Below are 230,686 nucleotides of genomic sequence, written 5' to 3'. Positions count from 1 at the left end.
CGGGGTGGCCACCGCCCGGCTCGACGGCTGCCAGACGCCGGCCACCTGCTCGGCCACGGCGTAGCGGGTGGGCAGCAGCACGCCGTTGGGATGTGAGCGTACGGCGGCGACACTGTCGGCGTACGCAGCCGGCGACACCTCCGCCTTCGGGTAGCGGGCGGGCAGCAGCTCGACCTTCAACACCGCTGCGCCGACGCCGGTGGGTGCGGCCGGATCGGCGATCAGGTCGGCCCCGCCCAGGAAGCTGTCACAGGTGTCGGCCTGGCGTGGATCCAGGTCGGTGGGGCGTGGCGGCTCCGGCCCGGCCGGGCCGAACCGGGCGAAGGTGTCGGCCCGGATCACCCGGTGCCGGCGCCCGCCGACGGTCACCTCGTCGACCTTCTGCCAGTCCAACACCTCACCCACCGCCGCCAACTCGGCGACCAGGTCGGCGTCGGTGGCGATGACGAGTCGTTCGCGCAGCCGGTGGGCCAGGGCGTCGCGGGCGGCCTGCGGAGTGTCCTCGACGAGACCGTGGATCCGCCACCGCCCGCCACCGAGATCGATCGCGTGACCGAACAGCGGAGCGCCGATGCGCAGGATCGGGTACGCCTCCGCGCGTTGCACGGCGTCGTGGTCGGTCACCACGCCGACCGGATCGTCCAGGCGCCGGAACCGGATCACCACCCCCGGAAACTGCTCTGCGTCATCCACACATGGCATTCTGTGACCGCCCGGATCGACACGCCAGACCGCCACGCGCGACACGGCGACCGATATCCCCGACGGGTTGGCGGAACAGGCCCCACTGCTCCTGATCGATCAGCTTCGCAGGGCGTCGACCAGGGTGTCGACGAGCGCGGCGGCGTAGCGGCCGTCCGGGTCGAGGTCCGGGTCGTAGATCGTCACCTCAAGGCCGACACAGGCTGGGTTCGCGAGCAGCGGACGGAGCAGTTCCACCAGATGCGGATGGTCCAAGCCGCCGGGGTCGGGCGCGTCGGCGGCCGGCATGACCTCGGGGTCGAGCACATCGGCGTCGAGGTGTACGAAGTAGCCGTCGCAGCCGGCAAGTCCCTGTGCCACACGATCGCCGACCAGGACAGGGCCCTCGGCGATGATCTCGGGGGCGGTATGCACCGTGATGCCCAGACCACGCACCTCGTTGAGGTGGTCGTCGTAGTCGCGGACGCCCAGGACAACCAGATCGTCCTCTCGGCAGTACGGCGCAAGCCCGTCGATGTCGGCAATGTCCGGCTGACCCCGGCCGGTGACGATGGCGGTACCCTCGCCTGCGGACGCCCCCACATGCGTGCTGTTGCCGGTATGACGAAAGTCGATCGAACCGTCAAGGTAGGCGATGCCGTAGCGGCCACGTCGGCGTAGCGCGAGCGCGGCCCCGAAAAGGATCGAACAGTCACCGCCCAACAGCATCAGGAAGCCCGCGTTGTCGAGGACCACGTTCACCCGCTCCGCGAGTCGGCGCGTGTACGTCGCGAGGGCGTCGGCGTTGAGTACACCGTCCCCCGGCCGCCAGCCACGGATGTCGTAGCGCGGCGGGACGACCACGCCACCGTCGTGCGCCCCGAGCCGGTCGAGCAGACGCTGATCGCGAAGCGCACCGGCCAGCTTGTAACACCCGGGGACGAGACCAGGGGCCGGGGCACGCAACCCGAGATTGGACGGGGCGTCAAGAACGGTGATCGATCGCATCGATCCAGCGTAGAGCGACATCCGGGCACCCACGGTACGCGAACATCTGCCGCGAATCGCTCGCTGGGGCCGCCAGCCCGCCATCATCGCGGATTACGCCATCCTGCCGACGCACCCTTGAGCGGCCGGACCACCGCCAGCGCGGTCAGCACGAACCCGAGCATTCCGGCCAGTCCCCATGGCTGGTGGTCGGTGCTCGCCGTCACCCGGCTCGTCGCCCCGGCGGTGACGATGTCGCCATGGATCTGGTAGGTGCCGACGGCGAAGGCCGGCAGGGTGACCGGTACGCGAACCTCCCGTTCCTCCCCGGCGGCGAATTCGTCCGGTTCGGGTGGGGTGACGAAGCCGGTCGGGTCCGGGCCTCGACCGACGCTGAACGACCAGGCCACGTTCACCGGTGCGGGCTGCTCGTTGCGCAGTCGCAGCACGAGCGTCCGGCGGGCGGGCGCGCCGAAATGGGCGGTCCACCCGTCGGCGCGCTCCAGATGCGCCGCGACGACGGTCGGGGGCCGGGTGGCCGCCTGCCGGACGGTGTCATCGACCGGTGCGGGTGCCCCGGTGACGACCAGCGGCGCGGTGGCCGACAGCGAGCTGTCCAGTGTGGTCACCCGCACCTGGCAGGGACAACCGCCGGGTGGCGCCACGACGGTCAGCGGCGTCCCACCGGCGCCGCCAGCGGGCAGGTGGATCTGCGCCGAACTGTCCACCGCGCAGCGTGTCGGCGTGCCCGCGCCACACAGCTCGATGCGGACCGTGCCGCCGGGCCAGCGGGTGAGCCGGACCAGCACCTGCTCCCCCGGCTTCGCCTCGGCCCGGTCCACGCCGACCTGAGGGCCGGGATCCGGGGCACCGGTCAGGGCGAGCGCGGCGACCAGGGCGAGAGCGGAGATCGAGAGCCTCACGTCTCGACCGTCGGCGGTCGACGCCGCGCCGAGCGCAGCCGGATGACCAGCAGCCAGCCGAGACCGGTGAGCAGGACGGCGGCCCAGACCCACGGTACGGCCCAGGTGCCGGCGGTACGGCGCACCGTGGGCAGGATCTGGTCGGGGGTGGCCGGGTCGACCACCACGGCGGCGGTCAGCCGACCGGCGGGTACCACACCGGTTATCTGTTCGGTGATGGTGATCGCCGCACCGGGCAGCAGTTCGGGCACGTCGACGGGTTCGGTGCGGGCCAGCCGAATGCCGAACGGGGCGGTCAGGCGTACCTGGGCGGTGCCGGTCAGCCGGGTGTTGCCGGTGTTGCGCAACCGGTAGCTGACCACGACCGGGCCGGTGCCGAACGGGTTGAGCGGGTTGTCGTAGCCGATCCGCATCGCCTCGACCTGGAGGCCGGGCCGGACCGGACCGGCCACCCGCAGGTAGATCCGGGCGGCGACCCGTCGGTCCAGGTTGACCTTTCCCCCGTCGCCGGCGGACCGCACCTGGGCGATCGAGGCGACCACGCCGCCGGCGTGGTCGCCGGGTGTGGCGTTGGCCGGCACGGTGATCTGGAACGGCACGATCACCTGTTCCCCGGCGGGCACCCGGTAGGTCCGTTCGGCGAAGGTGGTCCAGGCGCCCACGTCGGTGGCGGGGCGGCTGGCCGGTTGCAGGGCGAACCCGCCGTCGGTGGTGGTGAACGCGTCCGCGCCGTACACCGCGAAGGTCATCGCGCGCTCGCTCAGGTTGGTGATGGCGACCCGGTCGTCGATGCGTTGGCCGGGCTCGGCGTCGTGGACGAAGTAGCTGCGCCCGGTGGGTCCGGACGGGCCGGAGGGCTGCACCGCCCAGGTGAAGCCGGTGGCGCTCGGGGTCGGGGTAGGGGCCGGCGCGGCGGTGAGAGCGGCCGCCGGGCCTACGGTCAGGACGGTGGCGAGCACGGTGAGGACCGCGGTCGCGGCGACCAGGTGCGGGAAAGGGCACCTCGTCATCGATCTGCGCACAACAAGATGCCCTTTCACGCGTCAGGACAGGGTCAGGGTGAGGGTGGCGGTGTAGCCGCCCGGCACGGCGGCGGGCGGGACCCCGAGGCGCAGGTCGGCACCACACTGGAAGCTGCCGGCGCTGGTCCCGGCCGGGGCGGCGCACAGCGTACGGGCGCTGCCCAGGCCGTCACCCGGGGTGGCCGGGGCGCCGGGGGTGACCACCCCGGCGGCGCCGACCAGGGTGTCGGCGAGCACGGACGCGTTCGGCGTCCAGCCGAGGTTGTCGGCGGCGATGGTGCCGCCGAGCGCGTTGGTGAACTCCTCCACCTGGCCGACGACGTTCCAGCCGGCGTTGGTGCCGCGCAGGTCGCTGACCGTCACCGCGTTGAGGGAGCTGTCGGCGAAGGCACCCGGGTGCACGGCGGGCAGCGCGACACTGGCGCCCGACGAGGTGAGCGTCAGCGGGCCGGACTGGAGCACCTGTGCGGTGATCTCCTGCTCGGCGCCGTTCGGGCCACCCGCACCGCCGAAGGTGATCGGGGTGAAGGTGTCCTGGCTGCGGTCGCTTGAGGCGTGCGCCGCGAAGGTCATCACGTAGCACTGGATCGCGGTGCAGTCGACGTTGTTGCCGTTGCCGTCGGTGTAGGTGGGCACCAGGTCCAGGGTGGTGGTGAAGCTGCCGTCGGCGGGCAGCGGCACCTGGGCGGCGGACGACGAGGCGTTCTTGTGCACCCACTTGACCGGCTTGTAGGGACGCGAGTTCGTCCAGTAATTCTCGCCCTTGGGACCGAAGGCCAGGTAGAACCCGACACCACCGTTGGCCTCCGGGTCGAACCCGGTGCCGGTGACGGTGACGGTGGCTCCCTCGGGGTCGAGGGCGGCGGACGGGCTCACCGTGACCGACGGGGCGGCGGGAGCACCGCCGCCGCCGGCGGCAGTGGCGAGGGTGAACGACGCCGGATCGAGCACCGTGCCGGCGGTAAAGAAGCCGGAGAACGCGCTGGCTCCGGTCTCAGTGAGCGTGGTGGTGAGGTTGCTCCAGGAGACCGTGCCGCCGGAGACCGACGGGCTGGCCGTGGCGAGGGTGGCGATGGCCGCCTGCTCGATGCGCACCGGCTGGAAGCCGCCGCCGCTGGCCTGCAGGTCGACGTCGGCGAGCAGGGAGCCGCCGGCACCGTCGAGGACCACCGTCGGGTTGGCCAGGGTGATGGTGAAGAAGTGCGCGGGGTACGAGAACACCACCGTGCCGCCGTAGGTCACCGTGGTCGCTCCGGTGGCGCTGTCGTACGTGCCGCCGGTGGCCGGGAACTTGAAGGTGCCGTCGGCGTTGCGGGTCGCACCGTCGGTGACCGCGATCGGCGGGTTGCCGTTGCCGGTCGACACGTACGCGCGGAACGAACTCTTGAAACCCCAGTCGAGGCTTCCCCCGGTGACGTCGGCGGGCGCCGCCGTCGCGGGGACCACCACGGCCAGTGAGGCGGCGGCGCCGAGCACGGCAGCCGTCACCCACCGGTACGACCGGCGGCGAACGCCGCCTGGTCTGGGTACGGACATGTGTCTTCCTCTCAGAAGGGGGTTGGCGACCTTAGGTTAGGCTCTCCTAACTTCTTCGAAAATCCGCCGAACACCCTCTTGCGCCACACGCAAGATCGACTTAGGTTAGCCTAACCATAGTCATGGAGGTTAGTCATGCCTGCCCGCCTAGCCGCTGCCCTGGTCAGCGCGATGCTGCTGGCCCTCGGCGCCCTCGCCACCCCCGCGTACGCCAACACGGTCGGCAAGGGACCCAACGGTCAACGACTCTCCGTCAGCAAGACGACCGGGATCCCGCTCGGCGGCACCACCGTCACCGTCACCGGTTCCGGCTACGACACCACCAAGGGGATCTACGTCGCGTACTGCGTCGACAACGGGGCGGGCGTGGCACCCTCACCGTGCGGCGGTGGCGTCGACACCACCGGTTCCACCGGCGCCTCGCACTGGATCTCCTCCAACCCGCCCTCGTACGCCGAAGGGCTGACCGTCCCGTACGGAGCGGGCGGCTCGTTCACCGTGCAACTGAAGATCACCTCGAAGATCGGTGACGTGGACTGCACCACCCGCCGCTGCGTGGTGGCCAGCCGCAACGACCACACCCGCGCCTCGGACCGGTCCCAGGACGTCAAGGTGCCGGTAACCTTCGTCACCCCGGCCGCCCCGAGCGCACCCGCTGCCGCCCCGGCCGCACCCGCTCCCGCCACGCCCACGAACACCTCCGCCGCGCCGACGAACACCTCCGCCGCGACCACACCGGCCGCCACCGGCTCGGCACCCGCAGCCATCGTCGGCTCGGCTGCCGCTGCCGGGGCCACCGACGCCGCCGGTGGCGAGGCCGCGCCGGCACCCGGCGCCGAACAGCCCCTGCTCACCACGCAGGTCAGCGACAGCACCGGCGCGGGACGCTGGTTCACCGCGGTCCTGGCGGGACTTGCCGTGCTGCTGGTCGTCGTGGTGGCGCTGCGGATGCGGGACCGACGCCGGGAACAGCGATGAGAAGGTGCCTGACGCTGCTGATGCTGCCCGCGCTGCTCGGCCTCACCGCCTGTGCGCCCGCCGCCTCGACGGCGGCCCCGACGACGGGCTGCGGACCTGCCACGGCCGTGGTCACCGACGTGGACATCGAGCCGATCGGCGCCGATCCCGGCAGCACCCTGCCGGCCACGGTCACCTCGGCCGACGGCTCCAGCGTGACGGTCACCGACGCCAGCCGCATCCTGCCGGTCAACCTCTACGGTTCGATCGCCGAAATCGTGTTCAGCCTCGGGCTCGGTGACCGGGTGATCGGCCGGGACACCTCCACCACCTTTCCCGCCGCCGGCGACCTGCCCGTGGTCACCCCGGCCGGACACGACCTGTCCACCGAGGCCATTCTGCGACTCAACCCCACCGTCGTCCTCGCCGACGACAGCATCGGGCCGCCCGAGGTGCTCGCCCAGCTGCGCCGCGCCGGCATCCCGGTGGTCCTCGTCGACGACGAACAGAGCCTGGCCGCCATCGGCCGCAACATCCGGACCATCGCCGCCGCACTTGGCGTACCGGAAGCCGGGGAACAGCTGGTGGCCCGGGTGGAGGGCGACATCGCCGCCGCCCGCCGAGCCGCCCCACCCGACACGGCACCACTACGCATCGCGTTCCTGTACGTCCGCGGCACCGCGGGGGTCTACCTGATCGGCGGCAGGGGCGCCGGGTCCGACGAGATGGTCCGCGCCATCGGCGCCACCGACGCCGGCACCGAGATCGGGCTGTCCAACTTCCGGCCGCTGACCAGCGAAGGGCTGATCAACGCGGCGCCCGACGTGATCCTGGTGATGACCGAGGGACTGGCGTCGGTCAAGGGCGTCGACGGGCTGCTCTCCCTGCCCGGCGTGGCCCAGACCCCGGCCGGTCAGCACCGCCGCATCGTGGACATGGACGACGGGCTGCTGCTCACCTTCGGTGCGCGTACCGGTCGGGCCATCCGGGCGTTGGCCGACGCGGTCTACGGATCATGCGCGTGAGACGGGCCGCCCTCGTCGCCGGCCTCGCGGTGACCCTGCTGCTGCTCTGCCTCGTCGCCGCCGGCACCGGGCAGGTCCAGGTCCCCCCGGCGGAGGTGCTCGGCTCGATCCTGCACCGCATCGGCCTCGACATCGGACCGACGCCGAGCGTCACCCACGGCGAGAGCGCGCTGTGGGTGGTGCGCTTCCCCCGGGTCGTCCTCGCCGTGATCGTCGGAGCCGCGCTCGGCTGTGCCGGTGCGCTGATGCAGGGCGTCTTCGGCAATCCCCTGGCCGAGCCCGGCGTCATCGGCGTCTCCTCCGGCGCGGCGGTCGGCGCGGCCACGGTCATCGTCACCGGGGCGGCCACGTTCGGCGGCTGGACGGTGGCGGCCGGTGCGTTCCTGGGCGGTCTCGCCGCCACCGGCCTGGTCTATTCGATGTCGCGCGTCGGCGGGCGGACCGAGGTGGTCACCCTGGTGCTGACCGGCATCGCGGTCAACGCGGTGGCCGGCGCGCTGATCGGCCTGCTGATGTTCTTCGGCGATGCGGACGCGGTGCGGGCCATCGCGTTCTGGCAACTCGGCAGCCTGGCGCAGGCGAACTGGGCGGCGGTGGCGGTCACCGCCCCGTGCGCAGCGGTCGGCATTGCGATCGCGGTCGCCGCCGCCCGCCGCCTCGACCTGCTCGCCCTCGGCGACCGGTCGGCCCGGCACCTCGGTGTCCACGTCGAACGACTGCGGCTGGGAATGGTCGCGGTGACCGCCCTGCTCGGCGCCGCCGCCGTGGCCTTCACCGGCGTGATCTCCTTCGTCGGCCTGGTCGTGCCGCACCTGGTCCGGATGGTCGCCGGCCCGGGTCACCGGCTGTTGCTGCCGGCCAGTGCCCTGGGCGGGGCCATCGTGGTGGTGGCCGGGGATCTGGCCGCCCGCACCCTGGTCGACTACCAGGAACTGCCGCTGGGCGTGTTGACCGCTGTGGTGGGCGGACCGTGCTTCTTCTGGCTGCTGCGCCGGACCCGAGCCCGAGCGGGAGGTTGGGGATGAAATGGACCGATGTCGACCCGGAGCGGGTCGACCTGCGGGCCGAGCGTCTGGGCATCCGGCGTGATGCGCGGCCGGTCCTGTCCGACGTGTCCCTCTCGGTTCGTGCCGGCGAACTGCTGGCGCTGGTCGGTCCCAACGGTGCCGGCAAGAGCACCCTGCTCGCCGCGATCTGCGGTGACCTGGCTCCCGCCGCCGGCACCATCGAGTTCGCCGGCCGGCCGCTGACCCGTTGGGCGCCGGTCGAGCTGGCCCGACTGCGCGCCATGCTGCCGCAGCGCGCCACCATGTCGTTCCCGTTCACCGTGGCCGAGGTCGTGGCGATGGGACGTGCCCCGTGGGCCGGCACCCGGCTCGCCGCCAAGGACGACGACGCGGTGGCCGAGGCGTTGCGGCTGACCGGGATGCAGGCGTTCGCCGGCCGGGTGTTCTCGGCGCTGTCCGGTGGTGAACAGGCCCGCGTGGCACTGGCCCGGGTGCTCGCCCAGCGCACCCCGATGCTGCTGCTGGACGAGCCCACCGCCGCGCTGGACCTGCATCACCAGGAGTTGGTGCTCCGGCTGGCCCGCGACCGGGCCCAGCAGGGTGGCAGCGTCGTGATCGTGCTGCACGACCTGGGCCTGGCGGCGGCGTACGCGGACCGGATCGCGTTGCTGGCCGGTGGCCGGCTGGTCGCCGACGGGCCGCCGGACGCGGTGCTCACCGCCGACCGGCTCAGTGAGGTCTATCAGCACGAGGTCGAGGTGCTGCCCCACCCGCACACCGGTGTCCCGCTGGTGCTGCCAGTACGCCCCTGACCAGCCGGGCTGGTCAGGGGCGTCAGGTCAGGTTCCCGCCGAGGCCGGTCGGGTTCAGCTGGCTTCCGGGCGGGGGGTGCGGCCCAGCGCGGCGCACGCCTCGCGGTACATCCGGGCGGCCTCGGCACGGATCTGTCGGCGTTCGGCGATACGGCTGGAGAACGGGATGCGCACCGGCACCTCGACGCCGTCCACGACGGCCAGGAACTCCATCGCGTCGGCGTCCATGCCGGACATGGCGGCCGCGGTGGCCGTCGGCTGGCTGCCCAGCCCCTGGCAGATCACCCGGCAGTCGTCGGCGTGGTCGGTGTTCATGTGTCGCATCACCGCCGCGACGACTTCCGGCGGGAACGGGTTCGCGGCGCTCACGCCGCACTCTCCTGCGTCACGGCCCGCCCCAGGTCGTCGAGCATGGCGGTGTTCAGCCGGTAGGCGTACGACACCTCGTCGAGGAAACGTTGCCGCTCGACGGCGTCCCAGGGCGCCGCGTCGAGCAGCTCCCGGTACTGCTGCTTGAAGGCACGCGCGTCCAGGCCGGGGAAGAGGAAGAACTGCACCCCGTCGGTGTCGAAGCCGAAGGTGCGGTGCAGCGCCCGGGCCATCACCTGACCACCGGAGAGGTCACCCAGGTATCGGGTGTAGTGGTGGGCGACGAAACCGGCCGGCCAGGAGAAGGCCACCTCGCGCAGACGCGCCCGGTACTCGTCGGTGGCGGCGCTCGGGACGATCGGACCGGTCCAGTCCGGACCGTGCAGGAAGGACAGATCATCGACGATGCGCGGCAGTCGACGCAGCTCGTCGACGACGAACGGGCCGGCCACCGGATCGTCGCGCATCGTGTCGGCGGCCTCTTCCAAGGTCTGGTAGACCACGTGCAGCTGTTCGAGCAGCGCGGCGTACCCGGCCCGGTCCAGATGTCCCGACAACAACGCGTCGAAGTACGTCACACTCTGCGCGGCCCGATGGTCCGCCCTGGTCAGCTCTCGCACCTCTGCGGCGAACCCCATAAGCACCTCCAAGTTAGGCAAGCCTAACCTATCATGATCAAGCTTCCCTGTGGAGATGGCCGAAAGTGCCAGCCCGCGCACCCCACCAGGGGATACCCACCGAACCGAACCGACCACCGGCGTGGCGACGCGCAGGAGCGTTGACAGCGTACGGGTGCCATGGTGTGCTCGGACTGCGCGCGCAAACGACAATCGTTTCCATTAAGCGAGGAGAAGCATGTCTCTCACCGTGTCACCTGACCTCCTGCGAGCCGCCGAGTCCGGGCCCGTCACCGACGAGGAGTTCATCGCCTGCGTCCGCGAATCGCTGCCGTACGCCTGGCAGACCGTCAGCCGGGTGGCCGCGGAGCTGGCCACCTCGGACGTCGAGTTCTCCGACAACGTGATCGCGCCACCCGGTGACGCAGAACGGGGCCAACTGCTGCGCGCCATGGCCAGCGACGCGATCCGCGCCGGCCTGGAGCAGCACTTCGGGGTGAAGCTGGCCTTCCAGAACTGCCATCGGGTCGCGGCGTTCCGCACCGCGGCCGTCGACTCCGACACCTACCGTCGCTTCGTCTCCGCTCGTGGCCAACTGCTCAACCAGTCTCCGGAGCTGCGCAACTGCTGAGACGCGGGTCCGGACCCCGGCGGGCGGGCGTGCGCCCCACGGGCGCCAGCCCCCGTCCCGCCCGCCGGGGCACCGCGGTCGGTGACCGCCCTACCCCTGCGGCGCCACGATCTGGATGAGGTTGCCGCAGGTGTCGTCGAAGACAGCGGTCGTCACGGTCCCCGCGTCCAGCGGCGGCTGGGTGAAGGTCACTCCCTGCGCGGTCAGCCGCTCGTACTCGACGGACACGTCCGCGACGGTGAACATGGTGACCGGGATCCCGTCGGCGACGAGGGCCTTCTTGTAGGCGAGGGCGGCCGGGTGCTGGTCCGGTTCGAGGACCAGCTCCACGCCCTCCGGATCCTCCGGGGAGACCACGGTCAACCAACTGTATTCACCCAGCGGCACCTCGGTCTTCTTGATGAAGCCGAGCACCCCGGTGTAGAAGGCCAGGGCCTTGGCCTGGTCGTCGACGAGAACACTCATGTGTCCGATTCGCATGGTCCCACCCGCCATCTCTGATAGATCTGCTGAAGTGGAGACGTGTCCAGGTCGATGAAGGTGTACCGGCCCTGACGCCGCAACACCACCAGCCCCGCCTCGGCCAGCACCGCGAGGTGCTGGGAGATGGCCTGGCGTGTCGAGGTGAACCCCTTGCCCGTCAAGCGGACGCACAACTCGAACAGCGTCTGGCCACTGCGATCCTGCAACTCGTCGAGGATGGCACGCCGGGTGGGATCCGCCAGCGCCTTGTACACGTCGCCCACCGCCGAACAATAGGCAAGCAACGACTTGCATGTCAAACATCGACAACGTTCCGAGTAGGTAAACCCTTGCCCCGGGCGGCCGGCAGGCCTGGCGCGAGTGGACGCCGCTTGCGACGCTTGCGGCCATGTACGACTACGACGTGTTGGTGCTGGGTTCCGGACCCAGTGGTCAGAAGGCCGCGATCGCCGCCGCCAAGCTCGGCCGACGGGTCGGTCTGGTGGAACGGCGCGACATGATCGGCGGGGTGTGCATCAACACCGGCACCGTGCCGTCCAAGACGCTGCGCGAGGCCGTGCTCTACCTGACCGGCCTGAGCCAGCGGGACCTCTACGGCAGCAGCTACCGGGTCAAGGAAGACATCACGGTCAGCGACCTGGCCGCCCGCACCCAGCACGTGATCAACCGGCAGACCGACGTGATCCGCAACCAGTTGGCCCGCAACCGGGTCACGATGATCACCGGCACCGGACGGTTCGCCGACGCCCACTCGGTCTGGGTCGACGGCGGATCCGGTCACGAGTCGAAGGTGACGTTCGACAAGGCGATCATCGCCGCCGGCACCCGTCCGGCCCGCCCGGACAGCGTCGACTTCGACGACCGCACCATCGTCGACTCCGACGGCGTCATCAACCTGCAGGCCGTGCCGCGCAGCATGGTGGTGGTCGGCGCCGGGGTGATCGGCATGGAGTACGCCTCCATGTTCGCCGCCCTCGGCACCAAGGTGACGGTGGTCGAACGCCGGGAGAAGATGCTCGACTTCTGCGACGAAGAAGTCGTCGAGTCCCTGAAGTACCACCTGCGCGACCTGTCGGTCACCTTCCGCTTCGGCGAGGAGGTCGCCGCGGTGGAGAAGCACCAGACCGCCGCGCTGTGCATCCTCAAGAGCGGCAAGAAGATCGCCGCGGACACCGTCATGTACTCCGCCGGGCGGCAGGGTCAGACCGACGGGCTGGCCCTGGAGGCGGCCGGCCTGACCGCCGACCGGCGGGGCCGCATCGAGGTCGACGCGCACTTCCGCACCGCCGTGGAGCACATCTACGCCGTCGGCGACGTGATCGGCTTCCCGGCGCTGGCGTCGACCTCGATGGAGCAGGGCCGGCTGGCCGCGCAGCACGCCTGCGGCGAGCCGGTACGCGCGATGCACGAGTTGCAGCCGATCGGGATCTACACCATCCCGGAGATCAGCTTCGTCGGTAAGACCGAGGACGAGTTGACCGACAGCGCCACCCCGTTCGAGGTGGGCATCGCCCGCTACCGCGAGCTGGCCCGGGGGCAGATCGTCGGCGACTCGTACGGAATGTTGAAGTTGCTCGTCTCGCCAGACGACGGACGCCTGCTCGGCGTGCACGTCTTCGGCACCGGCGCGACCGAGATCGTGCACATCGGGCAGGCGGTGATGGGCTGCGGCGGCACGGTCGACTACCTGGTCGACACGGTGTTCAACTACCCGACCCTGGCCGAGGCGTACAAGGTGGCGGCGCTGGACGCCGCCAACAAGATCCGCAACATCACCCGCATCGACGGCTGACCCACGACCCGGGTCGGACCTCCGCGCGCCCACCGTGCGTCACGACAGCTCCGCCGGCCGAATGCCCCTGTCCGCGCTTCGCTCTGCTTCAACCCACGCACAGGTCTGTTGATCTGCGGTTCCTGCTGTCGGTGCCGCAACGGCGGCACGCCGGTCCGCATCCGGAGGGTAACCGTTGCGTGGGTTGAAGCAGAGCAAAGCGCGTGCACGGGAGAGGGTGACCGGGGCGGTCGGTTGCCGCAGATGGCGCTGGTCGACGACGACGGCGGGCCGGGGTGGGGCGAGAGGCCCCACCCCGATTGCCGTCAGCTGGCCGCCGCGAGTGACCGGCGGCGCGGCCCCAGGTGCCGGGCGTACGCGCCGGTGGTGAAGAAGGCCGGCAGGTCCTCGCCCAACGCGGTCTCCTCGACGATGCGCGCCGCCTGCGCGGCGCGTTCCCGCTCGGCGTCGCCGCGCCCCTCGGACAGCGCCGACAGCTCCTCGGCCAGCAGCGCTCGCACCCGGTCTGAGGTGACGCTGCCGCCCTCGGCCAACGGCGTACCGTGGTGCAGCCACTGCCACACCTGGCAGCGGGCGATCTCGGCGGTCGCGGCGTCCTCCATCAGGTTCCACAGCGCCACCGCGCCCGCTCCCCCGAGCCAGGCGTCGATGTAGTGCAACGCCACCGCGATGTTGGACCGCAGGCCCGACTCGGTGACCTGACCCGGGGTCTTGTCCACCGAGAGCAGGTCGGCGGCGGTCACGGACACCTCGTCCCGCTGCCGGTCGAGCTGGTGCGGGCGCTCGCCGAGCACCGCGTCGAACACCTCCCGGCAGGTCGGCACCAGGCCGGGGTGCGCCACCCAGGAGCCGTCGAACCCGTCGCCGGCCTCCCGCTGCTTGTCCGCCCGCACCTTGGCCAGGGCGTTCTCGTTGACCTCCGGATCCCGGCTGGGCACGAAGGCGGCCATCCCGCCGATCGCGTGCGCGCCACGTCGGTGACAGGTCCGCACCAGCAACTCGGTGTACGCCCGCATGAACGGCACCGTCATGGTGACCGCGGCCCGGTCCGGCAGGACGAAGTCCGGCCACTGCCCGAAGTTCTTGATGATGCTGAAGATGTAGTCCCACCGGCCGGCGTTCAACCCGGCCGAGTGTTCGCGCAGCTCGTAGAGGATCTCCTCCATCTCGAAGGCCGCCGTGATCGTCTCGATCAGGGTGGTCGCCCGGATGGTGCCCTGCGGCAGCTTCAAATAGTGCTGGGCGAAGACGAAGATGTCGTTCCACAGCCGGGCCTCGCGGTGGTCCTCCAGCTTCGGCAGGTAGAAGTACGGTCCGGCGCCGGCGGCGAGTTGCCGACGGGCGCAGTGGAACAGATAGAGCCCGAAGTCGACAAGGCTGGCCGAAATCGGCCGCCCGTCCACCACGATGCCCTTCTCCACCAGGTGCCAGCCGCGCGGCCGGACCACGATGGTGGCCAGTTCCTCGCCGAGGGCGTACCGCTTGCCGCGCGGGTCGGTGAAGTCGATCCGCCGCTCCAGGGCGTCCATCAGGTTGAGTTGTCCACCGATGACGTTTTCCCAGGTGGGGGCGGTGGCGTCCTCGAAGTCGGCGAGCCACACCTTGGCGCCGGAGTTCAGCGCGTTGATGGTCATCTTGCGTTCCGGTGGGCCGGTGATCTCGACGCGCCGGTCTTCCAGCCCTGGTGCCGGTGGGGCCACCCGCCAGGTCGGGTCGGCCCGCACGCCGATGGTCTCCGGCAGGAAGTCGGGCAGCTGGCCGGTGGCGAACCGGTCGCGGCGCGCCCGGCGGGTGTCCAGCAGGGCGACCCGCCGGGCGGCGAACTCGCTGTCCAGGGTGACCAGGAACTCCAGCGCCTCGGGCGTGAGCACCTCGTCGAAGCGTTCGGCCATCGGGCCGATGACCTCGTACCTCATGCGAACTGCTCCTCTTCGGTGGAGCCGCGCAGCGCGGTGGTCTCGGCGGCCGGGTTGAGGACGGTGCTGATCAGGTCGAAGTAGCCGGTGCCGACCTCGCGCTGGTGCTTGACGGCGGTGTAGCCGGCCGGCTCGGCGGCGAACTCCCGCTCCTGCAGCGACACGTAGGCGGCCATCCCGTCGGTGGCGTAGCCCCGGGCCAGGTCGAACATCGAGTAGTTCAGGGCGTGGAAGCCGGCCAGGGTGATGAACTGGAACTTGTAGCCCATGTGGCCGAGCTCCCGCTGGAACTTGGCGATGGTCGCGTCGTCGAGGTGCTTGCGCCAGTTGAACGACGGCGAGCAGTTGTAGGCCAGCAACTGGTCCGGGTACTCCGCCTTGATCGCCTCGGCGAAGCGGCGGGCCACCTCCAGGTCCGGGGTGCTGGTCTCCATCCAGAGCAGGTCGGCGTGCGGGGCGTACGCCAGGCCCCGGGCGATGCACGGCTCGATGCCGTTGCGCACCCGGTAGAAGCCCTCGGCGGTGCGCTCGCCGGTGACGAAGGGCTGGTCGCGCTCGTCCACGTCGGTGGTGAGCAGGGTGGCCGCCTGGGCGTCGGTGCGGGCGATGACCACGGTCGGCACCCCGGCCACGTCGGCGGCCAGCCGGGCCGCCTCCAGGGTACGGACGTGCTGCCCGGTGGGAATGAGCACCTTGCCGCCGAGGTGGCCGCACTTCTTCTCGCTGGCGAGCTGGTCCTCCCAGTGCACCCCGGCCGCGCCGGCGGCGATCATGGCGTTCATCAGCTCGTACGCGTTGAGCACTCCACCGAAACCGGCCTCGGCGTCGGCGACGATCGGGGCCAGCCAGTCGATGGCCGAGGTGTCCCCCTCGGCGGTGGTGATCTGCGCGGCGCGCAGCAGCGCGTTGTTGATTCGGCGGACCACCGCGGGCACCGAGTTGGCCGGGTAGAGGCTCTGGTCGGGGTAGGTGTGGCCGGCCAGGTTGGCGTCGGCAGCCACCTGCCAGCCGGACAGGTAGATCGCCTTGAGCCCGGCCCGGACCATCTGCACGGCCTGGTTGCCGGTGAGGGCGCCGAGCGCGTGGATGTAGTCCTCGCTGTTCAGCAGCCGCCACAGCCGGTTCGCGCCGTGCCGGGCCAGGGTGTGCTCCTCCTGGATCGCGCCGCGCAACCGCACCACGTCCTCGGCGCGGTAGCTCCGACGCACACCCCGCCAGCGGGGGTTGGTGTCCCATTCGTGCTGCAACTGCTCGACCGGAGTAGGCATCGTCTCGTGTCCCTTCACCATTCGTGGCACACCGTGGCCGGTGAGCTCCGCTGCCCGGCCGCCGGTGGTGCAGACCACGGTCACACGCCTGTTCGGCGGGGGTCGAGGGACGGAAAATGCCAATTCTTGTAAATCCTCGGAAGCGTTTTGCAAAGTTGTTAATCGGCTTATTGGCAGCGGTGCTAATGTGACCCGACAAAACCTGCTGGCGTGGGAGGTGAGGACAATCAGTAAGATCTTCGCCGGGGCGCGGCTACGCCGGTTGCGCGAGGAACGCGCGCTCAGCCAGACCGAGCTGGCCCGACACCTGGGCATCTCCCCCAGCTACCTCAACCAGATCGAGCACGACACCCGGCCGCTGACCGTGCCGGTGCTGCTGCGGATCACCGAACTCTTCGGTGTCGACCCCACCGTGTTCGCCGCCCACGACACCCCACGCCTGGTCACCGGGCTGCGGGAGGCCCTGCCCAACCGGGCCAGCCCCGCCGAGCTGACCGAGCTGGCCACCCGGCTGCCCGAGCTCGCCGCCGCCGTCATCGACCTGCACCGGCGCTACCAACAGGCCGAGGAGCAGCTCGCCGAGCTGGTCGGCGACCGGGAACGACTCGGCCGCAGCCCGCACGACCAGGTCACCGAGTTCTTCTACCGGCGGCAGAACTACGTGCCGGAAATGGACGAGGAGGCCGAGCGGCTGGCCGCCGCGATGGGGTTGCGGCGCGGCGAGGTCCGCGGCCGGTTGCGCGACCGCCTGGCCCAACGGCACGGCGTACGCATCCTGCGCGAGGACGACGGCGCGCTCGGCGGTGAGCTGCACCGCTACCGGCCGCAGACCCGCACCCTGCACCTGTCCACCTCGCTGCGCGGCGGGCAGGAGGCGATGCGGATGGCCGCGCAGATCGCGCTGCTGGAATTCGCCGACGTCATCGACGAGATCGTCGAGTCGGAGAACTTCGACGACCCGCAGACCCAGATCCTGACCCGGGTCGGGCTGGCCAACTACTTCGCGGCCGCGCTGATCCTGCCGTACGACCAGTTCCTGACCGCCGCCGAGCAGCGCCGGTACGACATCGAACTGCTCACCCAGCACTACGCGATCGGCTGGGAGACGGTCTGCCACCGACTCAGCACCCTGCAACGGCCCCGGGCGCGCGGGGTGCCGTTCTCCTTCGTCCGGGTCGACCGGGCCGGGAACATGTCCAAACGCCAGTCCGCCACCGGCTTCCCGTTCTCCCGGACCGGCGGCACCTGTCCGCTGTGGAACGTCTACGAGGCGTTCGGCGCGCCGGGCCGGGTGGTCACCCAGGTCGCCGCGATGCCGGACGGTCAGCGCTACCTGTGGATCGCCCGCACCATCACCCGCCACCACGGCGGCTACGGCCAACCCGGCAAGGTGTACGCGATCGGGCTGGGCTGCGAGACCCGCCACGCCGGCCGGCTGGTCTACTCCACCGGCGTCGACCTGCACGCCGCCGAGGCCGCCACCCCGATCGGCCCTGGCTGCAAGACCTGCGACCGGATGACCTGCCCCCAACGCGCCGCCCCACCCATCAGCCGTCCCCTGGACCTGGACGAGAACCGCAGCACCTTCATCCCCTACCCCCTCCGCGACTGACCCTCACCCCGCATCCCTGCCTGTCGGAGTTGCCGGCAGATGCTGATCTCCACAGTGCCGCCAGCCTCATGCTCAACGCGAGAGTGTGAGGGGCGTCAGGGGGTCAGGAAGGTGGTCAGGGTGTTGAGGTAGGCCGTCGGGGCGGTTTCGTGTATCAGGTGGCCTGCGGGAATGGTGGCGAGGCGGGCGTCGGCGAGGCGGTTGGCGAGTTCGGCGATGTGCTGCTGAGGCACCGGGCTCGACGGGCCGCCGCCGATCAGCAGGGTGGGTACGGTGATCCGGGCGATGATCTCGGCCCAGTCCCGACCCGGATCGTCGATCTCGGGGCGGACCTGCTCCACCACCCGCCAGTCGAACGGCAACTTCCCCGCCGGCCGCTGCGGTGGCGCAGGTGGGCGCGGATGCGGGAAGCCGATGTCCTCCAACACCAGGCGACGGATGTGTTGCGGTCTGGCTGCGGCCGCTCGGCAGGCGACGAGGCCACCGAGGGAGTGGCCGATCAGGTCGACCGGGCCGCTGTCGAGGTGGCCGAGGACGCCCAGGACGTCCTGGGTGAACAACTCCAGCCGGTACGCACCGGGCCAGTCACTGCCTCCGTGACCGCGCAGGTCAACGCCGTACACCGTCCGATCGGCGGCCAACTCCGCCGCGACCACATCCCAGTCCTCGGCAGTTCGGCCGGTGGCGGGTAGCAGCACCACGGGGGTACGGGCCGGATCGGCAGCCGGCCACACCCGCAGCGAGAGCCGGAGGCCGCCGAGCATGATGTCGATCAGGTCAGGCACCAGCTGAGCATTGCCTCCTGTGCCGCCAGCGGCCAAGCGATTCCGCTACCGGCAGACCCGCCAAACCGCCATCGCGGTACGCGGATGCTGTCCGGCCTACAGGAAGCGCTCCGGGTCGAAGCTTTCAAGGTCGATGATGCGCACCCGAGGAAGCACGTTGGTGAAGCAGTCCGCGTCCTCCTCGATGTCGAATACCTGTAGGCCCGGCAGCTCGGCGAAGCCGGCGTTGAGGAACTCCTTGAACCCGACGACCGCGACCTGACGATCGCCTTCCAGCAGCTCGCCGAGCTGCGGCAGAAAGTCGCCGTCGTGGCTGGCGAGCATCACATTGCCCGAACGTCGGGCGATGGCCTCCAGTGTCCGCTGAATGCCGATGTCCACCACCTTCTGATCCGATGAACCAGCCAGCGGGATGGGCCGGTAATCCATGCTCAGCAGGGCCCGGACGAAGGGCATCGGCAGTGCGCCACCCGAGGCGTTGAGGAAGAACAGTCCCTTCACCGGCTGCCGCCACGTGTCGCGCGCGAACTCCCGCAGACGCTCCCACCGGGGTCGCTCCGCGGGGGCCGGCCGGCGCTCCAGAACACTGTTGCCGAGAGTGGCGTCGATGTTCTCCCCATCCACGATGAGGTACGTGACGGATTCCGATGTGCCGGGCATAGACGTACCTCTCGAGTGGAGCAGCGAGCGCGGACCGGTCCAGCCCGAGCGTTTGACGTGCCAGAAGCCATACTCATGGTCAAGGGTATTGGCTACCTGGCCGCGGCACCCCAGCAGGTGCCTGGCGGCTGGTCCACCAGCACCTGTCCTACCCGTACGATCCGGCAACCGGCGCGGCCCGGACCGACCTGTCCCCCTGAGCGGGACCGGCTGATCCGGGCACGTCGACGCCGGGGCTATCCCTGGGTGATGACGACGTCGTCGACGGCGGCTTCGACCAGGCTGGCGGTGCCGGCGTCGGCGGCTTCGATCAGGATCCGGATGCTCTGGCCGGCGTAGCTGCTCAGGCTCCAACTGCCTGACGTCCAGGCGGCGTTGCGGTTGGTGGCGCTGGCCGACTGGGTGAACAGGGCGGTGGTGCCGCCGTTGTGGACCACGGAGACCCGGAAGAAGTCCGCGCTTGTGGCGTTGCTGCCGTGGGCGAGGTACCAGGACAGCTTCAGGGTGAGCGGGCCGGTGGCGGGCAGCGTGATGGCGGGTGAGCGGACGCTCGTCGTACCGCCGTCGATGTCGTGGTCGCCGGCGGAGGTGCCGGCGAGCCTGCCGGTGACCAGGTCGTTCGTGCCGGAGAGGGCGGTGAGTTGCTTGGCGCCGCTGGAGTTGGTGGCCTGCGGCACGCCGCGCTCCCAACTGCCGCTGGTGGCGGTGTCGGTGCCGGCGGGGTTTGTGGTCCAGCCGGTGGCGGTCTCGAAGGTGTCCGACCAGACCGTCGTCGCCGGGGTGCCGGCGGCCAGGGTCCAGAGGGCGTACGCGGCGGCGTCACCGGCCCGGTTGAGCACGGTGTCGGAGATGTTGCTCGGGTACGTGTCGCACGCCCGGTGGTAGCAGGGGTCGAAGGCGCTCTGGGTGCCGCCCCACTTGGTCACCTGCGCGGCGGTCTTCACCCGGGACGCACCCGCCGCCACGCCGGAGGTCTGCACGCCGATCGCGTTGAAGGGGGCGTCGTCGGAACGGCCGGCGCCTTCGGTGTTCTCCTCGGTCGGCACGCCGATGGAGTCGTAGTACGCCTTCAACGTCTGGCCGGGCACGGAGGTGATCCGGTTGATGAAGTAGCCGCCGTTGACCGAGCCGACCATGTCGAAGTTGAAGTACGCCTTGATCTTCGCCCGTTCCGTGCTGGACAGGGTGTTGGCGTAGAACCGCGATCCGTTGAGGCCCTGCTCCTCGTCGGTCCAGAAGGCGAACCGGACGCGGCTGGTCAGGCTCGGGTTGGTGGCCGCGAGAGTCAGGGCGATCTCCAGCAGGGTCGCCGACCCGGAGGCGTTGTCGTTGATGCCGGGACCGGCGGACACCCCGTCCAGGTGTGCGCCGAACATGTAGATGCTGTTCGGGTCCCCACCGCCCGGCCAGTCGGCGATCACGTTCGGGCCGGCGCCGCTGGTGCAGCCGGAGGTGCAGTTCTGCCGGGTCACGGTGAATCCGGCGGCGACCAGTTTGTTGTACACGTAGGTCACCGAGGCGGTGTAGCCGGCGCTGGTGGCGCGTCGGTTGCCGCCATTGCTTGTCGCGATCGTCTGGAACTGCTGCAGATGCGCCTTTGTGTTGGTCAGCGAGATGTCAGGTACCGCCATGGCGGACACCACCGAAGCGGTCGCCGCGGCGGTGGTCGCGGGGGCGGTGGCCGGGACGGCGACCACGGCGACGGCGGTCAGGACCAGGGCCGCGCAGGCACGCAATACCGAAGGTACTCGCAACGTTTTCTCCTGCCGGATAGGGAACGCCGGAGACACCGGCAGCCGCAGATTAGGACGGTGCGGAGAATGGCGTAAACACATCGCGCTATACCGCTTTGTCCATAGCGTGACGAGTTGGCCCCGGCCGAGTGCGCGCACCTGCTCGGGGGTGGTCAGCCCGCAGGTCTGAGCGCAGCGCTCAGTCCCACCAGAACGCCCAGGTCGGCGCATCGACGAGACGCTCGGCGTAGGCGGCGACAGTGTACGGACGCTGCCCCTGCAGGATGTTGTCCGGGCAGAAGGCGAAATGTTCGGCGGCGATGGGCAGCGCCTCGTCGAGGGTGCTCGGCGGCGCAGCGACACTGAGGTACAGCTCGGCGAAGCCGGCGCCGATCACCCGCACCCCGAAGCGGTCCTCCCAGCTGCGCAGCACCGCGCACAACTCGGCGACACCGATGTGGTTGATCGCGCCGTGCCAACCGACAGCGGCAAGCACGTCGCTGCTGCGCTGCGCGGGCACCAGGCCGAGATGCGCCTCGGACAGGGCCTGCGACAGCTGCTCGGCCCAGTGGTCGGCGTGCTCGCGCACCGCGACCCGGGGCGGCAGCGCCGGTGCCAGGCCTGGCCAGGCCCGACCGTACGGGGCGACGAGCGGATCCTCCTCGGCCGGGGGCGGCGAGTCGTCGCCGTCGCCGGTCTGGTCGGCCCACCGGCCGGCGAGCACCCGCTCGGCGTCGTGCTGGTCGGGGGTGGAGGTCGCCTGCCAGAGCTCACCGCCTTGCCAGGGGCGGGACATGTCACCGCCGAGGCCGTCCAGCAGCAACGGCCACAGCCCGGAGCTTTCATGTGCCGCGTGCAGGCGCGACCACAAGCCCGCCGGTGCCGGCTCCTCGCTCATCCACAACACGGGTCGTTCGTCGGCACCCTCGCTGCCGCGTACCGTCCGGCCGGGCGGCAGTGGCACGGCGAGCGTTCGCGGAGCACCGTCCGGGAACAGTTCCAGCAGGTCGGTGGGCATATCGTTCAACTGCGACGTCACGAGGCGTGAGAGTAACGGCCGGGACCGACTTTTCCCGCGCTCCGCGCGGCAGCACCTCGACCTTTCCGCGTGCTCCACGCGGCAGCAGCTCGACGAAAACCGGTTGCCCGAGCGGGTGGGCTGCGCCAGGGTGGGCGCATGACGTACTGACGGATCGCACCCCGCCGCGCCGAGATGCCTCCGCGCGCCCCCTCGTGCCCTCACCCACCGTCCGTGCCTGCGCTTTCTCCTCGGGAGAGAACTCCTTGTCTGAGCTGCACCTGCGGCAGTCGATGCTGCCTGCGTCCGGTCCTGCCACGATGAGCGTCTTCGCGTCGCCCACCAGTTGGATCGAGTTCGACGCCCATACCCAGTGCCGTCAGGTCGCCGCCCTCGACGGCATGATCCACGTCGCCGCCATGCCTGACCTGCATCCGGGCAAGGGCGCCCCGATCGGGGCCGCGATGACGTCCCGCGTGCTGTATCCGTTCCTCGTCGGATCCGACATCGGCTGCGGCATCGCGGTGTTCCCGATCCGGCTCAAGCGACCCGTACCGGAGAAGCTGGCCGCGCGGTTCCCCGACCTGGATCGGCCGTTGCATCCCGAACACGACGCCGATGATCCGGCGTGGACGGTGGTGAGCGGCGAGATACCCGCCGGCCACGTCGAGGGTCTCGGCACGGTGGGCCGGGGCAACCACTTCGTCGAGCTGGCGCGGATCGGCGCGGTGCTCGACCCGACCCACGCGGGTCGTCTCGGGCTGGCCGCCGGTGACCTGGTGCTCGTCGTGCACACCGGCTCCCGAGGACTGGGCGAGCAGATCCTGCGCGAGCACACCGAACGACACGGCGCCGGCCCGGCCCCGGATCCGCAGGCGTACCTGGCCCGGCACGACGAGGCCGTGCGGTGGGGTGCGCTGAACCGTCGGCTGTTGGCTGCCCGGGTCGCGTACGCGCTGGGCGCCGCGCCGACCGAGCCCGTCGTGGACCAGTGTCACAACCTGGTCGAGGTACGTGACGGCAGCTACCTGCACCGCAAGGGCGCGGCACCGGGTGACGGCCGGGACGTGCTGATCGCCGGTACCCGGGGCACCCCGTCCTATCTGGTGGCCGCGCACGCCGGCCCGGAGGCGAACTACTCGGTGGCGCACGGCGCCGGGCGGAAGATGTCCCGGGCCGACGCGCTGCGCCGGGGGCGGGCCAAGCACACGGTCGAGGAGCTTCGGCGTACGCCGGTGGGCTCGCTCGTGGTGTGCGGCGACCGCCAGTTGCTCTTCGAGGAGGCGCCGGGGGCGTACAAACGCATCGAGCAGGTGATCGACGACCTGGTCGAACACCGGTTGGCCACCCCGATCGCGACCACGGTTCCGCTTGTCACGTACAAGACGGCCGACCTCGCTGTCGGGTCGCGGCGCGACGAGCGACGTCGGCGGGGCCGGCGATGACGGTACGCCTGCTGCTGTCGGCCGGACGCGGCCCGCAGGAATGCGCCTGGGCGCTGGCCCACCTGCTGCGACGCCTCGAAGCCGAGGCCGCACGGCAGCGACTGCGGGTGCACCGGGTCGACACGGTCGCCGGTGACCGGCCCGGCACCTACCGCTCCGTGCTGGTGGAGGTCGGCGGCGCTGGTGTCGAGGCGTTCGCCGCCTCCTGGACGGGCACGCTGTGCTGGCAGGCACCCAGCCCGTACCGGGCCGGGGTCGGTCGGAAGAACTGGTACGTCACCGCCCAGCCCTGCCCGGCGGACCCGGACGCCACCTGTTTCGAGGAGTCCGACGTGGAGGTGGTCGCCTGCCGCACCAGCGGGCCGGGCGGTCAGCACCGCAACAAGGTCAGCACCGCGGTACGGGCGACACACCGCCCGACGGGGTTGGTGGTCGTGGTCGACACCGAACGGCAGTTCAGCCTCAACCGCCGGATCGCGCTGCGGTTGCTGCGGCAGCGACTCGCGGACCGCGACGAGACGGCGGTACGCGACGCCACCACCGCCCGGTGGCAGCTGCACGACCGGCTGGTACGCGGTGACCCGGTCCGGGTCGAACGCCCGTAGTCACCCGGCGCCGCCCCAGGCGGCGTCGACCAGGGCGGGCAGCACCCGGGCCGCCGGGCCGCGCAGGTTGATGTCGGACACCTGGTCCAGCGGCGTCGGTTCCGGATTGACCTGGATCACCGTGGCGCCGCAGCGGGCCGCGACGTGCGGGATCTCCGCGGCCGGATAGACCAGGCCGGAGGTGCCGACGGTCAGCAGTACGTCGCAGGAGGCGGCGGCCTCGGCGGCGGCTTCCAGGGCCGGCTGCGGCAACGCCTCCCCGAACCACACCACGCCCGGCCGGATCGGCGCGGAACAGCGGTCGCAGCGCGGCGGCGGCAGCCGGCGTCCCTCGGCCGGTTCGGCCGGGTCACCTGTCGACGCCGGGTGGGCGCAGGCGGAGCAGCGGGGCGCGAACAGGCTGCCGTGCAGGTGCAGCGGGGCGGTGGAGCCGGCCCGCTCGTGCAGGTCGTCCACGTTCTGGGTGATCAGCACGCTGTGCGGGGCGCGGGCCTCGATCGCCGCGACGGCCAGGTGCCCCGGGTGCGGTCGGGCCCGCGCGACGACGGCGCGCCGCCACTCGTACCAGCCCCAGACGAGGTCCGGGTCGGCGTCGAACGCCTCCGGGGTGGCCAACTGCTGGGCGTCGTAACGCTGCCACAGGCCGGTGAGCGCGTCGCGGAAGGTCGGCACACCGCTCTCGGCGGACATGCCCGCGCCGGTGAAGACCACCGTCCGTCGGGCCTGGCCGAGCAGTTTCGCGGCCTGGGTCGGTCCCGATTCGGTCATCCGTCGAGACTATCGGCGCTCGGGTCGCTCGCCGGGCTCGCCTACAGTGTCGGATCACCCTGTCGCCATGCGACGACACGACGATCGGGAGGGCCGTTGCGCCGGATGCGTGCGTTCGAGTTGCACCACTGGTTGCTGCTCTCGTTCGTCACGGTCATCTTCGGGGGCGTGATCTGGATGGCCGTCCTCGCGGTCGACTCGTTCCGGGCGACGTACGGCGGGGTGGCCGGTGCGGTGACCGTCGAGGACTGCGTGTACGCCGACACCGACGACGGACCCCAGTGGACCTGTTCCGGGCCGTTCGTCTCCGCCGACGGCGCTGTCCGCATCGACGCGGTGAAGCTCATGCCCCGCTACGGCGCCCCCTGGGACGACGGCGTGACGGTGACGGGCCGGATCAGCAGCCCTTCGTCGGGCACTCTGCACACCGACGGCCAGACCTGGAAGTGGGCGACCGGGTTCACCGTCCTGCTCCTCGGGGTCGGCGTCTACCTCCTGCGGTCCGCCCTGCGAATCGAGCGCCAGGTGGCGCCGCCGCCGGTCGATCCCGAACTCGCGGCGATCTCCGAACGGGCCCGCGCGTTCCTCACCGAGTGGGACCATGTTCTCGCGCCGTCGACCCCGGCGGCCGCAGCGCCGCCACCGGTGTCGGCAGTCGACGCGCCGAAGCGGGCGAACCTTGCCGTCGGGAAGGTCCTGATCGGCTGGCTGTTGCTGGTGCTGACCATCGCCGGCACGGTGTGGCACCTGATGGAGTGGGAGCGCCGGCAGGTGGCGTCGTTGACCGGGCAGGCCCTGGGCACGGTCACCGGGGCCCGGCTCGGCGCGGAGGATCGGATCGAGGTCGCCTACCCCGACACCACCGGCGCCGAGTGGCGGGTGCGGTGGAAGCCGGTGGACCCGGACAGCTACCGGGAGGGCGGCCAGGTGCCGGTGCGGTACGACCCGGCTCAGCCGTACGAGGTGATGCCGGCGTATCCCGAATTCTTCGAGATCGAACCACGGGGGCGAACGGTGCTCGTGGAGCTGGTGCTGCTGCCCGGGTACGTGTTGGCCTGGGCGTGGATGTGGCGGCTCGGGCGCTGGCTGCTCGGCGCGTGTCGTCGTGGTCGACCGGCCGAGGCGTGGGTCCTGGTGGCGGAACTGCACTGGGGCGTCGAGCCGACATCGTTCTGGCTCGAACTACGCGACGCCGACCGGATCTGGTACCAGCGGATCGTCTGGGATCGCCGGCTGGTGCGCCGGCTGGCCGGTGACCCGGCCGGCGGTGCGCAGCTGCCGCTGAGCGTCGAGCTGCGCCGCTGCCCGGGGTTGCGGCGCATGTACCTGGTCGACGTAGCCGGGGTGGGGCGGCTCTGGCCGGCGAGCACCGCCCGTGCCCGACCGCCCCGCAACTACGAGCTGACCCCGGTCGAGCTGCACTTGTTCGGCCTCGCCGAGTCGACAGGCAGACACCTGGCGATTCTGCTGGCGTTGACCGTCCTGGCCGGAGGCGGTTGGCTGCTGGCCGGTCCGGCCACCGCCGCCTACCTGCTGGCGTTGATCGGCAGCTACCAGCTGTGGGGTGGTGGCGCACCCTGGCGCGGCTTCTACACCCTGCGCCACTGACGTCGTCCGGTGGCCGGCGAGTTCACTCGGCCAGGATCTGCTCGCGCAGGATGTCGGCGTGCCCGCAATGCTGGGCCAACTCCCGCAGCACGTGCAGGTAGACCCAGCGCAGCAGCAGCGGGCCACGCCGGTTGCCGTACACCAGGTCGTCCAGGTCGAGCGGGGCCGTCGCTCGGCGGGACCGCGTGCAGGTCTTCCGGTGTTCTCGTTGGATGTCGGCGATGGTGTCGGAGTCGTCCAGGATGAAGGACTCGTCCGGCGTGGCGGGGATGCCGATCTCGTCCCGCGACCGGCAGTTGACGGCCTCGTCGAACCAGACCTTCTCCACGAAGGTCGCATGCTTTACCAGGCCCAACAGGGTCGTGCGAGAGGACACCAGCGACCGGCGGGCCTGCTCCTCGGTCAGCCCCTCCAGGCAGGCGTTCAGCGCGGCGCGGTGCTCATCGAGGAAGAACTCGAACTGAGCCCGCAGCGGCTCGTCCCGGATATCGTCCATGGACGTCGGTAACGGAGATGCCATGCACGAAGCATCCCAAAAACCGCCCCACCCAACAACAAGCCACCCCCACCCCCACCCCCACGCGCGATCTTGCAGTTTTGGTCGCCGAGAGTCAGGGCAAAAGCCGCGAATCGGCGACCGAAACTGCAAGATCGGCGCCCGCGGGAGTGGGGGTGGGGTGGGGGTGGGGTGGGTCAGCTGCGTAGTAGTGGCAGTACCCGCTGGCCGAGCAGGTCGATGCCGGTGCGGGGGGTCAGGCCGTGCGGGGTGCCGAATTCGACGCGGCTCGCCCCGGCGTCGAAGACCGCGGCGGCCTGCGCGGCGACCTGTTCGGGAGTGCCGGAGAAGGCGAACAGGTCGAGCAGGTCGTCGCCGATCAGAGCACCGGCCGCGTCGTCCTCCCGGCGGGCCACGTGCTCCTTGATCCGGGCCAGCAGGCCCGGATCGACCTCGACCGTCGGGTCGAGAGCGGCGACCACCGCGAGGTACATCGCCACCTCGGTACGGGCCACCCGTCGGGCCAACTCCCCGTCGGTGTCCACGACCGTCACCGCGCCCAGCACCACGCCGGTGTGGTCACCCCCCGCCTCGTCGAGCCAGGCGCGCATCGTCTTGGCCATCGCCGGGTTCGCCGAGCCACCGACCTTGACCTCGGCGGCGTACCCGGCGGCGGACCGGGCAGTCTGCTGCCCCCAGGTGCCGACCAGCACCGGCACGTCCGGCCGGGCCGGCGCGTAGCGCAGGCTGGTGCCCGGCGCCACGGTGAACTCCCGGCCCTCGAAGCCACTGTCGTCGCCGCCGAGCAGCCGACGGACGATCTGCACCGTCTCGGCGATGCGCCGCAGCGGCCGGGCCTGCGCCACACCGATCTCCTGGAGCCAGGTGCCCCGGGCCAGACCCAGGTACGCCCGACCGTGCGAGGCCAGGTCGAGGGCGGCGACCTGGCCGGCGACCTCCACCGGATGCAGGGTGAACGGGTTGAGGCAGGCCGCGCCGAGCCGGATCCGGCGGGTGTGCCGGGCGGCCACCAGCAGCGGGAAGATCGGCGGCTGGTACATCAGGTCCCCGAAGACCGACAGCACGTCAAAGCCGTACCGTTCAGTCAACTCGGCCAGCTCGGCGTACTCGTCGGCGGACTTGTCCGATTGCAGGCCGATGCCGACCAGGCGGTCGTCGGTCACGTCAGCTCCTCGGTGGGGATCTGCCGCAGGGCAGTGCGTTCGATCCGCATGATGACCCGCTCCTCGGGGTCCGGGCAGGCCACGTGGCTGTCCCGGGCCATCCAGTCCCCCTCGGCCAGGGCCCGCTGCTTGGCCGGCAGCAACGGCAGGCAGGCGGCCAGCGCGTACATGCAGAAGTGCTGGCCGGCGGGGATGCTCAGCCGGCAGGACTCGGTCAGGTCGATCTGGTCGCCCACCTTCATGCCGCACACCGAGCGGCCCTCGATCCGCTCGACCACGACCCGCAGGTCGTACACCTCGGTGGTGGGTTCGTCGGTGGTGGTGGGTTCGTCGGTGCTCATCGGACTGCCTCCGCGTGGTGGTGCACAATGCGCCAGCCGGTGTCGTCGCGGCGCAGGACGTCGGTGACCCGGAAGCAGGTGTCCGGGCGGTCGTCGGCGAAGCGGGCCCGCAGCACGTAGCGGACCAGGCCGGTGTCGCCCCAGCTCTCGGCGCGTACCTGCTCCGGGGCCACGCTCACCGGCGCCGGGCCGGTCGCGGCGGCGGCCCGGGTGTCGCGCAGCGCGTCCAAGGCGGCCAGGCCGGTCAGCAGGTTGTCCGCGTCGGACTCCCAGATGGTCAGGTCGGGGTGCAGGTGGGCGTCGAACGCCGGGCGGTCGCCCAACGACCGGTACATGTCGCTGATGGTGGTGCTGAGTTCGTCGATGCTCATCGGGTCACTTCCGGGTGCTCAGATCGCGGGTGGCAGGGCCTCGGCGAGGCGGGCGCGTAGCGGGTCCAGGCCCATCGGCCCGAGCGCCAACGCGGTGTGATGGAACCGTTTGCGGTCGAAGGCGGCGCCGGCGCGTCGTTCGGCGTCGCGGCGGGTCTGCTGCCACAGCCGGGCTCCGACCTTGAACGCCAGCGCCTGGGCCGGCCAGCCGAGGTAGCGGTCGACCTCGAAACGGGCGGTCGCGGCGTCCAGCCCGGCGACCCGGGTGAGCAGGTCCACGGCCACGGCCGGGGTCCAGCGGTCGGCGTCGGTGAAGCCGGTGCCGGCCGGGATCGGCAGGTCGAGGTGCAGGCCGAGGTCGATGACGACGCGGGCGGCGCGCCACATCTGCCCGTCGAGCATGCCGAGGCGTTCACCGGGGCCGGCGAATAGGCCGAGTTCGTCGGCGAGACGTTCGGCGTAGTGTGCCCAGCCTTCGGCGTACCCGTGCACCTGGCACAGGTGGCGTTGCCAGGGGTGCAGCTCGGCGGTGGTCAGGGTGACAGCGTGTTGCAGGTGGTGACCGGGCAGCCCTTCGTGGCAGAGCGTCCCGACGTGCCGCCACACCGGCACGCTCGACTCCCCCGGCGGCACCGACCACCAGATCCCGCCCGGGCGGGTCAGGTTCGCGTCCGGCGGGGTGTAGTACATGACGCCGGAGGCGGCGGGGCTGATCCGGCACTCGACGTGGCGGGTGACGGCCGGGATGTCGAAGTGGACGCCGTCGAGCTGGTCGGTGAGCAGGGCGGTGCGCTTGCGCAGCCACTGTTCCAGGGCGGGACCGACCGACACCCGCCCGGCGGGGTCGGCGTCCAGCGCGACCCGGGCGCTCGCCGGGTCCGGGTGGCCGCAGTCGGCCGCCGCGGCGTGCAGTTCGGCGTCGGTACGGGCCAGCTCCGCCCAGCCGTACGCGTACAGCTCGTCGAGGTCGACGGTGGCGCCGAGGAAGGCGCGGGAGGTGACCTCGTACAGTTCGCGCCCGACACCGTCCACTTCGGAGGCGGCGGGGGCCAGTTCGGTGCGCAGGAACGTGGCGAACGCGTCGGTGGCGGCGGTGGCGCGCCGGGCCCCTTCGGTCAGCCGGTCGGCGAGCGGGCCACCGGGAGAGCCGGCGACGAGCCGGCCGTAGAAGTCGTCGGCGGTCCAGCTCTGGCACTGCGCGGCGACGACGAGCACCTGCCGCCGGGCGACCAGGTGGCCGCGCTGCGCGGAGCGGCGCAGCGTCGCGGCGTACTGGTCGAGGGTGTCGGGCAGCCGGTGCAGGTGCTCGGCGACGGCGGCCCAGTCGTCGGCGGTCTGCCGGGGCAGGTTGTCGAAGACCTGCCGGGCCAGGTGAACCGGGGTGGCCAGCGGGGCGAGCAGCCGGGTGGTGAACCCGGCGTCGTAGAGCGCGACCTCGCTGGTCAGCCGCTCGGCCAGGGCACCGGCGAGGGCACGCTGCGCCGGGCCGTCGGCGGTGGCGGAGGCAGCCGCCGACGCGGTCTGCCGGGCCAGTGCCGCGCGGGCGTCGAACGCCTCCGGGGAGAGGTCCGCCAGCTGCGAGTCGGGGGTACGCCCGGCCGCCTCGGCGGCCTGCGGGTCGAGATCGGCGAGTGCGGCGAGGTAGTCGTCGGCGACCCTGATCACGGTCATCGTCGGGCCCGGGTGCGGCCGTGGTCGTCGCGGTAGACGACGCCGCCCTTCATCACCACGTGCAGGGTGCGCAGGGCGGAGACCGAACGGGTCGGGTCGTCGCGCAGCACCAGCAGGTCGGCGTGCTTGCCGGCGGTGATGCTGCCCAGCTTGTCGTCGGCGTTCAGCCACTCGGCGGGGCGGATGGTGGCGGCCTTCAGCGCGTCGGCGACGGGCATCCCGGCGTCCACCATGAACTCCAGCTCCCGCACGGTGGCGGTGGTCTCGTCGTAACCGGCGTGCGGCGGCATGTCGCTGCCCAACGCGATCGGCACGCCGTTGCGGATGGCGTGTTGCAGGCTCTCCCAGTGTCGGGGGCCGGCGCCGAGGGCGCGTTCCATCAGCCAGCCGGGCACCCCGGAGTCGCGGAAGAACTGTTCGCAGCGGCTGACCACGATGGTCGGGACGTACCAGACGCCCCGTTCGGCCATCAGCCGGGTGACCTCGTCGGTCAGCTCGTAGCCGTGCTCGACGCAGTCCAGGCCCAGCTCCACGGCCCGGCGTACGGTGTCGGCCGGGCCGGCGTGCGCGGTGACCTTGCGTCCCCAGTCGTGGGCGACCCGGATGACGGCGGCCATCTCGTCGTCGAGCAGCTGCGGGGTGTCGATCGCCTCGTACTGCCCGGCGATGCCACCGGAGATGCACACCTTGATCAGGTCGGCGCCGGCCCGGATCTGGGCGCGGGTGAGCTGCCGGAACCCGTCGGCGCCGTCGGCTTCCAGGGCGTCGGCCTCCCAGCCGTGGCCCCCGGTGCAGCACAGCGCGTGCCCAGCGGTGAAGATCCGGGGCCCGTCCACCGCGCCGGCCTCGATGCCCTTGCGCAGTGCGAAGTCGGCGTAGCGGCCCTCGCCGACCAGCCGGGCGGTGGTGACCCCGGCGTGCAGGGTGCGCCGCGCCGAGTCGGCCATCAGCAGCACCAGTTCGGCCAGGTTGGACCGGTGCACCGCGTCGGCGAGGTGGCCGGGCAGACCGAGGGACAGGTGCACGTGCATGTTCGTCAGTCCGGGCATCACCACGTCGCCGCCCAGGTCGACCACCGGGACGTCGCCGGCCTCGGCGAGCACGTCGTCGACCGGCCCGACGGCGCGGATCATCCCGTCGACGCCGATCCAGATGCCCTGGTCGGCCTGAAGGTGGTCGGCGACGCCGTCATAGAGGGCGAGGTTGACCAGGACCTGTTCGGTGGCGCGATGCATGTCGGCGTCCTCAGGGGGCGGCCACGGCGGCGGGGGCCGTGGCGGGGTCGTTGAGCCAGCAGGCGGCGCTGCGTCCGCCGAGGTCGAGGGTGGGTGGCTGGTCACCGCAGGGGGCGAAGGCGTGGGCGCAGCGGGGCCGGAACCGGCAGCCGGTGGGGGCGTTGGCCGGGTCGGGCACCTCCCCGGCGAGGGTGGCGGGCAGTCGTGGGGTGGGCCCGATCTGCGGTACCGCGTCGATGAGCGCCCGGGTGTAGGGGTGGCGCGGGTCGCGCCACAGGTCGCGGGTGGGTGCGGTCTCCACGATCCGGCCCAGGTACATCACGGCGGTGACGTCGGCGATCTCGTGGACCAGGGCGAGGTCGTGGGAGATGAACAGCATGCCCATGTCGAGTTCCCGGACCAGCCCGACGAGCAGGTTGACCACCTGAGCCTGCGAGGAGGCGTCCAGGGCGGTGACCGGCTCGTCCGCGATGATCATGCGGGGTTGCGGGGCGAGGGCCCGGGCGATGGCCAGCCGCTGCCGTTGACCGCCGGAGAACTGGTGCGGGTAGCGGTCGGCGGCCTCGGCGGGCATGCCGACCCGGTCGAGCAGCTCGATCACCCGGTCGGTACGGGCCGCGCCGGTCACCGTCGCCGGTACGCCGTCGAGCAGCTGGGCGCCGATGGTGCGCCGGGGGTTGAGCGAGGCGTACGGGTTCTGGAAGACCATCTGCAGACCGATCTCGGTCTCCGGTCGACGCCGCCAGCCCAGCGGGGTGATCGGGCGGCCGGCGAAGCTGACCTCACCGGCGCTCGGCGGAGTCAGTCCGACGGCGACCCGGGCCAGCGAGGACTTGCCGCAGCCGGACTCGCCGACCAGGCCGACGATCTGGCCGGGTGCCACGTCCAGGCTGACCCCGGCGACCGCGCGGACCCGACCGTTGCCCCGCGAGCGGTACTCGACCTGCACGTCGCTGATCCGCAGCAGACTGCTCATCGGGCTGCCACCTCCAGGTGCGGACGGACCACGCAGGCCACCGACCGGTGCGCGCCGGCCGGGGTCAGCGGCGGCGGGCTGGTGCCGCAGGCCGGTTCGGCGTACCCGCAGCGGGGTTGGAACGGGCAGCCCGGCGGCGCCTGGCCGGGCGCCGGTGGGCCGCCGGGGATCGGCCGCAGCGTGCCGACGGCCTGGGTGCCGTGCGGGCGGGCACCGAGCAGCGCGGCGGTGTACGGGTGGGTGGGTGCGGTGAGCAGTTCCCCGGTCGGTCCGGTCTCCACCACCCGACCGGCGTAGAACACGTAGCCCCGGGTGGTCAACGCGCTGAGCACCCCGAGGTCGTGGGTGATGAACGCGACGGCCAGACCGGTCTCGGCGCGCAACCGGTCCAGCAGGGCGAGGATGCCGGCCTGCACGGTGACGTCGAGGGCGGTGGTGGGTTCGTCGGCGATCAGCAGCCGGGGTCGGGCGGCCAGGGCGATGGCGATGGCCGCGCGTTGGCGCATGCCGCCGGAGAACTGGTGCGGGTAGGAGCGCAGGGCCCGTTCCGGGTCGGGGATGCGCACCTGGTCGAGCAGTTCCACCGCCCGCCGGTTCGCGGCCCGGCGGTCCATGCGCAGGTGCACCCGCATGTGTTCGGTGAGTTGGCGGCCGATGGTGAGCATCGGGTGCAGGGCAGCGGTGGGGTCCTGGAAGACCATGGCGATGCCGGCGCCCCGGACCCGCTGCCAGCCGCGCTGGTCCAGGCCGAGCAGGTCGGTGCCGGCGAACCGGGCCGACCCGCGGACCGTGGCGCCGGGGGGCAGCAGGCCGAGGAGGGTCTGCGCGGTGAGGCTCTTGCCGCAGCCACTCTCCCCTGCGATGCCGACCAGTTCACCCTCGTCGACGGTCAACGACACGTCGTGCAGGATCGGCAGCGGGCCGCGCGGGCCGGGCAGGGTGACGGCGAGGGAGTCGACGTCGAGCAGCGGTGCCATCTCTAACGTCCCTTCGCATAGCGGGGGTCGAGCCGGTCGCGCAGCGCGTCGCCGAGCACGTTGAACGCCATCACGACGGTGAGGATGGCCAGGCCGGGGAAGACGCTGACCCACCACATCGACAGGTCCTGGGAGCCGAGGGCGACCATCGAGCCCCATTCGGCGGCCGGTGGGCGGGGGCCCAGGCCGAGGAAGGAGAGCGCGGCCAGCAGCAGCACCGCGTTGCCGAGTTCCAGGGTGGCCAGCACGATCGCCGGGCCGATGCTGTTGGGCAGCACGTCGCGGCGCAGCGCCTGGACCGGTCCGACGCCGAGCAGCCGGGCGGCGTTGAGGTAGTCGTCGCCGCGCATGCTGAGCACGGCGCTGCGGATGACCCGGGCGTAGACCGGCCAGGAGACGATGACCAGGGCGAGGACGGCGTTGCGGGTGTTCGGGCCGAACGCGGCGGTGACCGCCATCGCGAGGATGATCTGCGGGAAGGCGAACACCAGGTCGGTCAGGCGCATCAACGCCTCGTCGGCGAGCCGGCCGAGGTAGCCGGCGAGCAACCCGAGCAGTCCGCCGATCAGCAGGGCCAGCGAGACGATGGCCAGGGCCAGGGGGATGGACAGCCGGGCGCCGTGGATGACCCGGCTGAGGATGTCCCGGCCGAGGGAGTCGGTGCCGAACCAGTGCGCCGCCGACGGTGACGCGTACGCGTCGGGGCTCTGGGCGAGCGGGTCGTAGGGGGCGATCAGGGGGGCGAAGATGGCCACCAGCAGCCAGCCGCCGAGGATGACCAGGGCCGCCAGGGTGACCGGCTGCCGCCAGACCGGACGGGTGCCGCCGCCGCGCAGCCGGCCGAGCCAGCGGCGTCGGCTCAGCGCCCGGTCCACCTTCGGATCCGGTGCCACCGGATCGGGTGCGATCGTGGTCATGACAGGCGGATCCTCGGGTCGATGAGCCCGTACAGCAGGTCGACGGTCAGGTTGACCAGCGTGTAGACAAGCGCCACGAAGAGGCTGACGCCGAGGATCGACGGCAGGTCCAGCGCGGTGGCGCTGCGGTAGGCGTACTGCCCGAGGCCGGGCCAGCCGAAGATGCTCTCCACCAGCACCGTGCCGGACAGCAGGGAGGCGAAGGCCAGGCCGGAGACGGTGACCACCGGGACCAGGCCGGCGCGCAGCAGGTGCCGGCGCAGCACCACCCGGGCCGGCAGACCCTTGGCGTACGCGGCGCGGATGTAGTCCTGCTGGAGCACTTCGAGCATGGCGGAGCGGACGAAGCGGACCAGCAGCGCCACGGTCAGGGAGGTCAGCACCAGCACCGGCAGGACCAGGTGCTGGGCGGCGTCCCAGGCGACGTCCCACTGCCCGGCCAGTGCCGCGTCGACGGTGTACATGCCGGTGACGGTGGGCGGTGGGCTGAAGGCGGTGGAGAGCCGGCCGCCGCTGGGGGCCAGGCCGAGTTTGTAGAAGAAGACGTAGAGCACGACGAGCGACAGCCAGAACGGCGGGGTGGACAGGCCCAGCAGGGCGCCGACGCGGACCAGCTGGTCGGTGAACCGGCCGTTGCGGACCGCGGCGAGCATGCCGATGCCGGTGCCGATCAGCAGTGCCAGCAGCATGGTGGGGATGGCCAGTTCCATTGTCGCCGGTACGTACCGGACCAGGTCGTCCACGACCGAGCGGCCGGTCTGCTGGGAGATGCCCAGGTCACCGGTGAGCAGGTTGCCCAGGTACTGGAAGTACTGCGCCCAGAGCGGCTGGTCCAGGCCCCACTTCTCCCGGAACGCGGCCACCGTGGCCGGGTCGTTGAGCGCCTGGTCCGACAGGTTCGCCGTGACCGGGTCGCCGGGGACCACGTTGACCAGCGCGAACGTCACCACGGTGACGCCCAGCAGCAGACCGGCGGTGATCGTCAGCCGCTTGGCCAGGAAGACCAGCAACGGATGCGCGCGGCGCGGCCGGGGCCGGGACGCGGTCGTGGTGACCGCGCCCGGCTTCCCGTCGTGAACTGTCGTCATCTGTGCTGCCGGCTACTTCCGGCCGACCGCGGCGACGTCGACCTGCCAACCGGCGGCGGTGTAGTCCGCGCCGGTCAGGTCGGCGGTCGCCACCACCGTGGAGGAGTTGCTGGCCAGCACGATGTACGGCGAGGACTGGTTCATCAGTCGCTGCCACTCCTGCATCGCGGTGGCCCGGGCGGCCAGGTCGAGGGTCTCGGTGACCATCTTGCCGGCGGCCACGACCGCCGCGTCGGCCCGGTCCACGGTCCAGCCGGAGCGCAGCGCGGTCGGCTGTCCGGGGGCCATGTTGTTGATCAGCGAGTCGGCGACCGGGTAGTTCAGGCTCTGCGGGGTGAAGCCCATCGGCATCTTCCCGCCGCGCATTTCGTCCAGGAAGGTGGTCAGCGGCTGCGGGTTCAGCTCCAGGGTGATGCCGGCCTCGGCGACGTCGCCCTGCACCTTGGTGGCCACGGTGCCGAGGTCCACGCCCTTGTAGGTGATGGCCGGGTAGCTGAACTTGACCTTGGGGTTGGTCAGGCCCGCCTCGGCGAGCAGCGCCTTGGCCTTGGCCACGTCGCGGGTCGACGCCTCGCCCTCGGGCAGCGCGCCGGGGAAGGCCGGGGCGACCAGACCGGCGCCCGGTGCGGCGCCCTGCCCGTAGAGGGCGGCGATGCCCTGGTAGTCGATGGCGGCCCGCAGCGCCTGGTTGAACTTCGCGTCGGCGGTCACCGCGGAGACGGCCGGGTCGGCGTTGAGGAACAGGAAGTAGACGGTGTCCTGCACGCCGGAGGTCTGCAGGGTGCCCGGCAGTCCTTCGAGCAGCTTGCCGGAGATGTCCAGCGAGATCTCGTTGGCCTCGGCGCGCTGCATGGTCAGCTTCTGGGTCTGCACGTCCATGTTGCGCAGCACGACCCGGTCGAACTTCGGCTTGTCACCCCAGTAGTCGGGGTTGGCCTCCAGCACCACCTGGGACTCCGGCTCGTACGACTTGAGCACGTACGGGCCGCTGCCGATGGAGTTGGTGTCGAGGTACTGCTGGGCGGTGTCGCCCTGGGCGGCGTCCTCGCCGTCCTTGGCGCCGTTCTCCTGGGCGACCTTGGCGTTGATCACAGCGGTGGAGGGCATGGAGAGCACCACCGGGACGTTGGGGTTGGCCGTCGCCGAGGTGACCACGACGGTGCTGTCGTCGGTCTTGCTGACGCTCAACTCGCTGACGGTGACCGCCGGGCTGGCCTTGATGTTCTTCAGCCGGTTGAGCGAGAACACCACGTCGTCGGCGGTGAGCGGGCTGCCGTCGGAGAACTTCACACCCTGCCGCAGCTTGAAGGTGAAGGTCTTGGCGTCCGCGGAGACCTCGTACGACTCGGCCAGCGCGGGGACCGGCTTGCTCACGTCCGAGCCCTCGAAGGTGAGCAGGGTGTCGTAGAGGGCGTGCACCGCGGTCAGGCCGGTCGCCTCGTAGACGCGGCCGGGGTCGAGGGTCTTGAGCACGAACGAGGTGTTGACGGTGAGCGTGGTGGCGCCGCTGCCACCGCTCGCGTTTCCGCCGCCACCGCCGGCCGTGCAGGCGGCGGTGGAGATGATGGCCAGCGCCGTCAGAGCGGATGCTCCGACGCGAAGCCGGCGGGGGGACACCGACATGCTGTTCCTACCTTCGTATGGCGCGGTCCGCTTCCGCGTGGGCCGCAGGTTGTCGACGACCTGGGACGTGAACGCCGGTGTCTCCGGTCGCGATGTCTCGGGTTTTCAGGGGCGGCATTTCAGGGTTGGATGGAGCCGGACTTGCGTTCGTCCGGTTCGTGCCTGGACGCGACGTGTCTACCAGTACCAAACAACGCTACAAGTTGTTTGACCACCCTAAACAGGGCCGTGTAGCTTGGTCAAACATTTTCAGCCACACTGTTATCGGATCGAGGTTTAGATGCTCGGTGATCGACTCCGCGATCTTCGGCAGCAGCACTCCATGACGCTGCGCCAACTCGCCACGGCCGCCGACGTGTCCCCCGCGCTGCTCAGCCAGATCGAGAACGGCGCGACCGATCCGAGCCTGTCCACGCTGCGCAAACTGGCCCAGGTCTTCGACACCTCGATCGCCGAGCTGTTCTCCGAGCCCGAGGCGCCCGCGGTGCACCTCAGCCGCGCCGGCAACCGCAGCCGACTGACCGCTCCCCCCGGCCAGATCACCTACGAACGACTCACCCCCGGTCGCGGCGACCTGGAGGTGCTCCAGGCCCACCTCGCGCCCGGCGACGCCAGTTCGGCCGAACCGTGGGCCCATCCGTCGACCGAATGCGCCATCGTCATCACCGGCGAGGTCGTCGCCGAGATCGGCGGCGAGAAGCACGTCCTGGCCGCCGGCGAGGCGGTCACCTTCGACTCCCGGCTGGCCCACCTCTACCGCAACGCCAGCGACGAACCGGCCCACCTGATCATCGCGGTCACCCCACCCACCCCCTGAACACCAGGGGTACGCACGAGCTACCGCCGCCTAGCATCGGTGCACATGACCGATTCCGCCACCTTCGGCAACCCCGTCGTGCCCGGCTTCCACCCCGATCCCAGCGTGTGCCGGGTGGGCGAGGACTACTACCTGGTCTGTTCCAGCTTCGAGTACTTCCCCGGCGTACCGATCTTCCACAGCCGGGACCTGGTGAACTGGCGGCAGATCGGCAACGTGCTCGACCGCCCGAGCCAACTCGAACTACCGCCGGACGCGCACGCCTCCGCCGGCATCTACGCCCCGACCATCCGACACCACGACGGCCGCTTCTACCTGGTCACCACAAACGTCACCACCGGCCGCCACCTGCTGGTCACCGCCACCGACCCGGCCGGCCCGTGGTCGGAGCCGGTCCACCTCGACGTGCCGCACATCGACCCGTCGCTGACCTGGGACGACAACGGGGACTGCTGGTTGACCGTGTCGGGGGTCGAGTCGTACCGGATCGATCCGGAGACCGGCACGGTGTTGGAAGGGCCGGTGCCGATGTGGTCGGGCACCGGCGGGCAGTACCCGGAGGCCCCGCACCTGTACCGGATCGGCGACTGGTGGTACCTGCTGGTCTCCGAGGGCGGTACGCACACCGGGCACGCCGTCTCGATCGCCCGGTCGCGCAGCATCCGGGGCCCGTTCGAGCCCGGCCCGGTCAACCCGTTCCTGACCCACCGCAGCACCGACCGGCTGGTGCAGGCCACCGGCCACGCCGACCTGGTGCAGGCCACCGACGGCAGCTGGTGGATGGTGCTGCTGGGCATCCGGGCCAAGGGCCAGTGGCCGCCGTACCACGTCCTCGGCCGGGAGACGTTCCTGGTGCCGGTGCGCTGGGTGGACGGCTGGCCGGTGGTGGATCCGGTCGAGGAGACGATGACCGCGCCGGCCGGCAGCCCGCCCGCCCTGGCCGCGGTAGGCGACCCGGGTGCGTACCGGGACGACTTCGACGCCACCGACGCGCTCGCGCCGGAGTGGATCTCGCTCCGGGAACGGCCGAAGGACAGCTGGTCGTTGACCGAGCGGCCCGGCTGGCTCACCCTGCACGCGGCCGGCACGACCCTGGACCGCTCCGGCGCCACCCTGGTCGCCCGCCGGCAGCAGCACCACGACTGCCGGGCCGGCGTGCACGTCGATCCCGGCGCGGGTCGGGCCGGGCTGACGTTGCGCATCGACGAGGCACACCACTACGACATCGAGGTCGCCGACGGGCTGGTGCAGGTGATCGGCCGCGTCGGGCCGTTCCGGCAGGTCTTCGGTGAGCTGTCGGTGCCGGCCGGCCCGGTCACCCTGACCATCGCCACCCGCACCGACGACCTGCTGCCGCCGACGGTGACCGCCGCCGACCAGGTGACGGCCCCCGGCGCCCCCTTCGGCGTGCGCCCCGCCGCGTGCGACACGGTCAGCTTCGAGGTGTTGACCGACGGCGGGCCGGTGGTGCTCGCCGAACTCGACGGACGGTACCTGTCCACCGAGGTCGCCGCCGGTTTCACCGGCCGGGTGTTCGGCCTCTACGTCACCGAGGGCAGCGCGGCCTTCGACTGGTTCGACTACCGCCCGAGCGCCCGCTCCTGACCGGCCACCTGCTCGCGGGCGTCCGCCTCCGGTGTGCCGGACGGACGCCCGCGGCGCAGATGCGGTGTCGCGTCAGCTGTCGGTGGGGTGGGTGGCGGTCGACTGCGCCGGCCAGAAGGGCCATTCCTCGAAGGACGCGCATCGCCCGTCCGCAGCGAACCGCATGATCCACAGATCGCGGTACTCCTGGTCGACGGGGGCCCCGTAGCGGACCTCCAACCGCGCCACCGCGGTGTCGCCCTCGACCGCGACCACCTCGCTGGTCATCTGGAACACCTCGTCCGGACCGTCCCGCTCGGCTTCCCACATCCGGGCTATCGCGGGTAGACCGACGACCGGTTCCCGGTACGGCCCCTGCCGGTAGCTCGCCTGCTCGGTGAAGATCGTGGCGAGCGCCTCCGTGCCCGGCGTCCGCCAGGCCTGCTCGTAGGCCGAGATCCAGCCGGTCACCTGCTCCCTGTCCATGGTTGTCAGCCTGCCATGTGCCCTGGACGGGTGCGCGTTTCGGCGTAATGGCGGTGTCAGGTGGGGTGGATGGCCGCCGTATCGCCGAAACGGCGACGAGCACGCGATGAGCCGTCGGCCGTGCGGGAGGACCCGCACGGCCGACGGCCGGTGGTGGTGTGGATCAGCCGGCGGTGCAGGACACGATCTGCGGTCGGGCCCCGGAGTTGCCGTTCATCATGGTGGTGAAGCCGAACGTGTTGCCGCTGCCGTTGGAGCGCATCGTCATCACGTTGCCACTGCCGTCCCAGGTGGGGTTGCCGCTCCAGGTGGCGGAGATGCGCTGCGGCGGGGTGATGTTGACGACCACCGACCAGGTGCTGGCGCCGCTGACGGTCACCGAGGTGTTGTAGCGGTCGCCCCAGACCTGACCGGGCGAGATCGTCGCGGTGCAGCCGCCGGGGTTGGTGGGCGGCGGGGTGGTGCCGGGCGGCGGGGTGGTCGGGTCGCCGCCGCCGGGCGCGGCGCTGTTCAGCGCGTTGAGCACGGCGTTGTAGGCGGCCTTCTTGTTGCCGCCACCGTCGAACAGCAGCGGGCTCTCGTTGGAGCGCCACGAGTCGGAGTCACGGATGCCCCAGACGGTGATGCCCTTGCAGCGCGGGACGGCGAGGCAGTCGTTGACCGTGTTGCGGTAGGCGTCGCTCGGCGCGTTGCGGATGTCCAGCTCGGTGATGTGCACGTCGACGCCGAGGGCGGCGAAGCTGGACAGCGTGGTGCGGTAGTTGCTCGGGTAGTTCGAGCCGCCGGTGAAGTGCGACTGCAGGCCGACGCAGTCGATCGGGACGCCGCGCTGCTTGAAGTCCCGCACCATCCGGTAGACGGCCTGGGTCTTGGCGTCGTTCCAGTTGTCGATGTTGTAGTCGTTGTAACACAGCTGCGCGTTCGGGTCGGCGGTGCGCGCGGCGCGGAAGGCCGCCTCGATCCAGTCGCTGCCGGTGCGCTCCAGGTTGGAGTTACGGCGGGCGCCGCTCGATCCGTCCTCGAACGCCTCGTTCACCACGTCCCACCAGGCGATCTGGCCGCGGTAGTGGGTGGCGACCTGGGTCACGTGGTTGAGCATGGCGTTGCGCAGCTGCTGGCCGGACATGTTCCGCATCCAGTCCGGCTGCTGCGAGTGCCAGGCCAGGGTGTGGCCCCGGACCTGCATGTTGCGGCTGCGGGCGTGCTGGACGAGCCGGTCGCCGTTGCCCCAGTTGAACTGCCCCTGCTGCGGCTGGAGCGCGTCGATCTTCATTTCGTTCTCGGCGGTGACCTGGTTGAACTCGCGGTTCAGGATGTTCGTGTACGCCGAGTCGTTGAGCCGGTTCACCGCGACCGCGGTGCCGAAGTAGCGTCCGCTCTGCGCTGCCGCGGCGCCGAGGGTGGTCTCGGCGGCGCTGGCGTTGCCGGGCAGCACCACAGCGCCGGCCGCTGCCATCAGACCCGCGGCAGTCAGCGCCAGGGCCGCCCGCAGCCGTCTCGGCCGTCCGGGTGCTCGGGAGGAATCCTTGCTCATCTGATGCTCCTTCCGGGTCCGGTGGCCCGGTTGCGGGCAGCATGAATCCGGACTCGCGGGATAGGGACGATGCCCGCGATTCCCAGACAAAGGGATCGCATCGGCCTTACTGGCCGGAAGTATTTCAGCGTGGTTTCACGCCCGTCAATGACTTCCGGAAATTTTTCGGAAGTTTCGACGCCGCCGACACTGCACGGAAACGCTTGATCATGAGGTTGACGACGCGCGAAGAACCAGGTGTTGCCCGCTCAACGCCATGATCAGCGGGCGCGGCGTCGAGGCGCGGACGAGGGTCACCCGGTCGCGCCGACCGGTGGGGCCGCCGGCTGCGCGGCCGAAGGTCCGGAAGGTGTCGGCGATCGCTTCCGGCTTGCGGGGCGTCAGCGGCACCGACATCGCGACCGACCGCCCGAGCCCCACGACCCGTACACATGATCACCGAAGCTCTCTTCCAGGGCGCTCCGAAGGTGATTGACCCTGATCAATGACGATCAGTCCGGCCCGATCGCCGGCGAGGGCGAGCCGTCGCATTGGCGACCATGTGATCAGCATTGACCGATTTCAATGTGTAGGTTTACTATTCCGAAATCGTTCCCGCAAGTTCACCGGAAGTTCCGGCCGTGTTCGGCCGCTCGTCGCTCGCGTGTGGCACGCCGCGCGGACGGTGCCGGGCCGGCGTGGCAGCGACCCAGGAGGACGGAGAAGATGCCGCAGCTCGTCCTGTTCGCGATCGACATCTGCGCGGTGGTGTTGCTCGTCTTCGGGCTCTACTTTCCACGCCACCGTCGCCGCGATCTCGTCGTCGCCTATCTGGGTGTCAACGTCGGCGTTCTCGCCGTCGCCAGCGCGCTGAGCGCGAGCAATGTCGGTGCCGGGCTCGGCCTGGGGTTGGCGCTGTTCGGCGTACTGTCGATCATCCGGCTGCGGTCGACGGAGCTCGACCAGCACGAGGTCGCTTACTACTTCTCCGCGCTGGCCCTGGGCATCCTCGGGGCGCTGAGCACCACCTCGGTCTGGCTCAGTGGCGGGCTGATGGCGCTCATCCTGGTGGTGATGTTCCTCGGCGACCATCCGCGGCTGCTGCGCCACTACCGGCACCAGATCATCGTGCTCGACTCCGCCGTCACCGACCAGGTCACCCTCGTCGCCCACCTGGAGCAACTGCTCGGCGCCCGGGTGCACACCGCCACCGTGCAACGACTCGACCTGGTCAACGAGACCACCCTGGTCGACGTGCGGTACTCGGTGCGGGGTCGGGGTGGCGCACCGGTCGCGGCGGGCAGGCCGGCCCAGGCGGGAGCGGGTCGATGACCCCGATCACCGCGCCGTGGACCGAACTCGCGCCGGTCGGGCTGACCGAACTCGTCGACCGGGCCGCCCTGCAGACCCGCGTCGACCGCAAGTACGTCGTGCCCCTCGACGAGCTGCCGGACCTGCTGGCACAGCTGTCCCCGTACGCCCGGGTGCTGGACATCGACGGTGTGCGCGCCTTCCGGTACGAGTCGGTGTACTTCGACACCCCACGGCTGGCCAGCTACCACTGCGCGGCGTACCGGCGACGCCGGCGGTTCAAGGTCCGCACCCGCAGCTACCTGGACTCCGCGCAGTGCTGGCTCGAAGTCAAGATCAGTGGGGCGCGGGGCAGCCTCACCAAGCATCGGCTGCCCTACCGGCCACAGGATCGGGCGACCGTGCAACCCGGTCGCACCTTCGTGCAGGAGGCGCTGGAGCGCGAGGCGGTCTGCCCGACGGTCGACAGCACGCTGGATCCGGTGCTCGTCACCACGTACCAGCGGGCGACCCTGCTGCTGACCGCCACCGCCAGCCGGGTCACCGTCGACACCGACCTGACCTGGCGGTGCGGCGACCGGACGCTGCGCCTGCCCGACCTCGCCGTGGTCGAGACCAAGACCAGCCGGGCCGCCTCGGTGGCCGACCGACTGCTGTGGCAGCGGGGCACCCGGCCGGTACGCATCTCCAAGTACGCCACCGGGTTGGCCGCCCTACGCCCGGAACTGCCGGACTCGCCGTGGCGGCGGACGCTGCGCCGGCACTTCCGCGACAGCACACCCTCGACGGGCACCACACCGTCCACCATCGCTCGATCCGTCCAGGAGGCATCGTGCGTCTGACCGTCCGCAGTACCCGCCTCGTCATCCCGGCACGTGCCGTCGGCGTCGTCACCGCCGCCGTGCTGGTCGCCGGACTGCTCCTACCGGCATCGCCGCCGGCCGGGGCCGAACCCGCCACTGCACCGATCGGCAGCGGCCCGGCCGTCGACACCGGCGTCAGCGCCGCCGCCGACGATCTGCAGGGCGACATCACCTTCTCCGTACCCAGCGGCACCTTCGCCGGCGAGGTCACGGTGTCGCTGGGCACCACCGTCAGCGGCGCGCAGATCCGCTACACCACCGACGGTCGGCTGCCCACCGCCGCGTCGACGGTGTACTCCGGCACGCCGCTGCGGTTGACCCGGACCACCCAACTGCGCGCCCAGGCCTTCGTCGGGCAGACCGCCACCGGCGCGCCCGGCACCGCCATGTACGTCGCCCGCAACACCACCACCGCCCACGACCTGCCGGTGATCCTGATCGACTCGTACGGAGCCGGGCGTCCCCAGCGGGACTACTTCGACGCCGCCACCATGATCTTCGAGCCCGGTGGGGGCAGCACCTCGTTGGCCGCCGCGCCCACCGTGGCGACCCGCGCCGGGTTCCGGCTGCGCGGGCAGTCGTCGTCGAGCTTCGACAAGACGCCGTACCGGATCGAGTTCTGGGACAACGACGACGATGACGCCGATTATCCGGTGCTGGGCATGCCCGCCGACTCGGACTGGGTGCTGCGCGGCCCGTTCACCGACAAGGCGCTGATCCGGGAGGCGTTCGTCTACGACCTGGGTCGGGAGATGGGCCTGCCCGCCCCCCGGTACGCCTTCGCGGAGTTCTACCTCAACACCGACGCCGGGCCGGTCGGCGCCGACGACTACATGGGCGTCTACATGATCGTCGAGACGATCAAGAACTCGAAGAACCGGCTCGACCTCAAGCAGTTGCGCGCCGACGACCGGACGCTGCCGAGGATCACCGGCGGCTACATCTTCAAGTTCGAGTGGATGGCCGCCGAGGAGCCGACCCTGCCGTGCACCGGTCCCGCCGCCACCTGCTGGAACTACCTGGAGGTCGCCGACCCGTCCCCGCTGCAACCGGAGCAGCGTGACTGGCTGCGCAACCACATCCAGGAGTTCCACAACGTGCTGCGGGCACCGAACTTCGCCGACCCGACGACCGGGTATCGGGCGTACATCGACGTGGACTCCTTCATCGACCAGCTCATCGTCAACGAGCTGAGCCGGGAGATGGACTCCTACGTCCGCAGCGCGTACTTCTACAAGGACCGGGACACCAAGATCTTCGCCGGGCCGCTGTGGGACTACGACCTCAGCTTCGGCGTGGGTGGCTACTTCGCCAACGACCAGACCTCCGGCTGGCAGCACCAGCAGGGCCGGCAGCCGCTGGCGAACGACTGGTTCACGCAACTGCTGCGCGATCCGGCCTTCGTCAATCAGGTCCGGCTGCGCTGGCAGACGCTGCGGCGCGGCCCGCTGTCCGACGCGGCGTTGCAGTCCCGCCTCAACGCGCTCAGCGCGCCGCTGACCAACGCGGCGCAACGCAACTTCCAACGCTGGCCCAACCTGAGTACGCGGATGATCGGCCCGTTCATCACCCCGACCGCACCCACCTGGCAGGGACAGGTGCAGTACCTGCGGGACTGGATGCTGCGCCGCGCCGCCTGGCTGGACTCGACCGCCGGGTGGGGTGGCCCCACCACCACTCCCCCGCCGACCACCCCGCCGCCGGGGCCGACCACCCCGCCGCCGGGGCCGACGACCCCGCCGCCGGGCGGTGACGCCTGTACGGCGACGTACGCGGTGACCAACCAGTGGACCGGCGGCTTCCAGGCCGAGGTACGGGTCACCGCCGGCTCGGCCGCGATCGGCAACTGGACGGTGACCTGGACCTTCGCCAACGGGCAGACGATCAGCCAGGCGTGGAACGCGACAGTCACCAGCCAGGGATCGGCGGTCACCGCCCGCAACGTCAGCTACAACGGCACCCTGGCCGCAGGCGCCAGCACCACGTTCGGCTTCCTCGGCACGTTCGCCGGCACGAACACCGCGCCGAGCCTGCGCTGCACGACAAGCTGACCGGGTGATCCGTTCCTGGCACCGGGCAGCCCGCTCCGGTGCCAGGAACATCCGCCCGTCCTTGATCAGCTCGACCGGGATGGACTCACCCTCGCCGCGCTGCGGCAGCCCCACCTGATCCGGTCGTCGGGACGAGGTCAGCGAGCAGTTCCTCGATGCGGGTCTTGATCTCGTCGCGGATCGGGCGCACGGCTTCGACGCCCTTGCCGGCCGGGTCGTCGAGCTGCCAGTCCTCGTAGCGCTTGCCGGGGAAGACGGGGCAGACGTCGCCGCAGCCCATGGTGATGACGACGTCGGAGGCTTCGACGGTGTCGTACGCCAGGAGCCGGGGTGTCTGGTCGGTGATGTCGATGCCGACCTCGCGCATGGCCTCGACGGCGGCGGGGTTGATGGTCTCGGCGGGGGCGGACCCGGCGGAGCGGACCTCGACGGTGTCGCCGGCGAGGTGACGCAGCCAGCCGGCGGCCATCTGGGAGCGGCCGGCGTTGTGCACACAGACGAACAGCACGCTGGGCTTGTCAACGGACACGGATCTTCCTATCGGTGGGTGCGGTGGTCGGTGAGGTCTTCGAGCAGCGCCCGCACGCGGGTGTCGATGTCGTCGCGCACGGCGCGCGTCACGTCGAGGTCATCGTCGGTAGGGTCCGCCAGGTCCCAGTCCAGGTAGCGCTTGCCAGCGATGATGGGGCAGGCGTCGCCGCATCCCATGGTGACCACGACGTCCGCAGCGCGCAGCACGTCGTCGGTAAGCGGCTTGGGGAACGCGTCGCCGAGGTCGATACCAACCTCGGCGAGCACGGCTGCGGCGGCGAAGGACACCGTCGCGCCGGGTGCGGAACCGGCGGAGCGGACGTTGACCCGACCCCGGGCGTGGTGGGTCATGAGCGCGGCGGCCATCTGGGAGCGCCCGGCGTTGTGTACACACAGGAACAGCACTTCGGGTACGGGCTTGCCGATGGCGCCGTTGGCCTGTGCAAGGGCGGTGAGCCGGTCGGTGGCGAAGCGTTCGGTCAGCGCGGGCAGGTGCTGATCGAGGCGAGCCGTGCGGTGGAGCGCGACGTAGGACTCGTTGACGTAGCGACCGATGGTCTCGGGGTTGAAGACGCCGGAGAACTTGTCAGCCAAGGTGGCGGCCACCCTTTCCAGCACGGCGTCGACGGTGAGCAGTGTCGGCATCTGGTTCATGACCGGCTCCGGGAGACTGTGGCAGGCAGGGTGACCGGGTCGGCGGAAAACAGACGTCGACGCAGGGCGAGGCTGACGTAGACCAGGGCGACCAGCACCGGGACCTCGATGAGCGGGCCGACGACACCGGCGAGGGCCTGGCCGCTGGTGACGCCGAACGTACCGATGGCCACGGCGATGGCGAGTTCGAAGTTGTTGCCGGCGGCGGTGAAAGCGAGGGTGGTGGTGCGTTCGTAGTTCAGCCCGATGGCCCGGCCGAGGGCGTAGGAGCCGGCCCACATGACCGCGAAGTAGACCAGCAGCGGCACCGCGATCAACACGACGTCCCAGGGCTGCGAGGTGATGGCGTCGCCCTGCAGAGCGAACAGGATGACGATGGTGAAGAGCAGCCCATAGAGGGCGACCGGTCCGATCCTCGGCAGGAAGCGGTTCTCGTACCAGGTGCGGCCCTTCGCGCGTTCGCCGAGCCGACGGGTGAGGTAGCCGGCGAGCAGCGGGATGCCGAGAAAGATCAACACGTTGACCGCGATGTCCCACCCGGACACCTGCAACTGGGCGCCGGCCAGGTTGAGCCAGTCCGGCAGCACGGACAGGTAGAACCAGCCGAGCAGACCGAACGCGAGGACCTGGAACACGGAGTTGAGAGCGACGAGAACGGCCGCGGCTTCGCGGTCGCCGCAGGCCAGGTCGTTCCAGATGATGACCATGGCGATGCAACGGGCGAGGCCGACGATGATCAGACCGGTGCGGTATTCGGCGTGGTCGGCGAGGAAGATCCAGGCGAGGGCGAACATAAGGGCCGGGCCGAGAATCCAGTTGAGCAGCAGCGAGGACAGCAGCAGCCGACGATCGTCGGTGACGGAGTCGAGCCGGTCGTAGCGGACCTTGGCCAGCACCGGATACATCATGACCAGCAGGCCGAACGCGATCGGCAGAGAGATCCCGCCGATCGTGACAGCTTCCAAAACGGTGTTCAGGCCGGGGATGATCCGGCCGAGTAGCAGACCGGCGGCCATGGCCAGACCGATCCACAGCGGGAGGAGCTGGTCGAGGCGCGACAGCCGCGCGACAATCGCCGGCGGTACGTCGCCAGCCGTGGTGGTGTTCGTCATGTCAGCAGGTCCTGAAGTTCTCGGAGTGGGCCCGGGCCTGCGCGGCGAGGTCCGCCAGGTGCAGCGCCGCACCCTGTAGGACGTCCGGTACGAGCCGGTAGTAGGTGAAGCGCCCGCGTGGCTCGGCGGTCACGACGCCGGCGTCACGCAGCAGCTTGAGATGTCCAGACACGTTGGGCTGCTTCGCTCCGGTGTCCGCGACCAGGTGCGAGGTGGTCGCCGGGCCGGTGGCGAGGATCCGCGCGATCTGCGCCCGCAACGGGTCCGCCAACAACCGCACCACATCAGGATTGGCTGATATCAGCGCCTCCTGATTCGAGTCGGGTCGAGTGTCCGACACCGCCGACGCCGCACGGGACGATCTGCCGGTGTCACTGGTCAACAGGTTGCCGAGCAGGTCCAGAGCCTCCGTGCGCACCCAGTAGTAGACCCAGGTGCCCCGGCGTTCGCAGTCGACCATGCCAGTCTCGCGCAGCACCCGCAGGTGGTGCGAGATGGTCGCCCCGGTCACATCGAACGCCTCGGTCAGGTCACAGACGCAGACCTCAGTGGTGGAGGCGATGAGTGACAGCAGCCGCAGCCTGATGGGGTCACCCAACGCCTTGAACAGCGGTGCCAGCTCGCCTGCGACCTGCGGCGCGAGAGGCTGCACCGACAGCGGCGGGCAACAGCCCTGCGCCACGGCGGTGTCCAGCACGGAAAGGACCGACATGCGTCTAGCTTGACAGTCGTCTAGCAACGATGCAAGGTAGGGGCGTCAGTTCGACAAGAGTCGAGTCACCGATCAGCGGGAGCTGATGTTCGCGGCCCACACAGGGTCACGGCTGTCGACCGGCTTGCGCGATCGCATCGGGGCGTGGTGTCGCGGCGGAACGCGTTTACCCACGTCAGGAAGCAGGGAGAGTCGTCATCATGAACGAGGACCAGAGCGCCGCAGCGTGCTGCGGCGCCACGCAGGCAGTCGAGCAGGCCGCCGCGCCGGCCAGTGCGGGCAGCGCCCCGGGCGCGAAGGTCGAGCCAGCCGAGGCGAACGCGGGCTGCTGCAGCCCCAACGACGCATCAGCCGCGACTGATGACCGTGTGGCGGCCCGGACGACCGGGCAGGCCGGGCGGGTCGACGGGTCACACCCGGTCGTGGTCATCGGCGCCGGCCCGGTGGGGCTGGCCGCGGCGGCACACCTGCACGAGCGGGGAATCCCGTTCACCGTGCTGGAGGCCGGACCCTCGGCCGGGGCGGCCGTAGCCCAGTGGGGACACGTACGGTTGTTCTCGCCGTGGCGGTACAACGTCGACCACGCCGCCCGGCGGCTGCTGGAAGCCGCCGGCTGGGTCGGCCCCGACCCGGATCTGCTGCCGACCGGTGCCGAACTGGTCGAGGCGTACCTGCGGCCGCTGGCGACGCTGCCGCAGATCGTCCCGCACGTCCGCTACGACGCCCCGGTCGCGGCGATCGGCCGGGCCGGCGTCGACCGGGTCCGGACCGCCGGCCGCGAGCAGGCGCCGTTCGTCGTACGCCTGGAAACCGGCGAGGACGTCCTCGCCGCCGCGGTCGTCGACGCCTCCGGCACCTGGCGCACCCCGAACGTGCTCGGCGCCAACGGACTCCCCGCGCACGGCGAGACCGACCCGCAGACCAGGACGTTCGTCGACCCGGCGCTGCCCGACGTGCTCGGTGTCGACCGTGACCGGTACGCCGGCCGGCACATCGTCGTCGTCGGCGCGGGACACTCCGCCGCGAACACCCTGCTCGCGCTCGCCGAACTGGCGGCACAGGAGCCCGGCACGACCGTCACCTGGGCCACCCGGGGCGGTTCCATCGGCCGGGCGATCGGCGGCGGGGACGCCGACGCGCTTCCCGGCCGGGGTGCGCTGGGCACCGGAGTCAAACTGCTCGTCGACTCCGGTCGGGTCCGGTTGGTCCCCGGCTTCGCGGTGCACGCCGTCGCCGCCGTCGACGGGCGCATCCAGTTGACCGCCGCCGACGGGCGTACGGTGACCGCCGACCGGATCATCGCCGCCACCGGCTTCCGACCCGACCACCGCATCGCCGCCGAACTGCGCCTCGACCTCGATCCCGTGCTGGGCTGCACCCGGGCCCTCGCCCCACTGATCGACCCGAACGACCACTCCTGTGGCACCGTCCGTCCGCACGGTGTCGACGAACTCACCCAACCCGAACCCGGCTACTTCGCCGTCGGCATGAAGTCCTACGGTCGCGCCCCGACCTTCCTGATGGCCACCGGATACGAGCAGGTCCGCTCCATCGCCGCAGCGCTGACCGGGGACTGGGTCGCCGCCCGTGACGTGCAGCTCGACCTGCCCGAGACCGGCGTCTGCTCCGCCACCCCGAGCGTGGACCTGCCGCGCGCAGAGCTTGGTCTGGTCACCGCCTCCGCCGGGGGCAACTGCTGCGGAGGGTGACCAACCGCCCCACCGCCGCCGCCCACCACCCGAGTGTGGGCCGACGGTGGATCAGCCGCCGTGGCCCTCGGCCGCGCCGTCGGGCGTCAAGGCGCCGTCCGCGCTGCCGGTGTCCAGGTGTACGTGTCGGTGGCCCTGCCCGGCGTCGATGTTGATCTGGTCGAGCTGGGTGGCGGCCACCGACCAGGTGGTCACGGCGACGGCCGCCTGCCGCGCGGCCAGCGCCAGCCGTTCGTCGGCCGCGTCCGCGGCAGCGGCCAGGGCGAGCGTGTCGACAGCGATGGCGGCCTGTTCCACCGCGCTGCGCAGCCCGCCACGGGCGACGTTGGTGGCGGTCGTACCCGACGGCGGGTCGGCGAACCGCTCGGTCAGTTGCCGCATGGTCTGCTGCCACTGGCCGACCTGCGCCGCCTCGGGCGGACGGCCGGCTTCCGACGCCTGCCGGATGGCCGTGAGGATGGGCGACAGCTCGTCTCCGGTCCGGTGGGCCAGGTCGGTGAGCTCGATGATCTGCTGCGCGTCGCGCTCGGCGTCGGCCTTCTGCAGCCGCGCGATGCTCGCCTCGGTCTCGCTCGGCCGTCCCACGGAGTAGCCGATCAGCCCGCCGAGCAGGCCGGTGGCCAGCGCCGCCGCAGCGATGCCGGCGACCAGGCGGGTCCGGGCTGACGCCTTGCGGGCGGGCGGATCGAGCAGGTAGGAGGGCCTTCCGGTCTTGGGGGACATCACACTCCTCGCATCGACGACCATCTGGCTGGGAGATTAGCGCACCTGACGCAAGCCGACGGGGTCATCGACCTCCGGTGGGAGATCGCCGTTACGCCGGTATGGCGGTATCCCGCCCCAGCTGACCCCGCCATACCGGCGATACGGCGGCACCAAACCCCCGTCGACCGGTCAGGCCTGGTCGGGGGTGGGTGCCGGACCGGTGGCGGTCAGCAGGGCCACCAGGTCGTCGAGGGTGTCCAGGGGTGGTCCACCATTCAGGTCAATCTCGACGCCGTACTCCAGCTCGATCGCGTCGACCAGGCGCAGCAGGGCGAGCGAGTCGACGCCGAGGGCGATCAGGGACTCGCCGGCCAGTACGTCGGCCGCCGCCACCTCGCCCGCCGTGGCCTCGTCCACCAGTGCCGCGACCCGCTCGCGCAGTGCAGTGTCATCCATGTCTCAGGACTCCTTCTTCACCTGTCGGACGATGTCGGCGATCTCGGCAATGGTCGGGGTGTCGAAGAAGGCGTCCAGCGGTACGTCGACGCCGAGCCGTTGCTGGATGCGACCGCTGATCCGGGTGATGGTCAGCGAGTGTCCACCCAGGTCGAACAGGTCCTCGTGCACGCCGATGTCGGGGATCCGCAGCACCTCCTGCCAGATCAGCCGCAGCTGCGCCACCAACGGATCGTCGTCGACCGGCCCGGCGTCGTCGACCGGCCCGGCGGCAACGGCGGTCGGCCGGGCGGTCGGTGCGGGTAGCGCGGCCCGGTCCACCTTGCCGTTCGCGTTCAGCGGTAGCCGGTCGAGGATGACGTAGTCGCTGGGCAGGGCCGCCTGCGGCAGGCTCGACGCGAGATGGTGACGCAGGTCGGCCGACTCCGGCACCCCACCCGGTCGGGGCACCAGGTACGCGACCAGGCGCGGCTCGTCGGTGTCCTGCCGGAGCACGGTGACCGCCTCGGCCACCCCGGGATGGTCGAGCAGCCGAGCGTCGATCTCCCCCAGTTCGATCCGATGGCCCCGGATCTTGACCTGGTGATCGGTGCGGCCGAGGAACTCGATGTGCCCGTCCGGCCGCCACCGGCACCGGTCCCCGGTGCGGTACATCCGCTGCCCGACCGGACCGTACGGGTCGGGCACGAACCGTTGCGCGGTCAGATCGTCGCGCCCCAGGTAGCCGAGGGCCACCCCGGCACCGGCCAGGTGCAGCTCACCGGGCAGGCCGACAGGCGTGGGCAGCCCGGCGGTGTCCAGGATGTACGCCCGCACGTTCGGCAGTGGAGTGCCGATGGTGACGTCGACGGGGTCGGCGGGAATGTCGGCCATCGTGGCGTACACGGTGGCTTCGGTCGGGCCGTACCCGTTGATCAGCCGGGTGGTGCGGGCCCGCAGCTCCCGGGCGAGGGTGACCGGCAGCGCTTCGCCGCCGGCGACCGCGACCAGCGGTGGCGTGGGGTCGCCCGGAGCGCCGAGGCCGGCTTCCAGCAGTACCCGCCAGCCGGACGGGGTGGCCTGGGCGTGGGTGACGCCGGCGGAGCGGACCAGCGCCAGCACGGCCGGGCCGTCCAGGGCACTGACCGTCGAGGCGACCACCACCTGCCCGCCGGTGACCAGGGGCAGGAAGACCTCCACCGTGGAGATGTCGAACGACAGCGACGTCAGGTGCAGCCAACGGTGCGTCGGCCCGCTGCCCAGTAGGTCCCGGACCCCGAACAGCATGTTCGCCAGGGACCCGTGCCGGATCGCCACACCCTTGGGACGGCCGGTGGATCCGGAGGTGTAGAGCACGTAGGCCAGGTCATCGACGCCGGGTCGCTCGTCGGGTTCGGTCGGCAGCGGGCCGTCGAGCAGGGCGACGTCGGTCAGGGCCAGGGTGGGCCGGTCCGAGGCGGTTCCGGTGGCGGTCACCACCAGGGTCGGGGCGGCGTCGGCCAGCACCGCGTCCTGTCGGGCCGCCGGGTGCGCCGGGTCGATCGGCAGGTAGGCGGCACCGCAGCGCAGCACCGCCAGCATGGTCGCCACCGCCTGCCAGGACCGTTCCAGTGGCATCGCCACAAGCGATGCAGGGCCGACGCCGCGCTGCCGCAACGCCCCGGCGAGCCGCCGGCTGGCCTCGTCGAGTCGGCGGTAGCTCAACGTCAGGTCACCGTCGACCAAGGCCGGGGCGTCCGGGTCCGCCGCGACCCGGGCGGCGAACAGGTCCGGCACGGTCGCCGCCGGACAGCTACGGGTGGTGTCGCTGCCGGCGCGGGTGACCTGGTCGAGTTCGTCGGCGGGCAGCAGCGGCAGCCGCGCCACGGGCCGGTCCGGGTCGGCGATCACGGCGGCGAGCAGGGTGTGCAGGTGTCCGCCGATGCGGCGTACCGCGTCGGTGTCGATGGCGGTGGGGCTGTGGTGAAGGCTCACCGTGATGCCGGTGGGTGCGTCGACCATCTGCACGTGCAGCGCGTTGCGGGCGGCGCCGCTGAACAGGGTCCACTCCACCTGGCTGGGCACGCCGGGGAAGACCGGCTCGGCGGCGCGTCGTCGGTAGCCGACGCTGACCGGGGTGAGCGCCGGTGCCGGCCGCAGGCCGGGCACGGCATGGGCCAGCGGCACGGCCCGGTGCCGGTACACCTCCCGCAGCCGGGCCCGCAACCCTTGGGCGTGGTCGCGGAAGGTCGCCGTGGCGGTGTCGGCAGCGACCGGCAGTTCGTTGACGAAGAGCCCGACCAGGTCGGCCTGTTCGGGGGTACGGGTGGACAGCGCCACCCCCACCGGGACGCCCAGGTTGCCGTAGCGGGCGAGCAGGGCGTGCAGCGCCGCGAAGAGCACCTCGAAGCGGGTCACGCCCAGCGTTCGGGCCAGCCGGTCGACCCCGTCGACCAGCTCGGCGGGCAGGTCCGCGGCGACGGCAGCACCCGGTTCGGCGGCGGTGGGCAGCCGACGCAGACCGGGCAGGACCACGTCACCGGGGCCGGACCAGTGCCCAGCCCAGTAGTCGCGGGCGGCGGGCAGGTCCGCGGCGATCCGCTGCTGTTCGGCCGCGGCGAGGCCGCTGTAGTCGTCGGCGCGGGCTGGCAGGTCGGTGGGCTCCTGCGCCCGGGCTGCGGCGTACGCGACGGCCAGGTCCCGGGCGAGGACGTCCTTGGAGGTGCCGTCGAAGGCCACATGGTGTGCGGTGACCAGCAGCAGGTACTCACCCCCGACGCCGGTGAGCAGGGTGAACCGGGCCAGCGGTCCGGCCTGCAGGTCGAACGGGCGGGCGATCTCCTCGGCGATCCGGGCGTCGGTCAGGTCGCCGAAGCCGACCGACGGGCGGGTGTCGGCCGGGGCCAGCCGCGGGGTGCCGTCGTCGTCGCCGGTGATCCGGGCGGACAGGATCGGGTGCCGCTCGATCACGCTCGTGCAGGCCGCGACGAGGGACTGGGTGTCGAGTTCGGCGCCGAACCGTACGCCCAACGCCATGTGATACGCCGTGCCGGCGGTCCCGGCCTGCTCGGTGAACCAGACCGCGTGCTGTGCGTACGTCGCCTCGGCGGTGCCCACATCTGCTCCCCTGGTTGTGCTGGCGGTGGTCATGTCTGGAACAGGTCGGTGAGCTGCCGTTTGAGCACCTTGCCGCCCTCGTTGTGCGGCAGCCGGTCGAGCACCAGCAGGCGGGCGGGCAGCTGGTAGTCGGCCAGCCGGTCGGCGAGGAAGCCGCGTACCACGGGCAGGGTGAGGTCGTCCGGGCCGGCCGGGGGGCGGAGCACGACGGCGGCGGCGACCGCCGAGCCGAGCACCGGGTGCGGTATCCCGACCACGGCGGCCTCGGCGACCAGGGGGTGTTCGTGCAGTGCCGCTTCCACCTCCAGGGTGGAGACCTTGAACGCGCCGGTTTTGATCACGTCCTGGTGCCGGTCGGTGAGGTACAGGTAGCCGTCGGCGTCGAGGCGGCCGACGTCGCCCATCCGCACCCACCCGTCGCGGAAGGTGGCCCGGTTGGCGGCCTCGTCGCGGTAGTAGGCGCGGGTGAAGGGGGCGCGCAGCCACACGTCGCCGGTGGTGCCGGCGGGCAGCGGGTTGCCGTCGGCGTCGGCGACCATCAGCTGTCCGCCGACCGGTCGGCCGACCGCGTCCCGCCGCGCCGGGTCGTAGATCATCGTGGTCTGCGCCGGGGCGGCCTCGGTGGAGGTGTAGTAGTTGACGATTGTCGCCGCCGGGAAGGCCTCGGCCAGCCGGGCGGCGACCGCCGGTGCCAGCGGCGCGGCGGTGGACCCGATCAGCTGTACGCCGCTGGTGTCCCGCCCGCGCAGCGCGCCGGAGTCGAGCAGTTCGACGGCGATCGACGGGACCACGAAGACGGTGCCGGTGCCGGGGGCCTCGGTCAGCCGGGCGAAGCGCAGTGGGGTGAAGCGGGGCAGGGTCAGCGCGCCGGCCTTGGCGGTGAGTGCGTTGAGCAGCATGGTCTGCCCGGCGTTGGTGCCGATGGCGAAGGCGTGCAGGAACCGTCGGGAGTGGGCCAGGGCCAGCCGGCGGGGATGCTGCGGTGCCCCGACGGTCAGGTTGGCGTGGCTGGCCGCCACCCCCTTGGGTCGCCCGGTGGTGCCGGAGGTGTAGAGGATCTGGGCGAGGTCACCGGGGCGGGCCGTCGGGGCGTCGAGGTGCTCGGGGGCCGTCTCGGTGAGCAGGTCGGCGCAGGTCCAGACCGGCAGTCCGGCCGGTACGGGCGGGGCGGGGGTGTCGTCGCCGTGCAGTACGGCGGTGGCCGCGCAGTGGGTCAGCGCGTATTCGAGTTGTCCGGCGGCGAGCCGGTCGGACAGGGGCACGGCCACCCCGCCGGCCCGCAGCACCGCGCAGTACGCGACGGCGAAGCGGGTCCAGTCGCGGGCACCGAAGAGCAGGCCGACCCGGTCACCCCTCCGCAGTCCCCGGGCCCGCAGGGCGGCGGCGAGTCGGCTCGACTCGGCGGCCCAGCCGGCGAAGGTCAGGGTGGCTACGCCGTGCACCTCGACGGCCACCTGTTCCGGGTGCAGACTGGCGCGCCAGTCCAGCAGGTCCGGCACCGTACGGGGTGCGGGTGTCGTCGGCGGCATCTCAGGCCGCCTTCCGGTCGGCTGGTACGGGGGTGACGGCGGCGGCCCGGGCCCGGCGGTCCTCGATGCCGACCAGGTCGTCCGGCGGCGCGTCGGGCACCTGGTCGTCGAAGCGGGCGAGCACCGGCGTGACAAGCGCGACCAGCGCGGTGATCGCGATGCAGAGCCCGAACAGCACGTAGAGCAGGCCGTGGCCGCGTCCCGGGCCGACCCCGAGGACCACGCCGACGGTGCCGGCCAGCACGCCGTCGGCGAGCAGCATCGGCTCGGTGATCCGGGCGGCGGCCGGGGCGATCAGACCCCAGCCCAGCGGCAGGGTGGACTGCGCGACCATCTGGTTGAGTGCGAAGACCCGGCCGTGCACGCGCGGCGGCACCTTGGTCTGGATGATCGTGGCGTAGACGCCGTTGACGATGGCCAGGGACGCGTACATGCCGAAGGCGCCGGCGGCGATCAGCGCCAGGTTGGGACGCAGCCCGGTCAGCATGGCGGCCGCCGCGATGCCGAGGGTGCCCAGCAGCACCGCGCGCATCCGGCGGTGCCGGGGACCGCCCCAGACGAGCATCACCAGGCCGCCGGTGGCCGCGCCGATCCCGCCGGTGAGGGCGACCTGTGCGACCTCGTCGAGGCTGGCGAAGCCGAGCACCAGCGGGGAGAGCAGGAACAGCACCGGGAAGAGGAAGAGGTTCAGGGCGGCGAAGAAGGTCAGCATGGCCCGGAACTCCCGGCGGCGTAGCGCGTACCGCAGGCCCGCGAGGATCTCCGCGCCGATGCTCTCGCGGCGTTGCAGGGCCAGGGTGCGGGGGAACTTCACCACCGCCAGCACCGTGATGGCGAAGAGGTAGCAGGCCACGTCGACCAGGAGGATGCCGCGCAGTCCGACGGCCTGGAGCAGGGCCACGGCGGCCAGCGGCACCACGAACTGGGTGAGGCCGACGGCGGTCTGGGCGAGGCCGTTGGCGTGGCCGAGGAACCGTTTGGGCACCAGTTGCGGCACCGCCGAGACGAAGGCGAGGCGTTGGAAGGCCAGCGCCACCGACAGCCAGGCGGTGAACGGGTAGAAGTGCCAGACCTCGACCCGGTCGAGGAGCACCAGGACGGCAAGTGCGGCGTTGCCGCCGCCGGCGGCGACGCAGGCGGTCAGCAGGACGGCCCGCCGGCTGAACCGGTCGACCAGCGCGCCGGCCAGCGGCGCGATGAGCAGGCCGGGCAGCAGCGCCAGTACGGCGAAGAGCGCGAACCGGGCGAGTGAGCCGGTCTGCGTGTAGATCCACAGTGGTACGGCGAAGGTGGTCAGGGCGGTGCCCAGGCCGGAGGTGATCTGTCCGGCGGCGACCAGGCCGAAGCGTCGCATGCTCGGTGCCGGCGCGGTGTCCGTCCGGCTCCGACCGGACGGTGGCGGTTCGGCGCCACGGTCGGAGACGGCGGCCAACTGCCACGCCGGCTCGGGGTCGACCCCGGCGGAGGTCTCGACGGCCGCCGGGGCGGGGGTGTCGATGCGCCGGTGCACGTCGGTGACGATCTCGGCCAGTTCGACGGCCCGGTACTTGAGGAAGTAGTGGCCGCCTTCGTCGATCACGGCCAGGGCGGTGCGGTCGCTGAGGAAGTGCCACTCGCGGTAGCGCTCCTCGTGGAACTCGGTGCCCCGGTCCCGCTCCCCCACCACCGAGATGATCGGCGCACGCAGTGGTGTCACCCGCCGGCGCATCAGCTCGGTGAAGTACTCCTCGGACACCTCGGCGTCGTGGCGCATCGCCCGGATCAGGAACCGCACCTCGTCGGGCGCGAGTTGACCGATGTTGGTGCCCTGCGCCTGGAGCCAGGTGCGGTAGATCCGGTCGCTGCGCAGCCGTTCGGCCAGCCGCAGGCGCAGCAGCGGGCCGAGCAGGCCGCCGGCGGGCCTACCGAAGGGGAAGACCGCGCCGAGATACACCGCCGTCAACTCGCGGCCGGCGGCCTCCAGCCGTCGGGCCACCTCCACCACGAGAGCCCCACCGGGACCGCAGTGTCCGTAGAGGATCAGCGGGCCGCTGACCCGGTCCAGGATCTCCGCGACGACGTCGGCGGCGACCTGGTCGATGGGCGCGGGGTCGTCGGCCACCCCGATGTCATGTCCGGGTACGGCCACCGACAGCAGCCGGTGTCCGGGGGGCAGCGCGTCGGCCAGCGGCTGGTACACCACGGCGCTGCCGCCGCCGTACGGGACGCAGACCAGGGTGGCGATGCGCTGTCCGGTGGGCACCGGCGGGGTCAGCTCGTACAGCAGCCCGCTGCCGCCGGCCGTGTCGCCGCCGACCAGTTGCGCCAGTTCGCGTACGGTGCGGTGGCGGAACAGGTCCATCACGCTTACCGTCGGCGCGGCGGTGCCGAGCACCTCGGGTAGTTCCCGTCGCAGCCGGGCCACCACCTGGGTGGCCAGCAGCGAGTGCCCGCCCAGGTCGAAGAAGTCGTCGCCGGCGCCGACCTGCGCGATTCCGAGCACCGCCTGCCAGATCCCGGCGATCAGGGTCTCCACCGGCCCGTCCGGCGCGACCCGTTCGGCATCGGTGGTCGGCTCGTCGGTCGGTGCGGGCAGGGCGCGCCGGTCCACCTTGCCGTGGTCCTGCAACGGCAGCCGGTCCAGCAGCACCCATCGGCTGGGCAGCATGTGTTCGGGCAGCCGTTCGGCGAGCCGGCGGCGTAACTGGGCCGGCTGGGGCGGGTCCGCTTCGGTGGCCGGTTCCAGGTAGGCGACCAGCCGGTCGTCGCGCAGCAGCACCGCCGCCTGCCGGATCTCGGGGCAGTCCCGCAGCGCGGCCTCGATCTCCCCCAGCTCGACCCGGTAGCCGCGGATCTTCACCTGGTGGTCGCGTCGGCCGAGGAACATCAGCTGCCCGTCGTTGCGCCAGCGGGCCAGGTCGCCGGTGCGGTAGAGGCGGGCGCCGGGTGGGCCGTACGGGTCGGGCAGGAAGCGCTGCGCGGTCAGCTCGGGCCTGTTCAGGTAGCCACGGGCCAGCCGGTCGCCGCCGAGGTACAGCTCGCCGGGCACCCCGACCGGCACCGGGCGCATCCGCTCGTCGAGCAGGTAGACCCGGGCGTGTGGCAGGGGCCGCCCGATCGGCACCGCACCGGTACCGGCCTCGGTGGCGGGTACCTCGTAGGTGGTCACGCCGACGGTGGCCTCGGTGGGGCCGTAGTGGTTGAAGATCCGGGCCGGGCCGGTGGCGAGGGGTGCGATCCGCTCCAGGTCGGAGGTCTCGCCGCCGAGGATCAGCGCGCGGGCCGGCAGCAGATCACCCGGTTCGGCGTCGGCGGTGAGCGCGGTCAGGTGCGACGGGGTGATCTTCAGGTAGTCGATGTGCCGGGCCCGCAGCCGCTCGGCGAGTTCGGCACCGGTGCACCGGCGGGGCAGCAGGTGCACCGCACCGCCGGTGGCCAGCGCGAGATAGAAGACGGTGACACTGAAGTCGAAGGACATCGACTGCAGCAGCCCGTACCGGGCGGCCGGGACGATGGCGAACCGGTCGGCGACCCCGTCGAGGTAGCGCAGCACCTGCCGGTGGGCCACCGCCACCCCCTTCGGGGTGCCGGTGGAGCCGGAGGTGTAGATGACGTAGGCCAGATTGTCACCGGTCGCGGTGGCCTCGGGTGCGGTGTCCGGGCCTGCGGCGACCTCGGCGGCTACCTCGTCCAGACAGGCCGTGGGCAGCTCGGCCGGCAGCAGGTCCCGCAGGTCGGCGCTTGTCAACACGAGGCTGGGGCGGGCGTCGGCGAGCATCAGACCCAGCCGGGCGGCGGGCTGCTCCGGATCCAGCGGCAGGTAGGCCCCGCCGGCGCGGAGCACCCCGAGCAGCGTGACCGCCAACTCCACCGACTGTTCGAGCAACACCCCGACCAGGGTGTCGGGGCCGACACCCTTCCCGCGCAGCCAGGTGGCGAGCTGGTTGGCCCGCCGGTCGAGCCGGCGGTAGGTGAGGGTCTGCGACTGTTCACCGACCACCGCCGGGGCGTCGGGGGTGGCGGCGACGTGCCGGTCGATCAGGTCGGCCAGGGTCGTCGCGCCGCCGGTGACCCCGGTGGTGCCGTCGGTGTCGGGTCGCCCCAGCGCCAGGGTGCGGTCCCGCTCGGTCGGGTCGAGCAGGTCGAGGTCGATCACCGGGCGATCCGGTGCGGCGACCGCGCCGCGCAGCAGCGTCTCGAAGCTCGCCGCCAGTCGCCGTACGGTGGCGGCGTCGAACAGATCGGTGTTGTAGACGACCATGCCGCGCAGCCCGTCGGCGCTCTCCCCGACGTACAGCGACAGGTCGAAACGGGCGGTCGAGGCGTCGGTGCCCACCCCTTCGGCGCGCAGCCCGGCCGGCCAACCGGTGCCGCCCTGGTCGTAGTTCTGCAGGGTGAACAGCACCTGGAAGACGGGGGTACGACTGACGTCACGCGCCACGTTGAGATCGGCGACCAGCCGCTCGAACGGGATCTCCTGGTGGGCCAGCGCCCGTACGACGGTGCCGCGGGTGCGCTTGAGCAGGGCCGCGAAGCTCGGCTCGGCGGGGCCGTCCGGGCCGGTGGCGATCGGCGACAGGTCGGCGCGCAGGGCGAGGGTGTTGACGAACAGGCCGACGAGTCGTTCCAGCTCCGGCACGACCCGGCCGGCGACCGGCGAGCCGATGGCGAAGTCCCGCTGGCCGCTGTAGCGGAACAACACGGCCTGCAGGCCGGCGAGCAGCGTCATGTACAACGTGCTGCGGTGGGTACGGCCCAGGCGGCGCAGCCCGTCGGTCAGGTCGGCGTCGAAGGCGAAGCGGTGGGTTCCGCCGGCGTACGACAGCACGGCCGGTCGGGGCCGGTCGGTGGGCAGGTCCAGCGGCGGTACGTCGGCCAACGCCGTACGCCAGTAGGCGAAGCCGTCACCGCTGGCCGGGCCGTCCAGTCGGGCCCGTTGCCAGGCGGCGTAGTCGAGGTAACCGGTCGACGGGGCCGCCGGGGCGGTGCCGCCGTCGCGCAGCGCGCCGTAGGTGGCGGCGACCTCGCCGAGCAGGATGTCCAGTGACCAGCCGTCGCTGACGATGTGGTGCATCGCCAGATGCAGCAGCTGCTGTTCGTCGTCGATGCGCACCACCAGGGCCCGCAGCAGCGGCGCGGCGGCCAGGTCGAACGGGGTGTCGACGGCTGCGGTGACCAGTTCCCGGGCGGCCTGCTCGGATTCGGCGGTGGTGACCGTGACCGGTACCCGGACCTCGGGCAGCACCTGCACGACCGGTTCGCCGTCGGCGTTCTCGGTGAACCGCATCCGCAGGCTGTCGTGCCGGGCGGCGGTGGCGTCGAGGGCGGTCCGGAGCAGATCGATCTCCAGCGCTCCGTGCAGCCGCACCGTCGCGTAGATGACGTAGGCGGCGGTGCCGGGGGTCAGCTGTTCGGTGAACCAGATCCGTTCCTGGGCGAACGACAGACGCGGCCGGTCGGTGGATCGGCGTAATTCCGGCGAGTCGGTACGACTCCAGGCCGGCGCGTCAACGTCTGTCACGCAGCGCCTCACTCCGATGACGGATGGGAGTCAGTAGTGTGCACGGCGTATCCAACAGCGCGGATCGGCTGATCGGTCCACTGTGTAAGACTCGATCGATCGATCCGGCACCCGTACGGCCCGGTCTACGGTCGGGAATGCCATTCACGGACGTCGTCATTCCGGTCGAGTGGGCCTCGGAGCCCCTGGCACCCGCCGAGTTCACCGGTTCCGGCGCCACCACGGCGCCGCTGACCTGGGCTCAGCAGGTGCTCTGGCGCTCGATCAGCCGGTTCGGCTCCAACCACCGCTTCCTCAACCTGCGGCGTACCGTCGGCGTCTCGGCGCGGGCCGCCACCGACGTGCCCACCGCGCTGCGGGCGGTGGGTGCGCTGGTCGGCCGGCACGCCGCGCTACGCACCCGGCTGCCGCTTGTCGACGGCGAGCCACGGCAGGAGGCGGCGGCGGCCGGGGTGCTGCCGGTGCTGCTCTGTCCCGGGGTGGGCGACGGTGCCGAGGCGGCCCGGGCGGCCGCCGACCGGCTCGCCGACGTCGCGTTCGACCACGCCGCGGAGTGGCCGCTGCGGGTGGCGCTGGTGACGGTGGACGACCGGGTACGCCAGGTCGTGCTGGTGTTCAGTCACACCACTGTGGACGCGCACGCCGCCGAGGTGGTGATGCGTGACCTGCGGCTGCTGTTGCTGCGCGGGCGGCTGCCCACCCCACCCGGCCCGCAGTCGACCGACGTGGCCCGACTCCAGCACGGCCCGGACCGCCGACGCTCCGACCGGGCGGCAGCGTACTGGCTGCGGGAATACCGGCGGCTGCCGCCGGAGCCGTGGGCGCAGACCGGCCCGGGCCTCGACCCGCCGGCGCGGCGCGGCGTGCTGGTCTCCTCCGCCATCGACACGGCCGCCCGGATGGTCGCCGCCCGGCACCGGGTCAGCGCCTCCGCGGTGCTGCTGGCGGCCTATCACGCGGTCGCCGCCCGACACAGCGGCCGTACGCTTGTCGGCTTGTTTCCCATGGCGCACAACCGGTTCCGCACCGAGTACGCCGACGCCGTGGCGAACCTGGGTCAGGTCGGCTTCTGCGTGGTGGACCTGACCGGCCGTCCCGACTTCACCGAAGTGCTCTCCCGTGTCTGGATCGCCTCGCTCAACGGCCTGCGGCACGCGTACTACCACTCGGCCTCGCTGCGTGGGACCTTCGAGGAGCAGGGCATCGACTTCGACTCGTTGTTCGGGCCGCACTACTACTTCAACGACGTACGGCTGTCGGTCGGTGGTGGCCCGACGCCACCGGTGGCGACGCCCGCCGACCTTCGGGCCGCCATGGCCGCCAGCACCTTCTCCTGGACGGAAGGCCTGGAGCAGACGGCCTGGCACATGTTGGCCCACGTCGTGGACGAACCCGGCGGGGTGGGCATCACGCTTACCGCCGACACCCGGCACATCGCGATGGACGCCGTGCAGACGCACCTGCGCGAGATGGAGGAACTGGTGGTGGCCGCCGCCCACACCGACGTGCCCTGGCCCTGGTCACCGCCCGTCACCGGCGCGCCTTCCGCCACCGACGCGCCAGCCGAGGCGGGTGTCGTGACGGTCGTCGCCGACGGCGAGGAGATCGTCTCCGCGCCGTTCGCCGGTGGGCGCGCCGCCAACGCGCCGCTGACCTGGGGACAGCGGGCGATGTGGCGCAGCCTGGACGAGTTCGACTCCCCTGCCGGGTACCGGGCGCTGCGCCTGCCCCGTCAGCTGCCCGTTCCCGCCCGCGCGGAGCTGACCGTCGCGCGGGCGGTCACCGCGATCGGCGCGCTGGTCAGTCGGCACGAGTCGCTGCGCACCCGGTTCCGCCGCCGCGACGACGAACTGCACCAGGAAGCGGCTGCGGCGGGCGAGCTGCCCGTGCTCGTGCACCCCGTGGAGCAGCCTGAGGCCGATCCCTACGGCCGCAAAGCCGCGGCCGGGTTGACCGCCCGACTGGGTACGCCCCGGTTCGACCATGTCGCCGAGTGGCCGCTGCGGGCCGCGCTGGTCACCGTCGACGGCCGGGTACGGCAGGTGGTGGTGGTCTTCAGCCACGCCACAGTCGATTTCCACGCCAGCGACCTGGTGCTGCGCGACCTGCGGGCGTTGCTGGCCGGAGCAAGGCTCACCGCACCTGGTCTCCAGTCGCTGGCGCTGGCCGGCCGGGAGCGCGATGTCGAGCAGCGGCGCTCGCAGCGGGCGGTGGCGTACTGGGTACGGCAGTTCGCCGGTCTCCCGCCGAGCCTGTCCGAGGCGGTCGGGCCGGCACCGGAGCCCCGATACCGACGTGGTTCGCTGGTGTCCCCGGCGGTCCACCACGCGGTGCGGCTGATCGCGGCCCGGAACCGGACCAGCACCGCCAACGCGATACTGGCGGCCACCGCCGCCGGACTGACCGGCGACAGCGGGCAGCGCGCGTGCGGGATCGTGGTGATGGCCAACAACCGCTACCAGCCCGGCCATGCTCAGGCGATCGGCACGCTCAACCAGATCGGTCTGTGCCGGCTCGATCTGTCCGGCAGGCCCGGCTTCACCGAACTGCTGTCGCGGACCGGGCGGGCGGCCTTGGACGCCTACCGGCACGCCTACTACGACCCGGCGGTGTGGGAGCGCACCTTCACCGACCTGGGACACGATCACCCGACCTTCCTGGCGCCCTACTGCTACCTCAACGACGCCCGGCTGCTGCGCGAGGTCGACCCACCGCCGACGGGTCCGGACGAGGCCACCCTGCGGGCGCTGGTGCCGGAGGGCCATTTCCGCTGGCTGGCCGAGCTGGAGCAGTTCCCGTGGCGGTGCCGGCTCCAGGTACTCGACGCGGACGACGCGGTCGAGTTGGTCGTCACGGCCGACACCCGGTACTTCCCGGCGCAGCGGGTCGAGCCGTTCCTGCGCGGCATCGAGTCGCTGTTGGTCGAGGCGGCCCACCGGGACATGCCCTGGCCCTGGTCGGTGCCGGCCGGATGACACGCAGGTGCACCGATAACCGCTCGACCGGCGCGACGCCGGATGTGATGATCCGGCGATGTCTTCCTCGCGTCGTGACCTGCTGCGCTGGCAGTTCGACCTGACCTGGTCGCTGTTCGACTACCACCTGCAGCGGTTGACGCCGGAGCAGTTCCGCTGGGAGCCGGTCGCACACTGCTGGACGGTGCGCCGGGACGCGGCGGGCCGGTGGGTGCCGGACTGGGCCGACACCGAGCCCGATCCGGTGCCGGTGCCCACCGTCGCCTGGCTCACCTGGCACATCGGGTGGTGGTGGAGCGTCGCCCTCGACCACCTGCAGGGCCGGCCACCCCGCGAACGCACCGAGATCCACTGGCCCGGCGACGGTACGCCCACCATCGAGTGGCTGGACGAGCTACGGACGCAGTGGCACGACGTGCTGGACCGGCTCACCGACGCCGACCTCGACCAGGTCGCGCCGTTCCCGTGGCCGTACGACCCGGAGCACACCGTGGCCCATCTGCTGGCCTGGGTCAACGCCGAGTTGATGAAGAACGCCGCCGAGATCGGTCAACTCCGACTCCTGCATCAGGCGGACTCGGCCTGATCGTTCATCCGGCGGGTCAACTCGGCCGCCCGGTACGCCGCGACCTGACGTGCCTGGCCGGTCACGAAGCGCCGCAGCAGCGCCGGGGCGGTGGCCGTGACCCGCTCCTGCACCCGCGTCCCGGTCTCCTCGGCAGTCAGGTCCACCACCGCGCGTAGTCGCACCCGTGCGGGACTGACGACGTCGCTGACCAGTTGGGCACCCGGCCGGGTGGTGACCATGCGTACCCGGATCCGGTTGTCCCAGCGCAGCAGGCGCAGGAACCGGAACCGCTCCACCGCGACGTAGTCGGTCACCGTGCGTCCCTCGGCGTCCCGGCTGGTCCGCACGTCGTCGACCGCCACGATCAACGGTGACAGTCCGATGTAGCTGTGCGGATCACTCAGATGAGTGAACACATGGTCCACAGAGGAGGAAACCAGGAAGGTCGTCACGAAAGCGATCTCGGGAGCAGGGCCGTCGAGCACGCTCTCATCCTGCCATCGACGACCGTGAACCGACATCTGTATAAGCGAATCATCGAAATGTTTGGTCAACCGTCGGATGACCGGTCGTGAGCTGCGCCGTAGCGTCAACGCGATTCACCTCGCACGGACTTGGTCACACAACGTGACCGCCGGGCGAGTGTCGCGGACAGCCGCGACGGACCGCCTCGGCGGTGGTGGATCGGAGCCCGCGCTGTCCTTTCAACCCCCAAAAGGAGCAAAGGTGCCCCTACAGCCCCGACGATCTCGTGGCAGACGCGTCGCAGGGGTGGTGCTCACCACCACCCTCGTCGCGTCACTGACCACACTCGCCGCCAACCCCGCCTCGGCCGCGCCCGAGGAGGCCCCGGCCCGGTCGAACCCGCTCTTCCTGACCGGCCCGAACGCCGGTGCCGCCGAGGACATCGCCATTCGCTACCTGCGCGGCAACGCCGCCGCGCACGGGGTGAACGCCGCGGATCTCAGCGACCTGAGCATCCTGTCCAGCTACACCAGCCGGCACAACGGCGTCACCCACGTCAACCTGGCGCAGCGCCACCAGAACCTGGAGGTGTTCGGCGCGGTCGCCACGGTGAACATCGCCAAGGACGGCAGCGTCATCCTGGTCGGCGAAACCCTGGTCACGGACCTGGCCAAGGGCACCTCCGGCACGGCGGACCTCAACGCCGTCGACGCGGTCGAGGCCGCCGCCGACGCTCTGGACCTAGCCGCGCCGAAGAGCCCCAAGGTTCTCAGCCGGGCCGGTGGCGCGGCGCAGAAGACCGTGGTGTCGGAGAGCGGCATCTCCGACGAGCCGATCCCGGCGAAGCTGGGTTGGCAGCCGACCGAGGACGGGCTGCGCCTGGCCTGGCAGCTGGTCATCGACGACTCCTCGGACTCCCACCTGTGGAACGCCACCATCGACGCGGAGACCGGTGAGCTGCTCGACGTCGACGACTGGACGACCCAGCACGAGGCCCACGAGGTCGCCGACAACCTGGACGCCCTGGCGCCCGGGCGGGCCACGACCCTGAACACCGCTGCGTTCCACACCCACGAGCCGGTGCAGGACGGCTCCAGCTACAACGTGTACGCCGGACCGGCCGAGAGCCCGAACGACGGCCCCCGCACCGTGGTGACCAACCCGGCCGACCGGGTCGCCTCGCCGTACGGCTGGCACGACACCGACGGGGCGCCGGGCGCGGAGTTCACCACCACCCAGGGCAACAACGTCCACGCGTACCAGGACACCGACAGCAACAACGCCCCCGACTTCGGCAGCAGCCCGGACGGCGGGCCGAGCCTGACCTTCGACAACCCGGTCGACCTGAACGAGCACGCGCAGAGCTACCGGGACGCGGCGACGGCGAACCTGTTCTACTGGAACAACATCATCCACGACGTCACCTACCGTTACGGGTTCGATGAGGCGTCGGGCAACTTCCAGATGAACAACTACGGCCGTGGTGGCGTGGGCGGCGACTACGTCCGGGCCGAGGCCGCCGACGGTAACGGCACGAACAACGCCAACTTCTCCACCCCGGCCGCCGACGGTGGCGCGCCGCGCATGCAGATGTTCCTGTGGCCGGGCAACCAGTTCGGGGCCCAGAACCAGGTCGTCGTGGACGGCGTGGGCTCCTTCGACGCGACCTGGTCGCGGTTCAGCCCGGCGCCCTCGGTCGCCGGTCTGCCGGGGCACCGCTTCGTCTACGCCGGTACCGGCTGCAACACGGCGGCCTACCCGGCGACGCTGCCGGGCGGCAACTGGATCGCGGTCGTCGACGGCGGCACCGCGGCCTGCACGTACCTGCTGCGTACCCAGGTGGCCCAGTCGCTCGGCGCCAAGGCCGTGGTGGTGGCGCACAACGCCACCAGCGCCGCGCCGGTGCTGACCGGTGCCATGACCACCGCGCCGGTCGCCATCCCGGCGGTCGCCGTGAGCCAGGCCGACGGCAACGCCATCAAGGCCGCCATCGCCGCCGGTGACGTCACCGGCTCGGTCCGCAAGCACCCCAGCCACCCGGGCATCCGCGACGGTGACTTCGACGCCGGCATCATCATCCACGAGTACGGTCACGGCATCTCCAACCGCCTGACCGGTGGCCCGGGCGTCAACTGCCTCAGCGGCAACGAGCAGATGGGTGAGGGCTGGAGCGACTACTTCGCGGTCACCATGCTGCTCGACCCGGCGCTCGACACCGCCGACGGGGTGCGTGGCATGGGTCCGTACGCCCTCTTCCAGGAAGACCGCAGCGGTGCCGGCATCCGGCCGCGTCCGTACTCGCGGAACATGGACATCCAGCCGTTCACCTACGACAGCATCAAGACCGGTGGCTGGCTCAACGGCACCTCCCTGGCCGCGCCGCACGGCATCGGTCACGGCTGGGCCGCCGTGCTGTGGGACATGACCTGGGACCTGATCGACCGGCACGGGTTCAACCCGAACGTCTACGACGCGTGGAACACCGGCGGTAACAACCTGTCGCTGCAGCTGGTCATGGACGGACTCAAGATGCAGGGCTGCGGCCCCGGCCTGGTCGCCGGCCGCAACGGCATCATCGCCGCGGACGCCGCCCTCACCGGCGGCGAGAACTCCTGCACCCTGTGGGCCTCGTTCGCCCGCCGGGGCCTCGGCTACAGCGCCGTGCAGGGCACCACCAACCGCGACGACAACACCGAGGCGTTCGACACCCACCCGTCCTGCCGCGGTGACTTCCTCAACCGTACGGGGATGAACACCCTGGACGCCGGTGACGCTGCCCCGATGCAGTTCCAGCTCGCCAGCAACCGGGGCCTGGACATCCTGGCCAGCAACTCCCCGTACTCGCGACTGGTGGACTGCGACACCCTGCAGACCGTCAACCCGAGCGGGCCCATCACCCCGCGGCCGACCCCCGTCAAGGCGGTCAACCCCGGCAACTCGAAGATGTCGGTCAACGCCAACGGTCGGTACAACTACGTGTGGAAGACCGACCCCGCCTGGGCCGGCACCTGCCGGGAGTTCGTACTCACCCTCGACAACGGATTCCAGTACCGCACCTACTTCAAGTTCATCGGCTGAAGCCCTAGCAGCTGATCCGAAGTAGAGCCGGAGGGAGCGTCCCGCACGACGGAACGCTCCCTCCGGTGCGTACAGCCCCTGACACCGTGGCTGACCACGGCCGCGGTGGATCGCGGTGACAAGCCGCCGTACCCCGTACAGCGAAGGAGCCTTTGGTGTCCTCATCCCCCCGGAGATCTCGTGGTCGACGCAACGCCGCGTTGGTGTTGTCCACCACCCTCGTCGTGTCCCTGACATCGGTTTCCGCGCCCGCCTCGGCGGCCCCCGAGGAGGACGCGGGTACCTCGAACCCGATCTTCCTCACCGGCCCGAACGAGGGCGCCCCCGAGGCCGTCGCCGTCAACTACCTGCGGGCCAACCCGGTCCAGCACGGGGTCAACGCCGCCGACCTCAGCGACCTCGCGGTGGCCTCGATGTACACCAGCCGGCACAACGGGGTCACCCATGTGAACCTGGCCCAGCGGCACCAGAACCTGGAGGTGTTCGGCGCCACCGCCACGGTGAACCTGGCACGGGACGGCAGCGTCGTCTTCGTCGGTGACAGCCTGGTCGCCGACCTGGCCGAGAAGGCCTCCGGCGCGGCCTCGCTGGACGCGGTCGAGGCGGTCGAGGCCGCAGCCGAGGCCCTCGACCTGGCCGATCCGAAGAGCCCACGGGTGATGAGCCGGGCCGGTGGCGCCGCCCAGCGCACCGTGATCTCCGGCAGCGGCATCTCCGAGCAGCCGATCCCGGCGAAGCTGGGCTGGCAGCCGACCGACGACGGGCTGCGGCTGGCCTGGCAACTGGTCATCGACGACTCGTCGGACCCGCACCTGTGGAACGTGGCCGTCGACGCGCAGACCGGGGAACTGCTCGACAGCGACGACTGGACCTCCCACGACCATCCCAAGGACCTGGCCGCCACCCTGGGCCGGCCGGAGCAGCACGCGGCCACCACCGCCGCAGACATCGAGATCCCGACCGTCCTGCCGCGTAACCAGGTCGTCGACGGGTCCAGCTACCGGGTCTTCGAGTTCCCGAAGAACGACGCCAACGAGGGACCGCGCAACCTGGTGACCAACCCGGCCGAGGGGACCGCCTCGCCGTACGGCTGGCACGACACCGACGGGGTGCCGGGTCCCGAGTACACCATCACCCGCGGCAACAACGCCCACGCCTACACCGACCGGGACGCCAACAACCAGGTCGACCCGGGCAGTTCCCCCGACGGCGGACCGGGTCTGACCTTCGACTTCCCCGCCGACCTCGACGAGCACCCGCAGACCTACCGCGACGCCGCCGTGGTCAACCAGTTCTACTGGTGCAACATCGTCCACGACCTCACCTACGGCTACGGCTTCGACGAGCCGTCCGGCAACTTCCAGGTCAACAACTACGGTCGCGGCGGCGTCGGCGGCGACGACGTGATGTGCGAGGCGCACGACGGCTCCGGCCAGAACAACGCCAACTTCTCCACCCCGGCCATGGACGGCGGCCGGCCCCGGATGCAGATGTTCCTCTGGCCGGGCAACCAGTTCGGCCTGCCCAACGCGGTGACTGTCGGTTCGGGTGCCACCGCCGCGACCTACCAGGCGGAGTACGCCCGGTTCACCCCCGCGCCCACCCGGGCCGGCTTCGCCGGTGACCTGGCGCTCGTCAACGACGGGGTGGGCGCCACCGGCGACGGCTGCACCGCGTACAGCCTGCCGGCCGGCGCGATCGCCGTGCTCGACCGCAGCAGCAGCTGCAACTACTACACCCAGGTCAGCAACGCCGAGCAGGCCGGCGCGGCCGCCGTGGTGGTCGTCAACAACGTGGCCGGTGCCCCGGTGGTGATGAACGGGTCGATGAACCCGGCGGTCGGCATCCCCGCGGTGATGGTGAGCCAGGCCGACGGCAACGCCATCAAGGCCGCCCTGCCGTCCGCCGGACGGGTGCACCGCAACCTGGACCGCCCGGCCATGCGGGACGCCTCGTTCCGCGCGGAGACGATCTTCCACGAGTACGGTCACGGGGTCTCGCTGCGGCTCACCGGTGGCCCGACGGTCAACTGTCTGACCGGTAACGAGCAGATGGGCGAGGGCTGGAGCGACTTCCTCGCGATCGTCTCGCTGATCAACCCCTCCATCGACAACCCCGAGGGCCCGCGTGGCTACGGCCAGTACGCGCTGTTCCAGGACAGCCGTACCGGTGACGGTTTCCGGCCGCGTCCGTACTCGCGGAACATGGACATCCAGCCGTTCACCTACGACAGCATCAAGACCGGTGGCTGGCTCAACGGCACCTCCCTGGCCGCGCCGCACGGCATCGGTCACGGCTGGGCCGCCGTGCTGTGGGACATGACCTGGGACCTGATCGACAAGCACGGGTTCAACCCGAACGTCTACGACGCGTGGAACACCGGCGGCAACAACCTCGCCCTGCAACTGGTGATGGACGGGTTGAAGATGCAGGGCTGTGGCCCCGGCTTCGTCACCGGTCGCAACGCCATCATCGCCGCGGACGCCGCCCTCACCGGCGGCGAGAACGCCTGCAGCCTCTGGGCGTCCTTCGCCCGCCGAGGGCTGGGCTACAGCGCGGTGCAGGGCACCACCGGTCGCGACGACAACAGCGAGGCGTTCGACACCCACCCGTCCTGCCGCGGTGACTTCCTCAACCGTACGGGGATGAACACTCTCGACGCCGGTGACGCCGCGCCGATGCAGTTCCAGCTCGCCAGCAACCGGGGCCTGGACATCCTGGCCAGCAACTCCCCGTACTCGCGACTGGTGGACTGCGACACCCTGCAGACCGTCAACCCGAGCGGGCCCATCACCCCGCGGCCGACCCCCGTCAAGGCGGTCAACCCCGGCAACTCGAAGATGTCCGCCAACGCGAACGGTCGGTACAACTACGTGTGGAAGACCGACCCCGCCTGGGCCGGCACCTGCCGAGAGTTCGTCCTCACCCTCGACAACGGATTCCAGTACCGCACCTACTTCAAGTTCGTCGGGTAACCCCTGACGCAGAGCCGGGGAGCGTTCCGCGCCACGGAACGCTCCCCGGTCCGTGAGCAGGGCAGATCAGGCGTAGAAGCCGGTCCGCAACTCGATGCCGTGCTCCAGCCACGCCTTGAGGCAGCAGAGCATGTTCGTCCAGCCCTCACAGTTGCCGTACGAGGCGCGCTGCCCCTGCGGGGTGGGTCGCCAGCCCTCCTCGGCGATGGTGACCAGGGTGCGGTCCTCCCCCAGCGGCTCGAACTCCATGGTGACGGTCGTCTGGTAGGCCCCGGTCGACTCCTCCCCGTCGTCGGCCGCCCAGCGCAGCACGATCCGTCGGTCCTGCTGCACCTCGACGACCTCGACCGGGAAGGCCCCGGGGAAGTCGGCGAAGTCCCAGCTGACGGTGGCGCCGGCGGTCAGGCGTCCCTTGGCTCCCCCGGTGGTGAAGTAGTGGGAGAGCTGCTCCGGGTCGACGACGGCCTCGAACACCTCATGCACCGGACGGCTGATCCGGCCGGCGATCTTGAACCGCAGGTCCATGCTGATCTCCTCACGCTGACATGTTGTATTTTTATAACATGTCAGACGGTCGCGCCGAGCCCGACAACCCGGACCAGGATCTGGACGAGGTGTTCAAGGCGCTCGCCTCACCGACCCGTCGGCGCCTCCTGGACCTGCTCAAGGACCAGGCCCGCACCACCGGCGACCTGTGTGAACGGCTGGCCCCCCTGGACCGGACCACGGTGCTGCAACACCTGCGGGTGCTGGAGGCCGCCGGGCTGGTCATCGCCCAACGCAAGGGGCGCGAGCGGTGGAACCACCTCGACCCGCTGCCGATCAAACGCATCCACGACCGGTGGATCGGCGCGTACGCCAGCGCGGCGGTGGACAAGCTCGCCGCGCTCAAGTCCACCCTGGAGCACTCGACCCCGGGGTAACCGCCAGCTCATGACCCTTGACACTCCGATGTGTCTGCACGAAGATCAATGTTGTGCGAAGCGCCTACCTGACGAAGCGAGGTCACATCGACCTCCTGCGCGTCGCCAGCGCTGCCTGTCGACCCTGCCGCTGACGCCGGGTCATCCCCCCTTCCTGCCCGCACGGGCGACTCCCTGCCGTAGGTCTCCGGCCCTACCGGCACGCCCGTGTACGGCATTCGCTTCATCCGACAGGAGAGCTGTCCATCGTGCACACCATGTCCGTACGCCTGGCCACCGCCGGGCTCACCCTCGCCCTGCTGGGTACGGCGGCCTGGGTCGCGCCGGCGAACGCCTCGGCGTTGCCGGCCGTGCCCCCGTCGTCGCCCGGCATCCACCAGATCACCGGTTACCCCCGGCAGAACGTGCTTCCGGTCTGGCCGGCCAACCCCGCCGACGCCTCCATCCCGATCGGCGTCATCCCCTACCACGACATCGCGCCGAAGCTGAACGCGTTGCAGGCCACCAGCAACCGGGTCTCCGCCCGGGTGGCCGGCACCTCCAGCGGCGGCCACGACCTGTACGCGGTCGTCGTCACCGCCCCGGAGACGCGGCAGCAGGTCCGCCAGCAGGAGGAGTGGAAGCGCCTCATCGAGGAGGACCCGGTCCGGGCCCGCACCGACCGCAAGCTGCTGGCCGGGTACAAGACGCCGTTGTTCGTCAACGCCAACATCCACGGCAACGAGTGGGAGGGCACCGACGCGGCGCTGCGGGTCATCGAGGAGTTCGCCACCAGCCGTGATCCCGAGGTGATCCGGCTGCTGGAACGCAACCGGCTGATCTTCAACGTGACGGCCAACCCGGACGGCCGGATCGCCGGCACCCGGGCCAACGGCAACGGCTACGACCTCAACCGGGATCTGACGATCGTCTCGCAGCCGGAGACGAACCTGATCCGCGAGCTGATCATCGACACCAAGCCGATCATCACCCTGGATCTGCACGGCTACGTCAACCCGACGCTGCTGCACCCGAGCACCCCGCCGCACAACGTCAACAACGAGTACGACCTGTTCATCAAGCACGCCCTGCCGAACGCCCTCGGCATCGAGGAGGACCTGCGGGCGCTCGGCTACGCCGAGACGCAGCGGGCCCGCATCCCGTTCCGCGACGACGCGCCGGGGGTCTGGGACGACTTCCCGCCGATCTACGTGCCGTCGTTCGCGTTGTTGCAGAGCAGCATCCCGTACACCATCGAGGCGCCGCTCAACCCACGCGGGACCAACCTGACCCCGCAGGAGCGCGTGCGGCGCTCGGGCATCAACACCGACGTGCACGAGGTGGCGATCGCCTCGTCGCTGCGCTACATCCAGGAACACCGCAACCAGCTCATCTTCGACCAGGCGGAGGTCTACCGGCGCGGCTGGGCCGGTGAGCCGCTGCGGGACATCCCCGACGGCTACGTGCCGGGCTGGGGTCCGGAGGACAACTACAACACGGTGTTCCCCCGGGCGTACGTGATCCCGACCGGTGCCGGGCAGCGGTCCGAGCCGGCCGCCGCGCGCCTGGTAGACCTGCTCATCGGCAGCGGTGGCCGGGTGTGGCAGGCCAAGCAGTCGTTCCGGGCCAACGGCACGAGCTACCCGGCCGGCTCGTACGTCATCGACCTGCACCAGCCCAAGCGGGGCCTGGTCAACTCGCTGCTGGAGCCGGGCATCGACCTGACCGACCGGGTGAACGACCTCTACGCCGGCCCGGCGGCCTGGAGTCAGGGCCTGACCTGGGGCGCCACCGTCGACACGCTGTGGGACGCCAAGCTGCCGAAGGTGCAGCTGAAGCAGGTGTACGACGGGGTGGCCACCGGCACCCTGCCGCCCGCCAACACCGACGTACGGCTCGACATCCAGGACGCCGCCGACCTGCTGGTGGTGAACTCGCTGATCCGCAACGGCCTGCGGGTGCACCGGCTCGCCGACGGGTCGGTGGTGGTGCAGACCACCCCGGGCAGCCGCAAGCTGCTCCAGGATGCGGTCAAGACGCACGGCGTCACCTTCGAGCGGGCTCCGGCGCGTTGGACGGGCACCCCGCTGGGCGAGATCGTCGTCGGTTACCTGGGCGGTGTCGAGGCACGGGACACCCTGGCCGCCCTCGGCTTCGCGACCCGGGCGGTCACCGCCGCGACGCTTGCCGACACGCTCACCGACGACGTCGACGTGCTGCTGGTGGCGAGCAGTCTCAACGTGGCGAACCTGACCGCGACCAACCGGGCCGCGTTGGACGCCTTCCTGGCCCGTGGCGGCGGCGTGGTCGGCCTCGGCACCGCCGGGGCGAGCTTCGGCAACGCGACGTCGCTGTTGAGCGTCACCGCCACCGCCGGGCCGTCGCTGGCCAGCGGGGTGGCGAACGTGGTGAACCGGGGTGGTCCGGTCACCGCCGATGCCAGCGCGTACAGCTTCATCAGCCAGCCGGTCTGGTTCACCAACCTCGGTGCCGGGGTGAGCGTGGAGCAGTCGTACGCGGCGGACCCGCTGCTGGCCGGCTGGTGGGCGAGAACCGGGGCGAACGGGCAGGCCGCTGCCGCGAACCAGGCAAGCATCGTGCGCACGGTGAGTGCCGGCGGCAACGGGGTGGTGCTCTTCGGCACCAACCCGACGTTCCGGCTGCACCCGAAGGGGCTGCACCCGCAGTTGGGTCGGGCCCTGCTGTGGGCCGCGCAACCGTGAGTTGACAGTGCGGGCCCCGGCGATCTCGCCGGGGCCCGCGTCGCCGCCCCGCCCCCGTAAAGGGGCCGAATGGCCTGGTCGCCGGGGGTGGGCAGCGGACATCATGGGGTCATGACGGGCCGTAGACCGGATGCCAGGTGTCCGCTCCGCCCCGGGCAGCCGTGCACGCTGTGTCAGCTGGATGTGACCGGGCCGCAGGACTGCCCGCTGGTCTACCTGGTGATGACCGACGAGGAGTTACGCGCCGGCACGTACCGGGCGTCCACCAGCCGCAGCGCGTTGGCACCGGCGACCAGCCGGCGCTCCGCTTCGTCGAGCCCGGCCTGAGTCAGGGCCGTCTCGACCCGCTCGCGGCTGGTCTCGCGCGCACCGATCGGCCAGTCCCCGCCGACGAGCACGTGGTCGGCACCGAGCAGGTCGGTGGCGAACCTGATCGCGGCCGGGACGAAACCCATCGTGTCCAGGTAGACGTGGGCCCGCTGCGACGCCGGGGCCGCCGCCGTGATGTGCTGCCCCTCGTCCGTCGCGGCGGCCAGGGACAGCCCGGCGACCCCGAGCATCGGGAACACCACGTGCAGCCCGGGCAGCTCGGCCAGTACCCCGTCGACCAGCAGCGACAGCAGCGCGGCGGCGTTGATGGTGCCGCGGGCCAGTGAGGTGCCGAACCGGCCGAGACCGGCGAAGGCGAGGGTCATCGCCGCCGGGCTGATCGGGTGGGCGAAGACCGGGACGCCGAGTTCCGCCGCGACGGTGAGGGTGGGCCGGGCTGCCGCCGCGCCGAGCAGTTGCCCGTCCGTGGCGCAGTCGACCACCAGGCCGGACAGTCCCAGCTCCCGCACGGCGCGGACGGCTTCGTCGGCGGCGGCGTCACCGGCGAAGGCGTCGACGGTGGCCAGGCCCCGCAGCCGCTGCGGCGCGGTCGCCACCGCCTCGGCGAGATGGTCGTTGAGCCGACGCAGGTCGTCCGGGTGGGTGCGTTCGCCGTGCGGGGTGACCAGGGCCGGTGGCGCGCTGAGCACCCGCAGGTCGACGCCGCGCCGGCCGGCCTCGGCGAGCAGGCCGTCCAGGTCGGCGATGCGGCGGGCCAGCCCGTGCCAGCGCCGCACCAGTTCGGGCGCGGCCTGGTGCGGGGGCAGGGCCGGGTAGGCCGGACAGGCGTAGTGGGTGTGGAAGTCGGCGACGAACATCGACGGCATCACAGGTCGATGAAGGTGTACGTGAAGCCGCGCTCGGCCCGGTGCACGTACCCGGCGGCCGGGAACGGGAAGTGCGTCGGCACCAGCAGGTCGCCGGAGCCGGCGACCCGCTCCAGCAGCCGACGCCGCTGGTCGGCCGAGTCGCCCGGCACGACGCAGTACCGGATGCTCCACTCCGGGCGTTCCAGCTGCACCCCGTGGTGCAGCATGTCGCCGGCGAACAACGCCCGCCGACCGGCCGACTCGACCACCAGGTAGACGTTGCCGGGGGTGTGCCCGAACGCGGGCACCAGGTGGATCTCGGGGCTGATCACGTGGTCGGCGGGGATCAGATCGAGCACCCCGGCGTCACGCAACGGCAGGATGCTGTCGGCGAGGTAGTCACCCGTACGCGCCATGGCCGCCGCTCCCTCGGGGCCGGTCCACCAGTCGTACTCCTCGCGGACGACCAGATAGCGGGCGTTGGGGAAGGTCGGCACCCAGCCACCGGCGCCGTCGGAGCTGGTGGCGAAGCCGACGTGGTCGACGTGCAGGTGAGTGAAGACCACCGTGTCGATGTCGTCGACGCTGACGCCGGCCCGCGCGATCTGTTCCAGGAAGGGCCGGTCGGCGCGGTCGAACACGCCGCCGTTGCGCGGCTTGCCGTTGCCGCCACCGGCGTCGACCAGGATCAACCGGTCACGGGTCTTCAGCAGGTGGGCCTCCTGGTTGAGCACGATCCGGCCGTCGCGAGTCCAGGGCTCGGCCGTGTAGAACGCGCCGTCGGTCCAGGACTCGGTCGCCAGCTGGGGGAAGAAGTCCGTCGGGAGGGGGAAGTAGTCGACCTCGCGGATCGGGAACACCTCGACGTCGCCGACGGAAAACGACCAGAGCGGGCCGTCGCCGCCGCCGGTGTCCTGCCAGCGGGGCGTGGTGTCGGGCTGCGGGTTGGTCATGGAGCCACCTCTTCCAGGTGCGGTGTGCGGCGTACCTGCGCGTAGACCTGGGCGCGCAGCTCGCCGAAACGGGCCGATGAGCGGGTGCCGAGCTGGTCGCGCTCGGCCGGCAGGTCGATCGGGAACCCGGCGATGACCCCGGCCGGTGAGGCGCCGAGGACGACCACCCGTTGGCCCAGGTAGACCGCCTCGTCGATGTCGTGGGTGACGAACAGGACGGTCATCGCGTACCGGCGCCAGAGGCGGGCGAGCAGATCCTCCAGGTCGCCGCGGGTCTGGGCGTCGACAGCGGAGAACGGCTCGTCCATCAACAACAGCCGGGGCCGGTACGCGACGGCCCGGGCGATGGCGACCCGCTGCTGCATGCCACCGGAGAGCTGCCACGGGTACGCGTCGGCGGCCTGGCCCAGGCCGACCGCGTCGAGCGCCTCGGCGACCAGTTCTCGGCGTTCGGCACGACCGACACCCCGGCTGCGCAGCGGCAGCTCGACGTTCTGCCGGACGGTCTTCCAGGCGAACAGGCTGCGCCCGTACTCCTGGAACACCACGCCCAGGTCGGCGGGGGGTTCGGTGACCCGTCGCCCGGCCAGGAAGACGTCTCCGGTGGTGGCGGGCAGCAGCCCGGCGATGATCTTCAACAGGGTGGTCTTGCCGCAGCCGGAGGGGCCGACGACGGCGACGAACTCGCCGTTGTCGACGGTCAGGTCGACCTGGGCCAGGGCATCCACCGTGCGCTCCCGCGCCCGGTAGGACTTGCCCAGGTCGACGATGCGCAGCAGGGCGTCGTCGGTGCTCACCACGACTCCTCTCGTCCGGTGGCGCCGCGATGCCACCGCAGGGCACGCCGCTCGATGAGTTCGAAGACTTTTGCCAGGCCGAAGCCGAGCAGGCCGAGCAGGAGCACGCCGCTCCACATCTCGGGAATCGCGAAGGTGCGCTGGAAGCGGATCACCGTGAAGCCCAGCCCGTCGGTGCTCATCAGCATCTCGCTGACCACCATCACGATGAGCGAGATGCCGAGGGCCTGCCGCGCCCCGGCGAAGACCTGCGGGGTGGCGGCGCGCAGGATCAGCCCGTGCCGGGTCCAGGCCCGCAGCCGGTAGGCGGCGGCGGTGTCGAGTTGGACCTCGTCGACGGCGCGTACCCCGTCGGCGGTGTTGAGCAGAATGGGCCAGACCGCGCCCGACGCGATGACGATCAGCTTGGTGGCGTCGCCGATGCCGACGGCGACGAGCAGCACCGGGATCAGCACCGGGGCGGGCAGCACCCGGAAGTAGGCGAGGATCGGGCTGGTCAGGTCGCGTACCACCGACCAACGGCCGACCAGGTAGCCGACGCCGACGCCGACCAGCAGCGCCGCGGCGTACCCCGCGGCGAGCCGCCGCAGACTGGGCAGCACGTCACGGAAGAAGACCTCGGAGAACCACACCTGACCGAACGCCTCGACGATGCGGCTCAGCGGCGGCAGGAAGATGGTGGTGCTGTCCGCGCTGAGCACCCACCAGGCGGTGAACAGCAGCACCGGCAGGCCCAGGGCGAGAGCGACGGTGCGGGCGCCCCGGTTCAGGCCGGCGACGAGGGCTGCCTTCATCGGGCCGCCACCTCACGCCGGGTCGCCACATGCCAGTGCAACAGTCGTCGCTCGGCCAGCCGGGCGGCCATGTCGAGGGCGATGCCCACCCCGCCGGTCAGCAGCACCAGCGCGTACATGCCGGTGAACTCGCCGGATTCCTGGCTGGACCAGATCAGCTCGCCGAGACCGGCGGCGCCCATCACCAGCCCGCCGGTGATGGCGAGGGCGAGGGCCACCGAGACGATCAGCCGCAACGCCGTGCCGAGGTACGGCAGCACACTCGGCCAGGTGACGTGGATGATGCGACCCAACCGGCCGAGCCGGATGGTGCGGGCGGTGTCCACGGCCACCTGGTCGACGTCACGCAGACCGTAGAGCACCTGGAACAGCACGATCCAGAAGCAGGAGACGGCGACCAGCAGGACGGTGATCTGCCCGACGTCGAGCACCAGCACCAGCACCGGGATCAGCACGATCGACGGCACCGGGCGCAGGAAGTCCAGGGTGGACGAGGCGGCCCGCAGCAGCCACGGCACCGAGCCGACGGCGAAGCCGACCACGACTCCGGCCACCAGCGCGATCAGCAGGCCGACCGCCGAAACCAGCAGGGTGCGGCCGGTCGCGGTCCAGAACCGCGCCTCGGTGAGCAGTTCGGCGGCGCGCGGCACGATGGCCGTCAGCGGCGGTACGTGCAGCGGTGAGAAGAACGCCCGGGTCACCGCCTCGTAGCCGATCGCGGCGAGCAGCAGCCCGAGGATGCCGAGCACCCGGCGGCCGGTGGTGCCGGCCGGCCGCCGGGTGTGGGCGGGCGTACGACTGCCGGTGGTCACGGCAGGATCAGCTCGTCGAGGTCGGGTGTGGTGTTGATCAGGCCGTCGCGTCGGGCGTACCCGGCCAGCTTCTCGGCGGCCTGCCGGCTCACCTCGTCCCGCCAGCCGGTGATGGTGATCTTGGCAGCCACCTCCGGGGTGATCTGGGTGAAGGTGGGGATCTTCGCGCGGACCTCGTCCTCGTGCTCGCGGGCGTAGGCGTACGCCTCCCGGATCGCGGTGCGGAACGCGGTGACCACCTCGGGCTTGCGCGTGACCAGGGCGCCGGAGGTGTACCAGGCGGAGACGGTGAGGTCTTCGGCCAGGTCGGTGAAGCCCCAGCCGATCGGCACTGCGCCCTGTGCCTTGGCCGCGGACAGGAACGGCTCGACCACCCAGGCGCCGGCCACCCGGCCCTCGCTGATGGCGGCGGGCACCTGCGGGAAGGGGATCTCGACAAGCTTCAGCGATTCCGAGTCGCCGCCGTCGGCCCGCACTGCCTCCCGGGCGGCGGCTGCGGCGATGTTGGTCAGGATGTTGACCGCGACGGTCTTGCCTTCGAGCTGTTTCGGGCTGGTGATGCCGGAGTCGGCGGCCACCACCAGCGCGCCGTAGTCGGCGCCGGCTTTGCCGGTCGAGGCGGACGCCGGCACCACGGCCTTGACGTCCAGACCCTGGGTGCGGGCCACGATGAGGGTGGTGAGGTCGCCGGTGGCGAAGTCGACCTTGCCGGCGAGCACCGACGGTACGGAGGTCAGGTCGGAGGTCTCGGTGTCCACCTCGACCTTCAGGCCGTGTCTGGCGAAGATGCCCTTGTCCTCGGCGAGGTAGATCGGGGCGAGATGGCCCAACGGTGACGAGGCGAGGGTGATGGTGGTCAGGCCGTCGTCCGTACCAGCGGCGTCGGTGGCCTGGTCCGAACCGCAGCCGGTCACGGCGGTGCCGAGCAGCGCGGCGGCGAGCAGGCCGGCGGCGCCACGGCGGAACGTGATGGGAAGGCTGGGGTGACCGGTGATCCGGGTCGTGCGGAACATGGTTGATCTCGATTCTCAGGTCGTGGAGGGGTTGGTCGACGCCGTCAGAAGCGCAGGCGCAGGTCGAGGTCCTTGACGTGGTCCGGGAAGGGCGTCACGCCGCCGAGGGCGAGCGCGCCGAGGCTGGATTCGGCCGCTTCCTCGATCGCCACCACCAGGCTCGCGGCGTGCTTCGCGTCGTCTCCGGCGACGAGCAGGCCGTGGTTGCCGAGCAGCACCCCGTACGTCTGCGGGTGGGCCTGGTAGGTCTCGGCGATGGTGCGGACCGCTTCGGCGGTGCCGCGGGGCGCCCAGGGCGCGACCGGGACGTCGACCGCCTGCCCGTGCACCAGCAGCGCCTCGTAGCGGGCGGGGAGGCTGACCGAGGCGAGGGCGTAGCTGGTCGCGTGCGGCGAGTGGGTGTGGATGACGGCGTTGACGCCCGGGCGGGTGCGGTAGACGCCGACATGCATCTTCAGGATGGCGGCCACCGACGGGCTGGGCGCGCCGTAGCGCACCTCGCCGTCGAGGTCGACCACGACGACCTCGTCGTTGACCGTACGCAGCGCCGGTAGGCCGACCCGCAGGTCGCTCGCCGGCCAGGGGCGCAGCAGTTCGCCGGCGTTGACCGCGAGCAGGTTGTCGTGTCCGGGCAGGCGGACGCTGATGTTGCCGTGTCCGCTGGCGGACATCGCCGAGGCGGCGAAGATCCGGTTGATTCCGGTGGTCAGGTCGGTGCGCGCGGCGGCCAGTTCGTCGGCGCCGAACGGGGCGTGACGCAGTGTCGAGGGTGTGGGGGTGTGCAGAGTCATGGCGTAGCAGCCTTGTCGTCGATGGGTGTGCCGGATCCGCGCGCCGTGCGGCGCGCAGGCGGTGATCAGGGTTGTGGCGAGCACAGGCAGGGCGCAGCGAGATCCGATGCGGGTGTACGGAAAGCGCGGGGCTGCCGGCGGCCGACGTGGGGTGGGCCCTGCTGAGGAGTTGGTGCCGTGCCGATTCCGGCGTCGGCGACCCGCGACCGGGTCAGCGGCCGGGACAGAGCGCGCTGCCGGTGCGGCCGTAGTCGACCGCGCGACGGGCGGTCAGCAGCAGAGGCATAACCCTAGTATGCCCGTAGGATTTATGGGCGATCAAGGCGGGTGGGCCTGTGACCTGCGCCCCAGCGCCGTCGGCCGCGACTCGCGCTGCGTCAGGCGGTGGAGTCGGCCACGCCACTGCCGTACGGTGAGACGATGATCGACCCGGTGAACACGATCCGCCAGGTGTGCCTGGGGCTGCCCGAGGTCAGCGAGCGTCTGAGCCACGGCACACCGACCTGGTTCGTCCGCGACAAGAAGTGTTTCGCGCAGCTGTGGCCGGACGGCCACCACCGCAACGACTTTCCGCACCTGTGGTGTGCCGCGCCGCCCGGCTCGGCCGTCGAGTTGATCGCCGCGGACCCGGACGTCTACTTCCGGCCGCCCTATGTGGGGCACCGCGGCTGGGTGGGCGTACGCCTGGACACCGGTGTGCAGGCCGACGAGGTGGCCGAGGTCATCGAGGACAGCTACCGGGTCGTGGCGCCCAAGACGCTGGTGGCCCGCCTCGACGCCGCCGTCACACCGGGCTGAGCACGGTGGTGGGCCCGACGCCACGGCCGGGCCCACCACGGTCAGGTCACTGGAACGACACGTCGTCGAGATAGAAGCTGTCGGTGCCCGAGGCCGTCTCGACGTAGAAGCGGGCGTTGGACAGGGTGCCGCTCCACGACACGGTCGCCGTACCGGTGAGCTGGGTCCAGCCGTTGGCGTTCACCGTCGCCGCCGGGGTGAGCTGGACGTAGCTCGTGGTGCCGTTGGCGGTCACCGCCAGGGTCGGCCGCACCGAGGGGGTGCCGCTCTGCGAGCGTACCCACAGGGTCGTGGTGTACGTCCGGCCGTTGGTCAGCGCCGAGGTCACGTCCTGGCTGGGGCCGTTCCACGATCCGGTACGCCCGGAGTGCAGCAGCGACCGCGAGCCGCTGCGGACGACGGTGGTGGTCGACGACAGGGTGCCGCTGCCGAACACCGACCAGCCGGTCGTGCCGTTCTCCATGGTGCCGTTGGTCAGCAGGTTCGCGCCGCTGCCCGAGCCGGCGGTGAACCGCCAGTTGTTCAGGTTGAACAGGTAGCCGCTGCCGCCGGTGAAGCGCAGGTGGAGATCGCGGGTGCCGGTGGCGCCGCTGACGGTGCACGAGGTGTTGGCCCAGTTCTGCCAACCGCCGGTGCCGGCCACGGCACAGCTGCCGACCAGTGGGCCGGTGGCGCTGTCCAGCCGCAGCTCGATGGTGCCGCCGCTGGTGGCCGAGGCGACCCGGGCGGTGAACGACGACGCGCCGGCGCCGAAGGCGACGCCGCGGACCCGGATCCAGTCGCCGTTCTCGATGAACCCGACGTTCACGCCACCCTCGCTTGACGCTTCGGTCTCGATGCCGTTGCCCCAGTTGATGGTCTCGGCCTCCTGGGTGACGTACGGGTTGAGGGTGCCGATCTGGGGCGCGCCGGCGGTGGTCATGTTCATCACCGGGATCGACCCGTCGGCGTTGTAGGAGAAGCGTTCCACCGCCACCGAACGGGTGTAGCCGCTGCCGCCGGGCAGGGCACCGTTGTGGTAGAAGAAGTACGAGTTGCCGGCGTAGTCGATGATCCCCGGGTGGTTGGTGAAGCTGGCGCCCTGCCGGGGCATGACCGTCCCCCGGTAGGTCCACGGTCCGGTGGGTCCGGGTGCGGTGGAGTAGCCGATGAACTCGCTGCAACACTCGGCCGCGAAGACGTTGTAGTAGACGCCGTTGCGCTTGTAGACCCAGGGACCTTCCTCGTACAACGTCGGACGGCTGGAGTTGCCGGTGCGGGTGCCGAAGCCGGCGGTGGTCAGCGGGATCTGCGTCGGGCTGCCGGAGAACGAGATCATGTCCTGGTTGAGCCGGACGTACCACAGGTTCGGGTTGCCCCAGTAGAGGTAGGCCTGACCGTTGTCGTCGATGAAGGCGTGCGGGTCGATCTCACCGTTGCCGACCAGCGGGCGGCCGAGCGCGTCCCGGAACGGGCCGGTCGGTGAACTCGACACCCCGACCCCGATGACCATCTGCCCATTCGACCGCTGCCGCACCGGCACGTACCAGTAGAACTGACCGTTGCGGGCGACCACGTGCCCGGCCCAGGCGTTCGCGTCCGCCCAGGCGAACGTGCTCAGGCTCATCGGCACCCCGTGGTCGGTCCAGTTCGACATGTCCGTCGTCGAGAAGACCCGCCACTCCTTCATGGTGAAGTACGTCGAGGCGTCCTCGTCGCGGCCGGTGTAGACGTAGAGCCGGCCGTCGTGCACCAACGGCGCCGGGTCGGCGGTGTAGACGTGCTGGACGAAGGGGTTGTCCGCCTTCGCCGGTGCGGCGAGGAACGTCACAAGCATCAGCGGGACGGCCAACCAGGCGAGCCACCGTCTGACCGGCCGGCCGCGCAGGGGTGCGAATTCCATTGTGGACTCCTGAGGGTGGTGGAAGGGGTCCGACGCCCGACCGGTCCGGGACGGGACCGCCGCGCGGGGCGGGTGGGGCGGGACCACGACGTCGACAGCCGGTCGAGCCATCCGAAAACGGCGATTGTTAGCGCCAACATCGAGTCATCGGCCCTCTTGGCTCCCGCACGCGACGCTAACATGTGAGCGATCACATAACAAGAAGTCCATCGATGCCTGCCGCCCGGGCGGCGCAGGGCTGGTCGGTGGCGGGTGCGGGCGCCCGACCGGCGGCCGGATACGGTGGCAGGCATGGCGACGGTACGGGTGACGGTGTGGTCGCACTGACCTGGCACGGGCACAGCACCGTGTGGCTCGAGGATTCCGGCACCCGGCTGCTCACCGACCCGCTGCTGCGTGACCGGCTGGCCCACCTGCGCCGTCGACGTGGCCCGCTCCCCCGGCTGCCCGGTGCACCGGACGCCGTACTCGTGTCGCACCTGCACGCCGACCACCTGGACTTCCCGTCGCTGCGCCGGCTGCCCACCCGGACCCCGCTGGTGGTGCCGGCGGGCGCCGCCCGGCTGGTCCGCCGGGTCCTCGGCCCGGCCGCCGGCACCTGCACGGAACTGTCGCCGGGCGAGCAGATCACCATCGGCCGGGTCACGGTCCGCGCCGTACCCGCGCATCACCATCCCGGCCGTGGCCCCTGGTCCCGGCAGCAGGCGCCCGCCATCGGCTACCTGATCGACGGTCAGGCCCGTACCTGGTTCGCCGGCGACACCGGCCTCTTCGACGAGATGGCCGACCTCGGGCCGGTCGACCTGGCGCTGATCCCGGTCGGCGGATGGGGTCCCACCCTCGGGCCCGGTCACCTCGACCCGCCGGCGGCGGCCGAGGCGGTACGCCGCGCCGGCGCAGCCTGCGCGGTGCCCATCCACTACGGCACCTTCTGGCCGATCGGCTGCGACCGGATCCGCCCCGACCGGTTCCTGCACCCCGGCGACGACTTCGCCCGGCACGCCACAGCCGTCGCCCCGGCCACCCGGACAGTGGTGCTGCACCCGGGTCAGTCCGTCACCGTGCGTCAGTCGTGACCGCCACGCTCGGCGCGCTGGCCTGGCTCGCCGTGGTGGTGCTGTTCGGCGCCGTCGTCCCGGTGGTGCCGACCGGCGCGGCGGTCAGCGGCGCCGCCGCCCTCGCCGCACACCAGGATCCGGTGACCGTGCTGCTCGTCGTACTCGCCGGGGCGATCGGGGCGTACGTGGGTGATCTGGCGGTCTACCTGGCGATGTGCTGGGGCGGGGAGCGCTTCGCGCGGCGGCTGCGTTGGCTGCGCGGCCCGAACCGGCTCGACCGGGTGTCGGCGCGGGTACGCGAGGGCGGGGTGACGATGTTCCTGGTGTCCCGGCTGATACCCGGCGGCCGGTTGCCGGTGCTCCTGGCGGCGGCGGTGTCCGGGCTGCCCTGGCGGCGTTTCGCCGTGGCCAACCTGCCGGCCAGTCTGCTGTGGTCGGCCCTGTACGCCGCGATCGGCGTGCTCGGCCGGGCCATCTTCCCCGAACCGTGGCAGAGCGTGGTCGCCGCGATCCTGATCGTGCTTCTGATCAGCCAGGCACTGGGCTGGTGGGGACGCCGACGCCCGCTGTCGGTTCCGCCACCAGCGTCACCGGCTCCGCCGGCCTGACCGGCCCGGTCGGGTTGGTCGGGTTGGTCAGGCTGGTCGGGTTAGCCGGGCTGGCCGGGTTGTCGGGTTGACGCAGGCCGAGCCGGTGCAGCCAGCCGAGCAGTTGGCGATGTACCGCGTCCGGTCCGACCAGTTCGCCCTGCTGCGGCCAGTCGGCGGGATGGATGAGCACGGCCTCGTTCTGCCACCCGCCGAGCCCGCCGTGGCTGCCCACCAACTCTTCGAACGCCGGCACCTCCTCGAGGCCGGGTTCCACCGCGCTGATCACCACCAGGTCGCCGACGTGCGCCATCTGCTGGTGTCGCAGCAGGTCGTGCCGAGCCCGCGGCCCGTAGGGCGTCAGCGGATCGTCGCCGTCTACCTGGCCGTCGGACAGCCGATGGACTCCCCGCGCGCCGATGGCCAGCGGGCCGGCGGCGGAGTCGACCACCACCAGGCCGATGCCGGGATGGGCGGTCAGGCCGTCGATCAGCCCCGGGGCCACGGCGTCCACGCGGTCGCGGGTCAGTCGTCCCGGATGGTGGGCCAGGTAGATCATCGCCAGGTTGCCGGAGGCCACCACCACGGTCTCCGGCTCGTTGTGGTCGACGGCCGGCGCCGGGTCGGCCGCCGCCGGCGTTCCGGTCGCCGAGCGGGCCGCCACCCGGGTCGCCGTGGCGGTCATCCCGCTGCGGCCGGTGACCTCGGTGAGCAGCCGGTCGACCCGCTCCCACGTCTCGGGGCGGCCACCCGGCTCGTCGTCGACCGGCGCCGGCAGGATCTCCTGCGTGGCGGTCAGCCGCCGTACCAGCTGGGTCAGCGACTCGCCGTAGCGCTGGCGGAACGTGGCGCCCTGGCTCTGCCCGTGGTCGCTGAGCACCACGACGTGGTAGCGCCGGGCCCCTTCGGCGGTCAGCCGGTGCAGGATGCCGAGGGTGTGGTCGAGCGTCTCCAGGGCCGCCATCGCCTCCGGCCGGGCCGGCCCGGCGTGGTGGGCCACCTCGTCGTAGTCGACGAAATCGCAGAAGATCACTGGTGCGCCCCGGGCCATCTGCTCGGCGATGAGCGCGACGTTGAGGTCGCTGAGCAGGCTGGCCAACGGCCGCACCGCCAGGTAGGAGCCACCCCGGTCGGCCCTGGGCTGCACTCCGCGCACCCGCCGCCGTCGGGCCCCGTGCAGTTCCCGTAACACCTGACCGGCTCCGAGCACCACCGCGCGGGCGAAGCCGTACGGGCTGGTCATGAAGGCCGCGTAGCCCGGGGTGGAGCGTCCGGGCAGCCCGGCACGGCTGATGGTGAACAGGCTGGTGGGAGCGTCACCGGAGAAGGCGGTGCTGATGCTGACGCCGCCGTCGCGCAGCAGACCCCGGCCGGTGGAGACCCGCCGCTCGACCTCGGCCGCGTCCCGGGGACGGCTGGTGACCACGAGCCGACCCGGTTCACCGTCGGCTGTCGCCTTCTCGTACCAGCGGTAGGCCGGCACGTGGTCGACCTCGCCGTACAGCAGGCCCGCCTGCGCGGCCGGGGTGGTGGCGGGCAGCCCGGTGTGCCAGCGGATCATCCGGTGACTGCCCGACCGCAGCCAGCGACCGATGGTCGGCAGGTTGCCCGCACGCACCGCCCACTGCACCACCGGCGCGGCCACCCCGTCGAGTTGGATGATCAACAAGCCGGCAGCCGGTTCGGCATCCTCGGTGGACGTGGCAGCGGCCCGACGCCACGGTCGCCAACGCGGGCGGCCGTCGAGGCTACGGCGGACCCGACTCATCAGCCGCAGCATTTCACTGACGAACGAGTCGTCGGTGCCGGCGTCGGCCAACCAGTTGACCATCGCGGCGAGCGCCACGGCCAGCCAGGCGGCGGCGAACGCCACCGGAAACCCGGCCACGTGCGCCTCCGGCGCCAGCCGCAACGCCACGTACATCACCAACGCCTGGACACCCACCCCGATGGCCAGGGCACCGAGCCCGCCGAGCGCGGTGGCCAGCGCCAACAGCAGCGGGCGCAACACCGCACCGACCGCGGTGACCAGGCCGACCAGCCACAACAACCCGACCAGGCCGGTGGTGGTCACCCCGGGCAGCAGCCAGAAGGTGGCGCTGAGCACCACGAACGAGGTCACCATGCTGCGCACCAGCGCCCGCATCCGGGCGAGGGTCGGGCGGTGGTAGTCGCGCAACATCCGCAGGCCGAGCCGGACGGTCTCGGGTTGAGCCTGTCCGGCAGCCACCTGCGGTTCCATCCCGCCACCATGCCACAGCCGAACCAACAAGATCCAAAAGGCCGGTCGGTGGACGGTGTCGACGCTCAGCCGGACCGGCGGGCCGGCCAGAACCGCACCACGAGGACACCGGCCAGCAACGCCGCACCGACGAGGTGAATGAGGCGTACGCCGGTGGCGGCGGGAGACGACGCGCCGGGCAGCATCGGCACCGTGACCAGGCCCACGGCGGCAACGACGGTGACGGCGCCCCAGAACGCCTTCGGGCGGGTGGCCCGCTCGGGTATGTCCGTTTCCCTGGCGTCGGGTCGCCCGAGAAGGGCCAGGCACCAGATCGCGACGACGGCACCGAGCGCGGTGCTGGTCAGATCCGACACCGTCCACCAGGCGACGTCGGTGACGCTCGACCAACGGACACCGAACACCACGGCCAGCCAGTCGTCCGTGTGGGTGAGCCAGTCCCAGGCAAGGTGGCTGGCCGCACCGACCAACGCCGAGGTGACGGTGACCCACAAGCGATGGCCGCCGCCCGCCGGCGGCCCGTCGACCCACCACCCGAACCGGCGGTTCTGCGGCAGGTGGGCCGCGACAGTGCCGATCGAGGACCGGAAGATCCGGGCGTACGCCAGTGCCACGGGTAGGCACCACCAGACCAACGCGGGCCAGGTGTGCGTGTCCGGGAAGCCGGGCCCGTCCGCGCGGTACATCAGGTGGGCCACGTCCGGTGCCACGGCACCGGCCGACAACGCCACCCCGTCGAACCATCGTGGCCGCCACAGCTTCAGCGGCAGGACCGCCGCCAGATGCGAGGGCAAGGTCAACGGCACCGCGGAAGTCTAGTGGTCGGCGCCCGTCAGCCGAACCGGTCGTCGACCTCGGCCGCGACCGACTCCGGGGCGCGCATCCGCCAGGCGTCGGTGACGAGTTCGGCGAGGCGCTCGGCGTCCACCCGCGTCAGTCGCAGCATGACCAGGGGCAACCCGTCGTAGCCGGGGGTGGTGAAGAAGGTCTCCGGCTCACCCAGCAGCAGCGCCTGCTTCTCGGCCTCGTCACCGACGTACAGCACGGCGATGTCGGTGCGGATGGTGCGGGGCTTGCCCGGGCGACGCTCAGGATAGGACCAGACGAAGCCCTTGTCCGCCACCCGGAAGTCGAAGCCGTCGCTGTCGATCTCCACCACCTGGGGCAACGCCAACGCCAGGCGCCGCACGTCGTCGGCGTCAGCCATCGTGGCTCCCACCGGACACAGCCTGCTGCATGCCGCCAAGGCTAGTGCGCGGGTCCGACATCACGACTTCGGCGGCGTACCGACCTGCGCCGACGGGTACGACGATAGGCTGTCGTCGTGTCCACGCCGGCTCTCGACGCACTCGCCGCGGCCGGCCTGCGCCACCAGGTCGTCGAACACGGCCCGGTCCGCAGCCTCGATGAGGCCGCCGCCCTCGGCGTGGCGGTGCCCGACGTGGTGAAGACCCTTGTGGTACGCCGCGGCGACGACGACTACCTGTTCGTGCTCGTACCGGGTGACCGGGTCATCTCGTGGCCCCGGCTACGGGCGCTGCTCGGGGTGAACCGGCTGTCCCTGCCGGACGCCGACACGGCCAAGGCGGTGACGGGCTACGAGCGGGGTGCCATCACCCCGTTCGGCGCGACCACCCGATGGCCGGTCGTGGCCGACGAACGGATCCGGGGCCGCACGATCACCCTCGGTACCGGACGACACGGTACGGCCGTGCTCGTCGAGGCCGACGCCGCTCTGGCAGCACTCGCGGCCACCCTCGCCGACATCACCGACCCCGCCGACTGACAGCGAGCCTGCTTCCAGCGGACGGTCATCGACTCCGTTTCGCTGAAACGGCGGTATCCCGCCACTGCGCACCCCGCCGTTTCGGCGAAACGGCGCGCCGCGGCAGCGGCCCGGTGTCTCACCGGCTGGACAGCGCCTTTTCCAACTGCTCCTTCGACATCGAGGAGCGGCCCTTGATGCCACGCTTGCGCGCCTCGTTGTAGAGCTGCTCCTTGGTACGCCCCTGCGCTCCGCTGTGCGACCGCTTGCCGCCGCGATGTCCGGACGAGACGTCGTCGAGCGACGATCGGCTCGCGGTACGCGACTCGCCGGCCCGGGCCCGTTCCTTGTTCACCGTCCGGGCGGCGATCTCCTTGGCGCGGCCCTCCCCCACGCCACGCTTCTTGGCGCTGGCCTTGATGTGTTCGTACTGCCGTTCCCGCTTGGGGCTCGATCCTGCTGGCATCGTTTCCTCCGCACGACCTGGGACGGGGACTCCTTCCGGTGCAGACATGCCCAGGTCCACCCGGGCCAAACACATCGACGTTCGACGTGCCGGTGCTCCCCTCGACCGGTGCCGATGCTCGCCTCGACGGGATGTGGGCAAGGACGGACTTCCCCTCCGCCCTGCCACCGGCGGCACGGCGGGGACGCGACGACAGTCGACGGATACCGCGGTGGCGGGCCGGCCGTGAGCACTGATTCGTAGGGAAACACCGGATTCGGCGCGGGGCCGGACGGCATAGCGTCGGAGGATGCTCAGAACTCCGTTCGCGGGCCGGGTCGACGCGGTCGCCGTGCGTCGCTGGGTGAGCGGCGCGCTGGCCCTGACCTGCGCCGTCGTGCTGACCGCCGGATGCAGCAGGGTCAAGCTGCCAGGTGGCGGCGGGGACGCCGACGACCGATACGGGTACGCCCCGAAGCCGGACGACTCCGTGGTCTACCAGCCGGACGTGGTGCTCGTCGAAGGCGGCGGCAAGGCCATCCGCTCGGTCAGTGACGACGGGTTCACCTATGTCGTCGACGGTGACGCCCCCGGGGCGGACGAACTCCAGCCCGGCAAGATCATGTTCGCCACCAGTCAGGCGGTCGGCCGGGTGGTACGGGTGGAGAAGTCCGGCGGCGACCGGGCGGTCACCCTGGCTCCGGTGCAGCTGACCGATGTGGTCCGCGACGCGGACATCACCTTCGACCAGCCGCTCGACCTGACCGCGCAGCAGTTCAGCCCCTTGCCCGACCTGCTCGGCGAGGTGGTCGAGGAGGAAGCACCGGCCACCCCCGTGCTGCCCGACGCGGCGGACGCCACCGGCCTGACCGGCAACGCCATCGGCCTGGGCGGCGGCATGGGCGGCGGTGCGCTCGACCTGCGCGGGGGCACCGGCGGCGCGCTCGGGCTGGGCGCGAACGAGAGCGAGTTGTCCGACCTGCGGATCGCCGTACCGCCGATTGTGCTCGGGCCCGCTCGCGCACCTGGCGGCGGGGGCGCGACCCACAGCATGGAACGCAAGATCGGCGGGTGGGGCGTGACCGCCTACCTGGGTCGTACCAAAGTGGGCCTGACCGCGCAGCACAGCACGGCGGCCTCCGGCCTCAAGGTCGACTTCGACATCCAGTTACTCCTCGACAACCTGCGGCTGTCGGGCAACGTGAAGGTGACAAACGGGGTGATCCCCCACCCTCGGTTCCGCATCGACGGGGTGCACGGTCTCGCCATCACCGTCGCGGCCGGCGCGCAGGGTGGGCTGAGTGACAACAAGAAGGCGCGCATCGAGCTACCGATCGAGTTGTCGCAGCCGATCATCATCGGCGGCTTCCCGGCGACACTCAAGCAGACGTTCAAGTTCCTCGTCCAGACGGCGTTCACCGCGAAGAACGGCAACATCTCGGGCACCGGCCGGTGGGGTCTGACCGGACCGATCGGTTACGAAGGGGGTTCGGTGCTCACCCCGACCTTCTCCGTGCAGGAGAGCATCATGCAGTCGCTGCGGGGGGTGTCGGTCGGTGTCGAGGCGATCGTGGTGGCCGCGGAGTTCCGCTTCGGTCTGATGCTCGGTCTGCCGGTGGCCGGTGCCGGGCCGTTCGTCGGCGTGGTGGCCTCGCTGGGGTTGACCAACGGTTCGGCGGCCGGTCGGGTGGGTCTGCCGTTGGCCGGGCCGGCGGTGAAGTGTCGGGGTACCACGCTCGTGGTGACCGCGCGGGCGGGTGAGGGCCTCAACGTTTCCGCGCCGTTGGCCAAGGCGATCGAGGTCGTGCTGGGGGTGCCGATCCCGAAGGAGGCGACCTTCGTCAGCAAGGACATCATCAACCGTACCGTCGTCGAGCCGGACGTACCCCTGTGTCGTGAGTGAGGTGCCGGGCCGCGCGACGTGCCGGGGCCGGACCGGGCTCCGGCCCGGCGGGAATCCGCCGGGCCGGAGCTGTGGTGCTGTGGTGACGGGGGTACGGATCAGCTGGTCCGCACGGATCCGTTCACCTTGGTGTCACGGATGGTGGCGCCGGGGGCGTTCACCGAACCGTTGACGCTGCTCTCCACGATCGACACCACCGAGGCGCCGGTGGCCTGGATCGAACCGTTGAGCTTCGAGTCGAAGACGATCAGACCGGCGCCCGGGTTCACCTTGATCGCGCCGTTCTGCGTCACCCCGTCGAAGCAGGTGATGCCGGACTTGATGGTGAGGCTACCGTTCTGGCGTCCACGCAGGACGGTGGTGCAGGACGGGTAGCTGGGCTGGGTCTGGACGTTCAGCTCCTCGAAGGCGATCGCCCGCGCGTTGTTGGTACGCGGGTCGTCCAGCTTGAGGACGTCCAGGCCCTTCTGAATGTCGTTCGAGTAGATGTAGCCGTTGTTCCAGTACGCCGACCAGGATCCACCGAGGATGTTCCGGGTGTCCGACAGCGGACCCCGCTCCCAGTAGGCGATCTCGAACGGGTTGGCGGAGTCGGTGAAGTCGATCACCGAGATGCCGCCCTGGTACCACGCCTGGACCATGATGTCGCGGCCCATGGCCGGGATCAGCGAGCCGTTGTGGGCAACGCAGTTCTCCCGGGTGCTGTTCTCCCGCGGGATCTTGAAGTAGCTCTTGAAGACCAGCTGGCGGTTGGCCCCGGAGCCGACGATGTCGTAGATCGCGTTCGCGCCCTGGTTGGTCCGGTAGTTGGACGTGCAGATCGCGCCGCTGCCGCCGCCGAGCTCGTCGGTGAAGAGCACCTTGGTGCCGGCGTTGTTGAAGGTGGCCGAGTGCCAGAACGCGAAGTTGGTGTCGCGGACCTTGCTGAGGACGACGGGGTTCTCCCGGTCGGAGATGTCCATCAGGACGCCGTCACCCATGCAGGCGCCGGCCGCGAGGTCCAGCTCCGGGTAGACGGTGATGTCGTGGCAACCGCTGGTGTTGGTGTTGCCGCCGTCCGGGAAGAGCACCGGGGTGGCGACCACGGAGGCGCTGGTCGGGTTCGCCACCGGGACCTTGATGATCGAGATCTTGTCGTGCGGCGGCCGGCAGTACGCCGCACTGGCCGACGGGCTGTACGACTGGACGTAGACGTAGACGTCCTTGCCGTCCTTGCTCGGCGCCAGCGTCAGGGTGTGCGACCCGCAGTCGGTACGGACCGACTTGATGTACTGCGGGTTGGCCTTGTCGCTGACGTCGAAGATCCGGACACCCTCCCAGTGGGCCGCGTTGGCCACCGAGCCGGAGCCGCTGCTGCACGAGTCGTCGCTACGGGGCGAGTCGACCGCGAAGAACAGCAGGTTGCCGAAGACCGACGGGTCGCCCTGCCCACCCGGGCAGACGACCTGGCTGACCACCTGCGGTGAGGCGGGGGTGCTCACGTCGTAGACGGTGAACCCGTTGTAGTTGCCGGCGAACACGTGGTCGCCCTGGAACGCCAGGTCACTGTTGTACGAGGACTCGGCGGCGAAGCCGCCGAACTTCGGCACGTTGGCGATCTGGGTGAGGTTGGCGCTGCTGACGATCTCGTCAACGCCCGGGATCACGTTCGCGGCGGCGCTCGCCGGCGCCGCCGCGACCGTGCTGAGGAGGAGGGCGCCGGTGGCGGCGAGGCCGAGGATGGCCCTCCGCTTCCCTCGCGCGGTTGGTTGTGACATGTAGTTACACCCTTCGTCGTGGGTGAATTGGGGGTAGCGGGACGATAACCTGCGGGACCGCGAATTTTTGTGATTTGAGTCACAGTTGACCGGACGCCATGATCACGATTAGGCAACACCGGGAGCACGAACAACCGCAGGAACGACTAATGACGTCTTTTCCACGTCCCCAACCCCTGCTGTCATATCCGCAGGCCGCGTTACGATCCCGGCCAACCTCGGGTCCACGGCGGGAGGCAAGTCGTGCAAGGCGTACGGATAGGCAAGGTTCTCCGCCAGTCACGGGCGGTCGTGCTGGTCGAACTGGCGGTGCTGGCGGTACTCGCCGTCGGGGCCGCGGTGCTGTTCCTGCAGCCGGAGGACACATCGGAGCCGGCGGCGACCGCCAGCCCGACGCAGGCCATCGAGTTGCCCGGCCTGCCGGACTCCACCGCGCCGGTGTTGTTGCCCGGCCGCCCCGGCGAAACGGCCCGGACTGCCCCGGCGAACGAGGTGTCGGCCCTGCCGCGCCAGCCGCACAACAACGCGGACATCCGCTTCGTCACCATGATGATCCCGCACCACGAGCAGGCGCTGGTGATGGCCCGACTGGTACCCGACCGAGGCGAGAACGAGCAGCTCAAACGCATCGCCGAGCGCATGCTGGCGGCCCAGGAGCCCGAGATCAAGTTCATGGAGAACTGGCTGGCCGAACGCGGTCTGGACCGCAACTCCGGCGGCGACCACCGGCACACGATGTCCGGTATGCAGTCGGCGGAGGCGCTGAACCGTCTCACCGCCGCTCGCGGCGCCGACTTCGACCGGATGTTCGTCGTCATGATGACCGAACACCACGAGGGTGCGATCAAGATGGCCAACGAGGCGCTCGTGCTCGGCAGCGAACCCCTCATCAACGAGATGGCCAGCAGCGTGGTGGTGGAGCAGAACGTCGAGATCAACCGGATGCGCGAGGCGCTGGCCAGCGGAGACTGACCTACGGGCACGGGCGGAGTCGGAGGTGGCCGATAGCGTGCGGGCTGAAACCGACGAAAGGGGCCCGTCATGACCGAGCCGCCGTAGACCTGGGCTAGCTTCATCCAGCACGGTGCAACGGCGATGCCGAGCGTCACCGACCCGGCCACCTTCGAACAGCGAGCGCAGACGTTCCAGATGTTGCCCGGCGAGACACTGGCCGGCATCCTCGCGGCCTACGACACGGTCGCCAAGCACACCGACGACCTGATCCGCACCCTGCCGGATCTGGACGCCAGCCAACCCCTGCCCGCCGCACCGTGGTTCGAGTCCGGTGTCCGCTGGTCGGCGCGCCGGGTGCTGCTGCACCTCGGCGCCGAGACGTCCCAGCACGCCGGTCACGCCGACATCATCCGCGAGGCCATCGACGGCACCAAGAGCATGGGCTGACAGCCGGAGCACCGGCGTGGCGGCAGGTCGCAGTCCTGTCAGGACGGCCAGGCGACAGGCCGAAGGATCGTCAGCTGGCATACTCGGCCGGGCCAGGTCGGGCCGAAGATGGTGGTGGAGTGCAGTTCCGGGTGCTGGGGCCGCCGGAGGTGGTCCGGGACGGGCAGGTGGTGCCACTCGGTGGGCCCAAGCAGCGGGCACTGCTGGTGCTGTTCCTGCTTCGGCCGAACCGGTTCGTCGCCGCCGACTGGCTGGTCGACGCTCTGTGGGACGGCCGACCGCCGCCCAGTGCGGACATCACCCTGCGCACGTACGTGGCGGGGCTGCGCCGGGCCGTGGAGCCGCACCGCTCCCCCCGCGAGGCGGCCCGCATCCTGCGGAGCCGATCGAAGGGCTACGAGCTTCGCGTCGATCCTGACAGCATCGACGCGACCCGGTTCCGGCAACTGGTGGACCGGGCGGCGGAGCGCCTGAGCGCCGGTGAGCCGGCGGCCGCCGAACGCGACTACCACGACGCGTTACGGCTCTGGCGGGGTGAGCCGATGACCGGAGCGGCCGAGTTGGCCGCGGTACGTCCCGAGGCGGCGCGGTTGGCCGAGCTGCGACTCATCGCCGAGGAGGGACGGTTCACCGCGGCCGTCGCCGCCGGCCGGCACGCGACTGTCCTCGCCGAGCTGCGTCAGTTCGTGGCGGCCCACCCGGTACGCGAGACCGCCCGCGCCCAGTTGATGCTGGCGCTGTACCGGGCCGGCCGGCAGACCGAGGCGCTGGCCACGTACGACGAGGGCCGCCGGATCCTGGTCGACGAATATGGGATCGATCCCGGCGCGCACCTACGGGAGCTGCACACGCTGATCCTGGAGCAGGCGGTCTCGCCGGGCGCGAGCGCCTCACCCGTGCCGGCGCAGGTGGGAACCGGTTCGCGTCTTGTGCCGGTGGGGTCGGGTGACCCGGCGGGAGCGCTGGTGGGTCGGGGTGCCGAGCTGGCCCGGCTGGTGGCGGCGTTGGCCGGGGCGACCCGCGAGCACGGCCGCAGCGCCATCGTGGTCGGTGAACCGGGGATCGGCAAGACCAGCCTGGCCGCGACGGTCGGCGCCGTCGCCGGGGCCGACGGCGTCGCGGTGGTGTGGGGACACTGTCCCGACCTCGGGCAGGCGCCGCCGTTCTGGCTGTGGCGGCAGGTGGTGCGCGGCCTCGTGGCCATGCCACAGGTCGGGGCCAGCGGAACGGTGCGCGGGCTCGACGGGTTCGCCGCTGGGCCGGCCCACGACGCGACCGGCGAGGTCAGCCCCGATCCGGCGGCCCGGTTCCAGGCGTACGAGGCGGTGGCGGAGCTGGTCCGCGCGGCGGCCGAACCGGCGGGGCTGCTCATCGTCCTGGACGATCTGCACGCCGCCGACCCGGACTCGTTGCTGCTGCTGCGTTTCCTCACCACCGCGCTGCCCGGCACCCGCGCCCTGGTGCTGGCCACCCTGCGGCCGTACGAACACGATGCGGCGCTGGTCGCCACGGTGGCGGAGCTGGCCCGCGGCCCCGGCTTCGGTCGACTGCGGCTGACCGGGCTGACCAGCGACGCGGTGGCCGACCTGGTGCGGCGACGCACCGGTGCGCCACCGGCCGGGCCGGCGCTGGCACGGTTGGTCACCCGTACCGGCGGCAACCCGTTCTTCATCACCGAACTGCTGCGTGCCCGCGCCGATCCGGCCGGCACGGACCTGCCGCCGAGCATCCGGGACACCGTCCGGTTGCGCCTCGGTGGGCTGCCCGCAGCGACTCGCGGCTGTCTGGCTCTGCTCGCGGCGGCCGGCGACGATCTGGACGCCACCACGATGGCCGAGGTCCTCGAACTGCCGGCCGACGCCGTCGCCGAGGCGTTGAGCGCGGCCTACACCGCCGAGTTGGTCACCGAGGCCGAGCCGGGCGGGGTGCGGTTTCGTCACCCGCTGTTCGCCGAGGTCGCCTACGCCGAGTTGCCGCCGCCGCGGCGGGCCACTCTGCACGCCCGGCTGGCCGGTGTCTACGAACGGTCCGGGGTGGTCGGCCCGGCCGAGTTGGCGCGCCACTACGGGCAGGCCGCGGGACTCGGTCACGAGGCGGAACACCTGCGGTGGTCGCTGGCGGCGGCCGACGACGCCACCCGACGGTTCGCCTACGAGGACGCGCTCGGCCACCTGAACCGGGCGGCACACCGGTTGGCCCGGGCCGTCGGCTCCGCCACGGCGGCCCGCACCGAACTCGACGTGCAACTGCACCGGGCCGCGTTGCTCCAGATGACGGTTGGTGTCGGCGCCGACGCCGTCGACCAGGTCTGCGCCCGGGCGCGCGAGCTGCTCGCCCTGGTCGGGCCGGACACCGACGTACGGCCGGCGTTGTGGGCGTTGGGCGAACTGGCCGCCAACCAGGCCGACTACGCCGGCTGCACCGACCTGGCCGAGCGACTGTGCCAAGCCGGCACCGGCACCGGCGCCGATGAGTTGACCGTGGCGGCCGGTGAGTACCTGCTCGGGGTGATCGGCTACTTCACCGGCCGGCTCGACAAGGCCGACCAACGGCTCACCGCCGCGATCGACCGGCTCGGGGCGGTGGACTCGCGGCTGCTGGGCCGGCAGGTGGGTCGTCTGCCGGTGCTGGCCGCCCACAACTTCCGCGCCCTGGTCAGGTCACTGCGCGGTGACCCGGTGGCGGCCCGACGCGACATCCGGGACGCCGAACTGCTCGCGGAGCGGCTGGACGACCCGTACGGTCGAGCCAACGCCGCCCTGTTCGCGGCCTGGACGGGCCTTCAGGAACGGGACGTGCCGATGGTGCGGGCCGCCGCCGCCCGATGCCAGGAGATCGGCGCGGCCAACGGCATGCCGCACTTCGTGGCCACCGGTGGGTTCTTCCGGGAGTGGGCCGATGCCCGAGGTGGTGCCCCGGAGCGGCTGGCGGCGATGCGCGTCGCGGTGGAGGGCATCTACCGTCCGGGGCTGCGCGCCACCCGCACCGTCACCTTCACCGCGATGGCCGAGGCGTACCTGGCCGCGGGTGACCGGGACACCGCGGCGGCGTTGGCGCAGGACGGCCTGGCCGTGGTGGACCGGCTCGGTGAGACGGTGTTCGCCGCCGAACTGCACCGCATCCGCGGCATCGCCCGCGACGACCCGGCCGCGCTGGCGGCCGGTGCCCGCCTCGCCGAGGAGCAGGGTGCCGAACTGCTGCTGGCCCGGTTCCCACCGCAGCTCGGCGGCCAGTCGGGCTGACCTCAACAACATCTCCACGCCACTTCCACACCCGGCTGCTGTGCTGACCACCGTCAGATCCGGCCTGGGCACACCGGGCAATGGTGTGGGAGGAACAGTCATGAAGCCCGCTCAGCCAGCACCGCAGCCGGCAGCCGCAGACGTCGACGTCGACGTCGTGGTGGTCGGATGCGGTCCGGTCGGCGCGTTGACCGCGAACCTGCTCGGCCTGCGCGGGGTGAGCACACTTGTGGTGGAGCGCAGCACGACGCCGCACGGGCAGCCCCGGGCGTTCTCCTGCGACGACGAGGCGTTGCGGATCTACCAGCAGGTGGGCCTGCTCGACCAGATCGGTGCCGACCTGCACCAGCCGGCCCGGGCCGACTACGTCAACGCCGCCGGGAGGACCTTCGCCACAATCGACTTCTCGCAGGTCGACTTCGGGTTCGGGCACGCGCCGCTGAACTTCTTCGACCAGCCGCGCCTGGAGCAGGTCCTGCGGGGCGGGCTCGACAGGTACGACCACGTCGAGCTGCGGCTGGGCACCGAACTGGTAAGCCTCTACCAGGACGACGACCGGGTGCACCTGGTGCTGCGCGAGGTGGCCACCGGGCAGTCGTACCCGGTGCGGGCCCGGTACGTGCTGGGCTGCGACGGCGCCCGCAGCACCACCCGCGCGGCCGTACGCATCCCGCTGGCCGGGGCGAGTTACGCCGAACCGTGGCTGGCCGTCTCCGGTGACGTGCCGGCGGAGGCGATCCGGGCGCCGCACACCACGTTCGTCTGCGACTGGCGACGGCCGGCGTTCGTCTCCCCCGGTGCCCGGGGCAGCTACCGGGCCGAGTTCATGCTCCAGCCGGACGAGACCGAGGCCGACATGACCCGCCCGGAGCGGATCGCCGAACTGGTCGAGCCGTACGTCGATCCGGCCCGGTTCACCGTCACCCGGGCGGTGATCTACACCTTCCACCACCTGATCGCGCAGCGGTGGCGGGAGGGGCGGGTGTTCCTGCTGGGCGACGCCGCCCACCAGATGCCCCCGTTCCTCGGGCAGGGCCTGTGCAGCGGGCTGCGCGACGCGACGAACCTGACCTGGAAGCTCGCCCTGGTGCTCGGGCGCGACGCCGACCCCGCGCTGTTGGACACGTACGAGGTCGAACGGCGTGGGCACACCGCGGCGATGGCGGACACCAGCGTCCGGCTCGGACGGGTGTTCCTGGCCCGCAGTCGCCCCGCCGCCTGGCTGCGGGACACCGCGCTGCGGGCGGTGCAGACCGTGCCCCGGGTTCGCCGGTTCGTGCGACGTTTCGAGTTCAAACCCCTGCCCGCGTACGACCGGGGCCTGTTCGCCAGTGGGCGGCGCCATGGTGCGGTGGGCACGATGTTCCCGCAGCCCCGGGTCACCGTGGCCGGGTCGACCGACCCGGTCCTGCTGGACGAGGTGCTCGGTGCCGGATTCGCCCTGCTGGGCACGGCGGTGCCGGCCGGCGGGTCCGGCTGGCCGGGGGTGCCGGTGCGCACCGTCGTGGTGCATCCGGCGGGCACGGGACCGGCCGCGACCTGTGCCGAGCCCGATGACGGGCAGGTGCATGTCGTCGACGTCGACGGCGTTATCGTCGCGTGGCTGCGTCGGCACCGGTGTGACGCGGTGGTGCTGCGGCCGGACCGGTTCGTCTACGCCCTCGGGTCCGCAGCGGACGACGCGATGCTGCCGTCGCTGGCGGCGGCGCTCGGTACGCCCGGGACCGTCGCTGCGACGCGGTCGACCTGATCGGTCAGCACGCGCGACGTCCGAAGTCGACCGAACGGCCGGACATCATTGTCCCTTTCCGACTTTCCGCCGGTCAGCGAGTAAGCGGGGTGCCGTCCGCGGGGTGACCAGGTCTAGCATGTGGATCACCAACCGTGACCCCCTGGTTGACATCGGCCAACAGCCGAGTGAAGGGAAACCACACGTGCGTCGAACCCCCCATCTAGCCCTGGTGGGCGTGGGTGTGACCGGTGCGCTGGTGCTCAGCGCCAGCCCGGTCGCCGCGAAACCCGCGCCCGCCTCCACCACCCCCGGCATCGTGGTCAGCGACGGCATGACCCAGCCGGTCTTCTCGCTCGCCGACGCGATCGAGGAGCGGGTGTACGTCGAGACTCCGGTGGACACCGACGGCGACGGCCGTCGTGACCGGGTCGCGATCGACATCTCCCGTCCTCGGGAGACCGCCACCGAAGGCTTCAAGGTGCCGGTCATCTTCGAGCACAGCCCGTACCGCAAGGGCACCTGGGGCAGCGTGCCCTACCACAGCGTGCTTGTCGACGAGCTGCCGCAGAACGGTGTGACCCACCCGTCCGTGTCGCTGTCCGCCGACGTCGAGACGCAGGGCGCGGTGACCAAGCCCAACCTGCCCGGCCAGCTGGACGACTACTACGTGCCGCGCGGGTACGCGGTCGTGCTCGGCCAGAGCGTCGGCACCGGCGACTCGGACGGCTGCCCGACCAGCGGCGACCAGGCCGAGACGCTTGGCACCAAGGCGGTCATCGACTGGCTCAACGGCCGGGCCAAGGGGTACGACGCCAACGGCGCACCGGTCAAGGCCGACTGGAGCACCGGCGCGGTCGGCATGACCGGCGCCTCCTACAACGGCACCCTGCCCAACCAGGTCGCCACCACCGGGGTCAAGGGCCTCAAGACGATCGTGCCGGTCGCCGCGATCAGCAGCTGGTACGACTACTACCGGGCCAACGGTCTGGTCGTCGCGCCCGGCGGCTACCAGGGCGAGGACGCCGACATCCTGGCCAAGTACACCGCCGGTCGGGCCCGCGCCGAGGGCCACTGCGCCGACGAGATGGCCAAGCTGACCGAGGAGCAGGACCGGGTCACCGGCGACTACTCGAAGTTCTGGGCCGACCGCGACTACCTCGACGCCAAGAAGGTCAAGGCCAGCGTCTTCGTGGTGCACGGTCTCAACGACTGGAACGTGCGTACCGAGCAGTTCGCCGGCTGGTGGGACGAGCTGGCCAAGCACAAGGTGCCGCGCAAGCTCTGGCTGCACCAGGGCGGGCACAGCTCGCCGGGCAACACCGCCGCGGTGACCCTGCCCGACGGTCAGACCTGGACGTACAAGCAGACCGAGAACCGCTGGTTCGACTTCTGGCTGTGGAACGTGCCCAACGGCATCATGGACGAGCCGACCGCCGTGGTGCAGCGCGAGGACCGGGTCAACACCACGTACGCCAACTGGCCGGACCCGGCCACCCGTGACGTGAAGCTGGCGCTCGGCGCGACCGACGCGACCAGCCCGGGCACGCTGATCGCCGGCAAGCGCCCCAAGGACGCCACCGTCGAGCAGAGCTTCGTCGACAACGGCCGCACCCTGTCGCCGAACGCGCTCGTCGCCGCGCCGGACGTGGCCAACCCGAACCGGCTGGCCTACCTCACCCCGGAGCTGACCCAGGACGTCCGGATCTCCGGGCGCGCGGAGATGCGCCTGCGGATGGCGGTCGAGAACAAGTCGGCCGCGAACCTGACCGCGTACCTGGTCAACTACGGCCCGGCCGGCTCGACCGCCGCGCCGACCGTGGTGACCCGCGGCTGGCTCGACCCGCAGAACCGCAAGGACGCGGCGCGCACCGAGCCGCTGAAGCAGGGCAAGCTGTACGACCTGAAGTGGACCCTGGAGCCGAAGGACTACGTCTTCCCGGCGGGTAACCGCATCGGCGTGGTGGTCTTCTCCACCGACCAGGCGTACACCCTGCTGCCCCTGGGTGGCACCGAGTTGCGGGTGGCGCCCAAGCACAGCGAGTTGCGCCTGCCGGTGGTCGGCGGCCAGAAGGCCCTCGCCTTCTGAGTCGACGCCCGACCCGGATGATCCACGGGCCCGCCGCCGGTACGCCGGTGGCGGGCCCGCTCGCTGTCCCGACCCGGCACCAGCCACCCTCAGGTTCTTATTGCAAATAACTTGCAACAAGGTAGGGTGCCGGCATGAACGCTGAGCCACGTACCCCGCAGGACTCCGGCCGACGCCCGGTGACCACCACGGGTCGGACCGTGCGACGGTCCCTGGTGCTGCACTCCGAACTGCATCGCCGTCCCCAGGAGATGCTGCGCGCGATGCTGGCGCAGGTGGACGCCGACACCCCACCCCACGGGCCGGACGGGCCGGTGGCCGCCCTGGAGCGGCGGATCGCCGCGCTGCTCGGCAAGGAGGAGGCGCTGTTCTTCCCGTCCGGGACGATGGCGCAACAGGTCGCGCTGCGCATCCACGCCGACCGCCGGGGACGCCGGGCGTTCGCCGCGCACCCGCAGAGCCACCTGGAGGTCTGGGAACATCGGGGGTACGCCGTCGTCCACGGGCTGCACTGCCACCCGATCGGCGACCGGCACCGGCTGATGGACCACGACGACCTGGTCGCCGTCGGCGAGCCGCTCGCGGCGGTGGTCTGGGAGCTTCCGCAGCGTGACATCGGCGGCCAACTGCCGCAGTGGGACGACCTGGTCGCCCAGACGACGGCGGTACGCGGACGCGGTGCGGCGACCCATCTGGACGGTGCCCGGCTCTGGGAGGCTCAGACGTACTACGCGCGGCCGTTCGCCGAGATCGCCGCGTTGTTCGACACCGCGTACGTCTCGCTCTACAAGGGTCTCCAGGGCACCGGTGGTGCGGTGCTCGCCGGGCCGGCCGACGTCCTGGCCGAAGCCCGGACCTGGCGGCGGCGGCTCGGTGGCGACGTCTACGACGCCTGGCCGCTCGCGCTGGCCGCCCTGCACGGCCTGGACGCCCGCCTGCCGCGCCTGCCGGTCTACCGCGACCACGCGCTGGTGATCGCCGCGGCCATCACGGCCGACGGGGTGGCCCGGGTGGTGCCGGATCCGCCGCAGACGCCGCTGTTCCACATCCACCTGCCCGTCGGGCCGGCCGCCGCCGAGCGGGCCGCCGCGGCCCTGCTCGCCGAGACCGGCGTCGAGCTCTTCCGCCGGACCTGGTCGGCGCCGGACCCGCACCGGTGCGCGTTCGAGGTGACAGTCGGGGAGAACGCCATGGCGTTCACTCCCGAGGAGGTCGTCGACCTCCTGCATCAACTGCTGCGGTACGCCGCCTGACCCGATCAGGTCCGGAGAGTACGCAGGATGCGGGTCAGCTCGGCCCGGTCGGCGTCGTCGAGGTGCCCGAAGAAGCGGTCCGCGGCGGCCCGGCGGGCCGCGCGGATCTCGGTGCCGACCCGGTGACCTTCCTCGGTGAGCGCGACCAGGGTGGCCCGCCGGTCGGCCGGGTCGGGCCGGCGCGCGACGAACCCGCGTTCCTGAAGGTCGTCGATGACTTCGGTGGCCGAGCGGGGCGCGATGCGCAGGTGCTCGGCGAGCGTGCCGGGGCGGGCCTCGCCGAGGCGCGCCAACACGCCGAGCGCCCGGGACTGGCTGGGGGTGACCGCCCAGGGTTCGAGGGCCTCGCGGGTCTGCCGGCGCAGCCGCGCCGCCACCGCCCTGAAGGTCTCCGCCAGGCTCTCGTCGTCGTTGACACCGCCGGTGGTGGGCTCGGTCACCGGAATACCGTAGCACGGGATACGGTTGCACCCTCATAGAGAGGTAACCTCAGCATCTGATCCCGACGAGAGGCGGTTCCCTTGGAACCCTCCCCCAGCGGCCGCGGCCACCGCACCCTCAGCGCCGAGGAGAAGGCGCAGGCCCGCCAGGTGTCACTGCGCCGCATCGGTCGACTCTTCACCCCGCACCGGCCCGCGCTGGCCGTCGTCACCGCGATCATCGTGGCCTCCTCGATCATCGCGATGGCCACCCCGTTCCTGCTGCGTACGGTGATCGACCGCGCCCTGCCCGAAGGCGACACGACCCTGCTGGTCTGGCTGGTCCTCGGCATGGTCGCGGTGGCCGCCGTCACCGCCGTGCTCGGCGTGGTGCAGACCTGGATCTCCACCCGGGTCGGTCAACAGGTCATGCACCGGCTGCGCACGGACGTCTTCGGCCACCTCCAGCGACAGTCGCTTGGCTTCTTCACCCGCACCCGCACCGGGGAGGTGCAGTCCCGGATCACCAACGACATCGGTGGGATGCAGTCGGTGGTCACCTCCACCGCCACCGCCGTGGCGTCCAACCTCACCACCGTGGTCGCGACCGCGGTCGCCATGGTGGCGCTGTCCTGGCAGCTCTCCCTGGTCTCGCTTGTCGTGCTGCCGCCGGCGATCTGGCTGACCCGCCGGGTCGCCCGGATGCGCCGAGAGATCACCGCCCGCCGCCAGCGCGAACTCGCCGACCTCAACGTCACCGTCGAGGAAGGGCTGTCGATCAGCGGGGTGCAGCTGGCCAAGACCCTCGGCACCGGGCCCGCCCTGATCGACCGGTTCACCGCCTCCTCGGCACGGCTGGTGGACCTGGAGCTGCGCAGCGAACTGGCCGGCCGGTGGCGGATGGCCACGATGAGCATCATCTTCGCCGCCGTACCCGCCGTCATCTACCTCGCCGCCGGTCTGCCCGGCACCGCCGGCACGCTGAGCATCGGCACCCTGGTCGCCTTCACCGCCCTGCAGAGCGGCCTGTTCCGGCCGCTGACCGGGCTGCTCAACGTGGGCGTCTCGCTGGCCGCGTCGCTGGCGCTGTTCGCCCGGATCTTCGAGTACCTCGACCTGCCGGTCGACGTCGACGACCCCGCCGAACCGGTTCGCCTCGACCCCGCCCGGGTACGCGGGCAGGTGCGCTTCGAGGACGTCACCTTCACCTACCCGGGCAACGACACCGCCGCCCTCGCCGGGATCAACCTCGACGTACCCGCCGGCGCCCACCTCGCGGTGGTCGGTGAGACCGGCTCCGGCAAGAGCACCCTCGCCGCGCTGATCAGCCGGCTGTACGACCCGACCGCCGGCCGGGTCACCATCGACGGCGTGGACCTGCGCGACCTGCGCCTGGCCGACCTGGCCGCGATCGTCGGCGTGGTCAGTCAGGAGACGTACCTGCTGCACAGCACCGTCCGGGAGAACCTGCGCTACGCCCGGCCGGACGCCACCGACGCCGAGATCGAGCAGGCCGCCCGCGCGGCCCAGATCCACGACCTGATCGCCGGCCTTCCCGACGGGTACGACACCATGGTCGGCTCGCGCGGCCACCGGTTCTCCGGCGGCGAGAAGCAGCGCCTGGCCATCGCGCGGACGCTGCTGCGTGACCCGCGGATCCTGGTCCTCGACGAGGCCACCAGCGCCCTGGACACCGAGACCGAACGGGCCGTGCAACGGGCCTTCGACGTGCTCGCCGAGGGGCGTACCACGATCACCATCGCCCACCGCCTCTCCACCGTCCGCGACGCCGACCAGATCGTGGTGCTCGACCACGGCCGGATCGTCGAGGCCGGCGACCACCGCAGCCTGAGCAACCGCAACGGCCGCTACGCCAGTCTGGCCTCCTGAAGGCCGGACTGGGATGATCGACGGGATGGCGGGATCACTCTTCGCGACCAGCGACCTGCATGTCGGGTATGCGGAAAATCGACAGATCGTCGACCGGATCGAGCCGGAGTCCGCCGACGACTGGCTGGTCGTCGCCGGTGACGTCGGTGAGCGCTTCGACGACATCGAACGCACGTTGCGCCTGCTGCGTGGCCGGTTCGCCCGGGTGATCTGGGCACCCGGCAACCATGAGCTGTGGACGCACGCGTCGGATCCGGTGCGGCTGCGCGGCGAGCACCGCTACCGGGACCTGGTCCGAATGTGCCGGGACATCGACGTGCTCACCCCGGAGGACGACTACGCCGTCTGGCGAGGGCCGGGCGGGCCGGTGACGATCGCCCCGCTGTTCCTGCTCTACGACTACACGTTCCGGCCGCCGGGCGCGGACACCAAGGAGGAGGCGCTGCGCCAGGCGTACGACAAGGGTGTGGTCTGCGTCGACGAGATGGTGCTGCACCCGGACCCCTATCCGGACCGGGAGGCCTGGTGCCATGCCCGGGTGGCGCTGTCCGAACGTCGCCTGGCGGCGGCGGATCCGGCGATGCCGACGCTGCTGGTCAACCACTGGCCGCTGGTGCGCCAGCCCACCGAGGTGCTGTGGTACCCGGAGTTCGCGCAGTGGTGCGGGACGGTCCTCACCGCCGACTGGCACGTACGGTTCCGGGCCGCCGCGGTGGTCTACGGTCACCTGCACATCCCCCGGACGACCTACTACGACGGCGTACGGTTCGAGGAGGTCTCGCTCGGCTACCCCCGGGAGTGGATCCGCCGGGGCCCGACCCCGGACCCGCTACGTCGGATCTTCGGGACCCCCTCGTGATCGGCGTACCACTGCCGGCGCCCGCGGGTCAGTAGCCGATCGTGCGGTGCAGCCGCAGGAACGTCTCGGTGAAGCCGAGCCTCGGCCAGGTGCGTGAGGACAGCAGGTTTGTCACCCGCCAGTCGGTGACGACGCAGTCGAAGCCACTGTCGACGGCCCAGTCGACGACGGCCGTGCCGAGCGCCCGCCCGGCACCGGCCCCACGGGCGGGCGGGAAGACCGCGGCGTAGCCGAGGAAACCGGCGTTGTCCGGGCGGGCCGGGCCGAGGTGGCTGCTCGACTTCTCCAGCGCACACCCGATCGCGGAGCCGATCACCGTGCCGTCGCGGACGGCGACGAAGGTGGCGTACTCCGGGTTGTCGATGTCGTCGGCCCAGTCGTCGAGGCTCTCCTCGACGGTGCCGATCCGGCCGGCCGAGAAGGTCGGGGACAGGCCCTGGTGCGCCGGTAGTTCCAGGTCGAGTCGGGCGAGGTCCGGGATGTCCGCGCGGGTGGCCCGGCGTACCGTCAGGTCTTGCGCCAGGGGCTTCGTGGCCAGCTTCGTCGCCGGCCGGACGGCGTGCGCGTGCTGCTGGCCGAAGCCCAGCCGGAACCAGGCACGGACCAGTTCCTGGTCGTCAGCCGGCACCACGACGTAGTGCGCGGTGCGGCCCTCGTCGACCCAGCGGGTCGCGGCCGCCGCGTACAGGTCGCGCATCGTCTCGGCGTCGGTGGCCGCCTGGCCGGCCGCCTCCACCCAGATGTTCGGCCCCCACAGCGGCGAGGTCTTCGGCGCACCGAGCAGGAACCCGACCGGTACGCCGGCCCGGATCGCGACCGCGCCGGAGGCGTCCGGTGCCTTGAACGCGGCGGTCACCTCGGCGACGGCGGTCTCGGGTGCCTCGAAGCGGGGCGAGAGCAACGGCTGCGCGAGACGCTGCCGGCGGTGCCGCTGTGCCAGCAGCGCGCCGCAGGCCGTCAGGTCGCCGGCCTCGATCGGCCGGATCTCCACCGGGGACATGGGCGGCACACTAACGCGAACCCGCACGCCTGGCACCCGATTTTCGGGCCCGGAACTCCCCCGATGCCACCACCCTACCTAACGGTAGGTAGGGTGGTGGCATGACAACCGATCCGATCGTGCAGGCCGTCGAGCTCACCAAGGTCTACGAAACCCGCCGGGCGCTCGACGACCTCGCGCTTCGTGTGCAACCGGGTAGCCGGTTCGTCGTGCTCGGGCACAACGGCGCGGGCAAGTCGACGCTGCTGGAGATCATCGCGACGCTGCGGGTGCCGACCTCCGGCTCGGTACGCGTCGGCGGCTTCGACACGGTGCGCCAGCCGCGAGAGGCGGGGCGCCTGATCGGCCTCGCACCGCAGTCGAACGCCCTGGACCCGCTGGCCACCCCGACGGAGGTGCTCGACTTCCAGGCGGTGGCCCTGGGCCTGGGGCGTCGTCAGCGCACCCGCCGCACCCGTGATCTGCTCGACCTGTTCGGCCTGGGCGAGCACCGCGCGTCCCGGGTGGCCACCCTGTCCGGGGGCACCCGCCGCAAGCTGGACCTGGCCGTGGCACTGGTCGCCGAGCCGACGTTGGTGATTCTGGACGAGCCGACCACCGGCCTCGACCCGCTCGCCCGCATCGACTTCTGGGCCGAACTGACCCGGCTCAACTCCGACGGCACGACCCTGCTCATCTCGACTCAGGACCTGCACGAGGCGGACGTCCTCGCCACCGACATCGCGGTGCTGCGCGAGGGCAGGGTCGTCGCCCAGGGCACCCCGGCCGCACTCAAGCAACGCGTGGGTACGCGCACGCTGACCCTCGACCTGTCCACCGACGCCGCCTCGGCCGCCCTCGTCTCCTCCTCCCGTGTCGGATTCCTCCCCGACGACCACGGCAACCGGGTACGCCTCGGCATCTCCGACGACCCGGCGGCGCTGCGGGACGCGCTGACCGAGATCAGTGGCGTGGCCGGCGAGATCACCGGACTTCACCTCTCCGAACCCTCGCTCGACGACGTGTTCGTCGCCCTGGCCGCCCGCTGACCCCCGCCGCTACCCGAAAGGCGTTCTTCCGATGACCCTCCCGTTTGCTGTCGCCGCACCTCGACGTACCCCGACTCCCGTCGTCCTGGCGGCCGTGCGGCGGTCCACCCGAGCCGTGCTCCGCTCACCCGCGCTGCTTGTCGCACCCGTCGCGCAGAGCCTGTTCTTCCTACTCGTCTACGCCGGACAGCTCAGCACCGTCGGCAGTTCCTACCTGCCCGGGACCGGCTTCATCGCGTTCCTGCTCCCGCTGATCCTGCTCACCGGGGTCGCCACCGGCGCGGGTGCCGCCGGCACGCTCGTGCTGCGCGACATCACCAGTGGTTACCTCGACCGCCTCCGGCTCGCCCACGGCAGCACCACCCCGTTCCTCGTCGGCCCGGTCGGGGCCGCGCTGGTCGCGGTCGTCGTGCAGATGGTGATCACGGTCGTCGGGGCGACGGTGATCGGCTACCGGCCGCAGAGCTGGCCCGGGGTGTTCACGATGCTGCTGTTGCTGGTGGCGCTGGGGCTCGGTGTCGCGCTGCTGAGCACCGCGCTGGCGATCCGGTCGGCCTCGGCGTCCACCACCGGGCTGGTTCCGCTCGCCGTGTTCGGGCTGTCCTTCTTCACCGGTGTCTTCGCGCCGGTGGACGAACTCGCGACCTGGATGCGGTTGATCGCCACGGTCAACCCGCTGACCTATATCGTCGAAACCGCCCGTCAACTCGGCAGTGGCGACACGCTCACCGCTGCCCCGGTCGGCGTCACGGCAGTCGCCTTCCTCGCTGTTGCCGGGATCGTCGCCTGTGCCCTGGCCCTGCGCAACGCGAGGAAGAAGCGATGAGTCCGCACACCGACACCCGCGCCCAGATCATGGACGCCTTCGCCGAGCAACTCGCCGCGACCGGCTACCAGGGCATTTCGTTGGCGCAGGTGGGGCGGACCGTCGGCATCCAGAAGCCGTCCATCTACCACCATTTTCCGGGCGGCAAGGAGGACCTCTACATCGCGGTCGCCGAGCGTTACATCCGCGACGTCGGTGGGCGGCTCGCCGCCGCGCTCGTCGACCATCGTGACGTCGAGGAGCGACTGGGCACGCTCGCCGCAGTGGTGGCCGGGCAGAAGGGTGAGTCGATCACCTTCGAGCAACGCATCTACGACGCGCTGCACCTGGTCTCCGACGAAACCCGTGACCACGTACGGGCCTGCTACGTGAATCTGGTGCTGGACCCGGTCACCGCGTTCTTCACCTCGGCGCGCGACCAGGGGGTCGTCGCCGGCGAGCCGGCGTTCCTGATGAACGCGTTCCTGCATCTGGCCCGCGCCGCGGATCTCACCGACGACACCGACCCGACCAGGATCGTCGCCCTCTTCCTCGACGGCGCACGCCCCCGATGACCCGCCCGCCGCAGGGGGCGTGCCCGGCCTGGGGGTCGCCGGGCACGCCTCGGCTCAGCGGAAGGCGGAGTGGCCGGTGAGCACCTGACCGATGATCAGCTGGTGAACCTCGGAGGTGCCCTCGTAGGTCAGCACGGACTCCAGGTTCGCGGCGTGCCGGATGACCGGATAGTCGAGGGTGATGCCGGCCGCGCCGAGGATGGTGCGGCATTCCCGGGCGATGGCGATGGCCTCCCGGACGCTGTTGAGCTTGCCGAGGCTGACCTGCCGGTGGTCCAGGGTGCCGGCGTCCTTCGCCGCGCCGAGATGCATCGCCAGCAGCATCCCCTTGCCCAGTTCCAGGCTCATGTCGGCGAGCTTGAGCTGGGTGGCCTGGTACGCGGCGAGCGGCCGGTCGAAGATCTGCCGGCTGCGGGCGTACTCGACAGTGGTCTGAAGGCAGTCGTGGGCCGCGCCGAGCGCCCCGAAGACGATGCCGAAGCGGGCCTCGTTGAGGCAGGACAGCGGCCCGGACAGGCCCGCCGCCGCCGGCAGCATGGCGTCGGCGGGCAGCCGCACGTCGTCGAGGACGAGTTCGGAGGTGACCGAGGCACGCAGCGACTGCTTGCGGGTGATCTCGGCGGTGGTGAAGCCGGGTGTGCCGGCGGGCACCAGGAACCCCCGTACGCCCTCGTCGGTGCGGGCCCAGACCACCGCGACGTCCGCGATCGACCCGTTGGTGATCCACATCTTGGTGCCGGTCAGCACCCAGTCGCTGCCGTCGCGGCGGGCCCGGGTACGCATGCCGGACGGGTCCGAGCCGAAGTCCGCCTCGGTCAGCCCGAAGCAGCCGATCGCCGCACCGGCGGCCATCGGGGGCAGCCACTGCTGCTTCTGCTCCTCCGAGCCGAACCGCCAGATCGCGTACATGGCCAACGAGCCCTGCACGGAGACCAGGGAGCGCAGGCCCGAGTCGCCGGCCTCCAACTCGAAGCAGGCCAGCCCGTACGCGGTGGCGGAGGTGCCGGCGCAGCCGTACCCCTGCAGGTGCATCCCGAGTACGCCGAGTTCACCCAGCTCGACGGCCAACTCCCGGGCCGGCAGCTGACCGTCGTCGTACCAGGTCGCGATCTGCGGCCGGATCCGCCGGTCGACGAACTCGCGCACGGCAGCCTGCAACTGCCGGGTGTCGTCGTCGATCAGCGAGTCGATCCCGAAGTAGTCGAGGGTGGACGCGGGAACGGTCAAGGTCACGGTCGGCTTCCTTTTCGGCGTGGTCAGAGTCAGTCGAGGATGCCCTCGTGCAGGGCGCGCAGCACCGCGTTCGTCCGGTCCCGGGCGCCGAGCTTGGTCAGGATCATGGAGACATGGTTCTTGACCGTACCCTCGGCCAGGAAGAGCGCACCGGCGATCTCCCGGTTGCTGTAACCGTGCGCGACCAGCCGCAGCACCTCCCGCTCACGCTCGGTGAGGCTCTGCACGGTGGGCGCGTCCGGGCCGGCCGGTGAGGGGCCCGAACGGATCGCCCGCAGCATCCGGTCGGTGATCGACGGGGCGATGAGCGTGCCACCGTCGGCGAGCGTGTGGATCGCCCGGGTCAGCTGCTCCAGCGTCACGTCCTTGAGCAGGTAGCCGCGCGCCCCCGCGCGGAGGGCACCGAGCACCAGCGCGTCGTCGTCGAACGTGGTCAACACCAGCACCGGGATGTCGATGTCGGCGGCCTTGAGCTGTTCGATGGTCCAGATGCCATCGAAGCGGGGCATCCGCAGGTCCAGCAGGATCACGTCGGGCATGGTCTGTGCGATCACCGGCAGCGCGGCCCGGCCGTCGGCGGCCTCACCGACGACGTCGACCTGGGCGACCTCCAGCAGCCCACGGATGCCCTGCCGGACGAGGGTCTGGTCGTCCACGACCACCACCCGGATCATGGCGTGGGCACCCGTGCGGTCACCCGGAAGCCCGCCGAGCCGTCGATGACCACCTCGCCGCCGAGCGCCTCGAAGCGTTCCCGCAACCCTCGCAGCCCGTTGCCGAACGTCGGCCTACGCGCGCCGCGTCCGTCGTCGTGCGCGTCGAGCACCGCGGCACCGTCGTCACCGGTGACCGAGATCCGCAGCCGCTGCGCCTCGGCGTGCCGGATGGTGTTGGTGATGATCTCCTGTGCCGCGCGGACGAACGCCGCCGCGCGCTCCTCGTCCACCTGTACGTCGGCCGACACGTCGATCGACACGTCGAGGCCGGGCAGGTCACGCGCCATCCGCCGGAGCGCCTGACCGAGATCGACGGTCTCCGTACGCAACTGTCCGACCGTGGCCCGGACGTCGCCGAGCAGGTCCCGGGCGACACGGTCGGCCCGCTCCACGTGCTCCCGCGCCGCAGCACCGTCGCGGTGCCGGGCGGTCTCCAGCTCCAGGGTCAACACGGTCAACTGGTGGCCGATCAGGTCGTGCAGCTCCCGGGAGATCCGCAGACGTTCCTCGGTCCGCGCCGATTCCTCCAGGCGCAGACCGGCGGCCTTCAACTCGACGTGTGCGGCGGCCAGCTCACGACGCATCCGCTGTTCGCGCAGCAGGGTCATCGAGCTGAGCAGCGAGGCCAACTGGATGAGCAGGTAGAAGCCGACGACCAGGGTCAGCTCCGCCGGCGTACGCGTGGTCGGCACCGCGACGAGGATGATCACCGCCGTGTTGAGGCCGACCACGGTCAGCCCGACGGACAGCGGAACCACGTAGACGCTCACCGCGGCGGTGAGGACCAGCAGCACGGGCAGCAACCCCAGGTGTCGCGCGGTGAGCACCAACGTCCAGGCGGCGACGACGGCCACCCCGTACGCCACGTACCGCGACCGGCCCTGCTCGGGCGCGGCCGTCGCGGTGAGCAGCGCCGCCAGCAGCAGGACGAACAGGGCGAGCCACCAGCCCCGCCCGATCATCAGCTCGGCCGCGCCGAACAGGCCGGGGGCGGCAACGGCCACCGCCACCACGAGCATCGCCAGACCGGACCACTCCTCGGTGCCGACACGTCGCATGTCCCCACCCTAGGTGGGGTTCGTCCTGGTCACCGGTGCCGGAAGTCATGGTCGCCGGTGATGACTTCCGGCACCGGACATCGTCCCGGCGACGCTCGTAGCGTCGGAGCATGACCAGTTCCGAGACGGCCGTCCTCGCCGAGAACCTCGCCAAGAGCTACCGCCACGTCCAGGCGGTGGCGCAGGTGAGCCTGCGGGTCGCGCCCGGCGAGACCATGGGCATTCTCGGCACCAACGGTGCCGGCAAAACGACGACCATCGAGATGATCGCCGGCCTGCGGGTGCCCGACCGAGGGCAGGTACGCGTCCTCGGCCTCGACCCCCGTCGCGACCGCGCCCGACTGCGGCAGGTGCTCGGCGTCCAGCTTCAGGACGCCTACCTGCACCACGCGCTGCGCGTCAGCGAACTGGTCGAGCTGTACCGCAGCTTCTATCCCGATCCGCGTCCCGCCGACGAACTGTTGGAACTGGTCGACCTGACCCGGCAGCGCCGGACCATCTTCGAGAAGCTCTCCGGTGGGCAGAAGCAGCGGCTCTCCATCGCCCTCGCGCTCGTCGGGCGGCCACGGGTCGCGATCCTCGACGAGCTCACCACCGGCCTGGACCCGGCGGCCCGGCGACGCATGTGGAGCGCCATCGAGCAACTCAAGTCCGAGGCGGTCACCGTCCTGCTGGTCAGCCACGCGATGGAGGAGGTCGAACGGCTCTGCGACCGGGTCGCCGTCCTCGACGCCGGCCGGGTCGTCGCGGTGGACACGCCCGCCGGTCTGCGTGCCCGGGCCGGCACCGACACCCTCGACGACGCGTTCGTCACGTTGACCGGCAAGGACCTCGAGGAGGCGACATGACCACCGCGATCATGCCCCATCGGCCCGGGGCACGCGCTCTGCTCGTCCTGGTCGGCTGCGAGGCCAGGATGGTCGTACGGGACACCGCAGGGCTTGTCGTCCCGCTGGGCCTGCCGCTGCTGATCCTGCTGACCAGCGCCGGTTCCGCCGGTAACCAGGTCGTGGCCGACGGGCGTACGGCGTTGGAGGTGTACGTCCTTCCGCTGGTGGTCACCATGGTCGTGGCGATGATCGGCATCATCAACATGCCGAGCTTCCTGGCCTACTACCGGCGCTCGGGCATCCTGCGGCGGCTGGCGGTCACCCCGCTCTCGCCGGCCCTGGTGCTGGCCGCCCAGGCGATCGTGAGCGTCGCGCAGACGCTCGTCGGCATCACGGTGGCCGCCGGGGTGGCGGTGCTGCTGTTCGACGCCCGCCCGCCGGCCGACGTCGCGGTGGCGCTCGGCGTGCTGGCGCTCACCATGGCGGCGATGTACGCCATCGGCATGCTTGTCGCGGCGGTCGCACCGACACCGAATTCGGCCGTGGCCCTCGGCCTTGTCGCGTTCTTTCTCCTCGGTGCCCTCGGCGGCATGTTCGGAGGCCGGCAGGCGTTGCCCGATCCGCTCGCCGACCTCGGCGGCTGGCTGCCCTTCGGCGCCGCCGTGGACGCCATCTCGTCCGCCTGGACCGGCGCGGCCGTCGACGCCACTGCCCTGCTCGGTCTCGGCGCGACAGTCCTCCTCGGCACCCTGGTAGCCGCCCTCCTGTTCCGCTGGGAATAACCCCGACGAACTCGACCCTGACATCGCCCCCGACCACGACGGCGTGGGCTCGCGACCGTCCAGAAGGGGGTGGATTCACGCTCGATCCGGGATCGAGTGGCTAGCCATCGCGCGAAGGCCACTCGATCCCGGACAGAGCACGATCATGGACAGGGCGGGCGAGTGGGCGGGGCATGCCGGGCGGGGACGGGGCGGGGCGGGGCGGGGCGGTGGAGAATCGGGCGGTGACTGGCCCCCTCATCCGAGACCGTACGCAGGCCGACCTACCCGCCTGCGTACAGCTGCTGACCGAGGTGCACCGCGCCGACCGCTACCCGCTCAACTGGCCGGCCGACCCGTACCGCTGGTTGTGCCCGGCGCGGCTGCGCCAAGCGTGGGTCGCCGTGAGCGAGAGCGGCGACCTGGTCGGGCACCTCGCCGTTCAACAGACACCAGACCACGGGGCCGAGGTGGTCCGGTTGTTCGTCGCACCCGTCCACCGTCGCCGCCACGCCGGCACCGCCCTGCTGCGGCGGATCGCGCAATGGGCCGACGATCAGCAGATCGATCTGACGTTGCAGGTGGTCGACCGGGCCGGCTCGTCGGCCGTGGCGCTGTACGAAGAGCAGGGGTGGCGCCACAGCGGCACGAGCACTGCGGACTGGACCGCTGCGGACGGCCGGCCAGTGACCGTACGCCACTATGTCCTCTCCCCCGGCCGGTTGCGTCGTTGACCTGCCCGCTTGTTCCTTGGTCTAGAAGATCCAGCGGATCACGGTGACGAGCCCGATCACGGCGAGCCCCACGGCGCTCACGCCGAACGCGGTCGCCACCAGGCAGGGGAACGTGACGCTCCAGAAACCGGGAGGTGCGGGTTCCGGCCCGTTCTCGGTCCAGGTCACGCGGCCCAGGCCTTCCGCACCGGCCTGCTCGATCAACCGCGCCAGCCGCGCCCCGGCCACGGGCCCGAGGTGGTCGGCCGTGTCGGCGTTGACGCGCAGCAACCGCAGACGTCGCCAGGCGCTCGGATGGGCTCGTTCGAACGCCGCGATCTCCGGCGTGGTGGCGTCGTCGCTGAGAAAGCCCCACCGCCCGGCGTCGACCACGTTGCCCACCTGCCGGTACAGCGCCGCACGCCGGGCCCGCAGTTCCAGATCGTCGGGGTGGGCGGCGGTGAGGCTCGCCAGGCGCTGCATGGCAGGGTGGTAGTGCCCGCGCCGCAGATCCTCGGTGACCTTCGCCAGCACCTGCGCTTTCCCCATGCCCGTCATGGTGCAAGATCGGGCGGTCGCTTCGAAAGCCGATTTGGGAAGGCGAGATCGACCCATGGAGATCCGGGAGATCGCACCCAGCGGGGACGAGTCCCTGGCGCGGGCGCTGCTGGCGGTGCAGCATGCGGCGTACGCGGTGGAGGCGGCGATCATCGGCGACGACCGGATCCCGCCGCTGCACGAGACGCTCGACGAGGTGCGTGCCGCGCCGCTGAGGTGGCTCGGCGCCTTCCAGGAGCACCGGCTGATCGGGGCGATCGGCTGGTCGCAGGACGACTCGGTGGTGGACATCGACCGGCTCGTCGTCGACCCGGCGGCGCATCGGCGAGGCGCCGGCAGGGCGTTGGTGGGCGCAGTTCTCGCCTCGGCCGGTCACCGTCGAGTCGTCGTGGCGACGGGACGGGACAACCGGCCCGCCAGGGGGTTGTACGAGGGTCTCGGGTTCGTGCGGACCGGCGAGGTGGAGGTCATCCCCGGTCTCTGGATCACGCAGTACGCCCACCCTCCGACGGCGGTGCAGTCGGCGAAGGACGCCGTTGGCGCATCCGCCCGGGCCGATCGCACCGGGCCGCTGCCAGCGGTGTCGGGCTGGGACGAGGCCCTCGCACCACGGCAGCGGGCCCTGCTGCGGCGGTGGCTTCCGGGCGCGACCCTCGTGCGGGACCACAGCTGGGGTCTGGTGGCGACGCGCGTGATCGAGGTGTCCTGCGCGGGGTCACGGTTCATCGTCAAGGCCGGTGGTGCCGACGACCGCCACATCGAGCGGGAACTGCACGCCCACCGCACCTGGTTGCGGCCCTGGACCGACCGGGGTCGCGCGCCGATGCTGGTGCACGGCAGCGCGGAGGACCAGCTCCTCGTCACCCGCTACCTGCCCGGGGAGCTGGTGCTCGGCACCGGGCACGCCGATCAGTCCGACACGTACCGGCAGGCGGGCGAGTTGCTGGCGCTGCTGCACGCCCAGAGCGCCGTCGTCGACGACGACTACGAGCGACGGGAGAACGAACGGTCACTGGCCTGGCTCGACCGGCCGCACCGGATCGCCGCGAGCACCGTCGCGCGGCTGCGCGCCGAGATCGCCGACTGGCCGACCCCGCCGGCGACCCTCGTGCCCACCCACGGGGACTGGCAGCCCCGCAACTGGCTCGTGCACGACGGCGTCGTGAGCATCATCGACTTCGGCCGGGCGGCGCTGCGTCCCGCGCTCACCGACTTCGCCCGGCTGGCGGTGCAGGACTTCCGTCGCGATCCGCGCCTGGAAGCGGCCTTCCTCGACGGGTACGGCGCTGATCCGCGCGAGGCGGACGCGTGGTACCGCACCCTGGTCCGCGCGGCGATCGGCACCGCGGCGTGGGCCCACCAGGTGGGTGACGAGTCGTTCGAGGCCCAGGGTCATCGGATGCTCGCCGAGGTGTTGGCGGCGACGTAGGCGCGTGTCGGTCGCCGCCGGGCGTGCGCTAGAGGGGGAATCGGCCGCGCCGCCACTGCCAGTGGTGGCCGGCGGCCAAATGGTCGATGATCGCGCGTTGCAGCACGGTACGGCGGGGCAGTGCGTCCAGTGGCGTGCTCAGGGTACGGAACACGAACCGCAGGACTTCGACGTCGGCGTCCAGCCCGTCGGGCTGCTCGTAGGGCTCCAGCTCGAACCGGCGCTGGAACCGGATGATGTTGGAGTCCTCGGGCAGGTACTCCGCCAGCTGCGGATCGAGCAGCCACGAGCCGCAGGCGAACGCGGTGTAGTGCTCGTCGGGGAAGTGGCGTGGGAAGAACGCCCGCGCCTGGTCCAGCGACGCGTCGATCGCCTCGGGGCTCAACGGCCCGGAGTCCGGGATGTGCAGGTCGATGGTGGTGCCGGCGCGGTGATGCTGCAACCGGCCCAGCTCGTACAGGCTGCCGCGAATGTGCAGCGTCAGCCAGCTCTGCATGACCGGCCAGCCCTCGCCGCGCATCCGCCGGTCGATCGCCAGGTTCCGGCCCAGGTCGGCGAGGGTCGTCCAGGACACCGCGTCGGCGATGCCGTGGTCGCGGTGGTACGCCATGGCGACGTCGACCAGGGCCAGGTACGCGTACACGTAGAGGTGCCGCCAGGCGGGACCTCGGTCACGGGGCAACTCCGGACCGGGCACCAGCCAGCCGTGGCCCCCGAGATCGGCGCGGACCAGCGCGATCGAGCGGTCGAGCAGCCACCGCAGCTCCGGCGTCCACTGTGGTGAGCCTGGGTCGGGCCAGCCCGCGATGATCTCGGCGGCGTCGTCGGGCGGGACTGCGAGCCGGGCGAGGATCGCCGGTGCGTCGGATGCGGCCGGCAGCGGCGCCGACGGGCGGTCACCGGCGAGCCGGTGCACCCGCTCGACCTCCTCGACGGGCACTGCGAGTCGGGCGGCGGTGTCGACAGGGTCCACCGGCCGACCCTACCGACCGGCGGTCCGGAGCAGAAGGCGACAGATGCCCGGCGGTCCGCCGGGCATCTGCCATCTCAACCGAGCCGGCTGGCCAGCACCACCATCAGCTCGAATCGGGCGCTCGGGTCGTCCAACTGGTCGCCGTACAGCTCACGCAGGCGCTTGAGCCGGTAGCTGACCGTCTGCGGGTGCACGAACAACTCGGCGGAGACCTCGGCCCGTGAACCCCAGTGCCGCAGCCAGCTGTGCAGGGTGGACAGCAGGTTCTCCCGCTGCGCGGGACGCAGGTCGGCCAGCGGGGCGAGGCGGCGGGCGGTGAGCACCGCCAGGGCGCCGGTCTCGCCGCGCAGCGCCAGCGCGACCAGGTGATCGTCGACGAAGATCGGGTCAGGGTCGGGCCCGAGCAGCCCGGCGGCCAACTCGGCGAGCCGGACCGCCGCCGGCACCTGGGGCCAGGCCAGTCCCGGTCCCACCACCGCCCACCGCCCGGCCAGCGCCTCGGTCAGCGCGGCCCGGGTGGCGCGCGGGCCGGCCCGCAGCAGCAGCACCGCGTCCCGGCCACGCTCGACCACCAGACCGTCCGGGCCGTACCGGAACCGCACGTCGCGGGCCTGGTCGAGCGGCAGCAGCACCGGCACCACGGCGTCGAGGTCGGGCCAGCCGATCCGGGCCGCCGCCGCGCCGACCGCGCTGGGCATGCCGTCGCCACGCAGCAGCAGTTCGGCGAGTTGCCGGCGTCGGTCGCCCTCGCCGGCCTGTTCGCGCAGTTGCAGGGCGTACCCGTCGGTGCTCGCCGCGGCCAGTTCGTCGACGTACGCGGTGACCGCGTCGGAGAGGTCGATCAGTTCCTCGGTACCGACCGGACGCAGCCGGGCCAGCGACTGCGACGCGGTACGCAGCAGTTGCCGCCCCGCCATCCGCAGCGCGGCGAGCAGCGCCTCCGGTCCGCGTTCCTCCCGGGCCTCGGCGGCCCCGAGGGCGACGAAGACCTCCCGGAAGGTGCCCGGCAGCGCCGGTTCGTCGGTGCCGACCAGGTCGAGGAAACGGTCGAGCGCGACCTGGACGGCGTGCCGCACGTCCCGGGCGAACTTGTCGTCGGCGATCCCGGCGAAGGCCGGCGTGGCCTCGGTGACCGCGACCGCCACGGCGTCGACCGTCACCGGCAGGTGCGGGCGCATGGCGGTGGCCAGGTCGGCGGAGAGGCGTCGCCAGGCAGGCGCGGGCCCGGGCACGGTCACCCGGCGATTTTGTCACGGCAGGATAAAAACGCCGGGGATTGTCGCTGCCGGCGGGACGGTGTCTCGACACCCGGTCCGGGTGACCATGGACGCCACCGCCGACCGAGGAGAGTGCCGTGCAGCATCGCCGGTCCCGCCAGCATGTGGTCGACATGTGCCGCACCATGCTCGCCCGTGGCTACCTCAAGGCCACCGAGGGCAACGTGTCGGTGCGGGTGCCCGGTCACCGGCTGTACGCGGTCACCCCGAGCAACTACGACTACGACCGGATGCGGGTGGAGGACATCTGCATCGTCGACTTCGACGGCAGGCACGTGCCCGACGACTCCGGCGTCGACCTCAAGCCCTCCATCGAGTGCGGGATGCACGCCAACATCTACCGGGAACGCGCGGACGTCAACGCGATCGTGCACACCCACCAGCCGTACGCCTCGGCGCTGGCGTTCCTGCGCAAGCCGATCCCGGCGCTCACCGACGAGCAGGTGCGTTTCCTCGGCCGCGAGGTGGCCATCATCGACTACGCCCCGTCGGGCACCTCGTTCCTGGCCCGCAACGTGCAGAAGAAGGTGGCCAGCGGGGACAACGCGTTCATCATCGCCAACCACGGGGTGGTCGCGGTGGGCACCGACCCGGACCGGGCGGTGTTCAACATGGCGCTGCTGGAGAAGGTCTCCATCGCGTACCTGCTGGCGTTGACAAGCGAGGCGGGGAAGGTGCACACCATCCCGACGGCGATCCGGGAGATCGCCTTCGGCAAGTTGCGGGCCGACGAGAAGCGCATCGCCGCGCAGATCACCGAGGCGGTCGAGCCGCTGCGGGTGCCGGCCGACGAGTCCCTGCCCAGCGCGGACGCGGTCGCCGCGGAAACCATGGCCGCCGTCGGGTCGGACGAGGTGCCGGGGGCCGGGTCCACCCCGCTCGGGTACGCGATCAGCGCGTACCCGGACGTCGAGGACGTGATGCGTCGGCTCAAGGCGCTGACCGCACAGCCGATCCGCGGGCTGCGTCACGACGCACTGCTCGACGTGCTGAACTACTTCGACACCAAGTGCCGGGCCAGCAAGGAGATCACCGACCGGGCCAAGCGGCGCATCCCCGGCGGGGTGCAGCACAACCTGGCCTTCAACTACCCGTTCCCCCTCGCCATCGAGAAGGCCGAGGGGGCGTACCTGGTCGACCGGGACGGCAACACCTACATCGACTTCCTCCAGGCCGGTGGGCCGACCATCCTGGGCAGCAACTACGGCCCGGTCAACGAACGGGTCGCCGAGGTGGTCCGCGACTGCGGCCCGGTGACCGGCCTGTTCCACGAGTACGAACTCAAACTCGCCGAGATCATCCACCGGTACATGCCGCACATCCAAATGTACCGCTCCCTGGGCTCCGGCACCGAGGCGGTGATGGCGGCGGTACGCGGCGCACGCGCCTTCACCGGCAAGAAGATGGTGATCAAGGTTGGTGGGGCGTACCACGGCTGGTCCGACACGATGGTCTACGGCCTGCGCGTGCCCGGCACGTACCGGATGAACGCCAAGGGCATCCCGTTCGGCGCCACCGCCCGCACCCGGGAGGCGTTCCCGCACGACCTCGGACAGCTCAAACGTAAGCTGATCGAGAACCGGCTGCGCGGCGGCACGGCGGCGGTGGTGGTCGAGCCGGTCGGCCCGGAATCCGGCACCCGGCCCGCGCCGCGGGACTTCAACGCCAAGGTCCGCGAGTTGTGCGACGAGTTCGGCGCGCTGCTGATCTTCGACGAGGTGGTCACCGGGTTCCGGCTCGGCCTCGGCGGGGCGGCCGGCTACTTCGGCGTCACCCCGGATCTGACCGTGCTCGGCAAGGCGGTCTCCGGTGGTTACCCGATGGCCGGCGGGGTCGGCGGGCGGGCCGACGTGATGGCGGTCTTCGGTTCCGGGTTGGACGGCAGGAGCGGGGCGCACATCCAGGTCGGCGGGACCCTGTCGGCCAACCCGCTGTCCTGCGCGGCCGGCTACTTCGCCATCGAGGAGATGGCCCGGACCGGAGCGCCGGTGATCGCCGGGCGGGCCGGTGACCGGCTGACCCGAGGGTTGCAACGGCTGATCGACTCGTACGGGCTGCCGTACGTCGCGTACAACCAGGGTTCGATCGTGCACCTGGAGTGCAGCGGCGTGATGTTGCTGGACATGCGCAACCCGGTCAAGCTGCTCAAGGAGAACAAGGCCCGCAAGCGGCTGATGGAGCAGATGGGTGCGGCGTACACCGCGCACGGCATCATCACCCTGGCCGGTTCCCGGATGTACACCTCGATGGCCGACACCGACGCCGTCATCGACGACGCGCTGGCCCGCTTCGATCAGGTCTTCGCCCTCGTCGAGGGGGTCTGAGCCGGTGGCCGCCACCGCACCCCAGGTTCTCGCGATCGACCTGGGCACCTCGGCGTTGAAGGCCGCCCTGGTCGCCGCCGACGGCACCGTCACCGGCTGGGCCGAGCGGTCCCTGTCGCTGCGGGTGCTGCCCGGCGGCGGCGCCGAACAGGACCCGGCGACCTGGTGGGCGGCGCTCGGCGCGGTCGCCGCGGACCTGGGCCGCGCCCATCCCGACCAGATGCGGGCGGTGGCCACGGTCTGCGCCTCCACCCAGGGCGAGGGCACCATCGCCGTGGACGCCGCCGGGGAGCCGCTGACGCCGTGCATCTCCTGGCTGGACATGCGGGGCGCGCCCCACCTGCGTCGACAGTTCCGCGGCTTCCCGGCGTACCAGGGCATGTCGGTGCGTCGCATCGCGCGGTGGCTGCGGCTCACCGGCGGCATGCCCTCGCCGACCGGCAAGGACCCGGCCGCCCACATGCTGTTCGTCCGCGACGAACAACCGCAGGTGTACGCCCGCACCGCCGCCTTCCTCAACGTGCTCGACTGGATCAACCTGCGGCTCACCGGACGGACGGTCGCCACCGTCGACTCGATCCTCACCTCCTGGGTCACCGACAACCGCCGGCCCGGCGACATCCGCTACTCCCCCGCGCTGGTCGCCGACTGCGGCATCGACGCCGACAAGTTGCCGCCGATCGTCGCCTGCACCGAGGTGCTCGGCCCGCTGACCCCGGCCGCCGCCGCGCACCTGGGGTTGCCCGAGTCGGTCCAGGTGGTCGCCGGGGCGATCGACACCACCGCGGCGGCGATCGGGGCCGGCACCACCGGCGACCGCCAGGCGCACCTCTATCTGGGCACCTCGTCGTGGATCGCCGCGCACGTGCCGGGCAAGAAGACCGATGTGGTGGCGGGCATCGCCTCAGTGCCCTGCGCGATCGGCGACCGCTACCTGATGACCGCGCTGCAGGCCACCGCCGGGGCCAACCTCACCTGGCTGCGCGACAAGGTCGTCGAGTACGACGATCCGCTGCTCGGCGCCGGGCACGTCAGCCGCGACGAGGGCTCCATCTTCGACGCCTTCGACATGATCATTCCGACGGTGCCGCCGGGCGCGAACGGCGTGCTCTACACCCCCTGGCTGTACGGCGAACGTGCCCCGGTCGACGACGCGCACCTGCGGGCCGGGTTCCTCAACATCTCGCTGGACACCAGCCGCTCCGACCTGCTGCGGGCGGTCTTCGAGGGGGTGGCTCTCAACACCCGCTGGCTGGCCGCGGCGGTCGACCGGTTCCTCGGCGCGCCGGTCACCTCGCTGGCCATCACCGGTGGTGGGGCGCTGTCGGACTCGTGGTGCCAGATCTTCGCCGACGTGCTGGGCGTGCAGATCCGCCGCGACGCCCAGCCGCTGGCGGTCAACGCCCGCGGCGCCGGCTGGATCGGTGCGGTCGGCGCCGGCCGGCTCGACTTCGCCCACATTCCCGACCTGATGCGTACCGACCGGGTCTTCGCCCCGACGCCGGAGCACCGGGCCACCTACGACGAGGTCTTCGCCGTCTACCGGGATCTGCATCAGCGGTTGGCCCCGGTGTATCGCCGGCTGAACCGTCCCCGCTGACGCAGACCGGGCCGAGAGGCCCTCTCATCGATTGGGACCGACAGCCGGGACGCCGATTCCGGAAGTTCCGGGATCCATCGATGATGGCGTTTGTCTGCCGCGGATGCGAGGCTAGGACGCCGACGCAGGCCATCGACAGGAGGGTACGTGGAGACGACACGCCGGAAGTCCCTCGGCACCTCTCCCACCGACGACCAGCAACCGGGCCCTGAACAGGAGGAATCGACACCGGATCCCGGTGCCGGTGAAGCAGGTCCGACCGGTGCCCTGGCGACGGCGTCGCGGCTGCTGCGTCACGAATGGACCTTGGCGTCGCTGGCCGGTCTGCTGTTGGCCGTCGTCCTCACCTGGCCGACCCTGAAGCATCCGTGGACGACCATCCCCGGCGACATCGGGGATCCCACATTGCAGGCATGGCAGGTCGCCTGGGCCGGGCACGCCCTGATCACCGACCCGCTCGCGCTCTGGCACTCCAATGCGTTGTTCCCGGAGGCGTACACCTACGCCTACACCGACACCCTGCTCGGGTACGCGCCCGTCGGGATGCTCGGCGGCAGCATGGAAGCGGCCGTGTTCCGCTACAACCTGCTCTACGTCTTCGCCCACGCACTCGCCTTCGTCGGGGCGTACGCCCTGGTGCGTCAGCTGGGTGGCATCCGGACGGCGGCGGCGGTCGCCGGCATCGCCTGGGCCTTCGCGCCGTGGCGGCTGGCCCACAGCGGCCACCTGAACATCCTCTCCACCGGCGGCATCGCGTTGTGCCTGGCCATGCTGGCTCGTGGTCACGGCTGGTCGCTGCGGGAGGGGCACCGGCCGGCGCTGCACCGCCCCGGCTGGATCGTGGCCGGCTGGCTCGTCGCCACCTGGCAGGTGCTCCTCGGCCTCGCGATCGGCCTACCGCTGATCTACATCCTGGCCGGCGCCGGGCTGGTGGTGGTGGCGGCGATCGGGTGGCGCCGGTGGCGCAGCGGCCGGTGGATCCTGGGTCGCCGGGTGGTGCTGGCCAACCTGTTCGGTGGCGTCGTCTTCGGTGCGGTGTGCATCTGGCTGGGGACCACGTTCCTGCGGGTGGTGGAGCTGTATCCGCAGGCGCGCCGGGATCTGTCCTGGACGGAGATGTTCTCTCCGCCCCTGGGCGGATACTTCATCGCCCCGGCGGACTCCTGGCTGTGGGGTGACTACTTCGAGCCCGCACGGGCGCAGTTGACCTGGCCGCCGGAGATGGCCCTGCTGCCCGGCGTCACGTTGATCATGCTGGGGGTGGCCGGGCTGAGCTACTCGGTGTTCCGCCTCCGGCATCGGCTGTTGCTCGGGCTCGGTGTGCTGGTCAGCGGTGCGCTCGGGCTGGGCAGCAACCTCCTCGGTGACGGCGACCCGGGATACATGACGTTGTCGCGTCTGCTGCCCGGCTGGGACGCGCTGCGAACCCCCGGGCGGCTCATGGTGTGGACGAGCCTGCTGCTCGCCATTCTCGCCGCCGGCGCGATCACGGAGTTCGGTCGGCAACTGCCCACCATGCGATGGCCGCGGGTGGTCGGGCGGATCGTGCTCGTGCTGCCACTGCTGCTGGTCCTGGTCGAAGGTGTCAACCGCACCCCGCACCCGGTCGCGCCACCGGCGCCGACGGCGATCCGGTCAGCCCCCGAACCGTTGCTGGTCCTGCCCGCTGAAGGCATCTCCGAATTCCACGTCATGCTCTGGTCCACCGACGGGTTCCCTCGGGTCGCCAACGGTTTCGCCAACTTCGTGCCGCCCCACCAGCAGCAGATCCGCTCGGTGAGCATGACCTTCCCCGACGCCAACAGCATCGCCTATCTGCGGCAGGTCGGCATCCGGTCGGTGGTCGTGCTGCCGGACCAGCTCTTCGGCACGCCCTGGGACGGCGTCACCACCCGACCGCTGGACGGCCTCGGCATCACCCGGGAGGAGATCGACGGCGCGTTCGTCTACCACCTCGGTTGAGACGGACGCGACGCGGCGGCCGGGCCGGCGGACCGCGGCCTACTCCCCCCGGGTCGCGCCCATCGGCTCGCGGACCAGGGCGCCGTCGATGTAGCAGTAGCGCCAGTGCTCGCCGGGCTCCAACGACCGGATCAGCGGATGGCCGGTCTGCCGGTAGTGCTCCTCGGCGTGGCTGTTCACCGAGTCGCTGCAACAGCCCACCGCGCCGCAGGTCAGGCACATCCGCAACTGCACCCAGTCGTCGCCGCTCTCCACGCACTGCGGACACGCCTCGGCGTCGGATTCGGTGATGTTGATCCGGTCCAGGTGTGTGCAGGCGGTGCTCATGGTCTCCTCCCGCACGTACCGCCAGTTGCCGTGCAGGAACCGGTCGGGAATGATCCGCGCCAGGTAGCGCGAGTTCGCCGCGAGCAGCGGGCTGGTCACCGCCAGCACCAGCACGTACAGGGCGATGAACGGGCCGAGGCGGGCGTCCAGGCCGGCGGCGAGCGCGAGGGTGGCCAGGATCAGGGAGAACTCACCGCGGCCCAGCACGGTCAGGCCCACGTTGGCCGCGCCACGCTGGTTGAGCCCGAACAACCGGCCGGCGATCAGACCGGCGAGCACGTTTGTCACCACGGTCAGCAGGACGGCCAGCAGCACCGGCAGGGCCACCGAGCCGATCGCGCTGACGTTGATGCTGAGCCCGAACGCCACGAAGAAGACCGCCGCGAAGACGTCGCGCAGTGGCAGGACCAGGCGTTCCACCCGTTCCCGGATGGGGGTACGGGACACCACCAGGCCGATCATCAGGGCGCCGATCGCGTCGGAGACACCGATCTCGGCCGAGATGCCGGCCACCAGCACCACCAGCCCGACCATCAGGATGGCCAGCAGCTCGTCCTCGTTACTGTCGATGATCCTGCCGACCAGCCGGGCGCCGTACCGGGCGACGGCGAAGAGCACCACCAGGTACCCGAAGCTGAGCCCGATGCGCAGCGCCAGCTCCCCCGCCGACCCGGCCCCGGACAGCAGCGGCGACAGCAACGCCAGGTACAGCGCGAGGAACAGGTCCTCGATCACGATGATGCCGAGGATGACCGGGGTTTCCGCGTTCGCCAGCCGACGTAGCTCGATGAGCAGCTTGGTGGCGATGGCCGAGGAGGAGATGCCCAACGCTCCGGCTATCACGAACGCCTCGTAGCCGCCCCAGCCGAGCGCGAACCCGAAGAGCAGCCCGGCGCCGATGTTGAGGGCGATGTACGCGCCGGCCGCCACGAACAGCCGCTTGCCGCTGCCGATCACCTGCTCGACCGGGAACTCGACGCCGAGATGGAACAGCAGCAGGACCAGACCCAGCGAGGCGAGCAGGCCCAGGTCCTCGGGGTGGGCGACCAGCACCGGGCCGGGGGTGCCCGGGCCGAGCAGGATGCCGGCGAGCATGAAGAACGGCACCGTGGGCAGGTTGATCCGGCGACCGAAGCGGGCCAGCAGGCCCGCGATCAGCACAAGGGCACCGAAGCCCACGAGGTCGGCGTGCACGGTGAGGACTCCCCGGGTGGACTCGATGGGCAGGGCGGGGCGACGCGGGCCGCCGAGGTCACCCCCGGGCCGCGGCAGGACCGACTAGTCGGAGAAGTAGGTGCCGGTCAGCAGCGCGCCCACCTTGCGGGCCTGCTCCTCCGACATCTCGATCACCGCCACCGGATCGTCCGCGCCGGCGGCGAAGACGTACAGGTCCCGGGCACCGTCACGGCGTACGACGATCGAGATCCGTTGGGTGTTGCTGCCCAGGTCGACGTCGTAGCGTTTACCGATGCCCGGCAGTTCCTGCACGTAGATGCCTTTACCCATGACCTCTCCCGCCGCCGCTGCGCGATCTCCTGCGCAATCGTACGAGCCCGACCGGCCGCCACGACTCAGGCGGGGTGGTCGAAAGTCACGACATCAACCGGAACGTGGCGTCGTTACGGCCCTGCGTATCGGTGATCGGATCGAGGCGCAGCTGGTAGTCGTAATGCCGGATGTACCGGTCGGGGTAGTTGTAGGACTGGAACGACGACCAACCGCCGTTGCCCAGCCCGGCGACCTGCCGGAAGGTGGCGTCGGCGGCGAATACCGAACTGCCGTCGTTCGCCGCCAGCACGAAATCGAAGCCGTAGTGCCGCAGGTAGTAGCCGGGATAGTTGACCGACTCGAACGACACGTACCCGGAGTTGTTGGCCAGGCCCGGCACCACCCGGAACTGGGCGTCCTGGGCGGGGTTGACGTTGGCATCGATGCGTACGTCGTAGTTGGCGTGCCGTACGTAGCGGTCCTGGTGGGTGTACGCCTGGATCCGGTGCACCTGGGCGTTGCTGGGCCAGCGGGCGAGCACCCGGCTCTGCTCGGCGGCGGTCAGGTTGAGAATCGAGCCGTGCCGCTTGCGGCTGGCCCCCATGTGATAGTCGGACCTGGTCCGGAAGTTGGTGACGCTGCCCAGGTTCGTCGAGGTGATCGGCAGGTATCCGCGGCCGGTGGCGTACTGGTCGAGGTACAACGCCCACTCGTTGCGGCCGTTGAACTGCATCCACATCGGCCCCTCGACCACGTTGCCGCCGCCGGTGCCGTTGGAGATGCCCAGGTGGGACAGGTTGCCCAGGCTGGTCCAGGTGCCGAGGATCGAGTTGCTGGCCTCGATCGCGATGTGCCCGTCGGCGGAGGCCCGGTAGTAGCGGTAGCCGCCGACGCTGTTGGGCACCTCGATGATCTGAGTGTCGATGATGCCCTGGCCGCCGGTCGGACGCTCGATGTACAGCTGCGGGGCGGTGAAGCTGCGGAAGTCGGTCGTACGCACGTACCAGATCCGGTGCTTGGTGACACCGTTGCGCGGGGAGTTCGTCGCCCAGTAGATGACGTAGTCGCCGGTCGCCTGGTTGTAGATGGCCTCCGGCGCCCAGGCGTTGCCCGCGCCGGGGATCGCGCCGGCCACGTTGATCAACCAGGGGGTGGACCAGTTCACCAGGTCACGCGACTCCCACACCACAAGCGAGGTGCTGCCCCGGTTGGCGGCGTCGTTCCAGGAGGTGCCGCTGGCGATGCGCAGGTCGGTGGCGACGATCCAGTACCGGTCACCGGCGGGCGAGCGGACCAGCGCGGGGTCGCGGACGCCACGCGTACCGAGGGTGGAGAGCAGCACCGGCCCGCCGTTGTTCAGGTCGCGCCAGGTCAGCCCGTCGGAGCTGTGGGCCAGGTAGATCTGCTCGCCGTTGGCGGACTCCCCGGTGAAGTGCGCCATCAGGTACCCGGTGAACGGGTCCAGCGCCGCAGCCTCGGCGCGCGGTCCCGCTGCGGCGGCTCCGGCGTGGGGTGCCTGCGCGGCGGGCAGCAACAGCAGGCAGGCGGCGGCGAGCAGCGCGCTCATCCGACCCAGAACTCTCGACATCCGTTGCTCTCCTTGCCGGCGGGCTCCAGGGACGGCAGTGCATGGCCGAGCACGCTTGTGAGCGTTAACAACAGCTAGCGGCAACGCGCCGGATTCACTGTTATCGGCTTGTTTCGCAAGTGTTTACGGCCCTCATCGCACTGTCAAGACATCGACGTGCATCGGTTGCCGCGCGGTCCCGCGCTCAACTCCGGACTGCGCCGGCACGGCGACGAGGCCCTCGCCGTGGAGCAGGCGTTGGCACTCGCCGCTTTGATCGAACTGTCGACCGCCCTGGGCAAGGTGGACCTGGTGCCCACCTGGGGCGACCGACTCCGCGCACTGCCGCTGACCGCCCCTGAACGCGACCAGATCCGCCACTCCATCGCCACCCCCGACACCCTCACCCCCTGGCTCCCCCACCCCTTCCCTGGTTGATCAAGAAGTTCTGGTCTCGGAAGGGCATGTCGGAGACGCAAACATCTCGATCAACAGGGCGAGGGCGGGAGGGCTAGAGGTGGGTGGGGGCGGGGATGCCGAGGAGGGCGAGGCCGGTGTGGAGGGTTTCGCCGGTGAGGTGGCACAGGGCCAGTCGGTTGGACCGGACCGGGTCGGGGGCGCGCAGCACCGGGCAGTGTTCGTAGAAGGTGGTGAAGGTCTGCGCCAGGCGGTACAGGTAGCCGCAGAGACGGTGGGGTTCGTAGTGGGCGAGGACCTCGGTGAGGGTGTCGGCGAAGCCGTCGAGGTCGAGGATCAGCGCCCGCTCGGCCGGCTCCAGTGTCGTCGTCGGGTCCACCGTGATGGCGGGGTCGCCGGCCCGGGCCAGCAGGGATCGTATCCGGGCGTGCGCGTACTGGAGGTAGACGCCGGTGTTGCCGGTCAACGCCAGCATCCGCTGCGGGTCGTAGGTGTAGTCGCGGGTACGGCTGGTGGCCAGATCGGCGTACTTGACCGCGCCGATGCCGACCTGCCGGGCCCGCTCGTGCAGGGCCGCGCCGGTCAGCTCCGGGTTCTTGGCGGCGACCACCTCGCGGGCCCGGTCGACAGCCTCGGTGAGCAGGTCCACCAGGCGCACGGTGTCACCGGCCCGGGTCTTGAACGGCCGTCCGTCCGGGCCGAGGACCGTGCCGAAGGCGACGTGCACGGCGGACACCTGCGGCGGTAGCCAGCCGGCCCGCCGCGCGGTGTCGAAGACCATGGTGAAGTGCAGTGACTGTCGGGCGTCGACCACGTAGAGCAGCCGGTCGGCGTGCAGTTCGGCGACCCGTTGCCGCAGCGCCGCCAGGTCGGTAGCGGCGTAGCCGAAGCCGCCGTCACGTTTGCGTACGATCAGCGGGCTCGGCGCGCCGTCCGGTCCGCGTACCTCGTCGAAGAAGACGCAGAGCGCGCCGTCGCTGGGCACCGCCACCGCCTGCGCCGCCAGGTCCGCGGCGACGCCGGGCAGGGCATCGTTGTACGCGCTCTCGCCGACCGCGTCGGCGGGGGTCAGCCGTACGCCGAGCCGGGCGTAGACGTCGGTGAAGTAGTGGGTGGACTCGGCGACGATGTCCTGCCAGGCGGCCACGGTGTTCGGGTCGCCGCCCTGCAATGCCACCACCCGTTGCCGGGCCCGTACGGCGAACTGCGGGTCGGTGTCGAACCGGGCCCGGGCCTGCCGGTACAGCGCAGCCAACCGGCTCATCGACGCGTCGTCGCCGCCGACCGTCACGGGCTGCTCGTTCTGGTACTGGATGAGCATGCCGAACTGGGTGCCCCAGTCGCCGATGTGGTTGCGGCGTACCACCGTGCCGCCGAGGTGTTCGAGGATGCGCACCAGCGCGTCGCCGATGATGGTGGAGCGCAGGTGCCCGACGTGCATCTCCTTGGCGATGTTCGGCTGCGAGTAGTCGACGACTGTGGTGATGCCGGTCTCCGGCGTCCCGACGCCCAGCCGGGGGTCGGCGAGCCGCCCGGCGAGCTGCGTCAACAGTGTCCGGTCGGCCAGGTCCAGGTTGACGAACCCGGGCCCGGCCACTTCGGCCACCAGGTCGTCGGCACGCAGTGCCTCGACCATCTCCGCGGCGATGTCACGCGGACGCCGCCGCAGCGTCCGGGCCGCCGCCAGCACCCCGTCGGCCTGGAAGTCGGCGTGCTCCGATCGGCGCACCTGCGCAACGAAGTCCGCCAATCCGAGGGATGTTGCGGCGGCGGAGACGGTGTCGGACAACGACGAGGCCAACGAGGGCACGGTCACGGGTACTCCCGAGAGGGCTGGGACTGCGGGTCACAAGACGACGGCCGGCCGCAATACGGCGGCGGGCTCGACGGAGAACGCGCGGAAGATCGACGACTATCGTCGTCGCCGGCGCACGCGGCGGACGCTGGTGACCACCAGTTCCATCTCCACCGCCTCGACGCCAAGGTCGCGCACGAAGCGCCACCGACTACCCGCACTGTACGCGCCCCCGCCACCGCTCCCCTGCACGCCCCCAGCCCACCCCGCCCACCCCCGTCCTGTTGATCAAGAGGTTTGGTCTCCAGAACGCACCCCGAGACGCGAACCTCTTGATCAACAAGGCGCGCAGGAGGGATGAGGGGGTGGGTGGGTCAGGGGTTGGTGGTGAAGCCGTCCAGGGTGGCGCGGGTTTCGGGGGTGTGCAGTTCCTGGAAGAGGGTGATGTGGAGGTTGGCGGGGGCGTCCAGGCGGGCGTTGACCGAGTGCCACGGGGTGGTGGTGGGCGGGGCCACCTGGGTGGCGCCGGCGGCGACCAGGCGGTCGGTGGTGGCGGCGGTGTCGTCGACCTCGAACGCCACGCGCAGTCGGGGGGCGACCTGCTGTCCGACCTCGACCTCGTCGATCATTCGCTTCTGCGCCGGGTTGGCGATCTCCAGGGTGGCGCGGCCGGCCTCCAGGATCACCACCCGGGCGTCGTCGTCACCGGAGTAGGCCGCCTGCTCGGGTAGGCCGAGCACGTCGCGGTAGAAGCGGACTGCCGCCTCGTAGTCGTCGGCCTCGACCACGAGCCGCAACTGGCGTACCGGCGACGCTGGCTGCTCAGACGAACTCACGTTTCGATCTCCCACGCATCGAGGGTGGATGCCCGTCACCGAGCGGGCGTCGATTTCGGCGTCCACCGGCGGCGCGGGCGCGGTGTGCGCAACGCTACCGAAGGCGACTGCCGCAGCGGACGCATCCTGGCCCGGCACGCAGTGACTCGTGACCGGGACGGCCAGTTGACATGAACGAGAACCCGTTCGAAGAGGAGAGACGTGTCCGAAAGCGAGAACCCGGCAATCCCCTCCCCGGCGCCGAAGCCGGGTCGACCGAAGACGAATCAGGACTGGTGGCCCAACCAGCTCAACCTGCAGGTGCTGCACCAGCACTCACCTCGGGCCAACCCGATGGGCGCGGCCTACGACTACGCGGCCGAGTTCGCCGGCCTCGATGTCGAGGCGCTCAAACGCGACGTCTTCGAGGTGATGACCACGTCGCAGGAGTGGTGGCCGGCCGACTACGGCCACTACGGTCCGCTGTTCATCCGGATGAGCTGGCACTCCGCCGGCACGTACCGGATCGAGGACGGTCGGGGCGGCGCCGGCGACGGCGCGCAACGCTTCGCCCCCCTCAACAGTTGGCCCGACAACGCCAACCTGGACAAGGCCCGCCGGCTGCTCTGGCCGGTCAAGCAGAAGTACGGCCGGAAGATCTCCTGGGCCGACCTGCTGGTCTTCGCCGGCAACTGCGCGCTGGAGTCGATGGGCTTCAAGACCTTCGGTTTCGGCTTCGGACGCGACGACGTCTGGGAGCCGGAGGAGATCTTCTGGGGACCGGAGGACACCTGGCTCGGCGACGAACGCTACAGCGGTGACCGGGAACTGTCCGGCCCGCTCGGCGCGGTGCAGATGGGGCTGATCTACGTCAACCCGGAGGGCCCCAACGGCACTCCTGACCCGTTGGCCTCCGCCCGGGACATCCGGGAGACCTTCCGGCGGATGGCGATGAACGACGAGGAGACCGTCGCCCTCATCGCCGGCGGTCACACCTTCGGCAAGACCCACGGCGCCGCACCCGCCAGCTACCTCGGGCCCGAGCCGGAGGGCGCGCCGCTGGAGGAGCAGGGGCTGGGGTGGCGGAACAGCTACGGCAGCGGCAAGGGCAACGACACCATCACCAGCGGCCTGGAAGGCGCCTGGACGCCCACCCCGATCACCTGGGACAACAGCTACTTCGACACCCTCTTCGGGTACGAGTGGGAGGTGCACGAGAGTCCGGCCGGCGCGAAGCAGTGGCGGCCGAAGAACGGTGCCGCGGCCGATGCCGTGCCGTCCGCCCACGACCCCTCCATCCGGTACGCCCCGATGATGGCCACCAGCGACATCGCGCTGCGCGCCGACCCGACGTACGAACAGATCTCACGACGCTTCCACGAGCACCCCGACCAGCTCGCGGAGGCGTTCGCGAAGGCCTGGTACAAGCTGCTGCACCGGGACATGGGACCGCTGTCGCGCTACCTCGGGCCGTGGGTGCCCGAGCCGCAGCTGTGGCAGGATCCGGTGCCGCCCGTCGACCACGCGCTGATCGACACCGCCGACGTCGACACCCTCAAGGCGGCACTGCTCGGCAGCGGCCTGTCCCTCCCCCAGCTGGTCCGTACGGCGTGGGCGTCGGCGGCGAGCTTCCGCGGCACCGACTGCCGGGGCGGGGCGAACGGGGCCCGGATCCGCCTGGAGCCGCAGCGCAACTGGGCGGTCAACGACCCGGCCGAGTTGGCGACGGTGCTGCCGGTGTTGCAGCGGGTGCAGGAGGACTTCAACGCCGGACAGTCCGGCGGCAAGCGGGTCTCCCTCGCGGACGTGATCGTGCTCGGCGGGAACGCCGCCATCGAGCAGGCCGCCCGCAACGCCGGATACGAGGTCACGGTCCCGTTCGCGCCCGGCCGCACCGACGCCGATCAGGAGCAGACCGACGTGGAGTCGTTCACGGTGCTCGAACCGAGGGCGGACGGGTTCCGCAACTACGTGCGGGAGGGCCAGAAGCTGTCCCCGGAGACGCTGCTGCTGGACCGGGCCAACCTGTTGACCCTGACCGCACCCGAGATGACCGCCCTGATCGGTGGCCTGCGGGTGCTCAACGCCAACACCGGGCAGGCGCGACACGGGGTGTTCACCGACCGGCCCGAGACGTTGACAAACGACTTCTTCGTGAACCTGCTCGACATGGACACCGTGTGGAAGGTGTCCACCACCGCCGAGGGCGTCTACGAGGGTCGGAACCGGGCCACCGGCGAGATCACCTGGACGGCCACCGCCGTGGACCTGGTCTTCGGGGCGAACTCCCAGCTGCGCGGCATCGCGGAGGTCTACGCCAGCACGGACGGGCAGGAGAAGCTCGTCCAGGACTTCGTCGCGGCCTGGGCCAAGGTCATGAACCTGGACCGCTTCGACCTCGGCACCCGCCGGGGGTAGGCGGCCCCGCAACGGTACGGGTAGCGCGGCGTCGACTGCCGCGCTACCCGTACGTGTTCGCCGCCGCGTGTCACTTCCGGGCCGTCGGCGGTGCTTCGTAGGTATGGAGGAGGAAGCTGGACTCGTGGCACCGGGGCGGGTGACCGCCGCGGCGGCCGCCTGGTCCGCGCGCGGCCACCACAGACCCACCGGGCGTACGGTGCGGAAGGGGGATGGTGTGGTCGGTTCGGCCGCGGCCGGGCGCGACGGCATCCGCGCCGACCTCGAACAGGTCTTTCGGGCCTGTTATCCCCGGATCGTCGGGGTCGCCGCCCGGGTGCTCGGCTCCCGCGCCGAGGCCGAGGACGTGGCGCAGGAGGTGTTCCTCGCCTTCGGGCGTTCCTCGGTGCCGGCCGGGCAGGCGATGGGCTGGCTGTCGGTCGCCGCGGCGCACACCGCACTGAACCAGGTCCGGTCCCGTCGTCGACGCACCGCCCGCGAACAGGTCGCCGGTGCCCCGGAGACGGTCGGTCCCGACGTCGCGGAGGCGGTGGTGACCCGCGACGAGCGCCGACGGGTGCGCGCCGCGTTGGCCCGGCTGCCCCGCCGCCAGGCCGTCGCCCTGCTGCTGCGGCACAGCGGTCTCAGCTACGCCGAGGTCGCCGCCGCCCTCGATCTCTCCCCCGGCAGTGTCGGCACCACCGTACGCCGGGCCGAGTCCGCCCTACGCGAGGAGTTGAACCGTCATGCGTCATCCGACTGACGGCACGCTGCGCCGTCTGCTGGACGAGCCGGCCGGTGTCGCCGACGCCGACCGCGCGCACGTCGCGAACTGCCCGGTCTGTCTCTCCGGGCTGGCCGCCGCCCGGCAGGATGCGACGCTCAGCGCAGCGGCGCTGGGCGGACGACCGGGTGTCGGGGTGGAAGCCGATGTCGACGTGGACGCGGGCTGGCAGCGGTTGAGCCGTACCGTCGCCGAGTCCGGTCGCCCCCGGGTGCCCGCCGTCGCCCGCGAGCGTCGCTGGCGTGCCGCCCTGCGCAGCCCGGTGGTCGCCGCCGTCGCCGTCCTCGCGCTTGTGGGTGGGGCCGGCGCCGCAGCGGCCGGGAACTGGTTGCAGGTCTTCCACACCGAGCGGATCGCCCCGGTCACGATCGCGCAGGCCGACCTGGTCGCGCTGCCCGACCTGTCGGCGTACGGCGAGGTCGAGATGACCGAGCCGCCCAACGTCCGCGAGGTCACCGACGCCGCCGAGGCGCAGCGGATCACCGGGCTGTCCCTGCCCCGGCTCGACCGGTTGCCCCGGGGCGTGACGGGCGAGCCGACGTTCCAGGTCGGTGACCGGGCCAGCGCCGTGTTCACCTTCTCGGTGGCCCGGGCGGCGCAGACGGCCGCGGCGCACGGCGAGCCGCTGCCGGAGCCGCCCGCCGGGCTCGACGGCAGCCAGTTCCGGTTGACCGCCGGACCGGGAGTCGCCGCGCTGTGGGCGGGCCAGCACGGGATGCCGAACCTGATCGTGGCGCGGATGGCCGCGCCGACCGCGTACTCCTCGGGCATCGAGTTGTCCACGGCGGTCGACTATCTGCTGTCGCTGCCCGGTCTGCCGGAGAACGTCGCGGCCCAGTTGCGGCACTTCACCGGCGACGGTACGACGCTGCCGCTGCCGGTCAACGCCCGGTATCTGACCGCCTCCCCCGCCGACGTCAACGGGACGCCGGCCACCGTGCTCACCTCGCGCGACGGCGTACTGGCCGGGGTGGTCTGGGTCGACGGCGCGACGGTCACCGCGGTGGCCGGCCCGCTGGGCGCCGACGAGGTGGTGTCGGTGGCGCGCGGACTGCGGTGGGACCGATGACCGGCCCGGACACCGTCCGGAGCGATCCACCCGCCGGGCAGGAAGCCCTGCTCTCCGGGCAGCAGGACGAGGCTTCCCTCGGTGCGGCGGCGCGGTTGGTGGCCGAGTTGCCGCCCGCTCCGGCGGTGTGGTGCTCGGGGCTGCGCAAGCGGTACCGGCGACGCACGGCGGTCGACGGTGTCTCCTTCACCGTGGACCGGGGTGAGGTGGTGGGGCTGCTGGGCCCCAACGGGGCCGGCAAGACCAGCGTCATCAAGATCCTGCTCGGTCTGGTCCGCCCCGACGCGGGCGAGGTGCTGCTGCTCGGGCGGCCGGCACGCGACCCGCGGTCCCGGGCCCGGGTCGGCTATCTGCCGGAACTGTTCCGCTACCAGCCGTGGCTGACCGCGGCGGAGGTGCTGGCCCTGCACGTCCGGCTCGCCGGCGCGGACGTGCCGCAGCGGGAGCGGCAGGAGTGCCTGGCCGGCGTCGGCCTGGCGGACCGGGCCGGCGACCGGGTGGGCGGCTTCTCCAAGGGCATGCAGCAGCGTCTCGGGTTGGCCGTGGCGTTGGTGGCCCGTCCGGAACTGGTCGTCCTGGACGAGCCGACCAGCGCCCTGGATCCCCTCGGCCGGGCCGACGTACGGGACCTGTTGCTCTCCCTGAAGGCCCGGGGCGTGGCGGTCCTGCTCAACTCGCATCTCATCGGTGAGGTGGAGCGGGTCTGTGACCGGGTGGTGATTCTCGACAGGGGGCGGGTGGCCGCCGCCGGCACCCTGGCCGAACTGCTCGGTCGGCGGGAACTGCGACTGCGGCTCGACGGGGTGACCGAGCCGGCCCGCGACCGGCTGGCCGCCGCGGGTCCGCTCGCCCAGGAGGGGAACCTGTTCACCGTCACGCTGCCGAGCGAGCCGGAACCGACCACCGTGCCGCAGCTGGTGGCCGACCTGGTCGGTCTCGGGGTACGCGTGCACGCCGTCGAGCCCGGGCGGGTCAGTCTCGAGGAGCGGCTGCTGGCCATCCTCCGTACCGGAGGGGAAGGGCGATGATCGTCCGGACCGTACTCACCGTGGCCGCGCTCACCCTGCAGGAGGCCGCGCGGCGGCGGGTGTTGCGCTCGCTCGCCGCGCTGACGATCGTGCTGCTCGCGCTCAGCGCCTGGGGGTTCTCCCGCATCGACGCCGAGTTCGGCGGGCTGACCAGCGGTGAGGCGCGACTGGTCGCGGCCATGGTGCTCAACCTGGTGATGTTCGGCCTGAGCCTGATCGCCGCGCTCGGTACGGCGTTCCTCGCCGGTCCCACCCTGGCCGGCGACATGGAGTCCGGGGCGGCGCTGGCGATCCTGGCCCGACCGGTGCACCGCTTCGCGGTGCTGGTGGGCAAGTGGCTCGGGCTGATCGCCTTCGGGGCCGGTTTCGTCGCCCTGGCCGGCCTGGCGCAACTGCTCGTCGTCCGGGTGACCGTCGGCTACTGGCCCCCGCAGCCGGTGACCGGTCTGACGCTGCTCGCCGCGCAGACCGTCGTGCTGCTCACTCTCGGCCTGCTGCTCTCCAGCGTCAGCTCGCCGATGGCCTCGGGTGTGGTGGCCGTCGGCCTGTTCGGGGCCACCTGGATCGCGGGGGTGGTGGGCGCGTTCGGCACCGCGCTGGACAACGACAGCGTGGCCCGGGTGGGCACGGTCTCCCGGATGCTGCTGCCGACCGACGGGCTGTGGCGCGGGGCCATGAACGCCTTCCAGGACCCGACCGTGCTGCGGCAGTTCGGCCCGGCCATGCAGGGTCACCCCTTCCTCAGCGACGCCTCGCTCACCGTCACCTACCTGGCCTGGGCGGCGCTCTGGGTCGTCCTCGTGCTCGGGCTCACCGGGATGGTGTTTCGCCGCCGCGACCTGTGATCCGCCGTATCCGTGCGGCAGCGCTGCGGCGGGCGGTGACTACCCGGCGGGTTGTCGCAGGACGCGGGCCAGTCGGCGGACTGCTTCGTCCATCATTTCCGGTGCAGCGGCGGCGTAGGTGAGGCGCAGGTGTGCCGCCGGTGGTTCGGCGGCGTACCAGGGGCGGCCGGGAAAGACGACGACGCCCTCGGCCGCCGCGGCGGTGGCCACCGCGACGTCGTCGGTGCCCTCGGGCAGCGGCAGCCACAGGTGCAGGCCGCCACGCGGCACCGGCAGCCGGTCGACCAGGTCCGGCAGGTGTCGGCGCAGCGCGGTCAGCAGCGCCTCGCGCCGGTCCCGCAGCGCGGTGCGCAGCGCCCGGTGGTGACGCGCCCACGCCGGGGCGGTGACGAACTCGATGGCGGCCTGTTGCAGTGGGCCGGCGACGAAGAAGTCGTCGAGCAGCCGGGCGGCACGTAGCCGGGCACCGGCCGGGCCGAGCGCCCCGATCGCGGCCACCCGCAGCCCGGGAGCGGCCGACTTGGTCAGCGAGCGCAGGTAGACGACGTGCCCGTCCCGGTCGTCGGCGGCCAGTGGCGGCGGGGCCGGTCCGTCGATGGTGAGGTCACGGGCGTAGTCGTCCTCGATCAGGAACGCACCGGCGTCGCGTACCGCCTCGGCGACCAGGGCGCGGCGGTGGGCGGCCAGGGTGGCGCCGTGCGGGTTGGCGTACAACGGTTGGCAGTAGAACAGCCGGGCACCGGTACGGGCGAACGCGGCGGCGAGGTGGTCGGGGCGTACGCCGTCGGCGTCGGCGGGGACGGGCACCACCCGCAGCCCCGCCGCCTCGGCGGCGGCCAGCGCGCCCAGGTAGGTCGGCGATTCGACGAGCAGGGCGTCGCCGGGCGCGGCGAGCGCCCGCAGCGCCGTCGACAACGCGGCCTGCCCACCCGGACAGATCGCCATGTCCTCGGCACGCAGCCCGCCGCCGATCTCGCGGGCGAACCAGGCGCGCAGGTCGGCCCGCCCCTCGACCGGTCCACGCTGCCACGACGCGGGCTGCCGGGCGGCGCGGGTGAGCGCGGCGCCGAGCGCGGCCGCGGGCTGCAACTCCGGGTCCAGGTAGCCGCCGGAGAGCGGAATCGCCCCGGCGGGCGGTAACGCCAGTAACGCCTGCAACTGGTCGTCGCCGGGGCGGCGAGGGCCGAGCGCGACAGTCTGCCAGGACAGGTCGACGGTACGGGGCTCGACCGCTCGGGCGGCCACATAGGTGCCCTGGCCGGGCCGGGTCTCGATCAGCCCTTCCCGGACGAGGTGCCGGATCGCCTCGGCGACGGTGACCGGCGAGGCCCGATGGCGGCCGGTCAGCTCGCGTACCGACGGCAGCCGGGTGCCGGGGCCGGCGGCGGCCACCGACCGGCGTAGATCTTGGATAACGCGATCGGTTGCGTTACCGTCATTCATGAGAGAGAAGAGTAGCGCTACTGAGCCGCGGACGATAGCGGGCGACCGGGCGGCCGGTCTCCTGCTCGGCGCGCTGGGGGTGCTCGCGTTCAGCATGTCGCTGCCGGCCACCCGGGTCGCGGTGCAGCAACTCGACCCGTGGTTCGTCGCCTTCGGCCGTTGTGTCGGCGCGGCGGTGCTGGCCTGGGGCTATCTGTGGATCACCGCGGCGCCGTGGCCGAGCCCTCGGCAGTGGCGTCGGCTGTCACTCGTCGCCCTCGGCGTGGTGGTCGGTTTTCCGCTGTTCACCTCGTTGGCGCTGACCAGCCAGACCGCCTCGCACGGCGCGATCGTCATCACCGTACTGCCCGCCATGACCGCCGTGTTCGCGGTGCTGCGTGCCGGCGAACGCCCACCGCCGCTGTTCTGGATCGCCAGCACCGGCGGTCTGCTGGCGGTGCTGGCCTTCCTGGTCGCCAACGGCGCGGTGGTCGGCGCGCCGGCCGTGGCCGACCTGTTCCTGCTCGCGGCGGTCGTGCTCGCCGGGCTCGGGTACGCCGAGGGCGGTGCGCTCGCCCGTGAACTGGGCGGTGCCCGGACGATCTGCTGGGCCCTGGTGCTGTCGCTGCCGGTCACAGTGCCGATCGTCGCCGCCGTCGCCCTGGCCGCTCCCCCGCACGCCGGTGCCGGCGGCTGGTCGGCGTTCGGCTATCTCACCGTGGTGTCGATGTTCCTCGGCTTCTTCGCCTGGTACGCCGGGCTGGCCCGGGGCGGCATCGCCCAGGTCGGCCAGCTCCAACTCGCGCAGCCCGTGCTCACCCTGGCCTGGTCGGCCCTGCTGCTCGGCGAACGGGTCACGCCCGCCTCGATCGTCGCCGCCCTGGTGGTGCTGGCCTGTGTCGCGCTGATCCAGCGCACCCGCACCACCAGGCAGGCGATCGTGGTCGTCCCGGCGGCGGCCCGCCGACGGTGACGACGCCCGGGTTACGGCTTACGCCCGACCGCGCAGTACTGGTCGATCGCGGCGGGCTCGGGACCGGTGCTGTCGGGCCGCCAGCGGGTGACCGAGACGACGCCGGGCTCGACCAGCTCCAGTCCGTCGAACAGGGCGGCGATCCGCTCGGGGCTGCGCAGGTGGTACTTCGGGTTGGCGGAGATGTTCCAGATCCGTACCGCCTCGGTGACCGCCTCGCTGGTGTCACTGCCGTCGTACATCGCCAGGTAGCTGCCGGACGGCAGGGCGGCCATGATGCTGTTGATGATCGACTTCGCCTCGTCGTCGGACTCGACGTGGCCGAGGATGCCCATCAGGATCAGCGCCACCGGCTGGCTCAGGTCCAGCGTCCGCGCCGCCTCGCGCAGGATCGCCTGCGGATTCCGCAGGTCGGCGTCGATGTAGTCGGTCGCCCCCTCGGGCGTACCGACAAGCAACGCCCGGGCATGGGTCAGCACCAGCGGGTCGTTGTCGACGTAGACGATGCGGGCCTGCGGGTTGACCGACTGGGCCACCTCGTGGGTGTTGTCGGCGGTGGGCAGGCCGGTGCCGATGTCGAGGAACTGCCGGATGCCTGCCTCACCGGCCAGATAACGCACCGCGCGGGTGAGGTAGGCCCGGGAGAGCCGGGCGTTCTCCGCCAACTGCGGCAGGTTCGAGATGATCTGATCGCCGACCTCGCGGTCGACGGCGAAGTTGTCCTTGCCGCCGAGCAGGTAGTTCCAGATCCGCGCTGTCTGCGGCACACCGGTGTCCAACGTGGGCCTGTTCTGTTCGCCGTCCGTCACGGTCACACCATCCGCCACGATCGCATCCTCGGTCTCGTTTGGATCCAGGTCGAGATATGGATGGAAAGCTTAGAGTCGATCCCTGACCGTACGCTCAGCGGCCCCTTCGTCGGGCGGGTGGTGTGCGGCGGCGGATCAGCCGACCGGCATCGTCGACTCGCGCATCACCACGCGGCAGGGCAGCTCCTCCGACCGGGGCACCGTGCCGTCGATGGCTTCGAACAGCCGCTTGCCGGCCACCGCCCCGAGGTGCTTGAGGTTCATGTCGACGCTGGTCAGGCGGGGACGGGAGTCGGCGGAGATGGCCTCCCAGTTGTCGAAGCCGATCACCGATATCGTGCCCGGCACCTCGCGGCCGAGGTCACGCAGCGCGTCCAGGACACCCCGGCCGATCTGGTCGCTGCCGCAGAAGATCGCGTCGACCTCGGGATGCTGCTCGACGATCATGTGGGTGGCGGCTCGACCCCAGGACTCCTCCCACGACCCGAAGTAGGGCCGGTCGCCGACCATGCGCAGCCCGGCGGCGGTCAGCGCGGCAGTGGCGCCTTCGACGCGGTCCCGGGCCGCCTGGAAGCCGGCTTCGCCGGTGATGTGGGCGATGTTGCGCCGCCCGCAGGAGATCAGGTGTTCGATGGCGAGACGGCCGCCGCCCACGTTGTCGGCGGTGATCGAGATGTCCTTCGGATCGGCCGAGGGGGCGTAGACGTAGACCACCGGCACCGCAATGTTGCCGGCCAACGGCGGACGGGGGTCGGTGCGGGAGCCGACCACGATCAGGCCGTCGACCCGGCGGGAGAGCAGCGCCTGCACGTGGTGCTTCTCGCGGATGGCGTCGCCGCGCGCGTCACACAGGAAGACCGAGACCTGCCCGGCCCCGAAGGCGTCCTCGGCGCCCATCAGGATGGGAATCGAGAAGCGCCCCTCCAGGTCGCTGGTCAGCAGACCGACCGTGCCCGTCCGGCCGCTGAGCAGACCGCGGGCCAGAGCATTCGGCGCGAACGACAGCAACTCCGCGGCCTCCAGCACCCGTACCCGGGTGGTCGCCCGCACCTCACCGCGCCCGTTGATGGCCTTGGACGCGGTCGCGACCGACACCCCGGCGAGCTTGGCGACGTCGGTGAGCGTGGGGGGACGCTTGGCGGGCACCTCGGACTCGGTCATGCGGTGCGTTCTCCTGACGCCGTCGGTCACTGAAACCTTTCCGGAATTTTCGGCCGGGTGCCGGTCTGTCGCCCGTCTCAACCCTGGTGGCTTGGCCGAACATTACACGGAAATCGGCGTCGGAAGGCTCTGGGAGGCCGCGCCGTGACCCGCGTCCCGAAAGCGTTTTTCGGACCCCCTGCCGCGGCCGTGAGGTGACCTGCCGGGACCGTTCGGGGGCGGTGCCGTCCGCCCGCCCCCGACCCGGCGATCAGGAGGCGCCGACCGCCGGATACGCCGCCTCGATCCGCGTGGTGACCGACTCGCCGTCGACCGTCCCGGTGACCACGACGGTCACCGTGCCGGCCGGGATCGCCGCCAGACGTGTGTTGAACGACTGGTAAGCGGGCTTGCCGACGGCGACGTCGGTGACCGTACGCGAGCCGTACGCGGTGTCGAGCTCGATGGTCAACGGCACCTCGTCGGCGTTGACCGCGTTCACCGCGAGGTAGACCCGGGCGCCGATGAGCTGTGTGCGTACCTGGACCTCGACGTTCCAGGTGTGCCCCGGATCGAGTTCCGCGTTCGAGCGGGCGGCCTGCGAGACGATCGTGCTGCGCTCGGCCGCGGTGAACAGTCCGGCCTCGACGAACTCCCCGGCGAGGCGGGTCACCGTCGACACGAACTGGCCGTGGTTGGCGAAGGGCGCCTCGTCCCACACCAGATCGAGGAAGGTCGGACCGTCGGTGCCCGGCGACGGCACGTCGGTCACCGGAATGTCGTAGTTCGGCAGGCCGTCGTTGCGCTTGCGGTTGGGCACGCCGGTGTCGGCGGCGCCGAACACCACGGTCGGTTCCACCCGCCGGAAGTACGACGACGCCGCCTGCGTGTCGCCGATGTAGTACGGCCGCAGCGTGAAGCCGTTCGCGGTGAACAGCTGGTCCCCCGCCGCGGTGGTGGCCGCCGGGGTGATCGCCGCGCGGGCGTAGTCGCCGTCGCGCTTGAGGTGGCGGTACAGGGACAGCTCACGGTAGTTGCCGTTGCCCGGGTTGCCGAGCACCTGCAGCAGGACCGGGCCCCAGAAGACCGACTGGGTGTCCGGACGGTCCAGCGCCCGCTCGATGCGAATGCTGAACGGCATCCGGATCTCGATGACGTCGCCGCGCTGCCAGGTGCGGCTGAGGGTCAGGTAGCTGTTGGCAGTGGCGGTGACCTGCTGAGCCAGGCCGTTGATCGTGACGAAGAAGCCCTTGCGGACCCAGCCGGGCACCCGCAGCTTGATGTCCAGCGGGCCGCTGCCGTCCACGGTCAGCCTGGTGCGGTCCGCCCGCGGGTAGTCGGTCTGCTGGGTGATGGTGAAGTCGCGCTCCGCCCAGGTCAGGGTCGAGGCGACGTACAGGTTGACCCAGAGGGTGTCGCCGTCGGCGGACTTGAAGTAGATGGTCTCCTGGTACTTGGTGTGGTTCTCCACGCCGGTGCCACCGCAGCAGGTGCCGGTGTTGCCGTAACCACGGTTCGCGCCCGGGGTCAGCGGCTGGAAGTAGGTGACCTGCGGGTTGCTGACGGTGGTGGTGTCGGCGCGCGAGCCGGCGATCTGGTTGATCAGGCCCCGCTCGTAGTAGTCGAGGTAGGCCGCGTCGTGCTCGTGGAAGAACAGGTTGCGGGCCAGCTTGAGCAGGTTGTACGTGGTGCAGGTCTCCGCGCCGCCCTGGGCGATCGAGTTGGCGATGTTGCCCCGGTTCTGGAACAGCTCGATGTTGTTGTTGGAGCCCGGGTAGTTGCCGCCGGTGCCGCCGTTGGCGTACATGCGGTGCGGGACGACCATGCCGTAGAAGTTCTTCGCGGCCTGGAAGTACTCGGTGTCCCCGCTGTGCTCGTAGACCCGCAGGTAGCCGACGAACTGCGGCACGTGCGAGTTGGCGTGCAACCGGTCCGGGCGGCGACGACCGGGGTTGTTCTGCGGGGTGACGACGAGGATGTCGCGGTTCTCGACGCAGGCGTCGAAGAGCGACTCCCGGTTGTCGAAGAGTTTGGCGGTCTCCAGGTGCTTCTGGTCGCCGGTGAGCGCGTAGATCTCGGGGAAGACCTCGTTCGCGCCGCCGGTCTCCCCGGCGATGTAGAGGTCCCACATGTAGTTGAGGTTGTCCCGGGTGATCGGGCCGGTGTACGCGGGATGGTTCTTGTCGCCGATGGTCAGTGCGAGGTGCGCCCAGCCGGCCATCTTGACCACGACGTCAAGGGCGGTGGCGTTGTCGGTGTGGTAGTACGCGTCGAGCAGCCCACGCATGATCTTGTGCTGGGTGTACCAGGGCGCCCAGGTGTTGGTGGTCGCGTTGCTGCCGTACACCGCCCAGCGGGGCGGACCGAGCCGCAGCACCGCGTCCTCGGGGATGGCACCGAGGTAGCCGGGGTGCGTCGGCACCCACAGGGCACCGCCGCTGCTCTGGCTCGCCACGATGCCGCCGTCGCGACCGTTGGGCGAGGCGTCGCGGATCGTGGAGCCGCCCTCCTCCTCGAACCGGTACCAGGCGATCGACCCGCCGCCGGTGCTGCCGGCCGGCGAGTCCTGCAGGGACTGGATCTCCTGCGGGCTCAGCGCCCGGTCGAAGATGTGGAACTCGTCGACTGTGGCGTTGAGCATCGGGTCGCCGTACTGGGAGCGCCCGATCCACCGGTTGCCCGGATTGCCGAGGTTCGCCGGGCTCAGTGTCATGTTGGTGTTCTGGCCGACCTGCTCGCCGTTGACGTAAAGCGTCCCGGTCTGCTGGGTCAGGGTCACCGCCAGGTGCACCCACTGGTTGGTCGGCAGCGCCGAGGTGCCGTCGATGCGCTGTTCACCACCGCTGCCGCTGACGGTGATCGCGAATCGCGGCACGCTGCCGGTGACTCCGGCCCGCGGGGTCAGGAACATGTTGACCGTGGCGTTCTGACCGAAGTCGAACAGCCGGCTCCAGTTCTGCGCGGCGGCGAGATTCACCCAGGTGGCGATGGTGAAATCGGTGAGCTGGCTGATCGCCTCCTGGGGCAGCGTGACGTGCTCGGCCCGGCTGGGGCCGTTGAGCCGCAGCCCGCTGCCGAACCGGCCCGGCACCCGGCCGATCTGTGGTTCCTCCGGATCCTCGGTGCCGGGGCCACCGCTGCCCATCCGTGCGGTGATGGCCGTCTGGCAGGCCGCGAGTTCGTCGACGATCCAGTCGAGTTTGCTCTTGAAGATCGGCTCGCCGTGGTCGGCGTAGCCCTGCGCCAGGGCGGTCATGACGTGACCCGCCCAGTGGCCGCTGAGCAGTCCGCCGTCCTCCCAGCCGCCGGGCGCGGTGACGCCGGCCGGGTTCGGCCGGCCGGCCTGGTTGTTGAACAGCACCAGGAAACGGCGCTCGTCGAGCTGCCGGAGGTAGTTCTTCATCCGGTCGCGCTTCTCCTGGAACAGGCCGTCGCCCAGGGTCACGTCACGCAGGCGGAACGGCCGGACCGGGGCGGTGGCGCCGGGACCGAGGTCGGTCGTGGTCGAGGTGATCACCCTCGGGGAGGTCGTCGGATCGGGCCTGGCACCGGCCTGAGCCACGGTGGCCGGGAGGGCACCGGCGGCGACACCGACGGCTGACGCCTGGAGAACCTGACGTCGACTGACGGGAAGCTTCTCGAATTGCGCCACAGGGGACCTTCCTTCCGGGTGGGGGCGGCTGGGATCCATCGCGACTCCCCATGCGGTCCGCAACGCTCGCCGCGAGCCGGCGGCCTTTGGCCGGCCGGGTCCGAGCCATCGATGTCAGGAGTGATCCATTGTTAGCGCTCACCATAGGGGCTGACAGCGCTTGGTTCAAGGGAAAGTCCCTTGATTGACACCTCCCTGAAACATCAATATGTTAGCGCTAACTCATTCATGGTTGGGGAGGTTCGGTGGCCTTCGGTGTCTCGGAGTTGTGGGACCCTGCGGTCCGCCACGACCCACACCCCTTCTACGACCGGGTACGCGCCAGCGGCGGACCGGTGCCGCAGGTCGACCCGGCCGGCAACCGGCTGTGGGTCGTCGCGGGGCACGCCGACGTGCTGGCCGGGCTGCGGCACCCCGAGATCGGGCACGAGATGCACCGGCGCGGCCCCGGCGGGTGGCAGCGCAGGCCGGACGACCTGTCGGAGGCGGCCCGGATCGAGGCGCGGCAGCTCATCAGCCTCGACCCTCCGGATCACACCCGGCTGCGGGGGCTGGTCAGCGGTGGTTTCACCGCGCGGGCCGTGGCCCGACTGGAGCCGTGGATCACCGATCTCGCCGACCGGCTGGTCGCCCGCGCCCGCCGCCTGGGGCACATCGACGCCGTCACCGACCTCGCCGACCCGGTGCCGGTCAACGTCATCGCCGAACTGGTCGGCATTCCCGAGCCGGACCGGCCGCAGTTCCGCGCCTGGTCGGCGGCGATCGTGTCGGCACGCCCGGACGGCCCGGCGGCGACCAGCGCCTTCGCGGCGTACCTCGACGAGTTGGCCGCCGCGCGCCGGGCGGCGCCGGCCGACGATCTGATCACCGCGCTGGTGGTCGCCGAGGACCGGGACGACCGGCTCGACCGGGACGAGTTGGTGGCCCTGGTGCAGCTGCTGCTCATCGCCGGGCAGGAGACCACCGTCGACCTGATCGGCAACGGACTCCGGCTGATGCTGAGCCATCCCGAGCAGTGGCAGGCCCTGCGGGCCGACCCGTCGCTGGCCGCCGTGGTGGTCGAGGAGACGTTGCGTTTCCGGGGGCCCGTCGAGATCGTGCCGCCCCGGTACGCCTTCGCCGACATCGAGTTGGGCGGCGGGCGGATCCCGGCGTACGACCGGGTGGGCCTGTCGTTGTGGGGTGCCAACCGCGACCCGGCGGTGTTCGAGCGCCCGCACGAGTTCGACATCCACCGCGCCGACGTGGGGCGGCACATCGCGTTCGGGTACGGCATCCACTTCTGTCTCGGCGCTCACCTGGCCCGGCTGGAGAGCCGGATCATGTTCGAACGGATCGCGCAGGAGTTGCCGGGCCTGCGTCTCGCGGTCGACCCGGCGCAGCTCGACGGTTTCCGGCTGCATCACGACGGGCTGCCGATGCAGGTCTGAATCCGGTCCGGTCCGTCGCACTGTCATGCCCACCCCCTGCGGCCACAGGTGATGGTCGGGGGCCATTCACGCGGCCCCCGACCGCCGTATCACTCGAACAGGGACAGGGTCAGCGTCGAGGTGTACGCACCAGCCTCGACATCCGCCGGAGTCCGCAGGAACAGATCCGCGTCAACGGTGTACTCGCCAGGAGTCACCGCACCCGAATCGAAGGTCGACACCAGCAGTTCCTGGTCCACCAGACCCACGTTGTTACCCGGCTGGGTCGGCTCGTCCAACACCGTGACGACCTCTTCACCCTCGCTGACCAGACCGGTGTCCCCACCATCGATCAGCTTCGGCTTCCAGCCCAGGTGACCGGCACCGATCGGCGCCTGGTCGGCGTCGCCGACGAAGTCGGTCGCGCTACCCAGCACCGCCCACGCCGCACCGGCCGGCACCTCGTCGGCCGTACGGGTGTCGGTGACCGTCACCGTCGGCAGAGTGCCGGTGAACTGGCGGACCAGCAGCGTCGACCCGCCCTCCGACAACAACACCGAATCGGCAGCCACCGTCATCGCCAGGACACCCGGCTCCCGAATCTCCTCGATCTCGACGGTCACCTCCACCCCGGCCTCGTCACCCGGCTCAGCGAAGGCAGGCGAACCCACCGCCACCACCCCGGCCAGCAGGGCACCGGACGCACCGGCGGCCAGCAGCCGCTTACGACTCCATGTGTTCATTCGTTTCTCCGTTCGTCGTCTGTGATTACTGGGCTTGTCGCGGATCGGCGGAGCAGTCGACGCCGGGGTGTTGTGCGGTGACGACAGTCGTCACGTCCCTGCCGTCGACCGAGCCGCTGACGCGGACGGTCGCCGTACCGGCCGGCATGGAGGCGGTACGGGTGGTGAACTGCTGGTAGGCGTTGCCACCGGGCGCCACGGCGGCGAAGACACGTTCGCCGTACGCGGTCTGCACGGTGACGTCGACCGGCGCGTCGTGGTCGTTGCGGACCTGCACCGCCAGGTACGCCCTGCCGGCCACGCATCGCGGCTGCGCGGTCACCGTCACCGGCAGCTCCGGCACGACACCCGGGTCGTCGGCGAAGACCCGCCACTCGGTGATCGCCACCGCGGACCAGGTGGTGCCGTTGCCGTTGGCCCGGATCGTGGCCCGCACCCGCGAGGTGGTGACCGGGTCGAAGGAGACGGTGTTGAAGGCGGTGGTGCTGGTGCCGTATCCGGCGGCCCCGGTCACGTCGCGCCAGGACGAGCCGGTCTCGTCCCAGTACTGCAGCACCCAGCCGTCGGGTTGGGCGACACCGTCGCCGGAGCCCTGATTGGAGTCGCGCCAGAACTTCAGCTCGGTGCCGATGATCCGTACCGGACGCGACCAGGTGTACTGCACCCACTGGGTGGCCGGCCGGGTGCCGGACCAGGTGCCCCAGATCTGGGCCTGGCCCGGGTTGGTCGGGTCGGCGTTGTCGTTGAGCGCGGTGAGGCTGTTCCAGCTCGCCGTGTAGGAGGCGGCCGGGGTGGCGATCGGCGCGATGTTGCCGGTCAGCGGGCCGGACAGGTCCGCCGGGACGACCACCGTCCTGGCCGTCTCCAGGTTCCCGGCCACGTCGAGCGCCCGGAACGACAGGGTGTGCCGGTTGGCGTCCGGTGCGGCGACCGGACCGGTGTAGGTCTGCCACCCGCCGGTGCCGATGGCGTACTCGATCCGGGACACCCCGGAGGTCGCGTCGGTCGCGGTCACTGTGACCGTACGAGCGGTGCCGTGCACGGTGGCCGTGCTGACCGGCGCGACGGCGTCGATGCGTACGGCGAGACTGGCCGGCGGCGAGACGTTGCCGGCGCGGTCGGTCGCGGTCGCCGTGACAGTGTGCTCGCCGTCGCCGGTGACGGTGACGTCGACGTGCCGCACGTCGTTCACGACGGCCGGTTCGCCGTCGTCGACCCGCGAGGAGATGCTCAACCGGCCGCCCCGGTCGTCGACGCCGGCGACCCGCACCCGCACCGCCGAGCGGAACCAGCCGGCACTGCCGGCGCTGCCACTGGGCGTGAGGGTCACCGTCGGCGCGGTCTCGTCGCCTTCGGTGTCGTCCGGGGAGATCACGGTGAGCTGCGCGGAGACCCGCCCGGCGGCGTAGCCGAGCACGGTGCCGGAGATGGTGAAGGTCCGGGGCGTCGCCACGTCGTCCGGCGTGACCTCGTCCCAGTAGACCGGCACGTGCAGCGTCTCGGCGCCGAAGGACACCGGCAGGGTGTCCGGCAGGTCGGTCTCCCCCACCTCCACAGTCATCGCCGGCGCGCTGACCGTCTCCGGCTGCGCGGCGAGGACCTTCCATTCCTCGACCGCCACCGCGGAGTACGTGCTGCCGTTCGTCGAGGCGTCGAAGACCGCCCGGACCTGCGTGGTGGTCACCGGGTCGAATGTGGTGTTCTGGAAGCCCTGGGTGCCGGTCGGGTAGCCGCTCGGGTTCGGCACGTCGGCCCACTGCCCGGCGTCGAGGTTCCAGTACTGGATGCGCCAGCGGGCGGGGGCAGCCACCCCGACCCCGGTGCCCTGCGGCTGGTCGTTCCAGAACTCGATCTGCGAACCGTTGATCCGCATCGGCTGGTCCCAGGTGTACTGCACCCACTGCTGCGGCGGGTTGTTGCCGGTCCAGGTGCCCCACATGTCCGGCGGCAACGGGTTGCGTCGGACGATCTCGTCGTTGAGCGCCTTCACCCAGTACTGCGTGGGTACCGGCTCGTTGGAGACGGTGACCCGCGCCTCCTGGGCGATGTTCGGCCGGGGGGTGAGGTCACGGCCCTTGGCCGGGGTCGGGGTGACCAGCTTGATCCGGGGCGGGGTCTGCGTGTCGTCCCACTCCAGCGGGTCGATCGCCACCGACCGACGGAAGTGACCGCCGCCGACCGCGTCGGCGGTGTGGTACGCGAGGTACCACTGCCCGTCGAACTCCACCACGCCCGGGTGGCTGGTGGTCGAGGAGACCGGCCGCAGGAACGTGCCCCGGTAGGTCCACGGTCCCTGCGGCGACGACGCCGTCGCGTAGGCCAGGCAGGCGTGGTAGTTCGCCGGGGTGCACTGGGAGGTCGGGCCGGCGTTGTTGCCGGCGTACGCCAGGTAGTAGGTGCCGTTGCGCTTGAAGGCCCAGGCGCCCTCGAAGAAGCCGGTCAACCCGGTGACGGTCCGCACCGCGCCGATCGGCGTCTTCATGTCCTGGCCGAGTTCGAGCATCCGCAGCTGGCTGAACGAACCCCACCACAGGTAGACCCGCTGGTCGGGGCCTTCGCCGTCGACGAGGATCGTCGGGTCGATGTTGTGGATGGTGTTGGCGGTGGGCACCCGCTGCGAGACGATCGGTCCGCCCGCGTGGTCGGTCCACGGGCCGGTCGGGCTCGACGAGACGGCCACGCCGATGGCGAACTTGTCCGACGCCGGGCTGTCCCGCTCGTGGATCGGGACGTACCAGTAGTAGCGGCCGTCCACGCCCCGGACCACCTGACCGGCGTACGCCCGGCCGGGGGTCGCCCAGGCGAACGTGGTCTCCGGGCGCATCAACGACGGGAAGTGGGTCCACTGGCCCGCCTCGACGTCGGTGCTGCGCAACGCCCCCCACTCGTTCATGATGAAGTCGTTGGTGGCCGGTCCGGCCTGGTCGTGGCCGGTGTAGATGTAGAGCTGGTCGTGGTCGCCGTCGTTGCCGGGGGCGCCGGCCGGCACCACCAGCGGCGCCGGGTCGGCGGAGTAGTAGCTGCCGTCACCGAGGATCGGGTTGACGGTGTTGGTGAAGGTGTACGAATCGGGTTCGGCGGCCTGCGCCGGGCCGGCGATGCCGGTCAGGCCGGCGGCGACGAGCCCGACGACCGCCGCCACGGCGACCGCCCGACGTGGACGGTGGCGCGAGGGTGGGGCGGTGTGACGCCCCACGGTGGTGTTCACGGTGTCCATCTCCTCACGGGACGATGCGATGGTGGCGGCGCCGATGCGCCGACGCCGCCACCAGGGGAGGTCAGCCGCAGGTGAGCGCGCCGAACGGTGCCTCGAACTCCACGGTGACCGGCTCGCCGTCGACGATTCCGGTGGCCTTCACCGTCGCCGTCGCCGCCTGCACCGACGTGGCGCGGGTGTTGAACGCCTGGAAGGCGGACTTGCCGGACGCCACGTCGGCGACCGTCCGCGACCCGTACGCCGTGACCAGCTCGATGGTGAGCGGCACGTCCCCGGCGTTGCGGGCATTGACCGTGACGTAGACGTTGCGGCCGGTGCAGCGGGTGCTGGCCTGCACCTCGACGTCCCACGTCGGCGTCTCGGGCGGGTTGCCCACGGTGAGGGTCAGCGTGGTCCGGGTGGCCCCGGCCTGGCTGACGTACGGCGGCAGGATCAGGTCACCGATGATGGTGTACCGGCCGGGGACGTTGACGATGTTCTCGTCGAAGTTCCACTCGACCCCGATGGCCTGGTTGTCCCGGGAACCGTCGTTGTAGGAGACCGACACCTTCTCCGGCAGCCAGGGCAGCTCGCCCACCTCGACGGCCTGCTCGAAGGTCTCGGCACCCTGGATGGAGATGCCGCCGGTGGACATCTCCGGTCGCACGTAGATGCGGGCCTCGGCGATCAGGCCGTACGCGTCGTTGGTGCCGTAGACCACGAACGGGTCCACGTTCGGCTCCGCCACCTGCTCGGGCGTGACCTCCTGCCAGTTGAACGCCACAGTGCCGCGGGCGCCGCTGGCGTAGACCGCGTCGAGCGTGGCCGGCAGGGTCGGCACCTGCCCCACGCCGGTGCGGATGAGCACCGGCGAACGCACCGAGTCGACGGTCTCGCCGTTGGCCCGCCACCGCAGGACGCCGGTGCCGGCCCCGCTGCCCTGCACGCCCCAGATGCGGATGCGCAGGTGACTGGCGGTGATCGGGGCGAAATCGAAGTGGTTGTAGCGGTTGGTGGCCAGCCCATCGGCGTACGTCGAGTCACCGGTGAGGGTGACCGGCGTCCAGGTGCTGCCGTTCGTCGACCATTCGATGGCGTACGTGCCGGCGGCGGGGCGGCGGGTGCCGCCGTTGTCGTCGTACCAGTAGATGTCCGTCGAGGACAGGCGCACCGGCGCGTCCCAGCGGTACTGGATCCACGCCTGGCGGTCGAGGCTGGTGCCGTTGGCCGGCTGACCCCAGTTGCCCCAGCCCTGGCCGGTGCCCGGGTTCGAGTTGGCCGGGTTGGTGGGGGCGTTGACCCGGGAGTGGTTCTCCCACGAGGCCGTGCCGCTGGTGCTGATCGTCGCCGAGGCACCGAACTCCGCGCTGACCTCACGCTCGGTGAGGGTCACCGCGACGGTGGCTGCCGAGCGCTTCTCGCCGTCGTCGGCGACGAACCGGAACACGTAGTCGCCGGCGATCGTGCCGGTGACCCGAGTGGACAGCGCCTGCGCGTCGGCGAAGATGACGCCGGCACCCTCCGGGGTGGAGACGGTCTCCCAGCCGAAGGTCAGGTCGTTGTCGTACGGGATGCCGTCGTCGGTGGCGGTGGCGACCAGTCGGGTGGACAGGTTGCCGTCGGTCGAGTTGTCCCGGGCGGCGGTGACGACCGGCGCCTGGTTGGTGACCTCGGGCACGTCCCGTCCCGAGTCGAAGACCTGGATCTCGGAGATGGCGGTGAAGAAGGTCGGGTTGTTGGTGAAGGCGATGCGGACCTTGCTCGACGTGACGGTGTCGAACAGCGCCTCGTTGAACTTCGCCGACGGCACCGTCGGGTTCTTGAACTGGTCCGGCACCTCCCGCCAGCCGCCGTTGCCGTCGGGCACCTGGATCCACCAGCGGGCGGGTTCCCGGTAGCCGGCGGCCTGCCGGTCGCTGACGAAGAAGACCTTCACGTTGTCGAAGGACTTCGCCGCACCCAGGTCCAACTCGACGTAGCCGTTGCGCTCGGTGGTGCCGTAGTTGCCCCAGTAGGGCTCGTTGGCGGTGACCCCGTCGGTGACGGCCGCCAGCGACACCGGACGCTCGGTCACCGAGATCGCGCCGGGGGTGTAGTTCATCGAGGTGGTGCTCCAGCCGGGCGTGTGGAACTGCCGCCACGGCGTCGGCCGCACCCCCTGCTGGGTGTACGACGAGCTGAGCTGCGCGCCCTGCGCCAGGTTCGGCGCGTCCTCGGTGAGGTCGATGCCGGCGGTCTTGAGGTAACCCACCACCCGCTCGTCGGCGATCGGGGTGTCCACCGCAGCCGGGAAGTCGGTCCCTTCGGTCGCGGTGAAGGTGACGGTGAGCCCGTCGGAGGCCTGGACCTGGTTGGTGTTCGGGTCGTAGGTGAGCTTGCCGAGCTTGTCGGTGCTGACCTTCTTCTCCCCGCCCAGGAAGAGGCTGTAACCGGCGCCGAGGCCGTACTCGCTGCCGTCCGGGTCCCAGACGATCGTCACGTCCTGCCCGTGGTAGCGCAGGTTGTTGACCATGAAGTGGTCGTACCCGAACTCGATCGGCCAGAGCTCGATCTTGTCATCGGAACGCGGCTGGATGCCCGCCATGTCCTCGATGAAGATGTAGTTCATGTTGCCGAGCATGATGTGGTTCTGGTTGTTGCGGTTGTAGGTGCGGGTGTTCGGGTTCCAGTTGGAGTAGTACTCCGCCTGGTTCGCGATCCGCATGTCCGCGTTCGGGTAGATGCTCCAGGCCATCCAGTCCAGCAGCCGCTTGGCGTACGCCGGGGTGATGTACTTCTGCTCCGGGTCGTAGTGCCGCAGGGCGGAGCGGACACCGCGGTACTGCACGGTGAAGTTGATGTTGGAGAAGTTGTTCGAGCCGCCGATGCCGTAGGCCGCCCGGTCGTACTGGTTCGCGGTGTAGAACGGGAAGATCGGGAAGTTGTCGCCGTAGGTCAGGAACCGGAAACCGTCGACGTAGGTCTGCCACTGGTCCTTCGGGATCAGGTTCTCGGCGTAGATGTCGTAGAGGTTCGACTCCTTGGCCGGGATCAGGTTGCGGGCCGACGCGGGCAGCGGGTTGGCCCGCCCGTTGGCGCTGGCCGCGCTGGTGGCGCCGTGCGACGTGCCGGCCAGGAACATCCGCATGTCCGGGCTCCACAGCCGGTTGAGGATCGCGTCGCGGATCTGGTCGGCGTTCGTGGCCATCTCGTCGACCTTGGCCTGGTCGGCGTCGGCGAGCTGGTAGAGCTGCCGGGCCGCGTCGAAGGCACCCCAGACGTACGCCGACTCGGGCCGCTCGATGGTCCGCGCGCCGGGGGCGCCGGCGTTGGACTTCGGGAAGCCGAAGGTGATGGCGTCGGCGTCGTTGCCCGGCATGTAGTTGGTGTCGTACGCGATCAGCTTGTCGTTGTTGCCGTCGTAGTGTTCGAGCTGACCGACGCCGTCGCCCTCGAAGTACCCGGCGAACTTGCGGGCGATGTCCTTGCCACCACCGTGCACGTTGTACGCCTCGAGCCCGGCGGTGCCGAGGTACTGCGAGTAGTGGTTGTTCCAGCTGGTGTGCCCCGGGCTGTCCAGGAAGGCCGACGAGCCGGACAGCTCACCGATGTTGAGGATCTGACCGTACGGCAGGTACGGCGTACGCAGCCACTTGGTGTCCTGAAGGTGCATCGGCTGGGTCAGCGCGACGGCGTTCTGGTAGAGGTTCACCCCCTCGATCGTCGTCGGGTACTGGTAGACGTGCCCGGAGGCGTTGGCGTCGAGCGAGTTGTACCGCTCACCCCACCAGCGGTAGACGATGGCCTTCTCCAACGCCGGGTCGGGCACGTCGATGTAGGGGACGTCCTGCGCCCAGCGGCGGTTGAACTCGGTGATGCCGGTGCGCACGGCCTGCGCCGGCGACAGCTCGGCGTACTCCTGGTAGCTCTGCACCGTCTCGGCCAAGGTGGCCGAGGAGACCGCGCCGACGACCGACAGCGACGTCGAGCCACCGGCCGGGACGGTGATCTCCCGGTCCAGGTTGCTGCCGCTGCGGGTGAAGCCGGCACCGGTCAGGTCGATGCGGATGGTGTCCCACGCCGTGTCGACCAGCCCGTTGTTGGAGCCGCTGGTGATGGTGCGGGTGCCGGTCAGCGCATCCTCGCCGGCGGCCTGGGTGGCCAGCGGTGACGCGGCACGGACGGTGAGGGTGGCCGCCTCGTCGCCGGGGTTGCTGAACTCGATGGCGGTGACCGCCACGTTGTCGTAGGTGATGAACTTGGTCAGGTTCGCGGTGACCCCGGTGGCGCCGATGGTGTACCGGCTCTTGGCGTGGCTGGGCGCGTTGAACCGGTGGGCGTTGACCTCGCTGACGGTCTGCCCGGGCACCGTGACGGTGTAGAGGTTGCCGAGGTTGTTCGGGCCGCCGACGAACGCGCTGCCGGCGAAGCCCATGACGGTGAAGTTGTTGTTGCTCGCGCCCCGCATGTACAGCGAACGGCCTCGGGTCATCAGCACCGCTGACCCGAGGGCACCCTGCACGCCGAGAATGCGGTCGAGGTAGTAGTCGGTGCCGCCGTCGGCGAGGTCCTTGTCGAAGATCGACTGGTGCATGCTGTCCGCGGTGAACGGCACTCCGGGCCGCAGTTGGTTGGCGACGTCGCCGACGTTGCTGTACACCGGGTCACCGATGTCCATGACGTGGCTCTGTCCGTTTGTGTAAACCCCGACGTCGCCCTCGTTGCCGGGCAGGATCGGGCTCGCCGCGTGGGCCGGGGACGGTACGGCGACCGACCCTGTCACCACGAGCGCGGCAAGGGCTGCCCAGAGGGGCGCCCTTCGCACGCGTCTACGGATCATTTCCTTCCTCCTTGTTCTCGGCGCGGGGGCGGGTGAGGCGCCCGGTCGCACCTGTGGCGGTGATTCGAACGGCTGTGTCGTCATCGGTCATCGACCGCTGTGAGCGCTAACATCAGGGCTGCCCCGGCGCTGGTTCCGGCAGGGCGGTGTCGGTGGGAAGCCAGACCCGCATGGTGGAGGGCCCGCGATTGGCCCAGGCGTGGTACGGCACCAGTGGCACGTCGTCGAACTCGTCGACCGGCACCGGCGCCGACTCGACGGCGTCGGCCCGGTAGGGCCAGTCGTGTTCCTGCCCGCGCACCTGACGGCACCGCACGAGGACCTGACCGTCGAGCAGGCGCGGCGGTCGACCCGCGTCGACGCGGAGGTCGTCGACGCTGGCCACGCCCGGCACGTCCACCGACTCCAGGGCGTACACGAGTGGGCCGCGCTCCACCGCGACACAGCCGCGCACCGCGTCGATACGGCTGTCCGGGTGCACGAACCGGGGCGCCATCGGCAGCCGCAGCACCATTTCGTCGCCGCGCCGCCACGCCCGATGCTCGGTGAACACGCCCGCAGCCACCGGCCGGGGCACCCCGTCGACGGTCACCGTCGCCCCCTGGTCGGCCCACCCGGGCACCCGCAACGACAGCGACCAGGGGTGCTCGTCGTCGCTGTCGACCCGTACCCGGATCTGGCCGTCGTACGGGTACTGCGTCGTGATGCGCACCCGTCGGCTGCGCCCGTCGGCGAGGTGCTGCTCGACCGTGCCGCTCAGGTACTGGTGCAGTTGCAGCCCGTCGTCGTCGCAGGTCGCGACGTACGCCGACAGGCTGGCCAGGGTGCGGGCCACGTTGGTCGGGCAGCAGGACACCTCGAACCAGGGCGCCCGCAGTGACGCCGCCGCCCGCAGGCTGGGCCGGTCGGTGTCGGGCGTGGTGCCGAGTTCCCGACGGTGCAGGGTGTTGGTGTAGAAGAAGCTCTGCCCGTCGGCCGCCGGGGAGGTCGACACCACGTTGAACAGCGTCCGCTCGATCAGGTCGGCGTACCGGGGGTCGCCGTCGGCGAGCAGCAGCCGCCAGGCCAGCATCACCGAGCCGATGCCCGCGCAGGTCTCCGAGTAGGCGCGGTCGGGGGGCAGCATCCAGTCCCCGCCGAACGCCTCGTCCTGGTGCCGGGAGCCCTGCCCGCCCGTGACGTAGGTGCGCCGCGACACCGTGTTGCGCCACTGGCCGCGCACCGCGTCCAGCAGGCCGGCGTCCTTCAACTCGACGGCGACGTCGACCGCACCGGCGGCCAGATAGTTCGCCCGTACCGCGTGGCCGCGCAGCACCGTGGCCTGCCGGACCGGCTGGTCGTCCTGGAAGTACTCCCGGCCGAACTCCACGTCGGCGAGCCGGCCGTGACCGCGCCGGTCGACGAAGAGGGCGGCCTGGGTCAGGTAGCGCTCCTGGCCGGTGGCGCGGGCGAACTCCACGAGCGCGGTCTCGATCTCCGCGTGCCCGCAGACGCTGTCGATGCCGTCCGGTCCGAAGGTCCGGCACACGTTGTCGGCGGCGCGGCAGGCGATGTCGAGCAGCCCGTCGTCGGCATCCGGGCGGGTCCGGGCCCGGGCGACCGCGGCCTGGAGCAGATGTCCGACGCAGTAGAGTTCGTGCCCCCATTCCAGGTCGGACCAGCGCGGCGCCTGTCCCGGCCGACCGAACCTGGTGTTCAGGTAGCCGTCGGGCTGCTGGGCCGCGCCGACCCGCCGCACGATCGCGCGGAACCGTGACTCCAGTTCCGCGTCGTCGGTCCGGCCGATCTCCCAGGCCATGGCCTCCAGGAACTTGTAGACCTCGGAGTCGGAGAACTCGCGTCCCCGGCGCTCGCCGGGGTCGCCGCCGTTCGCGGTCAGGTCGAAGTTGCGGATCCAGCCCTCGCGCTCGAGCCAGTGCTCGATGTGCTGGAGTGTGGCCGCGCCGTTGATCGACTGGCGCTCACCCCAGAATCCGCCGGTGATCTCCACGTCCCGCAGACCGAGGGGCCGCAGGCGGCCCTGGGCCGGCAGAACGGGTGCGGCCGAATGCGCGTTGCCGCTCATGGTCATCCTTTCAGCGCGCCGGACATGAAGCCGCGCACGTAGTGTCGTTGGAGCAGGAGGAACAGGACGATGCACGGAAGGGCGAGCACGACGACGCCCGCCTCGGTCGCCCCGTAGTCGACGACACCCTGGACCTGGCCACGCAGATTCGACACCGCGAGCGGGAGGGTCATCCGCTCGGAGTCGTTGATCAGGATGAGTGGGGCCATGAAGTCGTTCCACGCGGCGAGGAACCCGAACAGCCCGACGGTGATCAGGCCCGGCTTGACGGCGGGCAGCAGCACCCGCCACAGCGCGCCGAACGACGAGCAGCCGTCGACCATCGCGGCCTCGTCGAGTTCGCGTGGCACCGCTTCGAAGGAGATGCGCATCAGGAATGTGGAGAACGGCAGCTGGAACATCGTGAGCACGAGAGCCACGCCGACCAGGGAGTTCTGCAGCCCCACCTGGTTGAGCAGCACGTAGAGCGGGATCAGCAGGGTCGCGTACGGGACCATCAGGATGGCGAGCGTGATCAGGAAGAGCAGGTTCTTCCCGGGGAAGCGGAACCGCGCGAAGGCGTAACCGCCGAGGAAGGAGATCAGCAGCGTCAGGGTGACCGTGAGCAGCGAGACGAACGCGGAGTTGGCGAGGTAGCGCCAGATGCCGGCCTGGTAGGCGGCGAGCGTGCGGTAGTTGCCGAACCCCCAGCCGTCCACCTGGTTCGTGCCGGGCTGCGGGGAGACCGAGGCGACGGCCGTCCAGACCAGTGGCGCCAGGAAGATCAGCGCGACCGCCCCGGTGAACACCCAGTACGGCGTACGCAGGGCGATGCCGGCGATGGTCATGCCCTCGGTCTTTTTCCGACCCTCGTGCCGCGACGGTGTCGGCGGCGCGGGTCCGTCGGTGACGGCCGATTCGGTGGTGGATGCGACGGTCATCGGCGTCAGCTCTCCTCGGACCGGAAGGCGCGCATCTGCAGCGCGTTGATCAGGATCAGGGCCAGCAGCACGATGACGGAGATGGCCGCCGCCACCCCCAGGTCGTTCTGGCCCTGGAACGCCACCATGTAGATCAGTTGGACCACGGTGATCGTGCTGTTGTCCGGGCCGCCCTTGGTCAGGATGTAGAACTGTTCGAAGGCCAGCAGGGAGCCGGTCACGCAGAGCACGGTCGTCAACGCCAGCGTGGGGCGCAGCAGCGGCAGGGTGACCTTCCGGAAGGTCTGCCAGCGGCTGGCGCCGTCGGTGCGGGCAGCCTCGTACACGTCGGCCGGGATGCCCTGCAGGCCGACGAGCATGAGCACCATGTAGAACCCGGCGTAGCGCCAGACGATCAGGAACGTGGTGGAGATCAGCGCCGCGGTCGGCGAGCCGAGGAAGGTGAGGCCCAACCGGTCCATCACCGGTGCCAGCGGGCTCGCGTACGGCGAGTAGAGCACGTAGAACAGCAGTGACGCCGAGGCCAGTCCGAGAGCACTGGGGATCAGGAACGACGCGCGGAGCAGGTTGTTCCAGCGGCTGGACTCCTGCACGAGCAGGGCCAGTCCCAGGCCGAGTGCCAGCAGCAGGGCGGTCGCGAGCGCGGTGTACTTGAGGGTGAACACCACCGACTCGGTGAAGAAGCGGTGGTCGACCGCCTTGACGAAGTTGTCGGGGGCGTTGATGCCCTGGTCGCCGCGCAGCAGCGACCACTTCGACAGCGACATCCGGATGACCAACAGCAGCGGCACGGCGAACAACAGCGCCACGAAGACCGCCGTCGGGGTCGCGTAGAGCCAGCCGAGCAGGGCCTGGCGGCCGCGCGGCCGGGTGCGACGCCGGGTCGCCGCACCCGGCGGGCGAGACGGTGCGGTGACGCTCATGGAAACCTCTCGTTCGTTCGGTGGCGGGATCATCGAGGCGTTCGGGTCGCCCGCAGGCGTGTGCCGACCTGACACCGGTCGTCGAACGGCGCACGCCTGCGGGGCTCACCTACTGCTTGAGTACGGCGGTGATCTCGTCGTTGTCCTTCTTCAGGTCACCGCTGCCGTTGAGGACCTGGTTGCGCACCAGGGTCAGCCACGGGCTGTTCGGCGCGTTGAACGCCTGCTGGAAGTTCAGCGCGACCGGAGTGCCGCCCTTGCCGGCGACCTCGTTGATGGTGACCAGGCGCGGGTCCTCGGCGGCGTACTTGTTGTTGGCCAGGTCGGCGCGGGAGACCACGTCCTTGTTCTTGGCCAGCACCTCGACCTGGGCCTGCTCGGACATCATCCAGCTGAGGAAGTTCCAGGCCTGGGCGGCCTTCTTCGAGTCCTTCGAGATGCCGATGCCGTCGCCGCCGACGAAGGTGGAGGCGCCGCCGTTGGGGCCGGGGATGCCGGCGACGCCGGCGTCGAACGGGGTCGAGGAGAGCAGCGTCGCCGGGTACAGCATCAGGCCGACCTTGCCCTCGGTGAAGGGAGCGGTCCAGGTAGGACCGGTCTCGCCGGCCGAGGCGGGCAGCACCGCGCCCGAGCGCCACAGGTCGTGCCAGACGCGGTAGACCTGCTGCGCGGTCTCGTCGGCGAGCTTGGACTCCGTACCGTCCTCACTGAGCACCTGGCCGCCGCCGGCCCAGATCGACGGGAACCAGGTGAACAGCAGACAGCCGCCGCAGTTCAGCCCGGCCGCCGTGCCGTAGACGCCGTCCTTGCCCATCGCCTGGATCGCCTTGGCCGCGGCGGCGTACTCCTCAAGCGACGCCGGGGCCTTCTCCGGGTCGAGTCCGGCCTCGGTGAACAGCTGCTTGTTCCAGAACAGCATCGACAGGTCCAGCACGAAGGGCAGGACGTGTTCCTTGCCCTCGCGGGTGCCGGCCGACAGGTGTCCCTTGTTGATGGAGTCCTTGAAGTCCAGGCCGCTGATGTTCGAGCTGAGGTCCTGGAAGAGGCCCTGCTCCACCCAGTTCGGCACGTAGACGATGTCGGCGGCGAAGAGGTCCGGCAGACCATCGGAGCCCGCTGCCGCACCGACCTTGGCGACGTAGTCGTCGTTGGGTACGACGGTGAGCTTGACCTGGTTCTGGTGGCTGGCGTTGTACGCGTCGACCAGCAGCTTCGCCTGCTTCTCCAGCGGCGCGCGGGTCCACAGTGTCAGCTCACTGCCGTCGTCGACGCCGGTGGGACCGGCGTCGGCCGCGCTCGGGCCGCTCGGCTCGTCGCTGCCACACGCCGCGACGCCAAGGGTGAGCGTCGCGGCCAGGACTCCCGCCAGCGATCGTAGGGCAGTCCGCCTGCCCAGGGATGTGCTCATGGTCCTCTCCTAGGGTTCATCAACCGGGCGCGAAACCGCCGAGCGGTCTCCGCCAGCCGAGGTGTGCAGTGTCGAGTTGCCGCGTCAGGTGGATGGGGCAAGGCGGTGACATCACGGTCGGGCGTCGGACAGGTCGAGCCGACCCGCGACGCGGTTCTGCGCGCACCACCGCCGAAGTCACCGCCATGGCGAGGTGGCACCCATCACGTTCCGCCGATAGGGTGCTTCACGAAAACGGTTTCGGCAAGATGTCGTACGGGTAAAACCGGGGCCGATTTTCGGCCCACCCCGGACTTCCGCTTGTGTCAGTCTTCGCACTACGCTGGCCGGAATCGTGGGGCTAGCCAACGGCTGCCGGGTTTCTGAAATTGTTGCGAAAGGCTTTCGAGTGGGCCGACGACGATCGCAATCAGTGACGCTGAGTGATGTGGCGCGCCACGCTGGTGTCTCGATGGCCACCGCGTCCAAGGCCATCAACGGTCGCCCCGAGGTCGCCTCGGCCACCCGGGAACGGGTGCTGCGCGCCGCCGCCGAGCTGTCCTTCCAACCGAACGTGCTCGCCTCCGGGCTGATCTCCGGTCGCACCCGTACGGTGGGGCTGCTCACCGACGAACTGGGCGGCAGATTCGCCATGTCCATCCTGCTCGGGGCCGAGAACGCCCTCGGCAACGGGCAGATGTCCGTGCTGCTCTGCGACGCGCGCGGCGACGCCATCCGCCGCCAGCACTACATCCGCACCCTGCTGGCCCGCCAGGTCGACGGATTCATCGTGGTCGGTGACAGCAACGAGGTGAGCCCGTCGGTGACCCAGCACATCCCGGTGCCGGTGGTCTACGCGTACGCCCAGTCCACCGACCCGAACGACCTGTCGATCGTCGCCGACGACGAGGGCGGGGCCCGGCTCGCCGCCGAACACCTGGTCTCGCACGGTCGGCGCCGGATCGGGCACATCACCGGCCCGGACAGTTACCGCGCTGCCCGCGACCGGGCCGCCGGGCTGCGCACGGTCCTCACCGAGGCCGGTCTCGTACCGGCCGGCGACCCGCTGTTCGGAGAATGGTCCCAACGCTGGGGTCGGCACGCGGCACGTCTGCTGCTGGCCGCCCGGCCGGACGTGGACGCGATCTTCTGCGGCAACGACCAGGTGGCTGCCGGCGTCGCGGACACGCTGCGCGACCTCGGTCGCCAGATCCCGGACGACGTGGCGATCGTCGGCTACGACAACTGGGAACTCTTCGCCGAGGAGTGCCGCCCACCACTGACCACCGTGGACCTCAACCTCGAACAACTCGGCGCGACCGCGGTCCAGCACCTCATCGCGGCGCTGGACGGCAACGCCACCGGTGGGGTGATCCGGCAGCAGGGGCGCCTCGTCGTCCGCGAATCCACCGGACCGGCCCTCACCCGCCACTGACCCTGGTACCGCGGCGCCACCGGCGCGCGTCCCGCACCGCCCTCACCATGCTCGGAGGCCGCATGGCGGTTCGAGAGCGCCCACGCGAAGGGCTCAGGTGCCGCGTGACGGGCCGGACAGGGTCAGGTCCGCGGCTGCGTGGTCGTCGTCGCAGGGTGCCGCCGCGCTGCGGCGGATGACCAGCTCCGGCACCAGTACGTCACGGCGGGGCCGCGAGCCCGACGCGGGCCGGTCGAGTTGCTCCAGCAGCAGTCGCAGACTGCGCCGGCCCAGCTCGGCGAAATCCTGCCGGACCGAGGTCAGTGGGGGCAGGAAGTGGGCCCCGTCGGCGCTGCCGTCGAATCCGACCACGCTGACCTCACCCGGTACCCGCCGACCGGCCTCGTGCAGCGCCCGCAGCACACCGAGGGCGAGTTGGTCGCTGGCGCAGAAGATGGCCGTGACGCTGCGGTCGCGGGCGAGCCGCTCGCCCTGCTCGTAGCCGGTACCGGCGCTCCAGTCACCGGGCACCACGGCGGGCGTCGGCGCCCCGGCGGCCCGCAGCGCGGCATGCCAGCCGGCGACCCGCTCCCGCGCCTCCGGCCAGTCCTGCGGGCCAGCGAGGTGGTGAACGGTGGTGTGGCCCAGGTTGAGCAGGTGTCGGGTGGCGAGCCGGGCCCCTTCGACGTTGTCGATCTGCGCACTCGACACGGCCTCGGTGCAGCCGCCACCCACGGTCACCGCCGGCAGTCCGGACGACGCCTCGGCCAGGGCGTCGGCCATGGCGGGCTTGGGTGCGATGGCGATGAGCCCTTCGACCGACTGGCGGCGGAGCCAGTCGACCGCCTCGAACACCGATCGACGATCCAGGTGCCGCAGGCTGGCGACGCTGACGAAGTAGCCCGCGGCCCGAGCCGCGCCCTCGATGGCGTACAGCATGGAGGTGGGCCCGTAGAGCGGGCTCTCGTAGCCGACGATCCCGAGCGTGCCGGAGCGGCGGGTGACCAGGGCGCGGGCGGCCGGATTCAACCGGTAGTCGAGCCGGCGCATCGCGTCCAGGACGCGCTGTCGGGTGTGGTCGGCGACGTACGGATGCCCGTTGATGACGCGGGAGACCGTCTGGGCCGACACGCCCGCCAGTTCCGCGACGTCCCGCATGATCGAACGGCCCGAAGCTCTGACCGGCCGTTCGGCTTCGTTGCCGCGTGCGAGGACGGACGGGGCTGGTCGCTCCCTGTCCGGCCAGGCACGGCCGCTGTTCTCGATCACCCTGCTCTCCTCGTCAGGAGGTGCCCGCGCGACGCGCGGCGAAGGAAGCGGTGGCCCCCTCCACCACCGACGTCACCTGACCTCTGACAATGAACGCCGAAAGCGATTTCGGCAATGCCCGTCAGGAGATTCGCACAGAAAGCTGAGACGGCCCCCTCCCCCTTTCACCCCGACCCGTCCACACCCACCCACCCTCCCCCCACGCCCCACTCCTCCCCGCCCCGCCCCGCCCCTCACCCACCCCCACCCCCACCCCCGCCCCCGCCCCCACCCCCGCCCCCGCCCCACCCCCACCCCCACCCCCGCGATCTTGCACTTTCGGTCGCCGCTATACGGCTTTTGGTCCGTTAAGCCCCGACCAAAAGCGCAAGATCGGCGCGGGCAGGGCGCGCGGGGGGGGCGGGGCAGGGGTGGGGGTGGGCGAGGGGTGGGGTGTGAGGGCGGCGGGGTGGAGGGTGGGCAGCTTTGCGGACGAAAGGGTTTTCGGCAAGAGGTGCCGGGAATTACGGCGGTGCCCGCGAAACGGAGGTTGAGGCGACTGTTACGTCACGCCGCGCCACCTTAGTTTGTATAGAAGCCAATCTATATCACCTCTTGGTGTTCGGGCGTCGGCGATCGCTGAGGGGACTGACGAGTGGAGGAGCCTCATGAGATCGTTCAGAACGGGCACGCGGATCATGGTGGCGATGGTCTCCGCGCTGGCCACCATCGGCGGGGGCGCGATCGTGGTCACCGCAGCGCAGGCCGCCGTCGCCGTGGCCTGCCGGGTCGACTACCGGGTGACCAGTCAATGGTCCGGCGGCTTCGGTGCCGACGTCACCATCACCAACCTCGGTGACCCGGTCGACGGGTGGAAGCTGACCTGGGCGTACCCCGCTGGGCAGCGCGTCGTCCAGGCGTGGAACGCCACCGTCACCCAGACCGGCACCCAGGTCAGCGCCACAAACGTGAGCTACAACGGCGTCCTGGCCACCGGGGCGGGTGCCACCTTCGGCCTCAACGGCTCCTTCCGCGACAGCAACCCGGCACCGGCCTCGTACGCCCTCAACGGGGTGACCTGCACCAGCGGGCCTGGCACACCCACGCCGACCACCCCCGCACCGCCGCCGACCACCCCCGCACCCACCACCGCCGCGCCGACGACGCCACCGACGAACCCGCCGCCGACCAGCGGCTGGAACCCGCCGGCCCACCTGGTGTCGCCGCTGAACCAGGTGTGGCAGCACGTGGAGCAGACCTACAACAACGGCAACCTGTACGGCTTCCGCAACTACGGCTGGGACCAGGTGATGGCCAACCGTGGCTACCTCAACTTCTGCGTCCGCTGGGACTCCTCCGCCCCGGTCACGGCGACCCAACGGGACCAGATCCACGCCACCCTCGCCCGCCAGTACAAGAAGTGGATGGACGTGATGGCCGGCCACAACGCCTGGCCGTACCGGGACGTGCCGATCCGGGTCGTCGGCTGGGCGGTACGCGACCGCAACCAGTTGCAATGGAACGACAACTCCGTGGACGTCTACGTCAACAACATCCGGGAGAACGCGCCGCAGTGCGCCCCCGAGTGCGGCCGGTTCTTCAACCAGGGCGGCCAGTACCCCAACTGCCCGGGTGGGGCGGCCCGCCACTACGACCAGTCACTGTGGTTGACCGACGGGTTCGGCGGCGGCGCCGGTGGCGACTGGGGCCAGCGGATGGGCCGCGAGTACTTCATGTCGAACCTCAACGCCGAGAACATGCACATCCTGCTGCACGAGATCGGGCACACGTTCGGCCTCGACGACTTCTACGACTGGACGCCGTCGGGCGTCGGAGGGTTCCTGATGCGCGCCGGCAGCGCCAGCTCGATCACCGAGTTCGACGCCTGGATGTTGCGCGACTGGTGGCGCCACCTCAAGAGCCGGTACGGCTACTGACCGCGTCGGCGCGCCCCCGGCCCCCGTGTCCGGGGGTGCGCCGACGAGAACGGATCAGTGGTTGACGTCGTAGACCGCCAACTGCACACCGTTGCCGTACGTGGCGTGCTCGACAAGCGTCAACCGCTGCTTGTCGGCCCCGTCCGGGGCGAACAGCCGCCGGCCACCGCCGAGCAGCAGCGGAAAGATGAGCAGGTGGTACCGGTCGACCAGGCCGGCGGCGGCGAGCCCCTGGGCGAGGGTGGCGCTGCCGTGCACCAGGATCGTGCCGCCGTCGCCCTGCTTGAGCGCGGCGACCTCGTCGAGCGACCGCAACACAGTGGTGTTGTGCCACTGCGGGTCGGTGAGCGTGGTCGACACCACGTACTTCGGCATCGCGTTGTACTCGGCGAACTCCTCCATGGTCGGCCAGACCGGCGCGAACTCGTCGTAGCTGACCCGGCCGATCAGCAAGGCGCCCGCCTCCTGCTCCTCGCGGGCCTTGATCTCCCACACGGCCTCGTCCATCGGCACATCCTTGAACGTCCAGCCGGCGTGCGGGTGGCTGCCACCGCCCGGCGAGTCGATCACGCCGTCGAGGGACATGAACTCGGTGACGATCAACGTACGCATGGCGCGGGTCTCCTTCATCGGCGATCTGTGGTGCCTTCACCAGAACGTCGAACGGGCCCGGCGGGATTCGACAGCCGACGAGGAAATTTTTCCTCGCCGACGAGCAGTGCCCCGCCGGTGCGAAAGCTCGCACCGACGGGGCACCGGCATACCTCAGCGGACTACTTCTTGTCCTTCTTGGGCTTCTTGGGCTTCTCCGGCTCCGCGTCACCGATGGTGATCGTGGCCTTGTTGAAGTTGTTGCGCTTGTCGGCCTTCGACGGGTCGTAGTTCTTCTCGATGTTGCCCGCCGCGTCGACCGAGAACCAGTGGAACGTGGTCGTCTCGGTCACGTGGAACACCTCGCCCGGCTCCCGGAACTCGGTCGCCTTGTAGCGGGGCGAGTCGAGGGTCGGGCGGCTGCCGTCGATGGTGTAGTAGATGGTCGCCGGCTCGCTGACCTCGAACCGCACGTCGACCGGGCCGGAGAACCGGCCGGCACCCGGCACCAGCGTGGAGGTGGGAGCCTTCTTGTCCTTGCCCCACTCCGCCGCGATCCGGAACATCTCCATGATGCCGTTGGCGTACTCCATGGTCTCGGCGTGCCCGCTGACCAGCTCGGGGTTGCCCTCCCACGGCGGCTGGAACGAGCCGCCCTGCCAGTTGCCGGTCGCCGGGTTGTATACCGAGCCACCGACCTCCCAGCCGAAGGAGAAGATGCCGTAGGTGTGGTACAGGTCCTCGCGGACGTTGCCGGCCGACGAGTAGAGCACGTCGGACGAGCCACCCACGTTCTGCGGCGTGACCACGGTCTCCCGGTACGCCTTCACCTGGGACAGGATCCGGGAGGCGGCCTGCCAGTAGAACATCTCGTCACCCAGCGGCGGACGGGGGGTGGTGACCCGCCCGTCGGCCTTGTAGGAGCCCGGCTGCCAGAACAGCTGGCCGCCGTTGGAGTGCACCGACATGAAGAACTTGATGTTCGAGTACGTCTCGGCGAGCCAGACGATGTTCTTCGCCTCCGGCTCCGACAGCTTCTCCGGACCCTGGTACGTGTCGCTGGTGCAGCTGAACGAACCACCCGAGTAACCGTCCTGCGCGGAACCCACCCGGTAGTTGCGGTTCAGGTCGACGCCCCAGTTGTTGCGGCGACCCGGGTCGGCGTTGTCGTCCGCGCAGTGGTTGGTCAGGTTACGACGCTGCGAGGCGTTGTTGTAGAAGCTGTAGTTCGCCCCGTCGGGGTTGTTGCTCGGGATCAGGAAGATGTCGGTGTTGTCGACGATCTTCTTGGTCTCCTTGTCGGTCTTGTAGTTGGCGACAAGCCGCTCCGCGGTCTCCAGGGTGGTCGTCGCCGGCACCCACTCGCGGGCGTGGTCCTGCGCCTGGATCAGCACGCCGGGCTTCTTGCCGTCCCGGTGCTTGCCGATCCGCAGGACACGAACGGTGTTCGGGCCACGCGGCACGTCGCCCTCGGGGGCACCGACGCGCTTCTGGTCGAGGAAGTCGGTCAGCGCCACCGGAGCCGTCGGCTGCACGATGCCGGTGCCGGCGTTCGTGCGGTACGGGTGCGAGCGGTCGATCAGCCCGTTGGACTGGGTCTTCAGGGCCGTCGCCACCTGAGCGGCGGTGCTGGCCAGCGCACCGGAGGAGTCCTTGGCGAGCAGGACCCGTACGGCCTTGCCGTTGACCTCTACGGACAGCGGCAGGTTGGCGCCGGGCCGGTCGACGAACTCGACAGTGATGTCGTTGCCGCCCTCGTGGCCCCAGGCCGCGGAGGTGACGACGACCGCGGACTGACCGGTACCACCGATGGTGGCCTGCGCCTTCCGCTGGTAGCCGTTCGTCTTGTACGGCAGGTACACGATCTCGGCGATCTTCGGGTTCTCCCGAGCGATCTCCTCGATCCGGTCGTGCAGCTGCTGCGGGTGCTTGTAGCCGTCGACCAGGTTCCACTTGTAGCCCGGCTTGTCGGTCAGCGGCGGCTCGCCGTCCTCCAACCAGTCGGACACCGGGCCGACCGCTACGCCACCGGTGGAGCTGGTGACCCGGATCTTGCTCGGCCGGGTGTCCAGCTTGAACAGGTTCCGGTGGAACATGTACTGGCCGGAGTCGATGAAGCGGCTCATCGTCCGGGCGAGGGCGAAGTCGGTGCCCGGCCCGGAGTCGTTCTCCACCTGCATGCCGATGATCGGGTTGGTCTGCGCACCCTCGGTGGTGCGCGCCTCGACGTAGAGGAAGCCCTGGCCCTTGGTGGTGAACCAGTCGGCGCGGGCGATGCGTACCGTCGCCTGGTGGCTGTAGGTCGACGTGCTCGTCGCCGCGGTGCTGTCGGTCGCCGCAGCGGACCTCGCGGCGACCCGCGCGCCGGCGGCGGCTGCGAAGCCGCCGTCAGCCTCATCGCTCCAGGTGAAACCCTCGCCCTCGGCCAGGATCCGGACGCCCATCGCCTCGAGTTCGGCGACCTGCTCGGGCGTCGCCACCACCTCGGCCTCGATCCCGTCCGGCACCCGCGTCAGGCCGTGTTCCAGGTCGAAGCCGGCGGCCGCCACCTCGTCCAGCATGTCGGAGCCGGTCAGGTGGACGCGCACCACGTCAGCGTGGTCCGCGTGTTCCAGGTGGGAGCGCTCGGCGTCGGCAGCCGGCGTCGCCGCGGGCTCCGCGACCGCCGGCTGGCCCGCCAGCAGGACGCTTCCCACCAGAACGGGTACTGCGAGAAGAGCGATGCGTTGTCGAGTGCGCCGCATTCTTCCCTCCTTCTGCTTGTGCAAGTGTGGGGAGCAACGTATCGGCGTCGACCGTCCTCGCTGGCCCATCTCCTGCCCGGTTGACCGAATCTTGAGTTTGGCGGGTGCCGGGAGGGGTTGACAGTGGGCCGGAGACGGCCTCAGCGCGAAACGCCGAAGGGGCCGCCGGAACACTCCGGCGGCCCCTTCGCTGAAGGTGATCAGTGGATGACGACCGGTGCCTTCGGCTGGTCGCCGGACTGGTCGTCGAGCAGGTGGGAGCGTTCGCGCCGCCGGGGCAGGAACGCCGCCGGGATGAGCGTCAACACGACAAGCCCGAACGCCACCCAGAAGGTGGTGGCGAAGGCGTCGGCGGCGAAGTCCAACCCGCGCTCGATCAGCGACGGCTCGACCGGGAACTGCTGGAGCAGCTCCGGTTGCTGCTGCGCCGCGATGGCCAGGCCGGTCTCGGTGATCGGGTTGCCGTTCGGGTCGGTCACGCCCGGGATCGGACGGGAGTTGTTCAACTCGTTGGTGAGGATCACCGACATCACCGCGGCGCCGATGGAACCGCCGATCTGCTGGAGGATGTTCACCAGGGTGGAGCCGCGGGCCACCTCGTGCCCGGTCAACGTCCGCAGCGCCGACGTCATGATCGGCATCATGGTGCCACCCATGCCCAGGCCCATCACGAACAGCGAGCCGCAGATCAGCACGTACGAGGTGTTCGCGTCGATCTGGGTGAAGGTGGCGAACCCGGCGATGATCAGCAACAGCGCGAACGGCACCGTCCGGCCGACCGGCACCTTGTCGGCGAGCATGCCGGCGATCGGCATGGTCAACATCGCGCCGATGCCCTGCGGCGCGATCAGCAGACCGGCGGCCAGGGTCGACTCACCCCGTACCTGAAGGAAGTAGCTGGGGAACAGCAGCCCGGCGCCCATGAAGGCGATGATGAACACGAACATCGTCACCGCGGCCACGGTCAGTCGACGGTTGCGGAACAACCGCAGGTCCAGCAGCGGGTGCCGGGGGCGGAACGAGTAGATGACGAACGCCACCACCAGGGCCGCACCGATCAGCATGGGCAGCCACACCCCGGTGTCGGCGAAGGTGCCGGTCTCGGGCAGCGTCGAGACGCCGTAGAGGAACAGGGCGAGTCCCGGCGAGAGCATCAGCATGCCGAGGAAGTCGAACGACTCGGAGGGCTCGGGATTGTCCTTCGGCAGGGCCTTCTGCGCGTACGCCAGCGCCACCAGGCCGATCGGCAGGTTGATCAGGAAGATCCAGTGCCAGCTCGCCACGTCGATCAGCCAGCCGCCGAGGATCGGGCCACCGATCGGGCCGAGCAGCATCGGGATGCCGAGCACCGCCATCAACCGGCCGATCCGGTGCGGCCCGGCCGCCCGGGTCATGATCGTCATGCCGAGCGGCATGAGCATTCCGCCGCCGAGACCCTGCAATACCCGGTACGCGATCAACTGGCCGATGGTGTCGGCGGTGGCGCAGAGCCCGGAGCCGATGGTGAACAGCGCCAGGGCCATCATGTAGAGGCGTTTCGTGCCGAACCGGTCGGCGGCCCACCCGCTGAGCGGGATCACCGTGGCCAGCGCGAGGGTGTAGCCGGTCATCGTCCAGGCGACGCGGGCGTACGAGGCGTCGAACTCGCTCTGGAAGGTCGGCAGGGCGACGCTGACCACCGTCACGTCGAGGATCGACATGATCGCGCCGAGCACGACGACGCCCGCCACCTTGAGAACCGCAGCGTCGAGCTTGTCCGAGGTCGGAACAGGCTGCGACGCCGCGACCGATTGCTGTGTCACGAGGTCTCCTGAATCGAAAGTGCCCGTTGGGCGTCGCTGGCGGCACCAGCCGGCGATGGCGGGCATGACCGTTGGGCGCTAACCCGCAGCGCAGATTAACCCGCACCAGCGACGAAACTCGCGTGGATTAACGGTCAGCAGACCGACACGTGACGTGTTCCTGGTCACGGTGGGAATCGGTCACCGGGACGCCGCCGGGCGGTGCCGTACGACGTACGCGTCCCGGTGACCGGTTCACCAGGAGTGCGGGGCGTCGCCGTCGACCTGCGGCCGCTCCTTCGAACGGTGTGACCCGGGTTTGCACCCGGCGAACGGGCCGTTGGGGCTGCGCAGGGCGTCCATGGTCGGCCAGAGGTGACTCTGATGCCACGTGGCCGGGTCGGAGCCGTTCGCCTGCGGACCGGTGCGTTCCTGCCAGGCGAGCCAGAGCCCGTGCAGGTAGGCGATCGCCTCCGGGTGTTCCCACCAGCGGGGGCACCAGGGCGACGAGGAGCTGACCTCCCCGCCGTAGACCGGCAGCAGCAGGTTCTCCACCCAGTACGACAGCCGGCGCAGCTCTTCCTCGTACTCCGCGGCGTCGAGGTAGAGGATGAAGAAGGGCTTGCCTTCCTCGTCGGTCTCCTCGACGACCGGACCCACCTGGGTCATGACTGTCCTCCCTGTCGTCCTAGCACCGCAGGGTGCTCTCGTCACCGGGGTCGACGCCAAGGTCGGCGGCGAACCGCTGGTACGCCTCCACGCGGGCCTGCACCTGGGCGGGATTGCCGCCACCGCACTCCAGGGCGCCGTTGATGGTGCGGATGGTCTCGCCGAACCCGCCGCCGCCGGTGATCGCGGAGTGCGCGGTCATCCGGCCCGCGCCGGTCTGGGTCATCCAGAACCACAGCGCGGTCTGCCAGGCGACCGACGGGTCGTCGCGTACCAGGTCCGGCTGGTGGAGCAGGTCCAGGCCGAGCGCGTCGCCGGCGGCCTTGTAGTTGGTGTTCCAGCTCAGCTGGATCGGTCCGCGCCCGTGGTACGCGGTCTGCCCGGCCGGGCAGCCGTAGGGCTGGCCGGCGTCGCAGTAGTTGCCCCAGGCGGCCTGGTTGATCTCCTCCACGTGCACCAGGCCACCGGACTCGTGGTTGATGTTGGCCAGGAAGGCGGCCAGCTCCCGCTTGCGGGTCTGCTCGTCGCCGGTGCCGGCGAAGGCGGGGAACTTGGCCATCGCGTCGGTCAGCCCGGCGTAGGTGTAGAAGGAGTTCCGGTGGGGGAACATCGCAGTGAACTGCGCCTCGCTGAGCACCGCGGTTTCGTCGGTGTCGGTGTCGGTGCCGTCCGGCCCGGGCGGCGCGGTGGCGCTGTCGTCGTCGGGCTCCGGCTCCTGGTCCGGGTCGCCGGGGGCGGTGTCCGAGTCGGGTTCCTCGTCGCCGGTGGTGGTGTACTTCGCGAAGAGCCCACGCACCTGGAACGGGTACGCGCCCAGGGCCAGCACCGGCATACCGCCCTGGGCCTCGACGGTTTCCAGTCCGATGTCCCAGGCCATCAGGGTCAGGCTGAGGTGGTCGCCGACCACCTTCTTGTCCTTGCGCAGCTGCTCGGTCCGCTCGGCCAGGTGGCAGAAGTAGCGGGCGTGCGCGTGGATCGAGTCCTCGGCGTCGAGCACGGAGGCCTCACCGCTGTCGTCGTCGTCCGCACCGAACTCGTCGAACACCTCGGGGGCCAGCTGGGAGAGTCCCTTGCGGCCCTGCGGGCCCTCCTTGTCGGCGTCGAAGCCGGAGGCGTAGTCGATCTGCGCCGCGAGGATCACCGGGGTGAGCAGGTCGCACTCCTTGGCGGCGGCCCGGATCGGTGCGACCAGGTCCTCATCCGGCACCTTCGTCGGGTCGAAGGTGCCGCGGCCGTCACCGCCGGACAGTTCGATGAGCGCGTTGAGGCGGGACGTCTGGCCGCCGGTGTCCGACGGATCCGACGAGGCCGAGGTCAGCTGCGAGCCGCCGGCCATCGCGAAGATGACGAGCAGGACGATCAGGGCCAGCAGCGCCAGGACGATCAGCGGGAACAGTCCGACCACCGAGACGACCAGCCAGAGCAGCTGCGAGGCGTCGAGTTTGAAGACCGAGCTGCCGGCCTGCCGGGCCGCCTGGGCCTTGCGCAACGCCATGGCGCTCAGCCGACCTGGCGGGACTCGCGGCGGCTCCAGCTCGCCGCGGCACGGTCGGTGATGGCCTGCACCTCGGCCTTGGCCGCCGCGGCGATCGGTCCCGCGTTGGGCTCCCGGAACCAGGGGCGCAGCCGGATCAACGCCGGGCGTACGCCGGTGGCCAGCAGCAGGGCGGTGCCCTTGGGCAGGGCGCGGATCTTGTCCGCCGGCAGCACCTGCTCCTGCCGGTAGGACACCGACCGCGACGAGCCGTCCTTGGACCGGGAGTAGCTGGGGGTACGCACGTCGTGCTGGCCGACCAGGCGGGCCACCTTGTCCACGAAGTCGGCGTCGTCGAGCCCGGCGCCGAGCAGTTTGACGGTGGCGGCGCTCCACAGCGCGTCCATGCCCGCCTCGCCCCAGACCCGTACCCCCTGCCGGTAGCTCTGCAGCAGGGTCACCACGCTGATCCCGCGTGAGCCGAGGTGGCTGTAGAGGTCGGGCAGGTCGGAGATGCGGCACACGTTCGCCGCCTCGTCGAGGATGGCGGTCATCGGCGGGTCCAGTCGTCCGCCCATCCGTTCGGCGGCGACCACCCCGGCCCGGATCACGGAGTCGGCCAGCCCGGCGATCACCCCGGCCGCCGAGCCACCACCGTCCTTGGAGAGCAGGTAGAGGGTGTCCCGGCCGAGGACGTGCTGCTCCGGGATGAACTGCGGACGGTACGGATCGGGGCTGACCCAGGCCAGGATCTCCGGGTCGAGCAGGCAGGCCACGCACTGCCGGGCGGTCTCGTAGATGCCGTCGCGGGTCTCGACGGCGCCGCGTACGGTGCCCTGCAACTGATCGGCCATGGCGGTCATGCCGACGTCGCGCAGCAGGTCGACCGGGGTACGGTCGGCCGGGTCGGCGAGCCAGGCCAGCAGGTCGTTGACCGTCGCGCCGCTGCGGGACGCGGCGAGGAAGAGCGCGGTCAGCGTGTTCTGCGCCGCGGCGATCCAGAAGTCCTTCTTCGACGAGTCGTCGTTGACGGAGCTGACGAAGTGCCCGGCCAGCCGGCGCGCGCCCTCGATGGTGTCGCAGCCGCTGAGCATGTCCCACCACATGTCGCGCTCGGTGTACGCGATGCCCTGCGGGTCGAAGGTCCACACCCGGCCGACCCTGGTCCGCTCCTGCCGGGTGACGGTGAACACGTCGGACTTGTTCGACGTCAGCAGCACCGGCCCGGGTGCCCGCAGCACCCGCGGGATGGCGATGCCTGTGGACTTGCCGGCCCGGGGCGCCATCAGGTCGAGTTCGACGTCCTCGTAGGAGGAGCGCAGCTCCGGGCCGGCGGGCACGAGGTCACCGAGCAGGTTGCCGGTGTCGTCGGGGTGCAGCCGGGCGACGTCCTTGAGGCCGGGGCGCAGGTCGCGGGCGCGGGCTTCCAGCCCCTTGCCCGTCATGGCGCTGAGCTCGCGGGGGCGGGCCAGGCTGCGGGGCTCGCGGCGACGACGGACGAACCCCCGCACGAGCAGGGCCAGCGGGGCCGCGCCGGCCAGGACCAGCGCGACGGCCCCGCCATAGACCAGATACGACGGTACGCCGGGCCAGAGCTCCTGAGTGGCGCCGCTGACCAGGCGGACGTACACCTGAAGGGTGAACGGCGGCGGCTGCCAGCCGTGCCCGGTGAGCAGGGCGGCGAGGGTGCCGCCGAGCCACAAGGGCACGAAGACCACCAGGTTGACCAGCGCGAAGCCGGGAATCAGCCACGGCAGCCAGTCGCCGCCGATTCCGTCCTGCCGGCTCATCGTCGCCCCGGCCCATCGTGCCGCCAGCCGTCCGGGTCGCCGGCGATCAGGTCGCCACCGGTCACCGCGCGCACCGCGGCGGCCCGTTCGGCCAGGAGTCGGTCGGCATCGCCGTTGGCGATCCAGCGGGTGTTGGTGTCGTGCAGGTGGCGTTCGGTGTCGGTGATCGCGACCCGGATCGGGATGCCCGGACGACCACCGACCTTGATCAGGAACCGGCCCCGGCCGGGCGGCTCCTCGTTGCCGCCGTCCTGCGCCCAGCCCGGCGGCGAGGACCAGGACGAGACCAGGTCGATCTCGCGTCGGGACAGCCCCACCACCCGGCCCAGTTCCTCCATCTCGGCCCGGGGCAGGCCGGCGCAGGCCACCATGCCGGCCCGTTCGACGAAGCCCCGGGCCTTGGCCTTGTCGGCCTCGCTGCCGAGCGCCTCGGCGTCCTTGAGGGTGTGGGTGATCTTCGCGTCGGCGAGGCCGAGTGACCGGTTGAGCCGGGTCAGCGCGTCGATGCGGTCGACGATGCCGGAGGCGGCCCGCAACGGACGCCACAGTTCGTCGAGCACGGTGAAGAACCAGCGGCGGGGGGCCAGTCCCGCGTCGGCCAGGGCGTGCGAGGCGGCCACCGTGCCCAGCCCGTCGGACCAGGCGGCGAGCATCGCGGCGGCGGTCAACTGCCCGTCGGCCTCACCGATGCGGGAGATGTCGATGCAGACGGCGGTGGCGTCCGGGTCGATGCGGGTGGAGGTCTCGGCGGCGAAGGTGTCGCCGAGCGGGCCGTCGAGGATGCCGAGCAACGAACGGTGCAGGGGATCGACGGCGTCGCGGTAGCGGGACTCCTGGCCCCGGTCGAGGGTGACCTGCCGGACCCGGGGCGGCCCCTCCTCCAGCACCGCGAGCAGTTGCGGCAGCCGGAACGTCCGCCCCTGGGGGGTACGTTCGCGCAGGTGCCGCAGGCAGGCGGAGAGCACCGACTGCTCGTGGTCGCTGATCGGGCCGCCCCGGACGATGGTGAGCAGTGCCGCGACCATGTTGAGGACCCGACCGTGGGTTTCGGCCGCCAGGGCGTTACCCGCCTGTCCCCCGATCTTCGCCGCGGCCGCGCCCATCGCGCCCGGGTCCAGGATGTTCAGTCCACCGACCCCTCGGGCGATGGAGATGACCTGTCCACCGAGGGCGCGGACGGTGTCGGCGTAGTCGGGTTTGAGGTCACCGAGCACCAGCGGCACCACGCCCTGGGCACTCAGCCCGATCAGCATCCGGTTGATCAGTGTCGACTTGCCGAGGCCGGGCATGCCGAGCATGAACAGCGACGGGTTGGAGATGTACCGGGCCCGGGTGAACCAGTTGAGCGGGTCACCGCAGACCGTGGCCCCGGTGTGGATGTGCTGCCCGAGCGGGATCCCGGTCATCGGGGCACCGGAACCGGAGGCGAACGGCCAGAGCCCGCAGGCCTGCACGGTGGTGGCCCGCCACATGGTGGGCGGGTCCACCGCCGCCACCCGACCGCCACCCAGGGCGTACGAGCCACGGTGCGGGACGCTGTCCTCCCGGTTGGCCCGGGCCAGGCGTCGCAGGTAGCGCTGCTCGGCGGCGTCCTGCTGCGCCTGTCGCCGCCGCTGCCGGCGCAGCGACCGCGCTGACACCCTGCCGCCCTCGTCGGGTTCCCGGTCCTGGTCCTCGGCCGCCGGCACCACCAGGTCGGACATGGCGGTACGGGCCCCGGACGCGCCGCGTGGCCAGCCCGCACCGAGGCGGAACAGGGCACCGGAGCTCACAGCGCCTCCTTCAACTCGTGCGGGACCATCGTCTGCTCCCAGGGCAGGATGCCGACCGGCAGAGCGCAGGAGAACGCGGCTGCCTGCATCCGGTCGGCCGGACGCATCGCGATCCGGGTGGCACCGAGCAGGTTGCGCATGGTCACCTCCGCGTCGCGGATCTCGGCGACCGAGTCGACGGTGAGCGTCACCAGCATCGAGAACTCGACCAGACCCGCCCCGGAGGCCTCCTCCGCCGCGGTCTGCTCGGCGGCCTCGATCTCGGAGATCGCCCGGGCCCGGACCAGGCCTCGGGTCGAATTGGCCATGAACTGGGCGGACCGGCGGTCCGACTCGACGATCTTCGCCGAGGTCGCCGGGTCGATCGGCCGGTAGACCAGGGCGACCCGTTTGCGGCGGATACCCAGTGCGGGGTCCAGCAGGCTGCGCAGCACGCCGGAGCGCACCGTGCCGCGCGGGGCCAGGGTCAGCAGCCAACTGCGGGAGACCCCGGAATCATGCTGGTAGTGGCTCACCGTCTCGACGGTCGCCGCCGGCCCGGCGTCGGCCCACTCCAGGCCGGTGTGGCCGTGCTGGGCGCGTACGTCGAGCACCTCGGCGGCGACGGCCGGGTCGTACGCGACCCGGACGACCTCGGCGATCCGTTCGGCGGACAGCGGTTCCGCCGAGCCGCCGCCGGCCGCGACCAGCCCGCCCAGGACACCCGGTAGGCGCAGCGCCAGATCGGCCACCATCGTGTCGTGGTCCCGTCGGGCGCCGCCGGGCGCCGAGTAGGTGAGGGTGAGGAAGGTGTTCATCTCCGACGACGCGGCCGGGTAGCTGGCCACCACCTCCTCCATGACGGCGCGGGCGGCGGGCGGCGCGTCCGGTGAGATGCGACCCAGCACCTCGGTGGCCAACCGGGTACCGGGATCCGGGGCGGTCTCCACGACCACCGCAGCGCCACGCAGCCCGGGCTCGTGCGCCAGCCGGGACAGCCACTCGCCCCACAACGCCACCCAGGTGTCGACCTGGTCGGGGTCGACGAGCGACCCACCGTCGGGCTCGCAGGCGAGCACGACCGTGTACTGGTTGCGGTGGCGGTGATAGAGCACCCCGAACGGGCGGTCGTAGGGGTCGCGCCCTTCCAGCATGGTCACCCGGCTCAGCAGTCCCGGCGGGCGGAAGCGGCCACCCGGGCGCGCCGACAGCGGTCCGGAGGCGTACAGGTGCCGCCCCAGCGACTTGCGGCGCAGCCAACCGATCCGGACGGCGGCCATGTTGTAGACGTTGCGGCCGTCGGCGGTACGGATCGCCAGCGGCGCCAGCATCAACGCGAACGGGAGCCCGACCACCAGTGCGGTGTTCAGGGAGACCATCGAGGAGATCAGGACCATCACCAGCCCACCGAACAGGCCGACGGTCCCGACCAGGCCCAGCGAGCCCAACCCGGCCTTGCGGGGGCGACGCCAGTTGCCGTACGTCGGTGTCTTCATGGATTCCGCGGTCGTACTCACGATGGTCCTTCTCCTCGTTGCGGCTTCGGTCAGTCCCGGTCCCCGAGGGCACCGCTGGCGATGTCGCTGGCGTGTTTGTGGGTGCTGCGCGCCCCACTCGCGGTCTTCTGCACGGCGCTGGCGCCCTGGCCCACCGTCCAGGCGGCGACGCCGATGGCACCACCGGCGACGCGTCGCGCCGCCGTCCCGGCGGCGGCCAACCGGCTCCCGGAGCCACCCGAGTCGCCGTCACCGGAACCACCCGGGGCACCGCCACCACCGCCACCGCCGGCACCGGAGGCACCGCCGCCGGAGGAGCCGCCACCGGAAGCGCCACCCGCGGACGAGCCGCGCGAGCCACTGCCCGTCGGTGCGCTGTTGCCGCTCGGCGGCCTGGGTTTGCCCGAGATGGCGGAGGCCGCCTGGCCGCCGGCCCCGGCGATCTTCTTGGCGCCGGTCGCGACGGCACCCGCCGCGGCGCCGGCGGCGGCCATGCCCGTGCCGCTGCTGTCCCGCGAGCCGAGCGTCGCCATCGCCGGCACGACCAGCCGCATCAGCGCGGGCAGTGCGACGGCGGCCATCAACAGCACGGCGGCGCCGGCGAGTTTGTAGTGCTTGGCGTTGTCTCCGGTGGCGCCGATCATCGCCGCACCCGAATACATGATCAGCCCGACCACCGGTTTGAAGGCCAGCCAGGCCACCATCCAGGCGATGTGCTTGCGCCACCAGCCGCCGCCCCACTCGGACATCGAGGCCGCCGCGGCCAGCGGAAGCGTGCCGGTGAGCAGCACCATCACGCCGAGCCGGATGTACATCAGGATGACGTGGACGCAGCCGGCGATCAGCAGCAACAGCCCGACGATGATCAGCAGGAAGGCGGTGAGCCCGTCGGTGCCGCAGTTGGCGATCAGCTTGAGCTGGGCCTTGATGCCCTCTTCGTAGAGGTGGTGCGAGTAGGCGTCCGCCTCGCTGGCCAGCCAGTTGGCCACCGTCCACGCGGCCCCCACGGTGAGGACCATCCGGACCAGACCCAACAGCGCCACGGTCAGCGGCTGCCCCTTGCGTTCCAGCGCCACCCGGAAAGCCGCCGCCAGCAGTGAGGCCACCGCGATGGTGACGACCAGCCAGTCGGTCTGCATGTGGATGCTCTCGTTGAGCTGCTGATCGCCGAGCGTGGGAATATCGCCCAGGTTGGCGAAGAGCTCGACGGCGGCGCCCATGATCGCGGCGGCGATGTCGCTGAGGATGCCGTCGATGCCCCGCTCGAAGAAGCCGACGACCTGGCCGATCGTGCCGATGTAGACGGCGTCACCGGTGGCGCACTCCACGTCACACCTCGTCCCAGAGCACGAAACCGACGAGCGAGACGACGGGGGCGGCGCGGGTGTGCAGGCCGCCCGAGTTCAATGGCCGCAGCTGCCAGTCGACGCCGTTCCAGTCCACCGTGTAGTCGACGGAGGCGTACAGGACGTTGGCCTGTCGGATCAGCACCCGGACGGTGGCCGTGCTCGGCGAGTACCGCAGCACCAGGAACCCGGCGAGCGTATTGACGGTCTGCACCGGCCCGGTCTCGTCCATCGACGCCCGCATCGCGTCGAAGTAGTCCCGCCCCAGGCCCGGGACGAGCTGCTGGTGGCTGACCGTACGCCAGTCGGGCCCGCTCATCTGACGGGAGATGGTGTGCACCGCCATCACCGCCCCCATCGGGGTGTGCGCGAAGCACCACAGCAATGGGCCGGTGGTCTTGCGCGGCCCGGCCGAGGCCGAACGCGGCACCCGTGCCCCGTTGAGCGGCCGCCACGAGATGTCGTCGGGAGCCGTGGTCGGGATGCGCTGCGCGGAGTCGTCGGTACGGCAGCCCTGCGGCCGGCTGCCGTCCGGGCCGAGGCTGCCGATCACCGGTCCCGGGGTGGCCGCGACGCTGGGGCTGGCGTCCCGGCCGCCGCCGATCGCGGCGACCGTGCCGGTGCAGAGCGCGAGGGCGAGAAACCCGGCCGACATCTGCCAGCGGCGGTGCTGCCAGAACGGCTTCTCCTGATCCGCGTCGTCGTCGGACGTGTATCTGAGTCTCATGGCACCTTTCCCGGTTCGCGATGGCCGCGTGCTCGCTGTGTGGTCGGTCGGTCTAGGTGCCGGACGATCCGGTGCCGAACACCCAGCTGACGATCGGGCCGGCGGTGGCGACCAGGATGCAGCCGCCCAGCACCATGCCGAGCCGGCTCATGTGCTCCGAGCTCTCGCCGCGCTTGTGTGAGATGGCCATCACCGCGCCGGTGATCAAGATGCCGACCACACCGGCCGCGGTGCCGCCCCAGGCGATCAGGCTCAGCACCTGCTGGACCTTCTGGGACAGACCGTCCGGCAGCGTTCCGTTGATCGAAGGCTGCGGGACCGTACCGCCGCCACCCGCCGGATCGGGTGCCGCGAGCAGGGTGGTGACCCGTGCCAGGCTGTTGTAGTAGACGTCGGAGAGGGACACTGCGGCTCCTTGAGTTCGGATGTGTTGTCGAGCGGGCTCGGCGGTGCTTCGCCGAGGGGTCAATCAGTGAGGGCGAGCCACCTGACGAACGGACCGGCGGTGGTCGCGATCAGACATGCCGTGAAGACGAAGGCGATGCTTCTCGTGTACTCGGTCCGCTCCTCCATGGCCCCGCGACGCAACTGCGCGGCCAGGGTCGCGCCGGTGATGAGCAGGCCGGCCACTGCGGCGGCGCTGACCAGCCACGCCATCAGGTTGAGCAGGTTCGCCACGGACTTGTTCGGGTTCGTGTCCACCGTGTACGCCGTGATCTCCGGCGGCTCGAAGTTGATGGTGTTGATCGGGCTGTCGCACTGGAACTTGCCGGCATGCACGGCACCCGAGAGCGTGCAGCTGCGCGCACCGGTGATGTCGACGTTGTCCTTGGTCACCGACTCACCGGCCAGACCGGTGTGCATCTCGATGTCCATCTTCACGCTGTCGCCCGGCGCGTACGGGGCGCTCATGTCGAAGGTCCCGTGGGTCGAGCCCCGCTTGCCCGTGCAGACCCGGTCACTGCCACGCGGTTCCTTCATGGTGGTGTCGGTCTTCAGGCAGAGGGTGTAGAGGAAGGCGGCGCCGCTGGTGTGCACCTGGAGGGTGTACTCGTCCGCCGCCGCGGCAGACGAGGGCGCCAGCAGGCTCAGCCCCAGCACGGCACCGACGACGACGAGGACGGTGCGGGCGATGCGGCTCATGACCGCCTCCGCGCCTCGGCACCGGTGGCCAGCACCGTGGCCAGCCGATCCAGTTGCCTCGGCAGCCGCTTCGGTTCCTCGCCCACCCGCAGGGCCGGAATCCAGGGCAGCCGGTGCACCGGCGCGATCGACCGCAGCAGCCGGATCCGGCCGAGCAACGGCGCCGGCAGGCGGACGGGCGCATCGGCGATCAACACCACGCCCATCAGTCGCATCCCCGCCGGATGCCGGCCGTCGCGCAGGGCGTGCAGCGCGCGGGAGACCGCCCGCAACCCTTCCAGGTTGGTGCGGCCGACCACCATGACCCGGGCGGGTTCGGCGAGAGCCGGGTCCGGCCACCGGCAGCCGATGTCGGTACCGCCCAGCAGCCGGCTCAGCGTGGTCGCGCCCGCACCACCGTGCGCGCCGATCCACCCGATGCCCTGCTCGGAGAGGCTGTCACGCTGCCCGGCCGGGCCATCGTCGTGCACCGGCACGGTCAGCGGTCGCGTCCGCCCCGCTCCGCCGGCCGACACCGCCGGTCGCCGTACCGTCATGGACCCGTTGCCCATCTGCCCCGCCTCCCTTCCTGCTCGCCTTCGGCACCTACCGGATGCCGCTGAGGCACCGGTGACGGCCGCTTAACGGTGCGAGTGGTCGGTCGGTTCAGAACGAGTTCGGGGTTTTTTCCTCGGTCCGCTCGGGGCGTCACCACCAGCGCCGAGGCGCGGGTCGATGCGGCGCGGCGGGCCCGGACCGATTCGGAAAGTCGCCTCATTCGACGAACCCGGCGGCGTCGCACCCGTAGAGGACGGTGCATCCACAACCTGGAGGGAGACAGATGGTCACACCGCCGTCCCGCCACCAGGAGGCCGCACGCGGTCTCAGCTCACGACGCCCGACGCGGTCGGGCCCGGTGCCATCGTCCGAGGTGGTCGCGCAGGCCGCGGCACTGACCAGCGTCCGTCATGTCCACACCGACGACAGTTGGGTGGACCAGCCGCAGCTGCGGCAGGCGGACGCGCTCAGCAGCGAGCGTGACCGCGCCTGGGGTCGCGTCAACCAGGCCCGCGGTCTGGCGGCCAAGGAGTATCTCGACCATCGGGCCACCCCGGCCGATCATCCGGCCGCCCCGACCGAATCGCGGGAACGCAACTGGACGGCCGCCGACCACGCCCGTTGGCGACGGCTGGCGCTGGCCGCTGAGTCCGGTCCGGGCCACACCACGGCGGCACGGCTGACCAGTGTGCGCGGCGTCGGGGCGAGGCGCCGGCCGGTTGCCCCGCCGGTGCTCGGCGGATCCGGGCGGCGGTATCAGGCGCGGTCCCGCTGAGTACCCGTGCCACAGGTCAGCGCAGGCGGACCGGCCCCGGGTGCCGGCGCACCGGCACCCGGGAACCGCTGCTGCCGGCGACCACGACACCGGGCATACGGTGTCGCGGCCGCACGGTACGTCAGCCTCTGCTGCCGCGTCGTCCCTGACCGCCCTGGCTGTTGCGGCGGGTCAGCTCGGTGAGCCCCGCCTGCGGGTCCTGCTGGTAGCGGTAGCCGCTGCCGGACGGCAAGCTGACCGAGCTGGACCGACCCGTCGTAGGCCGGCCGGCGCCAGCATGCGACTGCATCGCGGCGGCGCGCTTGCGGTCGGCCTTCTGGTCCACCTTCGAGAAGTACTCGGTAAGCGGTCTCTGCACCTTGGCGGGGAGCCTCGTCCAGTTCTCCAATGCCATGATCTTCTGTCGGTTCGCGATCAGGAACTCGGCGCCACCCACGTCGGGTTCACCGCGGCGCTCGTTGAAACCCTTGATCGCTGCAGCAGTGGCGTTGACCAGGGTCCCGGCGAAGGCGATGTCCGGCCGTCCCTGCACCAGCGACGCGACGGCGGTGACGGTGCCGCCGGTGAAGCTGACCAGATCCGCCGCGACCTCCACCGCAGGCTTGCTGGTCGCGGTCTTGAGCCGGTGGATCTGCTGGGCCGCCAGCCCGGTCTCCGGGTCGACCTGTCCCTGTCGCATCGCGTCGCGGGCGGTCTCGTAGCTGGTGTACGCCGTACCGATGGCGGTCATCAGTCCGCCGACGCCCTGCACGTAATCTCCGGCGCTCTCGGTAGCCGACGAGGCGCCCCGTATGCCGGCACCGACGAGACTGGTGACCGCGCCCACCGTCTGCATCCAGTAGAACGTCTGCTTACCGAACCTGGCCAGCATCGACCCGTTGTCGGCGACGGCGACCACTTCCGCGCCGACCTCCGCCAGGGAAATCGAACTCGACGAGCCGGTCGACCCCATCGACCCGGTCGGCGAGGGCGGCGAGTCGTACAGTTGCTCGCCCTCGTACATCTGCTCGGTCTCGTGGATCGGTTCGAGCGGCTGGCGCTGCATCGGCGCCAGCGGCGTGGTGGCGGACCGGGAGAACCGGGGGCGCGGTGGGTCGGCGAAGGCCCCCTGCGGCGCCGAGCCGCGGCGACCCCGTGGATCACTCAGGTCGCTGAACTCGTAAGCGGGATCGGACACGATGGCTCCTCACGTGCGTGACGTTTGTCGACGCCAGCAGGACGGCCAGGGGCACCGATCGGTTCACCCGCGACTTGAGAAAACCCGGGCGTGGGTACGTGCGGCCCGGTGGTCAGCGGGGAGAGGCCGGGCTGCCGGCGATCGGGGCGGTCACGATCGCCGAGCCGTCGGTGAGCCCGACGGTGATGAAGGACAGCTCGTCGACCGGCAGGGACGTCTCGCCGGCCACCTCCTGCGGCCCGGACGTGGCGGTCCAGTCCCGAACGACGTGGGTGGCACCGTCGCGGGTCACCGCGAACAGCCGGTACCGGGTGCCCTGCCGCAGACCGGTGGCGGTGATCCGGATGGTGGAACTGCCCTGGTCGCCGGCGGTGATGACCACCGAGAGGCTGGCCCCGTAGCCCGGCGCCTCTCCCGTGCCGGTCAGCACCGGGTCGGCCCGGGTGGTCCATTCGTTGATCGCCACCGCCCCGCCGGCCAGCGCCAGGACCACCGCCGCCGCCGCGGCCCAGAGCCCACGCCGTCGGTACCACGAGCCGGCCGTCGTCGCCGGACGCGTGCCGGAGGTACGCCGACCGGTCGGGCGGCTGCCGGACGGACGGACCGGAGCGGGACTCGCCGCGCCACCGCGCTGCCGTGGCATCGGCACCTCGGTCGGGCCGGCAGTGCCGTCGGCCGGGCCGGTGTTGTCGGGACCGTCCGTCTGCTGGAGCTCAGCGACGCCGGGGGACGGCACCTGCGCGGGAACGGTGGGCTCGGGCGCGTCCGTCGATGCCGCCGGGCCGGACCCGGACGGCACCGAACCCGCCTCGGCGGAGAAGTCGGACGGTGCGGCGTCGGTCGGCAGCGACCAGTCCACATCGGCGAGACCGGCCAGGCCACTGATCGAGGGGCCGATCTCGGCCGCTTCGTCGAGGCAGTGCCAGCAGTCGGCGAGGTGTGCCTCGAACGACTCGCGCTCGGCGTCGTCCAAGGCGCCCATCAGGTAGAGGGCAAGCCTCTCCTGATCGGCCACGGAGTGATCCCCGCCTACGCGCATCCAGCCCTCTCCTCAACGGGTCGGCACCACGCGGTGTGTCTGTCTGGGCCCGGGCGACCTCGGGATCAGGACGACTCGGTCGAGCCGATGGCGGCGTGCAGTGCGCGTACCGCGTAATAGGCTCTGGATTTTACCGTACCTTCGGGTATCCCCAGGCGCATCGCCGCCTCGGCCACCGAGGCGCCTCGGTAGTACATCTCGATCAGCACCGCCCGGTGCTCCGGGCTGATCTTGCCGAGGGCGAGCCGCACCGCGTGCACGTTCACCACCCGGTCCATCTCGTCGTCGGTGGTGGGGACCCGGTTCAGGTCCGGCAGACTGACCTCGGGTGGTCGGGCCTGCCGAGCGCGCATCGCGTCGATCGCGACGTGCCGGGCCACCGTGTAGAGCCACGGGGCGATCTTCGACGGGTCGGCGGCGAGCCGGTCGGCGTTGCGCCAGGCCCGCAGAAACGTCTCCTGCACGAGGTCCTCGGCGAGTTCCTGCTGCCCGAGCAGCAGGCGGGTGAGGAACCGGTGCAGGGGTCGGCGGTACTCCTCGACGATCTGCCCGAGCAGGGTCTCGGTGGCGGGTGTCTCGACGGTGGCGCTGTCCGATGAAGACGGTCCGATCGACTCGTTGGGCACCGTCGACACAAACCGCCTCCCTGACGGACGGATGGCATCCTGCCGGCCAGGGGGACGATGCGCGCCCTCGCGGCCCTGACAGCGAGCATAGTCGTACGGACTCGGGGTGACGCCGTCGAGGTCGGCCGCCCGGCGGCGACGACATCGACGGCTGCGATGATCGGCGAATCGATCCAGCTCAGCATGGTGCTACTCCATTCCGGACGGTACGGGTCGATCAAGTGCCGCTGCCTCGTTGACGGATAAAGGGGACCGCCGGTTCAGTCCCGACCGACACCGATTGAGAGAATCCACGTCGGCGGTGAACGCCAGACGATGGAAATCCGTCACGACAGGTGTCGCCACGCCGAAAGGGATGGCCCGTGACCACCGACCTCGTACGTAAGACGTTCAGTTTCGGCCGGATGCCGCGCAAGTTGCTCGCGGCGCTGCTGGCCGCGCTGGCGGTCCTCTCCGCCGTCGTCGCCACCATCAACTGGGGGGTCGCCGCTGCCCGCGATGACACCGTGATCGGCACCAAGGTCACCGACCGACAGTTCAACGCCATCGTCGCCGCGGCCCGCTCCTGCCCGATGCTCACCCCGGCGCGGATCGCCGGGCAGTTGATGGCCGAGTCGGGGCTGGACAACCGCGCGCGGGACACCGCCTCCGGCGGCAGGGGCATCGCCGGTCTGGACGACGAGGACTGGAAGACCTGGAAGCCATGGCCGGACGCCCGCCGCTCCGACATCTCCGCCAACGTGCTGGCGCTGGCCCATCAGATGTGCGACTTCAGTGGTCAGCTCCGCCTGGCCGGCATCACCGGTGACCAGTGGCGGGTGGCGGTCGCCGCCTTCCACGCCGGGCTGCCCGCCGTCACCCGGGCCAACGGCGTACCCGCCGACGCCGTCGAGTACGTCGACCTGGTCAGCGGCTACGCCGGGTACTACGGCCAGCTCAAGCAGTTCGGTGGGCCCGGGGTGCCCGCCTCGACGGCCCCGCCGGCGAGCGACACGAAGGGGGTACCCGCCCCGTACGTCCCGTTGGTGGTCGCCGCCGGGACGGTGTGCGAGCAGATCACTCCGGCGATGGTGGCCGCCCAGGTGATGGCGCTGTCCGGCTTCGACCCCCACCGGTTGGGTCCGGCCGGGCAACGCGGCATCGCGCAGTTCCTGCCCGAGGTGTGGCGCAGCTACGGTCCGAGCCGTGGCTCCGCCTGGGACCCGGAGACGGCGATTCCCGCGGTGGGCGCCACGATGTGCGCGCTGATCGACGAGTTGTCCAAGCTCGACGGTGATCCGTACCTGCTGGCGCTGGCCGCCTACCGCAACGGTCCCACCGCCGTACGGCAGAGCGGGGGCAGTTTCGACCAGCCGACCGAGACCTTCCTGCGCGCGGTGAAGGCGCTCACCGACCTGTACGTGCTGGACACCCGGCTGGCCCGGCCCGCGCCGTCGGCCGATCCCACCACCGCACCGCCGTCCTCGCAGGCACCCGACCCGGAGGCCAGTGAGCCGCAGGCGAGTTCGTCGGCCAAACCGTCGTCGGCGCCCCCGAAATCGCGGAACACGGCGCCGTCCGAGCCCGACGAGGCGAAGCCGACGACCACCGCGCCGAAGACGACGGCACCCAAGCCCGAGCGTCCCTCCGGGGCCAAGCAGATCTTCCATCCGCGGACCGGGCTCTGCGTCAGCTCCGGCAGCACCGGCGACGGCACCCGACTGGTGTTGCGCAGTTGCCAGGAGGATCCGTCGCAGTGGTGGGTGGTCCGCGACGACGGCACCATCCGGTCCCGCGGGCTGTGCATGGACATCGCCTGGGGCGACTCCGCCGACGGCACCGCCATCCAGGTGGCGATCTGCAGCGGCAACCCGGCGCAGTCCTGGCGGATCAACGACAAGGGCGGCATCATCAGCACCCTCAACGGCAAGTCCGTCGACGTCGAGATGGGTGCCAAGGACAAGCCGCTGGAGCTGTGGATCTACGTCGGCAACGCCGAGCAGACCTGGAAGCTGCGCTGACCGCGGACCGCTGAGAACACGACATCGGGGTACGGACCGTGTCCGTACCCCGATTCGTCGCCACCGCCCGATCAGCTGCCGTCGACTGACCAGCTGCAGGCGGCCGATCAGCTGTAGGCGCGCCGCCGGTGCAGGCCCAACGCCAGGAAGGCACCGCCGCCGAGCAACGCCACCCCGATCAGGACGAGGGTGGCCATCCCGCCGCCACCGCCGCTGCCGCCGCTCGACCCGGCACCGGTCGGCTGCTCGCCCTCTAAGGTCCGGGCGAGCGACACCGCCGGGTTGATCATCCCGGCGCCGTACCTGCCGTCCGGGGTCTGGTCACCCAGCGCGTCGGCGGTGTCCCGGATGCGCTCCTCGATCTGGGTCGCGTTCAACTCCGGGTAGGCGGCCCGCACCAGCGCCGCCTGGCCGGCCACGAAGGCGACCGCGAAGCGGGTGCCGCTGTAGCTCAACGTGCCGGCCTTGCCCGGTCCGATGCCGAGCACGTCCGCGCCGGGCGCGACCACCTCCACCGCGTCCGGCTGGTACTCCTCGACCAGCTTGTTGTCCGCGCCGACCCCACCGACCAGCAGCAGCGCGCCGGTGGCCTTGGGCTCGCTGGCCGCCGGCAGCGTCACGGGCTTGGTCGGTGCGCCCGCCACCACGACCACGTCATGGTTGAGCGCGGTGGTCAGCGAGGCGGCGACCGCGGGGGCGGACAGATCCACATGCGAGCCGAGGGCAACTACCGAGGCGCCCGCGCTCACCGCCACCTCGATGGCGTTCGCCGCGTCCGTGGGCCGGGCGGTGCCCGATCTGCCGACCATCCGGACCGGTAGGACGGTGGCGTCCGGGGCGAGACCGACGGGCGTCTGCTGAATGCCGGTGTTCGCGGCGATGATGCTCGCCATCGCGGTGCCCGTGCCCAGACAGTCGGTGTCTCCGCGCCCGTTGCCGACGGTGACGTCCGCGCCGACCGTGACCCGTCCGCTGAGCTGCTCGATGCGGCCGTCCACACCCGAGTCGAGGACAGCCACCATGACGCCGTTGCCCCGGCTGAGATCCCATGCGCCGTCGATGGCCAACCGCAGTTGCGCCCAGTCGGAACGGCTGCTGGAGCCGGCGACCGCCGTGCACCCCGCGGTACTGCCGGTACCCGACGGTGACGGGCTCTGGCCAGGGCTGCGCGACGGCGACGGGCTGGTGGCCGGCGGCGGGCTGGTGGCGGACGTCGGGGCGGTGCCGGGTTTCGCGGTGCCGCTGGGCCGAGGGCTGGTGGTGGGCTTGTTCGGTTCGGACGGGATCTGCCCGTACGTCACCCCCTCGCCGACCGCGTCCCAGGGCAGCACCAGATACCAGCCTCGGTTGAGTCGGGCCGGGTCGGTCAGGCTCGCCCCGTCGGGTTGCACCCGGCCGGCGTTGAGGTTGTAGATCTCCGCGGAGCGTTCACCACTGCCGAGAAACCGGGTCGCGATCGCGGTGAGGTTCTCCGGCTGACCCTGGTACTCCGACGTGACGACGTAGTACTTGACGTACGCCTGCGGGTCCAGTGGCGCCTTCCGGGCTGTCGCCGTGCCGGCCATCGCCACGACCATGCAGCAGACGACCACCATGCCCGCGAGCAGGCGTCCTACGTTGGGGCGCTTCGCCAGCACTGATGTTCCTCCTTCAGTAGCCCGGCCGAAAGCCCGGCCGACACGCTCTACAGCGGATCTGGACCGTATCCGTTCAATACGATCGAGGAAAAAACGCTCGAACTTGGCTGAACCAGCGGCCAGTGACCATCGTCATGATGACGCAAGGGCCACGAGACCAGATGATGTGGTGGTTCGCCGGCCGTCACCCGCACGCTGTAAACCTGCGGACGTTGGTGAAAGCAGATGTACGCCACGACCATGACGATCGACGCGGACGATGACCAGCCGGTGGTTGCACACCGCTTCGACCCCCGCCGCCACCGGCGGATCCCCGGCCTGTTCGATCTCTGGCTGACCTCCGGTGCACGCGGTGGATTGGTGCTGCCGACGAAACCCGACCGGCCGCTTACCGCGCGGGCCATCACCGAGTTGGTGCTGCGCTCCGGCGAGGCCGCCGACGACGTACGGATCCTCACCGACGACGGTGCCCGGCACGCCGAACTGTTCAGCGAGGTGGCCGGGCTGCTCGCCCACGACGTGCTGATCAGCCCCGAGGGTGCGGAGATCCGGCAGCACGGTGGGCGCGGCGGACCGCTGCACGCGGTGCCGGTCGACCGCGAGGCCCGCCGGGCCCGGGACTGGCTGGTGATCCAGCCGCCGGACCTGGCCACGCCGTTGCCCGGCTGGTTCACCGTCGAACGTGGTCTGGTCCGTCCCCGTAAGGGGGTGGTGAGTCTGCCTCTGCACGGCGGCGCCGTCCTCGCCACCCGGGCCGACTTCGTCGCCCGGCGGGCCACCGCGCACCGGCTCGGCACGACCGTGGGCGGGCTGGTGACAGTCGCGGTCACCGCGCGGGCCGGCGGCTTCCTGGTCGGCGACTACGGCGGTACGCAGCGGGTCTACCGCGGCGACCAGCTCGCCGCCCTCCTCGGCGACCTGCCGCTCTACGGCAGCGATCTGCGGCTCTGGCTGACCTGGCCGTCCGATCCCGAGGAACAGCACAGCCTCGGCACCCATGCCCGGGAGCTGGCCGAGACCACCGGCGCCACGGTCTGGACCCCGCCGCCGGGTGGTAGCGCGGAACTCGTCGACGGCCGCCACGATCTACGGGCACTCGACCATGCGGGTCGGCCCGCCGAGTGGCACGCGTACCGGCCGCCGTTCGCCGCCGGTCCGCCGGCACTGCGGACCACCCCGACCGGTCTGCTCGTGCCGGCGTCGGCCCGGCTCAGCCTCACGGTGCATCCGGCGTCCCCACCCGACATCGAGGCCGAGCAGACCGACCCGTCGCCGGCCGTCGGATCCCCCGCTCCCCCACCAGTCGAGCCGTCACCGGACACCACGGCCACGCAACCGACCGACCGGATCCCGCAGACCGCCGAGCCGACGGAGCAGGTGTCGGCAGACGCCGACGGGCCGACGAGGCAGGTGTCGGCGCAGGCCGACGAGCCGGTGGAGCGGATGCTGGCCGCGGCGGAGTCGGCGAGGGCGGGTGTTCCGGCGACTCCGCTGGCTCGTCCCGCGCTGACCGGTGAGGATCGTCGCCCGCCCGGGTACGGTCTGCGGTGGCTGTCCCCGGGGCAGCAGGTCAACGCCGAGCGGTTCGAGGCGTTCGTCGCCTCACCGGTCGACGCTCAGACGGTCGGCGAGGGTCTGCCCGGTGCCGAACTCTTCCTGCTCGCCTTCCTCGACCCACGGTCGGTGCCCGAGGGCCGCCAACTGCTGCGGGTACGGGTGGATCCGGGCGGGGCGATTCCGATGTCCGCGCTTCGCGCCCGGCTGCCCGCGCGCCTGCAACACCTGCGTGGGCTGCGGGAGGCGTACCTGCTGCCGGCGGCGCGGCTGGACCGGGTCGTCGCGGTGGACACCTTCACGGTGGACCCTGCCGGCGAGCTGACCTCGACCGGGGAATGCGCGCCGGAGCCGCTCTCCATCCGGTGCGGCTCCCCGGCCCGGTTGACCGCCGGGCTGCCCCACGAGGTACGACGCTGGCCGGCCTTCGGCACCCGTCGGGCCTACGCGCTGCTGCCCGCCGACCGTGTTCGCCTGCCGCGTCACTGGCTGCGGTTGTACCGTCGCCAGCCGCCGGTCACGGCAGGGCGGCTGATGGTGGAACTGCGGGTACCGAGGGGACGCACGATCGACGTGACGGCGACCGCCGACCTGCTCGCCCCGCTGAGCCGGGTCCGTAGCCGGGCCGAGGCGCTGCGCGCCGCGCAGGTGGAGTTGATCCTGGCCAGCCGCTCCTACCCCCGGGTGCGGGTGCGGCGCGCGTACCGGGCCGAGGCAGGTGCCTGGCAGCGGGTGCCCCGCCTGGATCAGGGTCCGCTACCGAGCGTCCTGCCCCGGCTTCAGCCGCCGAGCTGAGCGGACCACCGGCCGTACGGCACGGCACCGATCACCAGCGGGATGCAGCGGCCCCGGGAACCGGCGGCCAGGCCGGGTAGGCCCGCACCACCGTCCGTCGGCACCCCTGCGCCGATCACGACGTACGGCTCGGGCCCGAGGTCGTCCGCCGCAGCCCAGGTGGCCAGCCGGCGGCAGCCGTCAGGAGGTTCGGCACCGAGCGCGTCACCGACGACGGCGACGGCGACCCCGGCCTCACGCAGCTGCCGGGCATAGGTCGCGGCCAGCCGGCGGCAGTCGTCCATGACACCGACCAGGGTGAAGACGTCCGGTGCCCGGCGCAGGTCGATCTGCAGGCGCCACGGGCCCCGGCGGCCCAGCACCAACGGCACGGTCGCGGCGGGCACCGGCTCATCGTCGGCGAGCCAGGCGTAGGCGGCGGTGGTCGGACCGGTCGTCACGCCGACCAGCCGCACCAGGATCGGGCCGAGGTCGGTGGCGAGGTTGGTCCGGACGTACGGCACCTCGCCCTCGCCCGGCAGCGCCGGTCGGGCCGACCCACCCTCGTCCCCCGTCGTCGGCCGCTTTGTCGCCACCGGGGCGGCGGACGTGGTCGCCGGCAACGCGGTCGTTGGGGTGCCTGGTGGGGTTTCGGGGACGGCTGCCGACGGGGCGGCTGATGCCGTTGACGGCGGGGCAGCGATCGGGGGCCATTCCGCCGGGGGCGTCGACGACGCGGGACCCGGCCCGGGGTCAGGCGGAGCGGCGGTCTTGGCGGGATCGGGCCGAGCCGACGGCGGCGGCCCGGCAGGCGTCGACCGGCCGGGTGCCGCCGACGGAGTCATCGGCACTGCCACGGTGGGCGATGGCTGTGCCGCCGATACCGAGCCCACCGGGGCATCAGGCGCGGACGCCGGGGGGTTGGGCGAGGACGCGCGTGGGGCAGGCGAGGGCACGGGAGGATCGGGCGGGGACGCGGGTGGGGCAGGCGGAAAGGCGGGAGAGCCAGGCGGGGACGCCGGCGGGGTGTCCGAATTGGCCGCGAGTTCGGCCGGGGTGGGGGTGTGGTGGCGTTGCGGCGGCCACGGGCCGTCGTCGAGGGTCGCCGAGCGCATCCGGTACGCCCGTCGGGGCAGCACCAGGATCGCGACGACGGCGAGCACCAGGGCGAGCGCTCCGGCCCCGACGCGTACCAGATCGGGGGCGGCATCGGCCAGCTTCGACGGCGCGGCCTGGATCCATGGGGTGCGGTCGGCCGGGGCGGTCGGGTCGCCGGCCGGAGCTGCCGTGGCCGGCGGCGGGGCGGCACCGCCCGGTGCGGGTGGCGGAAGGGACGGTGAGGGTGGCGGCAGGGTCGGCGAGGGCGACCCGGCACGCGGCGACGGTGTCGACGGGCTCGGCGTCGATCGCGGAGCCGGCGGGCGGATCGCGGGCAGGCGGCCGGTGCGTACCCCTGGTCCGTCCGCGTCCTTCGGCAGTACGAGGATCCAGCCGGGCGCGAGTTCGACGCCGTCGGTGAACGTCGCTCCGTCGGGCTGTTCCCGGCCCCGGTTGAGCTCGATGATCTCCCGGAAGCGGTTGCCGTTGCCGAGGGTCCGCAGCGCGATGCTGTACAGGTAGTCCCGCTGGCCGTCGACCGGCGGCCCGACGACGTAGTACTTGCCGGTTTCCTCGGGCACGGCGGCGGTGGCCGGCGCCTGCGCGGCGACCGGGATGAGCAGGACCGCCAGCAGCACCGACAAGGCCCACCAGTGACTCGCCCGTCGACCGCGCACCAGGTGCGAGCTCGCCGGTATCTGCGGGTCCGACCTCGACGCCCGGCCCCGACCAGCTGACTGCATTCCTGTCTCTCCGTCTCCTCGCACGCCGCGGCCCACCGGGGGGCGGGCCGTGCGTACCCGTCTGGTCAGCGACGTTGCCCAGTGGACCGGGTCCCACCAGTCCCGTCGGCGGGATCTCCGCCGGGGACGGGCAGGATCATCGCACCGGTGGAATCCGGGCGGGCTCAGCGGCCCACCGGCTGCCACGTCTGGTTGGCCCGACCGGGGGCACATTCCCAGGTCTGGAGGGCAGCGCCGTCGGCGGTGTTGCCGCCGCGTACGTCGACGCACCTGCCTGAGTGGGGATTACGCAGCATCCCGGCCTCGACGACCCAGACCTGCGCCGGACCGCCGTTGCAGTGCGCCAGTTGCACCTTGGCGCCGTTGTCGCGCGACGCCCAGGCGACGTCCATGCACTTGTCGAGCGCCATCAGGGACCCGTTGGGGCCGTGCGAGAACCGTTGGGCCGGGCTGTCGTTGCACCTCCAGAGCTGCAATCCGGCACCGTCGGCGGAGATGCCGCCGGGCACGTCGATGCATTTGCCCTGGTACCCGCGCAGCGCGAAGGTCGAGGCGGGCGGCCCGGCGGGCTGCTCGACGGTCCGCCGTACGGGAGCCCCGCCGCCCCGGAAGGTGACCACGAAGTCCGCGCACCCGGGGCAGCTGAGCACTGTCTCGTTGCCCGGCACCCGGTCGTGGGTCGACCACAGGTAGGCGCGCGGACCGAAGGGGCGCAGCGCGGCGGTGTAGGCGCTCTCGGAGTCCCGCTCCGGGTTGACGCAGTTGATCCGGTCGCCGCGCTGGGGGTCGATCACCGCATGCGCCTCGGGGCAGGCCGCGAGCAACTGCCCACCGGAGCAGTCCCACCTGACGCAGGTGCCCGCCACCGGGGCGGGCGGGCCGCCGGGCGTCTCGATCGTGATCGTCAACGAGAGCGCGTCGACGTAGCTGACGTTGTACCAGGGCGCCCCGGAGTTGTGCTGGTCGAAGTTGAACTCGGCCAGGCTGACCGGTTCCGCGCCTCGCTCGCAGCGGTCCGGGTGGACGCCGCAGTCACCCACCAGGCAGCGGAAGGTGCTGCCGGGTTCTCCGCTGCACCGCTGCCGGGCGAAGAACCGTCCACGCCAGTGGCCCGGCCGACCGTCGTCCGGGATGACGATGGTCGCTGACTCTCCGGGGCGCAGGACGGGCAGGCCGGTGATCGGTCGCGAGCCGTCGGCGCTCTCCCCCGCACCGATCCACAACGTCTCGCCGGTGGAGTTGACGAACGTGACCCGTTCCCCGACGACCGCGTCGGATCTGCTCGACATGACCACGACCAGACCGAGGGCGAGCGTCAGGATGGTCAGGAGGGCGATCCTCCCACCCAGTCGAGCCTTGCCGCCCGGGAACGAGCCCGTACTCACCGTCATGCCGCCCTCCGCTGGCTGAACAGGCGGACCCACCAGGTCCGCGGGGTGTGTGCGACCGGCGCACGCCCGCATGACGGCGCACGACGCCCCTCGGTTCAACCGCACCTGGCCCTGGTTGGCGGAGATCGATGTCGACCAACCGGCAAAGATCGATAAATGCGCAATTACGAGTAAGCGAATCGCGTACGCGGGCACCTAACGTAGTCGTCAAATTACCCAGCTCTCTGGATGGAGTCCACATGACAGTGGCCAAGGAGCATGCCGCTCGGCGTGGGGTGATCGGCGCGATCAACGAAGCGCATCACCGTGCGGTTCTGGGGCTGTACATGGTCATCGTGCTAGCCCACTGGGCCGAGCACCTGGTTCAGGCGTACCAGATCTGGGTGCTGGGTTGGGCCCGGCCACAGGCGCGCGGCGTCCTGGGCATGCCGTTCCCCTGGCTGGTCAGCTCCGAGTGGCTGCACTACGGGTACGCGATCGTCATGCTCATCGGTCTGTTCGCCCTGCGTCCCGGTTTCGTCGGGCGGGCCCGCACCTGGTGGACGATCGCCCTGGCGATCCAGTTCTGGCACCACATCGAGCACTTGTTCCTGCTGTTGCAGGTGCAGGCCGGCTTCCTGCTGCCCGGCACGTCGGTGCCGACGAGCTTCGCCCAGCTCCTGATCCCCCGGGTCGAACTGCACCTGTTCTACAACTCCATCGTGTTCCTGCCGATGCTGGTCGCGATGTACCTGCACCTGCGCCCCAACGAGCAGGAGTTGCAGTTGCAACGATGCAACTGCACCCTGGAAGGCCGTCAACGGCTCGCCGCCACCAACTCCGGCAGCTGACCGGCCATCATGTCTGCCGGGCGCCGCACGCTGGCCATCGTCACCGCCCTCGCCTCCGTGGGGGTCGCCCTCACCGTCGCCGCGGTCGTCCGGCAGTCCGACGGCACCCCCGCCCGGGTCCTCTCGGTGGACCCGGGCGACGGTGCCGCGCTGACCTCCCCGCCGGACGCGGTCACCCTGCGGTTGTCCACCGGCGCCGACTCGGTGCTGTCCCACGTCACCGTGCGCGACAACACCGGCAACGCGGTCAACGACGGCCGGGTACGCGCCGACGGGAAGACCGGGCTGCGCCAACCGGTACGGCTCACCGACCCGGGCGACTACAGCATCGCCTACCACATCACCTTCTCCAACGGACAGGACGCCACCGGCATCCTGCGCTTCAGCGTCGGCACCGGCGCACCGCCCCAGGGCATCGTGGACGTCCCCGACCCGATCCTGGACGACGCCGACCACGCTCACGGCATCGACCCGTTGGGCGCCACGCTCCTCGTCATCGACGGCCTGGTGCTGGTCGTCGTCCTCGCGCTGCTGCTGCGCCGGCCCGCCCGTCACCGACGACCACCGGCCCGCGCGTCGACCGTCTCGGCCGCCTCCGGTCACCTCGACGGGTCACCCGACGAGCCCGCCGGCCGCTGAACCACTCGACCGGCCCGGTCGGTGCTGATCACCGACCGGGCCGGTCCTGTGTGCACTGACGTCGCGATGGCCGTAGAGCCTGCTCCCACCCCTCGCATCCTCGGGTGTGCGCACCGGCTGTCCCACGGCCGTGAGCACGACGAAGGTGGTGGCTGCGAGGGCCTCCACCCGGCGCGAACGTGTCGACTGCCGTCGATCGCACGTCCATTCGTGGCCCGGCCTGCGAATCGGGCGAACGGCGACCGACGACGGCGACCGTACGCGCCGATCCGGGCGGTCATCATTGCGCTGACGTGCGGCGGAGCACCGTCCAGTGACGCACTCGGAGAGATGCGACGGCCGCCGCGCCACTGTGATTCTCACAGGTGACGGGCTGCGCCGTCCGGCACCCGCTTCCGGCGGGATCGCCCTCAACACGCAGCAGGGTGCCCACGGCTTGGAGTCGCCGACCAGCCGACATCGAGGAGTGCGCAGTGCCAGCCACCGACGTCTGGAATGCCGCAATCCTCGCCCCGGACACCCGCACCATCTGAGGCCCGACGCGCCTCTGACGGAAGGAGTCACCCGTGACCACCAACAGCCTCGGACCGCAGGTGTCCGCCGACGACCGGGCCGCTGTCGCAGCCCTGCCCGAGCGGGTCGTGCAGGCGTGGGCGGCGAACGACGCCGACACCTTCGCCGGTCTCTTCACGCCGGACGGCACCATGATCCTGCCCGGTGTGACCCGCAAGGGCCGCGACGACATCCGCGACTTCATGGCGCAGGGCTTCGCCGGCCCCTACAAGGGGACCCGCGTCACCGGGCAGCCCTTCGACATCCGCTTCCTCGGTCCCGACGTGGCGCTGCTGCTCACCGAGGGCGGCGTACTCGCCCCGGGTGAGACGGAGGTGGCCGCCGAGCGGGCCATCCGCGCCTCCTGGCTGCTGGTCCGTACCCCGAACGGCTGGCAGTTGACCGCGTACCAGAACAGCCCGCGCGACGCGCGCTGACTGTGCACGTCCTTCGGCACCCGGTCGAAGGCCCCGCTGACCGGTGCCGTCCAAGGTGTCCCATCTTCGAGTGAAGGGCAGGAACGAACGTGCGTGTACTGGTCACCGGCGGCACCGGTTTCATCGGCTCGCACACGGCCGCGGCATTGCTGCGCGCCGGGCACGAGGTGCGACTGTTGGTTCGTGACCCCGACACGGTCGGGCCTGCCCTCGAACCACTCGGAGTGTCCACCGCGGACGTGGCGACCGTCACCGGTGACGTGACCGACGCGCGGTCGGTCGGCCGGGCGATGGACGGCTGCGCCGCGGTTCTGCATGCCGCCGGGGTCTACTCGTTCGACACCCGCCGTCACGCGCAGATGTGGCAGGTCAACGTCGGGGGCACCGAGGTGGTGCTCGACGCGGCCCGCGCGGCCGACGTCGAGACGATCGTGCATGTGTCCTCGGTGGTGGCCCTGGCACCGACCGGGGGTGCTCCGCTCGCCACGGATCTGCCGGTGAGCCGCCCACGGGAGCGGTACATGGCCACCAAGGCGGCTGCCGAGGAGATCGCCCGACGGCACCAGGCAGCGGGATCACCGGTAATCATCACGTACCCGATGGCCACGCTGGGCCCACACGACCCGTACGTCGGTGATCAGGTGGCCCGGTTGCGGGCGCTGCTGCGCGGGCAGCTGCCCATCTGGCCGGGCGGCGGATTTCCGGTGGGTGACGTCCGCGAGGTGGCCGACCTGCACGTCGCGGCGCTGCGACCCGGGCCGGGCCCGCGACGCCTGCTGGCACCGGGACGGACCTTGTCCACCCGTGAGTTCGTCGCGGCCGTACGCGAGGTCACCGGCCGCCGGTTGCCGGTCGCCTACCTGCCCTCGGCGGCGGTGCTGCCGGTGGGGGCCGCCGCGTCCGCGTTCCAGCGGATCTGGCCCTGGCACGTCCCCGTCGAGTACGGCGCGGTCTACACCTGTCACTGCGACCTGCGTACCGGCCCGCAGGTGCCCGCGCCGACCCGCCCGGTCACCGAGACGATCCGGGACACCGTGGCCTGGTTGTACCGGACCGGCCGCATCAGCCGGCGACAGGCCGGGCTGGCCGCCGACGCCGCTTGACCACGAGGCGACGGCGTCGCCTCCAGCGGCGCTCCCTCCTTCGGCGATCCGTCGCCGGCGTGCCCTGGCGCCGGCCACCCTGGTGCCGGCGTTGCCCTGGCGCCGGCCGCCCTGGCCGTCGGCGCGGCTACTGTGCCGTGTCTGCGGCAGCGGCGAGTTCCGCCCGACCTTCCGCCGCCTCGACCAGGGTGGTCATCCCGGCCAACGTGTGGTGGGTGAAGCACTCGCGCAGCGGGACCGTGACCCCGAAGCGGCGCTGGATCCGCCGGACGAGCTGGGGGACGAGCATCGAGTGCCCCCCGGCGTCGAAGAACGAGGTGTCGGCCGCGAACGGACCGGTGCCCAGCAGCGCCGACCAGATCTCGGCCAGGCCCCGTCCCACCGGGCTGTCCACGGGCCGTCGCGCCGCTGCCGATCTCGGTGCGGGCGCTCGGCGACGCTCCCCCTTGCCGGCCGCCTGGCGGGGCAACGCCTCGACCGGGTCGCGGCGGCCACGCAACTCCAGCAGCCCGTCCCAGCGCCAGCGCCCGAGGTCACCGGTGCGGTACCAGCGCAGGTCGCTGTCGTCGGCCGGCTCCCCGTCGGGGGCTCGGAACGCCGCCCGCCGTCGGCTACCGTCGTCGCCGCTGCCGTCGTACTCACCGCTGCCGTCGTGCCCGCCGTCGTCGAGGTAGCCGTCGCAGATGTAGCGGCTGCGCACCACGATCTCGCCGGTGAGGCCCGTCGGGCAGGGCTGGTCCGCCTCGTCGAGGACCAGCACCTGCCGTCCGGGAATCGGGCGGCCGATCGGCACGTTCGCCGGCACCGGGCCGGTGATCTCGTGCCAGGTGGCCGCGATGGTCTCGGCGGGGCCGTAGAGGGTCGCCAGCCGGGTCGCCGGCAGCACCCGTCGGAAGCCGTTCACCACCTCGTCCGACAGCGTCTCGCCGGTCAGCACCAGCCGACGCAGGCTGGTGGGCCGGGCGGCGGGCTCCCGGGCCGCGAGGACGCCCAGCAGCTCCCGGGCGAGGCTCGGCACCGTCTGCAGGAAGGTGATGCGCTCCCGGACCAACCAGTCGACCAGGTTCTCGGGGTGCGCCCGGATGCGGACCGGCACGGGATACAGGGTGCCGCCACCGACCAGCGTGGCGACCGTCTCGCACAGGCTCGGGGCGTGTGCCGGGGCGAGCCACTGGGCCACCCGGGCACCGGGCGTCAGCTCCAGGGCGTCGGCCATCCAGGTGACGAACTGGGCGAGCGCCGCGTGGTCGTGGGCGATGCCCGCCGGCCGCCCGGTGCAGTCCGAGGCGTACGCCACATAGGCCGTGCGGGTGAGGTCGTCGGTCGGCGGCGGCGCCGTCGTCGTCGACGGGCGGGGCAGGCAGGTCACGTCGACCAGCCGGCCGTCGAGTTCGTCGCGGAACCAGCGGGCCAGGTCGTCGTCCGGGTCCTCCCCCGTCCGGAGCAGACAGACCGGACGCAGCTGCGACAGGATCGCCCGGCCGCGCTGACCGCCGTCGCCGGTGCCGAACCGGACCAGGTGACCACCGGCGCGCAGGACGCCCAGCGACGCGGCGAGCTGCCACGGCCCGGCGGTCATCCGTACCGCCACGGGCGCGCCCTCGACGGCCAGCCCGCGCAGGTACGTGGCCACCGCCGCGGTGCGGCGCTCCAGTTCGCCGTACGTCCACCGGCCGTCCCGGCTTGCCACGGCGACCGCCTCCGGGTTCTGTCCGGCACGCCGACGGACGATCTCGTGCACGGGCAGCGCTTCGGCGCGCGGGCCGTCGGTCGAGCCGACAAGCGTCGGGCCGTCCAGGGACAGCCGATGCACCGGCGTGTGCGGTGCATCGAGCGCGGCCGACAGCAGCGTGCGCACCTGCCCGAGCAGGCCGGCGGCGGTGGCGGAGGCGAACCGGTCGGCGCGGTGGCTGAGCGTGCCGGCCACCGTGGGCCAGGTGCTGCGTACGGTGATCGCCAGATCCGCGACGGTGGGGCCCAGGTCGGTCACCGCCGTCGGTACGACACCGGCACCGGCCAGCCGCAGGTCCGCCTCCGGGCCCGGTAGGGCCAGCAGGACGTCGCAGAACGGCACTCGCCTCGGGTCACGCTCGACGGGCAGTTCCCGGACCAGCCGCGCGAACGGCAGCTCCCGGTGTCTGGTGGCGGCCCGCAGCACGGCTGCGGCCCGGTCCACCGCCTCGCTGAAGGTGGGGCCACCGCCGAGATCGGTGGTGAGGACCAGCAGGTTGTCGCAGGGGCCGACGAGCGCGGGAAACCCGGGCGGTGGCACCGGTACCGGCATCGCGACGGTCACCCGGTCGTCGTCGCCGTACCGGTGCAGGACCGCCTGCACGGCGGCCAGCAGCACCGCCGCCGGGTTGGCCGACCGGGTCCGGCAGTACGTGGCCAACTGGTCGGCGAGGGCGGTGCCCCAGTCGAACGGCACCAGGCCGGCGGGCCCCGCCGGGCGGGTGGCGCCGTCGTGGTCGACGGGCAGCGGTACCGGTGGCGGCAGCGGGGTGAGGTGGGCGGTCCACCAGTCCAGCAGCCGGCGGCCGACCGGGCCGTCCACCAGGTCACGCTGCCAGCGGGCGTACTCGGCGTAGCGCAGCACCGGGGCCAGCGACGCGGGGGTGATCGGGCCGGGGCGTACCTGCGCGGCGTAGCAGATGGACAGCTCGTCCACGATTATCGAGATCGACCGGTCGTCGGCCACCGCCCGGTGCAGCGCCAGCACCAGCCGGTGCGTGGCGGGGCCGGTACGCACCAGCGTCAACCGGGCCAGCGGCGTGTCGGTGGCCCGCTCCGGGACGGAGGCGGCCGCCGTGCAGACCCGGTCGATGGCGCGTTCGCGTTCCGCGTCGGCCAGGTGCCCGAGGTCGACGTGGACGAACGCGCCGGTGCTGTCGGCGGAGACCACCGGCTGCGGGACGCCGTCCACCTCGACCAGCCGGGTCCGCAGCACCTCGTGCCGATCCAGCAGTGTGCGCCAGGCCGACCGCAGCGCCGGCACGTCGATCGTCCCGTGCAGGTGCCAGGTGCGGACCAGCCGGTGCACACCCCGGTACGGGGCGAGTTGCTCCAGCAGCCACACACCGTCCTGCAGCCAGGAGGTGGGGCCCGGCTCGACTGCCACCTCGGCGTCGCCGGTCAGCGTCGTTTCTCCGCTCGTTGCCACGGACGAATCGTGGCATGTGGAATTGCGGCGGTCTTCTCAGTGATTGCGATCCCGAATACCGGTGCCGACGATTATCCGTCGAGCAATTCAGTCGACCGAAACAGACCGGAAATGACATTTCCGACCTGCCTTTCCGGCCCTGCACACGCCGTAGTGCCGCCGCGTGCCTTCGCTGCCGGTTCGCAGCGACATGCCTCGCGACGGTGCGCGTTTCGGGTTTGTTCCGGCGTGCCGCCGTCGTCGGCGGCACGCCGTCCGTTCATCGCGCCATCGGTCAGGAGACCACCGTGACCCGCATCGGCAGGCCACCCTTGATCCGCAGGGAGAGCATCGGTTCGGGCACCACCTGGTACGCCGGGTCGCCGGTCAGCCGCAGTTCCCGTACCACCATGGCGGTGACGAAGGTGGCCTCCATCAGTCCCAGGTGGTTACCCACGCAGAACCGTGGTCCGGCGCCGAACGGCACGTACGCGTAGCGGGGTCGGTCGTTCGGGCGGGCGGGGTCGAACCGGTCCGGGTCGAACCGGTCCGGGTCGTCCCAGAACTCCGGATGCCGGTGCAGGGTGTACGGGCAGATCAGCACGTCCGAGCCGCCCGGCACGTGGTAGCCGCCGATCACGTCGGGCTGCTGGGCGATCCGGGAGAGCATCCACACCGGCGGGTACAGCCGCATCGCCTCGTTGATCACCTGTGCGGTGAACCGCAGCCGGGCCAGGTCCTCGTACACCGGCTGCCGGTCGCCGAGCACCTCCACCGCCTCGGCGCGGACCCGTTCCAGCACCTCCGGGTGCCGGTCGAGCAGGTGGAACGTCCAGCCCAGCGTGCTGGCCGTGGTCTCGTGACCGGCCAGCAGCAGGGTGACCAGTTCGTCGCGCATCCGCAGCCGACCCACCCGAGGGTCGGCCTCCTGCCGGGTCGAGACGATCAGCCGGGACAGGGCGTCGTCGCCCTCCTCGCCCCGCGCCCGCCGCTGGGCGACCAACGCGTCGACGACCCGTTGCAGGTCCCGCCGGGCCCGCCGGAACCGCAGCTGGTGCGGCAACGGCAGCCAGGTCGGCACGGAACCCATGGTGACCATCTCGAACATGGCCTGGTCCTGCATGACCTCGAAGGAGTGGCCCACCGAGCGGTGCTCGCTGAGGTCGCTGTCGAGCAGCGTACGGCCGAGCACACCGAGGGTGAGCCCGGTCATCTCCTTGACGATGTCGACGGGCGCGCCGTCGCGGTGCGCCCGCAGCCGTTGCACCAGCCCGGCGGCCTCGTCGACGACCACGCCGGCCTGGGCGGCGATCCGCTTGGCCTGGAACGCCGGTTGGATCACCCGCCGCTGTTTGCGCCACAGCTCACCCTCGCTGGTGAGCAGGCCGTCGCCGAGGGCCCGCCGGGCCTGGGCCAGTCCGACGCCCTTGTGGTAGTTCTGGCTGTTGTCGGCCAGCACGTACTTGGCGTGGTCCGGGTGGTTGAAGAAGTAGAGCCGTTTGAAACTCGGCCCGAGCCGGACCACGTCGCCGTAGCTGGCCGCGGTGCGCATCATGCCCAGCCGGTCCTGGGCGAGCTGCCAGAGCGTACGCAGCATCGCCGCTCCGGTCGGTCCCGCTGTGACCCGCCGCGTTCCTGCGATGGTCATCCCGTCACCCCGCCTCGGACAGCGGCCTGCCAGGCCGGCACACCGTCAGCCACGTCGATGCCGTCCCGGTCGAGTTGCCGGAACCGGCCACGTACGAACAGCACCCCGTCGGCCTCCGGTTCCCGACGGACCGCGAGCAGGTTGGCCACGAAGATGGTGTGGTCCCCACCGTCGTAGGACCGCCACAGCTCGCACTCGAAGTGCGCCAGCGCCCCGACGATCAGCGGAGCGCCGGTGAGCCGGCCCGGCACCCAGTCGACCGCGTCGAACTGAGCGGCGCCCAACGGGCGTCGGCGGTCGGCGAAGTGCCGGGCCACCGGCTCCTGGTGTGCGGCCAGGACGGAGACTCCGAACTGGCCGCACTCGATCAGGCTGCGATGCATGATCGCCTGTTGATCGACGCAGATGAGCACGAGGGGCGGATCCAGGGAGACCGACGTGAACGAGTTCGCGGTCATCCCGTGTGGACATTCTCCGCCAACGGTCACCACGGTCACGCCCGTGGCGAACGTGCCGAACGCACGGCGCAACTGGACCGGATCGCACGGCTCGGCGGTGGGCTCTGGCTGGACGTTCACGTGTACCTCCCGTGGATCGCTATGCCGCCCGCGCCCGCACCCGGTAGGGCGCCAGCGCCCGGGCCAGCGCCTCCGGCACCCGGGACGGGCTGGTGCGGTTGTTCGGCCCCCGCATGCAGGCCACCCGTTGCCGGCCGCGGGCGACCAGCACCTCGCCCTCGGGATGCATCCGGACATAGTCGAAGCTGAATTCGATCTGTGTCTGGGCGAGTTCGACCAGCCGCATCCGAATGGCCAACTGGTCGAAGGCGGTGATTTCCGCGAAGAATTCGCAGTCGACCTTCAACGTGAACAGCTTCAGATCGCTGCGCAGGTCGTCGAGGACGTCGTTCGCCTTGTCGTGCAGGAACATCTCCCGGCAACGGCCCTGCCAACGCAGGTAGTTGACGTAGTAGACGTTGCCGACCAGGTTGGTCTCCTCGAAACCGACCGTGTGCCGATACTCGTAGTAGTCCTCCACCTCACAGCCCTCCGTCGGTACGGACGGTGAACACGACAGGCATGGCCGCCGGGCCAACGGTGGTGGCGAAGGTCGCCACCCGCGTCGCGCCCGCGGCGAAGACCAGCCACCCGTCGCGTTGGATCGGGGTCAGCGTCACCGAGAGATGCTCCGGCAGGTCGACCTGCCGCAGGCAGTCCAGCGCCGCCTCCACTTGGGTCGCGGCGGTGTCCCGGTCGACGCCGAAGCCGGTGACCACCTGGTCGACAAGCGCCTCGTACCGGCCCAGGACCGGGGCGCCGCTGTCGACCGGTCGCGGCGAGACGGGCCGTACGTCGCAGCCGACCGGGGTACGGGCTGCCACGGCGAGGCTGAGTTCCGCGCCGTGGCAGACCGCCACGTACCGCCCGTCCACCTGCTCGGCGTGCCCGTCGGGGGTGTACCGCAGGTCGGCGGCGTGCCCGAGGGCCCGACCGACCGCCAACTCCGGCTGGTCACCGGCGTTCGGCTCCACCGCCACCGCGATCGCGGTGCCGATCAGGTCGCCCAGGGTCCGCTCCAGGTAGGAGCCGAGCAGCGGCGCCACCCAGGGGCCCCGGCCGTCCTTCTTGCGTACCGCCCGCAGTTGCAGGCCCTCCCACCGCTCGACGACCTCGCCGGTGCCGGTGCGCAACGCGATGTCGTAGACGTAGGTGTCTCCGTCGCGCTCCCGCTCGGTGGCGCAGTAGCGCAACGGCTCACCGGTGCCCATCCGGGACCCGGCCGGGTACAGCCGTGCGATCGCCACCGGCAGCAGCGTGGCGTCCGGTACGCAGACCTGGTTGCCGTGCATCAGCGCGTCGCGCACCCCCGGGTCTCCGAGCACCAGCGTGTCCGGCAGGTAGGCGCTGAACCAGTCGGTCTCCGGCACGGTGGCCACGTCGGCGTCGACGTCGCGGGCCGCCGCCCGGTGGAAGGCGCGCAACCGTTGGAAGCGCGCTCCCTGGAACAGGGTGTCGCCGTACAGGTCCCGGGCCGGGTCCAGCGGCACCGGCGGCAGGTCGTCGGCGACCTGCTCCGGCGGACCGTCCGGCACCGGGCCCTCGACGAAGCGCAACGTGGCCTCGAAGTGGTCCGCGGCGAATCCGGTGTCCGCGGTACGGATCACCGCCCGTACCGTGTCGTCGGCGGTCACCAGGGCCGCGACCCGGATGGTGGTGCTGCCGTGCGGTGGCACCACGATCGGCCGTGCGAAGCGGGCCTGTTCGATGACCGGCACCTCGCTGCGACCGGTCACCGTCATGGCCGCCTGGGCCATCGCCTCCATGCCCATGACCGCGGGGAAGAGCAGGTTGCCGTCGAGCAGATGGTCGGGCAGGTACAGGTCGCTGCCGGCGGTGAGTTCGATGTCCGTGACCAACTCCACGCCGTGGTAGCGCACCTGCGGCCGGTCCACGAAGCGCAGCAACGGCAGTTCCGGCTCCTCGAAGCGCAGCGTGTCCAGACTGTCTGCCCGTCCGCTGATCACCACCACCGCCGGGGTGTCCGGGTCGGTGACCAGCCGGCGCAGCACCGCCACCCCCTGCTCGGGGGTGATCGGGGTGATGCCGTCGCGGGCCAACGACTCGACGACGGACAGCTTCTCCCCCATGCCCACACCGGACCAGACCGACCACTCCAGGCAGATCGAGCGGCAGGTCGGGTGGGCCGCGCCGAAGCGACGGGTCTGTTCGGCCAGCCGATCGTTGGCCGTGGCGTAGTGCGCCTCGCCCCGCAGCCCGGCCCGGCCGATGATGCTGCCGAAGGTGACCAGCAGCTTCAGCCGGTCGGCGTCGACGGCGTCCAGGACCGCGGCGAGGCCGCCGACCTTGGGTGCCAGCGCGCCGTGCACGGCGTCCATGTCGAGCGAGGTCAACGCCGCCGGTTCGTTGCGCCCGGCGCCGTGCAGCACCCCGGTCACCGGGCCGAGCAGCCGCTCGACCTCGTCGACCGCGGCCCGCACCGCCACCGGGTCGGTGACGTCGGCACGCAGGTAGCGCGCCTGCACACCGGCGGCGGCGAAGCGTTCCAGGTTGGCCGCCAGTTCCGCGTCGGCGGCCAGGTCGGAACGGCCCAGCACGGCGAGTTTGGCACCGGCGTCGGCGGCCAGGGCGAGCGCGCACTCCGCCGTGATGCCCTTGCCGCCGCCGGTGACCAGCAGCACGTCACCGGCACCGAGCGGCTGTTCGACCCGACCGGCGTCGATGGGCAGGGCCCGCAGGACCTGCTGCCGACGCGCCCCGGTCACGTCGTAGTGGACCTCGTGATAGGTGTCGGTCGCGGCGACCTCGGCCAGCACCCGGTCGGCGACGTCCAGGGTGGCCGGCAGGTGCACCACAGTGGTCCGGATCCGGGGGTCCTCCAGCCTCAGGGTCCGGGCCAGGCCGCTGGCGCCCAGGCCGTGCTGCACCAGCACGAAGCGGTCGCCCGCTCCGGCGGTCAGCGCCGCCCGCGCCCCCTGCAACGCCGGTTCGAGTTGCTCCGGGGTGCAGTCGGCCGGCAGCCAGACCAGGACTCCGCCGCCGACTCCGCCGCCGGCCAGCGCCTGCCGGGCCTGCTCCGCGCGCGGGTCGGTGTGGCCACCGAACAGTTGCCACCCGGCGTTCGTCTCGGCCGGGCCCGGCACCGGTGTGGGCGCCTCGACCAGGTCGACCGCGAACGCCCGGATGAAGGTGTCCACGCCCGGCACCGACGCGGGCTGCGTCAGGTCCTCGGCCAACCCGGTGCCGATCAGCGCCTCCATCGCCTCGGCGACCTCCCGTACGGTCGCCGTGGCCACGTTTGTGGGCAGCCGCGACGGCGGTACGCCGAGCTGCTGCGCAGCCTGGTTCACCACCTGGCTGACCGTGATCGAGCTCAGGTGCAGGTCGTCGAGGAGCCGGCTGTCCTCACCGACCATGTCCAGCGGCAGTTCCGCCCGGGCGGCGACGAGTTGACGCAGCACCAGGGAGGCCGGCTCCCCAGTGGGTGCGGCACCGTTCACGGAGGCCGGCGCGGCGACCGGCGGCGGCGAGTCGGGCAGCACCACGTCGGAGTCGGTCTCGCACGGGCTGGCGAAGAAGCTGAACTCGTCGACGTCCTTGACCGGCCGGACCAGCCGGCCGTCGAAGAGCTGCGGATGCACCCGCGCCGCCCCGACCACGTACGCCGCGGCGACGACGCGCAGCACGCTGGCCAGCGTCTCGTCGTCGGTGTCGAGCGCGACCGTCGGCACCGAGGTGTCGGTACGGCCCAGGTCGGACAGGATCCGCCCCGGTCCGACCTCGACGAACAGGTCCACCTCCTTGGCGGCCATCGCGATGGCCTGCGCGAACAGCACCGGCTCGGTGATCTGGTCGCGCAGCAGCACCGACAGGTCGACGTCGGCAGGCAGGACGGTGCCGGTCACGGTGGAGACCACCTGGCGCTGCAACGGCTGGAACCGCTCCTCGGCGAGGTAGCCGCCGAACGCCTCGGCCGCCTCGGCGACCAGCGGCGAGTGGAAGGCGTGCGAGACCCGTAGGCGTTTGCCGGGGATCCCGGCCACCTCGGCTCGTTCCAGCACCCGCTCGACGGCGTCGATCGGACCGGAGATCACCGTCTGCCGCTGACTGTTGTAGCCGCCGATGACCACCGGCTCCCCGCTGAGCAGGCGGCGGGCGGTCTCCGGGTCGGCCGGGACACCGGCCATGGTGCCGCCGGGACGGCCGTGCTCGGCCATGGTGCGTCCCCGGGCGGCGGCCATCCGCAGCACCGAGGACAGGTCCATCGCCCCGGCCCAGTGCAGCGCGGTGAGCTCGCCGAGGCTGTGCCCGACGGCCACGTCGGCCTCGATGCCGAGCGCGCTCAGCACGCTGAGCCCGGCGACCGAACCGGTGACGATGCGCGGCTGGGCGACCTCGGTGGCCACCACGTCACCGGTGGGCAGCGCCGCCTCGGTGACGATCCGGTCGGCCTGGGTGAACCGGCGGCGCAGCGCCTCGGCCGGTCGACCCCGGCCGGTGCCCTGGCCGGGGAAGAGGAACCCGACCCGGGCGGCGCCGCGGACGTGGCCGAGGAAGGCCCGGCCGTCGGCGGCGTACAGTCGGCTCTCGCCGGCCTGCAGCGCCGCGTGCACCCGCAGCAGTTGACGCTCGGCGTCCTCCGGCGAGCGGGCCACCACCGCGGCCCGGTACGGCCGGTCGCCGAGTTCGGTGTAGATGCTGGCGGCCAGGTCGCCGAGTTGGGCGTAGGAGAGGCGGATCACCTGTCCGGCCAGGGCGTGGACCCGCTCGGCCAGTTCGGCCGGGGTGTCCGCGTCCAGGACCAGCAGTTCGACGTTCTGGGCGCGGGCGGCGATGGTGCGGGTCCGGGCGTCCGGCGAGCGACGCGCAGTCTCCTCACCGGACACCACCAGGTGGGTGTTGATGCCGCCGAAGCCCATCGCGGTGATCCCGGCGCGCAGCGGCGCGTCGGCCGGCCACGGCTCGGCGGTGGGCAGCACCCGCAGCTTCGCCTCGTTCGAGGTGAGCACCTCGTGCGGCTCCTCGCAGGCGACCGTCGGCGGCAGCATCTGGTGGTGCACCGCGAGGACCGCCTTGAGCAGGCCGGCCACCCCGGCCGCCGCCTTGGTGTGCCCGATCATCGCCTTGATCGAGCTGATCGCGGCCGGGGTGCCGGACGCACCGGCGGCCCGACGCGCCTCGGTCAGCGCCCGCAGCTCCGTCGCGTCACCGACCTCGGTGCCGGTGCCGTGTCCCTCGAACATCGGCACGGTCTCGATGCCGAACCCGGCGCGGGCGTACGCCCGGGTCAGCGCCAGCCGGTAGCCGTCCTCCTCCGGCCGGGTGATGCCACCCTTGCCGTCGGAGGACATGCCCCATCCGGCGATGGAGGCGTAGATCCGCCGGCCCTGCGCCACCGCGTCCTCGTGGCGCATGAGGACGACCATGCCGCAGCCCTCGCCGGGCCAGAAGCCGTTGGAGCCCTGGTCGTAGACCTTCATCTCGCCGCGCGCCAGCGCACCGGTCTTGGCGAAACCGATGATCTCGAACGGGTCGATCGACAGGTCGACCCCGCCCGCGACCGCGACGTCCAGTTCGCCTTCCACCAGGCTTCGGCAGGCGGTGAGCACCGACAGCAGCGACGACGAGCAGGCGCCGTCGACGGTGTAGCCGCCGCCCTTGAGGTCGAAGTAGTTGCAGATCCGCCCGGCGATAGTGTTGGACAGGCCACCGGCCAGGGTGTCCTCGTCGATGGCCGGGAACGGCGCCTTGTAGCGCTGTTCCAGGGTGCCGAGGAAGTCGGCGAGCTGGTCGTCGTCCCAGCCCTGCTCGCGCAGGGCGGCACCGACCGTCCGCCGGACGTACGGCCAGCGCAGCCGCATCACGTTCGCCCGGGAGAACTCCCCGGTCAGGGTGTTGCCGACCACCACGCCGGTGCGTTCGCGGGGCAGTTCGGCGCCCATCGGGAAACCGGCGTCACCGAGCGCCCGGGCGGCGGTGTCCAGGGCCAGCCAGTGGGTCAGGTCGGTGGACCGGTACGTGCTGCCGGCGATCCGGTACTTCTGCCGGTCGAACTCGTACCCCTCGATGACCGCGGCGTTGCGGGCGTAGAACCGGTCCGGGACGCTGCGGTCGGCATCCCAGTAGTCGGCCAGCCGCATCCGTTCGTCCGGCAGCCGGCGGAAGGCCCGCCGGCCCGTGATCACGTTCTCCCACAGTTCACCGGGAGAGGCGGCGTCCGGATATCGGCATGCCAGGCCGACGACGGCGATCCTGCTCATGCCGGCACCGCTTCCTTGTGGGAGTTGGGGCCCGCGGCGAGGGCGTCGGTGGTGGCGGTCGCGGGGACCGGCACCCCGTCGGTGGGCGCCGCCGCGGCGGCGGCTTCCCGCTGTTCGCGAGCCTTGTTGGAGATGTGCAGCGCCCAGAGGAACATGCCGCGGATGAGGCAGACCGCCGCGGTGGCGAAGAAGAGCCCGTACGCGATGCCCATGCCCGTGATGAGCCCGTAGAGACTGGCCACGCCGGCGCCGAAGGCGATCTGGGACGCCGGGCGGGACGGGCTGGTTCCCGGGTCGGTGATCATGTAGTTCGTGAACAGCACGAACGCCACGCTTGTCATCATGCCCAGCGCACCCAGGATGGAGACGTCCAGGACCAGGCCACGGATCACCGCCTGGAGCACGAACGCGGACAGCCAGCCCATGATCAGGAACATCCGGCCGGTCAGCTTGGCGTTGAGCATCGTGCCGGCGGTGAGGATGATCGCCGGGACCAGCCAGTCACCCAGCGCCGGGGTGTGCTCGGTGAAGTGGTACGGCGGCGCGATGCTGGCCCACGGGAAGAGAATCAGAATCATCGCGATGCCGAAGTTCGACGGGTTCATGTAGTGCCGCAGTCGACCCCGGACGGGGGCTCGCAGGATCCACTTCGCGGCGATCGCCACGGTGACCCCGAACATCATCACCCAGACCCGGTCGTTGACGTAGGTCAGCATGTTGACGGCCAGCGAGGTGATGTGCGCCGGGAAGAGGAACTCGACGAATCCGCGCTTTCCGGCGCCGAGGAAGCGCGGCGCGCGACCCTCGGCCCGGGCGCCGATCACCTCCAGCACGATCTCCACCGTGTAGCCGGTGGCGAGCGCGATGAACGGCCACAGCCAGGGCTGCTCGAAACCGAGGTAGACGTAACCGACGATGTTGAAGATCGTGATCGAGATCGCGAAGCGGCGCAGCGCCGTCGTCGTCTTCGCGTCGTGCCGGACGGGGCTGGTCTTGGTGTCGGCCATCTCCGTTACCTCTCGTTGGCCTGCGAGCCGAGCTGCACGTCGTGCCAGCCCGGGGTCAGCTGAAGGTCCTGCTTACGGATTTGCCCGGTGCGGTCGCGCCAGCAGAGCGTGACCTGTACCGAACCGGTGACCTCGGCGCCGAGACCGATGTGCACCTCGTTGCTGCGCTTGCCGGAGTGCCCGCCGCCGCCGTCGACCCGGGAGACGAACTTGCGGCCGTCGGGGGTGGTGACCATGACCTGGGCGCCCACCGCCGGCGAGCCGGTAGCGGCCGGATCGGCGGTCTCGTGGGTCAGCCGCAGGCCGAGGAAGGCGCCGGCGTCCGGGCTGGTGTTGCGGTAGAAGATCGGCTCGGCCCACTGCCGGGCCACCGCCATGTCGAGCCGGCCGTCGCCGTCGGCGTCGCCGGTGGCGATGCCTCGGGTCGGCAGCGGGATGTCCAGGCCGAGCTCGGGGGCGATGTTGACGTACCGGCCGTCCTTGCCCTCGACGAAGAAGTGCAGACGCTGACTGCCGCCGATGTCGTCACCGGGACGCACGTTCGGCCACCAGCTCGTGTGGCGCACCAGCGTGTCGTTGGTGGTGGCCAGCTCCTGCAGCTGGGGCCAGCGGTTGACCTCACCGCGGACGAAGCCGGTGGCCTGGGCGATGGCGAGCCGGCCGCCGTTGTCGAAGTCGGCCATCTTGACGTCCCAGCCCCAGCCCGACCAGGCCAGGCCGAGGTCGGCGCTACGGTCCCGGAAGGGCGCCTTGCCGCTGCTGAACGCCGTCTTGACCCCGCTCTGGTCGGCGGCGGTGTTCATGAACGTGTAGTTGCTCTCCTGGATGCCGAACGGGGTGGTGATGTTGCTGACGAACAGGTCGTACAGGCCGTCACCGTCGATGTCACCGAAGTCGGCGCCCATGCCCTTGAACGAGTCCCGGCCCAGCACCTTCGACTTCGGGATGGTCGCGCTACGGGCCCCCTGGACCAGGGCGAACTCGATGTTGCCCGGGGTGGACCGGTTGTAGAGCAGCCGGTCGGGACCGAAGTCGTGCGCCAGGTACAGCTCGGGCAGCAGGTCACCGTCGAGGTCGACGGCGGCAGCAGCCAGCGCCCACCCCTTGGAGGCACTGTGCGGGATCACGTTGTCCACCCGTTGGAACACGGCGGTGGGCTCGGCGCCCCCGGTGCCCTCGGTGAACCGGAAGACGTAGTCCTCGCCGCCGTTGAGGCCGTAGGACATCGAGTCGTTCATCTCCACGCCGCCCTTGACCGTGTCGTCGAGGACCGGGCTGTGCGGGAAGTAGTTACCGACATAGATGTCGACGTGGCCGTCACCGTCGAAGTCGTCGATGGCCACCGCGTTGGTGTTCCACAGCGGGCCGTTGTACTCGCCGACACCGACGCCGGGCACCAGCTCGACGGGGCGGTAGGCGGCGGTGCCGGAGCTGAGTTCCTTGCCGTTGTTGAGGAACAGGATCGGCGTGCGGGCCCAGTAGTAGACCAGCAGGTCCATCCGGCCGTCCTCGTTGAAGTCACCCGGCGCGCAGCCCATCGGTGCGGTGATCCGGCTGATCGGCAACGGCGCGGCGTCCAGCGCGAACGGCTGGTACCGCTGCTCGCCCAGACCCGGAGTCGGGGTGACGATCGTCTGGTCGGTGCGCGGGTCGGTGATGCACAGGTCGTTGGCGAGACCGTCACCGTCCAGGTCGTTCATCGCGATGCCGGCGCCCACCGAGGAGATCCAGGCGTCGATGTGGGTGTACGTCTGGTTGACCTTGCGCACGGTCTGCTGATGCTTGCTGGCCGGCAGCGCGATGCCCATGGGCTCGAACGCGTACCGGGACGCCAACTCCGTACGCTCCGCCGCCGAGGCGCTGGGGAGCCGGACGGCGAAGAACATCCCGACCACGAGTGCGAGGCCGATGATTCCGGCCAACTGCCGGCGCAGCAAGCCAATCGTCATTGACATGAACTCAAGACCTCCCGTTGGTGACGGATTCGTCGGTGGCGACCCCACCGCGCGTCGCGGTGAACTACCGGCCCCGGCCGGTCGGACCGCGGGCCGCTCGGCCACTCGCAATAGCCGGTGGCTTGCGCCCTCTCCGATTGACGGGCGGCACGCGGGACCCGGACCGAGATGCTGGTCCGGACCCTCTTCGTGCCGCCCCGCCATTCGTAGGGCGTGTCAGCAGATCCTCACAGGAGGTCAGAAACCCGGGCTACTCGAAAAATGCCAAGCATTGCTGCTCATCGAACTGATGACACATAAAGATATGCTTCCCAATCTGCGGAACTGAGTCCCCAAAAAGGACTGGGAAGGACGTGGAAGGACGTGGAAATGTCGGGCATCACTCGGCTGCGGCGGCCGCCGTCTGCTCGAATTGCCGACGGATGTTGGCCCGCCACCGCTCGTACGGCGGCACGGATCCGCCGGCGTCCGGCGCCGGGGCGGTGTCGTCGGCCAGGGCGACGGCGGCCGGCACGGACAGCCCGGACAGCGCTGCCGCCGCCACCGCCGAGTGCGGCGGCACGAACCCCGCGTGCACTCGCGCGCGCAGCGCGAACACGCTGCCCAGCGCCAGCTCGGGGGCGTGCTCGCCGGCCTCTCGGCGCAGCGTGGCCAGGTCCGCTTCACCGCACCCACCGGCGAAGGTGGCAGCCAGCCCGACACCGCTGAACAGGTCGGCGTGACGTTCCGGGGCGAACCGCCGGACGGCGGCGTCGACATCGAGCACGCGGGCACCGTGGATGAACCACAGAGCCCGCCCGATGCCCTGGTCCACCGCGCGACCGAAGTAGTCCCGGTGCCCCTGCCAGTCGTACGGCGCCGGCCGGCGCTGCTCGTCGACCCACTTCGCGACGTCGAAGTAGGCCAGGTCGAAGCCGTACCCGTCCACCGCCAGCCAGGTCATCGTCGGGTGGAAGGGACCGGGGTCCAACTCCGGCACCACCTTGCGCCACAACGGTCGCGGCAGCCGGGCCATCGCGAAGCCGATGCCGATGTAGGCCAGGAACAGGTGCGGCGCACCCGGGCCGAGCAGCAGCTCACGGGTACGTCGCCGCCGCCCGCTGCCCATCGCGTCGAGCACGGTGAAGGCCATCGTGACGCCCTCGTACGCGAAGCCCCGCATGCCCTCGTCGACCAACTCGACCCGCTGCTGCACCTCCTCGAGGCCGCGGCAGTCGATCCCCCACTCGAAGCCGCAGACCACGGCCCGTGGAATCGCCTCCAGCCGGGCCGTGGCCGGTGACGACGGCCCCGGGAAACCCCGGCGGGCGAAGCCGACCTCACTCAGCGCCGGCGCCAGCGCCAGCCTGCGCAACGAGCCCAGAACGGTGGACATCGCGTTCCTCCCTCGACGGAGTCGTACCGGACAGCATGGCCGCCGACAGTGCGGCGGTCACGAGGATGCGGGGGCGTCCGGGTCGACCCGGACCCAGCCGGCCGCCCGGCGGGCGGCGGCCATGCTTGCCCATGCGGTCAGCTCGACAAGCGCCCGGTCGTCGGCCCCGGCGGCGCGGACGTCGGCCACCACCTGGTCGTCGACCTGGTAGGAGGCGAAGGCGGTGAGCAGTGCCAGCCGTGCCGCCGGTTGGTCGACGGTGGGCAGATCACGCACCGCCTCGCCGACCCAGGCGCGGCTGATCCCCGTCGGTCGGCCGTCCCAGTCGTCGAGCCGGGCGGTGACCAGGTCGCGTACCGACGTGGGCACCGACCGCTGCCCGGCGGCGTCGATGGCCGCGCCGCCCCGGGCGAGCGCGTCGGCCAGCGTGGGGTGACAACTGCTCCAGGCCAGATCCGGGGCCAGTGGGACGGCCGGCAGCAGGTCCCGGGCGGTGCCGGGCGGCCGGTCGCCGCGGGCGCCGCGGGCCATCAACTGGCCGAAGACCCGGCGGACACCGCCGCGCAGCGCCGACGGCAGGGCGGCCGGCAGCGGCGACGGTTCGAGGAAGACGTTCACCATCCGGTTGAGGTAGTGGAAGACCAACGCCACGCCGAGCAGTTCGACGGCCTCGACGGCGGGAACCGGCGGCACGAGGTCGCGGGCCTGGGTGCGGTCGGTGCCCGCGCGGGCCCACTCGGCCACCCGGCGCCGCTGGTCGTCACCGGCCGGGTCGGCGGCGGAGCGCAGCAGCCCCGCCATGGTGGCCGAGTGCACCTCCACGCAGTACGGGCAGGAGTTGACCGTGGAGACGGCGGCGGCCACCGCCTCCCGGGTGGCCCGGTCCACCCGGCCGGCGGCGACAAGCGTCTCGCGCAGCACGATCCAGCACGCGGCCAGCACCGGTGGCGCGGGCGAGTGCAGGCTCACCGGCGGGGCGAGCATGCCGAAGTCCCGCTCCACCTGGCCGTACACGACGGCGGTGAGGCCGTCGGCTCGCTCGATGGGCACCGGGGTGACCCGGCGTACGTGTCCCCGGGAGGGACGCCGGGCCACCCTGGCGTAGAGGCCACTCACCGTCGCAGTGCGCTGCGCGCCAACGGCAGCACCGCGTCGCGGCTGCTCGTGGCCCCGTCGGGGGCGGGAGCGCCGTACTGGACATCGACTCCTCGGGCCCGCGCCGCCGCGACGATGCCGGGCACCGCCCGCTCGGCCAGCGCGGCGATGGTCATCGCCGGGTTCACGGTCAGGCCGGCCGGTACGGCGGAGCCGTCGGTGACGAAGATGCCCGGGTGGTTGCGCAGTTCGTGGCGGTCGTCCAGGGCCGAGGTGGCCGGGTTGTCGCCGATGCGGCAGGAGGCCAGCGGATGCACCGTGTAGGCCCCCACCACGTCGTTGGTCCACGGCATCACCCGGGACAGCCCGTCGCGTTCGAGGATGTCGCGCACCTCCGCGTCGGACAGCGCCCAACCGCGCAGCGTGTTCTCGGTCGGCTCGTAGCGCAGCGAGCCACGGGCCAGCATCTGCTGGGACAGCCGTACGGCGTTGCCGCTGGGCGGCACGGCGCCGAACTCTCCCTCGTTGTCGTCCTCGCTCATCGTGAAGACGGTCAGCCAGGACTGCCAGGTGCGCAGCAGTTCCTTCTTCTCCGCGCCGAACCAGGTCGGCCCGACGGCGTCGGGCACCTGGGCCAGGATGGTGCCGAAGCCCGGCGGGAAGTAGAGCTGCTCAAGGGAGAACCGCTCGTACTCGGGCAGGGAGCCGTCCAGCCGGTCCCAGTTGGCCACGCAGGGACCCTTGCCGATCTGATACGCCTCGTACGGCACCCCGTCCGGCCGGCTGAGGCCGAGCACGTCGCGGATGCGCTCCTCGTCGAAGATGGCGGTGTTGAGTCGCTCGCCGTTGCCGGAGAAGTACCGGCCGACGGCGTGCGGCATGGTGCCGAGGGTCGGCTCGGAGCGCTGGAGGATCACCGGCGTGGCGCCGGCACCGGCCGCGATGATGACGATTTTCGCGTCGATCGTGCCGCTGCCCACCTCGACGCGGTAGTCGACGTCGTCCAGGACGGTGTAGTGCACCCGGTAGCCACCGTCGTCGGTACGGCTGAGGTACTGCACCTCGTGCAGCGGCCGGATCTGCGCGCCGTGCGCCAGTGCGGCCGGCAGGTAGTTGAGCAGCAGGGAGCGTTTGGCGTCGAACCGGCAACCGGCCATCATCCAGTTGCAGTTGGTGCACTTTGCCTGGTCCAGCGCCACCGGCACCGGGTTGGCAGTCCGCCCGGCGTGGTCGCAGGCGGCACCGAACAGCCCACCGGAGAACGGCACCGTGTCCCAGCTCGTCTGGGAGACGGGCAGCGCCTCGGCGACCCGGTCGTACCAGGGGTCGAGCGTGTCACGGGAAATCGAGGACGGCCACATCCGGTGCCCGAAGCGGCCCTGGCGGTCGAAGACGAAGCGGGGCGCGCGGGGCATCGCGGCGAAGTAGACGACGCTACCGCCGCCCACGCAGTTGCCGCTGAGCACACTCATCCCGTCGCCGACGACGAAGTCGAAGACCCGCGTCGACGACGAGCCGAACTTGAAGTCGTGCTCGAACTCCTCACCGGTCAGCCACGGCCCGCGCTCGAGCACGACCACTCGCGCGCCGCCCGCGGCGAGGTGGTACGCGGTGATCGCGCCGCCGAAGCCGCTACCGATCACAAGGACGTCAGTGCTCTCGGAACTCGTCATGCAGGGCTCCCGGAGGCCGTGGTGTCGGGGTGTGGCTGGGCCAGTTGCCGGCCGTAGCTGTAGGTGTCGAACCGCCACAGCCCGTCGGAGTCGGGCTGGCGGAAGCCGATGATCTTCAGTCCGACGTGGCCGGCGTCGAGCGCCTCCACGGTGTGGGAGTGTGCGGCGGCGTCGAAGGCGATGACGCTGAACATGGCGAGACTGATCCACGCCTCCCGTTCCGGGTGCGTGGGGTCGGTCAGGCGCTGCACCAGCCGGACCCGGTCGGGGAAGTCGAGCGAGACGAACGCCGGCACCTCCGGGTCCAGCTCGATGCCGGTCTCGGCGGCGTACTCCTCGGCGTGCTCGTCGAGCCCGTCGGCCAGCGCGTCCAGCGCCGGAGCCAGGCCGCCCTCGGGAGAGCGCAGCGCCAGCAACGCTCCGGCGGCGACCGCGCCGCCGTCGGACGAGACGCCGGCCACGGCACGATCGCCCGGCCAGCGCTTCTCGCCCGGCAGAATCGTATCGGCGTACGCCTCCAGCACCATTGTTCGTCCCTGGTTGGTTTCGATTGCCGGGGGCACGGGCATCACCTCTGACGCTCAACTCGAACTGACAGGAAACGCAGGGCCCGAATCGGCTACGGAGGGCAATTCAAGTCACAACTGAAGGCGCCTGACGCCCTCCGCTACATTCATCCAGCCTGGCGTACACCAATGGTGTACGGCGAGCGGCGGGTCGGCATCTCGCGTCATGCTGTCCGTATCCATTTAGGACCTTCGGGCGATGGGAATGGCACGGGCGCACAAATGCGCCCGCCGGTCCCGGCGGCCGATGTCAGGTGACCAGCCGTGACAGCCGGGAATCCCCGCCGGGTCAGCCGGAGGTCGGCTGGTGGCGGGCGGCCACCGCCACCACCAGCTCGTCCGGCCCGCCGCGCAGCCCGGTGGCGCAGGTGGACACCCGCCAGCCGCCGGCGCTGAACAGCAGCCAGCCGTCCGAGGTGTCCCGGTCGTAGGTCAGCGGGGTGAACGCGGTGACGCCGACCTTGTGCAGCGACTCCAGCGCCGACCAGACCCGGGTGCCCGCCCGGTGCGGCGATTCGCCGGTCTCGGCGACGATCAGTTCGGCCAGGGCGTGGTGCGCGCCGAGCAGTTGACGCCACTCGACGGGCGTACGCTCGACGACGGTTTCCAGGTCGCAGCCGACCGGCGTACGGGCCGCCACCGCGAGGGTGTGGCCGGCGCCGTGCGCGGCCGAGATCCACCACCCGCCGCCGACCTCGGGGCGACCGTCGCGGCGGTAGCGCACCGTCGTACCGTCACCGAGCAGCCGGGACACGGCCAGCGCGGTGTGCTGCCGCCGCCACCCCCGGCGCAGGCCCGGCTCCAGCACGGCGGCCACGTCGTGGGCGGTCAGGGCGGCGAGCCTGCGGCGCAGGTACGGTCCGAGCACCTGCGCCGGCCACGGACCGGTGGCCCGGCGTACCGGCAGCGGTCGCAGGCGCAGCCCGGTCCACCGTTCCACGATCCGCCCGCCGGCCAGCGTCTCCAGGTCGAACCGGTGCACGTCGTCGTCCTCGACCCGACGGGTGGCGCGCAGCGTCACGTGTTCGTAGGGGCCGGCCCCGGCCAGCCAGATCCGGTCGACGCCCAGCGGTTGCAGCACCGTGTCGGGTGCCCAGGGGTGCAGGGCGCGCAGGAAGGCGTCCCGCACACCGGGGTCGCCGAGCACCAACGGGCCGGCGACGGCGGCGAGCGATCCCACCGCATCGCCCGCGGTCAGCTCCAGCACGCAGCCCGACGCGGTGATCTCGCGGTAGCGCAGCCGGCGACCCGAGGCTCCCGCCTCGATGAAGAAGGCGCGGGGCGGCCGGTACGGCGCGAGGCCACCGACCCGCACCGGCGGCACCGGCAGCGCGGTGGGCACCGGCAGGCCGGCGGCCGACGGTACGGCGGAAGCGGGAACGGCCGACCGGCCGGCGCCCGGGTGCCGCAGCCGGGCGTGGGCGTAGGTCACCTGACGGCCTCGGTGCTCACCGCGCAACGTGACCACGACGGCGTTGGCCACCGGCTCGGCCGCGGCGGTCAGTCGCAGCCTGACGACGTCCTCGCCGACGACGAGCGGCGCACCGAACTCGACCGCCTCGAACACCGGCGGACCCCGGTGGCCGGTGAGCGCGGCCCACCCCTGCGCGAGCGCCTCCAGCACGTGCGCGGCCGGCAGCAGCGGAGCGCTGGGGTCTCTCGGCTCGTCGAGGCCGGGCGTCTCGCCGGGGCTGAGCGTGGTGGTGGTGACCAGCAGCCGACCGGGGTCGTGGACGAGCACCGCGCGGGTGAAGCGCGCGGCGAACGCCAAGGGCTGGGTCATCCCGTCCGCTGTTGTCGCCATGCGCTGCACCGTGTCCACTCTCTGCGGTAGCGTCGCCGACTCAGGCGAACTGCGCCTGGATCCGCTGCCGCCACACCTCGTAGGCCGGTTCGGCACCGTCGGGCGGGAGGTTCTCGCGGGCCCGGTCGGTGACCGCCGCCGCCTCCTCCGGGCTGCACCCGCAGAACACCTCGGTGGCCAGGGGCGTGTGCTCGGTGACCAGTCCGGCCCGCAGTCGTGCCTGCGCGCCGAAGGTGGCGCCCTGGGCGAGCTGCGGACGGTACCGGCCGGCGTGGACGGCGAGCTTCTTCAGGTCGTCGGGGTCGGCGCCGCCGGCGTAGGTGGCCGCCAGGCCCATGCCGCTCCACAGATCGGCGTGCCGGTCGGCGTCGAAGCGACCGATGATGTCCGCGGCGACATCGGGATCGGCTCCGGCGACGAACCAACTGGCCCGGCCGATGCCCTGGTCGAGCGCGCGCCGGGGGTAGTCGCCCGGCAGGTCCGGCGGCCACGCCACCGGAGCGACCGTCTGCTGGCGGACGTACCGGTCGGTCTCGAAGTAGGCACGGTAGAAGCCCAGGCCGTCGAGGACGAGCCAGCGCAGCAACGGGTCCGGCGCGGCCAGCGCCCGCCAGCGCCAGCGGGGGACCTTGGCGAACGCCCAGCCGATCCCCACGTAGGCCATGTAGATGTGGGGCGCGCCGGCGCCGGTCAGGAACCGGGTGGTGCGGTTGCCACCGGCCACCCCGTCCAGCACGGCGTAGCCCATGGCGGCCCCTTCGTAGGCGAAGCCACGGAACTGTCGCTCGATCAGGTCGAGTCGACCGATGTCCGACTCCTCGCGGGCCTCAACGGCAGCCCGGAAACCGGTGAGGAAGCTGGCACCGACGGATTCCAGCCGCTGGCGGGCCGGCTCGTCCTTGACGTGGAATCCACGTCGGCTCATCGTCGTTTCGGCAATGTCCGGCGTCATCAGCTGCGCGCGGAGGGTACGCCACAGGCCTGCCATGAGCTCTCCCCAGGGAAGACGGACGCGATCGGGTCCGGGTCCTCGTCCGGTGTCTCCAGACGAACCGAGGCTATGGGTACGGGTTGACCTGCGCCTACTTCATAGTTGCTCTGAGTGACAGAACGATCACGGAAGGCGCTCCCTGGCTGGCCGGCGGGACGACGGCCACCCGAACGCAATTGACGCCGCGGGCCAACCGGCTGAAAGCACGAACAAAGAAGGAATACGGTCGCCGACTGGGGCACACTCGGAAAGTCTATTCGACGTGATCACACCCAGGACGCGTCGTCGCACGTCAGAGAATTTTCTCCACGCGCAGACGCTTCCACCGAAAATTACTATATCCACCCAGAGGCAATGATGCCTACCAATCGGTAAGAACCGCAATTCGCCGGGCCCCGGCGGAACGCCGCCGCCGACCAACCATTTCAGGAAGAGGGTATCGACGTGACACAGGCACCGGACGTGATCGCCGACCTCACCGCGGAGAGTGAGGCTCTCGACGCCGTCGTGGCCAAGCTGAGCGACGAGCAGTGGGAGACCGGCACCCCGGCACACGGCTGGGCGGTCCGACACCAGATCGCCCATCTGGCCGCCACCTTCCGACTCGCCGGACTTGCCGCCGCGCAACCAGCCGCCTTCCAGCAGATGACCTCCCGGCTCAGCGACGACTTCGACGCCAACGTGGCGGCCGCCATGGCCGACTTCGTCGTCGAACCACCGGCGGTCCTGCTGTCCCGGTGGCGGTCCGAGCGGGCCACCGCGGAGAAGGCACTCGCTGCGGTCCCGCCCGGTCAGATGGTGCCGTGGCTGGTCCGACCGCTGCCGGCGCCGGTGCTCGCCGCGGCCGGCATGATGGAGGTCTTCGCACACGGCCGGGACGTCCTGGACGCGCTCGGGGTACGCCCGACCTACACCGACCGCCTCGGTCACCTGGTCGGGTTCGCCGTCCGGACCTGGGACTTCGGCTATCTGGCTCGGGGCCTGACGGCGCCCGACGTCCAGTTCCGATTCGAGATCACCGCCCCGTCCGGCGCGCTCTGGGCGTTCGGGCCAGCCGACGCCAACCAGCGGATCACCGGCCCGGCCGAAGACTTCTGCCTGCTCGTCACGCGCCGGCGGCACCGGGACGACCTGGCGGTCCGGGCCGTCGGCAGCGACGCCGAGCACTGGCTCGACATCGCCCAGGCGTACCGGGGGCCGGCCGGGCCCGGCCGGCGGCCGGGGCAGTTCTCCCAGACCGATCAGGCCTGACCCGGTCAGGTCAAGCACATACCACGTGAAAGGACGTCGGATATCTGTCTCGCACAGTTCCGCCCGCCCGCCGGAACGGTGGATCGTCCCATTTACCAACGTTCCGCCGGGTGGGCTTCCGACAAACTGGATGATCATTCCATGGCACCGCAGCACCAATTGCTGCTGTCGCCACATACGAGGCAAGCGTCCGTTTTTTCCGGCCTGACCAGTGTCGGCGTAAAACTTGAATTGACCTGCATGATTCGCTGTTGATTACGACGCTGAGCCCGGATAGCATAACCCTGCGTCACCGCGTAACTTCCCTCCGTCAACAGTCAAATGTTTTTCCTCGCAAATAAAAACTGGGTTAACAGAACCAGCACGCGCGGAACGGCGTATCGCCACACGCCGACATCTGACGTCGCCACGCCACAGCCACACAAAACGTCGCCACAAGCGCAGCCATCGGATTGGGGGATGCGATGGAAGACAGTATCCAGCGAGCCGTCGGTCGGGTAATCGAAGCCATCCGGGAGGACCTAGCGGAGCAACACACCGTGGACGGCATGGCCCGAACAGCCATGTTCAGCAAGTTCCACTTCACCCGAATCTTCCAGCGCACCACCGGCATCTCCCCCGGCCGCTTCCTGATGGTCATGCGGCTGCACCGCGCTAAACAGTTGCTGCTGTCCACCTCCATGAGCATCACCGAGATCACCCACGAGGTCGGCTACGCGAGCGTGGGCACCTTCAGCTCCCGCTTCAGCAGCAGTGTGGGGGTCTCGCCGAGCACCTACCGCAGGCTGCGCGGAGTGACACCACAGGTCCCCGTCGACAACCGGGCCGTCGCCCAACCGCCGATCCCGGCGATCCAGGGCATGGTCCACGCACCCGAGTCCGAAGAGTCCGAGGACCGGCTGACCTTCATCGGGCTCTTCCGCGACCCGGTTCCGCTCGGGCGTCCGGTGCGGTGCACCGTGCTGGAGAAGCCCGGACCGTACCGGTTGGACAGTCCACCACCCGGGCAGTGGTACGTCCTTGCCTGTTCCCGCCTGCGGGGTCGCCAGGACTACTGGCAGGCCAACTGGAGCGACGACGACGCTCTGATCGGCGTACACGGGCCGATGACCATCAGCCGTCGGCCCGGTGCCATGGAGGCCGATCTGCACCTGCGCCGAATGACCCCGCTCGACCCACCGATCCTGCTCGCCCTTCCCCTGCCCTGAGCCCGCGCTTCGGGAGCACCCCCCACCGGTCCACCACCACCGTCCACCTCTCACTGTCGACTTCCGCACCCGCCCCCGTCGGCACCGCACCGTCGCGGCGTACACCGGGACGCGGAGACGCTCTCCGACACACGGACCAGACCCGCCACCGGTCCGGTGTCGACCCACCCGCCGGCACCAGGACCGGCGCGGTCACTCGCGACATCACACCCGCCCGGCCCGCCGGATCCACCCGGTGGGCCGGTCGATGCCGGCCGCCCGCCACGGGAAAGCGCCGACGGGTGCTCGGTCCCGCCGCACATGACACGTACGGAGAAGTCGCGACCGTCCCAGGCGAAGGAATAGCGCCGGCCCGCCGCATGAACGGCGTCCAGATCGCCCCGAACAGCAGCCGGTGCGCACCGTGCCGCCCATCGCGAGACCTGACCGATCGACAGGCGTGACACAGCTCGGGGAACTCAGGAAACACAGGCTCGTGCTGCGGACGCACTGCTGCTATCTTCATTGACCCACGTAAGTTTCAAAACCGGACCGACGTGGCTGAGGGTGGTCCCGTCACGCGCGGCGCCCGGGCCACCGAGACACAACCCGGTTCGCACCCGGGTCCGTCTTATCCGTGGCCACCGCGGTCGTTAACTGTCGACGGCACGTCCCGACACGCGCCAGAGGCAACAAGCGTCCGCGACACGGGGGAACCAAGGGGCTGGATGGTGGAGAACTTCAGCGGAGCGTCGACAGCCCGTCTCGGCGCACGGCAATGGCTGGCGATCGGCGCGCTCGGCGCGTCGTTCCTGGTGGTGGCAGCGGACAGCACCATCGTCTACGCCGCGATCCCGAGCATCCAACGGGCACTGGACCTCTCCACGGCGACCGTGCAGTGGCTCATGTCCGCCTTCCTGATCAGCTTCGGCGGCGTCCTGCTGCTCAGCAGCCGGCTGGCCGAACTCTTCGGCCGACGCCGGCTGTTCACCATCGGACTGGCGCTGATGACCGCCGCCTCGATGCTGTCGGCGGTGGCCTGGGCCGGTGAGGTGCTCATCGGCGCCCGCGTCCTGCAGGGCATCGGTGCGGCGCTGATCGCGACAACCGCGCTGCCGCTGCTCGCCATCGCTCTCGGTCCCGGTCCGGCCCGGGTCCGCGCGCTCGGCCTCTGGACGCTGATCGGCGCCTTCGGTGGCACCACCGGGCTCCTGCTCGGTGGGCTGCTCACCGACACCGTCGGGTGGCGGTGGGTGTTCCTCGTCAACGTGCCGGTGGGGATCGTCGCCGCGCTGCTGGCACCGATCCTGCCGGCCGACCGCTGCGGCGGATCCGGGCATCCGCTGGAGGTGGCCGGCGGGGTCAGCCTGGTCGGTGCCCTGACCCTGATCGGCTGGACGGTCGTCGCCGCGTTCGCTCCCGGAAGCTCGACCGGCCCGGCCCTCCTGCGGTTGGCCGCGGCGGCGGTGCTGCTGCTGCTCTTCCTGGTCATCGAAGCACGGACCGGCCGCCGCCTGGTACGCCCCGGACTCCTGCGATCCCGCACCCGGTTGGGCGGTCTGGTGGTGCTGTTCGCCGCCGGCACGCTTATCGACGCGGTGCTGCTCCTGGTCACTCTGTACGGACAGGGAGCGCTGGGGCTCTCCGCCACCGGGTTCGGCGCGTTGATGGTCGCCCTGACCCTGTCCTCGGTCGTCGGCTCGTACGTCGGTCAGGTGGTGGTGGTGCGACACGGGCTGCGGCTGGTCGCGTTGACGGGCATGTCCGTGGCCGGTGCCGGCCTGTTGGCGCTGGCCATGGTGAACGGCCCGCTGGACACCGTCGACTTCCTCAGTGTGCTGCCCGTGGTCGGCGTCGGCGCCGGTGCCGCCTTCGTCGCCGCGCAGATCGCCGTGACCCTCGGTGCCTCCGATGCCGATTCCGCGGCAGCCTCGGGCCTCAGCGATGCCTCGTTCAGCCTGGGCGGGGCACTCGGGCTGGCCGCCGTGTCGGCCGTGCTCGTCGCGAACCAGGCCGAGCTGCCGGTGCCGATGGGCGCCGCCCTGCCGATGGCGTTCACGGTGACCGCCGGACTCGCCGCGATCGGTCTGGTGGCGGCGTTGCTGCTGATGGGCCAGCAGCGTACGCCGGTGCCCAGCCAGGGAACGTAGGGGTGAGATTTCCACCCGACCGGAGCGAGCCGATCGCCTCTACGATGGCCTGATGGCTCTCCGCAGGTACGGTCAGGACTGCTCCATCGCACGGGCTCTGGAGGTCGTCGGTGAGCGGTGGACGCTGCTCATCGTCCGCAACGCGATGGTGGGTGACTGCCGCTTCGAGTCCCTGCTCGACAGTCTCGGCATAGCCCGCAACGTGCTCGCTCAACGACTCACCACACTGGTCGAGGCCGGTGTTCTCGAACGCGTCCCCTACCGCGAGCGGCCGGTACGTCACGAGTACCGCCTCACCGAGCGCGGCCGTGAACTGGCGCCCGTACTGGCCGCGTTGATGCGGTGGGGGGAGAAGAACTGCCCCACCGACCAGCCCCCGCCCAACCGGGCCCTGGTGCACGCCCGCTGCGAACACCCGGTCGAACTGGTGGTGCACTGCCCGTCCTGCGACGAGTCGATCCCGACCAGCGAGATGGTGTCTCGTCCGGTCGTACGTTCTGCCGTCGAGACCCACGACCCGCAGCCCTCGGTGGACGGGCGGCCATCGGCGGTTCTCGCGGCCACCCTTCCCGGCGTCCGCTGACCGGAGGGCAGCGCAGCCGCCGTCCACGCGGCGACGGTCGGCAACTCCGGTGCCGGTCCCAAGATCCCGGCCACCTACCATCCTGCTGTGTCGACTGCGAGCGGGCCCGGCGCCCACCACGGCCTGCTGGGCGTACTCCTCGACGCCGCCGACCGGGCACCGCAACAGGTCATCGTGCACGTCCGGGAGGACGGCACGGAGCGTACGGTCAGCTTCCGGCAGCTGCGGGACGAGTCGCTGCGGGTGGCCGGCGGCTACCGGGCCGCCGGGATCGCGCCCGGTACGGCCGCCCTCCTGCTCGCCGACGCCGGTGACGACTTCCAGCCGATGTTCTGGGGTGCGCTCGCCGCCGGACTGGTGCCGGTGCCGCTGCCACCCGAACCGAAGCGGGTACGCGCCGTGCGGGAGGTGCTGCCCGACGCCGTGCTGGTGACCGACGACGCCACCGCAGCCGTGGTGGACGGGCTGCCCGAGCCGGTGCTGCGGCTGGCCGACCTGCGGGCCGGCCCCGCACCGGCGGAGCTGCCCACCGTCGCCGGTGGTGACCTCGCCTTCCTGCAGTTCTCCTCCGGCAGCACCGGCGCGCCCCGGGGCGTGGAGCTGACCCACGACAACGTGTTGGCCAACCTCGACCAGGCCCGGTCGGCCAGCGCGGCACGCCCGGACGACGTGCTGGTCAGCTGGATGCCGTACTTCCACGACATGGGGCTGATCGGCACCCACCTCACCCCGCTCGCCATCGGCCTCAAGCAGGTACGCATCCCTCCGCTGGCGTTCGCCAAGCGCCCCGCCCTCTGGTTCACCACCGCCCACCGGCACCGGGCCACCCTGCTGTCCGCGGCGAACTTCGCGCTGGCTCTGGCGGTGCGCAGGGTGCCTGCGGAAACCATCGCCGAGCTCGATCTGAGCGCCGTACGGTGCGTGGTGGTCGGGGCGGAGCCGATCTCGCCTGCGGTCTGGCGGTCCTTTCTGGCCCACACCCGTCCCGCCGGACTCGATCCCGCCGCGCTACGACCGGTGTACGGGCTCGCCGAGGCGACCCTCGCGGTGACCTTTCCCCCACCGGGCGAGGTGGCGGTGCCACACGTGCTGGACCGCGCCGAGTTGAGCCAGGGACGGGCGGTGCCGACCCGACCCGGCCCGCACGCGGTCGAACTGATGGACCTGGGCCATCCGGTGGCCGACTGCGCGGTACGCGTCGTCGACGATCACGGTCGACCGCTGGCCGACCAGCGGATCGGCCAGATCGAGGTACGCGGACCGAACGTGGCCCGGGGCTACCATCGTGATCCGCAGGCCAGCCGGGACACCTTCGTCGACGGTTGGCTGCGTACCGGCGATCTGGGTTTTCTGCGCGCCGGGCGGCTCTGCGTCACCGGCCGGGCCAAGGACGTGGTGTTCGTCAACGGCCGCACCTTCCACGCCGCGGACCTGGAGACCGTGGCGGTGGCCACCCCCGGCCTGCCCGGCGAGGTGAGCGTGGTGGTCGGCGCGACCGACCCGGATTCCGGTGGGGAACGGATCGTGGTGTTCGTGCCGTGGGCCCGTCCACCGGCCGACGCCGGTACGGTGCTCGCCGCGGTGCGGGCCCGGGTGGCCGAGGCGTGCGGTCACGACGAGGTGCGGGTGCTGCCGTTGCCGCCCGGCGCGTTCGCCCGGACCACCAGCGGGAAGTTGCGCCGACGCCGGATGCGTGAACGGTACCTGGCCGGCGATTTCGCCGACCGCGAGCGACGCTGGTGTCCGCCGGTCGCCACGGAGGTGCCGCACGATGCCCCGCCGGCCGCCGACGATGCGCCGCGCGACGCCCCGTCCGGGGCGGAGTTGGAGGCGCTCGTCCGCGACGTCTGGGCCCGGGTGCTGGGCCGTCCACCTGCCACGATCGGCCCGCACGACCGGTTCCTTGCCATCGGCGGATCGTCGCTCAAGGCCATGGAGGTGCTCGCCGGGCTGGAGGACGCCCTCGGTATCCCGTTGAACCCGGCGGACCTGCGGGACTGCCCCACCGTGGTCAGCCTCGCCGACCGGCTGGCCGACGCGCCGCTGCGCCGGCCCACCGGTGACGCCGTCGGTGCCCCGGCGCAGGGCCCGGCCCGGGGTCCGGTGCCGGTCGCGGTGATCGGGATGGCCTGCCGGTTTCCCGGCGCGGAGAGCCCCGAGCAGTTCTGGCAGCAGTTGGTCGATGGCGTCGACAGCGTCGACGTGGTGCCCGCACACCGGTGGACCTCGTCGGACGGGACCGCCCGGTGGGGTTCCTTCCTCGACGATCCGATGCTCTTCGACGCCGGGTTCTTCGGCCTCACCGACGAGGAGGCGCGGCTCACCGATCCGCACGCGAGGCTGTTCCTCGAGATCGGCCACGAGGCGCTGGAACGCGCCGGGTACGCCGGGCCACGCAGACACCGGCACCGCATCGGCGTCTTCGCTGCCGTCGGGGAGAGCGCGTACCCGCAGATGGTGGCGGCGGACGGGTCGGCCGGCGGGGCGACGGCGCTGGTCGGAAACCTGCGCAACCTGATACCGGCCCGGTTGGCGCAGACGCTGGATCTCACCGGGCCGGCGATCGCGGTGGACACGGCGTGCTCGTCGGCGTTGGTGGCGCTGCACCTGGCGGCGCGCAGCCTGGCCGCCGGGGAGTGCGACGTCGCGGTGGTCGGCGGGGTGAACCTCAACCTCACCGAGACCGGGTACCGGCTGCTGGATGCCGCCGAGGCGCTCTCCCCCACCGGACGGTGCCGGGCCTTCGCCGCCGACGCGGACGGTTTCGTCCCCGGCGAGGGCGGGGCCGCGCTGGTGCTGCGCCGGCTCGGTGACGCGCAGGTCGACGGGGACGAGGTGCTGGCCGTGGTCGCCGGGACCGCCGTGGGCAACGACGGGCGGGCGTTGAGCATGCTCGCGCCGAACCCGCACCGGCAGTGGGAGGTGATCGCGCGGGCGTACCGGGAGGCGGGCATCGACCCGGCGCAGGTGTCGTACGTGGAAGCCCACGGCACCGGCACCGAACTCGGCGACCCGGTCGAGGTCCGGTCGCTGGCGGCGGCGTACCCATCGCCCGTCGACGGGGTGCCGCGCGGACTGGGTTCGGTCAAGACGAACCTCGGTCACCTGCTCAACGCCGCCGGCCTGCCGGCGCTGGTGAAGGTGGTGCTGGCCCTGCGGCACCGGTATCTGCCGCCCGCCCTGCACCACACCCGGCCGGCCGACCGCTGTGACCTCGCCGGAGCCGGCTTCGCCGTGGTCACGCAGGGGCGGCGGTGGAGCGCACCAGGTCCCCTGATCGCCGGGGTGAACGGATTCGGCTTCGGCGGGACGAACGCCCACGCGATCCTGCGGGAACCCCCGCCCACCGCGCCCACCGCGTCCGGCGGGCCGGAGCTCGGTCTGGTCACCCTGAGCGCACACTCGGTGCGGGCGCTTCGGCAGGCGGCTCGGGACCTCGCCGCCCACCTGCGGGCGCATCCGCACCTGGCCGAGGCGGACGTCTGCGTCAGCGCCGGCACTGCCCGCGACGACGCCGCGTACCGGCTGGCGATGGTCGCCGACGGCGAGCTGGCCGTCCGGCTCGACCGGGCCGCCGACACGCTGGGCGAGCAGATCGCGCCGGTCAGCCGGCGACCCCGCACGGTTTTCGTCCTTCCCGACGACGGCGCCACGGTGCCACCGGCGGCGGTACGTGACCTCTACGACCGGCTGCCGGCCTTCCGCGACCGGCTGACCGAGGTCGCCGCCCCGGCGGTTCAGGGTCGGCCACTGCTGACCTGGTGCCTGACCGGCACCGACGATCCGCAGGTCACCCGGCAGGTGGCGGTGGCGGTCGGGCTCGCTCTGATCGGTCAGCTCACCGCCTGGGGCGTACGGCCGGACCGGCTGCTCGGCGTCGGCGTCGGTGACCTGGCGGCGGCGGCCGGCCGGGGCGAGCTGGACCCGGCCGAGGCGATCCGCCGCGCCGCCACGGCCACCCCACGGACCGAGCCGGAGCTGCGCGTCGCGCTGAAGCAGCTGTGCGCCGACGGGTACGACACCTTCGTCGACCTGGGCGTCTCGGGCCGGCTGCACGCCGTGTCGCCGCACGTCGGGGTCGACCCGGCGCGGGTGTTGACCGTACTGGACGGGTCGCAGGCCACCGGGGCTCTGCTGGCGGCGGTGGGGCAGCTGTGGGCCCTCGGTGGCTCGCTGGACCGGGCCGCGCTGCACGCCGGTCGGCGGCGGGTGCCGGTGCCGACGTACCCGTTCCAGCGACGGTCCCATCCGCCGTCACCGGTGCTGCCGCTGCACCGGGTCATCTGGCGGGAGACGCCGTCGACCAGCGGCGGGCCGGCGGCCGGGGTCGACCGCGACCTGCCGGCCCGGGTGCGGTTGCGCGGCCCGGGTGCCGACGGTGACCTGGCTGCCCGACTCGCCACGGCGCTGCGCGAACGCGGCGTCACCGTCCAGGTCGCACCGCAGATCGACGACGGTACGCCGCCGGAGCTGACCGTGCTGCTGGCCGGTGCCGCGGTCGACCTGTCGGACGTGGCCGACCTCGATCGCGCCGTGGCC

Annotated in this window: 179 protein-coding genes and 2 pseudogenes (2 of these 181 only partly in view); 69 read left to right on the top strand and 112 right to left on the bottom strand. The window is 71.3% G+C overall.

The window, feature by feature from the left end; translation table 11 throughout:
• The 5 genes from EG812_RS16505 to EG812_RS16485 form a co-directional block, all read right to left on the bottom strand.
• Positions 1-702, bottom strand: partial view of a DUF5954 family protein gene (locus EG812_RS16505; RefSeq protein WP_233579506.1) — the 5' portion only. Its footprint begins 297 nt before the window's first position; 702 of the gene's 999 nt are visible here — the first part of the coding sequence; it begins with the start codon at positions 700-702; its stop codon lies off the left edge, out of view.
• Between the two features lie 99 nt (positions 703-801).
• On the bottom strand, positions 802-1,722 hold the full coding sequence (locus tag EG812_RS16500; protein ID WP_233579505.1) for an arginase family protein: 921 nt from the start codon (positions 1,720-1,722) through the stop codon (positions 802-804).
• A gap of 50 nt (positions 1,723-1,772) precedes the next feature.
• Entirely contained in the window at positions 1,773-2,591 is an 819-nt protein-coding gene (locus EG812_RS16495) for a hypothetical protein (protein ID WP_126712054.1), read from the bottom strand.
• A complete protein-coding gene (locus tag EG812_RS16490; protein WP_126712053.1) occupies positions 2,588-3,601 on the bottom strand; it encodes a WxL protein peptidoglycan domain-containing protein in 1,014 nt (337 codons plus the stop codon). Before EG812_RS16490 ends, EG812_RS16495 begins: the two co-directional genes overlap by 4 nt.
• A gap of 33 nt (positions 3,602-3,634) precedes the next feature.
• Positions 3,635-5,149, bottom strand: a complete 1,515-nt coding sequence (locus EG812_RS16485) for an HtaA domain-containing protein (RefSeq protein WP_199743887.1) — start codon at positions 5,147-5,149, stop codon at positions 3,635-3,637.
• Between the two features lie 135 nt (positions 5,150-5,284).
• On the opposite strand from EG812_RS16485, the gene EG812_RS16480 reads away from it, so the two are divergent.
• The 4 genes from EG812_RS16480 to EG812_RS16465 are packed head-to-tail and all read left to right on the top strand — an operon-like array spanning position 5,285 to position 8,950.
• A complete protein-coding gene (locus tag EG812_RS16480) occupies positions 5,285-6,127 on the top strand; it encodes a neocarzinostatin apoprotein domain-containing protein (RefSeq protein WP_126712052.1) in 843 nt (280 codons plus the stop codon).
• Entirely contained in the window at positions 6,124-7,131 is a 1,008-nt protein-coding gene (locus EG812_RS16475) for a heme/hemin ABC transporter substrate-binding protein (RefSeq protein WP_233579504.1), read from the top strand. Before EG812_RS16480 ends, EG812_RS16475 begins: the two co-directional genes overlap by 4 nt.
• On the top strand, positions 7,128-8,156 hold the full coding sequence (locus EG812_RS16470) for a FecCD family ABC transporter permease (RefSeq protein ID WP_126712051.1): 1,029 nt from the start codon (positions 7,128-7,130) through the stop codon (positions 8,154-8,156). Before EG812_RS16475 ends, EG812_RS16470 begins: the two co-directional genes overlap by 4 nt.
• Positions 8,153-8,950 (top strand): heme ABC transporter ATP-binding protein, encoded by a 798-nt coding sequence (locus EG812_RS16465; RefSeq protein ID WP_126712050.1) that lies wholly within the window; start codon positions 8,153-8,155, stop codon positions 8,948-8,950. Before EG812_RS16470 ends, EG812_RS16465 begins: the two co-directional genes overlap by 4 nt.
• Before the next feature lie 54 nt (positions 8,951-9,004).
• On the opposite strand, the gene EG812_RS16460 is transcribed toward EG812_RS16465, so the two are convergent.
• Together EG812_RS16460 and EG812_RS16455 are read right to left on the bottom strand one after the other, a co-directional pair.
• A complete protein-coding gene (locus tag EG812_RS16460) occupies positions 9,005-9,319 on the bottom strand; it encodes a DUF2470 domain-containing protein (protein WP_126712049.1) in 315 nt (104 codons plus the stop codon).
• Entirely contained in the window at positions 9,316-9,957 is a 642-nt protein-coding gene (locus EG812_RS16455) for a biliverdin-producing heme oxygenase (RefSeq protein WP_013733599.1), read from the bottom strand. The genes EG812_RS16460 and EG812_RS16455 overlap by 4 nt, the downstream gene beginning before the upstream one ends.
• 217 nt (positions 9,958-10,174) lie before the next feature.
• On the opposite strand from EG812_RS16455, the gene EG812_RS16450 reads away from it, so the two are divergent.
• A complete protein-coding gene (locus EG812_RS16450) occupies positions 10,175-10,567 on the top strand; it encodes an SCO5389 family protein (RefSeq protein ID WP_126712048.1) in 393 nt (130 codons plus the stop codon).
• A 90-nt stretch (positions 10,568-10,657) separates the two neighbouring features.
• Here the strand turns inward: EG812_RS16450 and EG812_RS16445 are convergent, their stop codons facing one another.
• On the bottom strand, positions 10,658-11,047 hold the full coding sequence (locus EG812_RS16445; protein WP_043720701.1) for a VOC family protein: 390 nt from the start codon (positions 11,045-11,047) through the stop codon (positions 10,658-10,660).
• Positions 11,029-11,313: an ArsR/SmtB family transcription factor gene (locus EG812_RS16440; RefSeq protein WP_043720698.1), complete on the bottom strand. Its 285-nt coding sequence runs from the start codon at positions 11,311-11,313 to the stop codon at positions 11,029-11,031. Before EG812_RS16440 ends, EG812_RS16445 begins: the two co-directional genes overlap by 19 nt.
• A 125-nt stretch (positions 11,314-11,438) precedes the next feature.
• On the opposite strand from EG812_RS16440, the gene sthA reads away from it, so the two are divergent.
• The gene (sthA, locus tag EG812_RS16435) at positions 11,439-12,842 is read left to right on the top strand and encodes a Si-specific NAD(P)(+) transhydrogenase (RefSeq protein WP_013733595.1); all 1,404 of its coding nucleotides are present in this window, start codon (positions 11,439-11,441) and stop codon (positions 12,840-12,842) included.
• Between the two features lie 305 nt (positions 12,843-13,147).
• On the opposite strand, the gene aceB is transcribed toward sthA, so the two are convergent.
• Positions 13,148-14,758 carry a malate synthase A gene (gene aceB, locus EG812_RS16430; protein ID WP_126712047.1) on the bottom strand — a complete coding sequence of 537 codons (1,611 nt, stop codon included), beginning with the start codon at positions 14,756-14,758 and terminating at the stop codon, positions 13,148-13,150.
• Positions 14,755-16,026, bottom strand: coding sequence for an isocitrate lyase (gene aceA, locus EG812_RS16425; protein ID WP_126712046.1), 1,272 nt, complete (start codon positions 16,024-16,026; stop codon positions 14,755-14,757). The genes aceB and aceA overlap by 4 nt, the downstream gene beginning before the upstream one ends.
• Positions 16,027-16,243: 217 nt before the next feature.
• Between aceA and EG812_RS16420 the strand changes: the two genes are divergently transcribed.
• Positions 16,244-17,638 (top strand): short-chain fatty acyl-CoA regulator family protein, encoded by a 1,395-nt coding sequence (locus tag EG812_RS16420; RefSeq protein ID WP_199743886.1) that lies wholly within the window; start codon positions 16,244-16,246, stop codon positions 17,636-17,638.
• Between the two features lie 95 nt (positions 17,639-17,733).
• Here the strand turns inward: EG812_RS16420 and EG812_RS16415 are convergent, their stop codons facing one another.
• The 4 genes from EG812_RS16415 to EG812_RS16400 all read right to left on the bottom strand — a co-directional run bounded on the left by EG812_RS16415 (position 17,734) and on the right by EG812_RS16400 (position 21,855).
• Positions 17,734-18,423, bottom strand: a complete 690-nt coding sequence (locus EG812_RS16415) for an alpha/beta fold hydrolase (RefSeq protein WP_126712045.1) — start codon at positions 18,421-18,423, stop codon at positions 17,734-17,736.
• Between the two features lie 96 nt (positions 18,424-18,519).
• Positions 18,520-19,083: an NYN domain-containing protein gene (locus EG812_RS16410; protein WP_013733590.1), complete on the bottom strand. Its 564-nt coding sequence runs from the start codon at positions 19,081-19,083 to the stop codon at positions 18,520-18,522.
• A 236-nt stretch (positions 19,084-19,319) separates the two neighbouring features.
• Positions 19,320-20,837: a M20/M25/M40 family metallo-hydrolase gene (locus EG812_RS16405; protein ID WP_233579503.1), complete on the bottom strand. Its 1,518-nt coding sequence runs from the start codon at positions 20,835-20,837 to the stop codon at positions 19,320-19,322.
• Between the two features lie 178 nt (positions 20,838-21,015).
• Entirely contained in the window at positions 21,016-21,855 is an 840-nt protein-coding gene (locus EG812_RS16400) for a DUF4253 domain-containing protein (RefSeq protein ID WP_199743885.1), read from the bottom strand.
• A gap of 272 nt (positions 21,856-22,127) precedes the next feature.
• Here EG812_RS16400 and EG812_RS16395 point away from each other — a divergent pair, with 272 nt between their 5' ends.
• Positions 22,128-23,279: an RNA ligase RtcB family protein gene (locus tag EG812_RS16395; protein WP_126712144.1), complete on the top strand. Its 1,152-nt coding sequence runs from the start codon at positions 22,128-22,130 to the stop codon at positions 23,277-23,279.
• Positions 23,276-23,884 (top strand): peptide chain release factor H, encoded by a 609-nt coding sequence (gene prfH, locus EG812_RS16390; protein WP_126712044.1) that lies wholly within the window; start codon positions 23,276-23,278, stop codon positions 23,882-23,884. Before EG812_RS16395 ends, prfH begins: the two co-directional genes overlap by 4 nt.
• Here prfH and EG812_RS16385 read toward each other — a convergent pair whose 3' ends face one another.
• Positions 23,885-24,652: an SIR2 family NAD-dependent protein deacylase gene (locus EG812_RS16385; RefSeq protein WP_126712043.1), complete on the bottom strand. Its 768-nt coding sequence runs from the start codon at positions 24,650-24,652 to the stop codon at positions 23,885-23,887.
• Positions 24,653-24,757: 105 nt separating this feature from the next.
• Between EG812_RS16385 and EG812_RS16380 the strand changes: the two genes are divergently transcribed.
• Positions 24,758-26,260 carry a hypothetical protein gene (locus EG812_RS16380; RefSeq protein WP_148113822.1) on the top strand — a complete coding sequence of 501 codons (1,503 nt, stop codon included), beginning with the start codon at positions 24,758-24,760 and terminating at the stop codon, positions 26,258-26,260.
• A 22-nt stretch (positions 26,261-26,282) separates the two neighbouring features.
• Here EG812_RS16380 and EG812_RS16375 read toward each other — a convergent pair whose 3' ends face one another.
• The 11 genes from EG812_RS16375 to EG812_RS16325 all read right to left on the bottom strand — a co-directional run bounded on the left by EG812_RS16375 (position 26,283) and on the right by EG812_RS16325 (position 37,139).
• A complete protein-coding gene (locus EG812_RS16375) occupies positions 26,283-26,780 on the bottom strand; it encodes a DinB family protein (protein ID WP_126712041.1) in 498 nt (165 codons plus the stop codon).
• Between the two features lie 173 nt (positions 26,781-26,953).
• The gene (locus tag EG812_RS16370; protein WP_013733582.1) at positions 26,954-27,940 is read right to left on the bottom strand and encodes an LLM class flavin-dependent oxidoreductase; all 987 of its coding nucleotides are present in this window, start codon (positions 27,938-27,940) and stop codon (positions 26,954-26,956) included.
• On the bottom strand, positions 27,937-28,281 hold the full coding sequence (locus EG812_RS16365) for a TIGR04076 family protein (RefSeq protein ID WP_013733581.1): 345 nt from the start codon (positions 28,279-28,281) through the stop codon (positions 27,937-27,939). The genes EG812_RS16370 and EG812_RS16365 overlap by 4 nt, the downstream gene beginning before the upstream one ends.
• Positions 28,278-28,652, bottom strand: a complete 375-nt coding sequence (locus tag EG812_RS16360) for a nuclear transport factor 2 family protein (RefSeq protein ID WP_126712040.1) — start codon at positions 28,650-28,652, stop codon at positions 28,278-28,280. Before EG812_RS16360 ends, EG812_RS16365 begins: the two co-directional genes overlap by 4 nt.
• 18 nt (positions 28,653-28,670) lie before the next feature.
• Positions 28,671-30,323, bottom strand: a complete 1,653-nt coding sequence (locus EG812_RS16355) for a DUF885 domain-containing protein (RefSeq protein ID WP_126712039.1) — start codon at positions 30,321-30,323, stop codon at positions 28,671-28,673.
• Positions 30,320-31,558, bottom strand: coding sequence for an amidohydrolase family protein (locus EG812_RS16350; protein ID WP_126712038.1), 1,239 nt, complete (start codon positions 31,556-31,558; stop codon positions 30,320-30,322). Before EG812_RS16350 ends, EG812_RS16355 begins: the two co-directional genes overlap by 4 nt.
• Positions 31,559-31,568: 10 nt before the next feature.
• Positions 31,569-32,534 carry an ABC transporter ATP-binding protein gene (locus EG812_RS16345; protein ID WP_013733577.1) on the bottom strand — a complete coding sequence of 322 codons (966 nt, stop codon included), beginning with the start codon at positions 32,532-32,534 and terminating at the stop codon, positions 31,569-31,571.
• Positions 32,531-33,511, bottom strand: coding sequence for an ABC transporter ATP-binding protein (locus tag EG812_RS16340; RefSeq protein ID WP_126712037.1), 981 nt, complete (start codon positions 33,509-33,511; stop codon positions 32,531-32,533). The genes EG812_RS16345 and EG812_RS16340 overlap by 4 nt, the downstream gene beginning before the upstream one ends.
• A 2-nt stretch (positions 33,512-33,513) precedes the next feature.
• Positions 33,514-34,428 (bottom strand): ABC transporter permease, encoded by a 915-nt coding sequence (locus EG812_RS16335; protein WP_013733575.1) that lies wholly within the window; start codon positions 34,426-34,428, stop codon positions 33,514-33,516.
• Positions 34,425-35,516, bottom strand: coding sequence for an ABC transporter permease (locus EG812_RS16330; protein ID WP_013733574.1), 1,092 nt, complete (start codon positions 35,514-35,516; stop codon positions 34,425-34,427). Before EG812_RS16330 ends, EG812_RS16335 begins: the two co-directional genes overlap by 4 nt.
• 12 nt (positions 35,517-35,528) lie before the next feature.
• The gene (locus EG812_RS16325) at positions 35,529-37,139 is read right to left on the bottom strand and encodes an ABC transporter substrate-binding protein (RefSeq protein WP_126712036.1); all 1,611 of its coding nucleotides are present in this window, start codon (positions 37,137-37,139) and stop codon (positions 35,529-35,531) included.
• A gap of 280 nt (positions 37,140-37,419) precedes the next feature.
• On the opposite strand from EG812_RS16325, the gene EG812_RS16320 reads away from it, so the two are divergent.
• Complete coding sequence (locus tag EG812_RS16320; RefSeq protein WP_013733572.1) at positions 37,420-37,956, top strand: cupin domain-containing protein; 537 nt, start codon at positions 37,420-37,422, stop codon at positions 37,954-37,956.
• A gap of 45 nt (positions 37,957-38,001) precedes the next feature.
• Entirely contained in the window at positions 38,002-39,561 is a 1,560-nt protein-coding gene (locus tag EG812_RS16315; protein WP_126712035.1) for a glycoside hydrolase family 43 protein, read from the top strand.
• Positions 39,562-39,633: 72 nt separating this feature from the next.
• On the opposite strand, the gene EG812_RS16310 is transcribed toward EG812_RS16315, so the two are convergent.
• The 3 genes from EG812_RS16310 to EG812_RS16300 all read right to left on the bottom strand — a co-directional run bounded on the left by EG812_RS16310 (position 39,634) and on the right by EG812_RS16300 (position 41,956).
• Positions 39,634-40,026 carry a YybH family protein gene (locus EG812_RS16310; RefSeq protein WP_126712034.1) on the bottom strand — a complete coding sequence of 131 codons (393 nt, stop codon included), beginning with the start codon at positions 40,024-40,026 and terminating at the stop codon, positions 39,634-39,636.
• A gap of 163 nt (positions 40,027-40,189) precedes the next feature.
• The gene (locus EG812_RS16305; protein ID WP_126712033.1) at positions 40,190-41,560 is read right to left on the bottom strand and encodes an endo-1,4-beta-xylanase; all 1,371 of its coding nucleotides are present in this window, start codon (positions 41,558-41,560) and stop codon (positions 40,190-40,192) included.
• A 207-nt stretch (positions 41,561-41,767) separates the two neighbouring features.
• Positions 41,768-41,956 carry a hypothetical protein gene (locus EG812_RS16300; protein ID WP_126712032.1) on the bottom strand — a complete coding sequence of 63 codons (189 nt, stop codon included), beginning with the start codon at positions 41,954-41,956 and terminating at the stop codon, positions 41,768-41,770.
• A 309-nt stretch (positions 41,957-42,265) separates the two neighbouring features.
• Here EG812_RS16300 and EG812_RS16295 point away from each other — a divergent pair, with 309 nt between their 5' ends.
• The 3 genes from EG812_RS16295 to EG812_RS16285 are packed head-to-tail and all read left to right on the top strand — an operon-like array spanning position 42,266 to position 45,764.
• Positions 42,266-42,871: a DUF4956 domain-containing protein gene (locus EG812_RS16295; RefSeq protein WP_013733568.1), complete on the top strand. Its 606-nt coding sequence runs from the start codon at positions 42,266-42,268 to the stop codon at positions 42,869-42,871.
• On the top strand, positions 42,868-43,692 hold the full coding sequence (locus EG812_RS16290; protein ID WP_126712031.1) for a polyphosphate polymerase domain-containing protein: 825 nt from the start codon (positions 42,868-42,870) through the stop codon (positions 43,690-43,692). Before EG812_RS16295 ends, EG812_RS16290 begins: the two co-directional genes overlap by 4 nt.
• Positions 43,683-45,764: a CotH kinase family protein gene (locus EG812_RS16285; protein ID WP_126712030.1), complete on the top strand. Its 2,082-nt coding sequence runs from the start codon at positions 43,683-43,685 to the stop codon at positions 45,762-45,764. Before EG812_RS16290 ends, EG812_RS16285 begins: the two co-directional genes overlap by 10 nt.
• An 85-nt stretch (positions 45,765-45,849) precedes the next feature.
• Here the strand turns inward: EG812_RS16285 and EG812_RS16280 are convergent, their stop codons facing one another.
• The 5 genes and pseudogenes from EG812_RS16280 to EG812_RS30090 all read right to left on the bottom strand — a co-directional run.
• Positions 45,850-46,293 carry an arsenate reductase ArsC gene (locus tag EG812_RS16280; protein WP_126712029.1) on the bottom strand — a complete coding sequence of 148 codons (444 nt, stop codon included), beginning with the start codon at positions 46,291-46,293 and terminating at the stop codon, positions 45,850-45,852.
• Positions 46,294-46,301: 8 nt separating this feature from the next.
• The gene (locus EG812_RS16275; protein ID WP_126712028.1) at positions 46,302-46,949 is read right to left on the bottom strand and encodes an arsenate reductase ArsC; all 648 of its coding nucleotides are present in this window, start codon (positions 46,947-46,949) and stop codon (positions 46,302-46,304) included.
• Positions 46,946-48,061: an ACR3 family arsenite efflux transporter gene (arsB, locus tag EG812_RS16270; protein WP_126712027.1), complete on the bottom strand. Its 1,116-nt coding sequence runs from the start codon at positions 48,059-48,061 to the stop codon at positions 46,946-46,948. Before arsB ends, EG812_RS16275 begins: the two co-directional genes overlap by 4 nt.
• 1 nt (position 48,062) lies before the next feature.
• Positions 48,063-48,341, bottom strand: coding sequence for an ArsR/SmtB family transcription factor (locus tag EG812_RS30095; protein ID WP_233579523.1), 279 nt, complete (start codon positions 48,339-48,341; stop codon positions 48,063-48,065).
• Positions 48,342-48,416: 75 nt separating this feature from the next.
• Positions 48,417-48,773: pseudogene (locus EG812_RS30090) on the bottom strand (ArsR/SmtB family transcription factor); the annotation flags it as partial.
• Positions 48,774-48,973: 200 nt separating this feature from the next.
• Here EG812_RS30090 and EG812_RS16260 point away from each other — a divergent pair.
• Positions 48,974-50,482 (top strand): FAD-dependent oxidoreductase, encoded by a 1,509-nt coding sequence (locus EG812_RS16260; protein WP_233579502.1) that lies wholly within the window; start codon positions 48,974-48,976, stop codon positions 50,480-50,482.
• Between the two features lie 51 nt (positions 50,483-50,533).
• Here the strand turns inward: EG812_RS16260 and EG812_RS16255 are convergent, their stop codons facing one another.
• From EG812_RS16255 to EG812_RS16235, 5 genes are all read right to left on the bottom strand, one after another.
• Entirely contained in the window at positions 50,534-51,205 is a 672-nt protein-coding gene (locus tag EG812_RS16255) for a hypothetical protein (RefSeq protein ID WP_126712025.1), read from the bottom strand.
• 171 nt (positions 51,206-51,376) lie between these two features.
• Entirely contained in the window at positions 51,377-51,643 is a 267-nt protein-coding gene (locus EG812_RS16250) for an acyl carrier protein (protein WP_126712024.1), read from the bottom strand.
• 3 nt (positions 51,644-51,646) lie between these two features.
• Positions 51,647-54,718 (bottom strand): non-ribosomal peptide synthetase, encoded by a 3,072-nt coding sequence (locus EG812_RS16245; RefSeq protein WP_199743884.1) that lies wholly within the window; start codon positions 54,716-54,718, stop codon positions 51,647-51,649.
• A gap of 29 nt (positions 54,719-54,747) precedes the next feature.
• Positions 54,748-56,247: a class I adenylate-forming enzyme family protein gene (locus EG812_RS16240; protein WP_233579501.1), complete on the bottom strand. Its 1,500-nt coding sequence runs from the start codon at positions 56,245-56,247 to the stop codon at positions 54,748-54,750.
• A 1-nt stretch (position 56,248) separates the two neighbouring features.
• Entirely contained in the window at positions 56,249-61,747 is a 5,499-nt protein-coding gene (locus EG812_RS16235; RefSeq protein ID WP_126712022.1) for a non-ribosomal peptide synthetase/MFS transporter, read from the bottom strand.
• A gap of 137 nt (positions 61,748-61,884) precedes the next feature.
• On the opposite strand from EG812_RS16235, the gene EG812_RS16230 reads away from it, so the two are divergent.
• Together EG812_RS16230 and EG812_RS16225 are read left to right on the top strand one after the other, a co-directional pair.
• Complete coding sequence (locus tag EG812_RS16230; protein ID WP_158632518.1) at positions 61,885-64,722, top strand: condensation domain-containing protein; 2,838 nt, start codon at positions 61,885-61,887, stop codon at positions 64,720-64,722.
• A gap of 58 nt (positions 64,723-64,780) precedes the next feature.
• On the top strand, positions 64,781-65,308 hold the full coding sequence (locus EG812_RS16225; protein WP_126712020.1) for a DinB family protein: 528 nt from the start codon (positions 64,781-64,783) through the stop codon (positions 65,306-65,308).
• Here EG812_RS16225 and EG812_RS16220 read toward each other — a convergent pair.
• A complete protein-coding gene (locus tag EG812_RS16220; RefSeq protein ID WP_126712019.1) occupies positions 65,290-65,775 on the bottom strand; it encodes an SRPBCC family protein in 486 nt (161 codons plus the stop codon). The genes EG812_RS16225 and EG812_RS16220 overlap by 19 nt on opposite strands.
• Before the next feature lie 289 nt (positions 65,776-66,064).
• On the opposite strand from EG812_RS16220, the gene EG812_RS16215 reads away from it, so the two are divergent.
• Both EG812_RS16215 and EG812_RS16210 read left to right on the top strand, forming a co-directional pair.
• A complete protein-coding gene (locus EG812_RS16215) occupies positions 66,065-68,833 on the top strand; it encodes a M36 family metallopeptidase (RefSeq protein WP_233579500.1) in 2,769 nt (922 codons plus the stop codon).
• Between the two features lie 155 nt (positions 68,834-68,988).
• A complete protein-coding gene (locus EG812_RS16210; RefSeq protein WP_233579499.1) occupies positions 68,989-71,808 on the top strand; it encodes a M36 family metallopeptidase in 2,820 nt (939 codons plus the stop codon).
• A 66-nt stretch (positions 71,809-71,874) separates the two neighbouring features.
• Here the strand turns inward: EG812_RS16210 and EG812_RS16205 are convergent, their stop codons facing one another.
• On the bottom strand, positions 71,875-72,333 hold the full coding sequence (locus tag EG812_RS16205) for an SRPBCC family protein (RefSeq protein ID WP_013733551.1): 459 nt from the start codon (positions 72,331-72,333) through the stop codon (positions 71,875-71,877).
• 38 nt (positions 72,334-72,371) lie between these two features.
• Here EG812_RS16205 and EG812_RS16200 point away from each other — a divergent pair, with 38 nt between their 5' ends.
• The 4 genes from EG812_RS16200 to EG812_RS30080 all read left to right on the top strand — a co-directional run bounded on the left by EG812_RS16200 (position 72,372) and on the right by EG812_RS30080 (position 75,760).
• Positions 72,372-72,731 carry an ArsR/SmtB family transcription factor gene (locus EG812_RS16200; protein ID WP_199743883.1) on the top strand — a complete coding sequence of 120 codons (360 nt, stop codon included), beginning with the start codon at positions 72,372-72,374 and terminating at the stop codon, positions 72,729-72,731.
• Positions 72,732-72,784: 53 nt separating this feature from the next.
• Complete coding sequence (locus EG812_RS30085) at positions 72,785-72,865, top strand: putative leader peptide (protein ID WP_350697899.1); 81 nt, start codon at positions 72,785-72,787, stop codon at positions 72,863-72,865.
• 123 nt (positions 72,866-72,988) lie between these two features.
• The gene (locus tag EG812_RS16195; RefSeq protein ID WP_233579498.1) at positions 72,989-75,433 is read left to right on the top strand and encodes a M14 family zinc carboxypeptidase; all 2,445 of its coding nucleotides are present in this window, start codon (positions 72,989-72,991) and stop codon (positions 75,431-75,433) included.
• 69 nt (positions 75,434-75,502) lie between these two features.
• On the top strand, positions 75,503-75,760 hold the full coding sequence (locus EG812_RS30080) for a DUF6767 domain-containing protein (protein ID WP_353505307.1): 258 nt from the start codon (positions 75,503-75,505) through the stop codon (positions 75,758-75,760).
• Here EG812_RS30080 and EG812_RS16190 read toward each other — a convergent pair.
• Genes EG812_RS16190 through EG812_RS16160 form a run of 7 tightly spaced genes read right to left on the bottom strand, consistent with a single transcriptional unit; the run spans position 75,646 to position 81,771 of the window.
• Positions 75,646-76,629, bottom strand: coding sequence for an amidohydrolase family protein (locus EG812_RS16190; protein ID WP_126712016.1), 984 nt, complete (start codon positions 76,627-76,629; stop codon positions 75,646-75,648). The two genes, EG812_RS30080 and EG812_RS16190, sit on opposite strands and share 115 nt — an antisense overlap.
• Positions 76,629-77,564 (bottom strand): MBL fold metallo-hydrolase, encoded by a 936-nt coding sequence (locus tag EG812_RS16185; protein ID WP_126712015.1) that lies wholly within the window; start codon positions 77,562-77,564, stop codon positions 76,629-76,631. Before EG812_RS16185 ends, EG812_RS16190 begins: the two co-directional genes overlap by 1 nt.
• Positions 77,561-78,361 (bottom strand): ABC transporter ATP-binding protein, encoded by an 801-nt coding sequence (locus tag EG812_RS16180; protein ID WP_232510799.1) that lies wholly within the window; start codon positions 78,359-78,361, stop codon positions 77,561-77,563. Before EG812_RS16180 ends, EG812_RS16185 begins: the two co-directional genes overlap by 4 nt.
• Positions 78,358-79,155 (bottom strand): ABC transporter permease, encoded by a 798-nt coding sequence (locus tag EG812_RS16175; RefSeq protein ID WP_126712014.1) that lies wholly within the window; start codon positions 79,153-79,155, stop codon positions 78,358-78,360. Before EG812_RS16175 ends, EG812_RS16180 begins: the two co-directional genes overlap by 4 nt.
• Positions 79,152-79,967: an ABC transporter permease gene (locus EG812_RS16170; RefSeq protein ID WP_013733544.1), complete on the bottom strand. Its 816-nt coding sequence runs from the start codon at positions 79,965-79,967 to the stop codon at positions 79,152-79,154. The genes EG812_RS16175 and EG812_RS16170 overlap by 4 nt, the downstream gene beginning before the upstream one ends.
• A complete protein-coding gene (locus tag EG812_RS16165; protein ID WP_126712013.1) occupies positions 79,964-80,980 on the bottom strand; it encodes an ABC transporter substrate-binding protein in 1,017 nt (338 codons plus the stop codon). The genes EG812_RS16170 and EG812_RS16165 overlap by 4 nt, the downstream gene beginning before the upstream one ends.
• Positions 80,981-81,024: 44 nt before the next feature.
• The gene (locus tag EG812_RS16160) at positions 81,025-81,771 is read right to left on the bottom strand and encodes a class II aldolase/adducin family protein (RefSeq protein ID WP_126712012.1); all 747 of its coding nucleotides are present in this window, start codon (positions 81,769-81,771) and stop codon (positions 81,025-81,027) included.
• Between the two features lie 420 nt (positions 81,772-82,191).
• Here EG812_RS16160 and EG812_RS16155 point away from each other — a divergent pair, with 420 nt between their 5' ends.
• A complete protein-coding gene (locus tag EG812_RS16155; RefSeq protein WP_233579497.1) occupies positions 82,192-82,569 on the top strand; it encodes an MmcQ/YjbR family DNA-binding protein in 378 nt (125 codons plus the stop codon).
• Positions 82,570-82,615: 46 nt separating this feature from the next.
• Here EG812_RS16155 and EG812_RS16150 read toward each other — a convergent pair whose 3' ends face one another.
• Positions 82,616-84,451 (bottom strand): family 43 glycosylhydrolase, encoded by a 1,836-nt coding sequence (locus EG812_RS16150; protein WP_126712010.1) that lies wholly within the window; start codon positions 84,449-84,451, stop codon positions 82,616-82,618.
• 212 nt (positions 84,452-84,663) lie between these two features.
• Between EG812_RS16150 and EG812_RS16145 the strand changes: the two genes are divergently transcribed.
• Positions 84,664-85,527 carry an MBL fold metallo-hydrolase gene (locus tag EG812_RS16145; protein ID WP_233579496.1) on the top strand — a complete coding sequence of 288 codons (864 nt, stop codon included), beginning with the start codon at positions 84,664-84,666 and terminating at the stop codon, positions 85,525-85,527.
• Positions 85,524-86,117, top strand: a complete 594-nt coding sequence (locus EG812_RS16140) for a DedA family protein (RefSeq protein WP_013733538.1) — start codon at positions 85,524-85,526, stop codon at positions 86,115-86,117. The genes EG812_RS16145 and EG812_RS16140 overlap by 4 nt, the downstream gene beginning before the upstream one ends.
• Here the strand turns inward: EG812_RS16140 and EG812_RS16135 are convergent.
• The 3 genes from EG812_RS16135 to EG812_RS16125 form a co-directional block, all read right to left on the bottom strand.
• Complete coding sequence (locus EG812_RS16135) at positions 86,038-88,338, bottom strand: alkaline phosphatase family protein (protein ID WP_126712009.1); 2,301 nt, start codon at positions 88,336-88,338, stop codon at positions 86,038-86,040. The genes EG812_RS16140 and EG812_RS16135 overlap by 80 nt on opposite strands.
• Before the next feature lie 65 nt (positions 88,339-88,403).
• The gene (locus EG812_RS16130; protein WP_126712008.1) at positions 88,404-89,144 is read right to left on the bottom strand and encodes a DUF4184 family protein; all 741 of its coding nucleotides are present in this window, start codon (positions 89,142-89,144) and stop codon (positions 88,404-88,406) included.
• A gap of 26 nt (positions 89,145-89,170) precedes the next feature.
• Positions 89,171-89,545, bottom strand: a complete 375-nt coding sequence (locus EG812_RS16125) for an MmcQ/YjbR family DNA-binding protein (RefSeq protein ID WP_043720677.1) — start codon at positions 89,543-89,545, stop codon at positions 89,171-89,173.
• 117 nt (positions 89,546-89,662) lie between these two features.
• Between EG812_RS16125 and EG812_RS16120 the strand changes: the two genes are divergently transcribed.
• Positions 89,663-90,124, top strand: a complete 462-nt coding sequence (locus tag EG812_RS16120; protein WP_126712007.1) for an aminoacyl-tRNA deacylase — start codon at positions 89,663-89,665, stop codon at positions 90,122-90,124.
• A gap of 118 nt (positions 90,125-90,242) precedes the next feature.
• Here the strand turns inward: EG812_RS16120 and EG812_RS16115 are convergent, their stop codons facing one another.
• Positions 90,243-90,569, bottom strand: coding sequence for a hypothetical protein (locus tag EG812_RS16115; protein ID WP_013733533.1), 327 nt, complete (start codon positions 90,567-90,569; stop codon positions 90,243-90,245).
• Positions 90,570-90,858: 289 nt separating this feature from the next.
• Between EG812_RS16115 and EG812_RS16110 the strand changes: the two genes are divergently transcribed.
• Entirely contained in the window at positions 90,859-92,451 is a 1,593-nt protein-coding gene (locus tag EG812_RS16110; protein WP_126712006.1) for a hypothetical protein, read from the top strand.
• 380 nt (positions 92,452-92,831) lie between these two features.
• On the opposite strand, the pseudogene EG812_RS16105 reads toward EG812_RS16110, so the two are convergent.
• Positions 92,832-94,208 (bottom strand): annotated as a pseudogene (locus EG812_RS16105) (LVIVD repeat-containing protein); the annotation flags it as partial.
• Positions 94,209-94,451: 243 nt separating this feature from the next.
• Between EG812_RS16105 and EG812_RS16100 the strand changes: the two are divergent.
• From EG812_RS16100 to EG812_RS16075, 6 genes are all read left to right on the top strand, one after another.
• Positions 94,452-95,180, top strand: a complete 729-nt coding sequence (locus tag EG812_RS16100; RefSeq protein WP_126712004.1) for a DUF305 domain-containing protein — start codon at positions 94,452-94,454, stop codon at positions 95,178-95,180.
• Between the two features lie 102 nt (positions 95,181-95,282).
• Complete coding sequence (locus EG812_RS16095; RefSeq protein WP_286047767.1) at positions 95,283-95,609, top strand: mycothiol transferase; 327 nt, start codon at positions 95,283-95,285, stop codon at positions 95,607-95,609.
• 119 nt (positions 95,610-95,728) lie between these two features.
• Positions 95,729-98,851, top strand: a complete 3,123-nt coding sequence (locus tag EG812_RS16090) for an ATP-binding protein (protein ID WP_126712002.1) — start codon at positions 95,729-95,731, stop codon at positions 98,849-98,851.
• Positions 98,852-98,951: 100 nt separating this feature from the next.
• Entirely contained in the window at positions 98,952-100,601 is a 1,650-nt protein-coding gene (locus tag EG812_RS16085) for a bifunctional 3-(3-hydroxy-phenyl)propionate/3-hydroxycinnamic acid hydroxylase (protein WP_126712001.1), read from the top strand.
• Between the two features lie 184 nt (positions 100,602-100,785).
• Positions 100,786-102,669 carry a Xaa-Pro dipeptidyl-peptidase gene (locus EG812_RS16080; RefSeq protein WP_233579495.1) on the top strand — a complete coding sequence of 628 codons (1,884 nt, stop codon included), beginning with the start codon at positions 100,786-100,788 and terminating at the stop codon, positions 102,667-102,669.
• Between the two features lie 134 nt (positions 102,670-102,803).
• Entirely contained in the window at positions 102,804-103,922 is a 1,119-nt protein-coding gene (locus tag EG812_RS16075) for a threonine aldolase family protein (RefSeq protein WP_126712000.1), read from the top strand.
• Positions 103,923-103,927: 5 nt separating this feature from the next.
• Here EG812_RS16075 and EG812_RS16070 read toward each other — a convergent pair whose 3' ends face one another.
• The gene (locus EG812_RS16070) at positions 103,928-104,362 is read right to left on the bottom strand and encodes a MarR family winged helix-turn-helix transcriptional regulator (RefSeq protein ID WP_013733525.1); all 435 of its coding nucleotides are present in this window, start codon (positions 104,360-104,362) and stop codon (positions 103,928-103,930) included.
• An 81-nt stretch (positions 104,363-104,443) separates the two neighbouring features.
• On the opposite strand from EG812_RS16070, the gene EG812_RS16065 reads away from it, so the two are divergent.
• Entirely contained in the window at positions 104,444-106,231 is a 1,788-nt protein-coding gene (locus EG812_RS16065) for an ABC transporter ATP-binding protein (protein WP_126711999.1), read from the top strand.
• Positions 106,232-106,256: 25 nt separating this feature from the next.
• A complete protein-coding gene (locus EG812_RS16060; protein ID WP_050814741.1) occupies positions 106,257-107,090 on the top strand; it encodes a metallophosphoesterase family protein in 834 nt (277 codons plus the stop codon).
• 28 nt (positions 107,091-107,118) lie between these two features.
• Here the strand turns inward: EG812_RS16060 and EG812_RS16055 are convergent, their stop codons facing one another.
• Positions 107,119-108,090: a GNAT family N-acetyltransferase gene (locus EG812_RS16055; protein WP_126711998.1), complete on the bottom strand. Its 972-nt coding sequence runs from the start codon at positions 108,088-108,090 to the stop codon at positions 107,119-107,121.
• Between the two features lie 101 nt (positions 108,091-108,191).
• Between EG812_RS16055 and EG812_RS16050 the strand changes: the two genes are divergently transcribed.
• From EG812_RS16050 to EG812_RS16040, 3 genes are read left to right on the top strand one after another with little or no spacing between them, the layout of a single operon-like run.
• Positions 108,192-109,118, top strand: coding sequence for an ABC transporter ATP-binding protein (locus EG812_RS16050; protein WP_126711997.1), 927 nt, complete (start codon positions 108,192-108,194; stop codon positions 109,116-109,118).
• Positions 109,119-109,149: 31 nt separating this feature from the next.
• Positions 109,150-109,944 (top strand): ABC transporter permease, encoded by a 795-nt coding sequence (locus EG812_RS16045; protein WP_126711996.1) that lies wholly within the window; start codon positions 109,150-109,152, stop codon positions 109,942-109,944.
• On the top strand, positions 109,941-110,498 hold the full coding sequence (locus EG812_RS16040) for a TetR/AcrR family transcriptional regulator (RefSeq protein WP_013733519.1): 558 nt from the start codon (positions 109,941-109,943) through the stop codon (positions 110,496-110,498). The genes EG812_RS16045 and EG812_RS16040 overlap by 4 nt, the downstream gene beginning before the upstream one ends.
• A 54-nt stretch (positions 110,499-110,552) precedes the next feature.
• Here EG812_RS16040 and EG812_RS16035 read toward each other — a convergent pair whose 3' ends face one another.
• The 3 genes from EG812_RS16035 to EG812_RS16025 all read right to left on the bottom strand — a co-directional run bounded on the left by EG812_RS16035 (position 110,553) and on the right by EG812_RS16025 (position 113,505).
• The gene (locus EG812_RS16035; protein WP_415878015.1) at positions 110,553-111,689 is read right to left on the bottom strand and encodes an acyl-CoA dehydrogenase family protein; all 1,137 of its coding nucleotides are present in this window, start codon (positions 111,687-111,689) and stop codon (positions 110,553-110,555) included.
• Positions 111,690-111,760: 71 nt separating this feature from the next.
• On the bottom strand, positions 111,761-112,405 hold the full coding sequence (locus EG812_RS16030) for a response regulator (RefSeq protein WP_102656491.1): 645 nt from the start codon (positions 112,403-112,405) through the stop codon (positions 111,761-111,763).
• The gene (locus EG812_RS16025; RefSeq protein WP_102656492.1) at positions 112,402-113,505 is read right to left on the bottom strand and encodes a sensor histidine kinase; all 1,104 of its coding nucleotides are present in this window, start codon (positions 113,503-113,505) and stop codon (positions 112,402-112,404) included. Before EG812_RS16025 ends, EG812_RS16030 begins: the two co-directional genes overlap by 4 nt.
• Positions 113,506-113,615: 110 nt before the next feature.
• Here EG812_RS16025 and EG812_RS16020 point away from each other — a divergent pair, with 110 nt between their 5' ends.
• The 3 genes from EG812_RS16020 (at position 113,616) to EG812_RS16010 (ending at position 115,830) form a co-directional block, all read left to right on the top strand.
• The gene (locus EG812_RS16020) at positions 113,616-114,353 is read left to right on the top strand and encodes an ABC transporter ATP-binding protein (protein ID WP_013733515.1); all 738 of its coding nucleotides are present in this window, start codon (positions 113,616-113,618) and stop codon (positions 114,351-114,353) included.
• Positions 114,350-115,117 carry an ABC transporter permease gene (locus EG812_RS16015; protein ID WP_013733514.1) on the top strand — a complete coding sequence of 256 codons (768 nt, stop codon included), beginning with the start codon at positions 114,350-114,352 and terminating at the stop codon, positions 115,115-115,117. Before EG812_RS16020 ends, EG812_RS16015 begins: the two co-directional genes overlap by 4 nt.
• Positions 115,118-115,341: 224 nt before the next feature.
• Entirely contained in the window at positions 115,342-115,830 is a 489-nt protein-coding gene (locus EG812_RS16010) for a GNAT family N-acetyltransferase (RefSeq protein ID WP_126711995.1), read from the top strand.
• 21 nt (positions 115,831-115,851) lie between these two features.
• Here the strand turns inward: EG812_RS16010 and EG812_RS16005 are convergent, their stop codons facing one another.
• Positions 115,852-116,358, bottom strand: coding sequence for a DUF6584 family protein (locus tag EG812_RS16005; RefSeq protein ID WP_126711994.1), 507 nt, complete (start codon positions 116,356-116,358; stop codon positions 115,852-115,854).
• Between the two features lie 64 nt (positions 116,359-116,422).
• On the opposite strand from EG812_RS16005, the gene EG812_RS16000 reads away from it, so the two are divergent.
• Positions 116,423-117,796, top strand: coding sequence for a GNAT family N-acetyltransferase (locus tag EG812_RS16000; protein ID WP_158632517.1), 1,374 nt, complete (start codon positions 116,423-116,425; stop codon positions 117,794-117,796).
• Positions 117,797-117,824: 28 nt separating this feature from the next.
• On the opposite strand, the gene EG812_RS15995 is transcribed toward EG812_RS16000, so the two are convergent.
• Both EG812_RS15995 and EG812_RS15990 read right to left on the bottom strand, forming a co-directional pair.
• A complete protein-coding gene (locus EG812_RS15995) occupies positions 117,825-118,769 on the bottom strand; it encodes an acyltransferase domain-containing protein (protein ID WP_013733510.1) in 945 nt (314 codons plus the stop codon).
• A 74-nt stretch (positions 118,770-118,843) separates the two neighbouring features.
• Entirely contained in the window at positions 118,844-120,007 is a 1,164-nt protein-coding gene (locus tag EG812_RS15990) for a PucR family transcriptional regulator (protein WP_126711992.1), read from the bottom strand.
• Between the two features lie 116 nt (positions 120,008-120,123).
• Between EG812_RS15990 and EG812_RS15985 the strand changes: the two genes are divergently transcribed.
• The 3 genes from EG812_RS15985 (at position 120,124) to EG812_RS15975 (ending at position 125,932) form a co-directional block, all read left to right on the top strand.
• Entirely contained in the window at positions 120,124-122,370 is a 2,247-nt protein-coding gene (locus EG812_RS15985; RefSeq protein WP_126711991.1) for an aminotransferase class III-fold pyridoxal phosphate-dependent enzyme, read from the top strand.
• Positions 122,371-122,374: 4 nt separating this feature from the next.
• Positions 122,375-123,970: a xylulokinase gene (locus tag EG812_RS15980; RefSeq protein ID WP_126711990.1), complete on the top strand. Its 1,596-nt coding sequence runs from the start codon at positions 122,375-122,377 to the stop codon at positions 123,968-123,970.
• Positions 123,971-124,237: 267 nt separating this feature from the next.
• Positions 124,238-125,932 carry a hypothetical protein gene (locus EG812_RS15975; protein ID WP_233579521.1) on the top strand — a complete coding sequence of 565 codons (1,695 nt, stop codon included), beginning with the start codon at positions 124,238-124,240 and terminating at the stop codon, positions 125,930-125,932.
• A 39-nt stretch (positions 125,933-125,971) separates the two neighbouring features.
• Here EG812_RS15975 and EG812_RS15970 read toward each other — a convergent pair whose 3' ends face one another.
• The 3 genes from EG812_RS15970 to EG812_RS15960 all read right to left on the bottom strand — a co-directional run bounded on the left by EG812_RS15970 (position 125,972) and on the right by EG812_RS15960 (position 129,335).
• On the bottom strand, positions 125,972-127,453 hold the full coding sequence (locus EG812_RS15970; protein ID WP_126711988.1) for a cation:proton antiporter domain-containing protein: 1,482 nt from the start codon (positions 127,451-127,453) through the stop codon (positions 125,972-125,974).
• A gap of 84 nt (positions 127,454-127,537) precedes the next feature.
• Positions 127,538-127,765 (bottom strand): cation:proton antiporter regulatory subunit, encoded by a 228-nt coding sequence (locus tag EG812_RS15965; RefSeq protein WP_013733504.1) that lies wholly within the window; start codon positions 127,763-127,765, stop codon positions 127,538-127,540.
• 85 nt (positions 127,766-127,850) lie between these two features.
• Entirely contained in the window at positions 127,851-129,335 is a 1,485-nt protein-coding gene (locus EG812_RS15960) for a glycoside hydrolase family 43 protein (protein ID WP_199743882.1), read from the bottom strand.
• 165 nt (positions 129,336-129,500) lie between these two features.
• Here EG812_RS15960 and EG812_RS15955 point away from each other — a divergent pair, with 165 nt between their 5' ends.
• Positions 129,501-129,752: a hypothetical protein gene (locus EG812_RS15955; protein ID WP_126711987.1), complete on the top strand. Its 252-nt coding sequence runs from the start codon at positions 129,501-129,503 to the stop codon at positions 129,750-129,752.
• Positions 129,753-129,825: 73 nt separating this feature from the next.
• Here the strand turns inward: EG812_RS15955 and argS are convergent, their stop codons facing one another.
• Both argS and EG812_RS29950 read right to left on the bottom strand, forming a co-directional pair.
• The gene (gene argS, locus EG812_RS15950; RefSeq protein ID WP_126711986.1) at positions 129,826-131,547 is read right to left on the bottom strand and encodes an arginine--tRNA ligase; all 1,722 of its coding nucleotides are present in this window, start codon (positions 131,545-131,547) and stop codon (positions 129,826-129,828) included.
• Between the two features lie 353 nt (positions 131,548-131,900).
• Positions 131,901-132,362: a VOC family protein gene (locus EG812_RS29950; RefSeq protein ID WP_126711985.1), complete on the bottom strand. Its 462-nt coding sequence runs from the start codon at positions 132,360-132,362 to the stop codon at positions 131,901-131,903.
• Positions 132,363-132,563: 201 nt separating this feature from the next.
• On the opposite strand from EG812_RS29950, the gene katG reads away from it, so the two are divergent.
• The 5 genes from katG (at position 132,564) to EG812_RS15920 (ending at position 138,464) form a co-directional block, all read left to right on the top strand.
• Positions 132,564-134,759, top strand: a complete 2,196-nt coding sequence (gene katG, locus EG812_RS15940) for a catalase/peroxidase HPI (protein WP_126711984.1) — start codon at positions 132,564-132,566, stop codon at positions 134,757-134,759.
• A 217-nt stretch (positions 134,760-134,976) separates the two neighbouring features.
• Positions 134,977-135,501 (top strand): RNA polymerase sigma factor, encoded by a 525-nt coding sequence (locus EG812_RS15935; protein WP_043724212.1) that lies wholly within the window; start codon positions 134,977-134,979, stop codon positions 135,499-135,501.
• Entirely contained in the window at positions 135,485-136,591 is a 1,107-nt protein-coding gene (locus tag EG812_RS15930; protein ID WP_126711983.1) for a hypothetical protein, read from the top strand. The genes EG812_RS15935 and EG812_RS15930 overlap by 17 nt, the downstream gene beginning before the upstream one ends.
• Positions 136,588-137,619: an ABC transporter ATP-binding protein gene (locus EG812_RS15925; RefSeq protein ID WP_126711982.1), complete on the top strand. Its 1,032-nt coding sequence runs from the start codon at positions 136,588-136,590 to the stop codon at positions 137,617-137,619. Before EG812_RS15930 ends, EG812_RS15925 begins: the two co-directional genes overlap by 4 nt.
• The gene (locus tag EG812_RS15920) at positions 137,616-138,464 is read left to right on the top strand and encodes an ABC transporter permease (RefSeq protein ID WP_013733495.1); all 849 of its coding nucleotides are present in this window, start codon (positions 137,616-137,618) and stop codon (positions 138,462-138,464) included. The genes EG812_RS15925 and EG812_RS15920 overlap by 4 nt, the downstream gene beginning before the upstream one ends.
• A gap of 39 nt (positions 138,465-138,503) precedes the next feature.
• Here EG812_RS15920 and EG812_RS15915 read toward each other — a convergent pair whose 3' ends face one another.
• The gene (locus EG812_RS15915) at positions 138,504-139,907 is read right to left on the bottom strand and encodes an aminotransferase-like domain-containing protein (RefSeq protein ID WP_043720664.1); all 1,404 of its coding nucleotides are present in this window, start codon (positions 139,905-139,907) and stop codon (positions 138,504-138,506) included.
• Here EG812_RS15915 and EG812_RS15910 point away from each other — a divergent pair.
• Complete coding sequence (locus EG812_RS15910) at positions 139,906-140,859, top strand: DMT family transporter (RefSeq protein ID WP_050814606.1); 954 nt, start codon at positions 139,906-139,908, stop codon at positions 140,857-140,859. The two genes, EG812_RS15915 and EG812_RS15910, sit on opposite strands and share 2 nt — an antisense overlap.
• A gap of 11 nt (positions 140,860-140,870) precedes the next feature.
• Here the strand turns inward: EG812_RS15910 and EG812_RS15905 are convergent, their stop codons facing one another.
• From EG812_RS15905 to EG812_RS15895, 3 genes are all read right to left on the bottom strand, one after another.
• A complete protein-coding gene (locus EG812_RS15905) occupies positions 140,871-141,686 on the bottom strand; it encodes an SAM-dependent methyltransferase (RefSeq protein ID WP_232510798.1) in 816 nt (271 codons plus the stop codon).
• 117 nt (positions 141,687-141,803) lie between these two features.
• The gene (locus EG812_RS15900) at positions 141,804-142,829 is read right to left on the bottom strand and encodes a LacI family DNA-binding transcriptional regulator (RefSeq protein WP_013733491.1); all 1,026 of its coding nucleotides are present in this window, start codon (positions 142,827-142,829) and stop codon (positions 141,804-141,806) included.
• Between the two features lie 250 nt (positions 142,830-143,079).
• The gene (locus tag EG812_RS15895) at positions 143,080-146,460 is read right to left on the bottom strand and encodes a beta-L-arabinofuranosidase domain-containing protein (protein WP_126711981.1); all 3,381 of its coding nucleotides are present in this window, start codon (positions 146,458-146,460) and stop codon (positions 143,080-143,082) included.
• 245 nt (positions 146,461-146,705) lie between these two features.
• Here EG812_RS15895 and EG812_RS15890 point away from each other — a divergent pair, with 245 nt between their 5' ends.
• Positions 146,706-147,890 (top strand): cytochrome P450, encoded by a 1,185-nt coding sequence (locus EG812_RS15890; protein ID WP_126711980.1) that lies wholly within the window; start codon positions 146,706-146,708, stop codon positions 147,888-147,890.
• Positions 147,891-147,979: 89 nt separating this feature from the next.
• Here the strand turns inward: EG812_RS15890 and EG812_RS15885 are convergent, their stop codons facing one another.
• From EG812_RS15885 to EG812_RS15855, 7 genes are all read right to left on the bottom strand, one after another.
• Positions 147,980-148,612 carry a hypothetical protein gene (locus EG812_RS15885; protein ID WP_126711979.1) on the bottom strand — a complete coding sequence of 211 codons (633 nt, stop codon included), beginning with the start codon at positions 148,610-148,612 and terminating at the stop codon, positions 147,980-147,982.
• A 25-nt stretch (positions 148,613-148,637) separates the two neighbouring features.
• The gene (locus tag EG812_RS15880) at positions 148,638-151,829 is read right to left on the bottom strand and encodes a family 43 glycosylhydrolase (protein WP_126711978.1); all 3,192 of its coding nucleotides are present in this window, start codon (positions 151,827-151,829) and stop codon (positions 148,638-148,640) included.
• Between the two features lie 61 nt (positions 151,830-151,890).
• On the bottom strand, positions 151,891-156,627 hold the full coding sequence (locus tag EG812_RS29945) for a discoidin domain-containing protein (RefSeq protein ID WP_286047756.1): 4,737 nt from the start codon (positions 156,625-156,627) through the stop codon (positions 151,891-151,893).
• A gap of 112 nt (positions 156,628-156,739) precedes the next feature.
• Entirely contained in the window at positions 156,740-158,692 is a 1,953-nt protein-coding gene (locus EG812_RS15870; protein ID WP_013733485.1) for a glycoside hydrolase family 127 protein, read from the bottom strand.
• Between the two features lie 2 nt (positions 158,693-158,694).
• A complete protein-coding gene (locus EG812_RS15865) occupies positions 158,695-159,612 on the bottom strand; it encodes a carbohydrate ABC transporter permease (protein WP_013733484.1) in 918 nt (305 codons plus the stop codon).
• A 5-nt stretch (positions 159,613-159,617) separates the two neighbouring features.
• Positions 159,618-160,535 (bottom strand): carbohydrate ABC transporter permease, encoded by a 918-nt coding sequence (locus tag EG812_RS15860; protein WP_013733483.1) that lies wholly within the window; start codon positions 160,533-160,535, stop codon positions 159,618-159,620.
• 109 nt (positions 160,536-160,644) lie between these two features.
• Positions 160,645-161,943 (bottom strand): ABC transporter substrate-binding protein, encoded by a 1,299-nt coding sequence (locus EG812_RS15855; protein WP_013733482.1) that lies wholly within the window; start codon positions 161,941-161,943, stop codon positions 160,645-160,647.
• A 388-nt stretch (positions 161,944-162,331) separates the two neighbouring features.
• On the opposite strand from EG812_RS15855, the gene EG812_RS15850 reads away from it, so the two are divergent.
• On the top strand, positions 162,332-163,357 hold the full coding sequence (locus EG812_RS15850; RefSeq protein ID WP_043720656.1) for a LacI family DNA-binding transcriptional regulator: 1,026 nt from the start codon (positions 162,332-162,334) through the stop codon (positions 163,355-163,357).
• A 93-nt stretch (positions 163,358-163,450) separates the two neighbouring features.
• On the opposite strand, the gene EG812_RS15845 is transcribed toward EG812_RS15850, so the two are convergent.
• Positions 163,451-164,494 (bottom strand): LacI family DNA-binding transcriptional regulator, encoded by a 1,044-nt coding sequence (locus EG812_RS15845; RefSeq protein ID WP_126711977.1) that lies wholly within the window; start codon positions 164,492-164,494, stop codon positions 163,451-163,453.
• A 758-nt stretch (positions 164,495-165,252) separates the two neighbouring features.
• Here EG812_RS15845 and EG812_RS15830 point away from each other — a divergent pair.
• The gene (locus tag EG812_RS15830; protein WP_126711975.1) at positions 165,253-166,521 is read left to right on the top strand and encodes a cellulose-binding domain-containing protein; all 1,269 of its coding nucleotides are present in this window, start codon (positions 165,253-165,255) and stop codon (positions 166,519-166,521) included.
• A 54-nt stretch (positions 166,522-166,575) separates the two neighbouring features.
• On the opposite strand, the gene EG812_RS15825 is transcribed toward EG812_RS15830, so the two are convergent.
• From EG812_RS15825 to EG812_RS15765, 13 genes are all read right to left on the bottom strand, one after another.
• A complete protein-coding gene (locus tag EG812_RS15825; protein WP_126711974.1) occupies positions 166,576-167,133 on the bottom strand; it encodes a dihydrofolate reductase family protein in 558 nt (185 codons plus the stop codon).
• 161 nt (positions 167,134-167,294) lie between these two features.
• Positions 167,295-169,856 carry a M14 family zinc carboxypeptidase gene (locus EG812_RS15820; protein ID WP_126711973.1) on the bottom strand — a complete coding sequence of 854 codons (2,562 nt, stop codon included), beginning with the start codon at positions 169,854-169,856 and terminating at the stop codon, positions 167,295-167,297.
• 200 nt (positions 169,857-170,056) lie between these two features.
• A complete protein-coding gene (locus tag EG812_RS15815; RefSeq protein WP_126711972.1) occupies positions 170,057-171,658 on the bottom strand; it encodes a DHA2 family efflux MFS transporter permease subunit in 1,602 nt (533 codons plus the stop codon).
• Positions 171,659-171,892: 234 nt separating this feature from the next.
• Entirely contained in the window at positions 171,893-172,306 is a 414-nt protein-coding gene (locus EG812_RS15810; RefSeq protein ID WP_126711971.1) for a DUF4913 domain-containing protein, read from the bottom strand.
• A gap of 19 nt (positions 172,307-172,325) precedes the next feature.
• The gene (locus EG812_RS15805) at positions 172,326-173,801 is read right to left on the bottom strand and encodes a glycoside hydrolase family 19 protein (protein WP_126711970.1); all 1,476 of its coding nucleotides are present in this window, start codon (positions 173,799-173,801) and stop codon (positions 172,326-172,328) included.
• A gap of 5 nt (positions 173,802-173,806) precedes the next feature.
• On the bottom strand, positions 173,807-175,570 hold the full coding sequence (locus EG812_RS15800; RefSeq protein ID WP_013733473.1) for a type IV secretory system conjugative DNA transfer family protein: 1,764 nt from the start codon (positions 175,568-175,570) through the stop codon (positions 173,807-173,809).
• Positions 175,567-177,342 carry a putative type IV secretion/conjugal transfer ATPase gene (locus tag EG812_RS15795; protein WP_126711969.1) on the bottom strand — a complete coding sequence of 592 codons (1,776 nt, stop codon included), beginning with the start codon at positions 177,340-177,342 and terminating at the stop codon, positions 175,567-175,569. The genes EG812_RS15800 and EG812_RS15795 overlap by 4 nt, the downstream gene beginning before the upstream one ends.
• Positions 177,339-178,838 (bottom strand): SCO6880 family protein, encoded by a 1,500-nt coding sequence (locus EG812_RS15790; RefSeq protein WP_199743881.1) that lies wholly within the window; start codon positions 178,836-178,838, stop codon positions 177,339-177,341. Before EG812_RS15790 ends, EG812_RS15795 begins: the two co-directional genes overlap by 4 nt.
• Before the next feature lie 29 nt (positions 178,839-178,867).
• On the bottom strand, positions 178,868-180,145 hold the full coding sequence (locus EG812_RS15785; RefSeq protein WP_013733470.1) for a hypothetical protein: 1,278 nt from the start codon (positions 180,143-180,145) through the stop codon (positions 178,868-178,870).
• A gap of 1 nt (position 180,146) precedes the next feature.
• On the bottom strand, positions 180,147-180,890 hold the full coding sequence (locus tag EG812_RS15780; RefSeq protein WP_126711968.1) for a DUF8175 domain-containg protein: 744 nt from the start codon (positions 180,888-180,890) through the stop codon (positions 180,147-180,149).
• A gap of 52 nt (positions 180,891-180,942) precedes the next feature.
• Positions 180,943-181,296 carry a hypothetical protein gene (locus tag EG812_RS15775; RefSeq protein ID WP_013733468.1) on the bottom strand — a complete coding sequence of 118 codons (354 nt, stop codon included), beginning with the start codon at positions 181,294-181,296 and terminating at the stop codon, positions 180,943-180,945.
• A gap of 59 nt (positions 181,297-181,355) precedes the next feature.
• Positions 181,356-182,033: a hypothetical protein gene (locus tag EG812_RS15770; protein ID WP_013733467.1), complete on the bottom strand. Its 678-nt coding sequence runs from the start codon at positions 182,031-182,033 to the stop codon at positions 181,356-181,358.
• Positions 182,030-182,584 carry a protein kinase family protein gene (locus tag EG812_RS15765; protein WP_013733466.1) on the bottom strand — a complete coding sequence of 185 codons (555 nt, stop codon included), beginning with the start codon at positions 182,582-182,584 and terminating at the stop codon, positions 182,030-182,032. The genes EG812_RS15770 and EG812_RS15765 overlap by 4 nt, the downstream gene beginning before the upstream one ends.
• A 344-nt stretch (positions 182,585-182,928) precedes the next feature.
• Between EG812_RS15765 and EG812_RS15760 the strand changes: the two genes are divergently transcribed.
• Positions 182,929-183,345 (top strand): hypothetical protein, encoded by a 417-nt coding sequence (locus EG812_RS15760; protein WP_126711967.1) that lies wholly within the window; start codon positions 182,929-182,931, stop codon positions 183,343-183,345.
• A gap of 121 nt (positions 183,346-183,466) precedes the next feature.
• Here EG812_RS15760 and EG812_RS15755 read toward each other — a convergent pair whose 3' ends face one another.
• The 3 genes from EG812_RS15755 to EG812_RS15745 all read right to left on the bottom strand — a co-directional run bounded on the left by EG812_RS15755 (position 183,467) and on the right by EG812_RS15745 (position 186,196).
• Entirely contained in the window at positions 183,467-184,522 is a 1,056-nt protein-coding gene (locus EG812_RS15755) for a hypothetical protein (protein ID WP_013733464.1), read from the bottom strand.
• 112 nt (positions 184,523-184,634) lie between these two features.
• Positions 184,635-185,537 (bottom strand): zf-HC2 domain-containing protein, encoded by a 903-nt coding sequence (locus EG812_RS15750; RefSeq protein WP_158632516.1) that lies wholly within the window; start codon positions 185,535-185,537, stop codon positions 184,635-184,637.
• Between the two features lie 89 nt (positions 185,538-185,626).
• Complete coding sequence (locus tag EG812_RS15745; protein WP_013733462.1) at positions 185,627-186,196, bottom strand: sigma-70 family RNA polymerase sigma factor; 570 nt, start codon at positions 186,194-186,196, stop codon at positions 185,627-185,629.
• A gap of 353 nt (positions 186,197-186,549) precedes the next feature.
• Between EG812_RS15745 and EG812_RS15740 the strand changes: the two genes are divergently transcribed.
• Complete coding sequence (locus tag EG812_RS15740) at positions 186,550-188,187, top strand: ricin-type beta-trefoil lectin domain protein (RefSeq protein ID WP_126711965.1); 1,638 nt, start codon at positions 186,550-186,552, stop codon at positions 188,185-188,187.
• A gap of 107 nt (positions 188,188-188,294) precedes the next feature.
• Here EG812_RS15740 and EG812_RS15735 read toward each other — a convergent pair whose 3' ends face one another.
• Positions 188,295-189,824 (bottom strand): S8 family serine peptidase, encoded by a 1,530-nt coding sequence (locus tag EG812_RS15735; protein WP_126711964.1) that lies wholly within the window; start codon positions 189,822-189,824, stop codon positions 188,295-188,297.
• 240 nt (positions 189,825-190,064) lie between these two features.
• Between EG812_RS15735 and EG812_RS15730 the strand changes: the two genes are divergently transcribed.
• On the top strand, positions 190,065-192,173 hold the full coding sequence (locus tag EG812_RS15730; protein WP_233579494.1) for a hypothetical protein: 2,109 nt from the start codon (positions 190,065-190,067) through the stop codon (positions 192,171-192,173).
• Here the strand turns inward: EG812_RS15730 and EG812_RS15725 are convergent.
• Both EG812_RS15725 and EG812_RS15720 read right to left on the bottom strand, forming a co-directional pair.
• Positions 192,158-193,888 carry a hypothetical protein gene (locus tag EG812_RS15725; RefSeq protein WP_126711962.1) on the bottom strand — a complete coding sequence of 577 codons (1,731 nt, stop codon included), beginning with the start codon at positions 193,886-193,888 and terminating at the stop codon, positions 192,158-192,160. The two genes, EG812_RS15730 and EG812_RS15725, sit on opposite strands and share 16 nt — an antisense overlap.
• A gap of 269 nt (positions 193,889-194,157) precedes the next feature.
• Positions 194,158-195,384, bottom strand: coding sequence for a ricin-type beta-trefoil lectin domain protein (locus EG812_RS15720; protein WP_126711961.1), 1,227 nt, complete (start codon positions 195,382-195,384; stop codon positions 194,158-194,160).
• A gap of 239 nt (positions 195,385-195,623) precedes the next feature.
• Here EG812_RS15720 and EG812_RS15715 point away from each other — a divergent pair, with 239 nt between their 5' ends.
• The 4 genes from EG812_RS15715 to EG812_RS15700 all read left to right on the top strand — a co-directional run bounded on the left by EG812_RS15715 (position 195,624) and on the right by EG812_RS15700 (position 198,945).
• Positions 195,624-196,214, top strand: coding sequence for a hypothetical protein (locus EG812_RS15715; RefSeq protein WP_043720646.1), 591 nt, complete (start codon positions 195,624-195,626; stop codon positions 196,212-196,214).
• A 9-nt stretch (positions 196,215-196,223) separates the two neighbouring features.
• On the top strand, positions 196,224-196,853 hold the full coding sequence (locus EG812_RS15710; protein WP_126711960.1) for a copper resistance CopC family protein: 630 nt from the start codon (positions 196,224-196,226) through the stop codon (positions 196,851-196,853).
• A 566-nt stretch (positions 196,854-197,419) separates the two neighbouring features.
• Complete coding sequence (locus tag EG812_RS15705; protein ID WP_013733453.1) at positions 197,420-197,842, top strand: SgcJ/EcaC family oxidoreductase; 423 nt, start codon at positions 197,420-197,422, stop codon at positions 197,840-197,842.
• A gap of 89 nt (positions 197,843-197,931) precedes the next feature.
• Positions 197,932-198,945, top strand: a complete 1,014-nt coding sequence (locus EG812_RS15700; protein ID WP_126711959.1) for an SDR family NAD(P)-dependent oxidoreductase — start codon at positions 197,932-197,934, stop codon at positions 198,943-198,945.
• A 127-nt stretch (positions 198,946-199,072) separates the two neighbouring features.
• Here EG812_RS15700 and EG812_RS15695 read toward each other — a convergent pair whose 3' ends face one another.
• The 13 genes from EG812_RS15695 to EG812_RS15635 form a co-directional block, all read right to left on the bottom strand.
• Positions 199,073-202,105 (bottom strand): AMP-binding protein, encoded by a 3,033-nt coding sequence (locus EG812_RS15695; RefSeq protein WP_126711958.1) that lies wholly within the window; start codon positions 202,103-202,105, stop codon positions 199,073-199,075.
• 274 nt (positions 202,106-202,379) lie between these two features.
• Positions 202,380-203,732, bottom strand: coding sequence for a cytochrome P450 (locus EG812_RS15690; RefSeq protein WP_126711957.1), 1,353 nt, complete (start codon positions 203,730-203,732; stop codon positions 202,380-202,382).
• Positions 203,729-204,310, bottom strand: coding sequence for a flavin reductase family protein (locus tag EG812_RS15685; RefSeq protein WP_013733449.1), 582 nt, complete (start codon positions 204,308-204,310; stop codon positions 203,729-203,731). The genes EG812_RS15690 and EG812_RS15685 overlap by 4 nt, the downstream gene beginning before the upstream one ends.
• 19 nt (positions 204,311-204,329) lie before the next feature.
• On the bottom strand, positions 204,330-204,770 hold the full coding sequence (locus tag EG812_RS15680) for an acyl-CoA thioesterase (RefSeq protein WP_013733448.1): 441 nt from the start codon (positions 204,768-204,770) through the stop codon (positions 204,330-204,332).
• A 1-nt stretch (position 204,771) separates the two neighbouring features.
• Entirely contained in the window at positions 204,772-210,510 is a 5,739-nt protein-coding gene (locus EG812_RS15675) for a type I polyketide synthase (RefSeq protein WP_126711956.1), read from the bottom strand.
• Entirely contained in the window at positions 210,507-211,517 is a 1,011-nt protein-coding gene (locus EG812_RS15670) for an RnfABCDGE type electron transport complex subunit D (protein WP_126711955.1), read from the bottom strand. Before EG812_RS15670 ends, EG812_RS15675 begins: the two co-directional genes overlap by 4 nt.
• A 5-nt stretch (positions 211,518-211,522) precedes the next feature.
• On the bottom strand, positions 211,523-213,472 hold the full coding sequence (locus tag EG812_RS15665) for a CRTAC1 family protein (RefSeq protein WP_102657068.1): 1,950 nt from the start codon (positions 213,470-213,472) through the stop codon (positions 211,523-211,525).
• Between the two features lie 379 nt (positions 213,473-213,851).
• Positions 213,852-214,847, bottom strand: coding sequence for a DUF1702 family protein (locus EG812_RS15660; RefSeq protein ID WP_013733444.1), 996 nt, complete (start codon positions 214,845-214,847; stop codon positions 213,852-213,854).
• A 57-nt stretch (positions 214,848-214,904) separates the two neighbouring features.
• The gene (locus EG812_RS15655) at positions 214,905-215,963 is read right to left on the bottom strand and encodes a carboxymuconolactone decarboxylase family protein (protein WP_199743880.1); all 1,059 of its coding nucleotides are present in this window, start codon (positions 215,961-215,963) and stop codon (positions 214,905-214,907) included.
• Complete coding sequence (locus EG812_RS15650) at positions 215,960-217,615, bottom strand: FAD-dependent oxidoreductase (RefSeq protein ID WP_126711954.1); 1,656 nt, start codon at positions 217,613-217,615, stop codon at positions 215,960-215,962. Before EG812_RS15650 ends, EG812_RS15655 begins: the two co-directional genes overlap by 4 nt.
• Complete coding sequence (locus EG812_RS15645; protein ID WP_013733441.1) at positions 217,612-218,142, bottom strand: DUF5987 family protein; 531 nt, start codon at positions 218,140-218,142, stop codon at positions 217,612-217,614. The genes EG812_RS15650 and EG812_RS15645 overlap by 4 nt, the downstream gene beginning before the upstream one ends.
• Positions 218,143-218,470: 328 nt before the next feature.
• Complete coding sequence (locus EG812_RS15640; RefSeq protein ID WP_126711953.1) at positions 218,471-219,985, bottom strand: polyketide synthase dehydratase domain-containing protein; 1,515 nt, start codon at positions 219,983-219,985, stop codon at positions 218,471-218,473.
• A 40-nt stretch (positions 219,986-220,025) separates the two neighbouring features.
• Complete coding sequence (locus EG812_RS15635; protein WP_013733439.1) at positions 220,026-220,973, bottom strand: DUF1702 family protein; 948 nt, start codon at positions 220,971-220,973, stop codon at positions 220,026-220,028.
• Positions 220,974-221,420: 447 nt separating this feature from the next.
• Here EG812_RS15635 and EG812_RS15630 point away from each other — a divergent pair, with 447 nt between their 5' ends.
• The 5 genes from EG812_RS15630 to EG812_RS15610 all read left to right on the top strand — a co-directional run.
• Positions 221,421-222,227, top strand: coding sequence for a TIGR03084 family metal-binding protein (locus EG812_RS15630; RefSeq protein ID WP_126711952.1), 807 nt, complete (start codon positions 221,421-221,423; stop codon positions 222,225-222,227).
• 464 nt (positions 222,228-222,691) lie between these two features.
• On the top strand, positions 222,692-223,435 hold the full coding sequence (locus tag EG812_RS15625; protein WP_043720630.1) for a helix-turn-helix domain-containing protein: 744 nt from the start codon (positions 222,692-222,694) through the stop codon (positions 223,433-223,435).
• A gap of 707 nt (positions 223,436-224,142) precedes the next feature.
• Complete coding sequence (locus tag EG812_RS15620) at positions 224,143-225,564, top strand: MFS transporter (RefSeq protein WP_126711951.1); 1,422 nt, start codon at positions 224,143-224,145, stop codon at positions 225,562-225,564.
• Between the two features lie 52 nt (positions 225,565-225,616).
• Positions 225,617-226,147, top strand: coding sequence for a winged helix-turn-helix transcriptional regulator (locus EG812_RS15615; RefSeq protein ID WP_126711950.1), 531 nt, complete (start codon positions 225,617-225,619; stop codon positions 226,145-226,147).
• 87 nt (positions 226,148-226,234) lie between these two features.
• Positions 226,235-230,686: the beginning of a non-ribosomal peptide synthetase gene (locus EG812_RS15610; protein WP_199743879.1), read on the top strand. Its footprint extends 7,332 nt past the window's final position; only the first 4,452 of its 11,784 coding nucleotides appear in the window; it begins with the start codon at positions 226,235-226,237; its stop codon lies off the right edge, out of view.

It is taken from the genome of Verrucosispora sp. FIM060022 (assembly GCF_003977705.1).
GTDB classification, from domain to species: Bacteria; Actinomycetota; Actinomycetes; order Mycobacteriales; family Micromonosporaceae; genus Micromonospora; species Micromonospora gifhornensis.
Note: the sequence above shows the minus strand (reverse complement) of the source record. Positions and strands in the feature narration are given on the sequence as shown.

What these genes read in the sequence shown, in the direction of transcription:
- EG812_RS16490 (WP_126712053.1), bottom strand. Translation starts at nt 3,601, where the DNA reads ATGACGAGGTGCCCTTTCCCGCACCTGGTCGCCGCGACCGCGGTCCTC.
- EG812_RS16485 (WP_199743887.1), bottom strand. Translation starts at nt 5,149, where the DNA reads ATGTCCGTACCCAGACCAGGCGGCGTTCGCCGCCGGTCGTACCGGTGG.
- EG812_RS16480 (WP_126712052.1), top strand. Translation starts at nt 5,285, where the DNA reads ATGCCTGCCCGCCTAGCCGCTGCCCTGGTCAGCGCGATGCTGCTGGCC.
- EG812_RS16475 (WP_233579504.1), top strand. Translation starts at nt 6,124, where the DNA reads ATGAGAAGGTGCCTGACGCTGCTGATGCTGCCCGCGCTGCTCGGCCTC.
- EG812_RS16465 (WP_126712050.1), top strand. Translation starts at nt 8,153, where the DNA reads ATGAAATGGACCGATGTCGACCCGGAGCGGGTCGACCTGCGGGCCGAG.
- EG812_RS16455 (WP_013733599.1), bottom strand. Translation starts at nt 9,957, where the DNA reads ATGGGGTTCGCCGCAGAGGTGCGAGAGCTGACCAGGGCGGACCATCGG.
- EG812_RS16450 (WP_126712048.1), top strand. Translation starts at nt 10,175, where the DNA reads ATGTCTCTCACCGTGTCACCTGACCTCCTGCGAGCCGCCGAGTCCGGG.
- EG812_RS16445 (WP_043720701.1), bottom strand. Translation starts at nt 11,047, where the DNA reads ATGCGAATCGGACACATGAGTGTTCTCGTCGACGACCAGGCCAAGGCC.
- sthA (WP_013733595.1), top strand. Translation starts at nt 11,439, where the DNA reads ATGTACGACTACGACGTGTTGGTGCTGGGTTCCGGACCCAGTGGTCAG.
- aceB (WP_126712047.1), bottom strand. Translation starts at nt 14,758, where the DNA reads ATGAGGTACGAGGTCATCGGCCCGATGGCCGAACGCTTCGACGAGGTG.
- aceA (WP_126712046.1), bottom strand. Translation starts at nt 16,026, where the DNA reads ATGCCTACTCCGGTCGAGCAGTTGCAGCACGAATGGGACACCAACCCC.
- EG812_RS16410 (WP_013733590.1), bottom strand. Translation starts at nt 19,083, where the DNA reads ATGCCCGGCACATCGGAATCCGTCACGTACCTCATCGTGGATGGGGAG.
- EG812_RS16395 (WP_126712144.1), top strand. Translation starts at nt 22,128, where the DNA reads ATGCTGCCTGCGTCCGGTCCTGCCACGATGAGCGTCTTCGCGTCGCCC.
- prfH (WP_126712044.1), top strand. Translation starts at nt 23,276, where the DNA reads ATGACGGTACGCCTGCTGCTGTCGGCCGGACGCGGCCCGCAGGAATGC.
- EG812_RS16385 (WP_126712043.1), bottom strand. Translation starts at nt 24,652, where the DNA reads ATGACCGAATCGGGACCGACCCAGGCCGCGAAACTGCTCGGCCAGGCC.
- EG812_RS16380 (WP_148113822.1), top strand. Translation starts at nt 24,758, where the DNA reads ATGCGTGCGTTCGAGTTGCACCACTGGTTGCTGCTCTCGTTCGTCACG.
- EG812_RS16375 (WP_126712041.1), bottom strand. Translation starts at nt 26,780, where the DNA reads ATGGCATCTCCGTTACCGACGTCCATGGACGATATCCGGGACGAGCCG.
- EG812_RS16365 (WP_013733581.1), bottom strand. Translation starts at nt 28,281, where the DNA reads ATGAGCACCGACGAACCCACCACCACCGACGAACCCACCACCGAGGTG.
- EG812_RS16360 (WP_126712040.1), bottom strand. Translation starts at nt 28,652, where the DNA reads ATGAGCATCGACGAACTCAGCACCACCATCAGCGACATGTACCGGTCG.
- EG812_RS16355 (WP_126712039.1), bottom strand. Translation starts at nt 30,323, where the DNA reads ATGACCGTGATCAGGGTCGCCGACGACTACCTCGCCGCACTCGCCGAT.
- EG812_RS16350 (WP_126712038.1), bottom strand. Translation starts at nt 31,558, where the DNA reads ATGCATCGCGCCACCGAACAGGTCCTGGTCAACCTCGCCCTCTATGAC.
- EG812_RS16345 (WP_013733577.1), bottom strand. Translation starts at nt 32,534, where the DNA reads ATGAGCAGTCTGCTGCGGATCAGCGACGTGCAGGTCGAGTACCGCTCG.
- EG812_RS16340 (WP_126712037.1), bottom strand. Translation starts at nt 33,511, where the DNA reads ATGGCACCGCTGCTCGACGTCGACTCCCTCGCCGTCACCCTGCCCGGC.
- EG812_RS16335 (WP_013733575.1), bottom strand. Translation starts at nt 34,428, where the DNA reads ATGACCACGATCGCACCCGATCCGGTGGCACCGGATCCGAAGGTGGAC.
- EG812_RS16330 (WP_013733574.1), bottom strand. Translation starts at nt 35,516, where the DNA reads ATGACGACAGTTCACGACGGGAAGCCGGGCGCGGTCACCACGACCGCG.
- EG812_RS16325 (WP_126712036.1), bottom strand. Translation starts at nt 37,139, where the DNA reads ATGTCGGTGTCCCCCCGCCGGCTTCGCGTCGGAGCATCCGCTCTGACG.
- EG812_RS16320 (WP_013733572.1), top strand. Translation starts at nt 37,420, where the DNA reads ATGCTCGGTGATCGACTCCGCGATCTTCGGCAGCAGCACTCCATGACG.
- EG812_RS16315 (WP_126712035.1), top strand. Translation starts at nt 38,002, where the DNA reads ATGACCGATTCCGCCACCTTCGGCAACCCCGTCGTGCCCGGCTTCCAC.
- EG812_RS16310 (WP_126712034.1), bottom strand. Translation starts at nt 40,026, where the DNA reads ATGGACAGGGAGCAGGTGACCGGCTGGATCTCGGCCTACGAGCAGGCC.
- EG812_RS16305 (WP_126712033.1), bottom strand. Translation starts at nt 41,560, where the DNA reads ATGAGCAAGGATTCCTCCCGAGCACCCGGACGGCCGAGACGGCTGCGG.
- EG812_RS16300 (WP_126712032.1), bottom strand. Translation starts at nt 41,956, where the DNA reads ATGTCGGTGCCGCTGACGCCCCGCAAGCCGGAAGCGATCGCCGACACC.
- EG812_RS16295 (WP_013733568.1), top strand. Translation starts at nt 42,266, where the DNA reads ATGCCGCAGCTCGTCCTGTTCGCGATCGACATCTGCGCGGTGGTGTTG.
- EG812_RS16290 (WP_126712031.1), top strand. Translation starts at nt 42,868, where the DNA reads ATGACCCCGATCACCGCGCCGTGGACCGAACTCGCGCCGGTCGGGCTG.
- EG812_RS16275 (WP_126712028.1), bottom strand. Translation starts at nt 46,949, where the DNA reads ATGAACCAGATGCCGACACTGCTCACCGTCGACGCCGTGCTGGAAAGG.
- arsB (WP_126712027.1), bottom strand. Translation starts at nt 48,061, where the DNA reads ATGACGAACACCACCACGGCTGGCGACGTACCGCCGGCGATTGTCGCG.
- EG812_RS16260 (WP_233579502.1), top strand. Translation starts at nt 48,974, where the DNA reads ATGAACGAGGACCAGAGCGCCGCAGCGTGCTGCGGCGCCACGCAGGCA.
- EG812_RS16255 (WP_126712025.1), bottom strand. Translation starts at nt 51,205, where the DNA reads ATGTCCCCCAAGACCGGAAGGCCCTCCTACCTGCTCGATCCGCCCGCC.
- EG812_RS16250 (WP_126712024.1), bottom strand. Translation starts at nt 51,643, where the DNA reads ATGGATGACACTGCACTGCGCGAGCGGGTCGCGGCACTGGTGGACGAG.
- EG812_RS16240 (WP_233579501.1), bottom strand. Translation starts at nt 56,247, where the DNA reads ATGCCGCCGACGACACCCGCACCCCGTACGGTGCCGGACCTGCTGGAC.
- EG812_RS16230 (WP_158632518.1), top strand. Translation starts at nt 61,885, where the DNA reads ATGCCATTCACGGACGTCGTCATTCCGGTCGAGTGGGCCTCGGAGCCC.
- EG812_RS16225 (WP_126712020.1), top strand. Translation starts at nt 64,781, where the DNA reads ATGTCTTCCTCGCGTCGTGACCTGCTGCGCTGGCAGTTCGACCTGACC.
- EG812_RS16205 (WP_013733551.1), bottom strand. Translation starts at nt 72,333, where the DNA reads ATGGACCTGCGGTTCAAGATCGCCGGCCGGATCAGCCGTCCGGTGCAT.
- EG812_RS16200 (WP_199743883.1), top strand. Translation starts at nt 72,372, where the DNA reads ATGTCAGACGGTCGCGCCGAGCCCGACAACCCGGACCAGGATCTGGAC.
- EG812_RS16195 (WP_233579498.1), top strand. Translation starts at nt 72,989, where the DNA reads ATGTCCGTACGCCTGGCCACCGCCGGGCTCACCCTCGCCCTGCTGGGT.
- EG812_RS30080 (WP_353505307.1), top strand. Translation starts at nt 75,503, where the DNA reads ATGGCCTGGTCGCCGGGGGTGGGCAGCGGACATCATGGGGTCATGACG.
- EG812_RS16190 (WP_126712016.1), bottom strand. Translation starts at nt 76,629, where the DNA reads ATGCCGTCGATGTTCGTCGCCGACTTCCACACCCACTACGCCTGTCCG.
- EG812_RS16185 (WP_126712015.1), bottom strand. Translation starts at nt 77,564, where the DNA reads ATGACCAACCCGCAGCCCGACACCACGCCCCGCTGGCAGGACACCGGC.
- EG812_RS16175 (WP_126712014.1), bottom strand. Translation starts at nt 79,155, where the DNA reads ATGAAGGCAGCCCTCGTCGCCGGCCTGAACCGGGGCGCCCGCACCGTC.
- EG812_RS16165 (WP_126712013.1), bottom strand. Translation starts at nt 80,980, where the DNA reads ATGTTCCGCACGACCCGGATCACCGGTCACCCCAGCCTTCCCATCACG.
- EG812_RS16160 (WP_126712012.1), bottom strand. Translation starts at nt 81,771, where the DNA reads ATGACTCTGCACACCCCCACACCCTCGACACTGCGTCACGCCCCGTTC.
- EG812_RS16155 (WP_233579497.1), top strand. Translation starts at nt 82,192, where the DNA reads ATGATCGACCCGGTGAACACGATCCGCCAGGTGTGCCTGGGGCTGCCC.
- EG812_RS16150 (WP_126712010.1), bottom strand. Translation starts at nt 84,451, where the DNA reads ATGGAATTCGCACCCCTGCGCGGCCGGCCGGTCAGACGGTGGCTCGCC.
- EG812_RS16145 (WP_233579496.1), top strand. Translation starts at nt 84,664, where the DNA reads ATGCCTGCCGCCCGGGCGGCGCAGGGCTGGTCGGTGGCGGGTGCGGGC.
- EG812_RS16135 (WP_126712009.1), bottom strand. Translation starts at nt 88,338, where the DNA reads ATGGAACCGCAGGTGGCTGCCGGACAGGCTCAACCCGAGACCGTCCGG.
- EG812_RS16125 (WP_043720677.1), bottom strand. Translation starts at nt 89,545, where the DNA reads ATGGCTGACGCCGACGACGTGCGGCGCCTGGCGTTGGCGTTGCCCCAG.
- EG812_RS16115 (WP_013733533.1), bottom strand. Translation starts at nt 90,569, where the DNA reads ATGCCAGCAGGATCGAGCCCCAAGCGGGAACGGCAGTACGAACACATC.
- EG812_RS16110 (WP_126712006.1), top strand. Translation starts at nt 90,859, where the DNA reads ATGCTCAGAACTCCGTTCGCGGGCCGGGTCGACGCGGTCGCCGTGCGT.
- EG812_RS16085 (WP_126712001.1), top strand. Translation starts at nt 98,952, where the DNA reads ATGAAGCCCGCTCAGCCAGCACCGCAGCCGGCAGCCGCAGACGTCGAC.
- EG812_RS16075 (WP_126712000.1), top strand. Translation starts at nt 102,804, where the DNA reads ATGAACGCTGAGCCACGTACCCCGCAGGACTCCGGCCGACGCCCGGTG.
- EG812_RS16060 (WP_050814741.1), top strand. Translation starts at nt 106,257, where the DNA reads ATGGCGGGATCACTCTTCGCGACCAGCGACCTGCATGTCGGGTATGCG.
- EG812_RS16055 (WP_126711998.1), bottom strand. Translation starts at nt 108,090, where the DNA reads ATGTCCCCGGTGGAGATCCGGCCGATCGAGGCCGGCGACCTGACGGCC.
- EG812_RS16050 (WP_126711997.1), top strand. Translation starts at nt 108,192, where the DNA reads ATGACAACCGATCCGATCGTGCAGGCCGTCGAGCTCACCAAGGTCTAC.
- EG812_RS16045 (WP_126711996.1), top strand. Translation starts at nt 109,150, where the DNA reads ATGACCCTCCCGTTTGCTGTCGCCGCACCTCGACGTACCCCGACTCCC.
- EG812_RS16040 (WP_013733519.1), top strand. Translation starts at nt 109,941, where the DNA reads ATGAGTCCGCACACCGACACCCGCGCCCAGATCATGGACGCCTTCGCC.
- EG812_RS16030 (WP_102656491.1), bottom strand. Translation starts at nt 112,405, where the DNA reads ATGATCCGGGTGGTGGTCGTGGACGACCAGACCCTCGTCCGGCAGGGC.
- EG812_RS16025 (WP_102656492.1), bottom strand. Translation starts at nt 113,505, where the DNA reads ATGCGACGTGTCGGCACCGAGGAGTGGTCCGGTCTGGCGATGCTCGTG.
- EG812_RS16020 (WP_013733515.1), top strand. Translation starts at nt 113,616, where the DNA reads ATGACCAGTTCCGAGACGGCCGTCCTCGCCGAGAACCTCGCCAAGAGC.
- EG812_RS16015 (WP_013733514.1), top strand. Translation starts at nt 114,350, where the DNA reads ATGACCACCGCGATCATGCCCCATCGGCCCGGGGCACGCGCTCTGCTC.
- EG812_RS16005 (WP_126711994.1), bottom strand. Translation starts at nt 116,358, where the DNA reads ATGGGGAAAGCGCAGGTGCTGGCGAAGGTCACCGAGGATCTGCGGCGC.
- EG812_RS16000 (WP_158632517.1), top strand. Translation starts at nt 116,423, where the DNA reads ATGGAGATCCGGGAGATCGCACCCAGCGGGGACGAGTCCCTGGCGCGG.
- EG812_RS15965 (WP_013733504.1), bottom strand. Translation starts at nt 127,765, where the DNA reads ATGGGTAAAGGCATCTACGTGCAGGAACTGCCGGGCATCGGTAAACGC.
- EG812_RS15960 (WP_199743882.1), bottom strand. Translation starts at nt 129,335, where the DNA reads ATGTCGAGAGTTCTGGGTCGGATGAGCGCGCTGCTCGCCGCCGCCTGC.
- EG812_RS15930 (WP_126711983.1), top strand. Translation starts at nt 135,485, where the DNA reads ATGCGTCATCCGACTGACGGCACGCTGCGCCGTCTGCTGGACGAGCCG.
- EG812_RS15925 (WP_126711982.1), top strand. Translation starts at nt 136,588, where the DNA reads ATGACCGGCCCGGACACCGTCCGGAGCGATCCACCCGCCGGGCAGGAA.
- EG812_RS15920 (WP_013733495.1), top strand. Translation starts at nt 137,616, where the DNA reads ATGATCGTCCGGACCGTACTCACCGTGGCCGCGCTCACCCTGCAGGAG.
- EG812_RS15910 (WP_050814606.1), top strand. Translation starts at nt 139,906, where the DNA reads ATGAGAGAGAAGAGTAGCGCTACTGAGCCGCGGACGATAGCGGGCGAC.
- EG812_RS15915 (WP_043720664.1), bottom strand. Translation starts at nt 139,907, where the DNA reads ATGAATGACGGTAACGCAACCGATCGCGTTATCCAAGATCTACGCCGG.
- EG812_RS15900 (WP_013733491.1), bottom strand. Translation starts at nt 142,829, where the DNA reads ATGACCGAGTCCGAGGTGCCCGCCAAGCGTCCCCCCACGCTCACCGAC.
- EG812_RS15885 (WP_126711979.1), bottom strand. Translation starts at nt 148,612, where the DNA reads ATGAACACATGGAGTCGTAAGCGGCTGCTGGCCGCCGGTGCGTCCGGT.
- EG812_RS15880 (WP_126711978.1), bottom strand. Translation starts at nt 151,829, where the DNA reads ATGGACACCGTGAACACCACCGTGGGGCGTCACACCGCCCCACCCTCG.
- EG812_RS29945 (WP_286047756.1), bottom strand. Translation starts at nt 156,627, where the DNA reads ATGATCCGTAGACGCGTGCGAAGGGCGCCCCTCTGGGCAGCCCTTGCC.
- EG812_RS15870 (WP_013733485.1), bottom strand. Translation starts at nt 158,692, where the DNA reads ATGAGCGGCAACGCGCATTCGGCCGCACCCGTTCTGCCGGCCCAGGGC.
- EG812_RS15865 (WP_013733484.1), bottom strand. Translation starts at nt 159,612, where the DNA reads ATGACCGTCGCATCCACCACCGAATCGGCCGTCACCGACGGACCCGCG.
- EG812_RS15860 (WP_013733483.1), bottom strand. Translation starts at nt 160,535, where the DNA reads ATGAGCGTCACCGCACCGTCTCGCCCGCCGGGTGCGGCGACCCGGCGT.
- EG812_RS15855 (WP_013733482.1), bottom strand. Translation starts at nt 161,943, where the DNA reads ATGAGCACATCCCTGGGCAGGCGGACTGCCCTACGATCGCTGGCGGGA.
- EG812_RS15845 (WP_126711977.1), bottom strand. Translation starts at nt 164,494, where the DNA reads ATGCGGGACGTCGCGGAACTGGCGGGCGTGTCGGCCCAGACGGTCTCC.
- EG812_RS15830 (WP_126711975.1), top strand. Translation starts at nt 165,253, where the DNA reads ATGAGATCGTTCAGAACGGGCACGCGGATCATGGTGGCGATGGTCTCC.
- EG812_RS15825 (WP_126711974.1), bottom strand. Translation starts at nt 167,133, where the DNA reads ATGCGTACGTTGATCGTCACCGAGTTCATGTCCCTCGACGGCGTGATC.
- EG812_RS15820 (WP_126711973.1), bottom strand. Translation starts at nt 169,856, where the DNA reads ATGCGGCGCACTCGACAACGCATCGCTCTTCTCGCAGTACCCGTTCTG.
- EG812_RS15810 (WP_126711971.1), bottom strand. Translation starts at nt 172,306, where the DNA reads ATGACCCAGGTGGGTCCGGTCGTCGAGGAGACCGACGAGGAAGGCAAG.
- EG812_RS15805 (WP_126711970.1), bottom strand. Translation starts at nt 173,801, where the DNA reads ATGGCGTTGCGCAAGGCCCAGGCGGCCCGGCAGGCCGGCAGCTCGGTC.
- EG812_RS15800 (WP_013733473.1), bottom strand. Translation starts at nt 175,570, where the DNA reads ATGAGCCGGCAGGACGGAATCGGCGGCGACTGGCTGCCGTGGCTGATT.
- EG812_RS15780 (WP_126711968.1), bottom strand. Translation starts at nt 180,890, where the DNA reads ATGAGACTCAGATACACGTCCGACGACGACGCGGATCAGGAGAAGCCG.
- EG812_RS15770 (WP_013733467.1), bottom strand. Translation starts at nt 182,033, where the DNA reads ATGAGCCGCATCGCCCGCACCGTCCTCGTCGTCGTCGGTGCCGTGCTG.
- EG812_RS15765 (WP_013733466.1), bottom strand. Translation starts at nt 182,584, where the DNA reads ATGGGCAACGGGTCCATGACGGTACGGCGACCGGCGGTGTCGGCCGGC.
- EG812_RS15730 (WP_233579494.1), top strand. Translation starts at nt 190,065, where the DNA reads ATGACGATCGACGCGGACGATGACCAGCCGGTGGTTGCACACCGCTTC.
- EG812_RS15720 (WP_126711961.1), bottom strand. Translation starts at nt 195,384, where the DNA reads ATGACGGTGAGTACGGGCTCGTTCCCGGGCGGCAAGGCTCGACTGGGT.
- EG812_RS15715 (WP_043720646.1), top strand. Translation starts at nt 195,624, where the DNA reads ATGACAGTGGCCAAGGAGCATGCCGCTCGGCGTGGGGTGATCGGCGCG.
- EG812_RS15710 (WP_126711960.1), top strand. Translation starts at nt 196,224, where the DNA reads ATGTCTGCCGGGCGCCGCACGCTGGCCATCGTCACCGCCCTCGCCTCC.
- EG812_RS15690 (WP_126711957.1), bottom strand. Translation starts at nt 203,732, where the DNA reads ATGACCATCGCAGGAACGCGGCGGGTCACAGCGGGACCGACCGGAGCG.
- EG812_RS15675 (WP_126711956.1), bottom strand. Translation starts at nt 210,510, where the DNA reads ATGAGCAGGATCGCCGTCGTCGGCCTGGCATGCCGATATCCGGACGCC.
- EG812_RS15670 (WP_126711955.1), bottom strand. Translation starts at nt 211,517, where the DNA reads ATGGCCGACACCAAGACCAGCCCCGTCCGGCACGACGCGAAGACGACG.
- EG812_RS15665 (WP_102657068.1), bottom strand. Translation starts at nt 213,472, where the DNA reads ATGTCAATGACGATTGGCTTGCTGCGCCGGCAGTTGGCCGGAATCATC.
- EG812_RS15660 (WP_013733444.1), bottom strand. Translation starts at nt 214,847, where the DNA reads ATGTCCACCGTTCTGGGCTCGTTGCGCAGGCTGGCGCTGGCGCCGGCG.
- EG812_RS15650 (WP_126711954.1), bottom strand. Translation starts at nt 217,615, where the DNA reads ATGACGAGTTCCGAGAGCACTGACGTCCTTGTGATCGGTAGCGGCTTC.
- EG812_RS15645 (WP_013733441.1), bottom strand. Translation starts at nt 218,142, where the DNA reads ATGGTGCTGGAGGCGTACGCCGATACGATTCTGCCGGGCGAGAAGCGC.
- EG812_RS15640 (WP_126711953.1), bottom strand. Translation starts at nt 219,985, where the DNA reads ATGGCGACAACAGCGGACGGGATGACCCAGCCCTTGGCGTTCGCCGCG.
- EG812_RS15635 (WP_013733439.1), bottom strand. Translation starts at nt 220,973, where the DNA reads ATGGCAGGCCTGTGGCGTACCCTCCGCGCGCAGCTGATGACGCCGGAC.
- EG812_RS15625 (WP_043720630.1), top strand. Translation starts at nt 222,692, where the DNA reads ATGGAAGACAGTATCCAGCGAGCCGTCGGTCGGGTAATCGAAGCCATC.
- EG812_RS15620 (WP_126711951.1), top strand. Translation starts at nt 224,143, where the DNA reads ATGGTGGAGAACTTCAGCGGAGCGTCGACAGCCCGTCTCGGCGCACGG.
- EG812_RS15615 (WP_126711950.1), top strand. Translation starts at nt 225,617, where the DNA reads ATGGCTCTCCGCAGGTACGGTCAGGACTGCTCCATCGCACGGGCTCTG.